The 225,826-nt window shown below is 72.8% G+C and carries 200 protein-coding genes, 7 tRNA genes, 5 pseudogenes and 1 riboswitch (2 of these 213 running past the window's edge); of the genes and pseudogenes, 125 read left to right on the top strand and 87 right to left on the bottom strand.

Annotated features, from left to right (window positions below; genetic code table 11):
- Together ACZZ97_RS09590 and ACZZ97_RS09585 are read left to right on the top strand one after the other, a co-directional pair.
- A protein-coding gene (locus ACZZ97_RS09590; RefSeq protein ID WP_463472995.1) for an ATP-dependent helicase crosses the window boundary here: on the top strand, positions 1-488 show its 3' portion. The gene continues 2,692 nt to the left of window position 1, outside the view; the window shows 488 of its 3,180 coding nt (coding positions 2,693-3,180); the start codon falls outside the window, past its left edge; it ends in the stop codon at positions 486-488.
- The gene (locus ACZZ97_RS09585; protein WP_463472994.1) at positions 485-3,772 is read left to right on the top strand and encodes a UvrD-helicase domain-containing protein; all 3,288 of its coding nucleotides are present in this window, start codon (positions 485-487) and stop codon (positions 3,770-3,772) included. The genes ACZZ97_RS09590 and ACZZ97_RS09585 overlap by 4 nt, the downstream gene beginning before the upstream one ends.
- A 101-nt stretch (positions 3,773-3,873) precedes the next feature.
- On the opposite strand, the gene ACZZ97_RS09580 is transcribed toward ACZZ97_RS09585, so the two are convergent.
- On the bottom strand, positions 3,874-4,869 hold the full coding sequence (locus ACZZ97_RS09580; protein WP_463472993.1) for a phosphotransferase: 996 nt from the start codon (positions 4,867-4,869) through the stop codon (positions 3,874-3,876).
- A 74-nt stretch (positions 4,870-4,943) separates the two neighbouring features.
- On the opposite strand from ACZZ97_RS09580, the gene nudC reads away from it, so the two are divergent.
- Together nudC and ACZZ97_RS09570 are read left to right on the top strand one after the other, a co-directional pair.
- Complete coding sequence (gene nudC / locus ACZZ97_RS09575; RefSeq protein ID WP_314102038.1) at positions 4,944-5,876, top strand: NAD(+) diphosphatase; 933 nt, start codon at positions 4,944-4,946, stop codon at positions 5,874-5,876.
- Complete coding sequence (locus ACZZ97_RS09570; protein ID WP_463472992.1) at positions 5,873-7,585, top strand: ATP-dependent helicase; 1,713 nt, start codon at positions 5,873-5,875, stop codon at positions 7,583-7,585. The genes nudC and ACZZ97_RS09570 overlap by 4 nt, the downstream gene beginning before the upstream one ends.
- On the opposite strand, the pseudogene ACZZ97_RS09565 reads toward ACZZ97_RS09570, so the two are convergent.
- Together ACZZ97_RS09565 and ACZZ97_RS09560 are read right to left on the bottom strand one after the other, a co-directional pair.
- Positions 7,584-7,892, bottom strand: a pseudogene (locus ACZZ97_RS09565) (hypothetical protein); the annotation flags it as partial. The gene ACZZ97_RS09570 and the pseudogene ACZZ97_RS09565 sit on opposite strands and share 2 nt — an antisense overlap.
- A gap of 586 nt (positions 7,893-8,478) precedes the next feature.
- Complete coding sequence (locus ACZZ97_RS09560; RefSeq protein ID WP_314102040.1) at positions 8,479-9,855, bottom strand: zinc-dependent metalloprotease; 1,377 nt, start codon at positions 9,853-9,855, stop codon at positions 8,479-8,481.
- Positions 9,856-9,954: 99 nt separating this feature from the next.
- On the opposite strand from ACZZ97_RS09560, the gene ACZZ97_RS09555 reads away from it, so the two are divergent.
- The 4 genes from ACZZ97_RS09555 (at position 9,955) to ACZZ97_RS09540 (ending at position 15,620) form a co-directional block, all read left to right on the top strand.
- Complete coding sequence (locus tag ACZZ97_RS09555) at positions 9,955-11,064, top strand: YlbL family protein (protein ID WP_314102041.1); 1,110 nt, start codon at positions 9,955-9,957, stop codon at positions 11,062-11,064.
- A gap of 167 nt (positions 11,065-11,231) precedes the next feature.
- Complete coding sequence (locus tag ACZZ97_RS09550) at positions 11,232-14,138, top strand: UPF0182 family membrane protein (protein ID WP_399540138.1); 2,907 nt, start codon at positions 11,232-11,234, stop codon at positions 14,136-14,138.
- Between the two features lie 156 nt (positions 14,139-14,294).
- Positions 14,295-14,371, top strand: a tRNA-Met gene (locus tag ACZZ97_RS09545).
- A 127-nt stretch (positions 14,372-14,498) separates the two neighbouring features.
- Complete coding sequence (locus tag ACZZ97_RS09540) at positions 14,499-15,620, top strand: glycerate kinase (RefSeq protein WP_463473787.1); 1,122 nt, start codon at positions 14,499-14,501, stop codon at positions 15,618-15,620.
- 25 nt (positions 15,621-15,645) lie between these two features.
- On the opposite strand, the gene ACZZ97_RS09535 is transcribed toward ACZZ97_RS09540, so the two are convergent.
- Entirely contained in the window at positions 15,646-16,845 is a 1,200-nt protein-coding gene (locus ACZZ97_RS09535) for an aminotransferase class I/II-fold pyridoxal phosphate-dependent enzyme (RefSeq protein ID WP_463472991.1), read from the bottom strand.
- Positions 16,846-17,004: 159 nt separating this feature from the next.
- On the opposite strand from ACZZ97_RS09535, the gene ACZZ97_RS09530 reads away from it, so the two are divergent.
- From ACZZ97_RS09530 to ACZZ97_RS09505, 6 genes are all read left to right on the top strand, one after another.
- Positions 17,005-18,822, top strand: a complete 1,818-nt coding sequence (locus ACZZ97_RS09530; RefSeq protein WP_463472990.1) for a S1C family serine protease — start codon at positions 17,005-17,007, stop codon at positions 18,820-18,822.
- Positions 18,823-18,969: 147 nt separating this feature from the next.
- On the top strand, positions 18,970-20,013 hold the full coding sequence (locus ACZZ97_RS09525) for a glycosyltransferase family 2 protein (RefSeq protein WP_463472989.1): 1,044 nt from the start codon (positions 18,970-18,972) through the stop codon (positions 20,011-20,013).
- 9 nt (positions 20,014-20,022) lie between these two features.
- Positions 20,023-20,829, top strand: a complete 807-nt coding sequence (locus ACZZ97_RS09520) for a CDP-alcohol phosphatidyltransferase family protein (protein WP_314102740.1) — start codon at positions 20,023-20,025, stop codon at positions 20,827-20,829.
- Complete coding sequence (locus ACZZ97_RS09515; RefSeq protein ID WP_314102751.1) at positions 20,826-21,713, top strand: glycosyltransferase family 2 protein; 888 nt, start codon at positions 20,826-20,828, stop codon at positions 21,711-21,713. The genes ACZZ97_RS09520 and ACZZ97_RS09515 overlap by 4 nt, the downstream gene beginning before the upstream one ends.
- A gap of 60 nt (positions 21,714-21,773) precedes the next feature.
- Positions 21,774-23,069, top strand: coding sequence for a CDP-glycerol glycerophosphotransferase family protein (locus ACZZ97_RS09510; protein ID WP_463472988.1), 1,296 nt, complete (start codon positions 21,774-21,776; stop codon positions 23,067-23,069).
- 100 nt (positions 23,070-23,169) lie between these two features.
- Positions 23,170-23,478: a helix-turn-helix domain-containing protein gene (locus tag ACZZ97_RS09505; RefSeq protein WP_123548159.1), complete on the top strand. Its 309-nt coding sequence runs from the start codon at positions 23,170-23,172 to the stop codon at positions 23,476-23,478.
- Here ACZZ97_RS09505 and ACZZ97_RS09500 read toward each other — a convergent pair.
- The 5 genes from ACZZ97_RS09500 to ACZZ97_RS09480 form a co-directional block, all read right to left on the bottom strand.
- Positions 23,468-23,653, bottom strand: coding sequence for an F-box protein (locus ACZZ97_RS09500; protein ID WP_463472987.1), 186 nt, complete (start codon positions 23,651-23,653; stop codon positions 23,468-23,470). The two genes, ACZZ97_RS09505 and ACZZ97_RS09500, sit on opposite strands and share 11 nt — an antisense overlap.
- A 222-nt stretch (positions 23,654-23,875) precedes the next feature.
- Entirely contained in the window at positions 23,876-24,664 is a 789-nt protein-coding gene (locus ACZZ97_RS09495; protein WP_463472986.1) for a hypothetical protein, read from the bottom strand.
- Between the two features lie 9 nt (positions 24,665-24,673).
- Entirely contained in the window at positions 24,674-25,438 is a 765-nt protein-coding gene (locus tag ACZZ97_RS09490; RefSeq protein ID WP_314102746.1) for an ABC transporter ATP-binding protein, read from the bottom strand.
- The gene (locus tag ACZZ97_RS09485; RefSeq protein WP_123548162.1) at positions 25,438-26,235 is read right to left on the bottom strand and encodes an ABC transporter permease; all 798 of its coding nucleotides are present in this window, start codon (positions 26,233-26,235) and stop codon (positions 25,438-25,440) included. The genes ACZZ97_RS09490 and ACZZ97_RS09485 overlap by 1 nt, the downstream gene beginning before the upstream one ends.
- A 49-nt stretch (positions 26,236-26,284) precedes the next feature.
- Positions 26,285-26,995 carry a phosphocholine cytidylyltransferase family protein gene (locus ACZZ97_RS09480; RefSeq protein WP_314102750.1) on the bottom strand — a complete coding sequence of 237 codons (711 nt, stop codon included), beginning with the start codon at positions 26,993-26,995 and terminating at the stop codon, positions 26,285-26,287.
- A gap of 364 nt (positions 26,996-27,359) precedes the next feature.
- Here ACZZ97_RS09480 and ACZZ97_RS09475 point away from each other — a divergent pair, with 364 nt between their 5' ends.
- From ACZZ97_RS09475 to ACZZ97_RS09465, 3 genes are read left to right on the top strand one after another with little or no spacing between them, the layout of a single operon-like run.
- Positions 27,360-28,871, top strand: a complete 1,512-nt coding sequence (locus ACZZ97_RS09475; protein WP_463472985.1) for an ABC transporter ATP-binding protein — start codon at positions 27,360-27,362, stop codon at positions 28,869-28,871.
- Positions 28,847-30,412: an ABC transporter permease gene (locus ACZZ97_RS09470; protein ID WP_463472984.1), complete on the top strand. Its 1,566-nt coding sequence runs from the start codon at positions 28,847-28,849 to the stop codon at positions 30,410-30,412. Before ACZZ97_RS09475 ends, ACZZ97_RS09470 begins: the two co-directional genes overlap by 25 nt.
- Positions 30,413-30,427: 15 nt before the next feature.
- Positions 30,428-30,688 carry a DUF3039 domain-containing protein gene (locus ACZZ97_RS09465; protein ID WP_166760949.1) on the top strand — a complete coding sequence of 87 codons (261 nt, stop codon included), beginning with the start codon at positions 30,428-30,430 and terminating at the stop codon, positions 30,686-30,688.
- A 28-nt stretch (positions 30,689-30,716) separates the two neighbouring features.
- Here the strand turns inward: ACZZ97_RS09465 and ACZZ97_RS09460 are convergent, their stop codons facing one another.
- Positions 30,717-31,970: a nicotinate phosphoribosyltransferase gene (locus tag ACZZ97_RS09460; RefSeq protein ID WP_463473786.1), complete on the bottom strand. Its 1,254-nt coding sequence runs from the start codon at positions 31,968-31,970 to the stop codon at positions 30,717-30,719.
- A gap of 120 nt (positions 31,971-32,090) precedes the next feature.
- Between ACZZ97_RS09460 and murI the strand changes: the two genes are divergently transcribed.
- The 3 genes from murI to rdgB all read left to right on the top strand — a co-directional run bounded on the left by murI (position 32,091) and on the right by rdgB (position 34,391).
- Positions 32,091-32,948 (top strand): glutamate racemase, encoded by an 858-nt coding sequence (gene murI / locus ACZZ97_RS09455; protein ID WP_463472983.1) that lies wholly within the window; start codon positions 32,091-32,093, stop codon positions 32,946-32,948.
- Between the two features lie 97 nt (positions 32,949-33,045).
- A complete protein-coding gene (gene rph / locus ACZZ97_RS09450) occupies positions 33,046-33,792 on the top strand; it encodes a ribonuclease PH (RefSeq protein ID WP_314103302.1) in 747 nt (248 codons plus the stop codon).
- Complete coding sequence (gene rdgB, locus ACZZ97_RS09445; protein WP_463472982.1) at positions 33,789-34,391, top strand: RdgB/HAM1 family non-canonical purine NTP pyrophosphatase; 603 nt, start codon at positions 33,789-33,791, stop codon at positions 34,389-34,391. Before rph ends, rdgB begins: the two co-directional genes overlap by 4 nt.
- Before the next feature lie 251 nt (positions 34,392-34,642).
- Here rdgB and ACZZ97_RS09440 read toward each other — a convergent pair whose 3' ends face one another.
- The 3 genes from ACZZ97_RS09440 to ACZZ97_RS09430 all read right to left on the bottom strand — a co-directional run bounded on the left by ACZZ97_RS09440 (position 34,643) and on the right by ACZZ97_RS09430 (position 36,876).
- On the bottom strand, positions 34,643-35,392 hold the full coding sequence (locus ACZZ97_RS09440) for a DedA family protein (protein WP_314103297.1): 750 nt from the start codon (positions 35,390-35,392) through the stop codon (positions 34,643-34,645).
- 40 nt (positions 35,393-35,432) lie between these two features.
- A tRNA-Leu gene (locus ACZZ97_RS09435) sits at positions 35,433-35,514 on the bottom strand.
- 90 nt (positions 35,515-35,604) lie between these two features.
- Positions 35,605-36,876 (bottom strand): MFS transporter, encoded by a 1,272-nt coding sequence (locus tag ACZZ97_RS09430; protein ID WP_463472981.1) that lies wholly within the window; start codon positions 36,874-36,876, stop codon positions 35,605-35,607.
- Between the two features lie 85 nt (positions 36,877-36,961).
- On the opposite strand from ACZZ97_RS09430, the gene mnmA reads away from it, so the two are divergent.
- From mnmA to ACZZ97_RS09380, 10 genes are all read left to right on the top strand, one after another.
- Positions 36,962-38,083, top strand: a complete 1,122-nt coding sequence (gene mnmA, locus ACZZ97_RS09425) for a tRNA 2-thiouridine(34) synthase MnmA (protein ID WP_314103876.1) — start codon at positions 36,962-36,964, stop codon at positions 38,081-38,083.
- Positions 38,080-40,413: an NAD-dependent DNA ligase LigA gene (gene ligA, locus ACZZ97_RS09420; RefSeq protein WP_463472980.1), complete on the top strand. Its 2,334-nt coding sequence runs from the start codon at positions 38,080-38,082 to the stop codon at positions 40,411-40,413. The genes mnmA and ligA overlap by 4 nt, the downstream gene beginning before the upstream one ends.
- 107 nt (positions 40,414-40,520) lie before the next feature.
- Positions 40,521-41,927 (top strand): alpha/beta hydrolase, encoded by a 1,407-nt coding sequence (locus tag ACZZ97_RS09415; RefSeq protein WP_463472979.1) that lies wholly within the window; start codon positions 40,521-40,523, stop codon positions 41,925-41,927.
- A 78-nt stretch (positions 41,928-42,005) separates the two neighbouring features.
- Positions 42,006-42,305 carry an Asp-tRNA(Asn)/Glu-tRNA(Gln) amidotransferase subunit GatC gene (gatC, locus tag ACZZ97_RS09410; protein ID WP_123548173.1) on the top strand — a complete coding sequence of 100 codons (300 nt, stop codon included), beginning with the start codon at positions 42,006-42,008 and terminating at the stop codon, positions 42,303-42,305.
- Between the two features lie 2 nt (positions 42,306-42,307).
- Entirely contained in the window at positions 42,308-43,858 is a 1,551-nt protein-coding gene (gene gatA, locus ACZZ97_RS09405; protein WP_192041186.1) for an Asp-tRNA(Asn)/Glu-tRNA(Gln) amidotransferase subunit GatA, read from the top strand.
- A complete protein-coding gene (gene gatB, locus ACZZ97_RS09400; RefSeq protein WP_314104034.1) occupies positions 43,858-45,357 on the top strand; it encodes an Asp-tRNA(Asn)/Glu-tRNA(Gln) amidotransferase subunit GatB in 1,500 nt (499 codons plus the stop codon). The genes gatA and gatB overlap by 1 nt, the downstream gene beginning before the upstream one ends.
- Positions 45,358-45,394: 37 nt before the next feature.
- A complete protein-coding gene (locus ACZZ97_RS09395) occupies positions 45,395-46,243 on the top strand; it encodes a hypothetical protein (protein ID WP_463472978.1) in 849 nt (282 codons plus the stop codon).
- Entirely contained in the window at positions 46,236-47,072 is an 837-nt protein-coding gene (locus ACZZ97_RS09390; protein WP_463472977.1) for a DUF3097 domain-containing protein, read from the top strand. The genes ACZZ97_RS09395 and ACZZ97_RS09390 overlap by 8 nt, the downstream gene beginning before the upstream one ends.
- Positions 47,073-47,262: 190 nt before the next feature.
- Complete coding sequence (locus tag ACZZ97_RS09385; protein WP_463472976.1) at positions 47,263-47,913, top strand: spermidine/putrescine ABC transporter substrate-binding protein; 651 nt, start codon at positions 47,263-47,265, stop codon at positions 47,911-47,913.
- Positions 47,910-48,290 carry a DUF3054 domain-containing protein gene (locus ACZZ97_RS09380; protein ID WP_314104207.1) on the top strand — a complete coding sequence of 127 codons (381 nt, stop codon included), beginning with the start codon at positions 47,910-47,912 and terminating at the stop codon, positions 48,288-48,290. Before ACZZ97_RS09385 ends, ACZZ97_RS09380 begins: the two co-directional genes overlap by 4 nt.
- A gap of 42 nt (positions 48,291-48,332) precedes the next feature.
- Here the strand turns inward: ACZZ97_RS09380 and ACZZ97_RS09375 are convergent, their stop codons facing one another.
- Positions 48,333-48,656 carry a DUF7882 family protein gene (locus ACZZ97_RS09375; RefSeq protein WP_192041192.1) on the bottom strand — a complete coding sequence of 108 codons (324 nt, stop codon included), beginning with the start codon at positions 48,654-48,656 and terminating at the stop codon, positions 48,333-48,335.
- A gap of 236 nt (positions 48,657-48,892) precedes the next feature.
- Between ACZZ97_RS09375 and ACZZ97_RS09370 the strand changes: the two genes are divergently transcribed.
- The 5 genes from ACZZ97_RS09370 (at position 48,893) to ACZZ97_RS09350 (ending at position 53,490) form a co-directional block, all read left to right on the top strand.
- The gene (locus tag ACZZ97_RS09370) at positions 48,893-49,597 is read left to right on the top strand and encodes a DedA family protein (protein WP_463472975.1); all 705 of its coding nucleotides are present in this window, start codon (positions 48,893-48,895) and stop codon (positions 49,595-49,597) included.
- 127 nt (positions 49,598-49,724) lie between these two features.
- Positions 49,725-50,471 (top strand): hypothetical protein, encoded by a 747-nt coding sequence (locus ACZZ97_RS09365; protein WP_463472974.1) that lies wholly within the window; start codon positions 49,725-49,727, stop codon positions 50,469-50,471.
- Positions 50,472-50,546: 75 nt separating this feature from the next.
- Entirely contained in the window at positions 50,547-51,575 is a 1,029-nt protein-coding gene (locus ACZZ97_RS09360) for an SDR family oxidoreductase (RefSeq protein ID WP_463472973.1), read from the top strand.
- Positions 51,572-53,038, top strand: a complete 1,467-nt coding sequence (locus ACZZ97_RS09355; protein ID WP_463472972.1) for a phytoene desaturase family protein — start codon at positions 51,572-51,574, stop codon at positions 53,036-53,038. Before ACZZ97_RS09360 ends, ACZZ97_RS09355 begins: the two co-directional genes overlap by 4 nt.
- On the top strand, positions 53,035-53,490 hold the full coding sequence (locus ACZZ97_RS09350) for an SRPBCC family protein (protein ID WP_314104433.1): 456 nt from the start codon (positions 53,035-53,037) through the stop codon (positions 53,488-53,490). Before ACZZ97_RS09355 ends, ACZZ97_RS09350 begins: the two co-directional genes overlap by 4 nt.
- A 43-nt stretch (positions 53,491-53,533) precedes the next feature.
- Here the strand turns inward: ACZZ97_RS09350 and ACZZ97_RS09345 are convergent, their stop codons facing one another.
- Both ACZZ97_RS09345 and ACZZ97_RS09340 read right to left on the bottom strand, forming a co-directional pair.
- Positions 53,534-54,934 carry a serine hydrolase domain-containing protein gene (locus ACZZ97_RS09345; RefSeq protein WP_463472971.1) on the bottom strand — a complete coding sequence of 467 codons (1,401 nt, stop codon included), beginning with the start codon at positions 54,932-54,934 and terminating at the stop codon, positions 53,534-53,536.
- Between the two features lie 84 nt (positions 54,935-55,018).
- Positions 55,019-56,700 (bottom strand): annotated as a pseudogene (locus ACZZ97_RS09340) (long-chain-fatty-acid--CoA ligase).
- 120 nt (positions 56,701-56,820) lie between these two features.
- Between ACZZ97_RS09340 and ACZZ97_RS09335 the strand changes: the two are divergent.
- The 3 genes from ACZZ97_RS09335 (at position 56,821) to lepB (ending at position 59,526) form a co-directional block, all read left to right on the top strand.
- Positions 56,821-57,639 (top strand): SDR family oxidoreductase, encoded by an 819-nt coding sequence (locus tag ACZZ97_RS09335; RefSeq protein WP_463472970.1) that lies wholly within the window; start codon positions 56,821-56,823, stop codon positions 57,637-57,639.
- 171 nt (positions 57,640-57,810) lie between these two features.
- Positions 57,811-58,728 (top strand): oxygenase MpaB family protein, encoded by a 918-nt coding sequence (locus tag ACZZ97_RS09330; protein WP_314103058.1) that lies wholly within the window; start codon positions 57,811-57,813, stop codon positions 58,726-58,728.
- Positions 58,729-58,920: 192 nt separating this feature from the next.
- Positions 58,921-59,526: a signal peptidase I gene (gene lepB, locus ACZZ97_RS09325; protein WP_463472969.1), complete on the top strand. Its 606-nt coding sequence runs from the start codon at positions 58,921-58,923 to the stop codon at positions 59,524-59,526.
- Between the two features lie 129 nt (positions 59,527-59,655).
- Here the strand turns inward: lepB and ACZZ97_RS09320 are convergent, their stop codons facing one another.
- Together ACZZ97_RS09320 and ACZZ97_RS09315 are read right to left on the bottom strand one after the other, a co-directional pair.
- A complete protein-coding gene (locus ACZZ97_RS09320; RefSeq protein WP_463472968.1) occupies positions 59,656-61,359 on the bottom strand; it encodes a long-chain-fatty-acid--CoA ligase in 1,704 nt (567 codons plus the stop codon).
- Between the two features lie 129 nt (positions 61,360-61,488).
- On the bottom strand, positions 61,489-62,046 hold the full coding sequence (locus ACZZ97_RS09315) for a TIGR03086 family metal-binding protein (RefSeq protein WP_314103061.1): 558 nt from the start codon (positions 62,044-62,046) through the stop codon (positions 61,489-61,491).
- Positions 62,047-62,199: 153 nt separating this feature from the next.
- Between ACZZ97_RS09315 and ACZZ97_RS09310 the strand changes: the two genes are divergently transcribed.
- Complete coding sequence (locus ACZZ97_RS09310; protein ID WP_463472967.1) at positions 62,200-62,511, top strand: DUF6412 domain-containing protein; 312 nt, start codon at positions 62,200-62,202, stop codon at positions 62,509-62,511.
- Between the two features lie 48 nt (positions 62,512-62,559).
- Entirely contained in the window at positions 62,560-63,318 is a 759-nt protein-coding gene (locus ACZZ97_RS09305; protein ID WP_463472966.1) for a YidC/Oxa1 family membrane protein insertase, read from the top strand.
- 139 nt (positions 63,319-63,457) lie between these two features.
- Here the strand turns inward: ACZZ97_RS09305 and ACZZ97_RS09300 are convergent, their stop codons facing one another.
- Both ACZZ97_RS09300 and ACZZ97_RS09295 read right to left on the bottom strand, forming a co-directional pair.
- Complete coding sequence (locus tag ACZZ97_RS09300) at positions 63,458-64,009, bottom strand: YceI family protein (protein ID WP_192041204.1); 552 nt, start codon at positions 64,007-64,009, stop codon at positions 63,458-63,460.
- 179 nt (positions 64,010-64,188) lie between these two features.
- Positions 64,189-65,193: an aldo/keto reductase family protein gene (locus tag ACZZ97_RS09295; RefSeq protein WP_463472965.1), complete on the bottom strand. Its 1,005-nt coding sequence runs from the start codon at positions 65,191-65,193 to the stop codon at positions 64,189-64,191.
- 144 nt (positions 65,194-65,337) lie between these two features.
- Between ACZZ97_RS09295 and ACZZ97_RS09290 the strand changes: the two genes are divergently transcribed.
- The 7 genes from ACZZ97_RS09290 to ACZZ97_RS09260 all read left to right on the top strand — a co-directional run bounded on the left by ACZZ97_RS09290 (position 65,338) and on the right by ACZZ97_RS09260 (position 73,440).
- Positions 65,338-65,886: a GtrA family protein gene (locus ACZZ97_RS09290; RefSeq protein WP_463472964.1), complete on the top strand. Its 549-nt coding sequence runs from the start codon at positions 65,338-65,340 to the stop codon at positions 65,884-65,886.
- Between the two features lie 120 nt (positions 65,887-66,006).
- Positions 66,007-67,500: a glycosyltransferase gene (locus tag ACZZ97_RS09285; protein WP_314102893.1), complete on the top strand. Its 1,494-nt coding sequence runs from the start codon at positions 66,007-66,009 to the stop codon at positions 67,498-67,500.
- The gene (locus ACZZ97_RS09280) at positions 67,497-69,500 is read left to right on the top strand and encodes a hypothetical protein (protein ID WP_314102890.1); all 2,004 of its coding nucleotides are present in this window, start codon (positions 67,497-67,499) and stop codon (positions 69,498-69,500) included. Before ACZZ97_RS09285 ends, ACZZ97_RS09280 begins: the two co-directional genes overlap by 4 nt.
- A 98-nt stretch (positions 69,501-69,598) precedes the next feature.
- The gene (locus ACZZ97_RS09275; RefSeq protein WP_314102887.1) at positions 69,599-70,489 is read left to right on the top strand and encodes a DUF4397 domain-containing protein; all 891 of its coding nucleotides are present in this window, start codon (positions 69,599-69,601) and stop codon (positions 70,487-70,489) included.
- A gap of 136 nt (positions 70,490-70,625) precedes the next feature.
- Positions 70,626-71,804, top strand: coding sequence for a glycosyl hydrolase family 8 (locus ACZZ97_RS09270; RefSeq protein WP_463472963.1), 1,179 nt, complete (start codon positions 70,626-70,628; stop codon positions 71,802-71,804).
- Entirely contained in the window at positions 71,801-72,502 is a 702-nt protein-coding gene (locus tag ACZZ97_RS09265) for a class F sortase (RefSeq protein ID WP_463472962.1), read from the top strand. Before ACZZ97_RS09270 ends, ACZZ97_RS09265 begins: the two co-directional genes overlap by 4 nt.
- Positions 72,503-72,633: 131 nt before the next feature.
- Positions 72,634-73,440 carry a polyprenol monophosphomannose synthase gene (locus ACZZ97_RS09260; protein ID WP_314102619.1) on the top strand — a complete coding sequence of 269 codons (807 nt, stop codon included), beginning with the start codon at positions 72,634-72,636 and terminating at the stop codon, positions 73,438-73,440.
- Positions 73,441-73,527: 87 nt separating this feature from the next.
- On the opposite strand, the gene treZ is transcribed toward ACZZ97_RS09260, so the two are convergent.
- The 3 genes from treZ to glgX all read right to left on the bottom strand — a co-directional run bounded on the left by treZ (position 73,528) and on the right by glgX (position 80,013).
- Positions 73,528-75,285: a malto-oligosyltrehalose trehalohydrolase gene (treZ, locus tag ACZZ97_RS09255; protein WP_463472961.1), complete on the bottom strand. Its 1,758-nt coding sequence runs from the start codon at positions 75,283-75,285 to the stop codon at positions 73,528-73,530.
- 115 nt (positions 75,286-75,400) lie between these two features.
- The gene (gene treY, locus ACZZ97_RS09250) at positions 75,401-77,818 is read right to left on the bottom strand and encodes a malto-oligosyltrehalose synthase (RefSeq protein ID WP_463472960.1); all 2,418 of its coding nucleotides are present in this window, start codon (positions 77,816-77,818) and stop codon (positions 75,401-75,403) included.
- Positions 77,815-80,013: a glycogen debranching protein GlgX gene (glgX, locus tag ACZZ97_RS09245; protein WP_314102625.1), complete on the bottom strand. Its 2,199-nt coding sequence runs from the start codon at positions 80,011-80,013 to the stop codon at positions 77,815-77,817. Before glgX ends, treY begins: the two co-directional genes overlap by 4 nt.
- A gap of 163 nt (positions 80,014-80,176) precedes the next feature.
- Here glgX and ACZZ97_RS09240 point away from each other — a divergent pair, with 163 nt between their 5' ends.
- The 5 genes from ACZZ97_RS09240 (at position 80,177) to ACZZ97_RS09220 (ending at position 84,999) form a co-directional block, all read left to right on the top strand.
- Complete coding sequence (locus ACZZ97_RS09240; RefSeq protein ID WP_463472959.1) at positions 80,177-81,124, top strand: NAD-dependent epimerase/dehydratase family protein; 948 nt, start codon at positions 80,177-80,179, stop codon at positions 81,122-81,124.
- A 154-nt stretch (positions 81,125-81,278) separates the two neighbouring features.
- Positions 81,279-81,389: riboswitch (TPP riboswitch) on the top strand.
- The gene (locus tag ACZZ97_RS09235; protein WP_463472958.1) at positions 81,381-82,058 is read left to right on the top strand and encodes an ECF transporter S component; all 678 of its coding nucleotides are present in this window, start codon (positions 81,381-81,383) and stop codon (positions 82,056-82,058) included. (Overlaps the previous riboswitch by 9 nt.)
- A gap of 19 nt (positions 82,059-82,077) precedes the next feature.
- Positions 82,078-83,556, top strand: a complete 1,479-nt coding sequence (locus ACZZ97_RS09230; protein ID WP_463472957.1) for an ABC transporter ATP-binding protein — start codon at positions 82,078-82,080, stop codon at positions 83,554-83,556.
- The gene (locus tag ACZZ97_RS09225; protein ID WP_463472956.1) at positions 83,553-84,347 is read left to right on the top strand and encodes an energy-coupling factor transporter transmembrane component T family protein; all 795 of its coding nucleotides are present in this window, start codon (positions 83,553-83,555) and stop codon (positions 84,345-84,347) included. Before ACZZ97_RS09230 ends, ACZZ97_RS09225 begins: the two co-directional genes overlap by 4 nt.
- Complete coding sequence (locus ACZZ97_RS09220) at positions 84,340-84,999, top strand: nucleoside/nucleotide kinase family protein (protein ID WP_463472955.1); 660 nt, start codon at positions 84,340-84,342, stop codon at positions 84,997-84,999. The genes ACZZ97_RS09225 and ACZZ97_RS09220 overlap by 8 nt, the downstream gene beginning before the upstream one ends.
- Here the strand turns inward: ACZZ97_RS09220 and ACZZ97_RS09215 are convergent.
- The 5 genes from ACZZ97_RS09215 to ACZZ97_RS09195 form a co-directional block, all read right to left on the bottom strand.
- Positions 84,996-85,277, bottom strand: coding sequence for a metallopeptidase family protein (locus ACZZ97_RS09215; RefSeq protein ID WP_314101166.1), 282 nt, complete (start codon positions 85,275-85,277; stop codon positions 84,996-84,998). The two genes, ACZZ97_RS09220 and ACZZ97_RS09215, sit on opposite strands and share 4 nt — an antisense overlap.
- Before the next feature lie 372 nt (positions 85,278-85,649).
- Positions 85,650-85,725: transfer RNA gene (locus tag ACZZ97_RS09210), tRNA-His, on the bottom strand.
- A gap of 40 nt (positions 85,726-85,765) precedes the next feature.
- Entirely contained in the window at positions 85,766-86,386 is a 621-nt protein-coding gene (gene orn / locus ACZZ97_RS09205; protein WP_123548205.1) for an oligoribonuclease, read from the bottom strand.
- 98 nt (positions 86,387-86,484) lie between these two features.
- Positions 86,485-87,750 (bottom strand): MFS transporter, encoded by a 1,266-nt coding sequence (locus tag ACZZ97_RS09200; RefSeq protein ID WP_463472954.1) that lies wholly within the window; start codon positions 87,748-87,750, stop codon positions 86,485-86,487.
- The gene (locus tag ACZZ97_RS09195) at positions 87,747-88,184 is read right to left on the bottom strand and encodes a MarR family winged helix-turn-helix transcriptional regulator (RefSeq protein ID WP_192041219.1); all 438 of its coding nucleotides are present in this window, start codon (positions 88,182-88,184) and stop codon (positions 87,747-87,749) included. The genes ACZZ97_RS09200 and ACZZ97_RS09195 overlap by 4 nt, the downstream gene beginning before the upstream one ends.
- Before the next feature lie 131 nt (positions 88,185-88,315).
- Here ACZZ97_RS09195 and ACZZ97_RS09190 point away from each other — a divergent pair, with 131 nt between their 5' ends.
- From ACZZ97_RS09190 to ACZZ97_RS09180, 3 genes are all read left to right on the top strand, one after another.
- A complete protein-coding gene (locus tag ACZZ97_RS09190) occupies positions 88,316-88,612 on the top strand; it encodes an oligoribonuclease (protein ID WP_123548208.1) in 297 nt (98 codons plus the stop codon).
- A gap of 67 nt (positions 88,613-88,679) precedes the next feature.
- Positions 88,680-88,940: a thioredoxin family protein gene (locus ACZZ97_RS09185; RefSeq protein ID WP_314101144.1), complete on the top strand. Its 261-nt coding sequence runs from the start codon at positions 88,680-88,682 to the stop codon at positions 88,938-88,940.
- A gap of 50 nt (positions 88,941-88,990) precedes the next feature.
- Positions 88,991-89,063 (top strand) — tRNA-Arg (locus tag ACZZ97_RS09180).
- A gap of 93 nt (positions 89,064-89,156) precedes the next feature.
- Here the strand turns inward: ACZZ97_RS09180 and ACZZ97_RS09175 are convergent.
- From ACZZ97_RS09175 to ACZZ97_RS09165, 3 genes are all read right to left on the bottom strand, one after another.
- The gene (locus ACZZ97_RS09175; protein WP_463472953.1) at positions 89,157-89,990 is read right to left on the bottom strand and encodes a hypothetical protein; all 834 of its coding nucleotides are present in this window, start codon (positions 89,988-89,990) and stop codon (positions 89,157-89,159) included.
- A gap of 72 nt (positions 89,991-90,062) precedes the next feature.
- The gene (locus ACZZ97_RS09170; RefSeq protein WP_463472952.1) at positions 90,063-90,371 is read right to left on the bottom strand and encodes a hypothetical protein; all 309 of its coding nucleotides are present in this window, start codon (positions 90,369-90,371) and stop codon (positions 90,063-90,065) included.
- Positions 90,372-90,511: 140 nt separating this feature from the next.
- Entirely contained in the window at positions 90,512-91,531 is a 1,020-nt protein-coding gene (locus ACZZ97_RS09165; protein ID WP_463472951.1) for an aldo/keto reductase, read from the bottom strand.
- Between the two features lie 34 nt (positions 91,532-91,565).
- Between ACZZ97_RS09165 and msrA the strand changes: the two genes are divergently transcribed.
- The 6 genes from msrA to ACZZ97_RS09135 all read left to right on the top strand — a co-directional run bounded on the left by msrA (position 91,566) and on the right by ACZZ97_RS09135 (position 95,849).
- Entirely contained in the window at positions 91,566-92,093 is a 528-nt protein-coding gene (gene msrA, locus ACZZ97_RS09160) for a peptide-methionine (S)-S-oxide reductase MsrA (protein ID WP_463472950.1), read from the top strand.
- A 63-nt stretch (positions 92,094-92,156) separates the two neighbouring features.
- The gene (locus tag ACZZ97_RS09155; RefSeq protein ID WP_463472949.1) at positions 92,157-92,417 is read left to right on the top strand and encodes a methyltransferase; all 261 of its coding nucleotides are present in this window, start codon (positions 92,157-92,159) and stop codon (positions 92,415-92,417) included.
- Positions 92,418-92,530: 113 nt separating this feature from the next.
- Positions 92,531-93,115 carry a single-stranded DNA-binding protein gene (locus tag ACZZ97_RS09150; RefSeq protein ID WP_463472948.1) on the top strand — a complete coding sequence of 195 codons (585 nt, stop codon included), beginning with the start codon at positions 92,531-92,533 and terminating at the stop codon, positions 93,113-93,115.
- Positions 93,116-93,199: 84 nt separating this feature from the next.
- Entirely contained in the window at positions 93,200-93,661 is a 462-nt protein-coding gene (locus ACZZ97_RS09145) for a DUF6993 domain-containing protein (protein ID WP_463472947.1), read from the top strand.
- Positions 93,662-93,688: 27 nt separating this feature from the next.
- The gene (gene ettA / locus ACZZ97_RS09140) at positions 93,689-95,374 is read left to right on the top strand and encodes an energy-dependent translational throttle protein EttA (protein WP_123548364.1); all 1,686 of its coding nucleotides are present in this window, start codon (positions 93,689-93,691) and stop codon (positions 95,372-95,374) included.
- A gap of 1 nt (position 95,375) precedes the next feature.
- Positions 95,376-95,849 (top strand): acyl-CoA thioesterase, encoded by a 474-nt coding sequence (locus ACZZ97_RS09135; protein ID WP_192041228.1) that lies wholly within the window; start codon positions 95,376-95,378, stop codon positions 95,847-95,849.
- A gap of 58 nt (positions 95,850-95,907) precedes the next feature.
- On the opposite strand, the gene ACZZ97_RS09130 is transcribed toward ACZZ97_RS09135, so the two are convergent.
- On the bottom strand, positions 95,908-96,780 hold the full coding sequence (locus ACZZ97_RS09130; RefSeq protein ID WP_133738596.1) for an acyl-CoA thioesterase: 873 nt from the start codon (positions 96,778-96,780) through the stop codon (positions 95,908-95,910).
- Between the two features lie 21 nt (positions 96,781-96,801).
- On the opposite strand from ACZZ97_RS09130, the gene ACZZ97_RS09125 reads away from it, so the two are divergent.
- Positions 96,802-97,467, top strand: a complete 666-nt coding sequence (locus ACZZ97_RS09125) for a hypothetical protein (protein ID WP_194613538.1) — start codon at positions 96,802-96,804, stop codon at positions 97,465-97,467.
- Here the strand turns inward: ACZZ97_RS09125 and ACZZ97_RS09120 are convergent.
- The 3 genes from ACZZ97_RS09120 to pepN form a co-directional block, all read right to left on the bottom strand.
- Complete coding sequence (locus tag ACZZ97_RS09120) at positions 97,448-97,861, bottom strand: globin (protein ID WP_314101163.1); 414 nt, start codon at positions 97,859-97,861, stop codon at positions 97,448-97,450. The two genes, ACZZ97_RS09125 and ACZZ97_RS09120, sit on opposite strands and share 20 nt — an antisense overlap.
- A gap of 44 nt (positions 97,862-97,905) precedes the next feature.
- Positions 97,906-98,916 (bottom strand): mechanosensitive ion channel family protein, encoded by a 1,011-nt coding sequence (locus tag ACZZ97_RS09115; protein WP_314101122.1) that lies wholly within the window; start codon positions 98,914-98,916, stop codon positions 97,906-97,908.
- A gap of 141 nt (positions 98,917-99,057) precedes the next feature.
- Positions 99,058-101,598, bottom strand: coding sequence for an aminopeptidase N (gene pepN / locus ACZZ97_RS09110; RefSeq protein ID WP_463472946.1), 2,541 nt, complete (start codon positions 101,596-101,598; stop codon positions 99,058-99,060).
- Positions 101,599-101,692: 94 nt separating this feature from the next.
- Between pepN and ACZZ97_RS09105 the strand changes: the two genes are divergently transcribed.
- The 5 genes from ACZZ97_RS09105 to ACZZ97_RS09085 all read left to right on the top strand — a co-directional run bounded on the left by ACZZ97_RS09105 (position 101,693) and on the right by ACZZ97_RS09085 (position 106,101).
- The gene (locus ACZZ97_RS09105) at positions 101,693-102,319 is read left to right on the top strand and encodes a mycothiol-dependent nitroreductase Rv2466c family protein (protein WP_463472945.1); all 627 of its coding nucleotides are present in this window, start codon (positions 101,693-101,695) and stop codon (positions 102,317-102,319) included.
- A gap of 38 nt (positions 102,320-102,357) precedes the next feature.
- Complete coding sequence (locus ACZZ97_RS09100; RefSeq protein ID WP_314101116.1) at positions 102,358-102,843, top strand: ribose-5-phosphate isomerase; 486 nt, start codon at positions 102,358-102,360, stop codon at positions 102,841-102,843.
- A gap of 102 nt (positions 102,844-102,945) precedes the next feature.
- The gene (locus ACZZ97_RS09095) at positions 102,946-103,920 is read left to right on the top strand and encodes an Fpg/Nei family DNA glycosylase (RefSeq protein WP_463472944.1); all 975 of its coding nucleotides are present in this window, start codon (positions 102,946-102,948) and stop codon (positions 103,918-103,920) included.
- A 4-nt stretch (positions 103,921-103,924) separates the two neighbouring features.
- Positions 103,925-104,548, top strand: coding sequence for an FMN-binding negative transcriptional regulator (locus tag ACZZ97_RS09090; protein ID WP_463472943.1), 624 nt, complete (start codon positions 103,925-103,927; stop codon positions 104,546-104,548).
- Positions 104,545-106,101 (top strand): amidohydrolase, encoded by a 1,557-nt coding sequence (locus ACZZ97_RS09085; protein ID WP_463472942.1) that lies wholly within the window; start codon positions 104,545-104,547, stop codon positions 106,099-106,101. Before ACZZ97_RS09090 ends, ACZZ97_RS09085 begins: the two co-directional genes overlap by 4 nt.
- A 95-nt stretch (positions 106,102-106,196) precedes the next feature.
- Here the strand turns inward: ACZZ97_RS09085 and ACZZ97_RS09080 are convergent, their stop codons facing one another.
- A complete protein-coding gene (locus tag ACZZ97_RS09080; protein ID WP_123548224.1) occupies positions 106,197-106,688 on the bottom strand; it encodes a Dps family protein in 492 nt (163 codons plus the stop codon).
- A gap of 182 nt (positions 106,689-106,870) precedes the next feature.
- Between ACZZ97_RS09080 and ACZZ97_RS09075 the strand changes: the two genes are divergently transcribed.
- Both ACZZ97_RS09075 and ACZZ97_RS09070 read left to right on the top strand, forming a co-directional pair.
- The gene (locus ACZZ97_RS09075; RefSeq protein ID WP_463472941.1) at positions 106,871-108,295 is read left to right on the top strand and encodes a sensor histidine kinase; all 1,425 of its coding nucleotides are present in this window, start codon (positions 106,871-106,873) and stop codon (positions 108,293-108,295) included.
- Positions 108,296-108,304: 9 nt separating this feature from the next.
- Positions 108,305-108,970, top strand: a complete 666-nt coding sequence (locus ACZZ97_RS09070; protein ID WP_463472940.1) for a response regulator transcription factor — start codon at positions 108,305-108,307, stop codon at positions 108,968-108,970.
- 34 nt (positions 108,971-109,004) lie between these two features.
- Here ACZZ97_RS09070 and ACZZ97_RS09065 read toward each other — a convergent pair whose 3' ends face one another.
- Both ACZZ97_RS09065 and ACZZ97_RS09060 read right to left on the bottom strand, forming a co-directional pair.
- Positions 109,005-109,805, bottom strand: a complete 801-nt coding sequence (locus tag ACZZ97_RS09065) for an SGNH/GDSL hydrolase family protein (protein WP_463472939.1) — start codon at positions 109,803-109,805, stop codon at positions 109,005-109,007.
- Between the two features lie 172 nt (positions 109,806-109,977).
- Positions 109,978-110,048, bottom strand: a tRNA-Gly gene (locus tag ACZZ97_RS09060).
- Between the two features lie 152 nt (positions 110,049-110,200).
- Here ACZZ97_RS09060 and ACZZ97_RS09055 point away from each other — a divergent pair.
- The 5 genes from ACZZ97_RS09055 (at position 110,201) to clpX (ending at position 114,606) form a co-directional block, all read left to right on the top strand.
- Positions 110,201-110,273 (top strand) — tRNA-Pro (locus ACZZ97_RS09055).
- 62 nt (positions 110,274-110,335) lie between these two features.
- Positions 110,336-111,658: a trigger factor gene (gene tig, locus ACZZ97_RS09050; RefSeq protein WP_123548228.1), complete on the top strand. Its 1,323-nt coding sequence runs from the start codon at positions 110,336-110,338 to the stop codon at positions 111,656-111,658.
- Positions 111,659-111,873: 215 nt separating this feature from the next.
- Entirely contained in the window at positions 111,874-112,461 is a 588-nt protein-coding gene (locus ACZZ97_RS09045) for an ATP-dependent Clp protease proteolytic subunit (protein WP_123548229.1), read from the top strand.
- Positions 112,462-112,501: 40 nt separating this feature from the next.
- The gene (locus ACZZ97_RS09040) at positions 112,502-113,164 is read left to right on the top strand and encodes an ATP-dependent Clp protease proteolytic subunit (protein ID WP_314101108.1); all 663 of its coding nucleotides are present in this window, start codon (positions 112,502-112,504) and stop codon (positions 113,162-113,164) included.
- A gap of 161 nt (positions 113,165-113,325) precedes the next feature.
- Complete coding sequence (clpX, locus tag ACZZ97_RS09035; RefSeq protein WP_123548231.1) at positions 113,326-114,606, top strand: ATP-dependent Clp protease ATP-binding subunit ClpX; 1,281 nt, start codon at positions 113,326-113,328, stop codon at positions 114,604-114,606.
- Between the two features lie 256 nt (positions 114,607-114,862).
- On the opposite strand, the gene ACZZ97_RS09030 is transcribed toward clpX, so the two are convergent.
- On the bottom strand, positions 114,863-116,914 hold the full coding sequence (locus ACZZ97_RS09030) for a M3 family metallopeptidase (protein WP_463472938.1): 2,052 nt from the start codon (positions 116,912-116,914) through the stop codon (positions 114,863-114,865).
- A gap of 35 nt (positions 116,915-116,949) precedes the next feature.
- On the opposite strand from ACZZ97_RS09030, the gene ACZZ97_RS09025 reads away from it, so the two are divergent.
- Complete coding sequence (locus ACZZ97_RS09025) at positions 116,950-117,804, top strand: methyltransferase domain-containing protein (protein WP_314103381.1); 855 nt, start codon at positions 116,950-116,952, stop codon at positions 117,802-117,804.
- A 263-nt stretch (positions 117,805-118,067) separates the two neighbouring features.
- On the opposite strand, the gene ACZZ97_RS09020 is transcribed toward ACZZ97_RS09025, so the two are convergent.
- On the bottom strand, positions 118,068-118,328 hold the full coding sequence (locus tag ACZZ97_RS09020; RefSeq protein ID WP_463472937.1) for a hypothetical protein: 261 nt from the start codon (positions 118,326-118,328) through the stop codon (positions 118,068-118,070).
- Positions 118,328-120,952, bottom strand: coding sequence for a valine--tRNA ligase (valS, locus tag ACZZ97_RS09015; RefSeq protein ID WP_463472936.1), 2,625 nt, complete (start codon positions 120,950-120,952; stop codon positions 118,328-118,330). The genes ACZZ97_RS09020 and valS overlap by 1 nt, the downstream gene beginning before the upstream one ends.
- A gap of 271 nt (positions 120,953-121,223) precedes the next feature.
- On the opposite strand from valS, the gene proP reads away from it, so the two are divergent.
- Positions 121,224-122,768: a glycine betaine/L-proline transporter ProP gene (gene proP, locus ACZZ97_RS09010; protein ID WP_314103388.1), complete on the top strand. Its 1,545-nt coding sequence runs from the start codon at positions 121,224-121,226 to the stop codon at positions 122,766-122,768.
- A 119-nt stretch (positions 122,769-122,887) separates the two neighbouring features.
- Here the strand turns inward: proP and ACZZ97_RS09005 are convergent, their stop codons facing one another.
- The 4 genes from ACZZ97_RS09005 to ACZZ97_RS08990 all read right to left on the bottom strand — a co-directional run bounded on the left by ACZZ97_RS09005 (position 122,888) and on the right by ACZZ97_RS08990 (position 128,163).
- Positions 122,888-124,618 carry a dipeptide ABC transporter ATP-binding protein gene (locus ACZZ97_RS09005; protein WP_463472935.1) on the bottom strand — a complete coding sequence of 577 codons (1,731 nt, stop codon included), beginning with the start codon at positions 124,616-124,618 and terminating at the stop codon, positions 122,888-122,890.
- Complete coding sequence (locus ACZZ97_RS09000) at positions 124,615-125,493, bottom strand: ABC transporter permease (RefSeq protein WP_463472934.1); 879 nt, start codon at positions 125,491-125,493, stop codon at positions 124,615-124,617. The genes ACZZ97_RS09005 and ACZZ97_RS09000 overlap by 4 nt, the downstream gene beginning before the upstream one ends.
- Positions 125,490-126,380, bottom strand: a complete 891-nt coding sequence (locus ACZZ97_RS08995; RefSeq protein WP_463472933.1) for an ABC transporter permease — start codon at positions 126,378-126,380, stop codon at positions 125,490-125,492. The genes ACZZ97_RS09000 and ACZZ97_RS08995 overlap by 4 nt, the downstream gene beginning before the upstream one ends.
- 145 nt (positions 126,381-126,525) lie before the next feature.
- On the bottom strand, positions 126,526-128,163 hold the full coding sequence (locus ACZZ97_RS08990) for an ABC transporter substrate-binding protein (protein WP_463472932.1): 1,638 nt from the start codon (positions 128,161-128,163) through the stop codon (positions 126,526-126,528).
- Positions 128,164-128,252: 89 nt separating this feature from the next.
- On the opposite strand from ACZZ97_RS08990, the gene ACZZ97_RS08985 reads away from it, so the two are divergent.
- The gene (locus ACZZ97_RS08985; RefSeq protein WP_463472931.1) at positions 128,253-128,885 is read left to right on the top strand and encodes a TetR/AcrR family transcriptional regulator; all 633 of its coding nucleotides are present in this window, start codon (positions 128,253-128,255) and stop codon (positions 128,883-128,885) included.
- Here the strand turns inward: ACZZ97_RS08985 and ACZZ97_RS08980 are convergent.
- Positions 128,882-129,382, bottom strand: coding sequence for a GtrA family protein (locus ACZZ97_RS08980; RefSeq protein ID WP_194614402.1), 501 nt, complete (start codon positions 129,380-129,382; stop codon positions 128,882-128,884). The genes ACZZ97_RS08985 and ACZZ97_RS08980 overlap by 4 nt on opposite strands.
- Positions 129,383-129,666: 284 nt before the next feature.
- Here ACZZ97_RS08980 and ACZZ97_RS08975 point away from each other — a divergent pair, with 284 nt between their 5' ends.
- Positions 129,667-131,244 (top strand): hypothetical protein, encoded by a 1,578-nt coding sequence (locus ACZZ97_RS08975; protein ID WP_463472930.1) that lies wholly within the window; start codon positions 129,667-129,669, stop codon positions 131,242-131,244.
- A gap of 83 nt (positions 131,245-131,327) precedes the next feature.
- Here the strand turns inward: ACZZ97_RS08975 and ACZZ97_RS08970 are convergent, their stop codons facing one another.
- Positions 131,328-132,332 carry a cation diffusion facilitator family transporter gene (locus ACZZ97_RS08970; RefSeq protein WP_463472929.1) on the bottom strand — a complete coding sequence of 335 codons (1,005 nt, stop codon included), beginning with the start codon at positions 132,330-132,332 and terminating at the stop codon, positions 131,328-131,330.
- Positions 132,333-132,613: 281 nt separating this feature from the next.
- Here ACZZ97_RS08970 and ileS point away from each other — a divergent pair, with 281 nt between their 5' ends.
- From ileS to ndk, 4 genes are all read left to right on the top strand, one after another.
- A complete protein-coding gene (gene ileS / locus ACZZ97_RS08965; RefSeq protein ID WP_463472928.1) occupies positions 132,614-135,895 on the top strand; it encodes an isoleucine--tRNA ligase in 3,282 nt (1,093 codons plus the stop codon).
- Positions 135,892-137,295: a bifunctional folylpolyglutamate synthase/dihydrofolate synthase gene (locus ACZZ97_RS08960; RefSeq protein ID WP_399540389.1), complete on the top strand. Its 1,404-nt coding sequence runs from the start codon at positions 135,892-135,894 to the stop codon at positions 137,293-137,295. The genes ileS and ACZZ97_RS08960 overlap by 4 nt, the downstream gene beginning before the upstream one ends.
- The gene (locus tag ACZZ97_RS08955; RefSeq protein WP_463472927.1) at positions 137,292-137,702 is read left to right on the top strand and encodes a DUF4233 domain-containing protein; all 411 of its coding nucleotides are present in this window, start codon (positions 137,292-137,294) and stop codon (positions 137,700-137,702) included. Before ACZZ97_RS08960 ends, ACZZ97_RS08955 begins: the two co-directional genes overlap by 4 nt.
- A gap of 92 nt (positions 137,703-137,794) precedes the next feature.
- Complete coding sequence (gene ndk, locus ACZZ97_RS08950) at positions 137,795-138,211, top strand: nucleoside-diphosphate kinase (protein WP_463472926.1); 417 nt, start codon at positions 137,795-137,797, stop codon at positions 138,209-138,211.
- Positions 138,212-138,293: 82 nt separating this feature from the next.
- On the opposite strand, the gene ACZZ97_RS08945 is transcribed toward ndk, so the two are convergent.
- Together ACZZ97_RS08945 and ACZZ97_RS08940 are read right to left on the bottom strand one after the other, a co-directional pair.
- Entirely contained in the window at positions 138,294-139,217 is a 924-nt protein-coding gene (locus ACZZ97_RS08945; protein ID WP_463472925.1) for a DsbA family protein, read from the bottom strand.
- Positions 139,218-139,287: 70 nt separating this feature from the next.
- Positions 139,288-139,920 carry a vitamin K epoxide reductase family protein gene (locus ACZZ97_RS08940; RefSeq protein WP_463472924.1) on the bottom strand — a complete coding sequence of 211 codons (633 nt, stop codon included), beginning with the start codon at positions 139,918-139,920 and terminating at the stop codon, positions 139,288-139,290.
- 442 nt (positions 139,921-140,362) lie between these two features.
- Between ACZZ97_RS08940 and ACZZ97_RS08935 the strand changes: the two are divergent.
- The 5 genes and pseudogenes from ACZZ97_RS08935 to ACZZ97_RS08915 all read left to right on the top strand — a co-directional run bounded on the left by ACZZ97_RS08935 (position 140,363) and on the right by ACZZ97_RS08915 (position 147,525).
- Positions 140,363-143,271: pseudogene (locus ACZZ97_RS08935) on the top strand (Rne/Rng family ribonuclease).
- Between the two features lie 18 nt (positions 143,272-143,289).
- Positions 143,290-144,111, top strand: a complete 822-nt coding sequence (locus ACZZ97_RS08930) for a hypothetical protein (RefSeq protein WP_314104650.1) — start codon at positions 143,290-143,292, stop codon at positions 144,109-144,111.
- Positions 144,112-144,166: 55 nt separating this feature from the next.
- Positions 144,167-145,222, top strand: a complete 1,056-nt coding sequence (locus ACZZ97_RS08925) for a permease (RefSeq protein WP_463472923.1) — start codon at positions 144,167-144,169, stop codon at positions 145,220-145,222.
- A complete protein-coding gene (locus tag ACZZ97_RS08920; protein WP_463472922.1) occupies positions 145,215-146,138 on the top strand; it encodes a TIGR03943 family putative permease subunit in 924 nt (307 codons plus the stop codon). Before ACZZ97_RS08925 ends, ACZZ97_RS08920 begins: the two co-directional genes overlap by 8 nt.
- Positions 146,119-147,525: a hypothetical protein gene (locus tag ACZZ97_RS08915; protein WP_463472921.1), complete on the top strand. Its 1,407-nt coding sequence runs from the start codon at positions 146,119-146,121 to the stop codon at positions 147,523-147,525. Before ACZZ97_RS08920 ends, ACZZ97_RS08915 begins: the two co-directional genes overlap by 20 nt.
- A gap of 57 nt (positions 147,526-147,582) precedes the next feature.
- Here ACZZ97_RS08915 and ACZZ97_RS08910 read toward each other — a convergent pair whose 3' ends face one another.
- Positions 147,583-147,855 carry a DUF4031 domain-containing protein gene (locus tag ACZZ97_RS08910; protein ID WP_146904546.1) on the bottom strand — a complete coding sequence of 91 codons (273 nt, stop codon included), beginning with the start codon at positions 147,853-147,855 and terminating at the stop codon, positions 147,583-147,585.
- A 252-nt stretch (positions 147,856-148,107) separates the two neighbouring features.
- On the opposite strand from ACZZ97_RS08910, the gene obgE reads away from it, so the two are divergent.
- The 10 genes from obgE to ACZZ97_RS08860 all read left to right on the top strand — a co-directional run bounded on the left by obgE (position 148,108) and on the right by ACZZ97_RS08860 (position 156,289).
- Positions 148,108-149,643 carry a GTPase ObgE gene (obgE, locus tag ACZZ97_RS08905; protein ID WP_314103467.1) on the top strand — a complete coding sequence of 512 codons (1,536 nt, stop codon included), beginning with the start codon at positions 148,108-148,110 and terminating at the stop codon, positions 149,641-149,643.
- Positions 149,640-150,476: a glutamate 5-kinase gene (gene proB, locus ACZZ97_RS08900; RefSeq protein ID WP_463472920.1), complete on the top strand. Its 837-nt coding sequence runs from the start codon at positions 149,640-149,642 to the stop codon at positions 150,474-150,476. Before obgE ends, proB begins: the two co-directional genes overlap by 4 nt.
- Before the next feature lie 47 nt (positions 150,477-150,523).
- Positions 150,524-151,804, top strand: coding sequence for a glutamate-5-semialdehyde dehydrogenase (locus tag ACZZ97_RS08895; RefSeq protein ID WP_463472919.1), 1,281 nt, complete (start codon positions 150,524-150,526; stop codon positions 151,802-151,804).
- A 34-nt stretch (positions 151,805-151,838) separates the two neighbouring features.
- Positions 151,839-152,057 (top strand): hypothetical protein, encoded by a 219-nt coding sequence (locus ACZZ97_RS08890; RefSeq protein ID WP_314103474.1) that lies wholly within the window; start codon positions 151,839-151,841, stop codon positions 152,055-152,057.
- A 17-nt stretch (positions 152,058-152,074) separates the two neighbouring features.
- A complete protein-coding gene (nadD, locus tag ACZZ97_RS08885) occupies positions 152,075-152,710 on the top strand; it encodes a nicotinate-nucleotide adenylyltransferase (protein ID WP_123548624.1) in 636 nt (211 codons plus the stop codon).
- Positions 152,707-153,945, top strand: coding sequence for a hypothetical protein (locus tag ACZZ97_RS08880; RefSeq protein WP_463472918.1), 1,239 nt, complete (start codon positions 152,707-152,709; stop codon positions 153,943-153,945). The genes nadD and ACZZ97_RS08880 overlap by 4 nt, the downstream gene beginning before the upstream one ends.
- Before the next feature lie 45 nt (positions 153,946-153,990).
- Positions 153,991-154,404, top strand: a complete 414-nt coding sequence (gene rsfS / locus ACZZ97_RS08875; RefSeq protein WP_463472917.1) for a ribosome silencing factor — start codon at positions 153,991-153,993, stop codon at positions 154,402-154,404.
- Positions 154,405-154,472: 68 nt separating this feature from the next.
- A complete protein-coding gene (locus ACZZ97_RS08870; protein ID WP_463472916.1) occupies positions 154,473-155,180 on the top strand; it encodes an AAA family ATPase in 708 nt (235 codons plus the stop codon).
- A 116-nt stretch (positions 155,181-155,296) separates the two neighbouring features.
- Positions 155,297-155,369, top strand: a tRNA-Ala gene (locus tag ACZZ97_RS08865).
- 173 nt (positions 155,370-155,542) lie between these two features.
- Positions 155,543-156,289, top strand: coding sequence for a YflT domain-containing protein (locus ACZZ97_RS08860; protein WP_463472915.1), 747 nt, complete (start codon positions 155,543-155,545; stop codon positions 156,287-156,289).
- Positions 156,290-156,377: 88 nt separating this feature from the next.
- On the opposite strand, the gene ACZZ97_RS08855 is transcribed toward ACZZ97_RS08860, so the two are convergent.
- Positions 156,378-157,277, bottom strand: coding sequence for an SDR family oxidoreductase (locus tag ACZZ97_RS08855; RefSeq protein WP_463472914.1), 900 nt, complete (start codon positions 157,275-157,277; stop codon positions 156,378-156,380).
- A gap of 115 nt (positions 157,278-157,392) precedes the next feature.
- Here ACZZ97_RS08855 and ACZZ97_RS08850 point away from each other — a divergent pair, with 115 nt between their 5' ends.
- Both ACZZ97_RS08850 and ACZZ97_RS08845 read left to right on the top strand, forming a co-directional pair.
- The gene (locus ACZZ97_RS08850) at positions 157,393-157,680 is read left to right on the top strand and encodes a hypothetical protein (RefSeq protein ID WP_314103553.1); all 288 of its coding nucleotides are present in this window, start codon (positions 157,393-157,395) and stop codon (positions 157,678-157,680) included.
- Complete coding sequence (locus ACZZ97_RS08845) at positions 157,677-158,159, top strand: MarR family winged helix-turn-helix transcriptional regulator (protein WP_463472913.1); 483 nt, start codon at positions 157,677-157,679, stop codon at positions 158,157-158,159. The genes ACZZ97_RS08850 and ACZZ97_RS08845 overlap by 4 nt, the downstream gene beginning before the upstream one ends.
- A 78-nt stretch (positions 158,160-158,237) precedes the next feature.
- Here ACZZ97_RS08845 and ACZZ97_RS08840 read toward each other — a convergent pair whose 3' ends face one another.
- From ACZZ97_RS08840 to ACZZ97_RS08825, 4 genes are all read right to left on the bottom strand, one after another.
- Positions 158,238-159,593 (bottom strand): M1 family metallopeptidase, encoded by a 1,356-nt coding sequence (locus ACZZ97_RS08840; RefSeq protein WP_463472912.1) that lies wholly within the window; start codon positions 159,591-159,593, stop codon positions 158,238-158,240.
- Positions 159,594-159,658: 65 nt separating this feature from the next.
- The gene (locus tag ACZZ97_RS08835; protein ID WP_463472911.1) at positions 159,659-163,678 is read right to left on the bottom strand and encodes a Pls/PosA family non-ribosomal peptide synthetase; all 4,020 of its coding nucleotides are present in this window, start codon (positions 163,676-163,678) and stop codon (positions 159,659-159,661) included.
- 102 nt (positions 163,679-163,780) lie between these two features.
- Positions 163,781-164,521, bottom strand: coding sequence for a 4'-phosphopantetheinyl transferase family protein (locus ACZZ97_RS08830; protein ID WP_463472910.1), 741 nt, complete (start codon positions 164,519-164,521; stop codon positions 163,781-163,783).
- Positions 164,522-164,573: 52 nt separating this feature from the next.
- Complete coding sequence (locus ACZZ97_RS08825) at positions 164,574-164,885, bottom strand: hypothetical protein (protein WP_133738628.1); 312 nt, start codon at positions 164,883-164,885, stop codon at positions 164,574-164,576.
- 367 nt (positions 164,886-165,252) lie between these two features.
- Here ACZZ97_RS08825 and ACZZ97_RS08820 point away from each other — a divergent pair, with 367 nt between their 5' ends.
- On the top strand, positions 165,253-165,738 hold the full coding sequence (locus tag ACZZ97_RS08820) for a gluconokinase (protein WP_463473785.1): 486 nt from the start codon (positions 165,253-165,255) through the stop codon (positions 165,736-165,738).
- An 8-nt stretch (positions 165,739-165,746) separates the two neighbouring features.
- Here the strand turns inward: ACZZ97_RS08820 and ACZZ97_RS08815 are convergent.
- The 4 genes and pseudogenes from ACZZ97_RS08815 to ACZZ97_RS08800 all read right to left on the bottom strand — a co-directional run.
- Positions 165,747-165,899, bottom strand: a pseudogene (locus tag ACZZ97_RS08815) (DivIVA domain-containing protein); the annotation flags it as partial.
- A 12-nt stretch (positions 165,900-165,911) separates the two neighbouring features.
- A pseudogene (locus ACZZ97_RS08810) lies at positions 165,912-166,004 on the bottom strand (DivIVA domain-containing protein); the annotation flags it as partial.
- Positions 166,005-166,072: 68 nt separating this feature from the next.
- The gene (locus ACZZ97_RS08805; RefSeq protein WP_463472909.1) at positions 166,073-166,663 is read right to left on the bottom strand and encodes a GNAT family N-acetyltransferase; all 591 of its coding nucleotides are present in this window, start codon (positions 166,661-166,663) and stop codon (positions 166,073-166,075) included.
- Between the two features lie 136 nt (positions 166,664-166,799).
- Positions 166,800-167,297: a DUF4188 domain-containing protein gene (locus tag ACZZ97_RS08800; RefSeq protein ID WP_463472908.1), complete on the bottom strand. Its 498-nt coding sequence runs from the start codon at positions 167,295-167,297 to the stop codon at positions 166,800-166,802.
- 113 nt (positions 167,298-167,410) lie between these two features.
- Between ACZZ97_RS08800 and ACZZ97_RS08795 the strand changes: the two genes are divergently transcribed.
- On the top strand, positions 167,411-168,058 hold the full coding sequence (locus ACZZ97_RS08795) for a MerR family transcriptional regulator (RefSeq protein WP_463472907.1): 648 nt from the start codon (positions 167,411-167,413) through the stop codon (positions 168,056-168,058).
- Positions 168,059-168,145: 87 nt separating this feature from the next.
- On the opposite strand, the gene ACZZ97_RS08790 is transcribed toward ACZZ97_RS08795, so the two are convergent.
- Positions 168,146-169,540 (bottom strand): MFS transporter, encoded by a 1,395-nt coding sequence (locus ACZZ97_RS08790; RefSeq protein ID WP_463472906.1) that lies wholly within the window; start codon positions 169,538-169,540, stop codon positions 168,146-168,148.
- A 207-nt stretch (positions 169,541-169,747) separates the two neighbouring features.
- On the opposite strand from ACZZ97_RS08790, the gene ACZZ97_RS08785 reads away from it, so the two are divergent.
- Complete coding sequence (locus ACZZ97_RS08785) at positions 169,748-170,845, top strand: hypothetical protein (protein ID WP_463472905.1); 1,098 nt, start codon at positions 169,748-169,750, stop codon at positions 170,843-170,845.
- Here the strand turns inward: ACZZ97_RS08785 and ACZZ97_RS08780 are convergent, their stop codons facing one another.
- Positions 170,846-173,407, bottom strand: a complete 2,562-nt coding sequence (locus ACZZ97_RS08780; protein WP_463472904.1) for an ATP-dependent DNA ligase — start codon at positions 173,405-173,407, stop codon at positions 170,846-170,848.
- A 238-nt stretch (positions 173,408-173,645) separates the two neighbouring features.
- Positions 173,646-174,533, bottom strand: coding sequence for an SDR family oxidoreductase (locus ACZZ97_RS08775; protein WP_192169855.1), 888 nt, complete (start codon positions 174,531-174,533; stop codon positions 173,646-173,648).
- 92 nt (positions 174,534-174,625) lie between these two features.
- Here ACZZ97_RS08775 and ku point away from each other — a divergent pair, with 92 nt between their 5' ends.
- Positions 174,626-175,627, top strand: coding sequence for a non-homologous end joining protein Ku (gene ku, locus ACZZ97_RS08770; RefSeq protein ID WP_463472903.1), 1,002 nt, complete (start codon positions 174,626-174,628; stop codon positions 175,625-175,627).
- A gap of 34 nt (positions 175,628-175,661) precedes the next feature.
- Here the strand turns inward: ku and ACZZ97_RS08765 are convergent, their stop codons facing one another.
- Genes ACZZ97_RS08765 through ACZZ97_RS08755 form a run of 3 tightly spaced genes read right to left on the bottom strand, consistent with a single transcriptional unit; the run spans position 175,662 to position 180,344 of the window.
- Positions 175,662-175,937 carry a DUF7218 family protein gene (locus ACZZ97_RS08765; protein WP_314102139.1) on the bottom strand — a complete coding sequence of 92 codons (276 nt, stop codon included), beginning with the start codon at positions 175,935-175,937 and terminating at the stop codon, positions 175,662-175,664.
- Positions 175,938-175,977: 40 nt separating this feature from the next.
- Complete coding sequence (locus ACZZ97_RS08760) at positions 175,978-178,383, bottom strand: phosphoketolase family protein (protein WP_463472902.1); 2,406 nt, start codon at positions 178,381-178,383, stop codon at positions 175,978-175,980.
- Positions 178,380-180,344 carry a glycoside hydrolase family 15 protein gene (locus ACZZ97_RS08755; RefSeq protein ID WP_314102141.1) on the bottom strand — a complete coding sequence of 655 codons (1,965 nt, stop codon included), beginning with the start codon at positions 180,342-180,344 and terminating at the stop codon, positions 178,380-178,382. The genes ACZZ97_RS08760 and ACZZ97_RS08755 overlap by 4 nt, the downstream gene beginning before the upstream one ends.
- 125 nt (positions 180,345-180,469) lie before the next feature.
- On the opposite strand from ACZZ97_RS08755, the gene ACZZ97_RS08750 reads away from it, so the two are divergent.
- The gene (locus ACZZ97_RS08750; protein WP_463472901.1) at positions 180,470-181,345 is read left to right on the top strand and encodes an SMP-30/gluconolactonase/LRE family protein; all 876 of its coding nucleotides are present in this window, start codon (positions 180,470-180,472) and stop codon (positions 181,343-181,345) included.
- 106 nt (positions 181,346-181,451) lie between these two features.
- On the opposite strand, the gene ACZZ97_RS08745 is transcribed toward ACZZ97_RS08750, so the two are convergent.
- A complete protein-coding gene (locus tag ACZZ97_RS08745) occupies positions 181,452-182,666 on the bottom strand; it encodes an NAD(P)/FAD-dependent oxidoreductase (protein WP_463472900.1) in 1,215 nt (404 codons plus the stop codon).
- Positions 182,667-182,771: 105 nt separating this feature from the next.
- Complete coding sequence (locus ACZZ97_RS08740; protein WP_123548646.1) at positions 182,772-183,278, bottom strand: Dps family protein; 507 nt, start codon at positions 183,276-183,278, stop codon at positions 182,772-182,774.
- A gap of 286 nt (positions 183,279-183,564) precedes the next feature.
- Here ACZZ97_RS08740 and ACZZ97_RS08735 point away from each other — a divergent pair, with 286 nt between their 5' ends.
- Both ACZZ97_RS08735 and ACZZ97_RS08730 read left to right on the top strand, forming a co-directional pair.
- Positions 183,565-183,939: a hypothetical protein gene (locus ACZZ97_RS08735; RefSeq protein WP_463472899.1), complete on the top strand. Its 375-nt coding sequence runs from the start codon at positions 183,565-183,567 to the stop codon at positions 183,937-183,939.
- Between the two features lie 24 nt (positions 183,940-183,963).
- Positions 183,964-184,731 (top strand): esterase/lipase family protein, encoded by a 768-nt coding sequence (locus ACZZ97_RS08730; protein ID WP_463472898.1) that lies wholly within the window; start codon positions 183,964-183,966, stop codon positions 184,729-184,731.
- Here ACZZ97_RS08730 and ACZZ97_RS08725 read toward each other — a convergent pair.
- Positions 184,706-185,674, bottom strand: coding sequence for an alpha/beta fold hydrolase (locus ACZZ97_RS08725; protein ID WP_463472897.1), 969 nt, complete (start codon positions 185,672-185,674; stop codon positions 184,706-184,708). The two genes, ACZZ97_RS08730 and ACZZ97_RS08725, sit on opposite strands and share 26 nt — an antisense overlap.
- Positions 185,671-186,810 carry an FUSC family protein gene (locus ACZZ97_RS08720; protein ID WP_463472896.1) on the bottom strand — a complete coding sequence of 380 codons (1,140 nt, stop codon included), beginning with the start codon at positions 186,808-186,810 and terminating at the stop codon, positions 185,671-185,673. The genes ACZZ97_RS08725 and ACZZ97_RS08720 overlap by 4 nt, the downstream gene beginning before the upstream one ends.
- Before the next feature lie 94 nt (positions 186,811-186,904).
- Between ACZZ97_RS08720 and ACZZ97_RS08715 the strand changes: the two genes are divergently transcribed.
- The 3 genes from ACZZ97_RS08715 (at position 186,905) to ACZZ97_RS08705 (ending at position 191,280) form a co-directional block, all read left to right on the top strand.
- A complete protein-coding gene (locus tag ACZZ97_RS08715) occupies positions 186,905-188,149 on the top strand; it encodes an aminoglycoside phosphotransferase family protein (RefSeq protein WP_463472895.1) in 1,245 nt (414 codons plus the stop codon).
- A gap of 424 nt (positions 188,150-188,573) precedes the next feature.
- A complete protein-coding gene (locus tag ACZZ97_RS08710) occupies positions 188,574-190,706 on the top strand; it encodes a DEAD/DEAH box helicase (protein ID WP_463472894.1) in 2,133 nt (710 codons plus the stop codon).
- A 178-nt stretch (positions 190,707-190,884) separates the two neighbouring features.
- Positions 190,885-191,280: a VOC family protein gene (locus ACZZ97_RS08705; RefSeq protein WP_194613479.1), complete on the top strand. Its 396-nt coding sequence runs from the start codon at positions 190,885-190,887 to the stop codon at positions 191,278-191,280.
- A gap of 87 nt (positions 191,281-191,367) precedes the next feature.
- On the opposite strand, the gene ACZZ97_RS08700 is transcribed toward ACZZ97_RS08705, so the two are convergent.
- The gene (locus ACZZ97_RS08700; protein WP_463472893.1) at positions 191,368-191,640 is read right to left on the bottom strand and encodes a mycoredoxin; all 273 of its coding nucleotides are present in this window, start codon (positions 191,638-191,640) and stop codon (positions 191,368-191,370) included.
- Positions 191,641-191,715: 75 nt separating this feature from the next.
- On the opposite strand from ACZZ97_RS08700, the gene ACZZ97_RS08695 reads away from it, so the two are divergent.
- A complete protein-coding gene (locus tag ACZZ97_RS08695) occupies positions 191,716-193,473 on the top strand; it encodes a pyruvate dehydrogenase (protein ID WP_463472892.1) in 1,758 nt (585 codons plus the stop codon).
- A 335-nt stretch (positions 193,474-193,808) separates the two neighbouring features.
- On the opposite strand, the gene ACZZ97_RS08690 is transcribed toward ACZZ97_RS08695, so the two are convergent.
- Entirely contained in the window at positions 193,809-195,164 is a 1,356-nt protein-coding gene (locus tag ACZZ97_RS08690) for a maltokinase N-terminal cap-like domain-containing protein (protein WP_463472891.1), read from the bottom strand.
- 119 nt (positions 195,165-195,283) lie between these two features.
- Here ACZZ97_RS08690 and ACZZ97_RS08685 point away from each other — a divergent pair, with 119 nt between their 5' ends.
- A complete protein-coding gene (locus ACZZ97_RS08685) occupies positions 195,284-196,078 on the top strand; it encodes a CYTH domain-containing protein (protein WP_463472890.1) in 795 nt (264 codons plus the stop codon).
- 119 nt (positions 196,079-196,197) lie between these two features.
- Here the strand turns inward: ACZZ97_RS08685 and ACZZ97_RS08680 are convergent, their stop codons facing one another.
- From ACZZ97_RS08680 to ACZZ97_RS08665, 4 genes are all read right to left on the bottom strand, one after another.
- The gene (locus tag ACZZ97_RS08680; RefSeq protein WP_314101536.1) at positions 196,198-196,791 is read right to left on the bottom strand and encodes a DUF1697 domain-containing protein; all 594 of its coding nucleotides are present in this window, start codon (positions 196,789-196,791) and stop codon (positions 196,198-196,200) included.
- A gap of 6 nt (positions 196,792-196,797) precedes the next feature.
- Positions 196,798-198,906 (bottom strand): S9 family peptidase, encoded by a 2,109-nt coding sequence (locus ACZZ97_RS08675; protein ID WP_463472889.1) that lies wholly within the window; start codon positions 198,904-198,906, stop codon positions 196,798-196,800.
- A gap of 45 nt (positions 198,907-198,951) precedes the next feature.
- Entirely contained in the window at positions 198,952-199,797 is an 846-nt protein-coding gene (locus tag ACZZ97_RS08670; protein ID WP_463472888.1) for a hypothetical protein, read from the bottom strand.
- 84 nt (positions 199,798-199,881) lie between these two features.
- Positions 199,882-200,232 carry a hypothetical protein gene (locus ACZZ97_RS08665; RefSeq protein WP_463472887.1) on the bottom strand — a complete coding sequence of 117 codons (351 nt, stop codon included), beginning with the start codon at positions 200,230-200,232 and terminating at the stop codon, positions 199,882-199,884.
- Here ACZZ97_RS08665 and ACZZ97_RS08660 point away from each other — a divergent pair.
- Together ACZZ97_RS08660 and ACZZ97_RS08655 are read left to right on the top strand one after the other, a co-directional pair.
- On the top strand, positions 200,231-200,833 hold the full coding sequence (locus tag ACZZ97_RS08660) for an 8-oxo-dGTP diphosphatase (RefSeq protein WP_463472886.1): 603 nt from the start codon (positions 200,231-200,233) through the stop codon (positions 200,831-200,833). The two genes, ACZZ97_RS08665 and ACZZ97_RS08660, sit on opposite strands and share 2 nt — an antisense overlap.
- A 157-nt stretch (positions 200,834-200,990) precedes the next feature.
- Positions 200,991-201,296: a hypothetical protein gene (locus tag ACZZ97_RS08655; RefSeq protein WP_463472885.1), complete on the top strand. Its 306-nt coding sequence runs from the start codon at positions 200,991-200,993 to the stop codon at positions 201,294-201,296.
- An 83-nt stretch (positions 201,297-201,379) separates the two neighbouring features.
- Here the strand turns inward: ACZZ97_RS08655 and ACZZ97_RS08650 are convergent, their stop codons facing one another.
- Positions 201,380-202,687 carry an ABC transporter permease gene (locus ACZZ97_RS08650; protein ID WP_463472884.1) on the bottom strand — a complete coding sequence of 436 codons (1,308 nt, stop codon included), beginning with the start codon at positions 202,685-202,687 and terminating at the stop codon, positions 201,380-201,382.
- Between the two features lie 40 nt (positions 202,688-202,727).
- Positions 202,728-204,440, bottom strand: coding sequence for a cation:proton antiporter (locus ACZZ97_RS08645; protein ID WP_314101548.1), 1,713 nt, complete (start codon positions 204,438-204,440; stop codon positions 202,728-202,730).
- A 178-nt stretch (positions 204,441-204,618) separates the two neighbouring features.
- Here ACZZ97_RS08645 and ACZZ97_RS08640 point away from each other — a divergent pair, with 178 nt between their 5' ends.
- The 3 genes from ACZZ97_RS08640 to ACZZ97_RS08630 all read left to right on the top strand — a co-directional run bounded on the left by ACZZ97_RS08640 (position 204,619) and on the right by ACZZ97_RS08630 (position 207,827).
- Positions 204,619-206,166 (top strand): carboxylesterase/lipase family protein, encoded by a 1,548-nt coding sequence (locus tag ACZZ97_RS08640; protein ID WP_463472883.1) that lies wholly within the window; start codon positions 204,619-204,621, stop codon positions 206,164-206,166.
- 150 nt (positions 206,167-206,316) lie between these two features.
- Positions 206,317-207,618, top strand: coding sequence for an anion permease (locus tag ACZZ97_RS08635; protein ID WP_463472882.1), 1,302 nt, complete (start codon positions 206,317-206,319; stop codon positions 207,616-207,618).
- Positions 207,615-207,827, top strand: coding sequence for a hypothetical protein (locus ACZZ97_RS08630; protein WP_314101552.1), 213 nt, complete (start codon positions 207,615-207,617; stop codon positions 207,825-207,827). The genes ACZZ97_RS08635 and ACZZ97_RS08630 overlap by 4 nt, the downstream gene beginning before the upstream one ends.
- Positions 207,828-207,841: 14 nt before the next feature.
- On the opposite strand, the gene ACZZ97_RS08625 is transcribed toward ACZZ97_RS08630, so the two are convergent.
- A complete protein-coding gene (locus ACZZ97_RS08625; protein WP_463472881.1) occupies positions 207,842-209,368 on the bottom strand; it encodes an MFS transporter in 1,527 nt (508 codons plus the stop codon).
- Between the two features lie 366 nt (positions 209,369-209,734).
- Here ACZZ97_RS08625 and ACZZ97_RS08620 point away from each other — a divergent pair, with 366 nt between their 5' ends.
- Both ACZZ97_RS08620 and ACZZ97_RS08615 read left to right on the top strand, forming a co-directional pair.
- Positions 209,735-211,267, top strand: coding sequence for an aspartate ammonia-lyase (locus ACZZ97_RS08620; protein WP_463473784.1), 1,533 nt, complete (start codon positions 209,735-209,737; stop codon positions 211,265-211,267).
- A gap of 145 nt (positions 211,268-211,412) precedes the next feature.
- Positions 211,413-211,883, top strand: a complete 471-nt coding sequence (locus ACZZ97_RS08615) for a hypothetical protein (RefSeq protein WP_463472880.1) — start codon at positions 211,413-211,415, stop codon at positions 211,881-211,883.
- A 67-nt stretch (positions 211,884-211,950) separates the two neighbouring features.
- Here ACZZ97_RS08615 and ACZZ97_RS08610 read toward each other — a convergent pair whose 3' ends face one another.
- Positions 211,951-212,382: a hypothetical protein gene (locus tag ACZZ97_RS08610; protein WP_463472879.1), complete on the bottom strand. Its 432-nt coding sequence runs from the start codon at positions 212,380-212,382 to the stop codon at positions 211,951-211,953.
- Positions 212,383-212,490: 108 nt separating this feature from the next.
- On the opposite strand from ACZZ97_RS08610, the gene ACZZ97_RS08605 reads away from it, so the two are divergent.
- A complete protein-coding gene (locus tag ACZZ97_RS08605; RefSeq protein WP_463472878.1) occupies positions 212,491-212,913 on the top strand; it encodes a hypothetical protein in 423 nt (140 codons plus the stop codon).
- Positions 212,914-212,969: 56 nt separating this feature from the next.
- On the opposite strand, the gene ACZZ97_RS08600 is transcribed toward ACZZ97_RS08605, so the two are convergent.
- A complete protein-coding gene (locus ACZZ97_RS08600; RefSeq protein WP_463472877.1) occupies positions 212,970-213,542 on the bottom strand; it encodes a GNAT family N-acetyltransferase in 573 nt (190 codons plus the stop codon).
- A 116-nt stretch (positions 213,543-213,658) separates the two neighbouring features.
- On the opposite strand from ACZZ97_RS08600, the gene ACZZ97_RS08595 reads away from it, so the two are divergent.
- On the top strand, positions 213,659-214,084 hold the full coding sequence (locus ACZZ97_RS08595) for a cytidine deaminase family protein (protein WP_463472876.1): 426 nt from the start codon (positions 213,659-213,661) through the stop codon (positions 214,082-214,084).
- Positions 214,085-214,162: 78 nt separating this feature from the next.
- On the opposite strand, the gene ACZZ97_RS08590 is transcribed toward ACZZ97_RS08595, so the two are convergent.
- On the bottom strand, positions 214,163-215,344 hold the full coding sequence (locus ACZZ97_RS08590) for a YihY/virulence factor BrkB family protein (RefSeq protein WP_463472875.1): 1,182 nt from the start codon (positions 215,342-215,344) through the stop codon (positions 214,163-214,165).
- Positions 215,345-215,498: 154 nt separating this feature from the next.
- Between ACZZ97_RS08590 and ACZZ97_RS08585 the strand changes: the two genes are divergently transcribed.
- On the top strand, positions 215,499-216,923 hold the full coding sequence (locus ACZZ97_RS08585) for a PrsW family intramembrane metalloprotease (protein WP_463472874.1): 1,425 nt from the start codon (positions 215,499-215,501) through the stop codon (positions 216,921-216,923).
- Between the two features lie 27 nt (positions 216,924-216,950).
- Here the strand turns inward: ACZZ97_RS08585 and ACZZ97_RS08580 are convergent, their stop codons facing one another.
- On the bottom strand, positions 216,951-218,276 hold the full coding sequence (locus tag ACZZ97_RS08580) for an MFS transporter (protein ID WP_463472873.1): 1,326 nt from the start codon (positions 218,274-218,276) through the stop codon (positions 216,951-216,953).
- An 86-nt stretch (positions 218,277-218,362) separates the two neighbouring features.
- Between ACZZ97_RS08580 and ACZZ97_RS08575 the strand changes: the two genes are divergently transcribed.
- The 3 genes from ACZZ97_RS08575 (at position 218,363) to ACZZ97_RS08565 (ending at position 221,991) form a co-directional block, all read left to right on the top strand.
- Complete coding sequence (locus ACZZ97_RS08575) at positions 218,363-218,737, top strand: FKBP-type peptidyl-prolyl cis-trans isomerase (protein ID WP_314102671.1); 375 nt, start codon at positions 218,363-218,365, stop codon at positions 218,735-218,737.
- The gene (locus ACZZ97_RS08570) at positions 218,737-219,567 is read left to right on the top strand and encodes an aldo/keto reductase (protein WP_463472872.1); all 831 of its coding nucleotides are present in this window, start codon (positions 218,737-218,739) and stop codon (positions 219,565-219,567) included. The genes ACZZ97_RS08575 and ACZZ97_RS08570 overlap by 1 nt, the downstream gene beginning before the upstream one ends.
- Before the next feature lie 141 nt (positions 219,568-219,708).
- Positions 219,709-221,991, top strand: coding sequence for a HelD family protein (locus ACZZ97_RS08565; RefSeq protein ID WP_463473783.1), 2,283 nt, complete (start codon positions 219,709-219,711; stop codon positions 221,989-221,991).
- On the opposite strand, the gene ACZZ97_RS08560 is transcribed toward ACZZ97_RS08565, so the two are convergent.
- The 4 genes from ACZZ97_RS08560 to ACZZ97_RS08545 all read right to left on the bottom strand — a co-directional run bounded on the left by ACZZ97_RS08560 (position 221,975) and on the right by ACZZ97_RS08545 (position 224,674).
- Positions 221,975-222,565, bottom strand: coding sequence for a DinB family protein (locus ACZZ97_RS08560; protein ID WP_314102667.1), 591 nt, complete (start codon positions 222,563-222,565; stop codon positions 221,975-221,977). The two genes, ACZZ97_RS08565 and ACZZ97_RS08560, sit on opposite strands and share 17 nt — an antisense overlap.
- A 51-nt stretch (positions 222,566-222,616) precedes the next feature.
- Complete coding sequence (locus tag ACZZ97_RS08555; RefSeq protein WP_463472871.1) at positions 222,617-223,216, bottom strand: hypothetical protein; 600 nt, start codon at positions 223,214-223,216, stop codon at positions 222,617-222,619.
- A gap of 4 nt (positions 223,217-223,220) precedes the next feature.
- On the bottom strand, positions 223,221-223,559 hold the full coding sequence (locus ACZZ97_RS08550) for a protealysin inhibitor emfourin (RefSeq protein ID WP_463472870.1): 339 nt from the start codon (positions 223,557-223,559) through the stop codon (positions 223,221-223,223).
- Between the two features lie 71 nt (positions 223,560-223,630).
- Entirely contained in the window at positions 223,631-224,674 is a 1,044-nt protein-coding gene (locus ACZZ97_RS08545) for a M4 family metallopeptidase (RefSeq protein ID WP_463472869.1), read from the bottom strand.
- A gap of 164 nt (positions 224,675-224,838) precedes the next feature.
- Here ACZZ97_RS08545 and ACZZ97_RS08540 point away from each other — a divergent pair, with 164 nt between their 5' ends.
- Positions 224,839-225,378 carry an adenine phosphoribosyltransferase gene (locus ACZZ97_RS08540; protein ID WP_133738666.1) on the top strand — a complete coding sequence of 180 codons (540 nt, stop codon included), beginning with the start codon at positions 224,839-224,841 and terminating at the stop codon, positions 225,376-225,378.
- On the opposite strand, the gene ACZZ97_RS08535 is transcribed toward ACZZ97_RS08540, so the two are convergent.
- Positions 225,375-225,826, bottom strand: partial view of a M50 family metallopeptidase gene (locus ACZZ97_RS08535; protein ID WP_314102658.1) — the 3' portion only. The gene runs 292 nt beyond the window's last position; 452 of the gene's 744 nt are visible here — the last part of the coding sequence; the start codon falls outside the window, past its right edge; the stop codon is at positions 225,375-225,377. The two genes, ACZZ97_RS08540 and ACZZ97_RS08535, sit on opposite strands and share 4 nt — an antisense overlap.

Raw genomic sequence — 225,826 nt, 5'->3', positions numbered from 1 at the left:
TGCGCGACTTCGCGCAGTCGGGCGGAGAGCTGATCGGGGCGGAGTCGACGTTCACCCTCGACACCGGTCCGGCGCGCCTCCGTGGCTCGATCGACCGGGTCGAGCGCACCCGCGACGGCGCCGCGGTCATCGTCGACCTCAAGACCGGGCGGGCCGCGCCGACGTCGTCGGCGGCCATCGCGGCCCACCCGCAGCTCGGCAGCTACCAGCTCGCCCTCGCCGACGGCGCGATCGACAGCGTGCCGGAGGGGACGCCGCCGGGCGGAGCGAAGCTCGTCGTCGTGTCGTCCGGCGTGCGGGGCAAGCTCTACCGGGAACCCGCCCAGGCCGCCTTCGACGCCGAGATGCTCCAGGAGTTCCGCGGCCGCGTCGAGGCCGCGGCCGAGGGCATGGCGGGGCAGGTCTTCCTGGCCCGTCTCGACGAGCACTGCGAGGGCAGGACCGGCGGCTCCTGCCGCATCCACGTCGTCGGCGAGGTCAGCTCATGAGGCTGTCGGCGGTCGACGTGGCCGTGCGGCTCGGCCTCCCCGAGCCGACGCCCGAGCAGCAGGCCGTCATCGAGGCCCCGCTCGTGCCCGCCCTCGTGGTCGCGGGCGCCGGCAGCGGCAAGACCGAGACCATGGCCAACCGGGTCGTCTGGCTCCTCGCCAACGGGCACGTCGAGGTCTCGCAGGTGCTCGGCCTGACCTTCACGCGCAAGGCCGCCGGCGAACTGGGCGAACGCATCGAGAAGCGCATCCGCCAGCTCGGCGAGGCGGGGCTGCTGGGCGACGACCCCGACCCGTTCGACGTCCCCACCGTGTCGACGTACAACGCCTTCGCCAACGGGGTGTTCCGCGACGACGCCCTCCGCGTGGGCCGCGAGCCCGAGTCGCAGGTGCTCGGCGAGGCCTCGGCCTGGCAGCTGGCGCGGTCGCTGGTCGTCGCGAGCCGCGACGACCGCCTCGCCGGGCTCGGACGCAGCGTCGACTCCCTGACGGAGGCGGTGCTCCGGCTGAGCCACGCCCTCAGCGAGAACGTGGCCGACGGCGACGACGTGCTCCGTCTCAGCGACCGGTTCCTCGACCTCGCGGGCCTGCCCTCTGCCAAGGGGTCGGCCTACAAGTCGGTCACCGACGCGGTCGCCGCGGTGTCGGCGCTGCCTCCGCTCGTGGCGCTCGCCGAGCAGTTCGCCGACGAGAAGGCGCGTCGGGGCCTCGTCGAGTACTCCGACCAGGTCGCGCTCGCCCTCGACGTCTGCGACACGGCTCCCGAGGTCGTGGACGCGATGCGCGCGCGCTTCCGCGTCGTGCTCCTCGACGAGTACCAGGACACGAGCGTCGTGCAGACGCGCCTGCTGTCGCGTCTGTTCGCCACCACGGGCGTGATGGCGGTCGGCGACCCGCACCAGTCCATCTACGGCTTCCGGGGCGCCTCCGCGGCGAACCTCGGCCGGTTCCCCGTCGACTTCGGGGCCGAGCCCGACGCCGTCTACAGCCTCTCGACGAGCTGGCGCAACTCCCGGGGCGTGCTCGACGCCGCCAACGTCGTGGTGGCCGAGCTGGCGGCGGCGTCCGAGGTGCCGGTCGGCGAGCTGCGAGCCCGGCCGACGGCCCCCGAGGGCCGGGTCGAGACCCTCTTCGAGCAGACCCTGCCGGCCGAGGCGGACCAGGTCGCGGCCTGGTTCGCCCGCGAGCTCGCCGCCCCGCCCGTCGTCGACGGCGTCCCGTCGCCGCGCACGGCGGCGCTGCTGTTCCGGTCCAAGAAGACGATGCCCGCCTTCGTCGAGGCCCTCGCCGAGCACGGGGTGCCCTACCGGGTGCTCGGCGTCGGCGGGCTCCTGCAGCGCCCCGAGGTCGTCGACCTGGTGTCCTGCCTCCGGGTGCTCCACGACCCCTCGGCCGGGTCCGAGCTCATCCGGCTCATGACGGGTGCGCGCTGGCGGATCGGCCTGCACGACGTCGCGGCGCTCCGGTCCGTCGCCTCCTGGCTGTTCGCCCACGACCACGCGCAGCAGGTGCTGGGCGACGAGGTCGCCGCGGGCTTCCGTGCCTCCGTCGCCGTGGGCGAGCACGGCTCCCTGGTCGACGCGCTCGACTTCGTCGCCACGGCGCCCGACGGGCACGGACAACTGCGCGGGCTGAGCGACGAGGGCCTCGCCCGGATGCGACGGCTGGGCTCGCAGCTGGCGTTCCTGCGGGGGCGCACGGGCCTCGACCTGGTCGACCTCGTGACGCTGGTGCAGCAGGAGATGCTGCTCGACGTCGAGGTCGCGGCCGCCACCGGGCAGGGCCACGGCGGCGCGTGGCTGCAGGCCTTCGAGGACGAGCTGACGGGCTACGTCGCGGCGGACGAGAACGCCGCCCTCGGCGGCTTCCTCTCCTGGCTGGCCGCGGCCGAGCGGCGCGACGACATGGGGCCGAGATCGGACGACGGTGAGCCCGGCACCGTCCAGCTGCTCACGGTGCACGGCTCCAAGGGCCTCGAGTGGGACCTCGTCGCGGTGCCGCGCCTCGTCGAGGGGGAGCTGCCCGGCACGTCGCGCGAGGGCGTCGGCTGGCTCGGCTTCGGCGAGCTGCCCTACGAGTTCCGTGGCGACGCCGCCGAGCTGCCGGACCTCGCGTGGCGCTCCGTCGACGACCAGAAGGAGTTCGACCAGCGGCTCGCGGCCTTCAAGGACGACCTCCGGCGTCGGCACCTCTCCGAGGAGAGGCGCCTCGCGTACGTCGCGTTCACCCGAGCGAAGGAGGCCCTGCTGCTCAGCGGGTCGTTCTGGTCGTCGACGGTGAAGCCCCGGCAGCCGAGCAGATACCTGGCCGAGCTGGTGGAGGCGGGCCTCGTCCCGGTCGACGCGGTGCCGGCCGAGCCCGACGACGAGTCCGATCCTCTCGCCCAGTCGTCGCGCGAGCTGGTCTGGCCCGTCGACCCGCTGGGCCCGAGGCGCGCACGGGTCGAGCGCGCCGCGGTGCGGGTCGGGCGCACCCTCCGGGCTCGCGAGTCGGCGGAGTCCGGCACCGGCGAGGTGGTCGACGCGGCGGCCCGGCGGCAGGAGGACGTGGGGCCGTGGGCCGACGACATCGACCTGCTCCTGCTCGAGCGAGAGGCCGTCCGTCGGCGGGCCGGCAGCATCGACCTGCCGCAGCGCATCCCGGCGTCCCGCTTCAAGGACTACGTGAGCGACCCCTCCGGCGTCGCCTCGTCCCTCCGCCGTCCGCTGCCGGAGCGCCCCTACCGGGCGACGCGCCTCGGCACCCTGTTCCACGAGTGGGTCGAGCAGCGGTACCGGCCGACCGGCCGCGCCGAGCTGCTCGACGCGTGGGGTCTCGAGCTCGACCTCGACGACGACGAGGAGCGCGGCGGGAACGGACTCGTCGATCCCGACGACGCGCGCCGTCTGGTCGAGCTCCAGGCCACCTTCGAGGGGTCTCCCTGGGCCCGGCTCGAGCCGGTCGAGGTGGAGCTGGAGGTCCATCTGCCGCTCGGACGGCGGACGGTCATCTGCAAGATCGACGCCGTCTTCGAGCGGGAGGGGCGCCTCCAGGTGGTCGACTGGAAGACCGGTCGAGCCCCGACGGACGACGCAGACCTCGCGCTGCGGCAGCTGCAGCTCGCCCTCTACCGCGAGGCGTACTCGGCGTTCCGCGGCGTGCCGGCGGACGACATCGACGCGGCCTTCTACTTCGTGGCGGACGACGTCGTGGTCGAGCCCCGGCACATCGCGGACAGGGACGAGCTCTCGGCCCTCTGGGACGCGGTGGAGGCAGGGGGCCAGGCCGAGCTGCCCGCCGGCTAGACGAGTCGGGTCGGACACGGCCCGGCCGAGGGCCGTCCCCACCGTGTCTCAGCCGGCCCGACCATGTCTCAGCCGGTCCGGCCGTCAGCGCGACCGGGGCATCAGCCGTGCCGGCGCTCGGTGGTCGAGAGCAGCTCCTCGACGCCGTCGAGGTCGAGCGCGGCCGTCGAGTCCGACGAGATCGACACCCCGTCGGGAGACTGCAGCCGGTCGACCAGGGCGGCCATCATGCCGACCGCGTCGTCGACGACGGCGGTGTTCTTCGTGGCGGTGCCGTGCAGCAGCCACTTCGCCGTGTCGAGCTCACGGTAGAGGGTGGCGCGACGACGGAGCTGGTGGTCGCTCGTGCCCCGGGCGTCGTTGTAGGCCGAGAAGGCGGAGTCGACGGCCTCGGAGCCGGCGCCGAGCAGCCAGGCGAGGTCGCGGGCAGGGTCGCCGACCTGCAGGTCGTGCCAGCCCAGGACGCCGGTGACGGCGCCGTCCAGGACGAGGAAGGACGCCGCGTCGAGGGATCCGTTGACGACGGTGGGCTGGAACTGCCACAGCACGTGGTCCTGGATCGCCGCCTCCCACCGCTCGAGGAGCGCGGCGGGCAGCAGCCGGGTGGAGGCGGCGCGGTCGACGAGCGAGGCCGTCGACCGCATCGCCTCGAACGGCGTGTGGCTCGTGAGCCCCGCGTCGGTGACGAAGCTGGTCGGCAGGGCGTGGATCGCGGCCACGCCTCGGCCGAGGGCCGTGGGCAGGCCGGAGCCGCCGGTCACCTGGGCCGTGCGGAGATGCGTCCCCGCGATGAAGTCGTAGACGATCCCTCGGGTCCGGCCGACGGGGGCCTGGCCCCGGTAGGACGGGACGGCGAAGGGCAGACGCCCGCGGACGCCCGCGCTGAGGGCCCGGAGGGCGACCAGGTCGGCGGACTGCTGTGCCTCCGCGCGCTGCGACCGGGGGACGCGCACGATGAGCTCGTCGCCGGCCCCCGTCGTGAGCAGCGCGGAGTCGACGTCGCCGGTCGAGGAGCCGTGCGGAGAGGTGGTGCGCACGTCGAGGTCGGCGACGGCGGCCGTGGCCAACGCGGCTAGAGTGAGGTGAGATCTGGCCATGCCCTCAGGGTAGGCCGCAGTGTCCGGTGCTCCGCCGTTCGCCACGCTGTCAACTCGCGATGATTGGTCGTCCGATGTCCTCGCCGCTCACGTCCCGGCTGCCCCTCGCCCGACACCAGGTCGATCGCGACTACCTCACGCGAGAGAGGCCCGACGCGATCCCCGAGCTCCTCGCGGACTCGGGCACGCGCGTGCTCCCCGTGTGGGGCACCCGCCTGCTGATGGCGGGCGGCGACCGTCTCGCCCTCCTGCCCCCGAGCGAGGTCCCCGAGGCGGCCGGTTACCTCTACCTCGGACGGTCGCTCGACCCCGACGCGGCCGAGCCCGTGGGCACGCCCCTGGTCGCGGCCCTGCTCGACGACGAGGCCTCGGCCCGGCTGTCGGCGACCGACGACGACTGGGGCAGCGTCCGCATGTTCGGCACCCGGCTGAGCGACCGGGACGCCGGCCTGGCCGTCGAGGCCGTGGCGCTCGCCAACTGGCACGACTCGCACCGGTTCTCGCCTCGCACCGGCCGTCCCCTCGTCCGCGACAAGGCCGGGTGGGTCGGCCGCGACGCCGACGACGGCCACGAGGTCTTCCCCCGGACCGACCCGGCGATCATCGTGGGCGTCACCGACGCCGAGGACCGCCTCCTGCTCGGCTCGAACGCGCTGTGGGAGTCCAACCGCTGGTCGCTGCTGGCGGGCTTCGTCGAGCCGGGCGAGTCCCTCGAGCACGCGGTCCAGCGCGAGATCTTCGAGGAGAGCGGCGTCAAGGTCGTCGACCCGCGCTACGTGGGGTCGCAGCCCTGGCCGTTCCCGGCCAGCCTCATGCTCGGCTTCACGGCGCGCGTCGACGTCGACGATCCGGGCACCCTCGAGCCCGACGGCGCCGAGATCCTCGACCTGCGCTGGTTCAGCCGCGACGAGCTGGCCGCCTCGCTCGGCGAGGTCCTCCTGCCCGGCCGCACCTCCATCGCACGCGCCATCATCGAGGACTGGTTCGGCGCCGAGCTCGACCAGTGAGCGACGCCGCGTCGCTGATCGCGGGCCTCGACGAGCAACAGCGCGAGGCGGCCAGGCGCCTGCTCGGCCCCGTCTGCCTGCTGGCGGGGGCCGGCACGGGCAAGACCAGGGCGATCACCCACCGGATCGCCTACGGGGTCGCCACCGGCGTGTACGCGCCCGGTCGTGTGATGGCCCTCACGTTCACCTCGCGTGCCGCGGCCGAGCTCCGGGGGCGCCTCCGCCAGCTCGGTGCGGGCGGGGTCTCGGCGCGTACCTTCCACGCCTCGGCCTTGTCGCAACTGTCGTACTTCTGGCCCCAGACGATGGGCGGGCAGATGCCGCGGCTGATCGACAGCAAGGGCAAGCTGCTGGCCCATGCCGCCGAGCGGGTCGGCCTGAAGCTCGACACGGCCTCGCTGCGCGATACCGCCGGCGAGATCGAGTGGCGCAAGGTGTCCCGCCTCACGGTCGAGCAGTACGCCGTCAAGGCGCACTCGCGCAACCTGCCCCCGTCGCTCACCGTCGACAAGGCCGTCGACCTGCACCGCGCCTACGAGGACATCAAGGACGAGCGCCGGCAGCTCGACTTCGAGGACGTCCTCCTGGCGACCGTCGGGATGATGCAGCTCGAGCCCCGCGTGGCGCAGCAGGTCCGTGAGCAGTACCGCTTCTTCGTCGTCGACGAGTACCAGGACGTCTCACCGCTGCAGCAGGAGCTGCTCGAGCTCTGGCTCGGCGACCGCAACGACCTCTGCGTGGTGGGCGACGCGAGCCAGACGATCTACTCGTTCGCCGGGGCCTCGGCCGACTACCTCCTCGGCTTCGGCTCCCGCTACGACGACGCGACGGTCGTCCGGCTCGAGCAGAACTACCGGTCGTCGCGCCAGATCGTCGACACGGCGAACCAGCTGATGCGGGGCCGGCCGGGTGCGCTGCACCTGCACCCGGCGGTCGAGTCGACGGGGCCCGTGCCGCCCGTCGTGCAGTACCCGACCGACATGGCGGAGGCCCGCGGGGTCGCGCAGACGATCGCCGACGAGATCGCGAGCGGCGTCGCGCCGGAGGAGATCGCCGTGCTCTACCGGGTCAACGTGCAGGCCGCGGCGCTGGAGCGCGCCCTGGCCGACGTGGGAGTCTCGACGCGCATCCACGGCGCCACCCGGTTCTTCGACCTCCGAGAGGTCAAGGAGGCGGTGATGATGCTCAAGGGAGCCTCGGTCAGCATCATCGGCGAGCCCCTCTTCAAGACGGTCAGCGACGTGCTGCGCTCCCTCGGCTGGACGCAGGAGGCGCCGGAGCAGCGAGGCGCCCTCCGCGACCGCTGGGAGTCGCTGAACGCCCTCATGGGCCTCGCCGAGGCCTCGCCGGAGGGGACGACCCTGGTGCAGTTCGTGGAGGAGCTGCTGGCGAGGCAGGCCGGACAGCACGAGCCGACGATGGCGGCGGTGACCCTCGCCACCCTGCACTCGGCCAAGGGGCTCGAGTGGCGCAGCGTCTACCTGGTCGGCCTCAGCGAGGGGCTCGTGCCGATCAGCTACGCCCAGGGCCTCGAGGCGATAGACGAGGAGCGACGCCTGCTCTACGTCGGCATCACCCGGGCGCGGGAGCGACTGCGTCTCTCGTGGGCGCCGAGCGGCCAGGGCCGGGGCGGCGAGCGTCGACCGAGCCGGTTCCTGGAGGAGCTCCGCACCCGCAGCCGGGATGGGGCCGCACGATCGACGAGCTGACCTCGTAGGTGTCGAGGTCGATGCGGACGACCTCCGCCGGCTCGGAGCCGCTGACGCGGCCGTCGCCGTCGACGTCGCCCCCGGCGGGGGACGTCGTCGTCGCGAGGACCCGACGGACGGTCCGGACCGCGGCGTCCCGGAGGACGAGCAGGGGAGGCGCGGCGACGGGGAGCGCGGCCAGCTGCCCCGCGATTGCCGGCCACGCACCGTCGCGGTCGCCGTCGTGGAGGTGCAGGCACCGCGCACAGGCCGTCACCCCGGGGACGACGACCGGACCGACGCGGACCGAGCGGTCGCCGACGCGCACGAGGACGTGCGGCACGTCCCGGCGCAGCCACTCGGACACGACGACGGGGTCGAGGGCGAGGCCGCCGACGACGACGCCGACGTGCTGCCGCGCCCCGTCGACCCGACCCGGCGTCGAGGCGGCCGAGGCGGCCGACTCGCCGTCCTCGAGGAGCACGCCGAGGCCGCAGGACTCGAGCACGCGCCCCACCTCGTCGGCCAGGGCACCGCGCCCCGCGAGCCGGACGACCGGGCGGGGTGCCGGAGTGCGCCGTGCCGTGGGGCCGGGGAGGACGACGGGCCCGAGCTGCCTCACGAGGTCGGCGGCCTCGGACCCGTCGCAGCCGACCTGGACCACCACCGCCGAGATGCCCCCGGCCCCGAGGCCGGCCGAGACGGCCGCCAGGAACTCCGCCTGCCCCGCCGTCACCCGGTCGACGACCGCGTGGACGTGCTCGACCCCGATCTGGAGCGACGACGGATCACGCCAGACGACGGGAGCACGAGCAGGGAGACGGAGCGGCGAGGGGCGGGGCACCTGACGAGACTGGACCACGTCCTGCGGCCCCGCCGGGTTGTCCACAGGAGCTCGGGCGCTCCCGTGGTCCTCAGGGGGCGGGGGAGGAGCCGGGCTCGTCGGCCGAGCCGTCCTCCGCCTCACGGGGACGGTCGTCGCTGGTGTCGTTCAGGAGGTCCTCGATCGCCTGGTCGACGTCGTCGAAGGCCGGTTCGCTCGACGTGAGCCGGGCGATCAGCGCCTGCGGGTCGTCGACGTCCGCGCTGGTGGGCACGATGTCGGGGTGCGACCAGAGAGCGTCGCGCTGCTCGGCGCCCACCGCCTCCGAGACGGCCGACCACATGGCCGCGGCCTCGCGCAGCCGGCGCGGCCGCAGCTCGAGTCCGACGAGCGTGGAGAACGCGGACTCGGCCGGCCCGCCTGCGGCTCGGCGGCGACGAACGGTCTCGGCGATCGCGGCGGAGCGGGGGAGGCGCGCGGTGGCCTGGGCGGTGACCACGTCGACCCAGCCCTCGATCAGGGCGAGGGTCGTCTCGAGCCTGCCGAGCGCGGCGAGCTGCTCGTCGGTCTTCGGGGGGATCAGCGCGCCGCTCGCCAGCGCGTCGCGCAGCTCGCCCGGGTCGGAGGGGTCGAAGTCGACCGCCAGCTCCTCGAGCCGGGCGGTGTCGATGCGGATCCCCTGGGCGAACTCGCGGATGGACGAGATGAGGTGGAGGCGGAGCCACCGAGCGTGCCGGAACAGCCGGGCGTGGGCCAGTTCCCGCACCGCGAGGTAGAGCTGCACCTGGTCGGTCTCGATGTCGAGGCCCTCGCCGAAGGCGGCGACGTTCTGCGGCACGAGCGCGGCCTGCTGGTCGTCGAGGAGGGGGATGCCGACGTCGCCGCCCGAGACGACCTCGGTCGAGAGCTGGCCCACGACCTGGCCGAGCTGCATCGCGAACAACGTGCCGCCGACGCTGCGCATCACCTGGCTGGCACCGGCGAGGAGCTGCTGCATCTCTTCGGGGGCCTGCTCGCGGAGGACGTTCGTGAGGGAATCGGCGATGGACTCGGCGACCGGCTCGGCGAGCTGGGTCCACACCGGCATGGAGAGCCGTGCCCACTCGGCGCGCGTGAGCAGGCGAGGCGCCACAGTGAGCTCGGAGACGAAGGTGACGTCGTCGAGCCAGAGGGCCGCGACGTGGAACGCCTGCTCGAGGGCCCGCCCGTCGGCCGGGCTGGTCGCGACGGCGGACTGCGTGCCCACGGAGGCGGCCTGGTCGGTCGCGACCGACCAGTCGATGCCGTCGCCGCTGCGGGCCACGGCGGACTGCAGCTGGCTCATCAGCTGGGCCACGAAGGCCGGGTCGTTCGGCAGCCCCGCGGCACCCGCGAGCTGCGACGGATCGATCTCGGAGTCGCCGGACAGGAACTGGCGGAGCATGTCGCGGAACTCGTCCTCAGGCTCGCGCTGCGGATCATCGGTCATGGTGGCTACGCTAGCTCGTGGCCCCAGGAACAGCCTGGATCCCGGCCGATGCCCCAGGGTCCTTCGCTGCGCCCGTGGCGAACAGCGAGAGGAACACCCGTGGCCTTGTTCACGCCCCCGACCCGAGCCGCCACGGCCGGTCGCCGCTCCGCACGCCTCGGCTGGTCCCTGCTCGGCGTCGCCCTGGTCTCCGGCCTCGCGCTCACCTTCATCCCGTCGCCGTACCTGATCGAGCAGCCCGGCCCCGTCTTCGACACCCTGGGCACCGCCGAGTACGAGGGCGAGGACGCCCCCCTGATCACCGTCGACGGTGCGGAGACCTACCCCACGGCGGGTTCCCTCGACCTCCTCACCGTGAGCGTCCAGGGCAACGAGTCCGTCCGCCCGAGCTGGATCGAGGTCGTCGGCTCCTGGTTCTCCCCGAGCCGGGCCGTCGTGCCGGTCGAGGCGATCTATCCCTCCGGCGTCTCGAACGAACAGGTCGACGAGCAGAACGCCGTCGACATGCAGAACTCCCAGAAGTCCGCCGTCGCCGCCGCCCTGGTGCACGAGGGGTACCGGGTCCCCAGCACGGTCTCGGTGAGCCAGGTCTCGCCCGGTGGTCCGTCGGAGGGCGTGCTCGAGGAGGGCGACGTGCTCGTGAGCGTCAACGGCGAGGACCTGACGACGAACGGCGACGTCGACGCCCTGCGCTCGATCGTGGCCGACAACGGGGCGACGTCCCCCGCGGAGGTGGTGGTCGAGCGGTCGGGCCAGCGCGAGACCGAGCAGATCACCCCCCAGGAGGTGCAGGGCACCTCCTTGCTGGGGGTCGGCGTCAGCGTCGACTACACGTTCCCCTTCGACGTCACCCTGCGCCTCGACAAGGTGGGCGGCCCCAGCGCCGGCATGATGTTCGCCCTCGGCATCATCGACAAGACGACGCCCGGCGAGCTCAACGGCGGCGAGCGGGTCGCGGGCACGGGCACGATCACCGCGTCCGGCACGGTCGGCCCGATCGGCGGCATCCGCCAGAAGCTCTACGGCGCGCGCGACGCCGGCGCGACCGTGTTCCTCGCGCCGAGCTCGAACTGCGACGAGGTCGTGGGCCACGTGCCCGACGGGCTCGACGTCTACTCGGTCGCCACCCTCGACGACGCCGTCACGGCGCTCGAGACCGTGGCCGACGGAGGCGACACCGGGGCGCTGCCCACCTGCTCGGCGCAGTAGGCGCGAGGAGGCGCGTCCAGGTCCTTCATGGACGCGTCGAGGACGATGGGCGGGCTCGCAGCCTGTTCAGGAGCGGCCCCCGTAGGATGGCCGTCCACGTCCCCTGATCCAGGAGCAACCACTTGACGTCACCCGCATCGTCGCGACCCGTACGACGCTCGCCCCGATTGCCCGTCCTGGTGACGGTGGCGGTCCTCGCCGCCCTGGTCATCGCGTTCTTCATCTTCTCGTCGCTGCTGACGGACTACCTCTGGTACGACCAGCTGGGCTTCGCCAACGTGCTGACGACCCAGTGGCTGGCCGGGGCAGCGATGTTCTTCGTCGGCTTCGTGGCCATGGCCGTGCCGGTGTGGGTGAGCATCGAGGTCGCGTTCCGGTTCCGGCCGGTCTACGCCAAGCTCAACTCCCAGCTCGACCGCTACCAGCAGGTCATCGAGCCGCTGCGCCGCGTCGTCGTCATCGGCGTCCCCGTGGTCCTCGGCCTCTTCGCCGGCATCGCCACGTCCACCAACTGGCAGACGACCCTGCAGTGGCTCAACCGGACGCCCTTCGGCCAGACCGACCCGCAGTTCGGCCTCGACGTGGGCTTCTACGTGTTCGAGCTGCCCTTCTACCAGGGCGTCGTCGGCTTCGCCTCGGCGGTCGTGCTGATCAGCGGCATCGCCGCCCTCGCCACGAGCTACCTGTACGGCGCGCTCCGCTTCTCGGGCCGCGACGTCCGCATCTCGCGGGTCGCGCGGATCCAGCTGGCCGTGACGGCCGCCGTCTACTTGCTGCTCCAGGGCGTCAGCCTGTGGCTCGACCAGTACGCCACGCTCTCCGACGGCACCAACAAGCTCATCACGGGTGCCACCTACACGGACGTCGCGGCAGGCATCCCCGGCAAGCAGATCCTCGCGCTCGCCGCGGCGGTCGTCGCCGTGCTGTTCATCGTGACCGCCGTCATCGGCCGCTGGCGCCTGTCGGTCATCGGCACCGCCGCGTTGATCATCATCAGCATCATCGTCGGCGGCATCTACCCGTGGATCGTCCAGCGATTCCAGGTCGAGCCCAGCGAGCGCACCGTCGAGTCGACCTACATCGACCGGAACATCCAGGCCACCCGGGACGCGTACGGCGTCTCCGACGTCGAGGAGCAGCCGTACGACGCCGTCTCCGACGCCGAGGCGGGCGCCCTGGCGGGCGACGCGGTCACGACCGCGAACATCCGCATCATCGACCCGGCCCTCGTGACCGACGCCTTCGCCCAGCTGCAGCAGTACCGCCAGTACTACAGCTTCCCCGAGCAGCTCTCCGTCGACCGGTACACGATCGACGGAGCGACGCAGGACACGGTGATCGCCGTGCGCGAGCTCAACACCGACCAGCTCGGCAGCTCGGCCACGCCCTACAACACGACGTTCGTCTACACCCACGGCTACGGCGTCGTCGCGGCCTACGGCAACCAGCGCTCGGCCGACGGCCAGCCCGTGTTCCTCGAGTCGGGCATCCCCGTCAACGGTGCGCTCGGCGCCGCGGACGAGTACGAGCCGCGGATCTACTTCGGCCAGGAGTCGCCCGCCTACTCGATCGTCGGCGGCGACGGAGGCGACGACATCGAGCTCGACTACCCCTCGGGCAGCAACGACAACGGCACGAACCAGACGACGACCTTCAGCGGCGACGGCGGGCCCAAGCTCGACAGCGCCTTCAAGAAGCTCATCTACGCCATCAAGTTCCAGTCCGAGCAGGTCTTCCTGTCCGACGCCGTCAACGACGGCTCGCAGATCCTCTACGACCGTGACCCGGCGCAGCGGGTGCAGAAGGTGGCTCCGTACCTGACCATCGACAGCGCGCCCTACCCGGCTGTGGTCGACGGCAAGGTCAAGTGGATCGTCGACGCCTACACGACGACGCGCGAGTACCCGTACTCGAAGCCGCAGGCCCTGTCCGACGCGATCGCCGACACCTACACCGAGCGTCCCGTCTACGCGTCGAACGAGATCAACTACATCCGCAACTCGGTCAAGGCGACGGTCGACGCCTACGACGGGTCGGTCGACCTCTTCGCCTGGGACACCGAGGACCCGATCCTCAAGACCTGGGAGAAGATCTTCCCGTCGACGGTCAGTCCGCTCAGCGACATGAGCGTCGAGCTCATGCAGCACGTCCGCTACCCGCAGGACATGTTCAAGGTGCAGCGCGCCATCCTCGGCACGTACCACGTCACCGACGCCGACTCGTTCTACTCGAGCGACGACGCGTGGGTCACGCCCAACGAGCCGACGAGCAACGCGGCCAGCCCGCCGCTGCAGCCGCCGTACTACCTGACGCTCCAGCTGCCCGACCAGGATCCGGCCTTCTCCATCTACTCGACGTACATCCCGCAGCAGTCGGGCGAGAACGCGAGGAACGTGCTCACCGGGTACCTGGCGGCCAACGCGGACGCCGGTTCGACGCCGGGCGAGATCTCGGAGAACTACGGGAAGCTCTCGCTGCTGACCCTGCCGAAGACCGACACGGTGCCCGGCCCCGGACAGGTGCAGAACAACTTCAACACCGACACGGCGGTCGCGAACCAGCTGGCGCTCCTCACCCGAGGCGACACGAGCGTCGTGCGGGGCAACCTGCTCACGCTCCCCGTCGGCGGCGGCCTGCTCTACGTGCAGCCGATCTACGTGAAGTCGAACTCCGAGACGTCGTACCCGGTGCTGCAGAAGGTGCTGGTCTCGTTCGGCGAGAAGATCGCCTTCGAGGACACCCTGAACGGCGCGCTCGACTCGCTGTTCGGCGGCAACTCCGGGGCGGTGGCCGGAGACGACGCCGTGCCCGAGACGGACGACGGCACGTCGACCGACACCGGCGGCGACACGGGCACCGACTCGGGCACGACCGATCCGGGGACGGCGACGCCGGCTCCGGACGCGGGCACCGACACCGGCAACTCGGCGCTGAACGCGGCCCTGGCCGACGCTCAGTCCGCGCTGGACGACCGTGCGGCGGCGTACGCGTCGAACGACCTGGTGGCGGCGGCGGAGGCCGACCAGCGCCTCCAGACCGCCCTCGAGGACGCGGTGGCCGCCAGCGGCCAGTGACGTCCTGACCTGACGGCGACGGCCGCCTCTCGACTCGTCGGGGGCGGCCGTCGCCGTCTCTGCAGGCGCTCGGAGAGCGACCAGGCTCGCCTCACCGCACCTCTCGCGGCCTCGATTTGTGGAGCGTCAGATGCCGTGATAAGTTTCTTCTCGTGCCGCGGGGTGGAGCAGTTCGGTAGCTCGCTGGGCTCATAACCCAGAGGTCGTAGGTTCAAATCCTGCCCCCGCAACCAACGCCGCACCACGACAGAAGCCCTGGTCACTCGATCGGGGCTTCTGTCGTTCCCGGCTCCTGTCGTTCCCCGCGTCCGGCTCTCTCGTGCTCGGCGCCCTGTGTGCCAGCATGTCCCTGTGCCAGGCATAGCCGTCGTCGTCGCGCCCGACTCCTTCAAGGGGACCGCGGGTGCCTCCGCCGTGGCCGCCTCCGTCGCCGGGGGATGGCGCTCCGTGCGGCCGGGCGACCACGTGACCGAGCTGCCCCTGGCCGACGGCGGGGAGGGCACCCTCGACGCCCTCGAGTCCGCGCTCCCCGCCTGCACACGTCACGAGGTCGTCGTGCCCGGCCCCGACGGACGGGCCGTCACGGCGTCCTGGCTGATGCTCCCCGACGGGACGGCCGTGGCGGAGCTCGCGTCGTCGAGCGGCCTCGGGCTGATGTCGGCACCTGCGCCGTACGACGCCCACACGCGCGGCCTCGGCCGGGTGCTCGCCGACGCGCTCGACGCAGGTGCACAGCGCCTCGTCGTCGGGCTGGGCGGCAGCGCGTCGACCGACGGGGGAGCCGGGCTCCTCACGGAGCTCGGCGCGCGCCTCCTCGACTCCCTGGGCGAGCCCGTCGTCGACGGGTCGCACGGGCTGGCCTCGACCGTGCGGGTCGACCTGTCCGGTCTCCGGCCCGTGCCCGCGGGCGGGGTCGAGATCTGGTCCGACGTGACGGCGCCGTTGCTGGGGCCGCGCGGCGCTGCCGCCGTCTTCGGTCCGCAGAAGGGCGCCGGTCCCGACGACGTCCTCGCCCTCGAGCGCGCCCTCGAGGGCTTCGCCGTGCTGGTCGACGCCGACCCGTCGACGCCGGGCGCCGGGGCCGCGGGCGGGACGGGCTTCGGGCTCCTCGTCTGGGGCGCCGCCGTCGTCTCCGGCGCCGAGGCCGTCGCCGAGGCCGTGGGGCTCGACCGCCTGGTCGCCGAGGCCGACCTCGTCGTCACCGGGGAGGGGCGGTTCGACGACCAGACGGCGGGCGGCAAGCTCGTCTCGTGGGTCGCCTCCTCGGCTCGTGCCCTCGACGTGCCGGTCGCCCTCGTGGCCGGCCAGGTGGCAGCGGACCCGGCCGGGTTCGTGGACGTCGTCGACACGTCCGTCCTGGCCGGGGGCGCGGCCGCCTCGCGGGCCGAGCCGCAGCGGTGGCTCACCCAGGCCGGTGCCCTGCTGGCCGCGCGCGCCACCGCACGCAGCTTCGCGGGCGACGCGGCGGGCGAGACCGCGTGAGTCGAGGAGGCGACCCGCTCGTCCCTCAGACGCGCAGGGCCGCCAGCTGACGAGCCGCCTGCTCGAGCACCTCCGTGCGCTTGCAGAACGCGAACCGGATGCGCGACGCGTGCTCGACCGCCGCCTCCTCGTGGCAGAAGGCGCTCACCGGGACGCCGACGACGCCGGCCAGCTCGGGCAGTCGCCGACAGAGGTCGGCGGCGTCCGAGAAGCCGAGCGGGGCGGCGTCGGCGACGACGAAGTAGCCGCCGCGGGACGGCGCGACGGAGAACCCGGCGGCGACGAGCCCGTCGGCCAGCACGTCCCTCCTTCGCTGCAGGCCGGCGGCGAGCCCCGCGAACCACTCGTCCGGCAGGCCCAGCCCGACGGCGATCGCGGGCTGGAAGACCGAGCCGTTCACGAACGTGAGGTACTGCTTCACCGTCATCACCTTCGACACGAGGTGCTCGGGGCCGGTGAGCCAGCCGATCTTCCAGCCCGTCGTGCTGAAGGTCTTGCCCCCGCTGGAGATGCTCAGGGTGCGCTCCGCGGCGCCGGGCAGGGTCGAGAGCGGCACGTGTGCGGCACCGTCGAAGAGCAGGTGCTCGTACACCTCGTCCGTGACGAGGACGGCGTCGTGGCGGCGCGCCAGGTCCACCACGAGCTGCCTCGTCGACGCGTCGAGCACCGTGCCGGTCGGGTTGTGCGGGTCGTTCACGATCACGAGGGCCGTGCGGTCGGAGAACGCCGCGCGCAGCTCGGCGTGGTCCACCGCGAACTCGGCGCCGCGCATCGGGACGGTGCGGTGCACGCCCCCCGCGAGGCCGATCACGGCTCCGTAGGCGTCGTAGAACGGCTCGAGGGTGACGACCTCGTCACCGTCGTCGACGAGGGCGAGGACCGTCGCGGCCAGGGCCTCGGTGGCACCGGCCGTCACGAGCACCTCGCGTCCCGGGTCGAGCTCGATGCCGTAGAAACGCCGCTGGTGCTGGGCGACGGCCTCGAGCAGCTCGGGCCTGCCGCGACCCGGCGGGTACTGGTTCAGGCCGGCGTCGAGGGCGGCGTGGGCGGCGTCGAGCACGACCCGGGGCCCGTCCTCGTCAGGGAACCCCTGGCCGAGGTTGATCGCACCGGTACGGGCTGCCAGCGCGGACATCTCGGCGAACACGGTGGGCGCGGCGCGGCCGGCACCGTCGAGCAGCATCGCGCCGCGCGCGGCGCGTTCCCAGGGGGCAGGTGCAGTCATGGTGCTGTCACGGTACCTGCACGACCGGTCGCCTCCGCAGGGGCAGGCCGGCCCTCACCGGCGGACGCATAAGCTGACCGCAGCCCGCTCCCAGGCGGGTCTTATGCGCTGCACAGCTTGCCCGACCAGGCTGACAGGGCTTGGAAGGAGCACACCCTCATGAACGAGACCCCCCGAGGCGCGGACGACCACGTCGGTCCCCACCACGACCACGACGCCGACGCGACGAACGAGGCGCCGACGACCGGGGGCCCCGCCGAGGAGGCGCGGGCCGACCGAGCGGACGCCGCAGGCCGTCCCGAGACGGCCGCCGCCGCTCCGCGCGGGCAGGAGCCGCCGGTGACGTTCGGCGCACCGCCCCTGCCGGGCAGCACGCCGGGCTCCCTCGCCGACGAGGCGGCCGTGCGCGCCGGCTCGGCCGACGGGCGCCCTGCCGTGCCTCAGCAGCCTGCTCCCTACCCGCAGCCGGCCCCGTACCAGCAGCCCGCAGCCCACCAGCAGCCTGGTTCCTACCAGCAGCCTGCGTCGTACCAGCAGCCTGGTTCCTACCAGCAGCCTGCGTCGTACCAGCAGCCTGGTTCCTACCAGCAGCCTGCGTCGTACCAGCAGCCTGGTTCCTACCAGCAGCCTGCGTCGTACCAGCAGCCTGGTCCCCACCAGCAGCCCTCGTCGTACCAGCAGGGGTCGCAGTACGCGCAGGCGTCGTCGCCGCAGACGGACGCCTTCGGGCGGCCCGCAGCGGGCGGAGCACCGCAGGGTGCCGCCTCCTGGGCGCCTCCCACCTCGACGACGACGAAGCGCCGCGGCGGCAAGGGCGTCCTCGCGGCCGCCCTCGCCGTCGGCCTGATCGCGGGCGGCGCGCTCGGCGGCGTCGTGGGAGGAGTGGTCGCCGACGGAGGCGGCGGCACGACGGCCTCGAGCGGCCCGTCGCGTGAGCTCACGGTGAACGACTACGACGACGCCACGGCCATCACGGCCGTCGCCGCCAAGGCCACGCCGTCCGTCGTCACCATCAACGTCGCGAGCGGGTCGTCGGGCGGCACGGGGTCGGGCGTCATCGTCTCCGACGACGGCTACATCGTCACCAACACGCACGTCGTCACCCTCGACGGGGCGAGCGCCTCCGGCACGGTGACCGTCACCCTCAGCGACGGCAACATCCTGCCCGCCGAGGTCGTCGGCCTCGACCCCACGGTCGACCTCGCCGTCCTCAAGGTCGACGCCACGGGCCTCAAGCCCATCACCTTCGCCGACTCGTCCGCGCTCAACGTGGGCGACACCGCCGTGGCCATCGGGGCGCCGCTGGGGCTCTCGAACACCGTGACCGACGGCATCGTGTCGACCCTGAACCGCAGCATCACCGTCCAGTCCTCGGCCGCGCCGAGCGACGGCAGCGACCAGGGCGACCAGGGCGACAACAACGGCCAGGGCCCGTTCTCGTTCAACAACGGCGACGGGGGCACCCAGAACCAGGCGAGCAGCGTCATCTCGCTGCCTGTGATCCAGACGGACGCGTCGATCAACCCCGGCAACTCGGGCGGCGCGCTGCTCGACGCCAAGGGCGACCTGATCGGCCTGAACGTCGCCATCGCCAGCTCCGGCTCGTCCTCGGGCAGCATCGGCGTGGGCTTCTCCATCCCCTCCGCCCTCGTGCAGCGGGTCTCGAAGGAGATCATCGCGAACGGCAGCGCCACCCACGGGCTCCTCGGCGCGAGCGTCGACGACGCGGCCACGGCGCAGGGCGCCGACCGCGTCGGAGCGCTCATCGTCGAGATCAGCCAGGGAGGCGCGGCCCAGGAGGCCGGCCTGCGTGCCGGCGACGTGGTCACCGAGTTCAACGGCATCGCGGTCACCAGCCGCACCGACCTGACCGCCCAGGTCCGGTTCCTCGCCGGGGGCGCCACGGCCGAGCTGACGTACGTGCGGGACGGCGCGGAGGCGACCGCCCAGGTGACCCTGGACACGCTCACGAGCTGACCTCGGGGACGACACGGCTCCTCCTCAGGGCGGACCGGGGCAGCTGCGGCCCCGGTCCGCCCTGTGGCCTTGGTAGGCTCGGCGGGATCTCCGCGGGGCTCCGGTCTCGTCCGCCAGCGCGTCAGCGCCGCATCCCGAGGCCCCTCCATGACCTTCCCCGACAGCCCGGCGCCCGGCGTGTCCTACGTCATGCCCGTGCTCAACGAGGAGCGAGAGATCCGTGCCGCGGTCGAGAGCCTCGTCGACCAGGACTACGAGGGGCCGTTCGAGGTCCTCCTGGCCCTCGGGCCGAGCGTCGACGGCACCAACGAGGTCGTCGCGGCCATGTCGGCAGCCGACCCCCGCATCCGCACCCTGCCCAACCCGGTCGGCTCGACGCCGGCGGGCCTGAACGTGGCCATCCGCGCCAGCGTCCACCCGATCACGGTGCGGGTCGACGCGCACTCGGTGCTCCCGCGGGAGTACACACGGCTGGCCGTCGACGCACTGCGCCGCAGCGGCGCCGACAACGTGGGCGGCATCATGCTGGCCGAGGGGCGCACGCCCTTCGAGAAGGCCGTGGCCCGCGCGTACGGCAGCCGGGTCGGGCTCGGCGGCACCCCCCACCACGTCGGAGGTGCGGAGGGGCCGACCGAGACCGCCTACCTCGGCGTGTTCCTGCGCCACCGCCTCCTCGAGGTGGGCCTGTTCGACGAGGGCGTCAAGCGCGGCCAGGACTGGGAGCTCAACCGCCGGCTCCGCGCCTCCGGGGGCACCGTCTGGTTCACGCCCGACCTCGTGGTGACGTACCGTCCGCGACCCAGCCTCCGCAAGCTCGCCCGGCAGTTCGTCGCCACGGGGCTGTGGCGCGGCGAGCTCGCGCGGCGGTTCCCCAAGGCCAACACGCTCCGCTACCTCGTGCCGCCCGCGATGGTGGTGGGCGTCGCCCTGGGCGTGCTGGCCGGGCTGGTGGGCCTCGTCGGCGCGCTGACGGGGACGGCGGCGGCCTGGGCCCTGCTCGGGCTCGTCGTGCCGGGTCTCTACGTCGCGTTCGTGGTGCTGGCCGCCGTCCTCGTGCCCCGGGGCGACGGTCTCCGCACGCGCCTGTGGTTTCTCGTAGTCTTGCCTTCCATCCACTTCGGCTGGGGGCTCGGCTTCGTGGCCGGGTTCCTCGACCTGACGGGGAACATCACCGCGCACACGGGAAGATAGCCTCACGCCATGACCGCGCTGCCCACGCGTCCCACGTCCATCGCCGAGCTGCGACGGGTGGCCCAGCCGCCCGAGGTCCGCAGCCGCGCCAACGCCGAGCACTGGACGGCCTCGCTCTACCTGCGCGACGTCTCGCCCTACCTCACGTGGTGGCTGCTCAAGACGAGCGTCACCGCGAACGGCGTCACCGGGCTCATGATCCTCACGGGCTGGGCCACCGCCGCGGCGCTGCTCGTGCCCGGCATCGGCGGCGCGATGCTGGCCCTCGTCCTCGGCCAGCTGCAGATGCTGGTCGACTGCTCTGACGGCGAGGTCGCCCGGTGGCGGGGGACGAGCTCGCCGGCCGGGGTGTTCCTCGACAAGGTGGGGCACTACTCGACCGAGGCCCTCATCCCCGTGGCGCTCGGGGTCCGGGCGGCCGGCTGGCCGTTCGACGTGCCCGCGGACTGGCTCTGGACGACGCTGGGAACGGCGCTGGCGCTCGTCATCGTCCTCAACAAGGCCCTCAACGACATGGTGCACGTGGCCCGGGCCAACGCCGGCCTGACCCGCCTCGAGGACAAGCGCGGCGGCGCGACCGTCCCCAGCGGACGGCTCCTGTCGCGACTCCGTTCCGCCGCCCGCTTCGTCCCGTTCCACCGCCTCTACCACTCCGTCGAGCTGACCATGCTCGCCTTCGTCGCCGCCCTCGTGGGGCTGGTCGTCGGCGAGCCCCTCGCGGACCGCGTGCTCGTGTCGCTGCTGCTGCCGTTGTCCGTGGTCGCCCTGGTGGGCCACTTCGTGGCAATCATGGCGTCGAAGAGGGTCCGCTCCTGAGCGGCGAGGCGGCTCGGTCGACACCTCGTGTCGGGGTCGTCAGCCTGACGCAGGGTCGTCGGCCCGACGACCTGCGTCGTGGCCTGGAGAGCGTCCTCGCCCAGGTCGGAGTCGAGGTCGACGTCGTGTGCGTCGGCAACGGCGGGGGGCCCGGCCCCGTGCCCGAGGGCGTGTCCGTCCTGACCCTCCCCGAGAACGTCGGCATCCCCGCTGGTCGGAACCGCGGCGCCGAGCGCGTGTCGGGCGACTGGGTCTTCTTCCTCGACGACGACGCCAGCATCCCGTCGCCGACGTTCCTGGCCGACGCCGTCGCCCTGATGCAGCGCGAAGGCGACGTGGGGCTCGTGCAGCCCCGCGTCGTCGACGCGTCCGGAGCGACGTCGCCGCGCCGGTGGATCCCACGGCTGCGCAAGGGCGACCCCGCCGAGGCGAGCGACGTCTTCTCGGTCTGGGAGGGCGCCACGGTGATGCCACGAGCGGTCTTCGACGCCTGTGGGGGGTGGGGAGAGCCCTACTTCTACGCCCACGAGGGGATCGAGCTCGCCTGGCGAGTGTGGGCCCAGGGGCTCCGGGTGCGGTACGAGGGCGGTCTCGTGGCGCACCACCCCGCGATCGACCCCGCGCGCCACGCCGAGTACCACCGGCTCAACGCCCGGAACCGGGTGTGGCTCGCCAAGCGGAACCTGCCGTGGCCGCTCGTCCCCGTGTACGTCGGCAGCTGGACGGCGGTGCAGGTGCTGCGCTGGGCCTCGACGCCGGCCCGCCTCAGGGCCTGGTTCGGCGGCTGGGCCGAGGGCTGGCGCACGTCGCCGGGTGGCCGTCGGTCCATCGGTTGGGTAACGGTCCTGCGCATGTCCAGGTCCGGTCGACCCCCGGTGATCTAGCCTGGGACACCCCGGTGCGCGACGGTCGTCGGGCACATCAGCACCACAGGAGGACCCTCCGTGCCCTTGAAACGGGATCTCTCGCTCGCCAGCGGACTGGCCTCGCGCGCCTGGAAGTCACGGCGTCAGCGTCGGCGCCTGGAGAAGCTCGGCGACGACGGACGCCGGCCGGAGCCCGGGACGGTGCGCGTCGCGGTGTACTTCGCGGACACCTCCGTGAACATGTACCAGATCCGCCAGTGGTACGCGCCGTTGGCCCATCTCGCCGAGACCGTCCCCGTCGCGATCGTCGCGCGCTCGCCGGGGGCCATGCTCGCCCTGCTCGAGGAGTCGCCCGTCCCCGTCGTCTACGCACGCCAGGTCGTCGACCTGGAGGAGTTCGTCGACTCGCACCCCCTCGCCATGACCCTGTACGTCAACCAGAACGCCAAGAACTTCCAGATGATGCGCTACGGGCGCATGTGGCACGTCTTCGTCAACCACGGCGAGAGCGACAAGATGTACATGACCACGAACCAGTTCAAGGCGTACGACTACGCCTTCATCGCGGGCGACGCCGCCCGGGCGAGGCTCGAGGTCGCCCTCTGGGACTACGACCTCGACCGTCGTGCCGTGCCCATCGGCCGACCCCAGGCCGACCACGCTGCGGGGACGCCCCCGTTCGAGCCCGACGACCGCATCGTCGTGCTCTACGCCCCGACCTGGGAGGGCGACCGTCCGGCGGCCACCTACGGGTCCATCGCGACGCACGGCGTCCGTCTGGCCGAGGCGCTGCTGGCGTCGGGACGCCACCGGCTCGTCTACCGTCCGCACCCTCGCAGCGGGGTGGTCGACCGTGACTACCGTCGCGCCCACGAAGCCGTGGTGTCGGCGATCGAGGCCGCGAACGCGGCGACGCCCGGAGCCGGTCACGTCTACGACACCAGCCCCCAGCTCGGCTGGCAGCTCACGACGGCGGACGTCGCCATCACCGACGTCTCGGCGATGATCTACGACCGCCTCGCGACGGGCCGGCCCCTCCTCGTGACGAGGCCGGCGTCCGCCGAGGCGGACGTCGACGAACGGGGCTACCTCGGAGCCGCCGAGTGGCTCGGGGCCGCAGAGGCCGGCGACGTCGTCGACGTGGTCGACCGCGTCCGTGACGACCCGGAGGCACGTCGACGCCTCGAGCACTGGGTCCACCGGTACTTCGGCGACACGACTCCCGGGGCCGCCACGCGGCGGTTCGAGGAGGCGGTGCTGCAGCTCGTCGAGCGGAGGGACGACTTCGCCCGGCGCGCCGGTGCGTCGGACACCGGTGTGTCGGACGCCGGCGCGCCCGGCACCGACTCGTCGGGCGGCACGACCGCCTCCTAGGCTCGGCGTTCTCGAGCGGAGAGGCATGCAGCGCTCGTGTCTGTGGGATCCAGGCGTCTGGGATCTGGCATCTCATCGCTGAGGGGCGTATCCATGAGGCATGCCCGATCCGTCGTCTCCCGCTGCCCTGCTCTTCGGTGAACGTGTCCGCGGCGAGCGTCAGCGCCTCGGGCTCAGCCAGGACGAGGTCGCCCACCTCGCGGGGATGAACGTGTCGAACTACGGCAAGATCGAGCGCGGTGTCGGCAACCCCGTCCTGCACACGATCGTGCGACTCGCCGCGGTGCTCGGCGTCGACCCGGCCGTGCTGGTCGGCGGCATGTCGGGTGATCACCTGCCGCCCGTGCTCGAGGCCTTCTCGGCTGCCGACTACGTGGCGGAGCGTCGCGCCCGCGCCGTCAGAAGCTGAACCGCCAGAGGTACTCGTCCCGGGACGGCCGGAACCACCGCACGACGGCGATCGAGCTCGCCACGAGCTCGGGGCCGATGACGCTCAGGGCCAGGGACTGCCCGGGAGCCAGGGTGCCGGTGCTCACGGGCACCAGGAGGCCCGAGCCGAGCAGGGTGACCCTCAGGGACGACACGGTCTCGCTGCCGTCGTTGACGAGGCGCAGGATCCGCGGCCCGCGTGAGCGGTCGAGACGGAAGGGGACGCTGTAGGCGGGGGAGCTGTCACGGTCATGCCGTGACGGTAGGCCGGACCCCCGACCCTTCCCGCTCCGCCCTGTGGATCGAGCCCTGTCGGGGGAGGAACGACTTCCCGCAGCACGGCGACTCCGAGGCGGTCCGTCGGGTCGGCAGGTCCGTCAGGCCCCGAGCTCGACCGGGAAGGAGGCGGGAGCCGGTCCGAACGCGTCCCTCGCGCTCCCGACGACCTTGCGTCCCAGCAGGTGGTTGCCGGTGCCGCCGACGACCGCGCCGATGCCGAACGGAACGGCCCTGCCGAGGACCGTGGCGGTCTGCGACGCGGCGAAGCGCCGGACGAAGTGCTTGCGGACGGTGTCGGTCAGTCCGCTGAGGGCGGTCTTGGGGAGCTTCTGCGTGACCAGCTCGCCCCAGAACGCGCTGCGGGCGGGGGCCGTGCCGAGAGCCTCCCCGGCGAACTGCCGGACGAGGGTCGCGCCGGGAGCGCCCATCATCATCGTCATGACGAGTGCCCGGGCGCGTTCCGGGTCGGTGACGGCGATGCCGTGCACCTCGGTGACGGACTGCGCGAACAGGGCGCTCGCCTCGAGGAACCCCGCGGTCTCCACCCCGGAGAGGGCGAGGGAGATGCCCCAGCCGACGCCGGGGATGACCGCGCTCGCCCCGACGGCCGCCCCGCCGGACGTGACGGCCGTCAGGTACTCGCGCTCGAGGATGCGGATGAGCTTGGCCGGGTCGGCCTTGCGGTGGCGGCGCCGCAGGGCTGCGACGTGCTTGACGACGACGGGCCGCTGGACGGCGAGGAGGCGGTCGAGACGACGCAGCCACGCCGAGTCGACGACCTGGCCGCCCTGCGACGCGGCCCGGTACGGCTCGGGAGACCCGGTGTCGGGATCGATGCGGACGAGATCGTCCTCGGCGGGACGGGGCGAGACGTGGCGATCGGGCATCACCGGATGCTACGCCGCGGGCCGGGGAGGATGATCGGAGGCGTACCGGGCGAGGGCCTCGTCGAGCGGGCCGTCGAAGACCAGCTCGCCCTTGTCGAGGTAGAGGCCCCGGCCGCAGAAGCGCTTCAGGTCGCGCTCGTTGTGCGACACGAGGAACAGCGTGCGGCCGTCGGCCAGCATCTGCTCGATCCGCCCGTAGCACTTCTCGCGGAAGGCCTTGTCACCCACCGCGAGGACCTCGTCGACGAGGATGACGGGCTCCTCGAGCCGGGAGATGACGGCGAACGCGATCCGGACCTTCATGCCGCTCGAGAGGTGCTTGTACGGGGTGTCGACGAAGGCGGCGATCTCGGCGAAGTCGATGATCTCGTCGAAGCGCTCGTCGATCTCGTCCCGGCGCATGCCGTGGAGGCCCGCTGTCAGGTACACGTTCTCGCGCACCGTGAGGTCGGCGACGAAGCCGCCGGTGATCTCGATGAGGGGGGCGACTCCTCCCGAGACCGAGACGGACCCCGTGTCGGGGAGGATGACCTCGGCCACGAGCTTGAGCAGCGTCGACTTGCCCTGCCCGTTGCGGCCCACCACCCCGATCGCCTCGCCCGCGCGGACGTCGAACGAGACGTCGCGCAGGGCCCAGAACTCGCCGGGGCGCGACCGCCGGCTCGAGTCGGAGAAGAGGTCCTTGAAGGAGCGGCGCCCGCGGCGGTTGCGACGGAACCGGATGCCGACGCCCTCGACGCGGATGACGGGCTGGTCGCCGGTGGGGGGAGCCATCAGATCTCCTTCAGCACGGCGCGTTCGCTGGCCCGGAACACCGCGAGGCCGACAGCGAGGAGGAGGAGGCACATGCCGCCTCCGACGAGGACCTCGAGCAGGTCGAGCTGCTCGGGGAAGAACGCGGACCGGTAGAGGCCGAAGATCCCGCTCAGCGGGTTGAAGGCCGCGAGGAGGTGCAGGCTCTCGGGCAGGTCGCGGGTGCCGTAGATGATCGGCGACGCGTAGAAGAGGAACCGGAGGGCGAGCTTGGTCGCGCGCTCGAGGTCACGGAAGAACACGACCAGGGGGGCGACGATCAGCCCCACGCCCGCGACGAGCACGGTCTGCATGACCATCGCGAGGGGCAGGAAGACCACCTGCCAGTGCAGCTCGGCGCGGCCGAGCACCGCGAACAGGGCGAGCACCGGCAGGCTCAGGGCGAACTCGATGCCCTTCGAGCCGACCAGGCGGAAGACCCAGATCGTCCGGGGGATCTTCGTCGACCGCACCAGCTTCGCCTCGCGGATGAACGCCCGGGTGCTGTCGGAGACCGCTCCGTTGAACCACATCCACGGGAGGAGCCCGCTCAGCAGGAACACGATGTACGGGTCTTCGCCGACCGACCTCTGGAAGACCACCTGGAAGACGAAGAAGTAGATGCCCGCCATCACCAGCGGATCGAGGATCGACCAGACGTAGCCGAGCGCGGACGTCGAGTACCGGACCTTGAGGTCACGGCTGGTCAGCAGCCACAGCGTCTGGCGGTACCGGGCGGCCCCGGTGCGCCGGGGACGATCGGCCAGGGCTGTGCTCACGGGTGTCCTCGATCTCGGGGGACATCCCGGCCGACGGGGCGGACCCCGGTCACACGAAGAGGTTCGCGCGCTCCAGGTCCTCGGCGAAGTCGACCTCGACGGCGTAGAGGTCGGAGATGTCCACGGGCTCAAAGAGTAGCCCGTTCTGCTCGATCGCCAGTTCGATGCCGCGCTCGAAGTAGTCCTGCGCGTCGACCTTGGCGAGCTGGCGCATGAGGACGGCCTTGTCGGCCTTGGCGACGAAGTTGATGCCGACCGCCTCGCCCAGGCCGCCCACGACCTGCTTCGACAGCTGTGCGATGTAGCCCTCGGCGGTGGTCGTGTACTTGACCTCTTCGTCGGACACCTTGGAGGTGTTGACGGCGACGAACGACTGCTCGTCGCGGACCTGGCGTGCGGCACGGCGCAGCGCCTCGGGGTCGAACACGACGTCGCCGTTCATCCACAGGACGCCGCCCGACGTGCTGGCCCGCAGCGCGCGCAGCAGGCTCTTCGAGGTGTTCGTCTGGTCGTACTGCTCGTTGTAGACGAAGGAGGCGGTGGGGAACGCCTCGACGATGTGCTCGAACTTGTAGCCGACGACGACGGTGATGCGGGCGTCGGGCCCGAACGCCGACCGGATGTTGTCGAACTGCTGCTGCATGATGGTGCGGCCGTCGCTCAGCTCGGTGAGCGCCTTGGGCAGCGAGCGACCGAGGCGGCTGCCGAGGCCGGCGGCCAGGATCACGATCTGGGGGGCGGTGCTGTCTGTCTTGCTCACGTCTGTCTCCTCGTGGGGCTGGCCGTCTGCCTGTCGTTCCGTGCCGGCCGGTGGTGAGGGCCGTCTCGGTGCGCCGCCTGGACCTCGGATCGGAGATCCGTGGGGCGGGCCCCGGGTCTGGACAGGTGTTCGGTCGTGCTTCTGGGTCGTGCCCCGGGAGGTGCGGTCGGGCGCCGTCTGTGGCGCCCCTCCGTCTGGTGTTCGGGCGGCGTTCACCCTCGGGACTCGATGTGGACACGTCGTCGTGCTCGCCCAGACTACAGCGAGCGGTCGCTCAGCGGCAGGTGCTGGTCGAGGTCGTGTCCCTTTCGTGATCGTCCTCAGGGCGGGCGTGCCGGGCTCACTCGCTTGGTACGGTGGTGCGATGGCTTCCGTGCGCGACGACCAGGAGGGTGCCCTGCACCCCGACGAGGCGACGCGCGGCGGCGGGGACACGCTTCACCGGGGGGATCAGATGGACGACGAGGCGACGCCGACGGACGCACCGGACGGGGTGGCGACGGTCGACGAGCCCGGCCAAGGCGCGACCGGCCAGGGCACGACCAGCCAGCGAGAGCAGACGGGACGCGAGCGGACCCCCTCCCGAGGAGGCGCCTCTCCCGCCCCGAGGAGCCCTCGGACCACGTCGGCCGGCCGCAAGCCCGCCTCGACCCGGACGGCAGCCGACCGGTCGGCCGCCGCCAAGAAGGCCGCGGCCACGCGGGCCGCGAACGCGCGCGCCCGGGCGGCGGCCGCGGCCGCCGCGGCGGCCGAGGAGGCCGCCGCCGCCGAGGCCGCCGCCCAGGAGGCGGCCGTCGCCGAGGAGGCCGTGGCCGAGCTCGACGTCGTGCCCGTCGCCGAGGAGCAGGCCGTGGTCGAGTCCGACGGCGACGAGAGCGTGCCGGGCGGCGCCGTCGCCCTGCCGACCGACGCCGATGCCGCGCCCGACGACGCGGAGGCAGCTCAGGACGACGTCGTCGCCGCGGCGACCGCGCCCGACGAGCTGGCGGTCGAGACGGACGACGAGTCCGGGTCGGTCGACGCGAGCACGGACGACGGCGAGCTGCCGACCGTGGCTGCGGACGACGCGACGGGCCCCGACGAGGCGACCGCGCCTCCTGCGGACGACGCGGAGCGCCCCGTGGTCCTCTCGATCAAGGGGATCGCCAAGAGATACGGCAGCACGGTCGCCGTCGAGGGCGTCGACCTCGAGGTCCGGGCGGGCTCGTTCTACGGCATCGTCGGCCCCAACGGAGCAGGCAAGACCACCACGTTGTCGATCGTCACCGGGCTGCTGCGACCCGATGCGGGCACCGTCTCGGTGCTCGGCTCCGACGTGTGGGACGACCCTGCGGCCGCCAAGCGCGCCCTCGGGGTGCTGCCCGACCGCCTCCGGCTCTTCGACCGCCTCACGGGCGCCCAGCTCCTCTACTACTCCGCGACCCTCCGGGGACTCGACGGGGCCACGGCCCGCAAGCGCTCGGCGGACCTGGCGGCCGCCTTCGGCCTGCAGGACGCCCTCGGCCGTCTCGTCGCCGACTACTCGGTCGGCATGACGAAGAAGATCGCGCTCGCTGCGGCCGTCATCCACTCGCCCCGCGTGCTCGTGCTGGACGAGCCGTTCGAGTCGGTCGACCCGGTGTCGGCGGCCACGGTGACGGACGTGCTCCAGCGCTACGTGGCCGGCGGGGGCACGGTGCTGCTCTCGAGCCACAGCATGGACCTCGTCGAGCGCATCTGCGACAGCGTCGCGGTGATCGTCGACGGCCACGTCCTCGCGAGCGGGACGGTCGACGAGGTCAGGGCCGGCCGTTCGCTCGAGCAGACGTTCGTCGAGCTGGCCGGCGGCCGAGCCGTCACGGAGGGCATGGAATGGTTGCAGAGCTTCTCCGACTGAGGCTCCAGACGATCGCGAACACCGTCCGGCACGAGCCGCGCCGGCTGCTCGTCACGGTCGTGTCGATCCTCCTCGTCCTGGGTGCCTCCCTCGCCGTCTCCGCCCTCGCGGGCTCCCTGCGCGACGATCCGCTCAGCGACGTCCGCGCGCTCGTCGTGGGTGCCGGGTCGCTCGTCGTCGTCGCCTACAGCGTGCTGCCGTTCGCGCGGGTCCGGCCGCCGTGGAGCGATCCCCGCCGCCTGGCCGTCCTCGGAGTGCCCGAGGGGTCGGCGGCCGTCGGCCTCGCCCTCGGCGGTGCCGTCGGCCTGCCCGTGCTCGCTCTCGTCGCGGTCGCTCCCGGCTACGTGCGATCGTGGGGCGAGGGGCAGGGCGTCGCGTCGCTCGCCGTCCTCGCCGTCGTGCTCGCCGGCGCCACGGCCTACCTCGCGTCCCTGGTGGCGGCGACGATCAACAGCGTCGTCCTCACCACCCGCCGGGCTCGTCAGTTCCTGGTCGCGGGGGGCGTGGTGGTCGCGGTCCTGCTCGTGCCCCTCGTCATCGACCTCGTCCGTGCCACCCTCCCCGGCGGCAGGACGAGCGGGGTCGTCGCCGACGTGCTCGCGTGGACCCCGTTCGGCGCCGCCCTCGCCCTCCCCGGCCACGCCGCGGTCGGCGAGACGGGCCGGGTCGTCGCGGACCTCGTGGTGGCGGTCGTCACCCTCGTCGCCCTCTGGCTCGCGTGGCGGGCGCTCGTGGCCCGCGCCTTCGTCGACCAGCCCGAGCCCGACGTCGCGGACGACGCGGCCGGCCTCGGCTGGTTCGAGTTCGTCCGGGCGAGCCCGACCGGTGCCGTCGCGGGCCGGAGCCTGACCTACTGGATGAGGGACGCGCGCTACCGCATGTCCCTGGTCATCATCCCGATCCTGCCGCTGCTCGTCGTCCCGCTCGGCATCGCGGGGATCAGCTGGCACTGGCTCGCGCTCGTGCCGGTGCCGCTCATGTGCCTCATCCTCGGGTTCCTGCCGCACAACGACGTCGCGTACGACAGCACCGCCCTGTGGCTGCACGTCGCGGCCGGCACGGGGGGCCTCGCGGACCGCGTGGGCCGGCTCGCGCCTCCTCTGCTCATCGGGGTGCCGCTCGTCGTGCTCGGGTCGCTCGTCGCCACGTGGCTCTTCGGCGACCGGGGCGCCCTGCTGCCCGAGATCGGGGTGTCCGCCGGGCTGCTGCTGAGCGGCCTGGGGCTGTCGAGCATCGTCTCGGCCGCGATGCCCTACGCGGCGGTGCGTCCGCACGACGACCCGTTCCAGCAGCCCCAGGCACACGGCAGCGCCTCGGTGACGGCCCAGGTCACGATGATCGCAGGGGCTGTCCTGGCGACGTCCCCGTCGCTCTGGTTCGCCGGCCGCTACCTGCTGCAGGGGCAGCAGGACGCCGACACGTGGTCGTTCGTCACGGGGCTCGCCGCGGGCGTCGTCGTGCTCGTCGTCGGCGTCGCGATCGGCTCGCGCACGTTCACTCGTCGTGCGCCCGAGCTGCTCGCCTTCACCCTGCGCAGCTGACGTACGATGGTCGCCATGAGCGACACACAGACCGGCGGCGGACTCGACGTCCTGGATCGCGAGCTCGAGAAGCTCCTGAACGAGGACGCCGTCGACCCCGGCGACCACGAGCGCTTCTCGCACTACGTGAAGAAGGACAAGATCATGGAGTCCGCGCTCAGCGGCAAGCCCGTCAAGGCGCTCTGCGGCAAGAAGTGGACGCCGGGGCGCGACCCCGAGAAGTTCCCCGTCTGCCCGACCTGCAAAGAGGTCTACGAGAAGATGAAGTCCGAGTAGGTCTCGTCCGTGACCCGGCGGGCGCCGCTCACTCGTAGACCGTCGGCAGCACGGGGTCGCCCCGGCCGAGCCGGAAAGCGCTCGGCGGCAGCTCGTCGACGGCGGCCTGACGGTGGTCCCGCGCGCGCTGCACGCCCTGCGGCCCGGTCCAGCGGTCGTCGACCACGCCGTCGGTGACGAGCGACACGAGCAGCGGTCGCTCCTCGCCCTCGCCCGGACCCCCGTCGCCGATGCGCACGAGCTCGGTCGTCGCGACGCCGTCGACCAGCACGCGCACCGGTGCCTTGCGACCGCCGATGGTCGCCTTGTCGGCGGACTTCTTCGCCACCGACACCCATTCGCCGTCGGCGCCCTGACGGGCGACCAGCTTGAAGACCATCCCGGCTGCCGGGTGGCCCGAGCCGGACACGACGGACGTGCCGACGCCGTAGCTGTCGACGGGCGCCGCGCGCAGCGCCGCGATCGTGTACTCGTCGAGGTCGTTCGTCACGGTGATCTTCGTGCCCGTGGCGCCCAGGCCGTCGAGCTGCGCGCGCACCTGCGACACGAGCGCAGGGAGGTCGCCGCTGTCGATGCGGACGGCGCCGAGGCCGGTGCCGGCGACCTCGACGGCCGTGCGCACCGCCTCCGGGATGTCGTAGGTGTCGACGAGCAGCGTCGTGCCGGGCCCGAGGCTCGCGACCTGCGCCTCGAACGCCTCGCGCTCGGTGTCGTGCAGGAGGGTGAAGGCGTGGGCGGCGGTGCCCATCGTCGGGACGCCCCAGGTTCGCCCGGCCTCCAGGTTGCTCGTGGCGACGAAGCCCGCGACGTAGGCGGCCCGTGCCGCCGCCACGGCGCTGCGCTCGCCGGTGCGCCGCGAGCCCATCTCGGCGAGCGGCCGGCCGTCGGCCGCCGAGACCATCCGTGCCGCGGCGCTCGCGACGGCGGAGTCGTAGTTGAAGACGCTGAGGGCGAGCGTCTCGAGCAGGACGCCCTCGGCGAAGGTCGACTCGACGACGAGCAGGGGCGAGCCCGGCAGGTAGACCTCGCCCTCGGCGTAGCCGCGGATGTCGCCCGAGAAGCGGTAGTCGGCGAGCCAGTCGACGGTGCGGTCGTCGACGATGCGGCCGTCGCGCAGCCAGGCGAGCTCGTCGTCCCCGAACCGGAACTGCGTCAGCTCGGCGAGGAAGCGGCCGGTGCCGGCCACGAGGCCGTAGCGGCGACCCTGGGGGAGGCGGCGGGCGAAGAGCTCGAACACGCATCGTCGGTCGGCGGTGCCGGCCTTGAGGGCCGCCTCCACCATCGTGAACTCGTAGCGGTCGGTCAGCAGGGCACTGGTCACGTCCCCACCCTAGGCGGGGGAGGGGGCCGGGACCAGGGCGCCCGGCTGCGGCGCGCCTCCGTCCGGGTAGGCTCGACGACCGTGACGCACGCACCCATCGGAGTCTTCGACAGCGGCGTGGGCGGCCTGACCGTCTCGCGGGCGATCATCGACCAGCTGCCGCGCGAGTCCGTGCTCTACGTCGGCGACACCGCTCACTCGCCCTACGGCCCGAAGCCCATCGCCGAGGTGCGCGAGTACGCGCTCGCCGTCATGGACGACCTCGTCGCCCAGGGCGTCAAGCTGCTCGTGATCGCCTGCAACACCGCCTCCGCCGCGGTCCTCCGCGACGCGCGCGAGCGGTACACGACGGGTGCCGGCATCCCTGTCGTCGAGGTCATCCAGCCCGCCGTCCGCTCCGCCGTGGGCCAGACGCGGAACAAGCGCATCGGGGTCGTCGGCACCGAGGGCACGGTCCGCTCGCGCGCCTACGAGGACGCCTTCGCCGCGGCCTCCGACCTGCAGCTCTTCACGCAGGCGTGCCCGCGGTTCGTCGAGTTCGTCGAGGCGGGCGACACCTCGAGCCCCGAGCTGCGCGAGGTCGCCGCGGGCTACCTCGCACCGCTCCGCGAGGCCGGGGTCGACACGCTCGTGCTCGGCTGCACCCACTACCCGCTGATGTCGGCCGCGATCCAGTACGTGATGGGGCCGGAGGTGCGCCTCGTCTCGAGCGCGGACGAGACGGCCGCCGACGTCTACCGCACCCTCGTCGACCACGATCTCGAGGCGCCGGCCGGCAGCGTGCCGCGCTACGAGTTCGAGGCCACCGGCGCGGACGAGGCGGCGTTCCTGCGGCTGGCGAAGCGGTTCCTCGGGCCCGAGGTGTCGCGCGTCGGCCACCTCGAGACCGGCGCCATCGAGCTGCCGGGCGGGCTCCGCGCCGCCGGTCCGCGCCCCTGACCGCGCCGCCACCGCCCGCCCGCCCGCACTGCACTGCACGAGACCACGTCAGACCAGACCAGACCAGACCAGACCGACCCGACCAGGGGGAGACACCATGACCGAGACCACCACCGACCTCGTCCGCGCCGACGGCCGCCGCGCCGACCAGCTGCGACGCGTCACCATCGAGAAGGGCTGGAGCGCGCAGGCCGAGGGGAGCGCCCTGGTGTCGTTCGGCGACACGAAGGTGCTGTGCACCGCCTCCTTCACGAACGGGGTGCCGCGCTGGCTGGCCGGCAAGGGCAAGGGCTGGGTCACGGCCGAGTACGCGATGCTGCCGCGCGCGACCGGCTCGCGGAACGACCGCGAGAGCGTCAAGGGCAAGATCGGCGGACGCACCCACGAGATCTCGCGCCTGATCGGTCGCAGCCTCCGGGCCGTGGTCGACACGAAGGCCCTCGGCGAGAACACGATCGTGCTCGACTGCGACGTGCTCCAGGCCGACGGCGGCACGCGCACGGCCGCCATCACGGGTGCCTACGTCGCGCTCGCCCAGGCGATCGAGTGGGGCCGCGAGAAGAAGTTCATCGCCCAGAAGGCGACCCCGCTGACCGACAGCGTCGCCGCCGTCTCGGTCGGCATCGTCGACGGCGTCCCGCTGCTCGACCTCGCCTACGTCGAGGACGTCCGAGCCGAGACCGACATGAACGTCGTCGTCACGGGCTCCGGCCTCTTCGTCGAGGTGCAGGGCACGGCCGAGGGAGCGCCCTTCGACCGGCGCGAGCTCGGCGAGCTGCTCGACCTGGCCGTCGCCGGCGGCGCCGACCTGACGAGCATCCAGAAGGAGGTGCTGGGCGCGTGACGCAGGTCGTCATCGCCACGCACAACCAGGGCAAGGTCCGGGAGCTGCGGCTGCTGCTCGCCGAGACCGCGCCGGGCGTGGAGCTGGTCGCCTACGACGGCCCGGAGCCCGTGGAGGACGGCGACACGTTCGCCGCGAACGCGCTGATCAAGGCCCGCGCGGCGGCGGCCCACACCGGGCTGCCGGCGCTCGCCGACGACAGCGGCATCTCGGCTCACGCCCTCGGGGGCGCGCCCGGCATCCACTCGGCGCGGTACGCCGGCACCCGTGACGACGACGACAACATCGACCTGCTGCTGGCGAACCTGGTCGGCGTGGCCGACCGCTCGGCGCAGTTCTCGTGCGCGGCGGCGCTCGTCGTGCCCGCGTCGGCGGACGGCACGGTCGCCGCCCGCGAGCTGGTGGAGCAGGGCGAGTGGCGGGGCGAGGTGCTGGAGACGCGGGTCGGCACGGGCGGACACGGGTACGACCCCGTGTTCCGGCCCGAGGGCGACAGCCGCAGCGCGGCCGAGCTGACCCCGGACGAGAAGAACGCGGTCAGCCACCGGTCGCGGGCGTTCCGCGCCATCGCGCCGCACGTCGCGGCCCTCGCGGGCTGACCGCCTCTGCTGTCGCCCGCGGGCTGGCCGCGCCGCGGGGCCGGGTGCGGCTGATCCGCGCACATGTGGCCCCAGCGCCCATTCCTCTCAAATTTGAGAGTGATCGGCGCTGAGGGTCCAGATCCGCCCGTGTTCGCGGCGCCGGAGGCGCGGATCTGTCTCGCTTTCAGACCGGAAATGCACCCGAGAACGCATGACGGTGCCGGTGACGGCGGTGCCATGAGCGACGCGGCGGGTCGGGTCGGAGGCGGTCAGGCCTGCGTCGGCGTCTGCCCGGTGGGGGAGTCGACTCGCGCTGGGTCGACGGCCGCGGCGTCGACCTCGGCGTCGGGGGTCGTGCCGTCGGCCTCGTGCTTCTTCGCCGTGTGCACCCCGTGGAAGTAGTGGATGGCCACGGGGATCAGCGTCGCGAGCACGGCGCCGAGCAGGATCAGGTCGATGTACGAGCTGACGAAGTCGGCGACGGGCGGGATGTGGCCGATGCCGAAGCCGAGCATGGTGACGCCGAAGCCCCAGAGGACCGCCCCGATCCCGTTGTAGAGCGAGTAGCGCCGGTAGCTCATGTGGCCGACGCCGGCCATGATCGGCGCGAAGGTGCGGACGACCGGCACGAAGCGGGCGATGATGACCGCGAGCGGGCCGAAGCGCTCGAAGAAGGCGTTGGTCCGGGCGACGTTCGCCTTGCTGAACAGCCCGCTCTCCTTCCGCTCGAAGATGCGCGGCCCGATCTTGTGGCCGATCAGGTAGCCCAGCTCGCCGCCGGCGAAGGCGGCGATGCCGATGAAGATCGCTATGAGCCAGATCGGCAGGCCGAGGGCACCGGGGTTCGTGGCGGCGAGGATGCCGGTGATGATGAGCAAGGTGTCGCCGGGGAACAGGAACCCGATCAGCAGCCCGGTCTCGGCGAAGACGAGCAGGCAGACGCCGAGCACGGCCCAGGGGCCGAACGCCGACAGGAGGTACTCGGGGTCCAGCCACGAGATGGTCGCCAGGGGCAGCATGGGTCTCTTTCTCGAGGTGCCGGGAGGCCCAGGCTACTCGTGCGGGAGAAGGGACTTGAACCCTCACGCCCGAAGGCACAGGAACCTAAATCCTGCGTGTCTGCCAGTTTCACCACTCCCGCGGGCAGGACCGAGTGTACCGACGAGCACGAGCACGAGCACGAGCACGAGCACGAGCACGAGCACGGACACGAGGAGGCGACGGCCAGGGCTCAGCGCAGCTCCCGCGGCACGTGCGGCGAGTACCGCGGCACGTAGCGCAGCAGGATGGCCGCCCCGACGAGGCCGAGCACGCCCATCACCCCGCTGGCCAGCGAGATCGAGACGACGGCGGTCAGCCCCGAGATGAGCAGCGGTGCGGCCGCGCTGCCGGCGTCGCCCGTGAACCGCCAGGCGCCGAGGAACGGCGCCGGATCGGCCCGGTCGGCGAGGTCGGCGCCGAGGGTCATGAGGATGCCGCTGCCGATCCCGTTCGCGAGCGACATGAACATCGCCACCGCGACGAACCAGCCGACCCGGGCGTCGAGGTCGTGCGTGAGCGACAGGGCCAGGTACGAGATCGAGAGGCCGACCATCGACGGGACGGCGCTCCAGAGGCGGCCCCAGCGGTCCATGATCTGGCCGCTCGTGTAGAAGAGGGCGAAGTCGACGGCGCCCGCGATGCCGATGATCAGCGCCGTCTGCGGCGCGCTGATGCCGATGCTCACGGCCCAGAGCGGCAGGATCACCTGGCGCCCGGCCCGCATCGCGCCGATCAGCGCGGCTCCGCTGCCCAGCTTGACGAGGACGCCGCGATGGCGGGCGAGCGTGCGGAACAGGCCCTCCGCCTCCTTCGCGACCTCCTCCTCGCCGGGGGTCGGGGCGTCGACGGGCACGGCCGCCGCCGCCCGGCGCTCGCGGAGCACCTCGGACGGGTCGCGCAGCACGAGCAGCACGACGGCCGCGCCGAGGCAGCCGGCGACGTGGATCCAGAAGGCGGACTGCGTCGAGCCGGTGAGGTGGATGGTGCCGGCCGCGAGGAACGGGCCGACGAAGTAGCCGAGCCGGAAGACCCCGCCGAGGCTCGAGAGCGCCCGCGCCCGGACCTCCACCGGCACGAAGCTCGTCATGAACGCGTGCCGGGCCAGGGCGAACACGGCCGTCGAGAGGCCGATCAGCAGCACGCCCCCGGCCAGCACCCACTCGTTCGGCGCCCACACGCAGGTCAGCAGCCCGACGATGCTCACGAGGGCGGCGGAGATCATGGCGGTGCGCTCGCCGATCCGGGAGACGAGCCAGCCGCTCGGGACGTCGCCGATCAGCTCGCCCACCAGGATGAGCGCGGCGACGAACGCCGCGAAGGGCAGGGTCGCCCCGAGGTCGCTGGCGACGACCGGGATGATCGGGATGATCGCCCCCTCGCCGATCGCGAACAACGCGGCGGGGAGGAATGCCGACAGGGCGACGGACCGGAACGAGAAGGCGGGGGAGGGCGTCGACGTCATGGCACCGGCCACACTATGCCTGCCTCGGCCGGGGTCGACCGCCCTGGCCCCGCCGGGCCCCGGCGCGGCTGCTTACACTTGACGGATGAAGATCCTCGCAGCGATGAGCGGCGGCGTCGACTCGGCGGTCGCCGCGGCCCGGGCGGTCGAGGCCGGCCACGACGTCGTCGGGGTGCACCTGGCCCTCAGCCGGATGCCCGGCACCCTCCGCACCGGCAGCCGCGGCTGCTGCACCATCGAGGACTCGATGGACGCCCAGCGCGCCGCCGACGTCATCGGCATCCCCTACTACGTGTGGGACTTCAGCGAGCGGTTCAAGCTCGACGTCGTCGACGACTTCGTGGCCGAGTACGCCGCCGGCCGCACCCCCAACCCCTGCATGCGCTGCAACGAGCGCATCAAGTTCGCCGCCCTGCTCGAGAAGGCCCTCGCGCTCGGCTTCGACGCGGTGTGCACCGGGCACTACGCGACCGTCGTCACCGACGACCAGGGCGAGCGAGAGCTGCACCGCGCCTCCGCGTGGGCCAAGGACCAGTCGTACGTGCTCGGCGTCCTCACCGCCGACCAGCTGGCGCACTCGATGTTCCCGCTCGGCGCCACGCCCTCGAAGGCCGAGGTGCGTGCCGAGGCCGCCGCCCGTGGCCTCAGCGTCGCGGCGAAGCCCGACAGCCACGACATCTGCTTCATCCCCGACGGCGACACCCGGGGCTGGCTCGCGGAGCGCGTCGGCGCCGAGCAGGGCGACATCCTCGACCGCTCGGGCGAGACGATCGGCACGCACCAGGGCGCGCACGCGTTCACGGTCGGGCAGCGCAAGGGGCTGAACGTCGGGTTCCCGTCGGACGACGGCAAGCCCCGCTTCGTGCTCGAGGTGCGACCGGTCGACAACACGGTGGTGGTGGGGCCGAAGGAGGCGCTCGACATCGCCGAGATCGCCGGCGGCTCGTACACGTGGGCCGGCCGCGCGCCGGTCGACCCCACGACGGCGTTCGACTGCGACGTCCAGATCAGGGCCCACGCCGACCCCGTCCCCGCCGTCGCGCGGGTGTCGGTGGTCGAGGGTAGAACGGAGCTCGTGATCACTCCCCACGAGCCCCTCAGCGGCGTCGCCCCCGGGCAGACCGCCGTCGTCTACGTCGGCACCCGCGTGCTCGGCCAGTGCACGATCGACCGGACGGTCAGCGCCGTCCCGGTCCCCGCGCCGTGAGCGGCGGGCCTGCGGACGACGGGTCCGTCCCCGACGTCACGCCCGACGACCTCGCCGCCGCCCGTGACGAGGTCGCGCAGCTGACGTCACGCGTCCTCGAGCTGCGCGACCAGTACTACGAGGGCAACGCCTCGACGGCGTCCGACTCCGACTACGACGCGCTCGTGCGGCGGCTGGCCGAGCTCGAGGGCGAGCACCCCGAGCTGCTGAAGGCCGACAGCCCGACGCAGACCGTGGGCGGCCGGGCCGAGACGACGCAGTTCGCCCCCGTCGAGCACGCCGAGCGCATGCTCAGCCTCGACAACGTCTTCAGCGACGACGAGCTCGCCGAGTGGGCCGGCAAGGTCGAGCGCGACGCCGGGGCCGAGCGCGTCCGGTTCCTCTGCGAGCTCAAGATCGACGGGCTCGCCATCAACCTGCGCTACGAGCACGGGGTGCTCGTCACGGCCGCCACCCGTGGCGACGGCGTCGTGGGAGAAGACGTCACGGGCAACGTCCTCACCATGGGGACGATCCCCGAGCGTCTCGAGGGCACCGGCCACCCCCCGATCGTCGAGGTGCGCGGTGAGATCTTCTTCCCGGTCGCCGAGTTCGACCAGCTGAACGCCCGCCAGCGCGAGGCAGGCGAGCGCGTCTTCGCGAACCCGCGCAACGCCGCGGCCGGCTCGCTGCGGCAGAAGGCCGAGGGCAAGAGCCCGGAGAAGCGCGCCCTGATGGACGCCCGCCTCCGCAGCCTGCGGATGCTCGTGCACGGCATCGGCGCCTGGCCCGTCCGCGAGCTCGAGCGCGACACCGACGTCCACAGCCAGAGCGAGGTCTACGACCTCCTCGCCTCGTGGGGCCTGCCCATCTCGACGCACCACCGCGTCTACGACACGGTGCCCGAGGTGGCGGCGTTCATCCACGACTACGGCGTGCGCCGGTCGAGCGTCGAGCACCAGATCGACGGCATCGTCGTCAAGGTCGACGACCTCGCCCTGCACGACGAGCTCGGCGCCACCAGCCGGGCGCCGCGCTGGGCCACGGCGTTCAAGTACCCGCCCGAAGAAGTGAACACCGAGCTGCTCGACATCGTCGTGAGCGTGGGCCGCACCGGTCGCGCCACGCCGTTCGCAGTGATGCGCAAGGTCGAGGTCGCGGGCAGCGAGGTGCGCCAGGCGACCCTGCACAACCAGCAGGTCGTCAAGGCCAAGGGCGTGCTCATCGGCGACACCGTCGTGCTGCGGAAGGCCGGCGACGTCATCCCCGAGGTGCTCGGCCCGGTCGTGGAGCTGCGCGACGGCAGCGAGCGTGAGTTCGTCATGCCCACCGAGTGCCCCGAGTGCGGCACGACCCTGCGCCCGGCGAAGGAGGGCGACGTCGACCTCCGCTGCCCCAACGCCGAGAGCTGCCCCGCGCAGGTGCGCGGCCGCGTCGAGCACATCGCCTCGCGCGGCTCGCTCGACGTCGAGGGCCTCGGCGAGGTCGCGGCGGCCGCGCTGACGCAGCCCGTCGAGCCGGCGACGCCGCCGCTCCGCACCGAGGCGGGCCTGTTCGACCTGACGATGAGCGACATCTTCCCCGTGCGGGTGGTCGTGCGCGACTCCGAGACGGGCATGGAGAAGCTCGAGGCCGACGGCGTGCCCAAGCTCGTCACGCCGTTCCGGCGGCGCCGTGCGAAGAAGGACGCTCCCTTCGACCCCGACGCCACGGAGTTCGCCGGCGACGAGACGAGCGTGCCGTCGAAGACGGCGATCGAGATGCTCGCCAACCTCGAGGCGGCGAAGACGAGCCCGCTCTGGCGCATCCTCGTCGGCCTCAGCATCCGCCACGTCGGGCCGGTCGCCGCCCGGGCGCTGGCCGGCCACTTCGGCTCGCTCGACGCGATCCGAGCCGCGACCCGCGACGAGCTGGCCGCCGTCGACGGCGTGGGCGGCATCATCGCCGACGCCCTGCGCGACTGGTTCGAGGTCGACTGGCACGTCGAGATCGTCGACCGATGGGCCGCGGCCGGCGTCCAGCTCACGACGCCCGACCACCCGGGTCCCGGCGCGGCCGTCGAGGCCGGGGGAGTGCTGTCGGGCCTGACCGTCGTCGCGACGGGCAGCCTCGAGGGCTTCAGCCGGGAGGGCGCGCAGGAGGCGATCCTCGCGGCCGGCGGGAAGGCCGGCAACAGCGTGAGCAAGAAGACCGACTTCGTGGCCGCAGGCCCCGGCGCCGGGTCGAAGCTCACGAAGGCGGAGCAGCTCGGCGTCCGCATCATCGACGCGGCCGAGTTCGCTGTCCTCCTTAAGGAGGGCCCAGCGGGGCTCGCTGTCCCCGATTCGGGGGACGAATCCTCAGCTGACTGACGAAAACCCTGGTCAGGCGGCACCTCGCTCTCTTAAGATGAGGGCGCGCATCGGCCGGGGCTGTAGGGGGTCGTGGCTCGGGTGCGCACGAGAGGTAAAGACCCGACGTGCTGTTCCTCGCTGCAGCCATCCTGTCCGCATCGATCCACCTCTCCGGGGTGGTCGCCGGTCCCGTCGAGCCCGCAGCCGCGGCGGTGGGCGCGAGCCCTGAGGTGCACGCCTGGGCTTCGACGGTCGTGCCCGCCGCGCCCTCGTCTGCCGACTCCTCGCTGTCCGCCGCCTGCGCGGTAGCCGCGCCCGAGGGGTGCCTCACCGTCCTGGCGACGGCGAGCGATCACGAGCTCGACGACTTCGCCGACTCGCTGGACGCCTCCGGCGACGACACCGGCACGCTCGTCGACGCGGTCGCCTCCGTCCGGACCGCCCCCGAGGTGGCGTCCTGGTGGGCCGACCTCGCCCCGTCGCGGCAGCTGGGCCTCGTCGCCCGCGTGCCCGGCCTCGTCGGCAACCTCGAGGGCGTGCCCTACACGACCAGGGACCAGGCGAACCGGCTGTTCCTCGTCGAGGCGCGCGCCGCCGTCGACGAGCGTCGGGGCACCAGGGACGAGCGCCGCGACGACGACGCCCGCGCGGCGATGCTCCGCCAGGTCGCCGCGGCCGTCGGCGGCCGTGCGGTCGGCGACGCCGACCGGCACCTCGTCGTGCTCGACACGGTGCTGCCGGGGCGCGCGGCCGTCTCGGTGGGCGACCTCGACACGGCCGACGACGTGAGCGTGCTGGTCCCCGGCATGTTCTTCACCGTCGGCAGCCAGCTCGTGGACTGGACGGACACGGCCGGTGAGCTCTACGACGAGCAGACGTCGTGGACCTACCTGCTGGCGCGCGCTGACGGGGACGGGCTCGACCAGGTCGCCGTCGTGGCGTGGCTCGGCTACCGCACCCCCGACCTGACCAACGTCTACGGGCTCGACCTCGCCCGGGCCGGGGCCGACCGCCTCGAGGACGCGATCACGGGACTCGACGCGGCCCGCGCCTCCGCGCCGGCCAGGGTCACGGTCGTGGCTCACTCGTACGGGTCGACGACGGCCACGCTGGCGCTGTCGTCCGGGGACGTGTCGGTCGACTCCCTGGTGCTGCTCGGCTCGCCCGGCAGCGTCGTCCCGGCCGCGTCGATGCTGGACGTGACGGGGGACGACGTCTACGCGGCCGCGGGCAGCTTCGACCCCGTCGCCGGCAGCGCGTACTTCGGCGCCGACCCCGGCACGGCCGGCTTCGGCGCCGTTCTGCTGCACACCGGGGGAGGCGCGGACGGCTACACGGGACGCGCCCTCGCCGCCGCCCTCGGCCACAACTCCTACCTCGTGCCCGGCACCGAGACGATGCGGAGCACCGCCCTGATCGGGCTCGGCCGCGGCGACCTCGTCGACGGCGAGCCCGGCGACCCGCGTCCGGTCGCCCCCGAGGCTCCCGACCTCTCGCTCGTGCGGCCGCAGGACCTGTACGTCCGCGACTGAGCCCCGGCCGCGCCGCCCCGTAAGATCGTCGGGTACCCCCAGCCGCGGTACCCCAGACGAACCACGTGACGGAGCAGCATGTCTGAAATCACGCGCGAACAGGTGGAGCACCTCGCAGGTCTCGCCCGCATCGCCCTCACCCCCGACGAGATCGAGACCATGACCCGAGAGCTCGGGCAGATCGTCGACAACGTCGCCAAGGTGTCCGAGGTCGCGACCGACGACGTCCCGGCGACCAGCCACCCGATCCCGCTCACGAACGTCTTCCGCGACGACGTCGTGGGCGAGACGCTCACGGTCGAGCAGGCGCTCTCGGGCGCGCCCGACCACGACGGCTCGCGGTTCCGCGTGACCGCCATCCTGGGAGAGGAGCAGTAGCCGTGGCCGACGCCTCCTCGATCATCCGCCTCAGCGCGGACGACCTCAGCACCCGCCTCGCCTCGCGCGACGTCTCGTCCGTCGAGGTCGTCCAGGCGCACCTCGACCGCATCGCCGCCGTCGACGGCGACGTGCACGCGTTCCTGCACGTCAGCGACCAGGCCCTGGCGACGGCGGCCGACGTCGACCGCCGCCGCGCCGCGGGCGACGCCATGGGCCCCCTCGCGGGCGTGCCGATCGCCGTGAAGGACGTCCTCTGCACGATCGACATGCCGTCGACCTCGGGCAGCCGCATCCTCGAGGGCTGGGTGCCGCCGTACGACGCGACCGTCGTCGCGAAGCTGCGCGCCGCCGACCTCGTGCCCCTCGGCAAGACGAACATGGACGAGTTCGCGATGGGCTCGTCGACCGAGTTCTCCGCCTACGGCCCGACGCACAACCCGTGGTCGCTCGACCGCGTGCCCGGCGGCTCCGGCGGCGGCTCGGCCGCGGCCGTCGCCGCCTTCGAGGCGCCCCTGGCCCTCGGCAGCGACACCGGCGGCTCGATCCGCCAGCCGGGCGCCGTCACCGGCACGGTCGGCGTCAAGCCCACCTACGGCGGCGTCAGCCGCTACGGCGCCATCGCCCTGGCGAGCTCGCTCGACCAGGTCGGCCCCGTCAGCCGCACCGTGCTCGACTCGGCGCTGCTGCACGACGTCATCAAGGGGCACGACCGCCGCGACTCCACGTCGCTGCGCGACGAGTGGCCGTCGTTCGCCGACGCCGCCCGCCGCGGCCTGGCCGGCGGCGCCCTGCAGGGCGTGCGCGTGGGCGTGGTCCGCCAGCTCGCCGGCGAGGGCTTCCAGGCCGGCGTCAAGGCGCGCTTCGCCGAGGCGCTCGACCTGCTCACCGGCGCCGGGGCCGAGGTCGTCGAGATCGACGCCCCGAGCTTCGAGTACGCGATCAGCGCCTACTACCTGATCCTCCCCGCCGAGGCCTCGAGCAACCTCGCGAAGTTCGACTCCGTGCGCTTCGGCATGCGCGTCGTGCCCGAGGGCCGCGGCACCGTCGAGGACGTCATGGCCGCCACCCGAGAGGCCGGCTTCGGCCCCGAGGTGAAGCGCCGCATCATCCTCGGCACCTACGCGCTGAGCGCCGGCTACTACGACGCCTACTACGGCAGCGCCCAGAAGGTGCGCACGCTCGTGCAGCGCGACTTCGCGGCCGCGTTCGAGAAGGTCGACGTGCTCGTCTCGCCGTCGGCGCCGACCACGGCGTTCCCGCTCGGCGAGAAGCTCGACGACCCGCTGTCGATGTACCTGAACGACCTCACGACCATCCCCGCGAACCTCGCCGGCGTGCCCGGCATCACGGTCCCGATGGGGCTCGCCGACGAGGACGGCCTGCCGACGGGCCTGCAGTTCATGGCTCCCGCCCGCGAGGACGCGCGTCTCTACACCTACGGCGCCGCCGTCGAGCAGCTCCTCGAGCAGGGCTGGGGCCACACTCTCATCTCGCGTGCGCCCGACCTGAGCAGCACCGAGCAGACCGCCGCCACCGAGGGAGTCATCTGATGGCCAAGGCAGACCTGATGGACTACGACGAGGCGCTCGCCCGCTACGAGGTGGTCCTCGGCTTCGAGGTGCACGTCGAGCTCGGCACCAAGACCAAGATGTTCTCCGACGCGCCGAACTTCTTCGGCGGCGAGCCGAACACGAACGTGACGCCGGTCGACCTGGGGCTGCCCGGCTCGCTGCCGGTCGTCAACGAGCAGGCCGTGACCTACTCGATCAGCCTCGGGCTCGCCCTCGGCTGCTCGATCGCCGAGAGCTCGCGCTTCGCCCGGAAGAACTACTTCTACCCGGACAACCCCAAGAACTACCAGGTCAGCCAGTTCGACGAGCCGATCGCGTTCGAGGGCGAGGTCGAGGTCGAGCTGCCCGACGGCACCGTCTTCCACGTGCCGATCGAGCGGGCGCACATGGAGGAGGACGCCGGCAAGCTCACGCACGTCGGCGGCTCGACCGGTCGCATCCAGGGCGCCGAGTACTCGCTGGTCGACTACAACCGCGCAGGCATCCCGCTCGTCGAGATCGTCACGAAGCCGATCATCGGCGCGGGCGCCCTCGGCCCCGAGCTCGGCGCTGCGTACGTCTCGACGATCCGCGACATCGTCCGCAGCCTCGGCGTCAGCGAGGCGCGGATGGAGCGCGGCAACCTGCGCTGCGATGCCAACGTGTCGCTCCGTCCGCACGGCCAGGTGGAGCTGGGCACGCGCACCGAGACGAAGAACGTCAACTCGTTCCGCTCGGTCGAGCGCGCCGTCCGCCACGAGATCCAGCGCCAGGCGGCGATCCTCGCCGCGGGCGGGACGATCACCCAGGAGACCCGGCACTGGCACGAGGACACCGGGCGCACCTCCGCCGGGCGCCCGAAGAGCGACGCCGACGACTACCGGTACTTCCCGGAGCCCGACCTGCTGCCGGTCGTCCCGTCGCGCGAGCTCGTCGAGCAGCTCCGCCTGGCCCTGCCGGAGGCGCCGGTCGCGATGCGTCGCCGCCTCAAGGCCGAGTGGGCCTTCGCTGACCAGGAGTTCCAGGACGTCGTCAACTCGGGCCTCCTGCAGGAGCTCGTCGACACCGTCGCCGCCGGCGCGTCGCCCCAGGCGGCCCGCAAGTGGTGGACCGGCGAGATCGCCCGCACCGCCAACGCGGCCGGCGTCGAGCCGTCGTCGCTCGTGTCGCCCCTGCACGTCAGCGAGCTGATCGCCCTCGTCGAGTCCGGCGAGCTGACCGACCGTCTCGCCCGTCAGGTGCTCGAGGGCGTCGTCGCCGGCGAGGGCTCGCCCGCCGAGGTCGTCGCCTCGCGTGGCCTCGCGGTCGTCTCGGACGACGGCGCGCTCATCGCCGCCATCGACGAGGCGCTCGCCCAGCAGCCCGACGTGCTGGCGAAGATCCGCGACGGCAAGGTCCAGGCGGCCGGTGCCGTCATCGGCGCCGTCATGAAGGCGATGAAGGGCCAGGCGGACGCCGCGCGCGTCCGCGAGCTCGTGCTCGAGAGGGCACAGGCCTGACCACCCGTCTCGACACCGCAGAGGCGGCCCGGTCACGATGACCGTGCCGCCTCTGCTCCGTGCCGCCGCGCCGATGGGCCTCGCCCTCGCCGCGGCGGCGCTCGTCCTGGTGACCGCCTCGCAGCTGCTGCCCGAGCGCGTGGCTGTGGTCCACCTCCGGGACGGGGCCACGGGGCTGGCGGCGAGCCGGTCCGACCTCGTGCTGATCGCCTCCTCGCTGCTCGTCGGCCTCGTGCTGGCGTGGCTGGTCACGGCCGTCGCGCTCGCGTGGACGCCGGCGCGGCACCTGCTCGTGCCGCACGCCGCCCACTGGAAGGCGGCGTCCCGCCGCCGCGAGCTGCGGCTGCGCCTGGCCCGCTGGGCCGCCCGCGCCTTCGCGGCCGCGGTCTGGTTCGTGACGGCCCTCGTCGTCCTGGCGATCGGCGGACAGAGCGGGGGGCCGATGTCGGCCTGGTGGCTGCCGCTCGTCGTCTCGGGTCTCTACGTCGTCGTCGTGCTCGGCGGCTTCGCCTGGGCGTTCGGGCTCGGCTTCCGACCGGACGAGTCCGCTGGCTCTCGGGCTCCGGCTCCGGCGGCGGCCCCGGCACGATCGGGGGCTGCCGCCTCGTCGTCGTCGTCGCCGAAGCCCGCTCCGGCCCGGCGTGCCGACCCTGCGTCACGTCCCACCGCGCCTGCCGACCGTCCCGGGGCCAGGGCAGGGCTCGGCTCCGCCACGGGTCCCGCCGCGGCTCCCCGCGCGACCCGCTCTCCGCCGCCGGGCACCGTGCCCGGGCGTCGACCGACGACGGGGCGCCCCGCCGGCGGCGAGCCCGACGACAAGGGGCCGCCGCGCCCCTACCAGCCCCGACCAACCCGACCGACCCGAGGAGGACCGCCCCGTGGATGACGACCGCTACGGACAAGACGTGCTGAGCGGCGACTGGAAGCGCTCGTCGAGACCGGCGCCGACGCCCACCGACGCCGTCCGCGACCTCGTCGTCGAGGAGGCGCGCAGCGGCTTCACGGGAGCCGTCGTGCGGGTCGAGGCCGGCACCGTCGAGCTGGAGGACTGGAAGGGCCGCGTCCGCGCCTTCCCCCTCGGCGGGTCGTTCCTGATCGACGGCTCGCCGGTCGCGCTGCGCGTGCCCCGGGCGGCGCCTCAGGGGCGCGCACGGACGGCCTCGGGCTCGTTCGCGGTCGACGGCGGCCGGGCGCGGGTCGCCCGCGAGAGCAGGATCTTCGTCGAGGGCCGGCACGACGCCGAACTCGTCGAGAAGGTCTGGGGCGCCGACCTGCGGGTCGAGGGCGTCGTCGTCGAGTACCTCGAGGGCGTCGACCACCTGGCCGAGGTGCTCGCCGAGTTCCGGCCGACCGCGACCCGTCGCGTCGGCGTGCTGGTGGACCATCTGGTGGCCGGGTCGAAGGAGAGCAGGATCGCCGACTCGATCGCCCGCGGCCCGTCGGGCGCCCACGTGCTCGTCGTCGGCCACCCGTTCGTCGACGTCTGGCAGGCCGTGAAGCCGGGTCGCCTGGGGCTCGAGTCGTGGCCCACCGTGCCGCGCTCGGTCGAGTGGAAGCACGGCATCTGCGCGCAGCTCGGCTGGCCCCACGACGACCAGGCCGACATCGCCGCCGCCTGGCAGCGGATCCTCGGCCGCGTGCGGACCTTCGGCGACCTCGAGCCCGCCCTGCTCGGCCGCGTCGAGCAGCTGATCGACTTCGTCACCGTCGACTGACCGGCCCTGCCCGCCCTGTCCTCATTCAGGAACATCTGTCCTGATCCGCGCGGGGAGAGGCGTGATCGTCCTGATCCGTGCACGGATCAGGACCGCGTCACGGCTCGTTCCTGATCCCTGGGACATCGGAGCTGCGGGAATCGCCCGACGGCAGCGGCCCCCGGGCGGCTCCGCGCCCTAGATTCGTCGCATGGCCGATTCGATCGAGGGGCAGGTGCGCGGGGCGGTCGACGCCTGGCTGCGCTGGCTGCCGCGCTGGCGGATCGGCACGGCGCGCGGTCGCACCCGGGTCTGCCGCACCTGCTTCGGATCGCCGGTCTCGACCGCCGCCGGTCTCGACCACGACGTGCCGCACGCCGTCCAGCACGCGCTGCTCAACCGCCTGCGGCACATCGTCGACGCCGAGGTCGACACCTACACGACCCGCAACCTGCCCCTGGTCGATCGCGAGCTGCGGCGCGCCGCGGCGGGCGAGCCCGACGGGTACCGCCCGGAGGCCGACCTCGCGCCCGAGTTCGACGGCCTCGACGTCGACCCCGAGCCGGACCCGACCCAGCCGTTCCTGTTCACCCTGGCGGGCCTCGCCGCCGAGGACGCGCCTCCTGCGGGCGGGACCGACGAGGAGGCGGCGGCCGAGCCGGAGTTCACCGAGCAGGCCAAGCAGGCGCTCCGTCGCGAGCTGGCCCTCGCCGACGAGCACGCCCAGGCGGTCGGGACGGCCCTCTGCTTCGCCGTCGCCGGGCACCGGGAGCGCATCGCGGAGGCCCTGGCGCGCCTCGTCGAGCCCCAGGTCGACGACCTCCTCGCCGAGCTGTCGCGCACCTTGGAGCAGCCCCGGTGACCGCGCGCAGGTCGCCGTGGTGGGCGTTCGTCGCGGATCTCGTGCTCGTGGTGGCGTTCGTCCTGATCGGGCGCCGCAGCCACGACGAAGGGTCGGCGCTGGCCGGGGTCCTCACGACCCTGTGGCCGTTCGCCGCGGGTCTCGTCGTCGGCTGGGCCCTCGTGCTGGTGCGCGGGCGCGCCCTGCCGACCCTCGGCTCCGGTCTCGTCGTGTGGCCTGCGACGGTCGTGGTCGGCATGGTGCTCAGGGTGATCAGCGGACAGGGCACGGCGGTGAGCTTCGTGGTCGTCACGGTCGTCGTGCTCGGGGTCTTCTTGCTGGGCTGGCGAGCACTCGCGAGGCTGCGCCGCCGTCGAGCCCGCGGCTCGCGCCGCTGAGCGACCTGGGCGCGCCGAGGCGCCCGCCGCCGCTGGGGGCTGCTACTTGCGCTTGGCGGAGTTGTCGAGGCTCGGCTCGTCGGTGAGCACCAGGCCGGACGAGCTGTTGGAGGAGGTGGTCAACTCTGCCAGCCACTCGCGGCTGATCGTCGGGACACGACCTCCGGAGTACTTGAAGTAGAGGGGGATGCCCGGGTCGAGCCAGATGCTGCTGCGGCCGTCGCCGACCTTCTGCGTGTCGCGCCACGAGAAGAAGAACGACTCACGTCGTCGCAGCTTGGTGGCGATGACGATCTGCAGGTGCTCGAGCGTCCTGTCGTCGAACTCGATCTCGATGCTCGACGTGCCGTAGATCAGCGATCCCATGGTGTATCCGTTCGTTCCTGTCGTCCGTGCCGCATCGTGACTCGGACGAGCGGAGCGGTCTCTGCAAACCTACCGTGCGCCCTCGACTCCGACGCCCCTCGTCCGGTCGAGTCCCGGAGTGCGCGAGGCGCGAGGTCGTGCACGACGTGCAACGTCCGGGGAGGTCCCCAGCCGTCCCTGCCATGCTCGACGAGCCGATCCGAGCCCTCGCGGGCCACGAACCGACCCAGGGACCCATGACCTCCATCGCCGCCAGCCCGCTCCTCCTCGCCGCCTCCGGCTCGACCGCCTCGGGCTCGCCCGGCTCGCTCACCGAGAGCGACGGCATCGTCGGCATCGCCTCCCGCGTCATCGACGCCGCCGGCGAGTGGGGCGTCGGCCTGCTCACCTTCGTCGAGACGGTGTTCCCGCCGATCCCCAGCGAGCTGATCCTGCCCCTGGCGGGTGCGCTGGCGGGCAGCGGCGACATGAACGTCGTCCTGCTCGTGGCCACGGCCACGCTCGGCGCCTACCTGGGCGCCCTCGTGCTCTACTGGCTGGGCGCCGTGCTCGGTCTCGAGCGCAGCATCCGCTGGCTGTCGAAGCTGCCGCTCGTCGACCGGGAAGACTTCGACTCCGCCGCCGGCTGGTTCCACCGCCACGGCCGGTCGGCGGTCTTCTTCGGCCGGTTCATCCCCGGGGTGCGGAGCCTCATCTCGCTGCCCGCCGGCGCCGACCGGATGCCACTCGTCACCTTCTCGCTCTTCACGATCATCGGCAGCGGCCTCTGGAACACGCTCCTGATCGGGCTCGGCGTCGCCCTCGGCACCCAGTACGAACTGATCGACCGCTACGCCAAGTACCTCGACTACGCCGTCTACGCGGCGATCGCCGGGGTCGTCCTGTGGCTCGTCGTCCGGGCGGTGCGGCGTCGCCGTGCGGCAGAGCGGACCCGGGGCTGATCCGTCCCGTCGTGCCGGGGGTGCGCTCGGAGCGGATCCCCACGGCCCGTCCAGGCGGGCGGGCCGCGTCGTCCGTACTGTCGGAGACCCGGGAGGCACCCGGGGCGACCGGAAGGAACGGCACACCATGGGATTCCTCGACAAGCTCCTCGGACGAGACGACCCGCAGGACGGCGCGACCCCGCAGGGCGCCCAGCAGCAGGCCCCTCAGCAGGCCCGTCAGCGTCCCGGCGGCCGCACCGACGACGAGATCGCGGTCGAGCGCTACCGCTACCTGCTCCGCACCGCGCCGCCGGAGACCATCGAGCAGGTGCACGCCGAGGCGTTCGCGACCTTGACGCCCGAGCAGCGGCGGACGGTCTTCGACGAGCTCAGCCGCCAGTCGCCCCAGGGCGAGCAGCCCCGCGGTGACGACGCGGGCTCGCTGGCCCAGGCGGCGACCCGCTCCGAGCTGCGTCGTCCCGGCACCCTCGAGCAGACCCTGGGAGGCGGCCAGCAGGGCGCGCAGGCCGGCGTCGGCCAGGCACAGGGCCGGCAGGGCGGCGGCATGGGCATGGGCTCGATCATCGGCGGCTCGTTGCTGGGCACGGTCGCCGGGTACGTGATCGGTTCTGCCCTCGTCAGCTCGTTCCTGCCCGACGGCGGCGACGCCACGGCCGACGGCGGGGACGCGGGCGACGCCGGTGCCGAGGGCGACGCCGGTGCTGACGGCGGTTCGGGCGCCGACGCCGGTTCCGACCCGCAGCTCGCCGGCGGCGACGTGACCGGCGGCGACCCGGGCGCGGCAGGCGACTTCGGGGGCGGCGACTTCGGCGGCGGATTCGGCGGCGGCGACCTCGGCGGCGGCGGCGGCTTCGGCGACTTCGACATCTGACCCGGACCCCTGGCCAGGACTACCGTCGACCACCCGCACCCCGACGACCCCGTCGCAGACCGTCTGAGGAGACCCATGAGCAAGCTCGACCCCACCATCTCTCGCATCGCCGTCGTGACGGGAGGCAGCGCGGGGCTCGGCCGGGCCGTGGTCCGCGAGCTCGCCGACCGCGGCTGGGACGTCGCCGTGCTCGCGCGCGGCCAGGAGGGGCTGGACGGCGCCGTCGCCGACGTCCGGGCGGCCGGTCGCCGCGCCCTGGGCGTCCCCACCGACGTCGCCGACCGCGAGCAGGTCGAGGCGGCGGCGACGCGCGTCGAGGACGAGCTCGGCGACATCGGCCTCTGGGTCAACTGCGCCATGGTCGGGGTGTTCGGCGAGTTCCTCGAGACCGACCCCGACGACTTCGAGCGTGCCACCCAGGTGAACTACTTCGGCTTCGTCAACGGCACCCGCGCGGCGCTGTCGCGCATGACGCCACGCGACAAGGGCCACGTGATCCAGGTGGGCTCGGCTCTCGCGCACCGGGGAATCCCGCTGCAGGCTGCCTACTGCGCCTCGAAGCACGCCGTCCAGGGGTTCACCGAGTCGGTGACGACCGAGCTGATCCACAACGAGAGCCACGTCGTCATCTCGACCGTCGACATGCCGGCCCTCAACACGATCCAGTTCAACTGGGTCCGGTCTCGTCTTCCCGAGCACCCGAAGCCGGTGCCGCCGATCTTCCAGCCCGAGGTGGGCGCGCGTGCCATCGCCGACGTGGCCGACAAGCCGCGTCGCCGCTCGTGGATCGGCGAGCCGACCGTCATGACGGTGCTCGGCAACCGCTTCGTGGCCAACTGGCTCGACGTGTACCTCGCCAAGACCGGCTACAGCGGCCAGCAGGCGCCCGAGAAGTCCGAGCCCATGTGGCCGGACAACCTCTACAGCCCCGTCGCAGGCGACCACGGCGCCCACGGCATCTTCGACGACCAGGCCCGCTCGACCAGCCCCCAGGTCTGGTACACCCGCAACCGCGGCGTCAGCTACGCGCTCGCCGCGGCGGGGGCCCTCGGCGCGGGCGCCGCCGTGGTGCGGGCCCTCGCCGGCAGCCGGCGCCGCCCGTGACGGCCGACTTCGACGCCGTCGTCGTCGGCGCGGGCCCGAACGGCCTCTCGGCCGCAGTCGTGCTCGCGAGGGCAGGACTGCGCGTCCAGCTGCTCGAGCGCGCCGACACGATCGGCGGCGGCACCCGCACCGCCGAGCTGACCCTGCCGGGGTTCCGCCACGACATCTGCTCCGCGGTGCACCCGATGGCGATGGCCTCCGGCTTCTTCCGGCGGTGGGGGCTGCAGCAGCGGGTCGAGATGATCGTGCCCGAGGTCTCGTACGGGCACCCGCTCGACGGCGGCACCGCGGGCGTCGCCTACCGCGACCTCGAGCGGACCGCCGACGGCCTCGGCGTCGACGGCCCCACCTGGCACCGGATGTTCTCCCGGCTCGTCGACCTCGAGCCCGAGCTCTCGCAGTTCACCCTGTCGCCGATCCTCCAGGTGCCGCGCCACCTCGGCACCACGGTCGAGTTCGGCCTGCGGATCCTGCACCAGGCGGGCCCGTGGTGGGACGCCGGTCTCCGCACCGAGGAGGCCCGCGCACTGCTGGCGGGCGTCATGGCCCACGCCATCCGCCCGATGCCGAGCCTCAGCGCGTCGGCCGCCGGCCTTGCCCTCGCGGTGCACGGGCACGGCTACGGGTGGGCGGTGCCGCGCGGCGGCAGCCAGGCGATCGCGGACGCGCTCGCCGCCGACCTGGTCGCGCACGGCGGGGTGATCGAGACCGGCGTCGAGGTGACCAGCCTGCGTCAGCTCGACGCGTCCGTCCGGCTGCTCGACGTGACCCCGAAACAGCTGATCGCGATCGCCGGCGACGAGATGCCGGCCGGGTACCGACGCCGGCTGGAGCGGTTCCGGTACGGGGGAGGCGCCTCCAAGGTGGACTTCGCCCTCAGCGGTCCCGTGCCGTGGCAGGCCGAGGAGCTGCGGCGCACGCCGACCGTGCACCTCGGCGGCGACCGGGCGGCCGTGGCCCGCGCCGAGCACGACGTCGCCCGAGGCGTGCACCCCGCCGAGCCGTTCGTGCTCGCGGTGCAGGCGGGCGTCGTCGACGACACCCGCGCGCCCGCCGGGCAGCACGCCCTGTGGACCTACGCGCACGTGCCGAACGGCAGCACCGTCGACATGACCGAGGCGGTCACGCAGCAGATCGAGCGGTTCGCGCCCGGCTTCCGCGACCTCGTCCTCGCCTCCCGCGCCCACACGGCGTCCGACCTCGAGGAGCACGACCCGAACTACGTCGGCGGCGACATCGCGTCGGGGGCCCCGACGATGCGGCAGCTGATCGCGCGACCCGTGGTGTCGACCGACCCGTGGCGCACCCCGGTCGCGGGGACGTACCTCGCGTCGTCGTCCGTGCCGCCGGGCCCCTCGGTGCACGGCATGGGCGGCGCCTACGCCGCCCTGAGCGCCCTGCGCCACGAGTTCGGCATCGACCACCTGCCCCGGCTGGGGCCCGACGGAGGGACGACGACGTGAGTCGCGACCAGAGGTTCTTCGAGGCGTCGCCGCACGAGGTCTTCGACGTGCTGAGCGACGGGTGGCTGTTCCCGAGCTGGGTGGTGGGCGCCTCCCGCATCCGCGACGTCGAGTCCACCTGGCCGGCCGTCGGGGCGCGGATCCACCACTCGTTCGGCGTCTGGCCGCTCGTGCTCGACGACACGACGAGCGTGCTCGAGTGGCACCCGCCGCACCGGGCCGTCTTCCGGGCCCGCGGCTGGCCGTTCGGCGAGGCGCAGGTCGCCCTGACCGTGCACGACCGCGCGGGCGGCTGCCTCGTCGTGATGGAGGAGGAGGCGGTCACCGGGCCGGGCGCGCTCGTCCCCGACGCCGTGCTCGACCCCGCCCTGGGCATCCGCAACCGCGAGACGCTGCGACGGCTCGCGTGGCTGGCCGAGGGACGGCTGCGCGACCGGGTCTCGCCGAGCTGACCCGCGCCTCCCGGACCCCGGCCGCCTGCCGTCGTCGTCGTCGCTAGAGCGGGGACGTCTCGCCGGCGTGCGGCGCTCGCAGCTGCCGCAGGGCTGGCGCGTGCAGCGGCGTCGTCTCCCACCGGACGTCGGCGGCGCCTCCGTCGAGCACCAGGTGCAGGCGGTGGGGCGTCTCGACGAACACCACGTCCACGTGCAGCGCCGCGCCCCGGCGGCCCGCGGTGACCGCGAGCGTGTCGGTGACGGTCCAGGCGCCGAGGACGACCTCGGCGTCGAGCACGTCATCGCCCTCGTGCAGCAGCACGCGCCACGACGACCTCTCGTCCGCCAGCTCGACGGAAGTCAACGACGGCTGCTCGCTCGACGACGTCGGCACGAAGGAGGCGGCACGCAGCTCGGCAGCGCCGGCGTCGTCCTCGAGGGGCGCCAGCCCGAGCGCGGCCGTGCGGCGGGCCAGCGCGTCGTCGGCGGCAGCGTCGCCCGCGCCCTCGAAGGCCGGCAGGAGGTGCTGCCAGGCGAGGTCGAGGACGGCCTGCATGTCGACGGTCTGGCCGGTGAGCGCGAGCACGACGTCGTGCTCGGGCAGCACGACGCAGAACTGGCCGTAGGCGCCGTCCCCGCGCCAGCCGTGCCGGGCCATCCAGAACTGGAAGCCGTAGCCCTGGCTCCAGTCCGCGTTCGCCTCGTCGGGGTTCGCGACCTGCACCCGGGTCGCCTCGTCGACGTAGGAGGCGGGGAGCAGCTGCCTGCCCTGCCACACGCCCCGCTGCAGCCACAGCTGCCCGAGCAGCGCCACGGCCTCGGTCTGCGCGTGCAGGCCGCTGAAGCCGATCTCGCGGCCGCTGTCGTCGCGCTGCCAGCTGGCCTGCCCGATGCCGAGGGGCTCGAACAGCCGCGGACGCAGGTACTCGGTGAGCGACAGCCCGGAGGCGCGCTGCACGATCGCCGCCACCGCGTAGGTGCAGGGCTGGTTGTAGGCGAAGACCGAGCCGGGGTCGGCCTCCGGCGGCGTGAGGAGGAACCCGCGGACGAGGTCGGCCGGGTCGGCCTCGAGCGCGCGGCCGAGAGCCTCGGCCCGGTGTCCGCTCGACATCGCGAGCACGTCGCGGACGCGCATCGATCGGCTGCGCGGGTCGGTCACGTCGGCGTCGAGCTCGGGGAAGTGGCTGAGCACGGTGTCGTCGAGGCCGAGGAGGCCCTCGTCGACCGCGAAGGCGACGGCGGTCGAGGTGAAGCTCTTGCTCAGCGAGTAGAGCAGGTGGACACGGTCGGCCGAGTACGGGGCCCACCAGCCCTGCGTCACCACGGAGCCGTGACGCACCAGCACGATGCTGTGCGGCTCGACGCCGGGCGTGGACTCGAGCCCGTCGAGGAAGGCCTCGACGCCGGCGGCGTCGATCCCCTCGGCGGACGGCGTGCTGGTGGGCAGAGCGTCGACGGTCATGCCGTCGAGGCTAGCGCCGGCCGGGCGGATCCGGTCGGCGAGCCAGCGGCGGCGGCTGATCGGGCCGGCCCGGCCCGGCCCGGCTCAGCGGTCGGCGAGCTCGTCCCGCACCTTGCGGCGCAGCACCTTGCCGATCAGCGACTTCGGCAGCTCGTCGACGACGACGATGCGGCGGGGCACCTTGTAGGGCGTGAGGTGCTGGCGGGCGAAGGCGCGCAGCGCCTGCACGTCGACCTCGGCGCCCGGGTGCAGGACGATCGCGGCCGCGACCTGCTCGCCGCCGGGGAAGGCAGGCCGACCGCAGCGGCCTCGGCCACTCCCTCGTGACGCAGCAGCACCTCCTCGACCTCGGACGGGCTCACGTTGAAGCCGCCGGTGATGATGAGCTCCTTGATGCGATCGACGATCCGGACGAAGCCGTCCGGGTCGATGGTGACGATGTCGCCGGTGCGGAACCAGTCGCCGTCGACGAAGACCTCGCTCGACTCCTGCGGCTTCCGGTAGTAGCCGCTGAAGACCTGGGGGCCGCGCACGATCAGCTCGCCGCTCTCGCCGGCGGGCACGTCGACGGTGGGGTTCTCGGGGTCCACGACCCGCACCTCCGTGCTCGACAGCGGCAGGCCGACGGTGCCGGCGCGGCGGGTCGGGCCGACCGGGTTGGCCATCAGCACGGGCGAGCACTCGGAGAGGCCGTAGCCCTCGACGAGCCAGCCGCCCGACTGCTCCTCCCACGGCTCGACGACCTCGGCCGACAGGGGCATGGCGCCCGAGATGGCCACCTCGACGCCCTTCAGCGAGACCCCGGCGTCGTCGGCGGCCTTCCGGAGGCGCGTGTAGATGGGCGGGACCGCCGGGAGGAAGGTCGGGGGGCGCTTCTTCATCACCTTGAGCACGAGGGCCGGGTCGAAGGCCGGGAACAGCACCAGGCGGGCGCCCATGCTCATCGCGAAGGTGAGGCAGAGCGTCAGGCCGTAGGCGTGGAACATGGGCAGCACGGCGTACACGGTGCAGTCGCCCCGTGTGATGGTGGGCACCCAGGCCCGGGACTGCGCCGCGTTCGAGAGCAGGTTCGCGTGGGTCAGCTGGGCGCCCTTGGGGGTGCCGGTGGTGCCGCTCGTGTACTGGATGACCGCGAGGTCGGTCGTGTCGGGCTTCGGGTGACGTGCCTTGATGCGCGACGACCCGACGACCTTCTCCCACGGGACGGTGCCCCGCACGGTCGTGGTCAGGCGGTCGCGCGACTCGCGGGCCTTCTTGATCGGCAGACGCAGGGCGGTGCGGGTCGCGAGGGGCATGCCGCGGGTCACGTCGATCGACACGATCGAGTCGACGGCGACGTCGGACGGGAAGTCCTGCAGGGTCTCGACGACCTTGTCCCACGCGATCGCGACCTTCGCGCCGTGGTCCTCGAACTGGTGCCGCAGCTCACGCGGCGTGTAGAGCGGGTTGTGCTCGACGACGATCGCGCCGAGGCGCAGCACCGCGTAGAACGCCACGACGTGCTGGGGGCTGTTCGGCAGGACCAGGGCGACGGTGTCGCCGTGACGGACGCCGAGCTTGCGCAGGCCCTCGGCCGCGCGCGAGATCTGGTCCACGAGCTCGGCGTACGTGGTGGTGAGGCCGAAGAACTCGAGCGCGACGGCCTTGGGGTACTCGGCGGCCGTGCCCTCGACGATGTCGAGGAGGGAGCCCGTGACGGGCTCGATGTCGTGGGGGACGCCGGGAGCGTAGGAGGCCAGCCAGGGACGAGCGGTGTCGATGGTCACGCGCCCCACTCTAGGCCGAGATGCGCACCCTCCGAGCTGGCTGTGCGCGCGTCGGGGAGGCCGGGCGTTCAGTGGAGCGGCGCTCCCGACAGCGCGACACCACACGACGAGAGGAACACCGTGAGCAAGGTCTGGTTCATCACCGGCGCATCGAAGGGCTTCGGCCGTGAGTGGGCCGAGGCTGCCCTGGAGCGCGGCGACAGCGTCGCGGGCACGGCCCGGAAGCTCGAGGCCGTCGACGCGCTCGTCGAGCAGTACCCCGACACCTTCCTGCCGATCCAGCTCGACGTGACCGACCGCGCCGCCGACGTCGCGGCCGTGCAGCAGGCGGCCGATCACTTCGGTCGCCTCGACGTCGTCGTCAACAACGCCGGCTACGGCCACTTCGGCATGGTCGAGGAGATCACCGAGGAGGAGGCGCGCGGCCAGCTCGAGACCAACCTCTTCGGCGCCCTCTGGGTCACGCAGGCGGCGCTGCCGATCATGCGCGAGCAGGGCTCCGGCCACATCGTGCAGGTCTCGAGCATCGGCGGCATCAGCGCCTTCCCGACGGTCGGCATCTACCACGCGTCGAAGTGGGCGCTCGAGGGCATCAGCCAGTCGCTCTCGCAGGAGGTCGCCGGCTTCGGCATCTCGGTCACGCTCGTCGAGCCCGGCGGCTTCTCGACCGACTGGTCGGGCCCGTCCGCCTCGCGGAGCGACGAGAACGAGGCGTACGCCGAGGTGCGCGAGGCCGCGTCGAAGCGCCCCTCGGCCGCCGACCCCGGCGACCCCACGGCCACCCGTACGGCGATCCTCAAGGTCGTCGACGCCGACGAGCCGCCGCTCCGCGTCTTCTTCGGCAAGGCGCCCCTGGGCATCGCCAAGAAGGACTACGAGTCGCGTCTCGCGCTCTGGGAGGAGTGGCAGCCCGTCGCCGAGGAGGCGCACGGCAACTGACGCCTGCCTGCCTGTTCTGCCCGCGCCTCCTCGTCTCGACACCGGGACGAGGAGGCGCGGTGCGTCCCGGCAGGACGGCCGGACCGCTTCGACCGCCTCGACTGCCTCGACGTCGAGACTCCCGGGCTCGCCGGGGGCAGGCGCCCAGCCTCTGCGGCGCATGATCGGAGGATGCCCGCCCTGACCGAGCCGCTCCGCGCCCGCCTGCAGTACACCTTCAACGGCCAGTACACGGGCACGCCCGAGTGGGTCACCGACCTCGCGAAGGGCGACGACGAGGGCTTCTTCGCGCCGGGGTCGGCGGTCTGGGCCGTGCACGGCTCGAACACCGCCATCCTCGCCGGTGTGCGCGCCCTGCTCGTGCAGGCGCTGCACCCGGGGGCGCTCGCCGGGGTGCACGACCACTCGCGGTTCCGCGAGGACCCGCTCGGCCGTCTCGCCGGCACGATCCGCTGGATCTACACCGTCACCTACGGCAGCCAGGAGGCGGCGACCCACGCCTCCCAGTGGGTCAGCCGCCTGCACACGAAGGTCGTCGGCAGCTACGACGACCGGCACGGCGTCTCGCACGACTACGCGGCGAACGACCCCGAGCTGCTCAGCTGGGTGCACATGGCCTTCGCGGACTCGTTCCTCGCCGCGTACCTGGCCTGGGGCGAGGGCGAGGTGCCCGGCGGGCCCGACGCGTACGTGCGCGAGTGGGCGACCGCCGGCGAGCTGATGGGCGTCGTCGACCCGCCGCGCTCGGTCGCCGAGATGCAGGAGCAGCTGAGGGACTTCGACCGCCGCGGGATCCTCGAGCGGACGGCCCGGACCGAGGAGGTGGTGGGCTTCATCAAGCGGCCGCCGCTGTTCCCGGTGCTGCGCGTCGGCTATCCGGTGCTGTTCAACGGTGCCGTGGGCACCCTGCCGCCGCGGTTCCGCGAGCTGCTCGGCCTGCGCGCGCCGCACGTCGGGCCGGTCGACCTGCCGACCACCCGGCCCGCGGGCGTGATGCTCGGGGCGATCGGCCGCGTGCTCGGCGACAAGCCGGTGGCCGAGGAGCACTCGCTGGCGCGGCTCGAGCGGCTGCGGGGCGCCCAGGCGTAGCCGCCGTCTCCCACGTTCGCGGGGTTTTGCCCGCAAATGCCGACCGCGAGCGTCGCTCCGGGCTTGCAACGGGTGGAAATGCAGGCATTGCGGGGGCTGCGGTCGGCATTTGCGGGGCGCGGGCCGCGGGCCGCGGGCCGGGTGCGGGCGCCGGCACAGGTGCCGGAGGGGGGAGCGCGGGAGGATGGGCCGGTGACCGATCCTGCTGACGCCGCCGCGCCTCCTGCGACCCGGCGGGCGGGAGGGCTGCGCTGGCTGCGCGACCTCGTCGTGATCGTGCTCGTCGCGCTGCTGGTGTCGTGGGGCGTCAGGACCTTCCTCGTGAGGTCGTTCTCCATCCCGTCGGCGTCGATGGAGCAGACCCTGCTGATCGGCGACCGCATCCTGGTGAACGAGCTCGTGCCCGGCGTCATGGACCTGCACCGCGGCGACGTCGTCGTCTTCGAGGACCCGGGCGGCTGGCTGGCCGCGGGCGAGGGCGACGACCTCGTCAAGCGCGTGATCGGGCTGCCCGGCGACACCGTCTCGTGCTGTGACGCCCAGGGGCGCCTGGTCGTGAACGGCGAGCCGCTCGACGAGCCGTACCTGGACGTGCCCGAGGGCGACCCGGCATCGCAGACGCCGTTCGACGTCACCGTGCCCGACGGCGCGCTCTGGGTGATGGGCGACAACCGCGAGCGCTCGGCGGACTCACGGTCGCACGTGACCGGCCCCTACGAGGGCTTCGTGCCGCTCGACCACGTCGTCGGCCGCGCGACGGTCGTCTTCTGGCCGCTCGGCCGCTGGGCGGTGCTGTAGGCCGAGGAGGCGGACGAACCGACGCGAAGACGACGAACCGATGCGGAACACCACGTCGCTTCGTCGCTCTCACGTCGGGACGCGCCCGGTCGAACGGTCGCCAGCGGCCGTGAGCTCGACGGCCGCCGGTCAGCGGCCGGCGATGAGGGCGTCGCGGACCTCGCGACGGAGCACCTTGCCGATCAGCGACCGGGGCAGCTCGTCGACCACGACGACGCGTCGCGGCACCTTGTAGGCGGCGAGCTGCTCGCGGCAGTGGTCGCGCACCTCCTCGGGGTCGACCGTGCTGCCGGGCTCGACGACGATCGCGGCGACGACGTCCTCGCCGCCGCCGTCGCGGGGCAGGCCGACGACCGCGGCCTCGGCCACGCCGGCGACGCCGCGCACCGCCTCCTCCACCTCGGAGGGGGCGACGTTGAAGCCGCCGGTGACGATCAGCTCCTTGATGCGGTCGACGATGGTGACGTAGCCGTCGGCGCTCATGCTGACGATGTCGCCGGTGCGGAACCAGCCGCCGGGCAGGAACGCCTCGGCCGTCTCGTCGGGGCGGTTCCAGTAGCCGCGGAACACCTGCGGTCCGCGGAGGATCAGCTCGCCTGCGGCGCCCGGCGTGACGGGGCGCTCGGGGTCGGGGTCGTCGCGGTCGACGACGCGCGCCTCGGTCGAGGGGAACGGCACCCCCACGGTGCCCGGGCGACGGGTCGGCCCCATCGGGTTGCCGAGGGCGACCGGAGACGTCTCGGTGAGGCCGAAGCCCTCGACGAGCATGCCGCCCGTGACCCGCTCCCAGGCGGTCACGGTCGAGAGGGGCAGGTTCATCGCGCCCGAGATGGCGAAGCGGGCGCTGCGGAGGTCGACGCCGCGCTGCTCGGCGGCCTCGGCGAGGCGCTGGTAGATCGGCGGGACCGCGGGCAGGAAGGTCGGCGGGTGCTTGGCCGCGGCCTTCAGCACGAGGTCGACGTCGAACTTGGGGAACAGCACGAGACGCGCGCCGATGCGCATCGCGAAGGTGAGGCAGAGCGTCAGGCCGTAGGCGTGGAAGAAGGGCAGCACGCCGTAGACCGTCTCCTCGCCCTCGACGACGCCCTGCACCCAGGCGCGGCCCTGCTCGGCGTTGCTGCGCAGCGACCGGTGGGTCAGCACGGCGCCCTTCGGCGAGCCGGTCGTGCCGCTCGTGTACTGCAGCAGGGCGACGTCGTCGAGGGCAGGGCGCGGGTGGCGCCTCTTCAAGGGCCGACCCGAGACGAGGTCGGGCCAGCTGACGTCGCCGACGGCGCGGGCGGTGAGCGCCTCGCGGGACTTGCGGGCGGCCGGGATCGGCAGCTTGAGGGCGAGCCGGGTGCGGAGCGGCATGCCGCGGGTCACGTCGACCGAGACGACCGTGTCGAAGCGGAGGTCGCCGGGCAGCTCGCGGAGGCGCCCGACGAGCTTGTCCCAGGCGATCGCGACCTTCGCTCCGTGGTCCTCGAAGAGGTGGCGCAGCTCGCGGTCGGTGTAGAGCGGGTTGTGCTCGACGACGACCGCGCCGAGACGCAGGGTCGCGTAGAAGGCAACCACGTGCTGCGGGCTGTTCGGCAGCAGGATGGCCACCCGGTCGCCTGCGGTGACGCCGAGCTTGCGGAGGCCCTCGGCGGCCCGGTCGATCTCGTCGCCGAGGTCGCGATAACGGGTCTCGCGCCCGAAGAACTCCAGGGCGACCCGGCCTCGGTGTGCCGCGACGGCGTCGTCGATCAGGTCGACGAGCGTGCCCGTGACGGGCTCGATGTCGGCGGGGACGCCCGGGGCGTAGCTGTGCAGCCAGGGGCGGGCGTCGGACTCGGCGTCGGCGGTCATGCGGACATCGAACCATCCCGAGGTCCGGGCGACCTGCGAGGGTGCCCGCTCGGCCTGTCCCGCATCAGCGAGCGGGGGCAGCCCCGTCAGCGAGCGGGGGCGGCCCCGTCGTCGAGCGGGCGCCCTGTGTCAGCGGGCGTCGCGACCCGTCAGCGCGAGCAGGCGGACGAGCAGCGGGGCGTCGTCGTCGACCGGCACGGGCGAGGCGAAGAGGCCCGATGCCTCGAGGGCGTCCCGCTGCGGCTCGAAGACCGACCAGACGGCGGCGACGAGGTCGTCGTCCAGCTCTTCGTCCGAGCCGATGGCGCGGGCGAGGTCCCACGCGTGGATGGTGACGTCGGCGACCTGCTCGGCGAGGTACTCGTGCACGGGCACGACGTCCGAGCTGAGCCGCACCGAGGCCTCGGGGTCCGCCTCGCGCCACGCCTCGGCCGCGGCGCGCGACGACCGGTGCCAGGCGTCGACGAGGTCGTCGCCGAGCGGCTCGACCGAGGCCTGCGCCTCGCTCGGGTCGCCGCCCTCGAGCAGGACGGGCACCCACTGCTGCTCTCGGGTCACGTGGCGCACGAGGTCGCGCACGGCCCACTCGGTGTCGGGCGTCGGGGCGTCCCAGTCGGTGACCGCCTCGACGCGGCGCGCGAACTCGGCGTGCGCCCGGTGCTGCAGGGTGATCCAGTCGTGCGTCATGCGGGTCCTCCTCGGAGCAGATGTGACGGTGACAACGCAGGAGGCGCGCGAGCCTTCCCGACGGACGACACCGTCCGAGGACGCCCGTGACACCGGAGGTCCGCCGTCAGCGTACCTACCGGGCGCCCCGGCGTGTCCTCTAGTGTCGGGTGCATGACCTCCCTGCTCGAGCTGCTGGTGCGCGTCCTCGCGCCGCTCGAGCTCGCGCTCGCGACCGGCCTCGCCGTCGGCCACGCCGGGTCGCTGCCCGCGGGGGTCGTCGTCGGCCTCGTCGGCGCCGCCGCGGTGCTGGCGATCGTGGTCGTCGCCCGCGCGGTGCTGGCGCTCGCGGGGCTGGGCGCGGCCGTGCCGGGTCCGGTGCTGACCGAGGCGGCCGACGTGCGCCTCCTCGTCTTCGCCCGCGACCCCGACTCCGACGGACACGTGCGCGCACGGGCGCCGGGGCGGCTCCTCCCGGCCGTCTAGCCGCGCCCGCGGCGCCCGACGGCCAGAAGCGACCTCTTCCCTTCTGCCGTGAGGACCACCATGGACCTGTCCGCCTTCCCGCCCCTCGCCGTCGTCCTCGACGGCCTGCACACCGTCGTCGTCGCGCTGAGCGACCTCGTCGAGCCGATCGCCGGCGCCTCGTCGTCCGCGCTGGCCGTCGTGCTCCTGACCCTGGCCGTCCGCGTCCTGCTGGTGCCCGTGGGGGTGTCGCAGGTGCGGGCGGAGATCGGCCGTCGCCGCCTGGCGCCCGCCCTCGCCGACCTGCGTCGGCGGATCCGCGACCCCCAGGCGCTGCAGCGCGCGACGGCGGCGCTCTATACGTCGGAGAAGGTCTCGCCGTTGGCGGGCTGCCTGCCGACGCTCGCCCAGGCGCCGGTGCTCACGGCGGTCTGGTCGCTGTTCTCGCACCCCGTGATCGCCGGGCACGCCAACGCCCTGCTCGGGCACGTCCTGGCCGGGGCGGCGCTCGGCGCCTCGCTGGTGGGCTCGGTCGGTGCTGTCGTCGGCGGCGTCGCGGCGGGTGCCGTCTGGCCCTTCGTGGTGCTGCTGGTCGTGCTCGCGCTCGTCGTCGAGCTGCGACGACGGGCCGATCTCCGGGCAGCCGGCCCGCTCGTGGCGGCGCCCGGGCAGGAGGCGCTGCCCGGCCTCGCCACGGTCGCGCGCGTGCTGCCCTTCGTCACCGTCGTCGTCGCGGCGTCCGTCCCGCTCGCCGCTGCCCTGTACATGGTGACGAGCGCGGCGTGGACGCTGGGGGAGCGGGCGCTGCTCCGCCGGGTGCTGGCCTAGGAGGCACCGGCACGCGGAGGCCCCGGCGCGACGAAGCGCCGGCGCGAGGAAGCGCGGCCCACGACGGAGGGCCCGCCCCTGCGACTGCAGGTGCGGGCCCTCCGGGGACGCGGGCGACGTGCGCTCGCGACGGGTGCGACTACGGCGCGAGGACGAACTGGATCTCGAGCGTGACGGTGACGTCGTTGCCGAGGGTGAAGCCGCCGGCCTCGAGGGCCGCGTTCCAGGTCACGCCGAACTCGGTGCGGTCGATCTTGGTGGTCGCCGAGAAGCCGAGCTTGGTCTGGCCGTAGCCGTCGACGACGAGGCCGCCGAGCTCGCTCTTCAGGGTGACGGGCTTGGTCACGCCGCGGAGGGTCAGGTCGCCGTGCACGAGGAACGCGTCGTCGCCCTTCTCCTCGATGCTGGTCGAGACGAAGGTCATCTTCGGGTGCTCCTCGGCGAGGAAGAAGTCGCCGGTCTGGAGGTGGCCGTCGCGGTCCTTCTGGTTCGTGTTGACCGAGGCCACGTCGATGGACGCGGTGACCTTGCTGGCGGTGTGGTCCTCGGCGGTGACGAGCGAGGCGTCGAACGACTCGAACGAGCCCTTGACCTTGCTGATGGCGAGGTGGCGGACGCTGAACGAGACCTCGCTGTGCGTGGGGTCGAGGGTCCAGGTGCCGGCGGGGATCTTCTCTGCAGTGATGGCCATGGTGTTCTCCTGCTGTTCTGTGGGCTTCGTGGTGAGTCGTGCGGTGAGATCTGGATCGGTGACGTGTCACCGAAGGTCGGTACGAGTATATGCAAGCGCATCCTCCCGCGCGACATTCCCGATCTCCGGCACGAGATCGGGAACGTCGTCGCCGGGGTCGCGCCCGCGGGGCGGGCGGCTCAGGCCGGGCGCTGGGCGGGCGAGACCGTCTTGGCGGGGTCGCGCTCCGCGAGGTCGCCGAGCGCCTCGTCGATCTTCGTCATGACCTCGGCGGGCAACGTCACGCCGGCCGCCTTCACGTTGTCGGCGACCTGCTCGGGGCGTGAGGCCCCGATGATGGCGGAGGCGACGTTGTCGTTCTGCAGCACCCACGCGATGGCGAGCTGGGCCATCGAGAGCCCCAGGTCGGCGGCGATCGGCTCGAGGGCGGCGACGCCGGTCAGGACCTCGTCGGTGAGGAAGCGCTTGATGGTGTTCGCGCCGCCCTTCTCGTCGGTCGCGCGGCTGCCGGCGGGCAGCTCGGCGCCCGGCTTGTACTTGCCGGTCAGGACGCCCTGCGCGACGGGGGACCAGACGATCTGGCTCAGGCCGTGCTGCTTGCTCGCGGGGACGACCTCCTGCTCGATGACCCGCCACAGCATCGAGTACTGCGGCTGGTTCGAGATGAGCTGCACGCCGAGCTTCTCTGCGAGCGCGTGGCCGGCGCGGATCTGCTCCGCGTTCCACTCGCTGACGCCGATGTAGAGCGCCTTGCCCTGGCGGACGACGTCGGCGAAGGCCTGCATCGTCTCCTCGAGCGGGGTCTCGCTGTCGTAGCGGTGCGCCTGGTACAGGTCGACGTAGTCGGTGCCCAGCCGTGTCAGCGAGCCGTCGATCGACTCCAGGATGTGCTTGCGGCTGAGGCCCGTGTCGTTGTGGCCTGCGGGGCCGGTCGGCCAGTAGACCTTCGTGAAGATCTCGAGCGACTCGCGGCGCTCGCCGGCGAGCGCCGCTCCGAGCACCGTCTCGGCGCCCGTGTTCGCGTAGGCGTCGGCGGTGTCGAAGGTCGAGATGCCCGCGTCGAGGGCGGCGCGGACGCACTGCGTCGCGACGTCGTTCTCGACCTGCGACGCGTGCGTCAGCCAGTTGCCGTAGGTGATCTCAGAGATCTTGAGACCGCTGTGTCCGAGGTATCTGAATTCCATGGGCTCACGCTACGCGCGTCCCGGGCGCGAGGCGAGCGAGACCCGGGACGGCGATGTGAACAGCGCGTGACGTCAACCTGGCAACCAGCACACAAGGGCGTACCCCGGGCAAACCCCCTTACGGGGGGCCCCCGAATCGGTGTCATGCCCGACGCCACCGCCCTCGACGAGAGGGTGACCACCCGACCGGCCGACGCTCCCGGCGTCGCCCCTGCCGCCGCCTCCTCGGCGATGTCTTCCGTGCCCGCCCGCGCCGCCGTCTCGGTGCGCGTGGCGAGCCGCCTCCGCGAGCTCGCGACCTTCGGCCTCGTCGGCGGCATCGCCTTCGTCGTCGACGTGGGCGTCTACAACCTGCTGCGTGTCACGCTGCTCGACGACAAGCCGATCGGCGCGAAGGTGATCTCCGTGATCATCGCGACCGCCGTCGCGTGGCTCGGCAACCGCTACCTCACGTTCCGTGCCGACCGCGGCCGTGCCGTGCTCAAGGAGGCCGTCGTCTTCGGCCTCGTGAACGTCGGGGGGCTGGCCATCGCCTCCCTGTGCCTCTTCGTGTCGCACTACGTGCTCGGCCACACCAGCCAGCTCGCGGACAACATCGCGGCGAACGGCGTGGGGCTCGTGCTCGGCACGGCGTTCCGCTACGTCGCCTACCGCTGGTTCGTCTTCGCGCCGGCCACGGCCGACGCCCGCTGACCGCACCACCCGCACCGCGCACCACCCGAACCGCGCACCATCGGCACCACCCCGCTCGCGGCACCCGACCGTCGCGATCCGGAGACCACCGACCACCCCTGACCCGACAGGAGAACGACCGTGTCGACTGACCCGACGCACCCCGTGCACTCCCTGCTCGCCGCCGGCGAGCCACAGCCCCTGCTGACGCCGCAGGCACCCACGAGCCCTGACCAGTTCGTGCCCAACCGCGGTGCCACGTCCGGCGCGGGGGAGGCCCTCTCGGGCTTCTCGCTGCCCGACTGGAGCCCCTTCGAGTGGATCGGCTACTCGTCGCTCGTCCTCGTGTCGCTGCTGCTGACCGCGGTGGCCGTCTCGACGCTGTGGTGGATGCTGCACGCCTGGCGCTCGAAGGACAACCTCGAGGGCAGCCAGTTCAGCTCCGACCCCCTCGACGCGCGCCACTCGTTCACCCTGCTGGTCCCCGGACGGCACGAGGAGGAGGTCATGGGCCAGACCCTCGACCGCCTCGCGCTGCAGGACCACCCCGACTTCGAGATCATCGCGATCGTCGGCCACGACGACCCGGGCACCGAGCGCGTCGCCCGTGAGGCCGCGGCACGCCACCCCGACCTGATCCGCGTGGTGGTCGACTCGAGCGTCCCCAAGAACAAGCCCAAGGCGCTCAACCTCGCGCTGCAGACCTCGCGCGGCGAGATCGTCGGCGTGTTCGACGCCGAGGACGAGGTGCACCCGCGCCTCCTGACGCTCGTCGACTCGCGCTTCAGCGAGACCGACGCGGACGTGGTCCAGGGCGGCGTGCAGCTGATGAACTTCCAGACGAGCTGGTGGAGCCTCCGCAACGTGCTCGAGTACTACTTCTGGTTCCGCTCGCGCCTGCACTTCCACGCCAAGGAGAAGTTCATCCCCCTCGGCGGCAACACCGTCTTCGTCCGCAAGGACTGGCTCGACTGGTCCGAGGGCTGGGACGCCGAGTGCCTCGCGGAGGACTGCGAGCTGGGCGTCCGCCTGTCGAGCGCCGGCGCGAAGGTCGTCGTCGCCTACAGCCCCGAGGTCGTCACCCGCGAGGAGACCCCCGGCACGTTCGTGTCGCTGCTGAAGCAGCGCACCCGCTGGAACCAGGGCTTCATGCAGGTCTACGGCAAGGGCGAGTGGAAGAAGCTGCCGCGCCTGCGCCAGCGCCTCATGGCCCGCTACCTGCTGACCATGCCGTTCATCCAGGCAGCCACCGGCCTGCTCATCCCGATCTCCGTGATCCTCATCTTCACGATCAAGGTGCCGACGGCCATCGCGCTCGTCTCGTTCATCCCGCTGGCGCCGACCCTGGTGCTGCTGGCCGTCGAGTTCACGGGCCTCCGGGAGTTCGGCCGCACCTACGGCCAGAAGGTCCGGGCCCGCGACTACTTCCGCCTGATCTGGGGCCTCATCCCCTACCAGATCTTCCTCGCCCTCGCCGCCGTGCGAGCCGTCTTCCGTCAGATCCGGGGCATGAACGCCTGGGAGAAGACGGAGCACACGGGAGCCCACCGCCCCGCCGAGACCCCAGCCCCGCAGGAGGCGCCCCGCGCGTCCCAGCAGGAGCCCGCCCTCGCCATGACCGGAGGTGACCGATGACCAGCACGCTGAACCGCCCGACGGCGGTCGACGACCGCATCGCCACGGCGCCGCGTCGTCCCGGCACGCCCGTGCAGCCTGCCCCCGCACGCTCGCCGGGGTGGCTCCGCCGCCACGGCGCCAGCCTCGTCTGGCTGCTGCCCCTGATGGCGATCGCAGCCGTCGTGCAGGCCTTCAACATGGCCGGCTCGCCGCAGCGGATCGACGACGAGGGCACGTACACGGCCCAGGCCTGGGCCGTCCAGAACCTCGGAGAGCTCGCCCACTACACCTACTGGTACGACCACCCCCCGGTGGGCTGGCTGCAGATCTCGGCCTACACGGCCCTGACCGGTGCCTTCGACCGCTACGACGTCGCGGTGCTGGCCGGCCGCGAGGCGATGCTCGCCTTCACCGTCGTCGCGGTCGCCCTGCTCTGGCTGCTCGCCCGCAAGCTCGGCCTCAGCCGCCCCGCCGCGGCCGTCGCCGGCCTCGTGTTCGCCGTGTCGCCGCTGGCCCTCCAGTTCCACCGGACGGTCTACCTCGACAACGTGGCCACGCCGTGGCTGCTCGCCGCGTTCGTCTTCGCCCTCAGCAAGCGCTACCAGCTCGCCGGCTTCGCGGCCGCCTCCGTCTCGTTCGGCATCGCGGTGCTCTCGAAGGAGACGTACCTGCTCGCCCTGCCGTTCCTGGCCTGGATGATGTGGCGCGGCGCCGACAAGTCGACCCGTCGCTACACGCTCTCGATCGCGGGCAGCCTGCTCGTGCTCGTCGGGCTCGGCTACGTCGCGCTCGCCGCCGTCAAGGGAGAGCTGCTGCCGGGCGCCGGCCGGGTCAGCCTGCTCGAGGGCATCCAGTTCCAGCTCGCGACCCGTGAGGCGAGCGGCTCGGTGTTCGACACCGGCAGCCTCTTCTTCGCAACGGTCTCGCAGTGGTGGCAGCTCGACCAGGTGCTGATCGTGGTCGGCACCCTCGCCTCCGTCGTCGGCCTCTTCATGAAGCGGGTCCGTCCGGTCGCCGTGATGATGGTCTTCCTGATCGCCTTCATGTTCCGTCCCGGTGGCTACCTGCCGGTGCCGTACGTGATCATGCTGCTGCCGTTCGCGGCGCTGCTGATCGCCGCGGTCACGGACGCCGCCGTGAAGTCGGTGCGGGCGCGCCGGGCCGGCGCCGTGTCGACGGCCGCGGTCCGCACGGGGTCCGTCACGTGGATCGCGCTCACCGTCGCCGCCGTGGTGGCGCTGGTGCCCCTCTGGGCCGTTCAGCTGCGCGGCTTCCTCGACTCCGACCTCGACGCGCCGATGCGCAACGCCGAGACCTGGGTCGAGACCAACGTCCCGAAGGACAGCCGCCTCCTCGTCGACGACGCGGTGTGGGTCGACCTGGTCCGTGCCGGCTTCGCCCGGGACAACGTGATCTGGTTCTACAAGATCGACACCGACGGCGCCGTCCAGGCGCAGTCGCCGAACGGCTGGCGCGACTCGGACTACCTCTTCGAGACCGAGTCGGTCCGGACCTCGGGAGCAGGGTCGCCCGACGTGCGCTCGGCGCTCGAGAGCTCGACCGTCGTGGCCTCCTTCGGCGACGGCGACCAGCAGGTCAACGTCCGCCGGATCGACAGCGACGGCGCCGCCGAGGCGCAGCGCTCCGCGGACGCCGCCGCCGCCGCGCGGTCCGCCGCCGGTGCCGAGCTCGCCCAGAACCCGGACCTGCAGGTGTCGGCCACGTTCGACCAGGCCCTCCGCGACGGCCGCCTCGACCCGCGTGCCCTCATCGTGCTCGGCCAGCTCGCGGCCGTGGCGCCGATCTCGGTCGCCGACCCCGCAGCCCTGCCGGGCGAGCAGGAGTCCGTGTTCCGGCAGTTCGACGTCACGCCGCAGGGCGGCGAGACCGTCGCGCAGCTCGACACGCTCCTCCGGGGCCTCGGCGACACCTACGAGCCGGCCTCGATCGAGCCGCAGGGAGACGGCCTCCGCATCACGTTCTCCGCGGTCGCCCCGTCGGGCGTCCTGTCCGACTGACCACCGCGTCGGGGGTCGTGCACACGACCCCCGACACCCCTCCTCACCGCCGTCGCGCCCTCTCGGACGCGGCACCCGACCGGAAAGGAACCGCCCTCATGGCTTCACTCCACAGCAGCACCGCACGCACCGCCTCCTCGACCACAGCCTCCTCGACCACCGACTCCTCGACCCTCACCCCGAGGCGCCGTCTCGTGACCGTCCTCGCCGTCACCGCGGCGACCGGCGTGGCCCTCGCCGGGTCGCTCGTCGGCGCGTCGCCCGCACACGCCGCCGACGGCGACGGCTGGGTCCGCGTCGGCCACCTCTCGCCCGACACCAAGTCGGTCGACGTGACCCTGACCTCGCTCGCCGGCGGCCAGGTCGTCATGGACCTCGACGACGTCACGTTCGGCCAGGTCAGCCCGTACCAGGCGCTGACGCCCGGCACCTACGTCGTCTCGATGACCGCCGCCGACGCACCCGCCGACGCGAAGCCGGTCATCACGACGAACGTCACCGTCGACAGCGGACAGCCGATCACGGCCCTCGCCTACGGCCCGAACGACGACCTCGAGACCCGCGTCGTCAAGGACGACCTCACCCCGCCCACGGACGGCCAGGCCAAGGTCCGCCTGTTCCAGGCCGCGACCGTGAGCAAGACCGTCTCGGTCGCGACGACGACGGGCACGACCATCGCGTCGAAGGCCTCGTTCGGCAGCGCCAGCGGCTACGCCGAGGTCGCCGCCGGTCCCTGGAGCCTCGACCTGACCGGCCAGAAGGTCACCGGCACGAGCGACGTCGACCTCGCGGCCGGCAGCATCAACACGCTGTTCGTGCTCGACAACTCGACCGGCGGGCTCACCGTCGTTCCGGTCGTCGACAGCGCGGCCACGGCGCAGGCCCCCGTGGGCGGCGTCCAGACGGGCGGCGGCTACCTGGCCGAGCACCCGGCGAAGGACGAGCCCGCGGGCTTCTGGGCCACCGTCCGCAGCTGGTTCGGGGCCTGAGATCCCGAGGAGGCGCGGTGAGCGACCACCGTCGCCGCGCCTCCTCGGGACCCGCCCGCAGCACCCTGCACGCAGCACGCAGCACCCCGCACGGACTCCGCTCCGTGAGCCACACCGAGACCCTCAGAGGAACGACATGACGAAGAAGACGAAGGCACTGCTCGCCGCAGTGGTCGTCGCGGCCGTGGCCGTGACCGCCGGCATCGCCCTCCTCGTCGTCGGAGCACCCGGCGGCGCCCCCGACCGCACCGCCGGGGGGCCTGCCGAGAGCAGCGACCCCGGCACCGCCGACAGCACTCCCGACGCCCGCAGCGCCACGCAGATCGGCGAGGACTTCCTCGCCGAGTGGGTCGACGACGACGGCCGCGTCGTCCGACGCGACCAGGGCGACGACACCGTCAGCGAGGGCCAGGCCTACGGCATGCTCGTCGCCGCGGCCGTCGGCGACGAAGACCGCTTCGCCGCCATCTGGGACTGGACGAAGGAGGAGCTGGTCCGGCAGGACGGACTGCTCGCCTGGCGCTGGGCCGACGGCGCCGTCGTCGACGACATGCCCGCCAGCGACGCCGACGTCGACGCCGCCAGGGCGCTCGTGCTCGCCGGCGCCGCGTTCGACCGACCCACCTGGACCGCTGACGGGATCCAGCTCGGCACGCACGTGCTCGACGAGATGACGGCGAGCACCGACGTGGGGCGCATCCTGCTCCCCGGTCCCTGGGCCGCCGGCTCCGGCCCGTGGTCGTACAACCCCTCCTACGCCGCGCCGGCCGCCTTCGCGCAGCTCGGCGAGGCCAGCGGCGACCCCCGTTGGGCCGAGCTCGAGCAGGGCTCCCGCGCGGTCACGACGAACGTGCTGACCGCCACGGCCCTGCCGAGCGACTGGGCGCAGGTGCAGCAGGACGGCACCGTCGTCCCCCTGCCGAGCGCCGACGGCTCGTCGGGCACGGTCCAGTACAGCTACGACGCCGGTCGGCTCGCCCTGCGGTACGCCGAGTCGTGCGACCCGGTCGACGTCGCGCTGGCGGCCCGGCTCGCGCCGGTGCTGCAGCGCTACCCCGATCTGCCGATGCAGCTCGACCTGGGCGGCCAGGAGATGGGCCAGGACCAGAGCCCGCTCGCCTACGCCGCCCGTGCCGCCGCGCTCGCCAGTGCGGGAGAGCCCGACGCCGCCGCGGCCGACCTCGGACGTGCCGACGCGCTGGCGCAGTCGACGCCGACCTACTACGGCGCGGCCTGGGCCGCTCTCGCCTCCCTCCAGCTCGACGGCGAGGGCTCGGCTCTCGGCGCCTGCTCGCCCTTGGCGGTGTCCCGATGACCGTGTCGCAGTTCGTCTCGTCGCACCGACGTGCCGCGATCGCGCTCGGCGCGGCCGTGCTGCTGCTCGCCGGTGGCGCCACCGTCGCCGCCGTCGCGGCGCAGCCGGGCGGGTCCGGCGCGGACGCGCAGGGCCCGGCCCCCACCACGGCAACGACGACGTCCGCCTCGCCGAGCGTCGACCCCGCCAGCGGGGCCGCGGGCTCGTTCCAGGATCCGGCGGCGCAGTCGTACACCCCGCCTCCTGCGGGCGCGACGCCCGAGCGGGTGCAGATCCCGTCCATCGGGGTCGACTCCGGCCTCGAGGACCTCGGTCTCGGCGCCGCCGGCGAGCTCGACCCGCCGCAGGCGTGGGAGTCGGCCGGCTGGTACCGCGACGGCACCGTGCCCGGAGCCGTCGGGCCGGCCGTCATCGCCGGCCACGTCGACTCGGGCAGCGGACCCGCCGTGTTCGTCGACCTGGCGAAGCTGGCCGTCGGCGACGAGGTCCAGGTGACCCTCTCGACCGGCACGGTCGAGACCTTCCGCGTCACGGGCAGCGAGCGGACGCCCAAGGCGACGTTCCCCACCAGCGACGTCTACGGCTCGACGCCGACGCCGAGCCTGCGCCTCATCACCTGCGACGGCACGTTCGACCGCTCGACCGGGCACTACGTCGACAACCTCATCGTCTTCGCCGACCTCGTGCCGACGAGCTGACGCCCCGCACGCCCTCAACCCCACCACCCGGCGGCCGACGCACCCGACGCGCCGGCCCGCACAGCACCGCCGCACCACCTCACCCGACCCGCACCGCCCTTCTCTCCGACCCGACCGGAAAGGACCACCCCGTGAACGACGCGCTCGTGATCATCCCCACCTACGACGAGAGGGAGAACCTCGACATGATCGTCAGCCGGACCCTCACGTCCGGAGCCGCCGTCGACGTGCTCGTCGTCGACGACGGCTCGCCCGACGGTACCGGCGACCTCGCCGACAGCTGGGCCGACCGCGAGCCCCGCGTGCACGTGATGCACCGCACCGAGAAGGCGGGCCTCGGCGCCGCCTACCTCGCCGGCTTCGCCTGGGGCCTCGAGCGCGGCTACGAGGCGATCGTCGAGATGGACGCCGACGGCTCGCACCACCCCGAGGACCTGCCGCGCCTGCTCGGCCTGCTCGCCGACGACGACCTCGTGCTCGGCTCGCGCTGGGTGCCGGGCGGCGAGGTCGAGAACTGGCCGCTGCGGCGTGAGCTGCTCAGCCGCGGCGGCAGCTGGTACACCCGCGGTGCCCTCGGCATCCGCGTGGCCGACACGACGGGCGGGTTCCGCGCGTTCCGTGCCTCGGCCCTCCGCCGCATCGACCTCGACGCCGTCGAGTCGCGCGGCTACTGCTTCCAGGTCGACCTGCTCTGGCGCGCCCTCCAGGCGGGCCTCCGGGTCGTCGAGACTCCGATCACGTTCACCGAGCGCGTCCACGGCGCCTCGAAGATGAGCGGTTCGATCGTCAGGGAGTCGCTGACCAAGGTGACCCTCTGGGGTCTCCGCCGACGGGGGCGTGCCCTCGTCGAGCTGGTCGTGCGACACCGTCGCCTGCCGAGCGTCCGCGCGACGTCGCACCGGGTCGGGCCCGTCGTGCGCCACGCGCAGGCGCGCTAGCAGGGAGGCGGCACCGTCCGCACGGCAGGGGTGGTCAGCCCCGGCCGTGCGGACGTCGTCATGTCCGGGCCCGGTCGAGCGGAGCGGCTAGCGGACCACCGCGACCGAGTGCGGCGGCAGCACCAGCTCGGCGCCGGCCGCGATCGAGTCGTCGCTGGCGAAGAGCACGGAGGAGGCGGGCACGTCGACCCGCGCCTCCTGCGTCCCGAAGTTGACGGCCACCCGGATCGTGCCCCGGGTCATCACGAACCAGCCGGCCTCGGCGTCGTGCTCGACCGAGGTGCGGCCGAGGCGCGGGTCGGTGAGCTCGGGCTCGGCGCGGCGCAGGGCCGTGAGCTGCTGGTAGGCGTCGAGCAGCAGGGCGTGGCGCCCGCGCCCGAGCTCCGACCAGTCGAGCTTCGAGTCCTCGAACGTCTGCGGGTCCTGGGGGTCGGGCACGACCGACTCGTCCCAGCCCGACTTGGCGAACTCGGCGATGCGGCCCTTCGCGGTGGCCTCGCCGAGCTCCTTCTCGGGGTGCGACGTGAAGAACTGCCACGGGGTCGACGCGCCCCACTCCTCGCCCATGAAGAGCATCGGGGTGTACGGCGAGGTGAGGGTCAGCGCCGCGGCGATCTGCAGCTGCCCGTCGTCGAGGGTGGCCGCGAGGCGGTCGCCGACGGCGCGGTTGCCGATCTGGTCGTGGTTCTGGTTGGCCACGACGAGGCGCCAGGCGGGCATGTGCCGGGCGTCGACCGGGTGGCCGTGGTCGGCCTCGCGGAACGACGACCAGGTCCCGTCGTGGAAGAAGCCCTTCGTGACGACCTTGGCCAGCGAGTCGAGCGACGCGAAGTCGGCGTACCAGCTGTTCGTCTCGCCGGTCAGGGCGACGTGCAGCGCGTGGTGGAAGTCGTCGCTCCACTGCCCGTCGAGGCCCCAGCCCTGACGGTGGTCGGGGCCGAAGCCGCCGCCGTCGCGAGGCGTGACGAGGCGGGCGTCGTTCAGGTCGCTCTCGGCGATCAGCGTCAGCGGACGGCTCAGGTGGGCGCTGAGGGCGGCGGTGCGCTCGCCCATCTCCTGCAGCAGGTGCACGGGGCTGTCGTCGACGAGCGCGTGCACGGCGTCGAGCCGGAGGGCGTCGACGTGGAACCGCTCGAACCACATCAGCGCGTTGTCGAGGATGAACTCGCGCACCTCGTGCGAGCCCTCGTCGTCGAGGTTGACGTTGTCGCCCCACGTGTTCGCGTGCTTGCTCGACAGGTACGGGCCGAACACGGGCAGGTAGTTGCCCGAGGGGCCGAGGTGGTTGTAGACGACGTCCTGCACGACGCCGAGCCCCGCGGCGTGGGCGGCGTCGACGAAGCGCTGGTACGCGTCGGGCCCGCCGTAGTTGTCGGTGACCGTGAACCAGTCGACCCCGTCGTAGCCCCAGTTCCAGCGACCGTTGACGCCGTTGACCGGCAGGAGCTCGACGAGGTCGACGCCGAGCTCGACCAGGTGCGGCAGCTTCGCGATCGCCGAGTCGAGGGTGCCGTCGGGCGTGAAGGTGCCGACGTGCAGCTCGTAGATCACCGCGCCGGCGAGCTGACGACCCGTCCAGGAGGCGTCGGTCCAGTCGAACGAGTCGCCGTCCCAGGTCTCGCTCAGGCCGTGCACCCCGTCGGGCTGGCGCCGCGACCGCGGGTCGGGCAGCGGCGTCTCGCCGTCGTCGACGAGGAACCCGTAGCGGTGGCCGGGCCCGCGGTCGAGGTCGGCGGCCGCTCGCCACCACCCGGTGGCGGCCTCGTGCTCGAGCGGCAGCACGTCGCCGTCGAGGTGCAGCTGCACGGTGGTCGCGGTGGGTGCCCAGACGTCGTAGACGCTCATCGGTCTCCTCGGGAGGTGTGGTGGTCGGGAAGGTGCAGGTGGTCGGGAGGCCGCGGGCAGGACGACGAACCGCCGACCCGCAGGGGGTCGACGGTAGTCGTGCGGAGGGCCGCTGTTACTGCTCGGCGCCGCTCTCTTGCTGTCCGTCCGCCGGGACGAGCAGCGCGACGGGGTACGTGTCGAGCACGTCGGCGAGGCGCAGACGCCCGCCCTCGTGCACGCGCCCGGTGAGGACGTCGCGCCAGCGCCGGCCCTGGACGAGGACGACGGTGTCGCCCCAGCCCCCGGCCTGCTCGAGGGCGACGGGCAGGCGCGTCGCGATGGTCAGCGCGCCGCCGCGGTCGGCGGCCACGGCCGAGTCGGCCTGGTCGCCGAACACCGGCAGGGCGCCGTAGCGCGTGAACAGCTCCGGGCGGTCGCGACGGAGCGTCAGTGCCCGGTGCGTGACGAGCAGCTTCGCCGCGCCCGTCTCGTCGACCGGCGGCGTCTCGCCGGCCGCGACCTGGTCGAGGAGGCGGCGGCGCAGCGCGAAGTCGACCTCGCGACGGTTGTCCGGGTCGACGAGCGAGTGGTCCCACAGCTCCCCGCCCTGGTACACGTCGGGGCTGCCGGGGCCCGTGAGCTGGAGCAGGGCGAGGCCGAGCGAGTTGCTGCGGCCGGGGGCGCGGACGACGTCGACGATCCTCTCGATCTCGTGCCGCACCTCCTCGTGGTCGAAGACCGCGTCGATGGCCGCGTGCATGCGCTCCTCGAAGGCCTCGGCGTCCGCGGTGCGGTCGGTCCACGTGGTCGAGGTGCTCGCCTCGCGGCTCGCCTTCTCGGCGTAGGCGTGCAGGCGCTCGCGCGACGCGGGCCAGGCGCCGACGACGCTCTGCCAGAGGATGTTCTCGAACGGGCCGTCGCCGATCGGGGCGAGGTCGCGGAGGCGCTCGAGGGTCGCCGTCCACTCGTCGCCGATCTCGGAGAGCACGGTGATGCGCGAGCGCACGTCGGCGCTGCGCTTCGTGTCGTGCGTCGACAGCGTCGTCATGCCGAAGGGCCGCTCGGCCAGGCGGGCCTGCTGGCGAGCGTGGAACTCGGCGGGCGTCAGCGAGAACTCGGCGGGGTCCGCGCCGACCTCGGTGAGGGTGGCGAGGCGGCTGTAGCGGTAGAACGCCGTGTCCTCGACGCCCTTGGCCATCACCATGCCGCTGGTCTGCTGGAAGCGCACGGACGCCGGGTGCGACTCGTCGGCCAGGACGGCGACGACGCGGGCGATCTCGTCCGCGAGGTCGGGGCGGCTCCCGGTCGCGACCTCGGCCGCACGGGCCAGCTGGTCGGCGCCCTGCGGGAGGTAGCTCCGGTAGACCGGGAACGCGGCGGCGAGCTCGGCGAGGGCGTCGACGACGGCCTCGTCCGCGCGCCCGTCGTCCGAGACGAGGCGCGCCAGGCGGCGGATCTCGCTGCCGAGGATGCCGTCCGCGATGCCGCGCTTGGTGCCGAGGATCATCCGGTGCCAGTCGACCGCCTCGTCCGAGGCGCGGGCGTCGCCGTCCGCGGGGGAGTGCGCGCTGTCGTCGTCGGCGCGGAGGCGCGAGTCGAGGCCGTCGAGCGCGGCGGCGCCGCGGGGGTCGACGAAGACCCGGTCGAGGTCGGCGAGGGCGTCGTAGCCCGTGGTGCCGTCCGTCGCCCAGTCCTCGGGGAGGCGCTCGTCGCCCTCGAGGATCTTCTCGACGAGCACGTGGGCGCCGCCGGTCAGCGCGGCGAGCCGGTCGAGGTAGGCGCCCGGGTCGGCGAGGCCGTCCGGGTGGTCGACGCGCAGACCGTCGACGAGGCCCTCGCGGAACCAGCGCCCGATCTCGGCGTGCGACTCGTCGAACACCCAGCCCTCCTCGACGCGGATGCCGGCGAGGGTGTTCACCGCGAAGAACCGGCGGTAGTTGAGGTCGGTGTCGGCGCGCTTCCAGTGCACGAGCTCGTACGACTGGCGGGCGTGCACGGCGGCGGCGTCGGCAGGGCCGTCCGCGGCGTCGCCGAGGGTGCCGGGCGCGATCGGGTAGACGTTCTCGTAGTAGTGCAGCTCGCCGTCGACGACCTCGAGGCCCTCGATCCGGCCGTCGGAGCCTGCCGGCTCGCCGAGCACGGGCAGCAGCACCTTGCCGCCGCCGGCCGCCCAGTCGACGTCGAACGCGTCGGCGTACCTGCTGTCCCGACCGTGCGTGAGCAGGTCCCACCACCAGGTGCTGGCCTTCGGGGTCGCGACGCCGACGTGGTTCGGCACGATGTCGACGAGCACGCCGAGGTCGGCGCCGTGCGCGCGCTCGGACAGCGCGTCGAGTCCGGCCGTGCCGCCGCGGTCGGGGTCGACCCGGCTGTGGTCGACGACGTCGTAGCCGTGGTCGCTGCCGGGCTCGGCCTCGAGCACCGGCGACAGGTAGACCCAGTCGGCGCCGAGGTCGCGAAGATACTGCACCTGGTCGGCCGCCGCGAACAGGTCGAAGCCCGCCCTGATCTGCAGCCGGTAGGTGGATCGGGGGTGGTCGTGTCGGGTCACGCGTGCTCCTCGGCCGTGGCTCGGAGGACGACGAGGGAACGGCCCGCCACGGGGAGCCGGTCGCCGGCGAGCAGCGCGGCAGGGACCTGCGGCGTGCTGGGGGGCTGGGTGGTGGTCGCGGCGCGCGTCGCGGTCGGCGTGCGCGGAGCGGACTGGGCCGGGGGCGGAGGCGCGGCGACGGTGCTGTCGACGACCACCTCCCACCCTTCGGCGTACTCGTCGGGCGGCAGGACGAAGGTGACCGTCTCGGCGCTCGCGTTGAAGTACAGGACGAAGTTCACGTCGGTGATGCGGCCGCCGCGCTGGTCGCGCCCCCGGATGCCGTCGCCGTTGAGGAACATGCCGATCGCCTTGGCGTAGGACTCGTTCCACTCGCCTTCCTGCATGGCGTCGCCCTCGGGCGTCAGCCAGACGATGTCGGGCAGCGGCTCGCCCTCGCCCCGGGTGACGGGACGGCCGTTGAAGTAGCGCTGACGACGGAACGTGGGGTGGTCGTGCCGCAGCTTGATCACCTCGGCGACGAACTCGACGAGCTCGCGGTCCGCCGCCTCCCAGTCGATCCAGCTGATCGGGCTGTCCTGCGCGTAGGTGTTGTTGTTGCCGCGCTGGGTGCGGCCCAGCTCGTCGCCGTGCAGCAGCATCGGGACGCCCTGGCTGAGCAGCAGGGTCGCGAGGAAGCTGCGCTGGCGCTGCTCGCGGAGGGCGCGCACCTGCGGGTCGTCGGTCTCGCCCTCGACGCCGCTGTTCCACGAGCGGTTGTGGCTCTCGCCGTCGGCGCCGCCCTCGCCGTTCGCGTCGTTCTGCTTCTCGTTGTAGCTGACGAGGTCGCGCATGGTGAAGCCGTCGTGCGCCGTCACGAAGTTGATGCTCGCGACCGGGCGGCGTCCGTCGCGTTCGTACAGGTCGGCCGAGCCGGTGATGCGGCTCGCGAACTCGCCGAGCGTGGAGGGCTCGCCGCGCCAGAAATCGCGGACGGTGTCGCGGTACTTGCCGTTCCACTCGGTCCACTGCGGCGGGAAGTTGCCGACCTGGTAGCCGCCGGGGCCGACGTCCCACGGCTCGGCGATCAGCTTGACCTGGGACACGATCGGGTCCTGCTGCACGAGCTCGAAGAAGGTCGACAGCCGGTCGACCTCGTAGAACTCGCGGGCGAGGGAGGCGGCGAGGTCGAAGCGGAAGCCGTCGACGTGCATCTCGGTCACCCAGTAGCGCAGGCTGTCCATGATCAGCTGCAGCGAGTGCGGGTGGCGGACGTTGAGGCTGTTGCCGGTGCCCGTGTAGTCCATGTAGTGCTTGGCGTCGCCGTCCATCAGCCGGTAATAGGCGGCGTTGTCGATGCCCTTGAACGACAGGGTCGGCCCGAGGTGGTTGCCCTCGGCGGTGTGGTTGTAGACGACGTCGATGATGACCTCGATGCCGGCGGCGTGCAGCACCCGGACCATCGTCTTGAACTCCTGCACCTGCTGGCCGATGTCGCCCGTCGCCGAGTAGGCCGCGTGCGGCGCGAAGAAGCCGATGGTGTTGTAGCCCCAGTAGTTGCTGAGGCCCTTCTCGAGCAGCGTGTTGTCCTGCACGAACTGGTGCACGGGCATCAGCTCGAGGGTCGTGATGCCGAGCTTCTTGAGGTGCTCGATGATCGCCGGGTGGGCGACGCCGGCGTAGGTGCCGCGCTCGTCCTCGGGGATGTCGGGGTGCGTCTCGGTGAGGCCCTTGACGTGCGCCTCGTAGATGACGGTCTCGTCGTAGCTGTACTTCGGGGGGCGGTCGCCCTGCCAGTCGAAGAACGGGTTGATGACGACGCCGAGCATCATGTGCGGGCCGCTGTCGTCGTCGTTCCGCGAGTCGGGGTCGCCGAAGTGGTACGCGAAGAGCGACTCGTCCCAGTCGATCTCGCCGCAGGTGGCCTTGGCGTACGGGTCGAGCAGCAGCTTGGCGGGGTTGGCCCGCGAGCCCGCCGCGGGGTCGTAGTCGCCGTGGACGCGGTAGCCGTACTTCTGCCCGGGCTGCACCGTCGGCAGGTAGGCGTGCCAGACGTAGGCGTCGACCTCGGTGAGGGGAACGCGCGTCTCGGCGCCGTCGGCGTCGAAGAGGCACAGCTCGACCTTGCTGGCCGCCTCGCTGAAGATCGCGAAGTTGGTGCCGCTGCCGTCGTAGGTGGCGCCGAGCGGATAGGGGTTGCCTGGCCAGGTGTGCAATCGGACCTCCGGGTCGTGGACCACGTCAGCCTACGGGCAGCGGGCGCACCGGGGCCGCCGCGCCTAGCGTCGAGGCCATGACGACCGCAGCGCTGCCGACGACGGCAGCTGTCCTCGACCCTCGCCCGCGCCTCCTCGGGGCGGTGTCGTCGTGAGGGTCGTCGTGATCGGCGCGACGGGACACGTCGGCGGGTACCTCGTGCCGCGGCTCGTGCTCGCCGGGCACGACGTCGTCGCCGTGTCGCGCGGCGCCTCGGCGCCCTACCGCGAGCACGCCGCCTGGGCGGGCGTCGAGCGGGTGCAGCTCGACCGCGAGGCCGGCGACGCCGACGGCTCGTTCGGCCGGGCGATCGCCGACCTGCACGCGGACGTCGTCGTCGACCTGATCTGCTTCACGCCCGCCTCCGCGCTGTCGCTCGTCGAGGCGCTGCGGGGCAGCGGCACCGTGCTGCTGCACTGCGGCACCATCTGGGTGCACGGCCCGTCGGCCGAGGTGCCGGTGACCGAGGAGGCGCGGCGCACGCCGGTCGGCGAGTACGGCACGCAGAAGGCCGAGATCGAGCGCCTGCTGCTCGCCGAGTCGCGACGGCCCGGCGGCGTGCAGAGCGCCGTGCTGCACCCCGGGCACATCACCGGGCCCGGCTGGCCGATGATCAACGCCGTCGGCAACCTCGACCTCGACGTGTGGGAGGCGCTCGCCGCGGGGCGCGAGGTCGTCATGCCGGGCCTCGGGCTCGAGACGGTCCACCACGTGCACGCCGACGACGTGGCGCAGGCGTTCCAGCGGGCCGTCGAGCGTCCGGCGCAGGCCGTGGGGGAGTCGTTCCACGTCGTCAGCGACCGCGCGGTCACCCTGCGCGGCCTCGCCGAGCAGGTCGCGAGGACCTTCGGGCAGGAGGCGCACCTCACGTTCGCGTCGTTCGAGGACTTCCGGGCGCAGCGCAGCGCCGAGTCGGCGGACGCGTCGTGGCAGCACCTCTCGCGCAGCCACTCGATGAGCATCGACAAGGCCCGGCGTCTGCTCGGCTACGCGCCGCGGTGGACGTCGGTCGAGGCGATCGTCGAGGGTCTCGAGTGGCTGCGTGCCGACGGGCAGCTCACCCTCGCCTGACCTGCCTCCTCATTCAGGAAGATCGCGCCTGATCCCCGCAACGGAGGTGCCGATCGTCCTGAACCGTGCACAGCTCAGGAGGCGCGAGCGCTGTCTTCCTGATCTGTGACCGACGCCCGTCCACACAGTCGGGCCGCGGCGGCGCTATGATCGGCGGCACACACACGGGAGTCCGGTGATCCGGGCTGAGAGGAAGCGATCCACGCTTCGACCGTCGAACCTGATCTGGATCATGCCAGCGCAGGGAGGAGAGAACATGTCCGTTTCCGTGTCCGCGAACGAGGCCCAGCCCGGTCGCCAGGATCGTCCGACAGCATCGTCGTCGCACCAGTCGCCGCCGAGGTCGCCCAGGCCGTCGCGCCGCTGGCGCGTCGTCGACATCGTCGTCGCCAGCGTCATCGGCGTCGCCTGCGGCGTCGTCTTCTGGGCCTGGGGCCTCGCGTGGGAGCCGCTCAGCAACCTGCTGGCCTTCACGCCCGGCCTCTCGGGCCTGCTCTCGGGCGGCTGGCTCTTCGCCGGCGTGCTCGGCGGGCTGATCATCCGCAAGCCGGGCGCCGCGGTCTACACCGAGGTGATGGCCGCCGTGGTGTCGATGCTGATCGGCACGCAGTGGGGCTTCTCGACCCTGATCTGGGGCGTCGTCGAGGGCCTCGGCGCCGAGCTCGTCTTCGCTGCGTTCCTGTACTCGTCGTGGCGCCTCCACGTCGCCCTCCTCGCCGGGGCCGGCGCGGGCGTCGCGGTCGCCCTGCTCGACACCTCGTTCTCGTCGATCGCCGCGACCGCGCTCGAGTTCAAGGTCGTCTACGGCATCAGCGCCGTCGTCTCCGGCGTCGTGCTGGCAGGCCTGCTCTCCTGGCTCGCCGCCCGGGGGCTCGCCCGCACCGGCGCGCTCAGCCGCTTCGCCTCCGGCCGCTCGGCCGAGGCACGCGTCTGAGCAAGGCGACCTCGACGACGTGACCGCCTCCTCCGGTGCCCGGGTCGACGCCCGCGGCTGGGGGTGGCGGCACGCCGGCCGGATCCTCCCGGCCGTGTCCGAGCTCGACCTCGTCGTCGAGCCGGGCGAGCGCGTGCTGTTGCTCGGCGCCTCCGGGGCCGGCAAGTCCACCCTGCTCGCCGGGCTCGCCGGCGTGCTGGGCGGCGACGACGAGGGCGACGCCCGCGGCGAGCTGCTCGTCGACGGGCGTCCCCCGGCCGAGCAGCGCGGCCGCGTCGGGCTGGTGCTGCAGGATCCCGACTCGCAGGTCGTCCTCGCCCGCGTCGGCGACGACGTGGCCTTCGGCTGCGAGAACATCGGCGTGCCGCGCGACGAGACGTGGCGCCGCGTCGACGACGCCCTCGACGCCGTCGGGCTCGACCTGCCGCGCTCGTGGCCGACCGCCCAGCTGAGCGGCGGGCAGAAGCAGCGCCTCGCGCTCGCCGGCGCCCTCGCGATGCGACCGGGGCTCGTCCTGCTCGATGAGCCGACGGCGAACCTCGACCCCGAGGGCGTCGTCGAGGTGCGCGACGCCGTCGCCCGGGTCGCCGAGCGGACCGGGGCGACGCTCGTCGTCGTCGAGCACCGCGTCTCCGTCTGGCTGCCCGTCGTCGACCGCGTCGTCGTGCTCGCCGCGGGCGGGGGAGTCCTCGCCGACGGCGCCCCCGAGGAGGTGCTCGACCGGCAGCGCGGACGGCTCACGGAGGCAGGGGTGTGGGTCCCCGGGGTCGTGCCGGAGCCGCCCGTCCGGCTCCGCGCCTCCTCGAGGGGCCCGCTGCTCGAGGCATCCGGGCTGGCGGTGGGCCACCGCAGCCCGCGCGGCCGTGCCGTCGCCTCCGGCATCGACCTGACGGTCCACGACGCCCGCACGCTGGCCGTGACCGGCCCCAACGGCGCGGGCAAGTCGACGCTCGCCCTGACGCTCGCCGGCCTGCTCGCCCCGGTCTCCGGCGAGCTGCGTGCCACGCCCGAGCTCGCGGCCGGGGCGGGCGAGGCACCCGTGCGGTGGCGCTCGCGCGAGCTGCTCACCCGGGTCGGCACGGTGTTCCAGGACCCGGAGCACCAGTTCCTCACCCCCACCGTGCGTCGCGAGCTGGCGATCGGGCCGGAGGCGCTCGGCGAGCCGGCCGCGCAGGTCGACGAGCGCGTCGACGAGCTGCTGACCCGCCTCCGGCTGGACCACCTCGCCGGCGCGAACCCGTTCACGCTGTCCGGGGGCGAGAAGCGGCGCCTGTCGGTGGCGACCGTCCTCGCGTCGCGGCCCCGCCTCCTCGTGCTCGACGAGCCGACCTTCGGGCAGGACGCCCGCACCTGGCGCGAGCTCGTGGCTCTGCTGGCGGCGCTCGTCGACGAGGGCCGCAGCGTCGTCGCGGTCACCCACGACGCCGAGTTCGTCGCCGCGCTGGCCGACGACGTGGTCGTCCTCGAGCGGCCCGTCGTCGTGGGGGAGGCGCGGTGAGCCTGCTCGAGGCGGTCGAGACCGACCGCGTCGTCGGGCGGGTCAACCCCGTCGCGAAGCTCCTCGCCGCGCTCGTCGTGTCGGTGGTGCTGCTGCTCTCGATCGACTGGGTGTCGGCGGGGGTGGCGCTCGGTCTCGAGCTGCTGCTGCTGCCCTGGGCGGGACTCTCGGCGAGGCAGCTGCTCCGGAGGACGGCGCCGCTCTGGATCGCGGCGCCGATGTCGGTCGTCGTCACGGTGCTCTACGGCCGCGACGACGGCGCCGTGCTGCTGCAGTTCTGGTGGATCAGCGTGACGGAGGGGTCCGTCTCGTTGGCCTTCGCCATCGGCCTGCGCATCCTCGCGGTCGGCATCCCCGGCATCGTCTTGCTCGCCACGACCGACCCCACCGACCTCGCCGACGGCCTCGCCCAGGTGCTGCGGCTGCCGGCGCGGTTCGTGCTCGGCGGCCTCGCGGGGCTCCGGCTCGCCGGGCTGTTCGCGGACGACTGGCGCCAGCTCGCCCTCGCCCGTCGGGCACGGGGCGTCGCCGACGCCCGCGGCCCGGTCGCCGCCGCACGCCGCCTCGCCGGGCAGGCGTTCGCCCTGCTGGTCCTGTCGGTGCGGCGCGGGAGCAAGCTCGCGACCGCGATGGAGGCGAAGGGCTTCGGCTCGGACACGGAGCGCACCTGGGCCCGGCCGTCGACCGTGGGGCTCCGGGACGCCGTGCTGGTCGTGATCGGCGTGCTCGTCGCGGCGGCTGCCGTCACGGCCGCGGTGCTCGCGGGGACCTGGGAGTTCGTCCTTGCCTGACGTCGGGGCAGGCGAGGCTGGCTCGCCGGCCGTGGGCTCGCCGGGCGTGCGCCCGCGCGACGCCGTCGTCGACCTGCTGACGAGGGCGCAGGAGGCGCGGGCCCGCGGAGACAGGGTGGTGCTGCTGATCGACGGCCGGTCGGGCTCGGGCAAGACCACGCTGGCGCGTCACCTGGTCGACGCGTGGCCGGTGGACCAGCTCGGGCCGGTCCAGCTCGTCCACCTCGACGACGTCTACCCGGGCTGGCACGGGCTCGAGGCGGCGTCGCGGATCGTCGAGTCGGGGATCCTGGCGGCGGCGGACCCGGGGTGGACCACGTGGGACTGGGAGCACGGCGTGCCGGGGGAGGGGCGGACGCTCGACCCGGCCGTCTCGGTGGTCGTCGAGGGCGCCGGGGCGCTGACCCGCGCCTCCTCGGCCCTGGCGACGCTGTGCGTCTGGCTGGAGCTCGACGACGAGAAGCGGCGGTCCCGTGCGCTGGGGCGCGACGGCGCGACCTACGAGCCGTGGTGGGACGTGTGGGCCGAGCAGGAGGAACGTCACCTCGCGGTCGAGGACCCGCGGAGCCTCGCCGACGTCGTGGTGGACGTCGGGCCCGGCGACTCCGTCGGCGGCTCGACCGACGACCCCGTCGGCGGCCCGGCGGGCTAGGCCCAGCCGAGCTCGTGCAGCTGGGCGTCGTCGATGCCGTAGAAGTGCGCGATCTCGTGGACGAGCGTCACGTGGATCTCGTCGCGGAGCTCCGCCTCGGTGTCGACGACGGCGAGGTGCGGCTCGCGGTAGAGGATGATCCGGTCGGGCAGCTCGCCGAAGCCGTAGGTGCCGCGCTCGGTGAGGGCGACGCCGTCGTAGAGGCCGAGCAGGTCGAGGGAGCCGTCCTCGGGGCGGTCGTCGGTGACGAAGACGACGTTGTCGAGACCGTCGACCATGTCGTCGGGCAGCTCGTCGAGCTCTGCCACCACCAGCTCGTCGAACCGCGCGAGGCTCAGCGTCGCCGGGTCGATGCCTGCCGCCGCCGCGCCGTCAGCTCTCTCGTCGTCCACCGGCCCAGCGTTCCACACGCCCCTGACCGCCGAGGTGCCCACGCGACACCGACAAACCACCGTGGGACATCACGCCGCTTCGTCGCTCCCAAGTAGCGACCTGTGCCCCGACGCGACGAGCGAAGCGAAGTTGCCCCCCGCCCGCTCACCGATGCACCTACCCGGCCACCAACGACGTCTTCGACGCGGAACGCGTCGGAGACTGAAAGGCACCGAAAACCCCAAAAAGCCCTGCCGAGTAGGGCAGGGCTTTTTCATTGGGGTGAGTAACGGGGCTTGAACCCGCGGCCTCCTAGACCACAACCAGGCGCTCTACCAGCTGAGCTATACCCACCATGCGCGACTGCCGAAGCGATCGCAACGAGAAGACTCTACTACAGCCGGGGCGCCCATTCGTCCACGACGGCCTTCGAGATCGCCTGGACGTCGTCGGTGGTGGGGCCGGGGTCGGCGACGAAACCGGCACGGCGGTAATACTCGAGCTCGCGGATGGACTCGAGGATGTCGGCGAGGGCACGGTGGCCGCCGTGCTTCTGGGGTGCGTTGAAGTAGACGCGGGGGAACCAGCGGCGGGCGAGTTCTTTGATGGAGGAGACGTCGACGCTGCGGTAGTGCAGGTGACCGTCGACGCGGGGCATGTACTTGGCGAGGAACGCACGGTCGGTGCCGATGGTGTTGCCGGCGAGGGGCGCGTGCTGCTCGGTCGGGACGTACTTCAGGATGTACTCGAGCACCTCGTACTCGGCCTCGGCGAGGCTGGCGCCGTTCGGGATCTCGTCGATCAGCCCGGAGGTCGTGTGCATCTCGGTGACGAAGTCGCCCATGTTGTCGAGGGCCGACTGGTCGGGCTTGATGACGATGGTGAAGCCGGGGTGCACGGGCACGAGGTCGAAGTCGGTGACGACGACGGCCACCTCGACGAGCTCGTCGACGGCGATGTCGAGACCCGTCATCTCGCAGTCGATCCACACCAGTCGGTCGTTCGTCGTAGCCATGCGGCCACTCTAGTCCGGGCCTCCGACACGGCCCGGCCCGCGCCTCCTCGTCCGGTGGGCGGGGGAGGCGCGGGCCGGGCCGGGCGCGCGGGTCGCGGCTACGAGACCTCGCCGGCGGAGATCGCCTCGGCCTCGACGCGGGTCGACTCGGGGCCGTCGTCGACGCGGCGCAGCGCGCGACGCCCCGCGAGGATGATCACGAGGCCGACGGCGACGCTCGCGGCGGCGAAGACGTAGGCGGCACTCGGCGCGATGCTGTCGGCGAGCAGCGTGGCCACCGGCGGGGCGATCGCTCCGCCGATGAACCGCACGGCCGAGTACGCGCTCGACGCGACCGAGCGGGGCAGGTCGGTGGCCTCCATGACGCTCTCGGTGAGGACGGTGTTCAGCACGCCGAGCACGAGGCCGCCGACGACGACGCAGGTGACGAGCGCCGCGGGAGTGCCGACGAAGAGGGCCGCCGCGAGCAGGTCGAGCGTGAGGAGGGGGAGGGCGATGCGCAGCACCGTCGTCCGCTTCATCCGGGCCGTCAGCAACGGGGCGACCCACACCGAGGTGATCGCGAGGCCGACGCCCCAGCCGAAGAAGGTGAGGCCGATGCCCATGGCGCCGAAGCCGAGCGGGTACGGGGTGTACGCCAGCAGCACGAAGAAGCCGATGTTGTAGAAGAACGCGGTCGCCGCGAGGGTCCCGAGGGCCGGCACGGCCAGCGCGCGGAACGGCGCGGACAGCTTCGTGGGCGTCGGCTTCTCGATCGCACCGCCCTTCAGGAACACCGCGATGGCGATGAACGCGATCGCCATCAGCGCGGTGACGCCGAAGAAGGGTCCGCGCCAGCTCACCGAGCCCAGCAGGCCGCCGATGAGGGGGCCGATCGCGATGCCGAGGCCGAGGGCGGCCTCGTACAGGATGATGGCGGAGGCGGTGCCCCCGGAGGCGGCGCCCACGATCGTCGCGAGCGCGGTCGAGATGAAGAGGGCGTTGCCGAGGCCCCAGCCGGCACGGAAGCCGATGACCTCCCACACGTCGCCGCTCGTGGCGGCGAGCACGGCGAAGACGACGATCAGGGCGAGGCCGATCATGAGCGTCTTCTTGGCGCCGAGGCGGCTCGAGACCCAGCTGGTGAAGAACATCGCGATGCCGGTGACGGCCAGGTAGCTGGTGAAGAGCAGCTCGGTCTGCGTCGGGGTCGCCTTCAGCGACTCGGCGATGGCAGGCAGGATCGGGTCGACGAGGCCGATGCCCATGAAGGCGACGACGCAGGCGAACGCGATCGCCCAGACGGCGGTGGGCTGCTCGAGGATGCTCGGCTTCGCCGTGCCGGGGCCGGTGCTCGCGGCCGTGCCGTGGTCCGCGGCGCTCACGCGGACACCGCCTCGGACGCGACGCGGGTGCTCAGCAGCTGGGCGGCGTGGTCGAGCACGCGCCACTCGTCGTCGTCGAGGTCGTCGAAGAGATGGCCGAGCGCGGTCGCGAGCTGGCCCTTCCACTCGGCCAGCGCCTCCGTGCCCTTGGGGGTGATGGCGATGAGCCAGGCGCGTGAGTCGTCGACGTCGGCGATGCGGCGGACGAGCTCGTCGTCGGCCAGGCCGTGGATGAGCTTGGTCATCGTGGGCTGGCTGACGCGGCTCGTCCGGGCGAGGTCGCCGACGCGCATCGAGCCGTCGGTCGTGAGGATCGAGAGCGTGCGCCAGACGGCGGGCGAGGTCGTGCGGCCGGTCTCCTGCGCGGCGATCCGCGTCAGGCGATGGGTCGACGTCAGGAGGTTCTCCAGGATGTCGGTCGGCTGTGAAGTCATCCGGCAAGTGTATAGCCAGTCTATATAGCTTGGCAATGTGAATGGGCCTCGCGACTGCCCCGACGGTCGGATCCCGGGGGAGGCGCCCCCAAGCTGGGCGAGGGATCGGTGCCCCCTGGTAGAACGGCTCCATGACAGACAGCAAGCCCACCGTGGCCGAGGGATCCGAGTACGTCGTCTTCTTCGAGGGCGGCCCGAGCGACGGCCGCACCGACACTCGCATCAGCACCAACGGCTCCTACGACGAGGAGATCGTCGACTACGTCCTCGTCGAGGGCATCGAGACCGGCTTCGTCTACACGGCTCGCGAGGCAAAGATGAACGCCGACCAGCTCCAGGTCCACTACGAGCTCGACGAGAAGGACAGCGACCCCGTCGACGACCTCGAGAACCGAGGCGACCGCACCGACCAGGCCGGCTCCGTCTGATCTCGGTCCGGCACGACACGAGGAGGCGCGAGGGAACATTCCCTCGCGCCTCCTCGTTGTCCCGGCCATGAAGCTCGAGCTGTACACGTCCGCGTTCTGTGCTCCCTGCCACGCGGCCCGCGCCGTCGTGGCTGAGGCACAGGCCCTCGTCCCTGCCCTCGTGGTCGACGAGGCGGACGTCGCCGCGCGTGCCGACCAGGCCGAGGCGCGGGGCATCACGAGCACGCCGACCATTGTCGTGCTGACCGACGACGGGACAGAAGTGTTCCGCGCGGCGGGTGCACCGCGTCTCGACCAGGTGCTGGGAGCGCTGGCCCTCGCCGTCTGACGGCGTCGCCGCCCGGGCGGACCGGGCCCACGCGCTATCGTGGGGGGCACGCCCTCGTAGCTCAGCGGATAGAGCAGGAGCCTTCTAATCTCTTGGTCGCAGGTTCGATTCCTGCCGAGGGCACCGTGACGTGATCCACGTGGTGCTTCTCATCTCGTGGTCGCAGGTTCGATTCCTGCCGAGGGCACCGTGACGTGATCCACGTGCCCCGGACCCCTACGCGTCGGGCGTCGTCCGGCGGCGTACGTCCTGGGCGCTGACCTGCTGGCCGTACGACGTCGTGTCCGGGTCGACGTCCGTGTCGTCGTCAGGCGACGACGTCACGACCGCCTCGGTGCGGGTCTCGGACGGGGCCTCGCGAGCCGGGGTCGGCTCGTCGGCGGGACGCGTCGCGGGAGAGACCGGTGCGCGCCACTGCTCGTAGCCCGGTGCACCCGTCTGTGCAGGCTGCGCGGGCTGCGTCGACGTGGTCGGTCGCGTCTCACGGGAGGCCGTGGCCGCCTGCTCCGCCTCCCAGGCCTTCTGACGCGCGTCGAGTCCCTTGTCGACGTCCGCCTCCTCGTAGCTCCACCGTTCGAGGTCGGCCCTGAAGAGCTTCTTCGCACGCCCGGGCTTGTTCTGCCACTCGATCAGTCGGTCGCGCAGCTCGTCGAGGGCGTGCCCCGAGTCGTAGCTGAAGCTCGCGGAGTTCCGCTTGAGCTCCGCGATCTCGTGCTCGGCCCAGCTGGCCGCGGTGCCTGCTCCGGAGACCGGCAGCAGGCGGAGCCGCACCTCGCTCTCCTGGGCGAGGTGGTCGGCGTAGGCGCGCTCCTCCGGCCCGAGCGAGCTCCAGATCGCCGCCTTGCGCGCAGCCGTGACGATGCCGGCGACCGCCGTGGCCTTCGCCTCGTCGTCGTGCATCGCGACCACGCGGCGCATGGCCGCACGGCCGATGAGGGCGGCGATCACGCCCGCCAGGACGATGGCCACGAAGGGCACCACGGCCCCCGAGACGATGCGCCACCCGGCGTCCGACGACGCCCACTCCACGAAGCTGTTCCACCACTGCATGCGGCGAACTCTACAGCTGAGGTCGAAGGTCGAGCGGGCACCTGCCAGGTGTGCCGTGGCCGTCCGCCGGGCTCAGGCGAAGCGGAAGCAGTCCGTGGCGTCGGACCGGCTCCAGAACTCGCCGATCTCGACGAACCGACGCTCGCGGGCGACGAAGCGCTTGGCGCGCCAACGGTCGCCGAGCGGGTCGTCGAGCCGCTCCACGTAGCCGAGCACCTCGCCGCCGGCCCGGGTGACCCGAGCGAGGTCGTCGCGGACCTGCACGAGGCGGAGGCCGCCGCGGGTCTCGGTGAGGGCCTCGCGCGTCGCCGCCGCGGCGGGTGTCGTCGTGGCGGCGCGGGTGTCGCCCGGGGTGAGGATCGTGGTGCTCGTGAGGGTCACGTCGTGCTCCTGAGGGTCATCCGGCCGATGCTGTCGAGGACGAGCACAACGGTACGGACGACCACCGACATCGACGACGGAGCCCGCTCCCTCGAGGGGAGCGGGCTCCGTGAGGTCGCGGCCCCCGAGGGGACCGCGTCTCAGCGGTCGGTGCCGTCCACCGCGAACGGCTCGATCGCGGCTATCTCGTCGTCGCTCAGCGCCGCGCCGTGCAGGGCGTCGAGGCTGTCGTCGAGCTGCGCGACCGACGACGCGCCGATGAGCGCGCTCGTCACGGCGGGCTGCCGCAGCACCCAGGTCAGGGCGAGCTGGGCGAGCGACTGGCCGCGCGCCTCCGCGATCTCGTTCAGGCCCCGCACGCGCTCGAGGTAGGTCTCGTCGAGGGCGTCCTCGGTGAACCAGCGGCCCTCGGCGGCACGCGACCCTGCCGGGGCCTTGCCCGAGAGGTACCGGTTCGTCAGCAGGCCGCCGGCGAGCGGCGAGAAGACGATCGAGCCGACGCCGTTCTCGAGCAAGGTGTCGAAGAGCCCCTTCTCGGGCGCCCGGTCGAACATGTTGTAGCGCGGCTGGTGGATGAGCAGCGGCACGCCCTCGTCGGCGAGGGCGTCGATCGCCGCCTGCGTCTGCTCGGGGTCGTAGTTCGAGATGCCGGCGTAGAGGGCCTTGCCCTGGTGCACGGCCGTCGCGAGGGCGCCCATCGTCTCCTCGATCGGGGTCTCGGGGTCGGGCCGGTGCGAGTAGAAGACGTCGACGTAGTCGAGGCCGGTGCGCTCGAGGCTGGCCTCGAGCGAGTTCAGCAAGTACTTGCGCGAGCCGCCGTCGCCGTACGGGCCCGGGCGCATGTCGTAGCCGGCCTTCGTGGAGATCACGAGCTCGTCGCGGTAGGGCACGAGGTTCGCCGCGTGGACGCGGCCGAACTGCTCCTCCGCCGAGCCGTAGGGCGGCCCGTAGTTGTTCGCGAGGTCGAAGTGGGTGACGCCGCGGTCGAAGGCGCGCAGCACGATGTCGCGCTGCGTCTCGAAGGCGCGGTCGGTGCCGAAGTTGTTCCAGAGGCCGAGGGAGATGCGGGGCAGCTTGAGGCCGCTGCGCCCGGTGCGGACGTAGTCCAGCTTCGAGTACCGCTCGTCGTCGGCGACGTAGGGAGTGAAGGGTGATCTCATGTCGTCAGCCTAGGGCGGGAGTACCCTCGCCGACATGACCACGTTCGTGCTCGCCGGCGGCTGCTTCTGGTGCCTCGACGCGGTGTTCCGCACCCTCGACGGGGTCTCGGCGGTCGTCTCCGGCTACACGGGCGGCCGGACGGCGCACCCCTCGTACGGCGACGTCTGCACGGGGACGACCGGGCACGCCGAGGCGGTCTCGGTCACGTTCGACCCCGCGGTGCTCCCGGCCGACGTCGTGCTCGACGTGTTCTTCACCCTGCACGACCCGCGGCAGCTCGACCGACAGGGTGCCGACGTCGGCACGCAGTACCGCTCGGCGATGTTCGCGGCCGACGACGAGCAGGTCGAGCTGTTCGAGGCGGCCCGCGACCGTGCCGCCGAGACGTGGGGCGGAGGCGTCGTCACGACCGTCGAGCGACTCGGCCCCTGGACCGAGGCCGAGCCCGAGCACCAGGACTTCTTCGAGAAGAACCCGGGCCAGGGCTACTGCACCGCGGTCGCCCTGCCCAAGGTGACGAAGGTCCGCAAGAGCTTCGCGAGGTGGGTGCTCGCGACCTGAGCGCGCGCCGCGCAGCTGCGCGGCGCGCTCGATGATCCACTGCAGAGAGGACGGTGCTCGACGATGAGCGACCAGACCAGCACGACCAGTACTGCCAGCACGACCAGCACGACCGATGCCGCGGAGTCCGCCGGCCAGACCTGGGTCGCCGTCGGACCGGCGGGGACGGTCGGGTCGATCGGACGCACGGGCGACGGGTTCGTCGTCCGTCTCGTCGGCCGGCCCGAGCAGAGCGGCGAGTACCCGACCCTGGCCGTGGCCAAGAGCGCGCTCTTCGCAGCCCTCGGCCCCGGTGCCGAGTACCCGGAGTTCCACGAGCACTGAGCTCCGCGGGGCGACACCCCTCGTCCCTCCCCGTCGCGACGGGCCGGGCACCCCCTCCACAAGGAGGCGCGGTGCCCGCCCGCGCACCGGCTCTGTCCCGTGAGACTCCCCGCATGACAGACACCATCACCCTCACCGGGATCATCGCCACCGACCCTCGCGTCGTCACCACCGAGGCCGGCCTCGACATCGCCAGCTTCCGGCTCGCCTCGACCCACCGGCGCTTCGACCGCGTCAAGGACGAGTGGGTCGACGGCGACACGAACTGGTACACCGTCACCGCGTTCCGGGCGCTCGGGGCCAATGCGGGCCAGAGCCTCCACAAGGGCGAGCGGGTCGTCGTCCTCGGCCGTCTCCGTGTCCGTGCGTGGGAGGCCGGCGACAAGTCGGGCACGACCGTCGAGGTCGACGCGGACTCGATCGGCCACGACCTCCGCTGGGGCCGCTCGGCGTTCGTCCGCTCGACGTCCGCTGCGGCCGCCCCCACGGGCGAGCCCGAGGCGACCGCAGGAGGCGCGGCGGGCGACGCCGCGACGGCTCCTGCTGTCGAGCCGTCCGCCTCCCCGTCCGGTGGATGGGCCACGGGCGGCGGCCCTGCCCTCGACGAGCAGGCTCCCTCGACGTCCGGCACCGCCGAGGAACCCGCCCGTCGCGAACCCGCCGACGCGGTCGACCGGGTGGGCGTGCCGCCCTTCTGACCCGCCGGGGGCGTCGGCATCCGACCCCGGCCCGCGTCGTAGGATCGTCACGGCCCTGACCGGGCCCGCCGAGGAAGGCCCCCCGTGACCCGTCTCCCACTCGTCGCCCTGCGCGCGGGCGCCGTCGTGTTCGTCGCCCTCGCGCTCGCCGGCTGCACGTCGGGCGAGACCGCCCCGAGCCCCGTGCCGACCACGGACGGCGCGACGCCTGCGCCCGACCCGACGCTGACGGCCGACTCGACGACCGAGCAGGCGAAGGCGTTCTTCGACATGACGGTGTCGCGCCATCTCGACAGCGGCGGAGCGGGCGACGGTCGCACGATCGTCGACACGCTGACGGCGGCGGGCTTCGACAAGGCGGCCATGCAGGTCACTCCGGACTCGACGTCGATCGGGCGCGCGGCCGACACCGTGCAGTTCTCGGTGCTCTGGGGCAGCGACTGCCTCGTGGGCCAGACCGGGGCGACCGGGTTCGCCAGCGAGGTCGCACCTGTCCTCGGCACGGGGTCCTGCCTGGTCGGCACCACCCGCACGATCGACTGGTGACGGCGCCCCACCGATAGACTGGTGGGCATGGCCGAATACATCTACTCCATGGTCCGTGCCCGCAAGGCGGTCGGCGACAAGCTGATCCTCGACGACGTGACCATGTCGTTCATCCCCGGCGCCAAGATCGGCGTCGTCGGCCCCAACGGTGCCGGCAAGTCCACGATCCTCAAGATCATGGCCGGGCTCGACACCCCCAGCAACGGCGAGGCCAAGCTCTCGCCCGGCTACACCGTCGGCATCCTCATGCAAGAACCGGAGCTCGACGAGACCAAGAGCGTCCTCGAGAACGTGCAGGAGGGCGTCGGCCCGATCAAGCAGAAGCTCGACCGCTTCAACGAGGTGTCGGCCGCGATGGCCGAGCCCGACGCCGACTTCGACGCGCTGCTCGCCGAGATGGGCACCCTGCAGGAGGAGATCGACGCGGCCGACGCGTGGGATCTCGACTCCCAGCTCGAGCAGGCCATGTCGGCCCTGCGGACGCCTCCGGGCGACGCCGAGGTCGCGAACCTCTCGGGCGGCGAGAAGCGCCGCGTCGCGCTCTGCAAGCTGCTGCTCCAGAAGCCCGACCTGCTGCTCCTCGACGAGCCCACCAACCACCTCGACGCCGAGAGCGTGCTCTGGCTCGAGCAGCACCTCAGCAAGTACCCCGGCGCCGTCCTCGCCGTGACGCACGACCGGTACTTCCTCGACCACGTCGCCGAGTGGATCGCCGAGGTCGACCGTGGTCGCCTCTACCCCTACGAGGGCAACTACTCGACCTACCTCGAGAAGAAGGGCGAGCGCCTCCAGGTGCAGGGCAAGAAGGACGCGAAGCTCGCCAAGCGCCTCTCGTCCGAGCTCGAGTGGGTGCGCAGCAACGCCAAGGGCCGCCAGGCCAAGTCGAAGGCACGTCTCGCCCGCTACGAGGAGATGGCGACCGAGGCCGAGCGCACGAGGGTCCTCGACTTCGAGGAGATCGTGATCCCCGTCGGGCCGCGTCTCGGCTCGCAGGTCATCGACGCGAAGAAGCTGCGCAAGCAGTTCGGCGAGCGGGTGCTGATCGACGACCTCACCTTCACGCTGCCCCGCAACGGCATCGTCGGGGTCATCGGCCCGAACGGCGTCGGCAAGACCACGCTCTTCAAGACGATCGTCGGCCTCGAGCCCCTCGACGGCGGCGACCTGCGGGTCGGCGAGACCGTCGACATCTCGTACGTCGACCAGAGCCGCGGCGGCATCGACGCGAACAAGAACCTGTGGGAGGTCGTGTCCGAGGGCCACGACTACATCACGGTCGGCAAGACGGAGATCCCCTCGCGGGCCTACGTCTCGCAGTTCGGCTTCAAGGGCCCGGACCAGCAGAAGAAGGCCGGGGTGCTCTCCGGCGGTGAGCGCAACCGCCTCAACCTGGCCCTGACCCTCAAGCAGGGCGGCAACCTCCTCCTGCTCGACGAGCCCACCAACGACCTCGACGTCGAGACCCTGGGCAGCCTCGAGAACGCGCTGCTCGAGTTCCCCGGCTGCGCCGTGGTCATCACCCACGACCGGTGGTTCCTCGACCGGATCGCGACGCACATCCTCTCGTGGGAGGGGCTGAACGACGACGGCACCCCCAACTGGTACTGGTTCGAGGGCAACTTCGAGTCCTACGAGGAGAACAAGATCGAGCGTCTCGGCGCCGACGCGGCGAAGCCCAGCTCCGCCACGTACCGCAAGCTGACGCGCGACTGAGATGACCCGCCTGCACGTGCCGACCCGGGTCCGCTGGAGCGACCTGGACGCGTACCGGCACGTGAACAACGCGTCGATGCTGCGCCTCCTCGAGGAGGCGCGCATCGACGCGTTCTGGGTGTCGGACGGCACGGTCGGCGAGACGTCGGGCGCGGCCGTGCTCGACGGCCGGCCGGACGCCGCCACGATGACCCTCATCGCGCGACAGGAGCTCGAGTACCTGGTGCCGGTGCCGTACCTCCGCGCGCCCCTCGACGTGCAGATCTGGATCGGCCGTCTCGGGGGCGCCAGCCTCGAGGTCTGCTACGAGGTGTGGTCGCCCGCGGCGGTCGAGCCCGCCGTGCTCTACACGAAGGCGTCGACCTCGATCGTCCTCGTCGACACGGCGTCGGGGACGCCGCGACGCATCACCGACGACGAGCGCGCCGCCTGGACGCCGTTCGTCGAGGACCCGCTGACGTTCCGACGCCGCTGATCCGCGCCGTGGGCCGCTGATCGCGGGCGTCGACTGCGCTCGGCCGCGCTCGGCCGGGTCAGGCGCGGGGCACCCGCACCATCCCCTCCTGGGCGACGCTCGCGACGAGCGTGCCGGAACGGTCGTAGATGCGCCCGAGGGAGAGCCCGCGGCCGCCTACGGCAGTGGGGGACTCCTGCACGTAGAGCAGCCACTCGTCGACGCGGGCCGGGCGGTGCCACCACATGGCGTGGTCCAGGCTCGCGACCTTGAGCCCGGGCGTCACGAGCGGCACGCCGTGGCGCCGGTAGATCGGCTCGAGCAGCGTGTAGTCGCTGGCGTACAGCAAGGAGGCGCGGTGCAGGTCGGGATCGTCGGGCAGCGTCCCCGTCGCGCGCAGCCACACCGCCTGGTGCTCGACCCGCGCGCCCTCGACGCTGAAGTAGACCGGCGACGGCACGTGGCGCATGTCGAAGGCCCGGTCCGCCGCCCAGGCCTGGGCGATCGGGTGGTCGACGGCGCCGAGCAGCTCGGCATCGCTCGGCACGTCCTCCGGCTCGGGCAGGCCGTCGGGCATGGCGACCTGGTGCTCGAGGCCGTCGTCCGGCGTCTGGAAGGACGCGATCATGGAGAAGATCGGCAGTCCGTCCTGGGACGCCTGCGTCCGGCGGGTGGCGAACGACCGGCCGTCGTGGATGCGGTCGACCGTGAACGTGATGGGGATCGTGAGGTCGCCCGGCCGGAGGAAGTACCCGTGCAGCGAGTGGACGGGTCGGTCGCCGACGATGGTCCGCTGGGCGGCGACGAGCGCCTGCGCCATGACCTGCCCGCCGAAGACCCGGCCGAGCGGCTCGGGCTGCGACGTGCCGGTGAAGACGTCCTGCCCGCCGACGATGCCGGCCGGGGCGAGGTCGAGGGTGGCGAGCAGGTTCTGCAGGGGATCGGCGCTCATCCGATGTAGTTTAGGGGGCCGATGAGCCGTACATTCGCCCTCCCCGATTCCCTGTCCCTCAGCGACCTCGCGACCTTCCTGGGTCGCGCCGGCCGAGTCGAGGACGGCTCCGTGCGCCTCGTCGCCGGCTCCGGCGTCCTCGCGGTGTACGCCGCCGTCTTCTACCCGCTGGGGCTCCTCGACTCGAGCCCGACGGTCCTGGGCCTCCGCACCTTCCAGCTCGACGACGCCCCCGAGTTCGACGCGGTGGTCCCCGTCCGCTCCCTCAAGGAGCGACTCGTCCGGCTGCAGAACGACGTCGTCGACCCGACGGCGCCCGTGACGGTCACCCTGCCGATCGAGGTCGCGACGGTCACCTGGGCGGCGATCTCGCCGCCCCGCGGCGGCTGGGTCCCGAAGGGCGCCGCCGACGCCCCCGCGCTCGACGCCGCGGCGACGGCGGGCATCGACGAGATCGCCTCCGCCCTGCCCGAGAACGCGGGCGAGCAGATCGTCCACCGCGTGCGGTCCGAGGTGTGGTCGCGCCCGGTCGACGGCGTCGAGGCCGTCCCGGCCGGGGCCGCGTTCGCGGCGCTCAGCCTCGGGTTCCTCGGCGACGGCGAGGCGGTCTCGCTCTACGAGACGGGTGCCTGGACCCGGCTGACGACCAGCCGCGGGCACGTCCTGGTCAAGCGCCGGGGGCGTTGACCATGGCGTGGGCCGCCCGGTCGAGGTAGGCCCACAGCGTCGCGTCGTGGAGGGGCGAGAGCTCGAGCTCGTCGACCGCGGTGCGCATGTGGTGCAGCCACCGGTCGCGCGCCTCCGGCGTGACCGTGAACGGCATGTGCCGCATCCGCAGCCGCGGGTGGCCGCGCTCGTCGCTGTACGTGGTCGGGCCGCCCCAGTACTGCTCGAGGAACCCGGCGAGGCGCTGGATCGCGCCCTCGAGGTCGTGCTCCGGGTACATCGGCCAGAGCACGTCGTCGGTCTGCACGCCCTCGTAGAAGCGACGGACGAGCCGCTCGAAGGTCGGCCGCCCGCCGATCTGCTGCCAGAAGTTGCCCTGGGCGTCGTCGCGCCCCGCGCCGCTGCGAAGGGTGATCGGCTGGGAGGCGCCCGCAGGAGGCGGGCCGAGGGGGAGGTCGGTCACGAGCGCTTGCCCTTCGTGGGGCGGACGTGCGGGGTGGGCACGGTCTGCGGCGGGCGGGCGCCCTGCACCGAGGAGGCGCCGTCGAAGCCCGTGAGGACGACGCTGCTGAGCGAGGGGAGCGTGATGCCCAGCTCGTCCGTCGCCTTCTTGAGGCGCGACCGGAGCTCGCGGTCGACGTTGTCGCGCTCGGACGAGCGGGTCTTGGACACGATGCGGATCACGACGTGTTCTTCGGCGATGGACTGCAGGCCCCAGACCTCGGGGGCGTCGATCATGCTGCGCCCCCACTTCGGCAGCGCGGCCATGTCGGTGGCCGCCTTGAGCATGGCCGCCTGGACCGTGTCGACGTCGGCCTCGTAGGGCACGGCGAGGTCGATGACGACCCGGGTCCAGCCCTGGGACATGTTGCCGACCCGGAGGATCTCGCCGTTCCGGACGAACCAGAGCACGCCGTTGACGTCGCGGATCTGCGTGACGCGGATGCCCACGGCCTCGACGACCCCGGTCGCCGGGCCGACGTCGACGACGTCGCCGACCCCCAACTGGTCTTCCGCGACCATGAAGATGCCGTTCAACAGGTCTTTCACGATGTTCTGCGCGCCGAACGCCAGGCCGGCGCCCACGACGCTGGCCGCGCCGACGATCGCGACGACGTCGAAGTGCAGCTCGCCGAGCACGAGGACGAGCGCGACGCCGGCGATCAGCACAGTGACGACGTTGTTCAGCACGCTGCCGAGCGTGCGCGTGCGCTGGACGACGCGGACCGCCTGCAGGGGGGAGGCGATCAGGGCCTGGGTGTCGTCGACGTTCTGCTTGCGCTTGATGCCGTTGACGACCTGGTCGACCACGCGGCGGATCATGAAGTGCAGCGCCACCCGCAGCAGCACCGCCACGACGACGATCGCGAGGATGCGGATGGGCACGCCCCACATCGCCCAGAAGGCGGCCCAGTCGAAGTCGACGGGAGCGGCAGGATCGGTCTGGGCGGCGGCGAGGAAGTCGGTCATCCCGTCAAGCTTCGCACGAGCCGCCGACGCCGCCCGGGAGCCACCTGGACGCGAGCACGGCGGGCCCTGTGAGCAGGGCCCGCCGTCCGACGGTGACGCAGGAGGCGCGCGCGGCCAGCGAGGCACGCGCGCGCCTCGCCGCTAGCGCGCGTCGACCGCCTGCACGCGCAGGGCGCGCTCGACGCCCGACAGGCTCTCGATCACGATGCGGCGGAGCGCCGGCACGTCCGGGTTCGCGTCGAGCCAGGCACGCGTCGCGTCGACCAGCTGCTGGTCGGCGAGCCCGGCCGGGTAGAGGCCCGAGACGAGCGTGTCGGCGATGTGGTAGCTGCGGGACTCCCAGATGCCCGTGAGCGACGAGAAGTAGCGGTCGACCACGGGCTGCAGCACGGCAGGGTCGTTCGTGTGCTGGAAGCCCTGGGCGGTCGCGCGCACGATGGCGTTCGGCTGCTCGGCGCTGTCGACGACCGACGCGAAGGCGGCGAGCTTGCCCTCGGCCGTGGGGATCGCCGCGCGGGCGCGTGCGGCGGCCTGGGCGCCGTTGGCGGTGTTGTCCGCCTCGAGCGCCGCGTCGATCTCGGCTTCGCCGGCAGCGCCGACGAGCACGAGGCCCTCGAGCAGCTCCCAGCGCAGGTCGGTGTCGATCTCGAGCCCGTCGAGCGCGAGCGAGCCGTCGTGCAGGGCACGGAGCGCGTCGGCGTGCGCCGGGGTCGACGCGGCGGCGGCGAAGAACTTGACGAACTGGAACTGCGCGTCCGACCCGGCCTCCGCCTCCTTCGCCAGCTCGAGGAGACGGTCGCCGACCTCGGCGAGCACCTCGGCGCGGCGTGCCGGCGAGACGTAGCTGCGCGCGGCCTGCACCAGCTGGGTGAGGGTCGTGCGGATCGTCGTCGACTCGGTCTCGCTCGCGATGTTCGACAGCACGAGGCGGACGTAGTCGGAGGGCGAGGTCTCGGCGTCGCGCGTGGCGTCCCAGACGGAGCCCCAGACCAGGGCGCGGGCCAGCGGGTCGGAGATCGCCGCGAGGTGCTCGATCGCGGTGGCGAGCGACTGCTCGTCGAGGCGGATCTTCGCGTAGGCGAGGTCGTCGTCGTTGGTGAGCACGAGGGCCCCGCGGCGCTGGCCGACGAGCTCGGGCACGTCGGTGCGGGTGCCGTCGACGTCGATCTCGACCCGGTGCGTCCGGACCAGGGCGTCGCCGTCGAAGTCGTAGAGGCCGACCGCGAGGCGGTGCGGACGGATCGTCGGGTAGTCGGCCGGCGCCTCCTGCAGGAGGGCGAACGAGGTGATGACGCCGTCGGCGTCCGTCTCGATCTCGGGACGCAGCGTGTTGACGCCCGCGGTCTCGAGCCACTTCTCGCTCCAGCTCGTGAGCTCGCGCCCCGAGGTGGCCTCGAGCTCGACGAGCAGGTCGCGGAGCTCGGTGTTCGAGTGGTGGTGCTTCTGGAAGTACGCGGCGACGCCGGCGTAGAAGGCGTCGATGCCGACCCAGGCGACGAGCTGCTTCAGCACCGACCCGCCCTTGGCGTAGGTGATGCCGTCGAAGTTGACCTGGACGTCCTCCAGGTCGTTGATCGTCGCGACGACGGGGTGCGTCGAGGGCAGCTGGTCCTGGCGGTAGGCCCAGCTCTTCTCCATCGCCTGGAACGTCGTCCAGGCCTCGGTCCACTCGGTGGCCTCGGCCGTCGAGATGGTCGACGCCCACTCGGCGAACGACTCGTTCAGCCAGAGGTCGTTCCACCACTTCATGGTGACGAGGTCGCCGAACCACATGTGGGCGAGCTCGTGCAGGATCGTGACGACCCGGCGCTCCTTGATCGCGTCGGTCACCTTGCTGCGGAACACGTAGGTCTCGACGAAGGTGACGGCGCCCGCGTTCTCCATCGCGCCGGCGTTGAACTCGGGCACGAAGAGCTGGTCGTACTTGTCGAACGGGTACGGGTAGCGGAACTTCTCCTCGTAGTAGGCGAAGCCCTGACGCGTCTTCTCGAAGATGTAGTCGGCGTCGAGGAACTCGGTGAGCGAGCGACGCGTGAAGATGCCGAGGGGGATCGTGCGGCCGTCCGAGCTCGTGAGCTCGCTGCGCACGACGTCGTAGGGGCCCGCGACGATCGCCGTGATGTAGCTCGAGAGCACCGGGGTGGGCGAGAACGTCCAGGTGGCGACCTCGCCGTCGACCGCCGGCTCGGGCGTCGGCTGGTTCGAGACGACCTGCCAGCGGGAGGGGGCGGTCACGGTGAACTGGAACGTCGCCTTGAGGTCGGGCTGCTCGAACACCGCGAAGACGCGGCGGCTGTCGGGCACCTCGAACTGCGAGTAGAGGTAGACCTCGTCGTCGACGGGGTCGACGAAGCGGTGCAGGCCCTCGCCGGTGTTCGTGTACTCGGCGTCGGCGACGACCTCGAGCACGTTCTCGCCGGCGAGGTCGTCGAGCTGGATGCGCACCCCGTCGTTCACGGCCGCCACGTCGAGGGCCGTGCCGTTGAGCGTGGCCGAGTGCACGGTGCGCGTGAGGGCGTCGATGAAGGTCGAGGCGCCGGGCGTCGCGGTGAAGCGGACCGTCGTCGAGCTGCCGAACACCTCGGCCCCACGGGTCAGGTCGAGCTCGATCTCGTACGACTGCACGTCGACGACGCTCTTGCGCTCCTGCGCCTCGAGTCGGGTCAGGTTCTCTCCGGGCACGCTTGCTCCATCCGTCTTGAGGTGTCGGTGCGGGACTCGTGGTCCCCGGACGAGCCTAGACCGGCCCTCCGACGGCGGGGTGTTCACTGGGGACATGACCGACACCGTCGCCCCCGCGCCCCACACCTCCGTCGACTTCTGGTTCGACCCCTCGTGCCCCTGGGCCTGGATGACCAGCCGCTGGGTCGACGAGGTCGCCCGTCACCGCGACCTCGACGTGACGTTCCACATCATGAGCCTGGCGGTGCTCAACGAGGGCAACGACGTCAGCGACGAGTACAGGGCGGCCTTCGCCCGGATGCTGCGCTACACGCGCCTCGTCACCGCCGCCGGCGAGCTGCACGGCCAGCAGATCGTGAAGCCCCTCTACGACGCCCTCGGCACGCGCATCCACCCGGGCGGCGAGACCGACGCCGACGTCGTCATCCCCGCCGCGCTCGCCGAGGTCGGCCTGCCCGCCGACTTCGCGGCCCACGCGGACTCGGACGAGTACGACGAGCAGATGCGGGCCAGCCACTTCGACGGCATCGGCCGCGTGGGCCAGGACGTCGGCACGCCCGTGATCGCCGTGAACGGCACCGCTTTCTTCGGTCCCGTCATCTCGCCGGCGCCGAAGGGCGAGATCGCCCTGACTCTGTGGGACGGCGTGGTCGCCGCCGCCTCGTACCCGGGCTTCTTCGAGATCAAGCGCACGCGCACGGTCGGCCCGATCTTCCACTGACGCAGGCCCGTGGCCGGCGCCGTCCTAGGATCGACAGCATGCGCATCCACGTGGCGACCGATCACGCCGGTCTCGACTTCAGCAAGACCGTCATCCGTCACCTCTCCGACGCCGGCCACGACGTCGCCGACCACGGCCCGACCAGCTACGAGCCGCTCGATGACTACCCGTCGTTCTGCATCGCGGCGGCCCGGGCCGTCGTCCGCGACCAGCGGGCTGGCCACGACTCCCTCGGCGTCGTCTTCGGCGGCTCGGGCAACGGCGAGCAGATCGCCGCGAACAAGGTCGAGGGCGTCCGTGCCGCCCTGGTCTGGAACGACTCGACCGCGAAGCTCGCCCGTCAGCACAACGACGCGAACGTGATCGCCATCGGCGCCCGTCAGCACACGGAGGCGGAGGCGCTGGCCTTCATCGACGCGTTCGTCGCCGAGCCGTTCAGCCACGACGAGCGCCACGTCCGCCGCATCGCCCAGGTGGGCGAGTACGAGACCACCGGGGCGATCGCCGGGCACCCGGTCGACTGACGACGTAACGTCGAGGGCGGCGGGACCGGCTGACGGTCCCGCCGCTCCGTCGTCCCCGTCGGATCGGCCCCGGCCGGTCGACCCAGCCAGTGAGGTGCCGCCGTGCCCGAGGGCCATTCCGTCCACCGCATCGCCAACCAGTTCGAGCAGACCTTCGTGGGGAGCCGGTGCGAGGTGAGCTCGCCCCAGGGGCGGTTCGCCGCCGGGGCCGAGAAGCTCGACGGCGCGACGATGGTCGACGCCAAGGCCGTCGGCAAGCAGATGTTCCTCGAGTTCGACAACGGCCTCTGGCTGCACGTGCACCTCGGCCTCTACGGCGCGTGGGACTTCGCGGGCGAGATCGCGACGGGCCACTCGATGGCCGAGTCGCGGACTCGTCGGACCCGCACCCGCAAGGCCGAGGCGGCCCCCGACGACGACGGCGAGGACTCGATGGCGAGCATCGGCGCGCCGCGTCGCAGCCGCGTCCGCATGGCCGAGCAGGAGAAGGCCGAGGACGACATCGAGTCGTTCCCGCCCGAGCCGGTCGGCCAGGTGCGCGTGCGCCTGCTCACCGACACGGCCGTCGGCGACCTGCGCGGCCCCACGAAGTGCGAGGTCCTCGACGCGGCCGGGGTCGACACGGCGATCGCCAAGCTCGGCCCCGACCCGCTCGTCGACTCGCCGAAGAAGGGGAGCGACCGCTTCGTCACGACGGTGCGGAAGAAGCGCACCCCGATCGGCCTGCTGCTGATGGACCAGAGCGTCGTGAGCGGCATCGGCAACATCTACCGCGCCGAGCTGCTCTTCCGGGCGCGGCTCGACCCGCACACCCCCGGCAACCAGGTGCCGGAGGACGTGCTGAAGGCGATCTACAAGGACTGGACCAAGCTGCTCCGGAGCGGCGTCGAGCTCGGCCAGATGATGACCATGGACGGGCTCACGAAGGCGCAGCACGCGAAGGCCCTGCGCAGCCGGGCCGACCGGCACTGGGCGTACCACCGCGAGGGCTTGCCCTGCCGGGTCTGCGGCACGAACATCGTCATGGAGATGGCCGCGGGTCGGAAGCTCTACTGGTGCCCGGTCGACCAGACTTGAGCACATGCGCCACACTCCGCACTTCGTGCAGTCCGACGTCGACGAGGTCAAGCGGCTGATCCGCGAGCACCCGTGGGCCACGATCGTCGCCTCGACGACGCAGGGGATCGTCGCCTCGCACTACCCGGTCGTGCTCGAGGACGACCCTGCCGACCCGGCGGCCATCGTGCTCGTCAGCCACGTGGGCAGGCCCGACGAGCGCTCCCTCGAGCTGGGCTCCGCAGAGGTGATGGTGATCGTCCAGGGCCCCCACGGGTACGTCTCGCCGGGGTGGTACCCCGCCGAGCAGATCATCCCGACCTGGAACCACGTCACGGCGCACCTCTGGGGCACGCCCGAGATCCTGTCCGACGACGAGAACTTCCGCGTGCTCGGCGAGCTCGTCGACCACTTCGAGCGCGTCATGCCCGAGCCGTCGACCCTGACGCTCGACGAGGAGGGCTCGCGCCGTGTCGCCAAGGGCACCGTCGGCATCCGGCTGCGGGTCACCCGGTTCGACGCCCGCGCGAAGCTGAGCCAGAACAAGGCCCCCGAGGTCGTCGACCGCATCGTCGACGAGCTCGAGCACGGCGAGCACTACGCCCAGCCGGCCCTGGCCGCCGAGATGCGTCGGGTCCGCGACCGATGAGCACCGGCCAGCCGGGCGCCGTCACCGATGCGCGGCCCGACACGGACGCCGGCCCCGAGGAGGTGCGTCCCCTGCTCCTGAGGAACGCCCGCCTCACCGGCGTGCACAGCTCGGAGGCCGCCGACCGCGTCGACGTCCTCCTGCGTGACGGCAGGATCGCCGAGATCGGCCACGGACTCGCGGGCCACGGCGGCGCCGCTGTCGTCGACCTCGACGGCCGGTGGCTCGGCCCCGGTCTCTGGGACTCCCACGTGCACATGGACCAGTGGGCGCTCGTGCGACGTCGCCTGGACGTGTCGTCGGCCGGTTCGGCTGCCGAGGCCGCGTCGCTCGTGGGGGAGCGCCTGCGCGCACAGCCCCCGGCGACCGGGCAGCCCCTGATCGGCTACGGGTTCCAGGACGCGCTCTGGGCCGACGAGCCCACCAGGGCCCTGCTCGACGCCGTCTCCGGCGACGTCCCCGTCGTGCTCGTCAGCAAGGACCTGCACTCCGTCTGGCTCGACTCCCGCGCCCTCGAGGCCCACGGCCACGGCGGACACCCGACCGGCCTGCTCCGCGAGGCGGACGCCTTCGCCGTGAGCACCGCGGTCAGCGCCGTGTCCGAGGACCAGCTCGACGAGTGGGTCGGCGAGGCCGCCGAGGCCGCTGCCGCCCGGGGCGTCGTCGGGATCGTCGACCTGGAGATGACCCTCTCGGTCGACCGCTGGGCGCGCCGGGTGGCGGCGGGCACGAGGTGCCTCCGCGTACGCGCCGGCGTCTACCCGGACGACCTTGACGAGGTCGTCGGGCGCGGCCTGCGAACCGGCGACGTCGTCCCCGGCACGCACGGCCTCGTCGAGATGGGGCCGGCCAAGATCATCACGGACGGCTCGCTCGGCACCCGGACCGCCTGGTGCCGGGACGCCTACGTGGGCATGGAGGGCGACCCCGCGGCGCGGGGCGTGGCGACGTACGGCAAGGAGGCGCTCGTCGACCACCTGAGACGCGCCTCCTCGGCGGGCCTGGTCCCCGCGGTGCACGCGATCGGCGACGCGGCGAACGCGTCGGCCCTCGACGCCCTCGAGGAGGTCGGCTGCGGCGGCTCGATCGAGCACGCGCAGCTGCTCGACCCCGACGACGTCGCGCGCTTCGCCCGGCTCGGCATCGTGGCGAGCGTCCAGCCCGAGCACGCCATGGACGACCGCGACGTCGCCGACCGGCTGTGGGCCGGACGCACCGGGCGGTCCTACGCGTGGGGGAGCCTCGCGGAGGCCGGGGTGCGCCTGCAGCTCGGCTCGGACGCGCCGGTCGCCCCGCTCGACCCCTGGGTCGCGATGGCGGCTGCCGTGTGGCGCGCGAGGGACGGCCGCGACCCGTGGCACCCGGAACAGCGTCTGGCGGCCCGGACGGCCCTCGCCGCGTCGACCGGCGGCCGTACGAGCGTCGAGGTCGGCTCCGTGGCCGATCTGGTCGTGACGGAGGCCGACCCTCTGACGGCGACGGACCACGACCTGCGCGCGATGGTCGTCTCGGCGACCCTGCTCGGCGGCCGGTTCACGCACCTCGCTCTCTGAGGCGCGCAGGTCCGGTGCGCCCGCGACGGGCCAGCGCACGACGGAGGCCGCCGCCCCGCGGGGCGACGGCCTCCGTTCGTCAGGAGGGAGCGGACTCAGCCGGCGACGTGCGCGGCGAGGAACCAGCGGTCCTTCTCGAGGCCGCGCGAGATCTCGATCGCGACGTCCTGGCTCGACGCGTCGAGCTCGCCGAGCTCGTCGATTGCCGTGCGGACGGCGACGAGGGAGGCGTCGATCTGGGCGACCAGCTCGGCGATCGTGCGGTCGATCTGGTTGAAGCCGGGCGAGGTCGTCGGGATGCTCGTCTTGGCGGCGACGGTCTCGATGCGGGCGTCGACGGGCAGGCCGAGGGCGACGACGCGCTCCGCGGCGAGGTCGGCCCACTCGCGGGCGTGGTCGACGACCACGTCGATCAGCTCGTGGACCGCGACGAACGCGATGCCGCGCACGTGCCAGTGCGCCTGCTTGCCGTTGACCGACAGTGCGGTGAGGTCGGTGACGATCGGGCTGAGGAACTGGGCGACGCCGGCGGCGACGTCGGGGTCGACGGAACCCTGGGGGACGGTGATGGTGGTGGCGTCGGTCATGGCGGTGTCCTTTCCTAGACGATCTACCCCACGGTAGAGGGCTGAGCGGATTCCGCAAGCAAGCTGAGGCTCGGCTCACCGAGGCCAGCCTGGCCTCACCTGCCCGGGCGGGGGATAACCCCACCGCCCTCTCGGGCGCTGGCACCATGGGACGGTGCCCGCACCTCCGCGAGGCTCGAGGCATGACCCAGGAGAGCACCATCAGCGCCCCCACGAACCCCTACCTCTCGCCGCCGCCCCCGCCCGGCGGCTACGGGCGTCGCTGGCGTGCGCTGCCGCGCGAGCTCGGCTACGTCGCCCTGTCGGCGGTGCTGGTCGTCGTGATCGGCGGCATGTCCACCCTGTTCTTCCGGTCGCTCGGCCGCGCCGACAACTCCGTCGTCGGGTTCGTCTTCCTCGCGGCCGTGGTCTTCGCGAGCCTGTGGCTGGCGCGCTGGTTCGGCACGTTCGAGGTGATCCGCCTGCGCTGGGCGATCGACCGTCCCGTGCGTCCCGTCGACTGGACGCCGAACACGACGTGGGGTCGCTCCGACAACCGCGGCGTCCGCGCCCTCTCGGCGTTCGCGAACCCGCACTACTGGCTGTACCTGCTCTACGGCCTCGTGGTGTTCCCGGCCGCGGCCGCCCTCACGACCATGGTCATCGTGCTGCTCGTCGCCGGCCCCGCCCTGTTGTTCGTCTTCGGCGGCGTGGTCGTCGGCAGCGTCCCGGGCGGCGACGGCCTGCACGCGGTCGTCGGCGGCGGCGGCGGGCTCCTCCTCCTCCTTCTCGGGGCCGTCGTGCTCGCGGGCGTCGTGCTGCTGATGCCCTTCGTCGTGCACGGCTTCGTCGTGATGCACCACGCGATCGCCGCCGCCATGCTCGGCGGCTTCCGCAGCGACCAGCTCGCCGTCGAGCTCGCCGACCGCGAGATCTCGCGCACCGCGGCCCTCTCGGCCGAGGGCACGGCCCTCCGTCGCCTCGAGCGCGACATCCACGACGGGCCGCAGCAGCGCCTCGTGCGCCTGCAGATGGACCTCGCCGCGGCAGCCAGGGCCGTGGACTCCGACCCCGAGAAGGGCAAGGCCCTGATCGAGGAGGCGCGGGCACAGTCCCGCGAGGCCCTCGAGGAGCTGCGCGCCCTGTCCCGCGGCTTCGCGCCTCCCCTGCTGCTCGACCGGGGGCTGGTCGCGGCGCTCGAGTCGCTCGTCGACCGCGCGGTCATCCCCACGGCCTTGCTGAACCGGGTGCCGGCCCACGTCGTGCTGCCCGTGGACATCCAGCGGAACGCCTACTTCATCGCCTCCGAGCTCGTGACCAACACGGGCAAGCACTCGTCCGCGCTGTCGGCCGATCTCGTGCTGCGCACGCGGACCGCACCCGACGGCCGGGGCACCCTGCTCGAGCTCGTCGTCACCGACGACGGCCAGGGCGGCGCGGGCCTCCGCGACGGACACGGGCTCGCCGGCGTGCAGGAGAGGCTCGTGGGCCTGGGCGGGTTCCTCGACATCTCCAGCCCGGCGGGCGGGCCGACCATCGTGACGGTGAGCATCCCGCTCGTCGACGACTCGTCCGCGGCGGTCGAGACGACCGGACCTGCTGCTCCCGCCGCGCCGCCCGCTCCCTAGACTGGCGGGGTGCCCGAGCGACCTGTGACCCCCGCCCTGCGCGTCGTCGTCGCGGACGACTCGGTGCTGCTGCGCGAGGGCCTCGTCCGCCTCCTCGACGAGATCGGCGCCGACGTCGTCGGTGCCTACGGCGACGCGGACTCCCTCCTGGCCGAGCTCGACGAGAAGGCACCCGACGTCGCGGTGCTCGACGTGCGGATGCCCCCGACCCACACCGACGAGGGGGTCCGCGCCGCGATCGAGGCCCGACGCCGCCGTCCCGGGCTCGGCATCCTGCTGCTCTCGCAGTACGTCGAGGTGGCGTACGCACGCGACCTGCTCGAGGCCGGCAGCGGGGGAGTGGGCTACCTGCTCAAGGACCGCGTCGCCTCCGTGGACGAGTTCGGCGACGCGCTCGGCCGGGTGGCCGACGGCGGCACGGTGCTCGACCCCCAGGTCGTCTCGCAGCTGCTCGGCAGGCGAGGCGACCCGCTCGCCGCACTGACGCCCCGTGAGCGCGAGGTGCTCGGCCTGATGGCCGAGGGCCGCACCAACGCGGCCATCGCCGCCGCCCTCGTCATCGGCACCGGTGCGGTGGAGAAGAACGTCACCTCGATCTTCCAGAAGCTGTTGCTCGAGGACAGCGGCAGCGACCACCGCCGGGTGCTCGCCGTCCTCGCGTTCCTGCAGCGATAGGGCCGCCGGGGCAGCTGGTCCGTCACCGGGGCTGCTAGCTGGTCCGGACGTCTCCGGACTCGAGCACGTCGTCGGCAGGGCCGGCCTGGAGCAGGTCGCCCCGGGTGCCGCCCACGTCGAGGATCGTCTCGCGCAGCGACTCGCCGACGCGCTGGTACCCGACCGTCGTGGGGTGGATGCCGTCGGGCGAGGTCCCGGTCGCGAACACGAGGCCGTCGCGGGCGAAGCCCCAGGGGTCGGTCCAGGTCCAGCCCCTGTCGAGGACGTGCCGCTCGAGGGCCCTCTGGTACACGGCGGCGGCGGCGGGCGCGCGGTCGTAGGGCGGGATGGCCGCGACGATCACGTGCTGCGGTGCGATCGTGGCGACGACGGCGTCGTACGAGGCGGCGGACTCGGCGAAGCCGATCCCCTTGCGCACGTCGTTCGTGCCCGACATCAGCACGAGGACGTCGACGTCGGCGACCGGGGTCACCGCCGCGGCTTGCTCCTGGACGGTGCTTCCGCCCTTGGCCCACCCGCCGACCCACTCGACGCCGTCGCCGCGCGCGTACGTCATCCACGTGTTCGCGTCGAGGCCGTCGCTGAGCAGTCGCGCTCCCCCGGCGGTGAGCGAGTCGCCGACGATGGCGACGCGGACGGCGTCGTCACGGCGCGCGTCGTCGTCGCCTGCGCCGCCGGCCGTGACGTCGCCCGGCGTGGCGGAGGCAGCGGCCTGCGGGGCCCCGGTCGGGGCGGACCCGGGGGAGGCGGTGGTCACGTCCGCGCTGCAGCCCGTCACGAGCAGGGCGAGCGCCGCGCCCACGAGGGCGGCCCGGGCGATCTTCGCGCGATCCATCCTCAGATCATGAGGCATCCCCGCAGCCGCTCCGTACCGAGACGCAGCGGAGCGCGCCCCCTCTTCGGGGAAAGGTCGAACGGGCCCGCGCCGGAGGCGTCGAGCTGCGTCGTGGGGAAGATTCATGCACGGTGCCTGCGGCACCGGACGCCGGAGGCGTCGAACCATCGAGAGGGGATGACGGGAATCGAACCCGCGCCATCAGTTTGGAAAACTGAGGCTCTACCATTGAGCTACATCCCCGTGGGCGGCTGGTGCCGCTCGGGTGTCCACAACTATAGAGCATGTCGATCACCGGCTCGAACGGCCGGTCCTGTGGTCGGCTAGACTCCCCCGAGGCTTGTCTCCACCCGACCTCAACGGGACCAACGGAGCTCGCCGTGCCAGGTGATATACGGGGCGTAGCGTAGTGGCTAGCGCGTCCGTTTTGGGGGCGGAAGATCGCAGGTTCGAGTCCTGTCGCCCCGACGATCGTCTACCTGCTGTCTCGGACGTGAGTTCAGCACCACCAACACAGGAGAAGCCCCACATTGGTCCAGACCACCGTTGAGAAGCTCAGCCCCACGCGCGTCAAGCTCAACATCGTCGTCAGCCCTGACGAGCTCAAGCCCAGCGTCACGCACGCCTACGGCCACATCGCGGAGTCGATCAACATCCCCGGCTTCCGCAAGGGCAAGGTGCCGCCGCCCATCATCGACCAGCGCGTCGGTCGCGAAGAGGTCCTGAACCACGCCGTCAGCGAGAGCCTCGACAAGTTCTACCGCGAGGCCGTCTCCGAGACCGAGATCCGCGTGCTGGGCCGCCCCGAGGCCGACGTCGTCTCCTGGCCCGACGTGAAGGACTTCTCGGGCGACCTGACCATCGCCGTCGAGGTCGACGTGCGTCCCGACTTCGACCTCCCCGACTACGAGGGCATCGAGCTCACCGTCGACTCGGTCGAGATCAGCGACGACGAGGTCGAGGAGGAGCTGTCGAACCTGCGCACGCGCTTCGGCACGCTCGTCACGGTCGACCGTCCCGCCACCACCGGCGACTTCGTCCAGATCGACCTCACGGCGACCATCGGCGACGACACCGTCGACACCGCCCAGGGCGTGTCGTACGAGCTCGGCTCCGGGGAGCTCATCGAGGGCATCGACGAGGCGCTCGAGTCGCTCACCGCCGACGAGAGCACCACGTTCGAGTCGAAGCTGCTCGGCGGCGACCGCGAGGGCGAGACCGCCCAGATCGCCGTGACCGTCACCGCCGTCAAGGAGCGCGAGCTCCCCGAGGCCGACGACGACTTCGCGCAGATCGCCAGCCAGTTCGACACCATCGACGAGCTCAAGGGCGACCTGAAGGAGCAGCTGGCCAAGTCGAAGACGTTCGGCCAGGGCGCCCAGGCGCGCGACCAGGTCGTCGAGAAGCTCCTCGAGTCCGTCGAGATCCCCGTGCCCGAGAAGCTCGTCGAGGACGAGGTGCACCGTCACCTCGAGCAGGAGAACCGCCTCGAGGACGCCGAGCACCGCACCGAGGTGACCGAGAGCAGCGAGAAGGCCTTCCGCAACCAGATCCTCCTCGACGCGATCGCCGAGAAGGAAGAGGTCAAGGTCGAGCAGGACGAGCTCACCCAGTACCTGATCCAGGGCGCCGCCCAGTACGGCATGGAGCCCGGCGAGTTCATCAAGGTGCTCGACCAGAACGGCCAGATCCCGGCCATGGTCGGCGAGGTCGCCCGCAGCAAGGCCCTGGCGGTCGTGCTGTCGAAGGCCAAGGTCGTCGACGGCGAGGGCAAGGAGGTCGACCTGTCGGCCTTCACCGCCACCGCGGGCGTCGGCGGCGACGACGACCACGAGGGTCACGACCACGCGTGAGCTGAGCTGACGCGTCGGTGCCGATGAGGCGCTGACGTCGAGAGGGCCGGGTGCTGGTGCACCCGGCCCTCTGTCGTTCCCGGACTGCACCCGCGCCTCCTCGGCTCGGCCTGGTCGGCGAGGGGCGGAAGTTATTGCCGTGGGCGAACAGCCCGGAACCCGTGCGCCCCACCGGATAGATTCGACGACAAGCGACAACGAATGGGAGCTCCACCATGGCCGACGTGACACTGCCCAACAGTGTTTTTGACCGACTTCTCAAGGACCGCATCATCTGGCTCGGTTCCGAGGTGCGGGACGAGAACGCCAACGAGATCGCAGCGAAACTCCTGCTCCTCGCCGCTGAGGACAGCGAGAAGGACATCTACCTCTACATCAACTCGCCCGGCGGGTCGATCACGGCCGGCATGGCGATCTACGACGCCATGGAGTTCGTGCCGAACGACATCGTGACCGTGGGCATCGGCATGGCGGCCTCGATGGGCCAGCTGCTGCTGACGGCCGGCACCAAGGGCAAGCGCTACATCACGCCGAACGCGCGCGTGCTGCTGCACCAGCCGCACGGCGGCTTCGGCGGCACCAGCTCCGACATCCAGACGCAGGCTCAGCTCATCCTCTCGATGAAGCAGCGCCTGGCCGAGATCACCGCTGCCCAGACGGGCAAGACCGTCGAGCAGATCAACGAGGACGGCGACCGTGACCGCTGGTTCACGGCCGAGGAGGCCCTGGAGTACGGCTTCGTCGACCACATCCGCGGCTCGGCCACCGACGTCGTCGGCGGCGCCGGCACGGACCAGTCGTAGACCTCCCTCCCCGATCGCCAGCAGAGAAAGAGACACACTCATGGAACTCCCGATGATGGGCGGCGCGGGCCGACTGCAGACCCCCAGCTCCCGGTACATCCTCCCCAGCTTCGAAGAGCGCACGGCCTACGGCTACAAGCGCCAGGACCCGTACGCCAAGCTCTTCGAGGACCGCATCGTGTTCCTCGGCGTGCAGGTGGACGACGCCTCGGCCGACGACATCATGGCGCAGCTCCTCGTGCTCGAGAGCATGGACCCCGATCGCGACATCACTCTGTACATCAACTCGCCCGGTGGCTCGTTCACGGCCATGACGGCGATCTACGACACGATGCAGTACATCCGTCCGGAGATCCAGACGGTGTGCCTCGGCCAGGCTGCCTCGGCGGCCGCGGTCCTGCTCGCGGCCGGCCAGCCCGGCAAGCGCCTCGCCCTGCCGAACGCCCGCGTGCTGATCCACCAGCCCGCGACCGGCGGCAGCAGCGGCGGCCAGGCGTCGGACATCGAGATCCAGGCGAAAGAGGTGCTGCGCATGCGCACCTGGCTCGAGGAGACGCTGTCGAAGCACTCGAACAAGACGCCCGAGGAGGTCAACCGCGACATCGAGCGCGACAACATCCTGGGCGCCGACGAGGCGCTGGCCTACGGTCTGGTCGACCAGGTGCTGACCTCGCGGAAGAACCAGCCGGCGCTCACGCGCTAGCCGACCACGCGTCGCGACCACGACGACGGAGCCCCGGGCGCGCTGCCCGGGGCTCCGTCGCGTCCGGGCCGCAGGTCGGTCCCGGAGTGTCGGGGGATCGGGTTAGGCTCGGTGCACGTCGTCCGACAGGGGGCGACGACGATCTCGTAGGGAGGCCGGGCATGGCACGCATCGGTGAGAGCGCTGATCTGCTCAAGTGCTCGTTCTGCGGCAAGAGCCAGAAGCAGGTCCAACAGCTGATCGCCGGCCCCGGCGTCTACATCTGCGACGAGTGCGTCGAGCTCTGCAACGAGATCATCGAAGAGCGCCTGGCCGAGGCGGGCGACGAGCCCACGAGCGAGTTCGACCTCCCCAAGCCCCGCGAGATCTACTCGTTCCTCGAGGAGTACGTCATCGGGCAGGACGCCGCGAAGCGCGCCCTCTCCGTGGCCGTCTACAACCACTACAAGCGCATCCGCGCCGCGTCGACGCTGACGGCGGCCGAGTCCCTCGCCGACGAGGTCGAGATCTCGAAGTCCAACATCCTGCTGATCGGCCCGACGGGGTGCGGCAAGACCTACCTCGCCCAGACCCTGGCCAAGCGGCTCAACGTCCCGTTCGCCGTCGCGGACGCGACCGCCCTCACCGAGGCGGGCTACGTCGGCGAGGACGTCGAGAACATCCTGCTCAAGCTCGTCCAGGCAGCGGACTACGACGTCAAGCGCGCCGAGACGGGCATCATCTACATCGACGAGATCGACAAGATCGCGCGCAAGGCCGAGAACCCGTCGATCACCCGCGACGTGTCGGGCGAGGGCGTGCAGCAGGCGCTGCTCAAGATCCTTGAGGGCACGGTCGCCTCCGTGCCTCCCCAGGGCGGTCGCAAGCACCCGCACCAGGAGTTCATCCAGGTCGACACGACCAACGTGCTCTTCATCGTCGCCGGGGCCTTCTCCGGCCTTGAGGACATCATCTCGAACCGCGCGGGCAAGCGCGGCATCGGCTTCGGCGCCCCGTTGCACAGCAAGGAAGACGAGGCGGCCCTCTTCAGCGAGGTCCTCCCCGAAGACCTGCACAAGTTCGGGCTGATCCCCGAGTTCATCGGGCGCCTCCCCGTCGTGACGACGGTGACGCAGCTCGATCAGGCTGCCCTGATGCAGATCCTCACCGAGCCGAAGAACGCCCTCGTGCGGCAGTACCAGCGCATGTTCGAGATCGACGGGGTCGAGCTGCAGTTCGAGCACGAGGCCCTCGAGTCGATCGCCGACCTCGCCGTCCTCCGCCAGACCGGTGCTCGTGGCCTCCGGGCGATCCTCGAAGAGGTGCTCGGGCCGATCATGTTCGACGTCCCTTCCGACGACACCGTCGGCACGGTCGTCGTGACGCGCGCCTCCGTGCTCGAGAACGCGGCGCCGACGATCGTTCCCCGTCTCGTGGACGAGCGCGTCGAGAAGTCGGCCTAGCCTCGCTTCCTCTCCGCACCTACTGAACGCCCTGGACGCCTGTCGTCCAGGGCGTTCACGCGTCTCGGCCCGTGCTGTCGGCGGGTTCCTGCCCTCCTCGGCGGGTGATCGCGGCCTCGTCCCTGATGTCGACGGGTCTCAGTCGTGCGTGGCGGGTCAGCGCCCGCCCGCCGACGGCGACGGGAACCCGCCGACTCTGGCAACGACATGCCGGGGGCGACGGGAACCCGCCGGCAGGTGCCGGGCAGGGGCGCGATCAGGCGAGGCCGCGGCGTTCCAGCAGCGGCTCGACCCGGGCGTCGCGGCCACGGAAGTCGCGGTAGGCCTCGAGGGGGTCCTTCGACCCGCCGACGCCGAGCAGACGTGCTCGGAACCGGTCGCCCGCCTCCCTGCTCAGTCCGCCGTTCTCCTCGAACCACTCGACGGCGTCGGCGTCCAGCACCTCGCTCCAGATGTACGAGTAGTAGCCGGCGTCGTAGCCGCCCGCGAAGGTGTGGGCGAAGTACGTGCTCGAGTAGCGAGGGGGCACCTGCGCGAGGTCGAGGCCGACCGCGGCCAGCGCCTCCTGCTCGAACGCCTCGACGTCGTCGACCCGGTCGGCCTGATCGGGCGAGAGCCTGTGCCACGCCTGGTCGAGCAGGGCGCTGGCGAGGTACTCGCTCGTCGCGAACCCCTCCCCGTAGGTGCGCGAGGCGACGAGCTTCTCGACCAGCTCGCGCGGCATCCGCTCGCCCGTGACGTGGTGGACGGCGTAGTTCTCGAGCACCTCCGGCCAGAGCATCCACATCTCGTTGACCTGGCTCGGGAACTCGACGAAGTCGCGGAACACGTTCGTGCCCGAGAACGACGGGTAGGTGACCCGGGCCAGCAGGCCGTGCAGGGCGTGGCCGAACTCGTGGAACAGCGTCGTCACCTCGTCGAGCGTGAGCAGGGTCGGCGAGCCGGCCGCGGGCTTCGAGACGTTGAGGTTGTTGACGACGACGGGCGGGAGCCCCAGCAGGTCCGACTGCGACACGAGCGGGTTCATCCAGGCCCCGCCGCGCTTCGAGTCGCGGGTGTAGAGGTCGAGCACGTACAGGCCGACGGGCGCTCCGCCGTTCTCGGTCACCTCGAAGACCCGGGCCTCCGGGTGCGGGCCGACGAGGTCCCGCCGCTCGGCGAACTCGAGACCGTAGAGGCGGGAGGCGGCGTGGAAGACACCGTCGTGCAGCACCCGGTCGGCCTCGAAGTAGTCGCGCATCACCGCTGTGTCGACGTCGAAGCGCTCGGCACGGACCTTCTCGGCCCACCAGGCCCAGTCGGAGGCGCGGACCTCGCCGCCGCCGTCGCTTCCCGCCTCGCTCGCGGCGAGCCGGCGCAGGTCGACGAGCTCGGCGGCGGCGTTCCGGGCCGCGGGCGCCGCGAGACGGCCGAGCAGGTCGGCGACGGCTGCCGGGCTGCCGGCCGTCTCGCCCGCCGTCACCCACGAGGCGTGGTCCGGGAACCCGAGCAGGACGGCGCGCCGGGCCCGGAGCCGAGCGATCTCGAGCACGAGCGCACGGGTGTCGTGCTCACCGCCCCGTCGCCCGCGCGACCGGGAAGCGGCCATCACGCGCTCCCGCAGCGCCGGGTCGTCGAGCGACGCCAGCAGCGGGTGGCCGGTGGGCAGCACGAGCGAGACGACCCAGGCGTCCTCGAGCCCGCGCTCCCGTGCCGCCTCGGCTGCCGCCCCGAGCTGGCCCTCGGTGAGGCCGCGCAGCTCGGCAGGGTCGCGCACGACGACCGCGAGGTCGTTCGTGTCGGCCAGCAGCGCCTTCTCGAAACGGGTGGTCAGGGTCGAGAGCTCCTGGTTCAGCTGACGCAGCGCCTCCTTGTCGTCGTCGCCCAGGGCGGCGCCGGCACGGACGAAGTCGGCGACCGTGCGCTCGAGCAGGTATCGCTGCTCGGCCGTGAGGTCGAGCTGGTCGCGTCGGGCGTGCAGGGCATCAAGGCGTCGCCACAGTCGTGGGTCGAGGCGGATCGCGTCGGCGTGCTCGGCGAGCCGCGGGGCCAGCTCGAGCTCGAGGGCGTCCGTGACGTCGTTCGAGTCGCTCGACGCCTTGTCGAAGAACGCGTGCTCGACGCGGGCGAGGATCCGTCCGCTGCGCTCGAGCGCCTCGAGGACGTTGGCGAACGTCGGCTCGGCCGGGTCCGTCGCGATCGCCTCCAGCTCGGCCCTCTGCTGCTGGAGGCCGGCCTCGAAGGCGGGCAGCCAGTCGCCGTCCGTGATCTCGGCGAAGGGAGGCAGCGCGTACGGCAGGGAGCTCGGCTCGAGGAACGGGTTCGTCATCCGCCCACACTAGGAGGCTCGCTAGGGTCGGGCACATGAGCGAACCGACCACACGGCGCGAGCCGACCGCACCGGGCGGACCCACCGCACCGCGTGCGACCTACACCCACGGGCACCACGAGAGCGTGCTGCGGAGCCACGCGTGGCGCACGGTCGAGAACAGCGCCGCCTACCTCGTGCCGCACCTGCGTCCCGGGCTGTCGCTGCTCGACGTCGGGTGCGGGCCGGGCACGATCACCGTCGACCTCGCCGAGCGGCTCGCCCCGGGGCGCGCCGTCGGGGTCGACGCTGCGGCCGGGATCGTCGCGCAGGCCGCCGGGCTCGCAGCCGAGCGAGGCCTGGAGAACGTCGAGTTCGTCACGGCCGACCTGTACGAGCTGCCGTTCGACGACGACACGTTCGACGTCGTGCACGCGCACCAGGTGCTCCAGCACGTGGCGGATCCCGTCGGGGCGCTTCGGGAGATGCGGCGGGTCGCGCGGCCCGGGGGAGTCGTCGCCGCCCGCGAGGTCGACTACCACGGCACCGTCTGGGCACCAGAGTCGCCCGGCCTCGACCGGTGGATGGACGTCTACCAGCAGGTGCACCGCGGCAACGGCGGAGAGCCCGACGCCGGGAGGCGCCTCAAGGGCTGGGCGCTCGAGGCCGGCCTCGAGGCGGTCGTGAGCACCGCCTCCTCGTGGTGCTTCGCCTCGGACGAGGAGCGCACCTGGTGGGGCGACAGCTGGGCGTCGCGCGCGACGGAGTCCGCGTTCCACGGGGACGCCATCGCGAAGGGGGTCGCGACCGACGCCGAGCTGCACGCGATCGCGGACGCGTGGCGCGCGTGGCGGGACGCGCCCGACGGGTGGCTGCTCATGCCGCACGGCGAGATCGTCGCCCGAGCCTGACCCCGAATCTCGGCGAGCTGTCCCGCAGATGCCGACCGAGTGCCCTCCGATAGCGGAAGATCCGGGTATCGAAGGCGCCGCGCGGGCTCAGCGGTCGGCATGTGCGGAGGGCCAGGGGCGCGGGGGCGCAAAGCGAGAGGGATCCGCGGCCGCGGGGGCGGTCTGCGGGGCAGACCGGGCCCGGCGGGGCGGATCCCTCTCAAATTACGGGGTGGTGCGGGAGGCGCGCGCAGGGGAGCGGTCGCGCGGCGGGGGAGGCTGGGTCAGTCCCCGTCGGAGTCGAGGGCGTCGTCCGGCGCGTGCACGCGTGCCTCGCCCGTGACGGCGTCCACGCGGATCACCGTGCCGTCGTCGAGCTCGACGACGGGTCGGTGCTCGAGGTACGTGAGCGTCCAGCGCCAGGACGACGCGTCGACGCCCTCGTCGGCGAGCTCGCGCTCGACCTGGGCGACCGCGCCGAGCACGGGGGCGGGGAGGCTGGCCGGAGCCGCACCTCCCACGCTCCAGCGCGTGCCGAGCTGCATCAGGCGCCCGCAGCCGGGGTCGGGGCGCCGGCGGCCACAGGGGCCTCCGGCAGCTCGCCCAGCTCGATCGCGGTCACGGCCAGCGACTCGCCCTCGACGAAGTCCAGCGACTGGATCTTGCCCACGGCGGCCAGGTCGGAGGCCGCCCCGCGGAGCACCTCGAGCTGCGCGGCCGGAGCCGAGATCGTCGCCGAGACGACCGGCGTCTTCTGCGAGGCCTTCGCGTCGGACTTCGCCCGGCGGACGCCGATCAGCGCCTCGCCGACGAGGCCGAGCAGGCCGGTCGGCGCGCCCACCTCGCCGAGCTCGGCGGCGGTCGGCCACGAGGCGCGGTGCACGGAGTCGTCGTGCGTCCACGACCACACCTCCTCCGTCGCGAACGGCAGGTACGGCGCCAGCAGGCGCAGCAGGCCGTCGATCGTCGTGCGCAGGGCGAGCACGGCCGAGGCCTGCTCGGCGGGCGTGGTCGCCCCGTACGCGCGCTCCTTGACGAGCTCGAGGTAGTCGTCGCAGAAGGTCCAGAAGAACTTCTCGGTGACCTCGAGGGCGCGGGCGTGGTCGTAGCCCTCGAGCGCCTCGGTCGCGGTGTCGACGACCGCGGCGAACGACGCGAGCAGGTCGCGGTCGAGCGGCTCGGTGATCGAGAACTCGCCCGACGGCAGCTCGAACGAGTACACGAACTTGGCCGCGTTCAGCACCTTGATCGCCAGACGTCGGCCGATCTTGATCTGCTTCGGGTTCTGCGGGTCGAAGGCCGCGTCGGTGCCGAGCCGGCTGGAGGCGGCCCAGTAGCGGACCGCGTCGGAGCCGTGGTCGTCGAGCATCGCGGCGGGCGTCACCACGTTGCCCTTCGACTTCGACATCTTCTTGCGGTCGGGGTCGACGATGAAGCCCGAGATCGAGGCGTCCGTCCACGGCACGGTGCCGTGCTCGAGCTGCGATCGGAGGGCGGTCGAGAACAGCCAGGTGCGGATGATGTCCTGGCCCTGCGGTCGCAGGGAGTACGGGAACACGAGCTCGAACAGCTCGGGGTCGGCCTCCCAGCCGCCGGCGAGCTGGGGCGTGAGCGAGGAGGTCGCCCAGGTGTCCATCACGTCGAGCTCGCCCTGGAACCCGCCGGGCACGCCGCGCTGCGACTCGTCGTAGCCGGGCGCCGGGTCGCTCGACGGGTCGACGGGCAGCGACGCCTCGTCGGGCACGATGACGTCGTCGAAGACGGGGTTGCCGTCGGCGTCGAGGGGGTACCAGACGGGCAGCGGCACGCCGAAGAAGCGCTGGCGCGAGATGAGCCAGTCGCCGTTCAGGCCGTTGACCCAGTTCTCGTAGCGCACGCGCATGAAGTCGGGGTGGAACCCGACCTCGCGGCCGCGCTCGAGCAGCGACTGCTGCAGGGCCTCGTCGCGGGCGCCGTTGACGATGTACCACTGGCGCGTCGAGACGATCTCGAGCGGCTTGTCGCCCTTCTCGAAGAACTTGACGGGGTGCGAGATCTTCCTGATCTCGCCGACCAGCTCGCCCGAGGCGGTCAGCTGCTCGACGACGGCGGCCTTCGCGCTGAAGACCGTCTTGCCGGCGAGCTGGGCGTAGGCCTCGCGGCCCGCCTCCGACTCGATCGCGGCGGGGGCCTCGCTGACGAAGCGGCCGTCGAAGCCGATCACGGCACGGTTCGGCAGCTGCAGCTCGCGCCACCACACCACGTCGTTCGTGTCGCCGAAGGTGCAGACCATGGCGATGCCCGAGCCCTTGTCGGGCTGGGCGAGGTGGTGCGCCACCACGGGGACCTCGACGTCGAAGAGCGGTGAGCGCACGGTGGTGCCGAAGAGGGCCTGGTAGCGCTCGTCGTCGGGGTGCGCGACGAGGGCGACGCAGGCGGGGAGCAGCTCGGGACGCGTCGTGTCGATCAGCACGTCGCCCTCGCCGTCGGTGCGGTGGAAGGCGAGCTTGTGGTACGCGCCCGGCACCTCCTTGTCCTCCAGCTCGGCCTGCGCGACCGCGGTGCGGAAGGTGACGTCCCACAGGGTGGGCGCGTCGGCCTGGTAGGCCTCGCCGCGGGCGAGGTTGCGGAGGAACGCCTTCTGCGCCATCGCCTGCGACCGGTCGTCGATCGTGCGGTAGTTCTGGGCCCAGTCGACCGAGAGGCCGAGCTTGCGCCAGACGTCCTCGAACTGCTTCTCGTCCTCGACGGTGAGGCGCTCGCAGAGCTCGACGAAGTTGCGGCGCGAGATCGGCACCTGGTCGGCGGCCTTGGCCGACTTGCCGTCGCCGCCCTCGAACGGCGGCGTGAAGGACGCGTCGTAGGGGAGCGACGGGTCACAGCGCACCCCGTAGAAGTTCTGCACGCGACGCTCGGTCGGCAGGCCGTTGTCGTCCCAGCCCATCGGGTAGAAGACGCTGGCGCCGCGCATGCGCTCGAACCGGGCCTTGACGTCGGTGTGCGTGTAGCTGAAGACGTGGCCGATGTGCAGGCTGCCCGACGCGGTCGGCGGCGGGGTGTCGATCGAGAACACGGAGGCGCGGGTCGCCTGGTCGCGGTCGAACCGGTAGGTGCCCGACTCTTCCCAGACCTGGCCCCAGCGGGCCTCCAGCCCCTCGAGGGCGGGCTTCTCGGGCATCGGTGACGTCATGGGCTGCTCCGGTTCTGTGGGCGGCGCCGTGTCGGTGGGGAGGCGCCTGGTTGTGGGACTGCCCCAGTGTACGCGCGGCCGGGACGGCGGCCGGGGGCGGCGGCAGGGCGGGCGTGCAGGAGGCGTCGTGGCTGCTGCCGTGGAAAGATGCGGTCAGGGCACTGTTGCGAGCACTGCACTGGATCTGACATGCCGGTCTCTGTTAGCCTCGTCCGGTTTTGCCCGACACCGTGGTCGCGCTCCGTCCGACCATCCGGAGGTATCCCGACACATGGCCCTACGCAAGAACGACGCCCGCGAGAACAGCCCGAAGGCCGCACGCCGCGAGCTCACCACGGACGACGTCACCGTCGTCGAGGAGTCGATGCTCAAGCGCGCCGTCAGCGCCGCCGCGCTCGGCAACGCCATGGAGTGGTTCGACTTCGGCGTCTACGCCTACATCACCACGACCATCGCGCAGGTCTTCTTCCCGCCCGGGAACGACGCGCTCAACATCCTCTTCACCTTCGGCACCTTCACGGCGGCCTTCGTGGTCCGCCCGATCGGCGGCGCGTTCTTCGGTCCCCTCGGCGACCGCATCGGCCGGCAGAAGGTGCTCGCCATGACCATGATCCTGATGGCCGCGGGCACGCTGGCGATCGGCCTCATCCCGTCGTACGCGACCATCGGCATCTGGGCCCCGATCCTGCTGCTGCTGGCGCGCCTCCTGCAGGGCTTCTCGACCGGCGGCGAGTACGGCGGCGCCGCGACCTTCATCGCCGAGTACTCGCCCGACAAGCGCCGCGGCTTCATGGGCTCGTGGCTCGAGTTCGGCACCCTCGGCGGCTACGTGCTCGGCGCCTCCCTCGTGACCGCCCTGCAGCTCGGCCTGAGCGAGGAGGCGCTGCTCGGCTGGGGCTGGCGCATCCCGTTCATCGTCGCCGGTCCGCTCGGCCTGATCGGCCTCTACCTGCGCCTCAAGCTGGAGGAGACGCCGGCGTTCCAGAAGCAGCAGGCGGAGGCGTCGGAGCGCGAGCACCAGAAGGTCCCGTTCCTCACGCTGTTCCGCGAGAACTGGCGTGCGCTCATCGTCTGCGTCGGCCTCGTGCTGGTCTTCAACGTGACGGACTACATGCTGCTGTCGTACATGCCGACCTACCTGACCAACACCCTCGGCCGCGACGCGACGAGCGGGCTCCTGTTCATCATCGTGGTGATGGTGCTGATGATGCTCGTCATCACGTTCGGCGGGCGGCTCAGCGACCGCTTCGGTCGCCGGCCGGTGCTCTTCGCCGGCTGCATCGGGTTCCTGGTGCTGTCGTTCCCGGCGCTCCGCATGGTGCAGAGCGAGAACGGCGTGCTGTCGTTCGCGGGCCTGCTCGTGCTCGGCCTCGTGCTCGTCACCTTCACGTCCACGATGCCCTCGACGCTGCCCGCGCTGTTCCCGACGATCATCCGCTACGGCGCCCTCGCGATCGCGTTCAACGTGTCGGTGTCGCTCTTCGGAGGGACCACCCCCCTCGCGACGGAGGCGCTGGTCGTCTGGGCAGAGGGCCGCGGCTTCGGCTGGGCCCACGACATCCCCGCGTTCTACCTGATGGCCGCCGCGGTGATCGGCCTCGTCGCGGTCTCGTTCACGAAGGAGACGGCCAACGAGCCGCTGCTCGGCTCGGGCCCGTCCGTCGCCACCGACGCCGAGGCCCAGGAGCTGATCGCCGCGTACTCCGACGAGTCGAGCGACGTGTCGAAGTCGGAGTGGGCGCTCGCGTTCGCCGAGTCGGGGCCGATCCAGGTCGTCCGCCCGCCGGCCGACGACGAGGTGTCCACGAGGGCCTAGCGCCTCCGCACGCACCGTCACGTCGAGACCCCTCGGACCCGCGCGCACCCGCGTGCGCGCCGAGGGGTCTCCGCGGTTCCCGAGGGTGTCGGGGCAGCGGCGCGGCGCGGCGCCCCGCGCTAGGGGCGCGCCGCGAGCAGGGCGCGCGTGTGCTCGTGCCGGGGAGCCGCGAACACCTCGGCCGTGCGCCCCTGCTCGACGACCCGCCCGTGCTGCATCACCGCGACGCGGTCCGCCATGTGGCCGACGACGTCGAGGTCGTGCGAGATGAGGAGGTAGGCCAGGCCCTCCTCGCGCTGCAGGTCGTCGAGCAGGTCGAGCACCTGGGCCTGCACCGAGACGTCGAGGGCCGACACCGGCTCGTCGCAGACGACGACCCTCGGGCGCGCGGCCAGGGCGCGGGCGATCGCCACGCGCTGCCGTTGACCTCCCGACAAGGAGGCGGTGCCCCGGTCGGCCAGGTCGGCCGCGAGCCCGACCCGGTCGAGCAGCGCCACCACGTCGCGACGCAGGGCGTCGCCGCGGACGCGCGTGCGGTCGCCGCCCGTCAGCGCGTCGGCCAGGAGCCTGCCCACCGGCAGCCGGGGGTCGAACGAGCTCGCCGGGTCCTGGTAGATCGAGCCGAGCAGCGGTCGCCGGGCACGGCGGTCCCTCTCGTGCAGGGGCGCCCACGGCTCGCCCAGCAGCTGGACCGTGCCGGCGTCGGGGGCGTCCAGCCCGAGCAGGAGGCGCGCGGTCGTCGTCTTGCCGCTCCCGGAGGCGCCCACCAGGCCGAGGGTCTCGCCCGCGCGCAGCTCGAGGGAGACGCCGTCGACGGCGACCCGGTCGGGCGCGGCGCCGCGCGCCGGGAACACGCGGCGGAGTCCGCTCGCGGCGAGCACGACGGGCGCGTCGTCCGCCCGTGCCGCCTCCGCCTCCTCGCCGGGCGATGAACCGCGTTCCGGACCATGAACCGAGACATGTCCCGGTTCATGGTCCGGAACGCAGTTCATGGAGGAGAACACTGCTGAGGGCGTCGGCGCCTGAGTCGCGGGCGCGGGCCCCGCGGCAGGCGCGGACAGCCGCCCGCCACGGGGCGCCCCGCCAGGCAGGGCCGCGACGAGCATGCGCGTGTACTCGTGCTCGGGTGCGTCGAGCACCTCGGCCGTCGGGCCGGTCTCGACGACCTCCCCCGCCCGCATGACCACGACCCGGTCGGCCAGCCGACGCACGACGCCGAGGTCGTGGCTGATCATCAGCACGGCCGTCCCCCCGTCGCGCAGCGCGCGCAGCCGGTCGACGACGACCCGCTGCACCTCGGCGTCGAGCGCGGTGGTCGGCTCGTCCGCCACGACCAGCTCGGGCCGGACGGCGAGGGCTGCCGCGATCAGTGCCCGCTGGCGCAGCCCGCCCGACAGCTCGCCCGAGCGGGAGCCGAGCCGCGCCTCCGGGTCGGGCATGCCCACCTCGACCAGCGCCTCCAGGGCCCGCTCCCGCCGCTGCCGGGGCGTCAGGCGGGTGTGCAGCCGGAGCGCGTCGTCGATCTCCCGGCCGATCGGGCGGAGCGGGTCGAGCGACACGAGCGCGTCCTGCAGCACGAGGCCCACCCGGGCGCCGCGCACCCGACGCCAGGCGCGCTCGCCGAGGCCGGTGAGGTCGGTCTCGCCGAGCGTCAGCCGCCGGGAGGCGACCGTCCCGCCCGTGAGCCCGAGGAGCGCCCGCGCGGTCACGCTCTTGCCTGACCCCGACTCGCCCACGATCGCGACGCACTCGCCGGCCGCGAGCGTGAACGAGACCCCGTCGACGACCGGGCCGGAGCCGAACGAGACGCGGAGGTCGTCGACGACGAGGAGGGGAGCGGCGCCGGTCACGAGGCTCCTCCGCCCCGGCGCGCCAGCCCCCGGCCGAGCACGGTCGCCGAGGCGGCCGTCAGCACGACGGCGAGCCCGGGGAACACCGTCATCCACCACGCGCTCGTGACGTACAGGCGGCCCGCCGAGAGCATGGCGCCCCACTCCGGGGCGGGCGGCGGCGCACCGAGGCCGAGGTAGCTGAGCGACGACGCCCAGACGACGGCCTGGCCGAGCCCCAGCGTCGCGAGCACGACGACGGGCGCGAGGGCGTTCGGCAGCACGTGCCGCCAGAGCACGGTCGCCGGGCGGCGGCCCAGGACGACCGCGGCCTCGACCATGGCCGAGCGGCGGACGCGGACGACCTGGCTCCGCACGATGCGCGCGTAGCCCGGCGCCGTGGCGAGGCCGACGGCGACGGTCGCGGGGAGGGCGCCCGGCCCTGTGAACGCGATGACCACGAGCGCGAGCAGGAGGCCCGGCAGCGCGAACATGACCTCGAGGAGGCGCGACACCGCCACGTCGGCGACGCGCCCCGGCAGGCGCCCGCCCCCGAAGCCCGCGGCCACGCCCAGGAGGACGCCGAGGCCCGTGCCGATCACCGTCGCCGCGGCCCCGATCGCCAGGCTCGCGCCCGCTCCGTGGACGATGCGGGTCCAGATGCCGCGGCCGGACTCGTCCGTGCCGAGGGGGTGCGCGAGCGAGGGGGCCGTGAACGCGTCCGTCGGCGAGACGGCCAGGGGATCGGCGGGGGCGAGCAGCCCCGGGGCGACCGCCGCCACGACGACGAGCGCGAGGGCGACGGCGGCGACGACCTCGGGGACGCGGAGGCGCGTGCGAGGCGACCGAGTGCGGAGCGGTTCACGCGCCGGCCGCGTGCTCGACACTGCGCTCACGACGCCCGCACCCGAGGGTCGACGAGCCGCTCGGCCAGGTCGCCGAGGGCCACGACGACCACGTACGAGAGCGCGGAGACGAGGGCCACGCCGGTGACGAGCGGGATGTCCCGCAGGGTCACCGCCCCGAGCAGGGTGCGGCCGAGGCCGGGCCGGGCGAAGACGGACTCGACGACCACCGCCCCGCTCAGCAGCGAGCCGAAGGCCCAGCCGGAGAGGGCCAGGCCGGGCAGGGCGGCGTGCCGCAGCAGGTGCCGCCCGAAGAGCCCGGAGGTCGACTCGCCCCGGGCCCGGGCGGAGAGGGCGAACGGCGACGACGCCGCGTCGAGCAGGGAGTCGCGCGTCACCTGGCCGAGGAACCCGGCGACCGGCACGGCCAGCGTCACCACCGGCAGCACGAGGCCGATCGGGGTGCCCGTGCTCACCGGGGGCAGCAGGCCGAGCTGGGTGCTGAGCACCAGCACGAGCACGCTGCCCAGCCAGAAGTGCGGCACCGCGGCCGCCACCACCTCGAGGCCGGACGAGACGGCGGCGGCGACCCGGCCGCCCAGGGTGGCCCACCAGGCGGTCCCCAGCGCGATCAGCCAGGCGACGGCCAGCGCGCACGCCGCCAGCACGACCGTGCCGGGCAGCTGGTCGAGCAGCAGCGCGCCGACGTCCGTGCGGAGCGAGTACGAGGTTCCGAGGTCGCCGGTCGCGAGACGGCCGAGCTGGGCCAGGTACTGCAGGAGGAGGGGGTCGTCCAGCCCGTACTGCTCACGCACCAGCGCCAGCGCCTCGGCCGACGCCTGCGACCCCGGACCCCCGAGGATCGCCTCGGCGGGATCGCCGGGCACCAGCCGGATCGCGAAGAAGACCATGGTCGCGACCGCCCAGAGAACGACCACGCCGCCGACGACGCGACCGGCCAGCCACCGGGCCGCCGCTGCCGCGCGCCCGCGCCTCCTGCGCTCGGGCCTCTCAGACGACGCGTCGTCCGTGGTGGGGGGAGCGGTCGAGGAGGCGCGGCTCGCCGCGTCGTCGCGCCCCGGCTCAGTCGGTACGGGAAGCGTCATACAGGGTGACGGCCGAGACCGGCGGCAGGGCGCGGACGCCGGTCACCGACGAGCGCACGAGGTAGTGGTTCTGCTGGTCGTAGAGCGGCAGCACCGTGTAGCTCTCGAGGACGATCTGCTGGGTCTGCCGGTAGAGGTCGGCCCGCTCGTCGGGGTCGCTCGTCTGCGCGGCGTCGGTCAGCAGCTGGTCGAGGGCAGGATCGCTCAGCTGCGCCAGGTTGGCGAAGTAGCCGCTCGGCGCGGGCGTGATGCCGGCCGTGTCGTAGAGGATCCGCAGCACGTCGGGTCCGACCTTCGTGTACGGGGCGCTGACCAGGTCGTAGTCGTTCTCCGCGAGGGCGCCGTACCAGCTCGACAGGTCGAGGGGAGACAGCACGACCTCGATGCCCAGCTGCTTCGCGCCGGCCTGGATCTGCTCGAAGAGCGACTGCTCGGCGGGGATCGACTGGTTCGTGCTCACGGGGAACTCGAGGGAGAGGCGCTCGCCGCCCTTGGTTCGGTAGCCGTCGGCGTCGCGCTCCGTCCAGCCGGCCTCGTCGAGCAGGTCGCCGGCGGCGTCGGGGTCGACGTCGAACAGCGACTCGTCCGAGTACGCGAGCGGCTCGACGCTCGAGAGGGGCGAGTACGAGCGCTCCGCCGTGCCGAAGAAGAGCGAGTCGATGCCGTCGTTCACGTCGACCCCGGTGATGAAGGCCTGTCGCACGCGCTCGTCGTCGAAGGGCGCCTTGCCCGAGTTCAGCTCGATCCGGTTCGCGGCGCCGGGCCGGGGCGCGTCGATCTCGTCGAGCGAGTCGTCCTTCTCGGCCGCGACGAGGGTGTCCGGCTGGACGTTGTCGATCACGTCGACCTGGCCGGCCTGGAGGGCCGCGTAGCGGGCGGCGGAGTCCGGGATGAAGCGCCAGACGACCTCGTCGAGGTGGGCGGGGCCGTCGTGGGCGGCGTCGGCGGGCGGCGACGAGTAGTCGTCGTTGCGGCTCAGCACCACGCGGTCCTGCTTGGTCCAGGACTCGACCACGAACGGGCCCGTGCCGACGGGCGACTCGCAGTTCGCCTCCTGGGAGCGCTCGAGCGCCTCCGGAGACTCCATGGCGAGCCACGGCTGCGTCAGCGACTCGAGCAGCGCGCTGTCGGGCTCGCTCAGGTCGAAGCGGGCGGTCCGGGCGTCGACGGCCTCGACGCCGGTGACCTTCTGCAGGGCGAGGTAGCCGGTCGACGAGAGCGTCTCCGGGTCCTGCAGGTGCGCGACGTTCGCGGCGACGGCTGCGGCGTCGAAGGGCGTGCCGTCGGTGAACGAGACGCCGTCGCGCAGGGTGAAGGTCCAGCTGAGGCCGTCGTCCGATTCCTGCCACGAGTCGGCGAGCCACGGCACGATCTCGCCCTCCGAGTCCTTCGACACGAGCGACTCGAGGTACTGCGTCGAGACGAGCGCCTGCGGGTAGTTGCCGCCGACGTGCGGGTCGAGGCAGGTGGGCTCGGCGTCGCCCGTGGCATAGGTCAGGGTGCCGCCGGCCCGCAGGGCCCCGTCGTCGGACGAGTCGCCGCCGGAGGCGCAGCCCGCGAGCAGCAGGGCGCCGGCCGAGGCGAGGGCGAGCAGGGGGAGTGAGCGCGTGCGCATGGGGCTCCGGAGGTGTGCGGCGGGGTGGGGTGGCTTGTTGAACTGGGTACAACAAGGCCGTGGATGAGTCTAGCGGCATGATTGACCCCATGTCAGACGAGACGACGTCCCGCAGCGCCCGGCCCTCGGGGCGGCCGCGTCGGTCGTCGGCCGACGTCCTGGCCGACGCCGCGGCCGAGCTGTTCCTCGAGCAGGGCTGGTCCCGCACGACGGTGGACCAGATCGCGCAGCGGGCGGGGGTGAGCCGCGGCACGTTCTTCAACTACTTCGAGTCGAAGGCCGACACGTTCTGGCTCGACCTGGACGCGACCGCGGCGGGCCTCGGGGACGCCCTCCGCGCCTCCTCGGGCACGTCGCCGGTGCGGAGGGTCGAGGCGGCGCTGGTGCAGCTGGCGGCCGCGCACCCTGCCGACCGTGTGCCGTGGGCGCTCACCCAGTCGGACGCGATGGGCCTCGGCGACGACCTCGTGTCGTCGGCGGCCGTGCGCCTCGTCCGGGTCCGCGCGACGGTGGCGTCGTTCCTCTGCGAGGTCGGCGGCGCGCCACGCGGGGACGCCGGGGCCGACGTGGCTGCGTCGGCACTGCTGGCGGCGGCGGCCACGGCCGTCGTCACGTGGGCACGGGACGGCGTGCGCCGACGACCGCTCGACGAGGAGGTGGCGGCGGCCCTGGCCCCCGTGGCAGACGGCTTGGCGCGCGCCGGCCGCCGCGCCGACGGCTAGGCCGTGGGGGTGGAGGCGGTCGAGGGCGAGACGGGGGACAGCACGTCGTCGAGCTGGGCGCGCTTCGGGAACACCCACTTGTTCATCGCCCAGTAGCGGAACACCATCGCCAGCGCGGTGCCGATCACCGGGCCGCTGACGAAGTCGGCGATCTCTTGTGTGGTGCGCGACACCTGCGGCACCTCGAAGCCGAGGCCGTAGCGCGACAGGTACAGCGGAGCCGAGTTGATCGCGACCCCGATCACGCTGACGACGACGAAGAGCAGCATCTCCTGGCCGGTGTGGCGGTCGCCGCGGTCGTCGAACGACCACTTCTTGTTCATCCAGTACGACACGACGGTCGCGACGATGATGCCGAGCGACAGCGCGGTCACCGGGTGCTGCGGGATGACGAAGAGCTTGAGCCCGTAGTTGATCACCATGGTGATCACGAAGCCGATGCCGCCGACCACGAGGAAGCGGAGGGCGGAGGGGTGGGCCTTGGCCAGCCGGATCATCGTGCGCACGGATCGACGCTACAGGGGCTCCCTAAGAAGGCGCCGGGCGTTGTCCCCTCCGCGCACGAGTGCGGACGCGGAGCTGAGCGGCGGGCGCGTGCCGGGAGGATGAGGGTCTGTCCGACGGAAGGATGACATTCCGTCACGAGTGGGTCACGACGCCTCCGGGGGGCCGCCGCGCCGCCTATGGTCCGAGGAGGAGAGAACGACTCTCTCCGGTCGTTCGCTCGGGGGTGGGTCGGGGCGGGGCGGCCCGTCGCCGACCCACGACGAGAGACCACGACATGAAGAACGACATGAGGGCCTTGCTGGCCTTCGCGACCGCCGTCACGCTGACGACGGGAGGGTTCACGGCGGCCGCGGGGGCGGCCGCCGCCGAGGTGCCGACCACGGCCGAGCAGGCGTCCGCCGCGCCGGTGACCGAGTCGCCTGCGCCTGCCGCGGTGCCGGTGCAGCCCGTGACCGAGGAGGCGCCCACGACCGAGGGCGCGCCCGGACCGGAGGCGCCCGTCGAGTCGCCCGGGCCGATCACCGACGCTCCTGTGCCGAGCGCCCCGTCCTTCGGCGCCGAGGCGGTCGAGCCCGCGGAGGCGGAGCTGACGGACACGGCCGCGGCGGCGGCCGTGGAGCCCGCCCCGGCGAGCCCGACCATCCAGTCGCCCGTGGACGACTTCATCTCGGTCGACGCGGCGGGCGGCGCCGTCGGCACCCGCGTACCCGTGACCGTCGGGGGCACGGCAGTCGCCGGGGCCGTCGTCGAGGTGACCTTCCGGCGCGGTCTGCGCGACGGAGCGACGCAGGCTCCCGTCAGCACGACGGTCGGCGACGGCGGCACCTGGTCCGTCGGAGTCGTCCTCGAGAGCGGCGACTGGTCGTTCGCCGCCACCCAGCAGCTCGTCGACGTCGACGGCGTGCCCGTCAGCGAGCGGTCCGCCCCGACCCCGGACCGGACCGTGAGGCTCTCGGCGCAGACCGCTCCTGCCCCGACGCTGGTCGGCCCGGCCGCCGGTGCGGTCTACGCCGCCGTCCCGGGTGCGCCGTCTCCCTACGATCGTCCCGCTGCTCGCGTGCCCGTGTCCGGCACGGGCACGCCCGGCGCCGTCGTCCGGTTCCTCCTGGACGGCACGGAGGTGCTCGAGTACGACGGCGGAGTGCTCGTCGGGCCGGACGGCTCCTGGGCCACGACCGTCCCCGCGCCCGCAGGCACCTACCGCGTCGCCGCGCTGCAGGACTACGTCGACGGCAGGAACGGCTACGTGAGCCAGTCGTCCCCGAGCGTCCTCGGCGAGGAGTTCACGGTCGTGGAGGCGGCTGCCCTGCCCGCACCGATCGTGACGTCGCCGGTCTCCGGTGCGGTCTTCGACACGCTCGCCCCGGAGACCGACGGCTACGTCACCGTCACCGCGGAGGGCACGGGCGTCCCCGGGGCGATCCTGCTGCCCTTCGTGGGCACCGCAGCTGAGCTGGAGGACTTCCGGGCCCGCAACGCGGCCGGCGAGATCCTCCCGTACGACTACCCGATCGTGGTCGACGAGTCCGGTCGATGGAAGATCTCCGGGATGAACCTCCCGGGCACCTACCTCTTCACGGTCGTCCAGTACGACCCGAGGTTCTCGGCGCCGGTCTTCTCGGCCGAGGCGCCCGTGGTCGAGTTCACGGTCCGGGCTCCTGGCGCGGCCCCGACGATCGTCCCCGCAGCGAGCGGCACGTCGCTCGTCCCGTCCGCGGTGCGGCCCCCCGCGCGGAGCGCGCTGGCCTACACCGGCGCCGACCACGTCGGGGACGCGGCGCTCGCCGGGCTCGCCCTGCTCGTGCTCGGCTTCGTCGCGACGCTGATCGGCCGACGCCGCCGACGGGCGTGACCTGCGACCGCGGCGCCTGACGGGCGCACGACGATGGGTCCGTTTCCCTGGGGGAGGCGGGCCCTTCCGTGCGGGGAGGCAGGTCAGCGACGCGGCTGCAGGCTCGGCTCGTCCGGTGTCGAGAGGGTGAGCACCGCCTCCTCGACGACGTCGTGCTCCTCGAGCTCGCGCTCCACGCGCCGGAGGGCGACGGCGACGTGCTCCTCGGTGTCGTCGCCCGTCATGTCGACGGCGGCGACCAGGTACAGGCGGCTCGGGCCGACGAACTCCGTGTGCAGGTAGGTGACGCGGGCGATCTCGGGCCGGGCGAGGAGGCGCTCGAGCACCGTCGTCTCGAGCTCGTCGCTCGGGCTCTCGCCGACGAGGAACCTGCGGTTGCGGTCGACGAGCACGAGGGCGACGACCCCGAGCAGCACGCCGACGAGGATCGAGCCGACCGCGTCGTAGACGGCAGAGCCGGTCACCTGGTGCAGGAAGATGCCGAGGAACGCGATGAGCAGGCCGACGAGGGCGGCGGCGTCCTCGGCGAAGACGGCGCGCAGCGTCGAGTTCGAGCTGCGGAGCACGAAGCGCAGGGTGGGCACCTGCCCGGCCCGGGCGCTGCCGCGGGCCTGGCGGAGGGCCTGCAGGAACGACGTGCCCTCCAGCAGGAAGGCCACCCCGAGCACGACGTAGTTCACCAGGTAGTCCTCGGCCTCCTCGGCCGCGCCGAGCTGCGAGATGCCGTGCTGGATCGACACCACGGCGCCGACGGTGAAGAGACCGAACGCCGCGAACATCGACCAGACGTAGGTCTCCTTGCCGTAGCCGAGGGGGTGGTCGTCGTCCCGCTGCTTGACGCCGCGCTTGTCGGCGATGAAGAGGAAGATCTCGTTGCCCGTGTCGGCCCACGAGTGCGCCGACTCGGCCACCATCGACGCGGAGCCCGTGAGGAACGCCGCGACGGTCTTCGCCACGGCGATCAGCAGGTTCGCCAGGAACGCCACGATCACCGTCGTCGTGCTCTCCGGCTTCGGCGCGGGCCCGGTGCCGGGCTCGGTGGGCGACGCGGTCGCCGCGGGCGGCGCCGCGGAGGGCTCTAGTGTCATGCTGCCGATTCTGCACTGCCTGCACCTGATCGCGTCCCGCCTCGTCGGCTCGTATGATGGACGAGCACTGATCCGGCCATCACCGGGGAGCACTCGGCAGAACGCGTCGATCGTCCCGACACCGGGGCAGGAGGCGTCACTAGACCCGAGCGGGGCAGGCCCGTCACAGCCGCAGCAGAGAGGTCGTCCCGTCCGGGACGGCAAGCGAGGTGGTACCGCGCCGACCGAGAACCCTCGGCAGGCGTCCTCGTGGACGGACATCCGCAGCACCTGGAGCCCCCATGGCCTACAAGCCGGTACCCGCATCGCCCCGGTTCCCCGACGTCGAGCAGGGCGTGCTCGCCTTCTGGCGTCGCGACGACACCTTCCAGGAGTCGATCCGCGCCCGCGAGGGCCGCGACGAGTGGGTCTTCTACGACGGCCCGCCCTTCGCCAACGGCCTGCCGCACTACGGCCACCTCCTCACCGGCTACGCCAAGGACGTGTTCCCGCGGTACCAGACCATGCGCGGCAAGCAGGTGCACCGCCGGTTCGGCTGGGACACCCACGGCCTGCCCGCCGAGCTCGAGGCGATGCGCCAGCTCGGCATCACCGAGAAGCACCAGATCGACGAGATGGGCATCGGCGCGTTCAACGCGGCGGCGCGCAGCTCGGTGCTGCAGTACACCGACGAGTGGCAGGGCTACGTCACCCGCCAGGCCCGCTGGGTCGACTTCGACGACGACTACAAGACGCTCGACGTCGGCTACATGGAGAGCGTCCTCTGGGCCTTCAAGCAGCTGTGGGACAAGCAGCTCGCCTACGAGGGGTTCCGGGTGCTGCCCTACTGCTGGCACGACCAGACGCCGCTGTCGAACCACGAGCTCCGCATGGACGACGACGTCTACAAGATGCGCCAGGACCAGACGGTCACCGTCGCGTTCCCGCTCGTCGGGGCCAAGGCCGAGTCGCTCGGCCTGACCGGCGTCGAGGCGCTCGCCTGGACGACGACCCCGTGGACGCTGCCGACCAACATGGCGCTCGCCGTGGGGCCCGGCATCTCGTACGTGACGGTGCCGCACGCCCTGCTGCCCGGCGAGCGCACGGGCGACCAGCAGCTGCTCACGGGCAGCGTGTTCCTGCTCGCCGCCGACACCCTCGCGGCCTACGCGAGGGACCTGGGCTACGAGTCGCCCGAGGCGGCCCAGGCCGCCGTCACGGCGACCTTCGCCGGCGCCGAGCTCGAGGGCGTCGAGTACGACCGCATCTGGGACGTCTACGCCGACACGGAGGCGTGGGGCACCGAGAACGCCTGGCGCCTGCTCGTCGCCGACTACGTCGCGACCGGCGAGGGCACCGGCATCGTGCACCAGGCGCCCGCCTACGGCGAGGACGACCAGCTGGTCTGCGCCGCCGCGGGCATCCCCGTCATCGTGTCGGTCGACGAGGCCGGCCGGTTCCTGCCGATGTTCGACGAGCTCGGCGTCGCCGGGCTGCAGGTGTTCGACGCCAACAAGGTGCTCGTGCAGCGCCTCCGCGCCGACGGCCGCCTCGTGCGGCTCGCGAGCTACGAGCACAGCTACCCGCACTGCTGGCGCTGCCGCAACCCGCTGATCTACAAGGCCGTCTCGAGCTGGTTCGTCCGCGTCACCGACGTGCGCGACCGCATGGGCGACCTCAACCAGGAGATCACCTGGGTGCCCGAGAACGTGAAGGACGGCCAGTTCGGCAAGTGGGTCGCGGGCGCCCGCGACTGGTCGATCTCGCGCAACCGCTACTGGGGCTCGCCGATCCCCGTCTGGCGCAGCGACGACCCGGCGTTCCCGCGCACCGACGTCTACGGCTCGCTGGCCGACCTCGAGGCCGACTTCGGCCGCCTGCCGACGAACGAGCAGGGCGAGCCCGACCTGCACCGTCCGTACATCGACGACCTGACCCGGCCGAACCCCGACGACCCCTCGGGGCTGAGCACGATGCGCCGCATCGAGGACGTCTTCGACGTCTGGTTCGACTCGGGCTCCATGCCGTTCGCGCAGGTGCACTACCCGTTCGAGAACCAGGAGTGGTTCGAGTCGCACGCCCCCGCCGACTTCATCGTCGAGTACATCGGGCAGACGCGGGGCTGGTTCTACGTCATGCACGCGCTCTCGACGGCGCTCTTCGACCGGCCCGCGTTCTCGAACGTGATCAGCCACGGCATCGTGCTCGGCTCGGACGGCCAGAAGATGTCGAAGAGCCTCCGCAACTACCCCGACGTCTCCGAGGTCTTCGACCGCGACGGCGCGGACGCCATGCGCTGGTTCCTGATGTCGAGCTCGGTCATCCGCGGCGGCAACCTCGTCGTGACCGAGGAGGGCATCCGCGAGGGCGTCCGGCAGTTCCTGCTGCCGCTGTGGAGCACCTACTACTTCTTCACCCTCTACGCGAACGCCGCCGACGGCGGCAGCTCGGGAGGCGAGGGCCGGCACGTCGCGGACGGCCTGGTCGCGACCTGGCGCACCGATTCCACCGACGTGCTCGACCGGTACCTGCTGGCCAGGACGCGCCTCCTCGTGACCGACGTCGAGCGGCACCTCGACGCGCTCGACTCGCCGCTCGCGGCGGCCGCGCTGCGCGACTTCGCCGACGTGCTCACCAACTGGTACGTGCGCCGGTCGCGCGACCGCTTCTGGGCCGGCGACGACCGCGACGCCTTCGACACGCTCTTCACCGTCCTCGAGACGGTCACGCGCGTGGCCGCGCCCCTGGCGCCGCTCGTGACCGAGGAGATCTGGAAGGGCCTCACCGGCGGTCGCAGCGTGCACCTCACCGACTGGCCCGACGCCTCCTCGTTCCCCGAGGACGACGCCCTCGTCGCCTCGATGGACGCCGTCCGCGCGATCGCGTCGTCGGGCCTGGCGCTCCGCAAGGCGACCGGACTGCGCGTGCGCCTGCCGCTGGCGCGCCTCACCGTCGTCGCGCCCGACCCGGCCGGCCTCGAGCCGTTCGGCTCGATCCTCCGCGACGAGCTGAACGTCAAGGAGGTGGCCTTCACGCCCCTGACGGAGGAGAGCCTCGGCGAGTGGGGCGTCACCCGCAAGCTGACCGTCAACGCCCGTGCCGCAGGGCCCCGCATCGGCAAGCAGGTGCAGCAGGTCATCCCGGCCGCGAAGAAGGGCGATTGGGCCCCCGCCGGCGAGAACGTCGTCGTGGGGGGCGTCGAGCTGCTGCCCGGCGAGTTCACCCTCGAGCTGGCGGTCGACGACCCGTCGGCGGCGATCGCGTTCGTCGGCGACGGCGGCTTCGTGCTGCTCGACACCGCCACGACGCCCGAGCTCGAGGCCGAGGGCCTGGCCCGCGACGTCGTCCGGGCCGTGCAGCAGGCACGCAAGGCCGCGGGCCTCGACGTGTCCGACCGGGTCGTGACGACCGTGGCGACCGACGCGGCCGCGGCCGCGGCGCTCGGGACGCACCGCGAGATGGTGCAGGCCGAGACCCTGACGACCGAGCTGGTCGTCGACGTGCAGGACGACGTCGCGGCGCGCGACGGGAAGGTCGCGGTCGGCTCCGGCTCGGCCGTGACGGTGGAGGTGCGACGAGCGTGAGCCCGAAGAAGAGCAAGAAGGACGACGGCGTCGGCCCGGAGGACGGCGAGTTCGCCGCCGAGGCGACCCGGGTGCACGACGAGCTGCTGGCCCGCGTGGGGGAGTCCGCCCCCGAGCCGCGCCTGTCGGCCACGCGCCGCGCCGTCGAGCTGCTCGGCGACCCGCAGCGCGCCTACCCCGTCATCCACATCACGGGCACCAACGGCAAGACGTCGACGAGCCGCATCATCGAGAGCGTCCTCCGCGCCCACGGGCTGCGGACCGGGCTCATGACGAGCCCCCACCTCGTGCGCCTCAACGAGCGCATCGTCGTCGACGGCGAGCCCATCAGCGACGAGCGCCTCGTCGCCAACTGGGACGACATCCAGCCCTACCTGACGATGGTCGACACCGAGCTCGAGGCGGCGGGCGAGCCGACGCTCACGTTCTTCGAGGCGCTCACGGCGCTCGCCTTCGCGTGCTTCGCGGACGCCCCGGCCGACGTCGTCGTGCTCGAGGTCGGCATGGGCGGCGAGTGGGACAGCACGAACGTCGCCGACGGCCAGGTCGCCGTCTTCACGCCGATCGCGCTCGACCACCAAGCCCGGCTCGGGTCGACCGTCGAGGCCATCGCCCGGACCAAGGCCGGCATCGTGAAGCCGGCCGCCTCCGTCGTCAGCGCGGCCCAGCTGCCGGAGGCGCTGGCCGAGCTGCAGCGCGCGGCCGAGCTCACCGAGTCGTCGCTGGCCGTCGAGGGCGTCGCCTTCGGCGTCGAGTCCACGACGGTGGCGGTGGGCGGTCAGGTCGTCACGATCCGCGGCGTGGCGGGCCGCTACGAGGACCTGCTCCTGCCGCTCTTCGGCGACCACCAGGCGCAGAACGCGGCAGTCGCGGTGGCCGCGGTCGAGTCGTTCCTCGGCAGCGGCAGCCAGGCGCTCGACCACGACGTGCTCGCCGAGGGGCTCGCCGCGGCGACGTCGCCCGGGCGGCTGCAGATCGTGGCCAACGAGCCGACCGTCCTCGTCGACGCGGCCCACAACCCGCACGGCGCGCGAGCGCTCGCCAAGGCGATCGACGACTACTTCCAGTTCGGCCGCGTCGTCGCGGTGCTCTCGGTCCTCGCCGACAAGGACGCCGCGGGCATCGTCCGTGCGCTCTCCGGCACGGTCGACCAGTTCGTCGTCACGCAGAGCGGCTCCGACCGCTCCGTGGACGCCGACGAGCTCGCGGCCGTGGCGGTCGGCGTCGTCGGAGCCGCACGCGTCGTGGTCGAGACCGATCTCGTGGCGGCGCTCCGCACGGCCCGCGACCTCGCGGACGAGGCCGAGGGCGACGAGCCCGGCGGCATCGTGGTGACGGGGTCGATCACGCTGGTCGGCGACGTGCTCGCGCTCTCGCAGGCCGAGGGCGGGCTCTCGTGACCGAGGCGCCGCCTCCTGCGGACCCCACCGGCCCCGCGCGCCCGACGCGTCGCGCACGTCGACGCGGCGCGGCCGAGAGCCTGCTGTCGATCGTGCTCGTGCTCGAGGCCATGTCGCTGTTCTTTGTCATGCTCGTCGTCAACGGGCGCGACCTGCTGCCCACGGGCGTCGCGTTCGGCGGCGGCCTCGGCGCCATCGTCCTGATCCTCCTCGTCTCGCGCACCCTGCGCTGGCGGTGGGGGATCGTGCTCGGCTGGGTCGTCCAGCTCGGGCTCGTCGCCTGCGGGCTCCTCGACCCCGTCATGTACGTGGTCGCTGCCCTCTTCATCGCGATCTGGACATACTGCCTCGTCAAGGGCACCCAGCTCGACCGCCTGAACGCGGCGCGCTTCGGCCCGCAGCCCTGACCGCCCGCAGCCCTGACCGCCCGCGCCGTCGCGACCCGCCACGAGCCCACCAGCCCCCCGAACCACCACCCGCCCCACACGAAGGAGCACCAGTGACCGACCTCCAAGAGACCCTCGTCCTCGTCAAGCCCGACGGCGTCGCCCGCGGCCTCACCGGCGAGATCCTCCGCCGCATCGAGGCGAAGGGCTACTCGCTCGTCGACCTGCGCCTCGTCCAGGCCGACCGCGACCTGCTCGCCCAGCACTACGAGGAGCACGTCGGCAAGCCGTTCTACGAGCCGCTCGTCGAGTTCATGCAGAGCGGCCCCACCGTCGCGATCCGCGTCGCGGGCAACGGCGTCGTCCCGGGCTTCCGCTCGCTGGCCGGCACGACCGACCCCACCGCCGCCGCCCCCGGCACGATCCGCGGCGACCTCGGCCGCGACTGGGGCCTCGCCGTGCAGCAGAACCTCGTGCACGGCAGCGACAGCCCCGAGAGCGCCGCGCGCGAGCTCGCCCTCTGGTTCTGATCTCTCTGACATGACGGAGGGGCGGTGCAGGTCCCCCGGGACCTGCACCGCCCCTCCTTCGTCGATCGCGACGGGACCTGGGTCAGGGGGTCGGCGTGGCCGTCGACCCGGGCAGCTCGCCGGTGCTCGTGTCGCCCGTCGGCTGTCCCCCGGCGACCTCGGCCACGAACTGCGCGAACGCAGCGGCGTCGGTGGGCGAGCCCTGGTACTGCTGGCCGTTGACCAGGACGGTCGGCGTCGCGGACACCGCCGCGAGGTCGGAGTTCGGCAGCGGGTCGTTCAGGGCGCGCTCGGTCGCGGAGGCGACCCAGTCGGTGAACTCGCCGTCGGTGATGCAGGAGGCGACGGCAGGATCGTCGGCACCGGCGCCCTGGACCAGCGTCACCAGCTCGTCGTTCGTCAGGCCGGTCGTGTTCTCGGCCGGCTGCTGGGCGAACAGGGCGGTGTTGACGTCGAGCGCCGTGTCGGGCTGGTAGTTCGCGACGCAGGCCAGGGCGTTCGCCGACCGGGTCGAGTACTTCGACCCGAGGCTCGCGTTGTCGAGGAACCCGAGGGGGTGGATCTCGAGGTCGGCCGCGCCCTGCGTGACCCAGGTCTCGAGCTGCTCGGCGTTCGTGGTGTCGAACTGGCCGCAGTAGGGGCACATGTAGTCGAGGTAGACGACGATGCTCGGCTTCTCGGCCGTGCCGGCCGCGGACGGCGTGGGGGAGCCGTCGGCGGGCGTGGCGTCCGTCGTGACGGCGGAGACGGTCGTGCCGTCGCCCGAGAGCACGATGCCGTCGCTGGCCATGTTCAGGGGGCCGGGGCCCGCGGGCGCGAGCGAGCGCGTGATCACCAGGGCCACGACAGCGAGGATCGCGAGCACGCCCACGACGAGGCCGCCCTGCAGGGCCCACTTGTTGCGGCGTCGGCGCTTGGCCTCTGCCTCACGCGTGACACGGGCCTTCTCGCGGGCGGACTCCCGTCGTTCGCGCTTGGTCTCTCCTGGTCCGGCTGGTGGCGTCATGGTTCCTCGCTCGTCGGTGTCGGTGGCCTCGTCGACCCTCTCGCACCTCCCCATGGGGAGGCTGAGCGGCTCAGCGGAGCAAGGTGGGCAGGAGGAGCGGGAACTGCACGAGGATCACCGTCGCGACGACGACGTAGTTCAGGACGGGCAGGATCCAGGAGAACGGCAGGAACGCCGCGGCTGCCCGCTGGAGCCGGCCGTGCGGCACGGTCACGCCGCGCGCGAGGCCCCACACGAGCAGGATCCAGAAGAGCGGGATGGTCACCGACCAGACGAGCATGCACCACGGGCAGAGCGCCCCGATGACGAAGACCGTCTGGGTGAACAGCCACGTGACGAACACCCAGGCCAGGAACACGCCCGCCGTGAAGGCGACCCAGAACCACCGGGCGAACCGCGCGCCGGCGAGCAGCCCGACGCCCACGGCGACGGGCGCCGCGAACCCGACGAGTCCGAGGATCGGGTTGGGGAAGCCGAACAGCGAGGCCTGCCAGCTGTTGATGACGGGCGAGCAGCCGACGAACGGGTTGACGTCGCAGCCGAGCGAGGCCGTCGGGTCCTCGAGCAGCCGGAACTTGTCGACGGTCAGCGCGAACGAACCGAGCAGCCCCACGAGCCCGACGATCACCAGGAGGACGGCGGGGACGACGACGGGTCGACCCGTCGACGGGTGGGTTCGCTGAGGCGCTCTCTGCTCGGTCACGACGACGATCATCTCACCGTCCCGATCGTGGTCGGAGGTGAGGCGTGCGATAATCGAGCCAGTCGCGGGGCGTGAGTCCCGGGATCAAGACTTTCCGGGCCGTGCTGCACCGCGGGGCCGTCGGCAGGTCGGCCTCCACGAGTGGCCGTCCTCGCGGGCGGGCACCGTCAGGTGGCAGCTAGATCCGGGCCAGGGCGCAGTCGCCCACCGCCGGACAGCCAGTTCCGGACAGAGCAACGAAGAACCTGACGTCGACGAACGACATCCGGGGAGACGCCCGCAGAGACGGGCGCCGGCTCCGGCTGACCGAACGCGACGTCGCTGACGATGCGCGCCGTGAGAGGGCGCGGTGGTCGCAGGCAGGTGCACGGCGCCTCCCGGCCACGACACGAGACCACCCGGCGACGGCGATGCCGACGGCGGGTCGAGGAGCACACCAGCAGTGGTGGACAAGAACGACAACGACAGAGACGGCCAGCCGAAGAAGAAGAGGGGCCTGTTCGCCGGGCTCCTGTCGCGCCAGGTGCCCGCACCGGCGACGACCGCGCGCCGCGCGCTCGGCACCGCCCCCCACGACCGGAACGACGACGCCCAGGAGGCTTCCCCCGTGACCACCGAGAAGGAGGTCGGGGCCGAGGCCGCGACCAGCAGCATCGACACCGCCCGCCCCGCCCAGCCCGAGGCCGTCGTCGACACCGAGGCCGTCCAGGCCGACATCGCCGCCGTCGCGCCGCCGCGCGCAGAGGCTCCTGCGGACGACGCGGGCGACGTCTCCGCTGCCGAGTCGGGTCCCATCCCGGCCCAGCTCACCACGACGAGCCTGATCTTCCACGCGCCCGAGATCCTCCCCCTGCCGGCCCGGCCGGGGCGTCGTCGCCACGACGACGAGTGGGACGACCGCGACGACCGCGACGACGACGACCGCGACCAGCGTGACGACGACCGCGACGACGACGACCGCGACGAGCCCCAGCGCGGCACCTCGCGCCGTCGCCAGCGCGGCCGCTCGCAGGACAGGGAAGAACGCGACTCCGAGCAGCGCCAGGGCGGCGACCGTCGCGAGCGGCCGCAGCGCCAGGTCGAGCTCATCACCGAGCCGCAGCGCATCAAGGGCTCGACCCGTCTCGAGGCCAAGAAGCAGCGCCGCCGCGACGGTCGTGACGCCGGCCGCCGCCGCACCGTCATCACCGAGGCCGAGTTCCTGGCCCGCCGCGAGAGCGTCGACCGCAAGATGATCGTCCGCTCGTCGGGCGACCGCATCGAGATCGGCGTGATGGAGGACGGCACGCTCGCCGAGCACTACGTCGCCAAGGCGCAGAACGTCTCGCTGATCGGCAACGTCTACCTCGGTCGCGTCCAGAACGTGCTCCCGAGCATGGAGGCGGCGTTCGTCGACATCGGACGCGGCCGCAACGCCGTCCTCTACTCGGGCGAGGTCGACTGGGACTCGCTGTCGAACGGCAACCAGCCGCGCCGCATCGAGCTCGCGCTCAAGCCCGGCGACCGAGTGCTCGTCCAGGTCACGAAGGACCCGGTGGGCCACAAGGGCGCCCGTCTCACGAGCCAGATCTCGCTGCCCGGCCGCTACCTCGTCTACGTGCCCAACGGCTCGATGAACGGCATCAGCCGCAAGCTGCCCGACACCGAGCGCGCGCGCCTCAAGAAGATCCTGAAGGAGGCGCTGCCCGAGAACGCGGGAGTCATCGTCCGCACCGCGGCCGAGGGCGCCACGGAGGAGCAGCTCACCCTCGACATCACGCGCCTCACGAACCAGTGGGCCGACATCAGCAGCAAGGTCGAGGCCGGCAACGCCCCGGCGCAGCTGCACTCGGAGCCCGACCTGCTGATCAAGATCGTCCGCGACGTCTTCAACGAGGACTTCCACGAGCTCGTGATCGACGGAGACGACGCCTACGACACCCTCCAGTCGTACCTGTCGGCCGTCGCGCCCGACCTGCTCGACCGCGTGAAGCGCTACGAGGGCGACCGCGACGCGTTCGACGAGCACCGCCTCAACGAGCAGATCGAGAAGGCGCTCGACCGCAAGGTCTGGCTGCCCTCCGGCGGCTCGCTGGTCATCGACCGCACCGAGGCCATGACGGTCGTCGACGTCAACACGGGCAAGTTCGTCGGCTCCGGGGAAACCTCGAGGAGACGGTCACGAAGAACAACCTCGAGGCCGCAGAAGAGATCGTCCGCCAGCTGCGCCTCCGCGACATCGGCGGCATCATCGTCGTCGACTTCATCGACATGGTGCTCGAGTCGAACCGCGACCTCGTGCTCCGCCGACTGGTCGAGTGCCTCAGCCGCGACCGGACCAAGCACCAGGTCGCCGAGGTCACCTCGCTCGGTCTCGTGCAGATGACGCGCAAGAAGCTCGGCCTCGGCCTGGCCGAGTCGTTCGCCGAGGCAGGCAGCGCCGCACGCGTGCAGGAGCAGCAGCCCCGCAAGGGCCAGGAGCAGCGCCGCCGTGGCGGGGCCCAGGCAGGCAAGCAGGGCGGCTCGGCCGGCGCCTCCGGCGGTCAGGGTCGCGGCTCGGCCGGCCAGGGCGGCCAGGCGGGCTCGTCGGCACACCCGACGACCGGCACGCACGCCATCACCGACGACGTGAAGAACGCGCTCTCGCGCATCGCGGCGTCGACCATCGCGCACGCCGAGGACGGCGACCGGCCGGCCGACAGCGACAGCGCCGCCACGGCTGCGGCCGCGGTCGAGGCCGCCATCGACGCCGCCGCGGCCTCGGTGTCGTCCACGCGACCCGACGAGGCGCAGGACGACTCGTCCGACGAGCCGCGTCGCAGCCGTGGCGGCCGCAAGGGCCGTCGTGGCTCGCGGTCCCGTGACTCCGAGCAGGGCGAGCAGCAGGGCGGACAGCGCGACGCGCAGGCCGACGACCAGCCGGCTCGCGAGACGGCCCCGGTCGTCGAGGCGCCGACGTCGGCACCCGTCGTCGAGGCTCCGGCCATCGAGGCTCCGGCCGCCGACGTCGCCCCCGCGGCGGCGCAGCAGCCGGCCGCGGCCGCCGAGCCCGCGGCCCCGGCGAAGCGCGGCAGCCGCCGTGCGGCGTCGACGGCCACGGTCACCCCGGAGGCGTCCGTCGCGATCCTCGACATCCCGGTGGCCGCGACCCGTCGCGAGCCCCGCAAGATGAGCACGCACGACGCCGAGCAGATCCTCGACAGCGTGCTCGGCGCTCTTCCCGAGCCCAAGCAGCCCGGACAGGGCCGCGGCCGTTCGCGCCGGGCCTCGAGCTCGGGCACGACGACGGCAGCCGCGTCGTCGGACGCGTCCGAGCAGGCCGAGGGCGGACCGTTCATCCTCGGCGTGGGGGTCAGCTCCGACGAACTGTGACTCGTCTAGGGTGACGGAGTGACTTCGACACCGCAGCCCGACGCGGCGACCGACAGGTCGTCCCGTCGGGCTGCGGTGTTCGTGCGCCGGGCGGCCTCCGAGGTCCGCGGCCTGCGGTCCGACCAGGGCCGGAGCCGCCTGCTGGCCGCCGCGACCGCCCTCGGCGTCGTGCTCGTCGCACGGTTCGCCCTGGGCCTCGCGGCGCTCGTCGGCTCGGCGCTCGGCTACTCGGTGACGCCCTGGCCGAGCGACTTCACGGCGACGCCGGTGGGCCAGTTCCTCGGCAGCTTCGTGTTCTACCCGTTCCCGTTCTACCTCGTCGCGTTCGTCGTCCTGTTGCTCGTGCGCCCCGTCGACCGTGGCTCGTCGCTGCCCCGGGCGCTGCGCCACGGTCTCGTCGCCGGTGCCGCGGGCACCGTCGCCCTGGCGCTCGTCGGCATCGTGCCCGGGGTGGCGGCGTCGCTGAGCGGGGGCACCTGGGTCAACCTCGCGCTCTACCTCACGACCATCCCCTTCACCGCCGGAGTCGTCGACACGGCGCTGCTGCTCGTCGGCGTGGTGCTGGCGTGGCACGCGTCCCGTGCGGCGACGCTCCTCGGCGACCCGGTCGACGTCGAGTCCCGCGGCGACGAGGGGGCCGCCGCCGACCCGGTCGAGCCCGGCCCTGCACCCGTCGAGGTCACCACCGTCGAGGAGGTGCCGGCCGACACCTCGGGACGTGTCCAGGACTCGGCACGCGAGCCCGCCCCCGCGACCCGGCCCACGCCTCCTCGGAGCTCCTCAGCCGCCGACGACTGGTCGCGCTTCGCGCCCCCCGCCGCCGACGGGGACGACCGGTGAGGGCTCCGCTGCGCGAACGCGACGCCCTCCACCGCGCCGCCGACGGGGACGACCGGTGAGCTCGCCCCTCCGCGAACGCGACGCCCTCCGTCGAGCCGCCCACGAGCACGCCCCCGCCCGCCGGTCGAGGCGAGGACCGCTGCTCGCGGTCGGGATCGGCATCGCGGTGGTGCTCCTCGTGCTGCGCGTCGCGAGTCCGACGCTCGGCTCGCAGCTGCTGCCCGACACGCTCCAGGACTTCGTCACCCTCACCATCAGCGTGATCGTCGAGTCGGTGCCGTTCGTGCTGCTGGGCATCGTCCTGTCGATCATCGTGCAGGTCTGGCTGCCCCAGGCGTTCTTCACCTCGTGGCTGCCTCGGCAGCCCCTGCTGCGCCGCGCCGTCATCTCGTTCCTCGGCATGTTCCTGCCGGTCTGCGAATGCGGCAACGTGCCCCTGGCGCGGGGGCTGGTGCTCAAGGGCTTCACCGTCTCCGAGTCGATGACGTTCCTGCTGGCCGCCCCGATCCTCAACCCGATCACGATCATCACGACGCACCAGGCGTTCGGCTGGAGCGACGGCATCCTCGTCGCCCGGCTGGCGGGCGGGTTCCTCATCGCGAACCTGATCGGCTGGCTCTACAGCCGCCACCCCGATCCCGAGAGCCTGCTCACCCGGTCGTTCGCGGCCGAGTGCGCCCTGCCGCAGGAACACGGCCACAGCGGCGCCTCCAAGCTGCGCGAGAGCGTCGAGCTGTTCCGTCGCGAGATGTCGACCATGATGCCGGCGCTGTTCATCGGCGCCGCCGTGGCCGGCGGCATCCAGACCGCGGTGCCGCGCTCGGTGCTCGTCACCCTGGGCAGCAACCCCGTCTGGTCGGTGCTCGCGATGATGGTCCTGGCCTTCGTCATCTCGCTCTGCTCCAATGTCGACGCGTTCTTCGTGCTGCCGTTCGCGTCGACCTTCATGCCCGGCGGCATCGCGGCGTTCCTCGTCTTCGGGCCGATCATCGACGTCAAGATGCTGGCCCTCCTCCGCACGACGTACCGACCGCGCACCCTCGCGCAGCTGACCCTCGTGGTGGCCCTGACCAGCGCCGCCATCGGACTGGTGGTGAACTACTTTGCCTGACTCCTCCTCGCGCGACTCCTCGCGCGCTCCCGGCGCTGCCCGCACGCCGTTACGCCTCGACGCCGTCTCGCGCCTCGCCGATCGCTGGCAGGGCGTGCTCCTGACCCTCGTGGTCGGCATCTCGACCTTGTGGCTGTCGGCGACGGGGCAGCTCGTGCTCTACATCCACCCGCGCTACGTGGTGTTCACCGTCATCATGATCGCGATCGGCATGGTGCTGTCGCTCGGCGTGCTCGTCCTCGCGCCGTCGTCCCGCGACGCGGGAGTCGAGGACGACGGGCACGGCCACGACGGCCACAGCCACGGGCACGCCCACGACGCACACGCGGACGAGCTCCGTGCCCCGGCCGAGCGCCCCCGGCGCCGCCGTCGTGGACGCGCCGCCGCCCGCACGGCCGCCGTAGCCGGGGGCGCGCTCGTCACCACCGCCGTCGCCGTGTCGCTCGTCGTCCTCCCGCCCGCGACGCTGACGAGCGCGACGGCCGGCCAGCGCGACGTGAACTCGTCCACCGCCTCCCTCGCCGGCACGAGCGTCGAGGACGCCGCCTCCGCCGACGCCGACGCCTACGCGGCGTTCTCGGTGCTCGACTGGGCGGGGCTGCTGCGGCAGACCAGCGACCTGTCGTTCTTCGAGGGCAAGACCGCCGACGTGGTCGGCTTCGTCGTCCCGGCCGGCGACGACCCCGACGTGTTCTACGTGTCGCGCTTCGTCGTCACCTGCTGCGCCGTGGACGCGCAGCCGGTGGGCGTGCCGGTGCACCTCGTCGACTGGCGCAGCCAGGTGTCGGCCGACGAGTGGCTCGACGTCTCCGGCGGCTTCCAGACGAACCCGAGCCGCACCTCGAGCGACCCGATCGCCCTGGTGCCCGACGAGCTCGAGAAGGTCGGCCAGCCGAGTGACCCCTACCTCTACTGATCTCTGGGCGGCCGACGGCGATCTCGACGAGGCGGACCGGCACGCCCGGCAGCGGCGTCGCTTCGTCGCGCTCGTCGTCGTGCTCGCGCTCGTCTGCACGGTGTTCGGGGTCCTCACGCACCTGCAGGGGCCCAAGCTGGCCGACGTCCAGGTCGACACGACGGCCGTCGTCGACCGGTCGGGCCAGCAGCTCCGCCTGTTCGCCAACCAGCCCGTGGCGCACGTCGACCCCGAGCAGGTGACCATCTCGCCCGCCGCCGACTTCCGGGTGCAGACGTCGGGTGACGTCGTCGCGGTCGAGTTCGCCGGCCGGCTCCGCTACGGCACCGACTACACCGTCACGGTGCAGGGCGTCTCGAGCGTCTACCAGGAGCGCGACGCGACGCTCCGCACGACCTTCAGCACGGACCCGGCCGTGACCTGGCGCGTCGTCCACGGCGCCGAGGGTGCCGACGACGTCCTCGAACGGGCCTCCCTGCTGGGAGGCGGCGACCGGACCGCGGTCTGGTCGGCCCCCCGCATCCAGGCCTTCCAGGCCTTCGACACGGCCGTCGCCGTCGTGACCGACGACGGCGAGCAGTCGACCCTGAGCCTCGTCTCGGACGACGGCGTCGCCGCCGAGACCCTGCCGCTGCCCGAGGGCACCGGGCTGATCACGAAGCTGGGCGCGGACGCCGCGACGACCACCCTGGCGTTCTCCTGGCGGCCCCAGGGCTCCGAGCAGGAGCTCCTGTACACGCTGCCGCTCCAGGGCCAGCGCGCCGTCGCCCCCGTCCTGTCGCTCTCCGGCCAACCCGTGTCGGCTCTCGACTGGGCGGTCGTCCCGGGCCAGGCGAGCCTCGTCGCCCAGTCGGGCGACGAGCAGGTGGCCGTCTACGACCTGGCCGGCACCGCGCCTCCTCGTCCCCTCGGCACCTTCGTGGCCCTGCAGGGCGTCTCGCTCGACGGCCGCGGCATCGTGGCGGCGACGGCGCTCCAGGCGTTCCGCGTCGACCTGGCGACGGGGGAGCAGACGCCGATCCCGTTCTCGGCCGTCGAGGGCGGCACGCCCTACCGGGGCGACCTCGTCGCCGTCGCCGCGACCGAGTACGTCCAGCAGGTGGCCGTCCCGGCCGACGGCGGGGCCAGCTTCACGAACCTGATCGTGTTCGACGACGAGGAGGAGGCGCGGGTGCTGTTCCGCCCCGCGGGCGAGTCGTCGCAGATCGAGGGCTTCTCCGTCTCGCCGAACGGGCAGTACCTGGCCGTCGAGACCGCCTCGGCCGACGACACCACCGACTACAGCTACACGATCGACCCGGTGCCGCAGGGGACGACCACGACGGTCGTCGACGTCGAGACCGGTGCCGTCGTCGCGAGCTTCACGGGCCACGCTGCGGCTTGGTGAGCAGGAGGCGCGTCACGGGAGCCGCAGCGCGACAGGGCGCGGGAGGCGCGGCTGAGGTCAGAGCCCCCGCTTGACCCGCTGCGAGACGCGCAGGCCGCTGCGCTCGAGCCGTCGTGCTAGGTCGAGCCCGGTGACCGGCTGCGCCCCGGCCGCGACGAGGTCGTGCCAGCGCGACTCCGGCACGTCGTAGTGGTCGTGGTCGAAGCCCCGGCGGGGGATGTCCTGGGCGGCGGCGAAGGCGTGCAGCTCGTCGTACGACGCGTCGCTGACCAGGTGGGCCCAGACGGTGTCGTGGGCGGGCCAGATCGGCTCGTCGATCAGGATGGTCACGCGCCGATGCTAGTCGGGCGGCCGTCGCGTTGACCGCCTCCGACCGGCCCTGTACCATCACAGGTTGGTGCTCACCCGGCCCAGGTGCGCCCGGCTCCGCGGGAGCCCGCGAGGCCACAGGGCCTGTCGGGACACCATCGTCGCCTCCGTCCGCCGACGGCGAGGCACCACCGCACGGCCCGACACCGGTCGCCCGTGCGCGACAGACCCGGGGCAGCGCGCGCCGGCACCAGAGCTAGAAGAGACCGATACATGGCCACATTCGTCGACCACGTGACCCTCCACCTGCGAGCAGGCAACGGGGGCAACGGCTGCGTCTCCGTCAAGCGCGAGAAGTTCAAGCCCCTCGCCGGCCCCGACGGGGGCAACGGCGGCAACGGCGGCGACATCGTGCTCGTCGCCGACGCCGGCGTCACCACGCTGCTCGGTTTCCACCGCGCGCCGCACCGCTCGAGCGACAACGGCGGCCCCGGCATGGGCGACCACCGCAGCGGCACCCAGGGGCAAGAACTCGAGCTGGCCGTCCCGCTCGGCACGGTCGTCAAGACCGTCGACGGCGACGAGCTGGTCGACATGACCGAGCACGGCATGCGCTACGTCATCGCCGAGGCCGGCATCGGCGGGCTCGGCAACGCCGCGCTCTCGTCGACCAAGCGCAAGGCCCCCGGCTTCGCGCTGCTGGGCACGCCCGGCTGGCAGGGCGACGTGCTGCTCGAGCTCAAGGTCGTCGCCGACGTCGCGCTCGTCGGCTACCCGTCGGCCGGCAAGTCGAGCCTCGTCGCCGCGCTCTCGGCCGCCAAGCCCAAGATCGCCGACTACCCCTTCACGACCCTGCACCCGAACCTCGGCGTCGTCGAGTCGGGCGAGACCCGCTACACGGTCGCCGACGTGCCCGGCCTGATCGAGGGCGCGAGCGAGGGCAAGGGCCTCGGGCTCGAGTTCCTCCGCCACGTCGAGCGCTGCTCGGCCCTGCTGCACGTGCTCGACTGCGCCACGCTCGAGCCCGGCCGCGACCCGCTGACCGACCTCGAGATCATCCGCCGCGAGCTCGAGGCGTACCCGGTCCCCGAGGGGCAGACGCCCCTGCTCGAGCGCCCCCAGCTGATCGCGCTCAACAAGGTCGACGTCCCCGACGGCCGCGAGCTGGCCGACTTCGTCACGCCCGAGCTCGAGGCCCGCGGCTACCGCGTCTTCGAGATCTCGGCCGTCAGCCACGAGGGCCTCCGCAACCTCTCCTTCGCCCTCGCCGAGGTCGTCGAGCAGAGCCGCGCCGAGATCGCCGCCCGGCCCGCGCCTCCTCGTCTGGTCATGCGCCCCCGCGCGGTCAACGAGAAGCCGTTCGTCATCAAGGTCGAGGGCGGCACGTACGGCAACGTCTACCGCATCCTCGGCCAGAAGCCCGAGCGCTGGGTCGTGCAGACCCAGTTCAACAACGAGGAGGCGGTGGGCTACCTCGCCGACCGGCTCAACGCCATCGGCATCGAGGACGCCCTGTTCAAGGCAGGTGCGCAGGCCGGCTCGACCGTCGTCATCGGCCCCGAGGGCGGCATCGTCTTCGACTGGGAGCCGACGCTGACCTCCACCGCCGAGCTGATGACCTCGGCCCGCGGCACGGACCCGCGCCTGATCAAGAACGACCGCCCGACCCGCAACCAGCGCCGCGAGGACTACTTCGAGCGCATGGACGCCAAGGCCGAGGCCCGGGCCGAGCTCCAGCGTGAACGTGCTGCGGGCCTCTGGACCGACGACGAGGGCTTCCTCGTCAAGGAGGGCGACGAGCAGGAATGAGCACCGACGGCCTCGTCGAGGCCCTGCCGCACGCCGGCGGCGACCCGGTCGTCACCGCCCGGGGCGACATCGCCCGCGCCCGGCGCATCGTCGTCAAGGTGGGGTCGTCGTCGATCAGCGGCGCCGCCGCGCACCAGATCGAGCCGCTCGTCGACGCCCTCGCCGGTGCCCACGCCCGCGGGGCCGAGGTGGTGCTCGTCTCGTCGGGCGCGATCGCGACCGGGTTGCCGCACCTGCGGCTCGACTCGCGGCCGACCGACCTCGCGACGCAGCAGGCGGCCGCGGCGGTCGGCCAGAACGTGCTCATCTACCGGTACCAGCAGAGCCTCCGTCGGCACGACATCGTCGCGGGACAGGTGCTGCTCACGGCCGGCGACATGGCCGACCCGACGCCGCGCAGCAACGCGCAGCGGGCGATGGGGCGCCTCCTCGAGCTCGGCATCCTGCCCATCGTCAACGAGAACGACACCGTCGCCACGCAGGAGATCCGCTTCGGCGACAACGACCGCCTCGCCGCCCTCGTCTCCGAGCTGATCGGCGCGGACGTCCTGGTGCTGCTCAGCGACGTCGACGCGCTCTACACCCGCCCGCCGCACGAGCCGGGCGCCGTGCGCATCGACGACGTGCCCCAGGGCGACGACCTTGCCGGGGTGACCTTCGGCGACGCGGGCGCTGCAGGCGTCGGCACCGGGGGAGCGGGCACGAAGGTGGCCGCCGCGCGCTACGCGGCCGCGGCCGGCACGCCCGTGCTCGTCACCTCGGCGGCGAACGTCGCCGCGGCCCTGTCCGGTGCGTCGGTGGGCACCTTCTTCTCGGCGGCGCCCCGCCGCTGACGCTGCCTCCGATGCGCCGGCGGAGCCCGTCGCCGTAGGCTCCTGGGATGTCGTCCGTCGTCGCCCCGTCGTTCACCGAGACCCTGCGTGCCGCGAAGGCGGCCTCCGTCCGTCTCGCGACCCTCACCGCCGCCGAGAAGGACGCCGCGCTGCACGCCGTCGCCGCCGCCCTGGTCGCCGAGGGCCCGCGCATCGTGGCCGCGAACGAGCTCGACCTGGCACGGGCGCTCGACGAGGGCGTCGGGGAGGCCCTGCGCGACCGCCTCCGCCTCGACGCCGCCCGGCTGGAGGCGCTGGCCGACGCCGTGCGGCTCGTCGCCGGCCTCGTCGACCCGGTCGGCGAGAGCATCCGCGGCCGGGTCCTGCCCAACGGCCTGCGGCTCGACCAGGTGCGGGTGCCGTTCGGCGTCGTCGGCGTCATCTACGAGGCCCGCCCGAACGTGACGGTCGACATCGCCGCGCTCGCGCTCAAGAGCGGCAATGCGGCGGTGCTGCGGGGCGGCAGCGCGGCACGCGAGACGAACCAGGTGCTCGTCGACGTCGTGCAGGAGGCGCTGGTCGCCTCGGGACTGCCCGCCGACGCGGTCGTCACGGTCGACGAGCACGGCCGGGCCGGGGCCGCCGAGCTCATGCGGGCGCGCGGGCTGGTCGACGTGCTCGTGCCGCGCGGCAGCGCCGAGCTGATCGAGACCGTCGTGCGAGAGTCGACCGTCCCCGTGATCGAGACCGGCGCGGGCGTGGTGCACGTGTTCCTCGACGCGTCCGCCGACGAGGAGATGGCCGTCGACGTCGTCGTCGACGCCAAGGTCAGCCGGCCGAGCGTCTGCAACGCGCTCGAGACCCTGCTCGTGCACGCGGACGCGGCCGACCGCCTGCTGCCGCCGGTGCTGGGCGCCCTCCGCGCCTCCGGCGTCACGGTGCACGGCGACGAGCGCGTCGTGCGGACGTTCCCCGACGCGGTCCCGGCGACGGACGCCGACTGGGCCGCCGAGTACATGAGCCTCGACCTGGCCGTGCGCGTCGTGGACGACGTCGACGAGGCGATGGCGCACATCGCGCGCTGGTCGACGCACCACACCGAGTCCATCCTGACGAACGACCACGCGGTCGCCGAGCGGTTCCTGCACGAGGTGGACAGCGCGGTCGTCATGGTCAACGCCTCGACCCGGTTCACCGACGGGGGCGAGTTCGGCTTCGGCGCCGAGGTCGGCATCTCGACGCAGAAGCTGCACGCCCGGGGGCCCATGGGGCTGCCGGAGCTCACCAGCACGAAGTGGGTCGTTCGAGGGCAGGGCCAGGTGCGCGGCCAGGCCCGGCCGCGCGGCTAGACTGTCGGGGATCGCCCCTCGGAACGGAGAACCCATGCTCGACGTCGCCCTCCTGGCCGCAGCCCACGAAGACCTCGCGCCGCTGATCGCGCCCCCCGTCGTCATCGCCGCCACCTTCGGCCTGTTCTTCCTGTTCCTCGGCTTCGTCGTGTGGAGCTACCGCGACGTCGCGAACCGCTCTCCCCGCAAGGCGTCGACGCAGGCGCACCACGACGGGCCCATCGACGAGTTCGGGCACCCCGAGCAGCACTGACCCGGCGGCACCGCAGAATGGTCGGCACGACGCCTGCGACGAGCACCCCCGGGGCGTTCGTCACCGGTCGTCGACCCCGCGTGGGCATCATGGGCGGCACGTTCGACCCGATCCACCACGGTCACCTCGTCGCGGCGAGCGAGGTCGCACAGTCGTTCCACCTCGACGAGGTCCTGTTCGTCCCCACGGGCCAGCCCTACATGAAGTCGGGCGTCAGCGACAGCGAGCACCGCTACCTGATGACGGTCGTCGCCACCGCCTCCAACCCGATGTTCACCGTCAGCCGGGTCGACATCGACCGTGACGGCCCCACCTACACGATCGACACCCTCCGCGACATCCGGGCCCAGCGTCCCGACTCCGAGCTCTTCTTCATCACCGGGGCCGACGCCGTCGCGCAGATCCTCGACTGGAAAGACGTCAGAGAGCTCTGGGACCTCGCGCACTTCGTCGCCGTGACCCGACCGGGCCACGACCTCAGCGTCGGCGGCCTCCCGGAGAGCGACGTAAGCTTGCTCGAAGTCCCCGCCCTCGCCATCTCGTCGACCGACTGCCGCGCTCGGGTGGGCCGCGGCTTCCCGGTGTGGTACCTGGTCCCCGACGGGGTCGTCCAGTACATCTCCAAGCACCACCTGTATCGGAGCAACGCATGAGCACGTCCGACGAGCAGCCGCTGACCCGGCGTCAGATCCGCGAGCGCGAACGTGCCCGCGAGGCAGGCCGCGCCGTCGCCGAGGGCACCGCAGGAGGCGCACCCGCCTCGGGCTCGACGCCCGCGTCCGCAGCAGCCCCCGTCCCCGCGTCCACCCCGGTGCCCGCCACGCCCGTGCCCGCCACGCCCGTGCCGGCCTCGGCCCCGCAGGCTGCAGGCACGCCGGTCTCGGCCGCACCCGTCCCCGCCTCGGCGCCCACGCCTCCTCCGGCCTCCGTCGCCGGACCCGACGGGCTGACCAGGCGCCAGATGCGCGCCCAGCGCGCCGAGCAGACGGGGCCCTCGGCGCCCGTCCCGCTCCAGGCCCCCGGCCCCGAGCCGCGTCGCCGCCTGGTCGACGCGCTGAGCACGGTCGACGAGATCGTGGCGCCGCTCGACGAGAGCGCCCCCACCAGCGCGCGGCAGTCGGCCGGCGACGACTCGTCCGTCGTGCCGAGCGTCGCCGCGGACGGCGACGGCGACGACGACGGGCGCGCGCCCGGCCCGCGCCGCACGGGGCAGCCCGCCGCGGTGTCCTCCGGGCCTGCGGTCGCGCCCACCTCTGCGCCCTCCGTGTTCCCCCTCGACCTCAGCGGGTCGCGGCCCGGCTCCGCCTCGACACCTGACGACGACGATCCGGCCGCCGCTCCCGGCAGCGCCGGTTCGCCCGCAGCGGCAGCCGTCTCCGAGCCCGCGCCCGCGTCCGTCCCCGAGCCGAGCGGCTTCGTGCCGCCCGTCGGCCACTGGACGACCCAGTCGGACGAGCCCGACGACGACACGGCCCCCGGTCGTGCCCTCGGCACCCACACGGGCCAGACGAACGCGCTCATCCTCACCGACCAGCAGGTCGCCGACGTCACCGGAGCGCTCAACGCGACCGGCGAGATCATCATCACCGGCTCGATCGACCTGCCCCGCAGCCTGGGTGCCACGGGGTCGCAGGCGCGCATCGACAACTCCGACATCGACCGCCTGCTCGAGCAGGGCGACGCCGAGAGCGCCGAGACCGACGCGGCTCCCGTCCGGGCCAGCCGGGCCATCAGCACCCACACCTCGACGCGCTCGGTCGTCCTCGCCGCTTCACAGCCCGCCTCCAGCAAGCTGCCCCTGATCCTCGGGATCGGCGGGGGCGTCCTCGGAGCAGGTATCATCGGTGTCGTCATCGCCGGGTTCGCCACGGGCATCCTCGGCGGTTGACGCCGCCGTCGTCCCGTCCCGGGCCGACCCACCCCGAAGGAATCCGTGACAGCCACCCCTCGTGCCATCGAGCTCCTGCAGATCGCAGCCCGCGCCGCCGACGACAAGCAGGCCGACGACCTCGTCGCGCTCGACGTGTCCGAGCCGCTGGCACTCACCGACATCTTCCTCCTGGCCTCCGGCCGCAGCGAGCGCAACGTCGTCGCGATCGCCGGTGAGATCGAGGACAAGATGCTCGAGGCCGGCGCCCGCACCCTGCGCCGCGAAGGTCGCGCCGAGGGCCGCTGGATCCTCCTCGACTTCGGCGACGTCGTCGTCCACGTGTTCCACGACGAAGACCGCCAGTACTACTCGCTCGAGCGCCTGTGGAGCGACTGCCCGGCGATCCCGCTCGACGTGGTGAGCGCCTCCTCCGCCGAGGCCGCCTCGGCTCCGGCTCCGGCCTCGTCCGAGGCCTAGGCCTGCACCTCGCGTCTCCGGACGTCGACGGCGTCCGTGCCGTCGGTGGTCCGTGCGACCCTGGCGGCATGATCATCGACCGGGTCCGCGTGCCGGAGGCGCTCGTCGCCGACCCGCGCGAGTGGCCGTTCACCGTCCCGGCCGTCGCTGCGCTCGTCGGCACGGGTGTGTCCCTCGACGCGCCCGTGACCTTCCTCGTCGGTGAGAACGGCAGCGGCAAGTCGACGATCGTCGAGGCCCTCGCCGAGGCGTGGGGCGCCGACGTCCGCGGCGGTCGCTCGCACGGCAGGTACTCCTCCGAGCTCGAGCCGTCCGAGCTGGGCGCCGTTCTCGAGCTCGGACGCACGCCGACGGGCAGCCGCATGGTCGGGCGCAAGGCGAGGGGCTGGTTCCTCCGGTCGGAGACGGCGCTCGACATGTTCGCGCGGTACGAGAAGCGCGACCCCGGGTTCCACGACGTGAGCCACGGCGAGAGCTTCCTGCACGCCTTCGACGTCCGGCTCGCCGAGAAGGGGCTGTACCTGCTCGACGAGCCCGAGGCAGCCCTGTCCTTCACGGCCTGCCTCCAGCTCATGGGCACCCTGGCCGACGTCGTCGACGCCGGCGGGCAGGTCGTCTGCGCGACCCACTCGCCCGTGCTCACGGCCCTGCCCGGCGCCGCGGTGCTGCAGCTCGGCGAGCGGGGCATCGAGCGGACGACCTGGGGCGAGCTCGACCTCGTGCAGCACTGGCGGGCGTTCCTCGACGAGCCGGGACGGTACCTGCGCCACCTCTGAGCTGCAGCGCCGGGCCGTGGGCCCCGGCGGCGGGTGTACTTGCGGCGTCGGATTCTGTAGTAAGGTTGACGAGTTGCTTCGGCAGCGGGAACACGAGCAAGACGGCAACACGATCTGGGTCTGTGGCGCAGCTGGTAGCGCACCTGCATGGCATGCAGGGGGTCAGGGGTTCGAGTCCCCTCAGATCCACCCACGAGCAAGACGAGATGGCCTCACCTTCGGATGAGGCCATTTCTCGTTCCTGCCCCCGCTCCTCTGCCTCGCTTCGTCGAGGAACGCGAGTCGTGAGTCGTCGAGGTGCCGGTCTGGGCGTGCGCTGTGCATCGGCTCCACGCGGGTGGCCGACGCGGTAGAAATCATGCATGAGCAACGAGCAGCCTGGCCAGACCCCCGCCCCCGACGACGACGCGACCCGCGCCTCCGGGACGCCGACGGGTGCGGACCGCCCCCGTCCTGCGTACGGGGAGTACGCGCCGACCCCGGCGGGCGGTGCCGCTGCGCCGTCCGAGCAGCAGCCGGTCGCCCCCGGCGCACCTCAGGGCACCCCCTACGGCGCGCCCCAGCAAGGCGCCCCCTACGGTGCCCCGCAGCAGGGCACACCTGCCTCGTCGCCCACGACCGGCGCTCCCGGCCCCAAGGGCATCGGCGCCTTCGCCGGCGAGGGCCATCCTCAGACTCTGGCGACCTTCACCCGCTATGAGGACGCGCAGTCCGCGGTCGACCTGCTCAGCGACGAGGGCTTCCCCGTCGAGAGCGTGTCGATCGTCGGCCACGACATCCGTACCGTCGAGAACGTCGCCGGCCGTCTGACCACCGGCAAGGCCGCCGCGCGCGGTGCCGCCGGCGGGGCGTGGTTCGGGCTCCTGCTCGGACTGCTCTTCAGCATCTTCGCGCCGGGCGTCGCGTTCATCGGCGTCCTGCTCATCGCCCTCGGTGCCGGAGCCCTGTGGGGCGCGCTCTGGGGCGCCGTCGGCCACGCCGCGACGCGTGGTCGTCGTGACTTCGCCTCGGTCAAGACGATGGAGGCGGGTCGCTACGAGGTGCTCGTCCGTGGCGAGCTCTCCGCCCGCGCCCACCAGGTGCTCGCGCAGGGTCGCAAGGTCGGCTAACAGCAGCCTGGCGAACTGCGCCGACGACGAAGGGCCCCGCGCGTGCGGGGCCCTTCGTCGTGCCGGGAGGTCCCCGACGCTCAGCGCCTCACGGCGTGACCATCCCGCCGTTCACGTTCAGCGTCTCGCCTGCGACGAAGCTCGACTCGGCGCTGGTGAGGAACACGTAGGCCGGCGCCTGCTCGGCGGGCTGCGCGGCGCGTCCCATCGGCGACTCGCTCGAGCCGAACTCGGGCAGGGTCTCGGGGTCGACGCCCTGCGTCACCTGCAGCACGGACCAGGTCGGCCCGGGGGCGACGACGTTCACGCGGATGCCCTTGCCGACGAGCTGCTGCGCGAGGCCCTTCGAGAAGTTGTTGATCGCGCCCTTGGTCGTCGCGTAGTCGAGCCGGTCGGGGGCAGGCGTGTAGGCCTCGAGCGAGGCCGTGTTGACGATCGTGGAGCCGGGCTGCAGGTGCGGCAGGGCCGCCTTGATGATCCAGAATGGCGCGTAGAGGTTGGTCTTGAACGTCCGGTCGAACTGCTCGTCCGTGATCTGGTCGATCGACTCCTGCCAGACCTGGACCCCGGCGACGTTGACGATCGCGTCGAGCCCGCCCATGCCCTCGACGGCCTGCTGCACGAGCTCGCGACAGAAGGAGGCGCTGGTCAGGTCGCCGGGGACGGCCACGGCCTTCCGCCCGGCCGCCTCGACGAGCGACACGACGTGGCGCGCGTCCTCCTCCTCCTCGGGCAGGTACGAGAGGGTGACGTCCGCGCCCTCGCGGGCGAACGCGATGGCCACGGCTGCGCCGATGCCGGAGTCGGCGCCGGTGATGAGCGCCTTCCGGCCGGTCAGGCGGCCGGTGCCGCGGTAGCTGTCCTCGCCGAGGTCGGGGACGGGCGTCATGTGCGACTGGAGCCCGGGCTCCGGCTGCTGCTGCACCTCCGGGCTGATCACGGGGTAGCGGGTGCGTGGGTCGTCGAAGGTGTACTGATCGCGGGTCATGCACCCGTGATACGCCGCGGGGCTGGCTGCCTGCTCAGCGCGGGCAGGTGCCGGGGTACGCGGGGCCGCCTCCTCGGCAGTCGCTTGGTGTACCAATGATTGGTACACTCAGCACATGGCGACGAGAAGACCGCGACGACACGGCGACGAGCACGGCGATGCGCAGGGAGGCGAGCCCGGCCACGAGCACGGCAGCTGGTTCGGCGACGCCGTCGAGCGGATGAACTCCCGGCTGCGCCCCTACATCGGCGGCGCACAGCTCGGCATCCGTGACGAGGCGCCGATCGTCGCCCCCGCGCACGGCGGCGCCTGTCCGCTCTGCGGCCGCCCGATGGACGAGCACGTCGTCGACCGCTCCGGCCCGCGCACGATGCTGCACTGCCCCCGGGACGTCCGCGGATGAGCGCGGCGGCCCGCGCCTCCGAGGCTGTCGGCCCGGCGCCCGGCGTCGCGGCCGCTGACCCGCTCGCGCTCGAGAGCCAGATCTGCTTCGCGCTGTCGGTCGCCTCGCGCAGCGTCGTCTCCGCGTACCGTCCTGTGCTCGAGCCGATGGGGCTGACGCACCCGCAGTACCTCGTCATGCTCGCCCTGTGGGAGCAGCAGCCGCTGGCGCTCCGCGACCTCGCCCGGCTGCTGCGGCTCGACCCCGGCACCCTGTCGCCGCTGGTGAAGCGCCTCGAGGCGCAGGGCCTGGTCACCCGCGGGCGCAGCGCGGACGACGAACGAGCGCTGAGCATCGAGCTGACGCCCGCCGGGGTCGCCCTCCGCGAGCAGGCCGAGTCGATCCCCGGGCGGATGATGGCCCGGCTCGACGTCACCCGCGACGAGCTGGTGCTGCTGCACCGCACCATGGCGAAGCTGATCGCGGCGGCCGAGGCCTGAGCGGCGAGCTGCACCCCCGAACCCGCAGAACACCCCCGGGACCAGGGGTGCAGTGCCGGATCGGGGGTGCAGCTCGGCTCAGTCGTGCGGCAGGCGCGGCAAGGGGCGCTCGAAGAGCCAGCTCGCGAACAGCGCCTCGAGCTCGCCGGCGTCGTGGCCGCTGACGCGCACGCAGTGCCGCACGAAGTCGTCGGTCGACACCGCGCCGTACCGGTTCTGGTCCGTCCAGCGGCGCAGCACGGCGAAGAACGCGTCGTCGCCGATCGTCAGCCGCAGGGCCTGCAGCGTCAGCGCGCCGCGCTTGTAGACGCGGTCGTCGAACATCGCGTCCGGCCCGGGGTCGCCCACCGTGAGGTCGTGCGGCGGCAGGGCGAGCCGCAGGTGCGTGCGGCGGGCGTGCGTCGCGACCGAGGTGCCGCCCGACCACTCCGACCAGAGCCACTCGGCGTAGCAGGCGAAGCCCTCGTTGAGCCAGATGTGGCGCCAGGAGGCGACGCCCACGCTGTTGCCGAACCACTGGTGCGCGAGCTCGTGCGCGATCAGCCGGTCGCTGCCCGACCGCCCGTCGGCGTGGTTCGCCCCGAAGACGGCGACGCCCTGCGCCTCCAGCGGGATCTCGAGGTCGTCGGCCGTCACCACGACCGTGTAGGCGCCGAAGGGGTAGGGGCCGAAGGAGGCGGTGAAGCAGCGCACCATCTCGGGCACGGCTGCGAAGTCGTGGTCGATCCGCGCGCGCAGGTCCGGCGGGCCGACGAGGGCGCCGCGGACGGGCGCGTCGTCGGTGCCGAGGGCCAGCTCGCGCGACTCGTAGCGCCCGATCTGCACCGTCGCGAGGTAGCTCGAGGTGGGCTCGGACTGCTCGAACGTCCAGGTGACCTTGCCGGGGCTCGATCGACGTGAGACGAGGTCGCCGTTGCAGACCACGTGGTAGCCGTGCTCGACGTCGATCCGGGTGCGGTACGTGGCCTTGTCGTCCGGGCGGTCGTTGCACGGGAACCAGGTCGCGGCACCGTTCGGCTGCGCCGCCACGATGACCCCGTCGGTGAGCTCCTCCCAACCGATCTCGCCCCACGGTCCGCGTCGTGGTGCCGGCCGGCCCGAGTAGTCGACGACGGTGGTGAACCGGGCGCCCGCCTCCGCGTCCTGGGGGAGCGTCACCGTCAGCTTCGTCGCGCTCTGGCTGAAGCGGGCCTTGTGTCCGTCGACGCGCACGCGCGAGACACGGAGGCCGATGAGGTCGAAGACCGCACGACGCAGCGGCGCCGTCGCGACGGCCGAGACCGTCGCCCGGCCGTCGAGGCGGTTGGTCACGACCCGGTACGAGAGCTCGAGGTCGTAGGAGGCGACGGTGAAGTCGTCGGCGCCGCTGCCCGGCGTGTGGGTGTCGGGCACCGCGTCGTCGGGATCGCTGTCGCGCGGGAAGGAGTCGGGCACGGTCCCATCGAACACGCTGCCGTCGGTCGGCGTGCCGTCGTCTCCGCTGCCGTCGGCAGGCCCGCTCACGAGGTGGCCGCGTGGTAGTCCGAGTGGCGGACCTCGCGCCACGGCCCGATCGGGTTGCCGCTCCACCGGCTGCCGACGGGCACGCCCTCTCCTCGCATCACGAGCGAGGCAGGGCCGACGGTGGCGTGGCTGCCGACCACGGCCGCTGGCAGCACGACGCTGTGGGGGCCGAGGGCAGCGCCGGCGTCGAGGGTCACGGTGTCCATCGACATGATCCGGTCGTGGAACAGGTGCGTCTGCACCACGCAGCCGCGGCCGACCGTCGATCCGTCGCCCAGGGCGACGAGATCGGCCTCGGGCAGCCAGTAGCTGTCGGTCCAGACACCACGGCCGATGCGGGCCCCGAGGCTGCGCAGCCACCACACCAGGGCGGGCGTCCCCGTCGCGGCCCGGGCGAACCACGGCGCGGCCAGCATCTCGGTGAAGACGTCGGCCACCTCGCTGCGCCAGACGAACGACGACCAGAGCGGCTGCTCGCCCGCCCGGACGCGGCCGATCAGGGCCCACTTGGAGGCGGTGGTCACGACCGCGGCGACGAGCCCGGCCGCGATCAGCACGGCGCCGCTCGCCAGCGCGGCGACGAGCGGGCCCCACGCGGCGGCGAGGCCGGCGAGGGCGAAGAGCACCGCGGTGCCGAGCAGCACGGTGGCGACGACGGGGACGAGGCGGCCGAGCTCCCACGCGGTGCGCGCCGCCCGCAGCCGGGTCGGCGGGCGGAAGGTGAGCGCCTCGTCGGCCACGGCGACCGTCCGCCGCAGCCGGACGGGCGGCGACCCGAGCCAGGACGAGCCGGGACGCGACTTCGGGGGAGCCGCCGAGAGCACGGCGACGAGGCCGTCGTCGGGCACCCGGTGGCCGGGCCCTGCCATGCCCGAGTTGCCGAGGAACGCCCGGCGGCCGATCTCGGCCCTGGCCACCCGCAGGTGCCCGCCGCCGAGCTCGTACGAGGCGACCAGGGTGTCGTCGGCGAGGAACGCGCCGTCGCGGACGGTGGTCATGACGGGCAGCAGGAGCACCGTCGACGCCTCGACGTCGCGGCCCACGCGGGCTCCCAGGAGACGCAGCCAGACCGGGGTCGCGAGGCTCGAGTAGATCGGGAACAGGTACGTGCGGGCGAGGTCGAGGAGCCGTTCGGTGCTCCAGACCTGCCAGCCGACCCGGCTGCGCACGGGCCACGTCCCCTCGGAGACGCCCACGCCGAGCAGGCGGACCAGCACGACGACGGCCACGGCGGCGACGGCGCCGGCCACGAGCGTGCCGGGGACGACCCAGGCGACCGCGCGCCACCAGGCCTCGCCGAGCGTCGCCGAGCCGCGCACGCCGGCCGCGACCACGACGGCGCCGGCCACGAGCGAGACCCCGGGCAGGAGCGACAGCAGCACCGACGAGGCACCGTACGCCCACAGCCACCGCGTCGCGCGAGGAGGACGCTCGGCGGGCCACCAGGCCTTGGCGCGCCCGCTCCGGGCGGCCGGCGAGCCCGACCAGGCCTGGCCCGCCGGCACGCGCCCGAAGACCGCCGAGCCGGGCGCCACCGTCGCGTGCTTGCCGATGCGGGTGCCGGGCAGCAGGGTGCTGCGCATGCCCACGGTGCTGCCCGCGCCGATCCGGACGGCTCCGAGGCGGAGCACGTCGCCGTCGAGCCACCAGCCCGAGAGGTCGACCTCGGGCTCGATCGAGGCGCCCCGGCCGATCCGCAGCATGCCGGTGACGGGCGGCAGGGCGTGCAGGTCGACGTCGGGGGCGATCCGTGCTCCGAGCGCCCTCGCGTAGTAGCTCACCCAGGGGGCGCCGGCGAGGCCGACCGCGGCGACCTGCTCCTGCACCTGCTCGGCGGCCCAGAGCCGGAGGTGCACGCTGCCGCCGCGCGGGTGGTCGCCGGCCTGGACGCCCCGCAGCAGGAGGCGCGCGGCGACGACCGAGATCAGCATGCGTCCCGGCGGCGTCACGAACAGGACGAGGCCGGCGGCCAGGAGCCAGGGGGAGGTGCGGGGCAGGAACTCGAAGCCGTCGACCGTCCGCAGCACCGCCGACGCGGTGAGCGCCCAGACGAGCCAGCGCAGCCCGCCGAGCGTCTGCAGGGGGAGCGCGAGCAGGGTCTGCAGCCACTGCGCGCGCAGGGGCGTCGGGGCCGAGCGGCGGTAGTCGTCGCGGGCGGACGTGCCGTCCGCGCCGGTGCCCTCGCCCGACTCGCCGCGCTCGTCCGCCCGGGAGGCGAGGTCGGCGGCCATCGACCCGAGCCGCGGGTGCGAGTAGACGTCGGCCACGGTGTACTCCGGGTCGCGCGACCGGATCCGGGCGACGAGCTGCGCCGCCGCCAGCGAGCCGCCGCCGAGGTCGAAGAAGTCGGCGGCCGCGTCGACGACGGGCAGACCGAGCACGGCCTGCCAGTCGGCGGAGAGGATCACCTCGTCGGCTCGGAGCCCCGTCTCGTCCGCGGCCTGCTCCGGCAGCGGCCAGGGCAGCGCGTCACGGTCGATCTTGCCGGACGTCTTCGTCGGCAGGTCGCCGTCGACCACGGCGAGGAGCGGGACGAGCGCGGCCGGGAGCTCGGTGCGGAGGCGGACCAGCGACTCCGTGCGGTCGAGGGAGGCGCCCGCCTCGAGGGCGAGGTAGCCGACGATGACCTGGTTGCCGGCGTCCGTGGTCCGGACCGCCGCCGCCGCGCCGGCGACGTGCGGCAGCGTCTGCAGGGCCGACTCGATCTCTCCCAGCTCGATGCGCCGCCCGCCGACCTTGACCTGGTCGTCGGCGCGGCCCAGGAAGACCAGGCCCTCGCGCTCGAGGCGCACCAGATCGCCGCTCCGGTAGGCGCGAGCCCAGCCGAGCCCTTCGTGGGGCGCGTACTTCTCGGCGTCCTTCGCGGGGTCGAGGTATCGCGCGAGGCCCGCGCCGCCGATGATCAGCTCGCCGATCTCGCCCTCGGCGACCGGGCTCCCGGACTGGTCCACGACGGCGGCGTCCCAGCCGTCGAGGGGCACGCCGATGCGGACGGGCTCGCCGGGCACGACCAGTGCGCCCGTCGCCACGACGGTCGACTCCGTGGGGCCGTAGGTGTTCCAGACCTCGCGGCCGTCGGCGCAGACCCGGCCGACGAGGTCGGACGGGAACGCCTCGCCGCCGAAGATCAGCAGCCGGACCGACTCGAGGGCCTCGGCCGGCCACAGCGCCGCGAGGGTCGGCACGGTGGAGACGACGGTGATGCCGTGCGTCACGAGCCACGGCCCGAGGTCGGCCCCCGACCGGACCAGGCTGCGCGGCGCGGGCACCAGGCACGCGCCGCTCCGCCAGGCGAGCCACATCTCCTCGCAGGAGGCGTCGAAGGCGACCGAGAGACCGGCCAGCACCCGGTCGCCCGGCCCGAGCGGCTCCTCCTGCAGGAACAGCCGTGCCTCGGCGTCGACGAAGGCGGCGGCCGCCCGGTGGCTGGCGGCGACGCCCTTGGGGGTGCCGGTCGAGCCGGAGGTGAAGATGACCCAGGCGTCGTCCGCCGGGCGCGGCGCTGCCGCGGCCACCGACGGCACGCCCTCTGTCGTCGTGCTGGCGTGCGGGACGCGACCGCTGAACAGCGCGGCGCCCTCGAGGTCGCCCTGCCCCCGCGTCCGGTAGACGCCGCCGGCGCCCACCACGCCGGCCACGCTGGCCTCGCCGAAGACGAGGGCCGCTCGCTCCTCGGGGTCGTCGGCGTCGACCGGCACGTACGCGGCCCCCGCGGTCAGCACGGCGAGGATCGCCAGGTGGAGGCGTCGGTCGCCCGACGGCATCCGGACGCCGACCCGGTCGCCCCGGCGCACACCGGCCGCCACGAGGACGCCGGCCGCCGTCGCGACCTGGGCCGAGAGCTCGCGGTAGCTCAGGGCCCCGCGCTCGTCCTCGAGGGCCGAGGCGTCAGGGTGCGCGAGGGTCGTGGCCCGCAGCACGTCCACGAGGGTCCGCGGCTCGGCCGCGAGCGACGACCGGAGGAAGATCTCGGCGGGGAGCGGGTCGGGCGTCGGCGTCGAGGGGGTGTCCGGCATCGTGCGGGCTCTCCGGGTGGGCTCGGGGGCGCGTGCCGCCCGGTCGCGGGAGCTGCCCGGTCGTGGGGCGGCTCGCGGCGGGCGGCGTGGTCGCTCGGGAACCTAGGCCGCCACGGTGACCGGCAGGTGAACGCGGACGCGCGCGCGGTCGAGCCCGGGGCCGGCCACGGCGGCCACGAGCGGGCCCGGCAGCGCCAGGTCGGCGACGGTGCGGGCCGGGCCGGGGAGCTCCGACTCCGGGGCAGCGTCGCCCTCGACGACCTCGCTCCAGACGCCCGGCGCCGTCGGCCGCAGCGTCACCGCGTCGGGGTCGCGGGTCAGGCCCTCGCCCGTCGACTTGAGCAGCGCCTCCGTGCGCACCCAGCGGGCGAGGTCCCCCGACGGGCGGAGGGCTGCTGGCGCAGGACTTGACGCTGACGTTGACGTTGACGCGGCCTCGAGGTCGACGCCGACGTCGAGCCCGCGGCGGAGCGCGATCAGCGCGTGCCCCTCCGAGCGGCTCAGCGAGAAGCGCAGCGGGCGGCCGGGCGCCAGCGCCGGGCGGCCGTGCGGGCCGCCGCAGCGCGGGCACGCCTCACGGACGACCGCGACCGCCGACGGGTGCACCTCGAGCGACGCACCCAGCAGGAGGCGGAGGGCGACGTGGGAGACCAGCCAGCGATGGCGGTCGGTCGCGTCGTGCAGCCGTGCGGCCCTGGCCCGCTCGTCCGCGTCGAGCCACGACGCCGGATCGCCCGCGGGCCGCGCGAGGCCGAGGGAGGCGACCACGCCGTCGGCCGTGTCGTCGAGCGGCACCAGCCAGGTCGAGACCGGTGCCGACGGCAGCAGGGCGGTGGTGGTCATCGGGTCAGCGGCTCATCGGGTCGGTGGCGCATCGGGTCCGCGGCTCACGAGCTCAGCGCAGCGGCTGCGGGGCCACGGCCGGGCGTGACCAGCGGACGTCGACGGGCCGGCCGACCACCCGCGACTCGATCTCGCTGCGGAACGACTCGACGAAGTGCGCGGCCGAGCGCTCGTCCGACACGACGACGTCGAGGCGCAGCGAGCGCAGCTCGTCGGTGACGAGCACGGGGCCGTCGCAGAAGCGCAGCAGGTACTGGTGGGACTTCACGGGGATGCTCTCCCAGTGCCGCCGCAGGCTCGTCTCGAGCTGGCGGACGGAGTCGATGCCGTCGGCCTGCCGCACCTCGGCGCTGATCGCGATCATGCGGGCATCGTGCACCCTGCGGGCGACGCGCACGTGAACGCGAGATGACGGGCTCCTGTGGCCCCGGCGAGTGCCTCTCCCGGCGGCCGGGGCGCCCGCCGCCTATTCGTATTACCATTGGGCCGAGAGCGGCGCCGACGCCTGTGCGTGGTCGGTCGGCTCACAGCCCCATCCGACGACGAGATCGCACGGTCGCGACCTCGAGAGGACACGACATGACCACCCCGAGCTCCGCGCCCTTCCCCTCCGCCTCCGCCGAGGCTCGCTGATGGCCACCCTCGAGAACGCGGGCGCCGCCTCCTCGGCGCCGCTCGTCCCGGGGTCGGCCCGCCACCCGGCGCACGACTCGGACCCGGTGCTCGTCGTGATGGGGGTGTCGGGGTCGGGAAAGTCGACCGTCGCCGCCCTCGTCGCCGAGCGCCTCGGCTGGGACCTCGCCGAGGGCGACGACCTGCACCCCGACGAGAACGTCGCGAAGATGGCGGCGGGCCTGCCCCTCGACGACGACGACCGGGCGCCGTGGCTCGACACGGTCTCGTCGTGGATCGTCGAGCACGCGATGCAGGGCGTGCCGGGCGTCATCACCTGCTCGGCGCTGAAGCGGAAGTACCGCGACGTGCTGCGCGAGCACAACGTCGTCTTCGTCTACCTGCAGGGCAGCGGCGACCTGATCGGCGGCCGGATGGCCGAGCGCTCGGGGCACTTCATGCCGACGACCCTGCTCGACTCGCAGGTCGCGACGCTCGAGCCGCCGCAGGCCGACGAACGGCACATCGTCGTCGACGCCACCCGCACCCCGGAGGAGGAGGCGGACGACGTGCTCCGCCTGCTCGGCCTGACGCCGGCGGACTAGAGGCCGCGGCGGCGGAGGTCGGCGACGATCTCGTCGAGGAAGTCGTCCACCTCGTCCTGGTGGTAGCCCTCGCGGAACTTCGTCGGGGTGAAGCGCGCGTTCACGACGTCCTCGGGCCGCACGTCGGTGGCGCCCGCACGGCCCTCGTCGTCGGCGGTCATGGCCGCCTGCACGCGCGTGAGGAACGCGTCCACGTCGTCCGTGTCGTAGCCCTCGCGGAACCTCACCGGCGAGAACCGCTTCGCCTGGACGTCTTCTGCCCTCATCGTCTCCCCCTCGTGGTCACCACGATCCTGCCAGGGCGTCGTGGTCCGTCGCGACCTCGGTGCGACGGTCAGGACCCCGTCGGCGGGGGAGCGGCGTCCGGGGAGGGACGATCGCGGGAGGCGCGGTAGAGGACGTGAGGGCGGAGGCGGTGACCGGGCGGCAGGGCCGGGTGCTCGAAGTCGTCGGCCGGGTCGCGTGTCAGGCCGAGCCGCTCCATCAGCGCACGGGAGCGGAGGTTGGTCGCGGCGGTGAAGCTGACGACCTCGGGCAGGTCGAGCCCGTCGGGGTCGAGGGCGGCGCGGAGCACCTCGCGCGCGGCCTCGGTGGCGAGGCCCTGTCCCCAGGCCTCGCGGCGCAGGCGCCAGCCGATCTCGACCTGGTCGGCGAGCGGCCGGCCGCCGACGACCACGTCGACCGACGGTCGCGACAGGCCGACGAAGCCGAGCAGCTGGTGGTCGGCGCGTCGCTCGACGGCCCAGAGACCGAAGCCGTGCGTCTCGAAGCCCTGCTCGATCCGGTCGAGCATGGCGTCGGACTCGGCGCGCGTCCGTGTCGACGGGAAGAACTCCATCACGACGGGGTCGGCGTTCATCGCCGCGAACGGCTCGCGGTCGGCGTCGTGCCAGCGGCGGAGGAGGAGGCGGTCGGTGGTGAGCACGGGTCGACGGTAGCGGAGGCGACCGGCCGACCCGCGCCTCCTGCGGGCCGACCCGCGCGATGGACCGCGTTCCGAACCATGAACCGCGAAAGATCACGGTTCATGGTTCGGAACGCGGTTCATGCTGCGGCTGCTGTCAGGCTGCGGGGCCGGCCGCGGTGCGTCCGGCGGCGGCGCGCGCGCGGGCCGTGTCGGCGCGCGGGCTGACGGGCACCGCCTCCGTCGCCAGGGCGAGACCGGAGGCGGGCATCCCGACGTACATGCTCTCGGCCCGCTCGACCACGAACGTCTCGTGCCAGATGCCGACCGCGCCCGGCGCCTTGCGGGCACGGCGGTTGAAGGCGCTCCACGCGGGGCGGTGGGCCTGGTCGGCCGAGCCGGCGTAGGCGTAGAGCTTCTCGAGCGAGTCCCAGTACTGCACCAGCACCGGCCCCCGTGAGCCGATCGTGGTGCGGAGGCCGCGGAGCCCCGACTCCTTGTCCTTGAACAGCTCCACGATCATCGGGGTCATCGCGGCGAACACGGGGAGCCACTGGTCGGGCCGCCAGATCTTGTTGACGCGCATGCCGATCAGGAAGACGACGAGCTCGCCCTCGTGCCGGTGGGTCGTCCTGCCGGGAATGACACGGGCCATGATCTCGCTCCTTCGACGCGTCTGCGCGGGTGGGTGCCTGGTGATTGGATAGTGTTGCTCTCCAGTGCGCTCCCATCTTGGAGAGTGCAGCTATCCAATGTCAAGGGGGACCCGTGCGCATCTCCGAGCTCGCCGACGTCAGCGGCGTCCCGATCGCGACCATCAAGTACTACCTGCGCGAGGGGCTGCTGCCCGAGGGCGAGCGCACCTCGGCGACGCAGGCCCGCTACGGCGACGAGCACGTGCGGAGGCTCAGGCTCGTGCGGGCGCTGGTCGGCCCCGGCGGGCTGAGCGTGGCGCGCGCACGCGGAGTGCTCGAGTTCCTCGACCTGGAGCACGACTCGGTGGGGCAGGTGCTCGGCGTCGCCCAGCACGCGGTCACGCCCGACGCTCCCGAGGGAGTCGACCACGCCCGGGCCCGCGGCCTCGTCGATCGCTGGGGCTGGACCGTCGACCCCGGCGACGGCCCGGTGCTCGCCGCGCTCGAGGTCGCCGTCGACGGGCTCGAGGCCGCGGGGTTCGACCTGCCGCCCGAGCGCCTCGACGGCTACGCGCGGGCGATGCACGACGTCGCGGACGCGGAGATCGCGGGGGTCCCGCTCGAGAGCGTCGACGCGGCCGTGCAGTACGTGGTGCTGGGCACGGTGCTGGTCGAGCCGTTGCTGCTGGCGCTCCGGCGGCTGGCGCAGCAGGACTCGTCGTGGCGGCGCTTCGGCGACCTCGTCGGCGGGTTGCCGGTGCCGCCGCCTCCTCCGGTCTAGGGCTCGTGTCCCGTCCCGTTCCGAGCATCGCGTCGCGCCGTGACACGACGGGACGCTCGGGACAGGACGGGACAGGGGGCGGCGACGCTAGGAGGCGCGGCGCGTGCCCCGCAGGCCGACGAACGACACGAGCGCGCTGCCGACGAGCAGCACCGCGACCACGACGACGACGCGGTGGAACCCGTCGACCGTGAGGGCGCCTCCGGCGATCACCCCCAGGAACGCCACGGCGACCAGCCCGGCCACCCGCGAGATCGCGTTGTTGACCGCCGACGCGATGCCCGACCTGGCCGGCGAGATGCCCGACAGCACGGCCGAGGTGAGCGGCGCGACCGTGACGGAGAGCCCGAGCCCGAAGAGGACGACCCCGGGAACGACCTGCCACCAGACGTCGATCGGGTCGCGGACGAGCAGCATCCAGAGGAACCCGCTCGCCGTGATCAGCGGCCCGCCCGTCATGAAGAGGCGCGGCCCGTGCGTCGCGGCGAGCGTGCCGAACATCGTCGAGAAGAGCAGCGACACGATCGTCGTCGGCAGGGTGACGAGGCCGGCGAGCGTGGCCGAGAGGCCGGCGAGCTCCTGCACGACGAGGGGGATGGTCAGCGTGCCGAGGTTGACGGCGGCGTAGAGGCCGACGGTGGCGAGGTTGCCGACGGCGAACTCGCGGGTTCGGAACAGGTCGAGCGGCATCATCGGCTGCGGCGCCCGCCGCTCCCACCAGACGAAGGCGACGAGCGCGACGACGCCGACGACGAGCGGCACGACGACGAACCAGGCGCCGAACCCGACGCGCTGGCCCTCGATGAGCGCGAAGACGGGGCCCGCGAGGCCGACCGCGGCGAGCGCGGCGCCGACGACGTCGACGCGGGCAGGCTGGTCGGGCCCGCCGCGGTGCGCGTCGCCGGGCAGGCGCGTCATCAGAACGAGCGTCAGCACCACCGGCACGACGACCACGGCGAAGACCCACCGCCAGCCGAGGGTGTCGACGAGGGCGCCGCCGGCGAGCGGGCCGATCAGGAACGCGACGCCCGTCCAGGCGGTCCACGAGCCGATCGCACGGCCCTGGGCCGTGCCGGTGAAGGTCGACGTGATGAGGGCGAGGCTCGACGGAACGAGCAGCGCCGCGGCGACGCCCTGCAGTGCGCGGGCGGCGATGAGCAGGCCTGGGTCGGGTGCGAGCGCGGCGAGGACGCTCGTCAGCGCGAACGCGACGAGGCCGGCGCGCAGCACCCGCACGCGGCCGAACGTGTCGCTGAGCGACCCCGCGACGAGCATCAGCGAGCCGAGCGCGAGCAGGTACGCGTCGACGACCCACTGCTGCAGGGTCAGGTCGGCTCCGCTCGCCGGGCCCGCGCCTCCTTCGCCCAGGCCTCGTGCGATCGCCGGGAGCGCGACGGTCACGATCGACCCGTCGAGGAACGCCACGAAGGAGGCGAGCACCGCGACCACGAGGACGATGCGCTGGCCGCGAGCGTCTGTCATCCCCCGAGTCTCCTCCCTGCGGTCGATACGGACGGAGGGCTGTCCGGCTCGTGACAATCGAAGCGAACCGCCGAATGAACCTGCCGATCCGCACTTCTTTCGGCAACGAACGGGGTCAGCTTTGTCACAGAGAGAAAGAGGGAGCCCCAGGCGCATGCACGAGGCAGAGGCGGGTCTGGGGCTGAGTTGTAAGGATATCATCCCTGAATGGGGAATCACACGGGTGTTGCAGGCTTACTTTCAGAAGCTCGATTTGGTCCGTATCTCGCCGAAGCAGAGGGCGACGAGTCTCTGGCATTACAGCTGTACGAATGGAATGGGCGACTGGCCTCTGCGTGCTTCGAAGTCCTGGGGCACCTCGAAGTTCTCCTCAGGAACTCCATTGACCAGCAGCTCGCCGTGCACTTCGACGAAAGCGGAAGAGGCATCCCATGGTTCATGCGAAAGATCGCTTCAGGAAACGCTCAGTCGAGTCTCGATGAGGCCGTTGCGAAGTCGAGGGAGCGGTTGCGTGGGCCTGAGGAGTCCCGCCACAAAGTCATGGCCTCGCTCATGTTCGGCTTCTGGACCAAGATGCTTGGCACGGATCACGACGAGCTCTGGAGACAATCGCTGAGACTTGCCTTCCCGCACTCGTCCGGACGACGCCAAGATCTAGCTGCAGCGGCAAACTCGTTGCGAATCTTTCGCAACCGACTGGCGCACCCTGACTCGCTCCTCGCAGTAGACGTACCTTTTCAGCTGTCTCAAACCCTCCTTGTCGCGGGTTGGATATCGCCTGAAGCTCGTTCGTGGTTGTCCAACCTCGAGCGAGTCATGGAGGTGTACGCCCAACGGCCGATCTCCCGTTTCGACACAGTGGTTGTCCCTGCTCGGGACGCGTGGAACGTCTATGAGACGCACGGTGCTTACGTCTGTCAGGCAGGACGAACCTTCCGCCCGATCGAGCGATTCGCATTCTACGAGGGGCAAGTCATCCATAAAGAGGTCCCGGCGATCCAAGGACGTCAAGACAACGTCGAGTGGAGTGAAGCAGAACAGGTCCGATTGCTGTCTTCGGCGGATCGAGACGAGAAGAAGCTTGGTGCGCTCATGCGCGACACGCGCGCGTCAGTCTGGGATCAGGGACGGTACCAAGTTTTCTGGCTCTCCCGGTCCGGGCGTAGGGACGAAAAGCACAGGTCACTGAGCGTGGACTTGCCACACCTCTCAAGGGGCAAGGGGTCAGCTTTCACGCAGAGGCAGCGCTACGTGTCGCTTCACTCTCTGGAGGTAGCTCAGTCGACGAAGGACCTAATGGACTGATCAGCTCTCGCGGACGACGTCGTCGGGCGACTTGTCGGGGCGCCAGCCGCGCCAGGACGGCTGGCGGAGGCGGCCCGTCGAGGTCCACTCGGCGAACGACACCTCGCCGACCCGCGACGGCGTGATCCAGTGCGCGTCGCGCGCGTCGGCGGCGGGCACGTCGACGAGCGGGCTGGTCTTCCGTTCGACCCTGCGGAACTCCGTCAGCAGCTCGTCGAGATCCCGGTCGCGGAACCCCGTGCCGACCCGGCCGACGTACACGAGCCCCTCGTCGCCGGGCACGCCCATCAGCAGCGAGCCGACGCCGGAGGCGCGACGCCCGTTCCCGGGACGCCAGCCCGCGATCACCACCTCCTGCGTCGTGTGGTGCTTCATCTTGATCCAGGCGCGAGAGCGTCGGCCGGCGCTGTAGGTCGCGTCGCGGCGCTTGGCGACCACCCCCTCGAGCCGGAGGCGCTGCGAGGTCCGCATCGCCTCCTCCAGGTCGCCGTCGAAGACGACGGGCACGTCAATCGGGCCCTCGGAGGTCACGATCCGCTCGAGCACCTCACGCCGCTCGTCGTAGGTCTTCCTGAGGAGCGAGTGCCCCTCGGCGTGCAGCACGTCGAAGAGCAGGTACCGGATGGGCGCGGCCTTCGCCGCCTGCTCGACCTCGCGCGGCTTCGTCAGGCCCATCCGCGTCTGCAGCAGCCCGAAGTCGGGACGGCCGGACTCGTCGACGGCCACGACCTCGCCGTCGAGCACCGCGCCTCCGTCGCTCGCGACTTGGTCTGCCAGCACCTGCAGCTCGGGGTAGGCAGGGGTCAGGTCGTGGCCGTTGCGGCTGGTCAGCGTCACGCGGTCGCCCTCGACGACGGCGATCGCGCGGATGCCGTCCCACTTCATCTCGATCGCCCAGCCGTCGTCGACGTCGGCGGCGGTGCCCGCGACGGCGAGCATCGGGGAGACGCTATCGAGTGTCGGCAACTCCTGCTCCGTGCGTCCGCCGGAAGAGGCACGGCCCCGTTTCCCGGGGGAGTCGCCGTCCGAGCGCGACGCCGATCCGGAGTTGCCGACCACCGTCCTGCCGCGCTTCCTCCGCTCGCCCCGTGACGACCCGCCCTCGGCGGGATCGTCCGCCATCCGGTGGATCAGCCAGTTCTGGTCGGCCTTGCCGCCGCCGTGGCCGGTGTGGATCAGCGCGACCCGGCGGGTGCCGCGCTGCTCCCCGTGCAGCACCGCGATCACCTCCTTGCCGTCGCGCCACTTCTCGACGTCGTAGGTGCCCGAGTCCCAGATGGTGACCTCGCCGGCGCCGTACTCGCCCTTCGCGATCGTGCCCTCGAAGGTGCCGTACTCGAGCGGGTGGTCCTCCGTCATCACCGCCAGGTGGTTCGTGCCGGGGTCGTCGGGCTCGCCCTTGGGCAATGCCCAGCTGACGAGCACGCCGTCGTGCTCGAGGCGGAAGTCCCAGTGCAGGCGGCTGGCGTGGTGCTCCTGGATGACGAAGCTGCGGCCGTCGCTCGTCGGCGGGGCGGCCGCGGGGACCGGCTCCGCGGTCTTCGACGGGTCGCGCATCGAGCGGTACTTCGCGAGACGGTCGCGTCCCTCACGCTTCTCGCCGTCGCCACCCGTCGTGTGGTCGTGCTCGGGCGACTCGGTGTTGCGCATGTCGTCGCCGAGCTCACCCGGAGGCACGGGGGTGCCGCTCGAGACATCGGCCAGCGGGTCTCCTCGGCGCTTCAGCCGGGCCAGCACCTCGGTGTACTCGAGCTGCCTCAGCTGCTTCGAGGCCAGTTCGCGCCAGGTGCGCGGCATCGCGACCGTCGGCCGTTCACGGCCGCGCAGCGAGTACGGCGCCACCGTCGTCTTGTTGCCGTTGTTCTGCGACCAGTCGAGCAGCACCCTGCCCCGGCGGTCGGCCTTGCCCATCGTGCTCAGCACGAGGTCGGGGTGGTCGGCCTCGACAGCCCGGGCGAGCTCGTGGGCGACGTCGCTGACCTGCGCGCTCGTCTGCCTCCCGTCGAGCCGCGCGTAGAGGTGCACGCCCTTGCTGCCGCTCGTCACTGGCACGAGCTCGAGGCCCATCCCGTCGAGCAGGGGCCGCAGCAGCTGGGCGACCTCGACGCACTCGGCCAGGCCGACGCCCTCGCCCGGGTCGAGGTCGAGCACGAGCCGGTCGGGGTTCCGCTGCGCCCCGCGCGGCCCGAAGCGCCACTGGGGCACGTGCACCTCGAGCGCCGCGACCTGGGCCAGCCAGGTCAGCGTCGCGAGGTCGTTGACCATGGGGTAGACGTTCGCGTGGTCCTTGTGCTCGATCTCGTGCCGGGCGACCCAGTCGGGGGCGGAGTCGGGCAGGTTCTTCTCGAAGAAGACCTCGCCGTCGACCCCGTTCACCCAGCGCTTGCGCGTCGCCGGGCGACCCTCGACGTGCGGGAGCATCCACTCGGCCACGGCGGCGTAGTAGCCGAGCACGTCCGCCTTCGTCGTGCCGCTAGCGGGGTAGAGCACCTTGTCGAGGTTGGTGAGCTGCAGCGTGTGTCCGCCGACCTGCACCCGCTCGCCGCGTCCCTTGCTGGCCATCCGGCGCCTCCTCGTGTCGTCTGTGCTGTCGAGGTCGGGTCAGCTGCGTCCAGGGCGGGTCGCCCTCGACCCGCCCTCGAGCGAACGAACCCGCCCTCGAGGATCTGTTGCTGCCTCGATCATGCTCGCGCGGTGCGCGGTGCGCGGTGCGGTGTGCGCCGCGGCGACTGCGGCGGCCCGCCTCCCCGCGTGGACGGGGGAGCGGGCCGCGAGCAGAGCCGAGGAGGTGCGGTGCCGGTCAGACCGCCGGCATCGCTCCCGCGATCGTGATGGTCGCGCCCGAGGTGTAGCTCGACTCCGGACTCACGAGGTGCACGTAGGCCGCGGCGAGCTCGGCCGGCTGGCCGGGACGGCCGAACGGCGCCTGGCCGCCGAACTCCGACACGGTCTCGGCGTCGTCCGAGCCGGGCTGCAGCGGCGTCCAGACCGGGCCGGGGGAGACCTGGTTGACGCGGATGCCCTTGGGCGCGAGCTGCTGCGCGAGGCCCGACGTGAAGACGCCGATGGCGCCCTTCGTCAGCGCGTAGTCGATCTTGTCCGGGCTCGGCTGCGTGCCCTGGACGGAGCCGGTCGTGACGATCGACGAACCGGGCTCGAGGTGCGGGATGACCGCCTGCGACAGCCAGAACAGCGAGTAGACGTTGGTCTTGATGGTCGAGTCGATGTCCTCGGTGGTGAGCGTGAGGATGTCGTCGTTGCTCTTCATCCGGCCGGCGACCATGACGAGCGTGTCGAGCCCGCCGAGCTCCTCGACGGCCTTGGCGACGAGGTCCTTGCAGTACTGCTCGTCGGAGATGTCGCCGGGCACCAGGACGACGCGGCGGCCCTCGCCCTCGAGCAGGTCGCGCACCTCCTCGGCGTCCGTCTGCTCGCTGGGCAGGTAGCTCAGCACGAGGTCGGCGCCCTCGCGGCTGAGGGCGATGGCGGCGGCACGGCCGATGCCGGAGTCGCCGCCGGTGACGATGCCGCGGAAGCCGACGAGGCGCTCCTTGCCGACGTAGCTGGTCTCGCCGTGGTCGGGCTTCGGGTCCATCTTCCAGGCCTCGCCCGGCAGCGACTGCTCCTGCTTCGGGAACGGCGGTGCGGGGTACAGGTCGACCGGGTTCTTCTTGTCGTATTGGCTCATGCGCTCCACGGTGCCCGCGCGGCGGGGGACGTGCCCGGCACTTGTACCCGCTCGTCGGTCATTCGGAGCGCATGCGGAGGAACATGGCCGTCATGCGATCGATCTGGAAGGGCGCGATCACGTTCGGGCTCGTCAACGTGCCCGTGAAGCTCTACAGCGCCACCGAGGACCACGACGTCTCGCTTCACCAGGTGCACGACGCCGACGGCGGTCGGATCCGGTACCAGCGCAAGTGCGAGATCTGCGGCAAGGTCGTCGACTACGAGCACATCGACAAGGCCTTCGACGACGGTGACCGCACGGTGGTGCTCACGGCGGACGACCTGAAGTCCCTGCCCGAGGAGCGCTCGCGCGAGATCGACGTGCTCGAGTTCGTGCCGAGCGACCAGCTCGACCCGTTGATGTTCGACCGCAGCTACTTCCTCGAGCCCGACTCGTCGTCGCCCAAGGCCTACGTGCTGCTGCGCCGCACCCTGGAGGAGACCGACCGCACGGCCATCGTGCACTTCTCCCTGCGGCAGAAGACCCGGCTCGCCGCGCTGCGCGTGCGGGGCGACGTGCTCGTGCTGCAGACGCTGCTCTGGGACGACGAGGTCCATGAGGCACGGTTCCCCGTGCTCGACGAGAAGGTGCGGATCAGCGGCAAGGAGCTCGACATGTCGGGCTCGCTCGTCGAGTCGCTCGGCGACGACTTCGACCCGTCGCAGTTCGGCGACGACTACCAGGAGGAGCTCCGCAAGCTCATCGACGCCAAGCTCGAGGAGGGCGAGTCGCTGGACACCGATGCGACCTTCGGCCGCGCGGGGGACGACGAGGACGGCGACGGATCCGGCGACGGCGAGGTGATCGACTTGATGGAGGCGCTCCGGCAGTCGGTGGAGCGCAGCCGGTCGGGCGCGAAGAAGGCCCCGGCGAAGAAGCCCGCCGCGAAGAAGGCCCCGGCGAAGAAGCCCGCCGCGAAGAAGGCGCCTGCGAAGGAGCGGGCCGCGGAGAAGGAGCCCGCGGCGAAGAAGGCGCCTGCCGCGAAGAAGCCCGCTGCGAAGAAGAAGCCTGCTGCGAAGAAGAAGCCCGCCGCGGAGAAGAAGGCGAGCTGACGCCGCCCGCCGACCACGGCGAGCTGACCCGACCTCAGTGGTCGCGCAGCATCTCGATCAGGTCGCCCTTCTTGGCGTCGCTGTAGCCGCTGAGCCCGAGTTCCTTCGCGCGGCCGCGCAGGTCGTCGACGGTCCAGTCGTCGTACGAGCCCGACCGGCCGCCCTTCGCCGCGACCTTCTCCTCGCTGTTGCCCTTCTGGGCCGCGGCGTTGGAGATGCGCGCCGACTTCTCCTTCGAGTTGCCCTCGTCGCGCAGGGCCTCGTACATGTCGGGGTTCTTCAGCTGCGGGGGTGTGTCGTCCTTCGGCATGTCCGAGACCGTACTCCGGCGGTCGGCGACCTGCTCGCCCCTAGCTGCCGAACTCCCACTCGACGACCTCAGGGAGGTCCTCGCCGTGCTCGTACGCGTACGCCCGCGCCTCCTCGCGCTTGGCCTCGAACTCGGCGACGAGGTCGGGGTGCGCGTCGGCGAGGCCGGGGACACGGTGCAGCACGTCGAGCACGAGCCGGTACCGGTCGATGTCGTTGAGCATCGCCATGTCGAAAGGCGTGGTGGTCGTGCCCTTCTCCTGGAAACCGCGCACGTGGATGCCGTCGTGGTTCGTGCGGCGGTACGTCAGCCGGTGAACGAGGGTCGGGTAGCCGTGGAAGTCGAAGATCACCGGCTTCGACGTCGTGAAGAGCGTGTCGAAGTCGTCGCTCGTCAGGCCGTGCGAGTGCTCGTCGGCGTCCTGCAGGCGCATCAGGTCGACGACGTTGACCACGCGGGTCACGAGGTCGGGGAGGCGCTGGCGGAGGATGTCCGCCGCGGCGACCGTCTCGAGGGTCGGCACGTCGCCGGCGCAGGCCAGCACGACGTCGGGGTCGACGCCGTCGACCGGCGTGCCCTCGGTGCCCGCCCACTCCCAGATGCCCGCGCCGGCGGCGACGTGCGCCTCCGCCTCGGGAAGGGAGAGCCAGGCCGGCGACTCCTGCTTGCCGGCGACGATCACGTTCACCGTGTCCGTCGTGCGCAGCGCGTGGTCGGCGACGGCGAGCAGGGTGTTCGCGTCGGGTGCCAGGTAGATGCGGACGAGGTGCGCCTGCTTGTTGACGACGACGTCGAGGAACCCCGGGTCCTGGTGCGAGAAGCCGTTGTGGTCCTGCCGCCAGACGTGCGACGAGAGCAGGTACGTGAACGACGAGATCGGCTCGCGCCAGGCGATGTCGGTCGCGCTCTCGAGCCACTTCGCGTGCTGGTTGAACATCGAGTCGACGATGTGCACGAACGCCTCGTAGGTGTTGAGCAGGCCGTGACGCCCGGTGAGCAGGTAGCCCTCCATCAGGCCCTGCAGCAGGTGCTCGCTCAGCACCTCCATCACGCGGCCGCTGTGCGCGACGTGCTCGTCCTCCTCCTCGATGCGGGCCGCCCACACGCGGTCAGTCACGTCGAAGACCGGGTCGAGGCGATTCGAGACCGTCTCGTCCGGGCCGAAGAGCCGGAAGCTCGCCGGGTTGTCGCGCACGACGTCGGTCAGCCAGCGGCCGAGCACCCGGGTGGCCTCGGCCGTGGTGCGGCGGTCGTCGCTGGTCTCGACGGCGTGCGAGCGGTAGTCGGTCAGCGAGAGGGGGCGACGCACCAGCCCGCCGTTCGACGCGGGGATCGCGCTCATCCGCTTCTCGCCGCGGGGGCGCAGCTCGTCGAGGAACGCGGCGGGTGCCCCGGTCTCGTCGAACAGCTCGTCGGCGCCGTACGAGCGCATCCAGGCGTCGAGCTGCTCGCGGTGCTCGTCGTTCTCGCGCACCCCGCTCAGCGGCACCTGATGGGCCCGCCACGTGCCCTCGACCTTCTTGCCGTCCACCACCTTCGGCCCGGTCCAGCCCTTCGGGGTGCGGAGCACGATCATCGGCCAGCGCGGCCGCTCCGTGCTCTCGCCCGAGCGCGCCTCCTGCTGGATCTGGTCGATGCGGCCGAAGGCCTCGTCGAGCGCCGCGGCCATCTGCGCGTGCACCACCATCGGGTCCTCGCCGTCGAACCCGCCCGACACGACGATCGGCTGGTACCCGTAGCCGCGGAACAGCTCGAGCAGCTCGCCCTCGGGGATGCGGGCGAGGATGGTCGGGTTCGCGATCTTGTAGCCGTTGAGGTTGAGGATCGGCAGCACGGCGCCGTCGTGCACGGCGTCGAGCAGCTTGTTGGCGTGCCAGCTCGTCGCGAGCGGACCGGTCTCGGCCTCGCCGTCGCCGATCACGCAGACGGCCACGAGGTCGGGGTCGTCGAGCACCGCTCCGTAGGCGTGGCTCAGCGAGTAGCCGAGCTCACCGCCCTCGTTGATCGAGCCCGGCGTCTCGGGGGCCGCGTGCGAGGGGATGCCGCCCGGGAACGAGAACTGGCGGAACAGCTCCTGCATGCCGTCCCGGTCGAGGGGCACCTGCGGGAACAGCTCGGAGTAGGTGTGCTCGAGCCAGGTGTTCGCCACCATCGCAGGGCCCCCGTGGCCGGGGCCGCAGACGTAGAGCAGGTCGCGGTCGTCGCGGCGGATCACGCGGTTGAGGTGCGCGTAGACGAGGCTCAGCGCGGGCGACGTGCCCCAGTGGCCGAGCAGGCGCGGCTTGATATCGTCCCGCGCGATCGGACGATCGAGCATCGGGTTGTCGCGCAGGTAGATCTGCCCGACGGTCAGGTAGTTGGCCGCGCGCCACCAGGCGTCGACGAGCCGGAGGTCGTCCGGCGTCGCGGGCACGGCGGGTGCGGCGGGCGAGGTGATGTCGGTCATCGGTTCTCCTGTCGGTCGTCGTCGGTCTCCGTCCGGCGGCCCGTACCGGCGTCCTCGCGTCGGTCCCCGGGCTGCATGCCGAGCTCCGTGCGCATCTCGTCGATGGTGATGGCCGCGTTGACCAGGGCGAGGTGGCTGAGGCCCTGGGGCATGTTCCCGAGGAACTGCCCGTCGTCGGCGCTGATCATCTCGGTGAAGAGCCCGACGTCGTTCGACTGGACCACGAGCTCGTCCATCAGCTCCACTGCCTCGTCGACCCGGCCGACGCAGGCCAGGGCGCCCGCGAGCCAGAAGGCGCAGGCGACGAAGGTGCCCTCCTCCGCGTCGACGCCGCTGTAGCGGAACACCAGCGGTCCCGCGCCCAGCTCGTCGCGGATCGCGTCGATGGTCCGCGACATCCGGTCGCCGCGGTCGAAGCCGCTGGGCGCGTGCAGCAGGACCGATGCGTCCAGGGCGTCGCTGTCGGGGTGCATGAGGTACGCGCCGCGCTCCTCCGACCAGCCGTGCTCGTCGATCCACTCGACGATCAGGTCGCGGTTCTTCTCCCAGTGGGCCTTGTCGTCGGCGGTGGGGTGCATCTGGCCGAGCTCGGTCAGCTCGAGGGCCGAGGTGATCGCCTGCCAGCAGCCCATCTTGCTGCTGACGTAGTGCTGCTCGTCCGGCAGCTCCCACATGCCGCTGTCCTTCTCCTGCCAGCGCCGGCACGCGTCGTCGGCGAACCCGGCCAGCAGATCCTGGGTGGACTCGTCGAGCAGGTTGCCGCCGTGGGCGTACTGGCTGGCGACGGCAAGGATGTCGGCGAAGACGCCGAGCTGCAGCTGGTCGCCGGCGGGGTTGCCCTTGTAGACGGGGCCGATGCCCCGCCAGCCCTCCGAACCGGTCTCGTGCGTGCCGTCGGAGACGGTCCCGTCGAGGCGCAGGAAGATGTGCATCTCGCGCCCGTTCTCCTTGAGGGCCTTGAGCATCCACGAGACGGCGGCGTGCGGCTCCTCACGCAGCCCGAAGCGCAGCAGCGCGTCGACGGTGTACGCGAGGTCGCGCACCCAGGCGAAGCGGTAGTCCCAGTTCTTGTCGCCCGTGAAGTTCTCGGGCAGGGCGGTGGTCGCCGCCGCCGCGATGGCACCGGTGGGGCTGTAGATCAGCAGCTTGAGGGCGAGTGCGCTGCGGTGCACGGCGTCCGCCCACGGGCCTTCCCAGCTGAACTCGGTCGACCAGCCCTCCCAGTTCTCGATGGTGCGGTCGATGCCCTCGTCGACGACGTGCGGGTCGGGCAGGTGCAGCGGCTCGTCCTCGACGCCGCAGAGGCACAGCAGCGAGCGCGACCCGGGCGACGTGGTGAACGCCCCGCGGAACTCGAGCGGACCGTCGGGGTGGCCGTCGCCGGGCTCGGTGGGGTCGGTGCGGCCGTGCTCGAAGCCGACGAGCGCGAGGTTGATGTCCGCGGCGCGCAGCAGGGGGCCGTGCACGGTGTCGACGCGCACGATGGGGTGCGTCCCGAACGCGTTGCCGGGCACGACCGCCCAGCGCATCTCGACGGAGCCCTCGAGACCGTCGACGCGGCGCGCGAGCTCGCCCCAGGGGAGACGGCCCGCCACTCCCGTGACGAGGGCGTCGGTGACCTCGACGGTGCCCGCGGAGGTGCGGAACCGGGTCCGCAGGACGTTCGTGCCGGGCACGTACGCGCGCTGCACCTCGAAGTCGTCGTCGACCGGGCGCAGCTCGACGCGGCCCCCGTCGGCCGAGTCGACGATGCCGGAGAAGACCGGGTCGCTCGGCAGCGACGGGAACGGCAGCCAGTCGATCTGGCCGTCTCGGGCGATCAGCGCGACGGTGCGGCCGTCGCCGATCGCCCCGTACGAGCGGAGGGCGACGTAGCCGTCCTCCCGGGGGTCGGGGGCCGACCAGGCGTCGTCGTGGAAGTCGTCGGTGTCGTCGGGGGCGCTCTGGAGGGTGTCGGTCACGCTGTCTACGGTGCTCTCCCGCGCCTCCTCGTGCTCGCGGCTGCCAGGGGTCTGTGCAGAACGCGACGACGAGCCGTACCCCGGGAGGAGAGGCCGCGGCCAGGCCCGACGCGTAGACGGGACGGATGACCGAGACCCCCACGCCGCGCCCCCGCCTGTTCCTCGACGCCCGGGCGACGCTCGGCGAGAGCCCCGTGTGGGACGTCGACGCACAGGAGCTCGTGTGGACGGACATCACGCCGGGGCTGCTGCACCGCACCTCGGCGGACGGCCTGCGCGACCGGACCCTCCCGGTCGACCCGCCCCTGCCGAGCTTCCAGCGCCGACGCGGCGGAGGACTCGTCGCTGCCCTGGAGGACCAGGTCGTGCTGACCGATGACGACGGCGGCTCCCTGCAGGTGCTCGCCACCGTCGAGCTCGCCAAGGAGGGCATGCGGCTCAACGAGGGCAAGTGCGACCCGTTCGGCGCGTTCGTCGTCGGCGCCATGGACCCCGACGGAGCCCCCGTCGCGGGCCTCTGGCGCGTGGGGCCCGACGGCGTCGTCACCCTGCTCCGCGACGACTTCACGACCACCAACGGCTTCGAGTGGAACGACGACGGCTCGGAGATCTACCTGACCGACACTGACCGGGAGACCATCTACCGCGCCTCGTGGGACGCCCAGGGCACGCTCGGCGAGCTCGTCCCCTTCTCGTCGGGCGGGTCGCACGACGGCCTCGCCCGGGACGAGCTCGGTGAGTTCTGGGGCGCCGTGCACGGCGAGAGCGTCGTGGTGCACCTCGACCGCGACGGCGACGTCGTCGAGCGGATCGAGTTCCCCGTGCCGCTGCTCACCGGCATCGGGTTCGGCGGCGCGGACCTGCGCACGCTCTTCGTGCTGTCCGCCCGCGAGGGGCTCGACGACGACCAGCTCGCCGAGCACCCCCTCAGCGGCGGCGTGTTCGCGCTCGACCTCGACCGGGCCGGCCGGGCGCCGTTCCTGTTCGGTCCGCAGGCCTGACGGCCTGAGCGCCTGACGGCCCGACTCCGCAGGCCGCCCACGACGAAGGGCCCCGAGGAGGCGCGGTGCGCGTCCTCGAGGCCCGTCCGTCCGGTCGCGCCCCGGCTCAGATGCGTCCGACGAGCCCGTCGCGCGACATGTCCGTGCCCTCGGCCAGGACGGCGCGGGCGGCGTCACGGGCGTCGTCGACGTTCCAGAGCAGGACGCCGACCACGGCGCTGTCAGACAGGTAGTACGCCACGGCCGACCCGTCGCCCTTGTCGTCGACCACGGTCTCGAGCGACGCGTCGAGCGTCCCGACCGCCTCGTACGAGATGTCGAGGACCTTCGAGTAGTAGTACGGCGTGTGCCCGTACGTCTCGTCGGCCCCGGCCATGACGCGCCCGACGAAGGCGCCCTGCTCCTTGGCGTTGTCGACGTGCTCGACACGGCGGCGGCCCAGGATGCGGTCCGGGTAGGAGGCGACGTCGCCCGCGGCGAAGACGTGCGGGTCCGAGGTGCGCAGCGAGGCGTCGACGACGATGCCGTCCTCGACCTCGAGGCCGGCCGCCTCGGCCAGCTCGGTCGAGGGCGTGATGCCGAGGCCGACGGCCACGGCGTCGGCCTCGAGCGACGTCCCGTCGTCGAGCACGACCTGCACCCCGGCGTCCGAGGCCGAGCCGCCCTCGACGCGACGTTCCTTGACCAGCGTGACGCCCGCCTCCTCGAAGGCTGCCTCGAAGCGCGTGGCGATCTCGGCCGGGAACACCGGGCCGCCGAGGACCTCGTCGGGCGTGACGATCGTCACGCGCGTGTCGTTCTGCACCAGCGCCGCGGCGAGCTCGGTGCCGATGTAGCTGCCGCCGACGACGACGGCCCGGCGTCCCTCGCCCGAGAGCTCTCGCAGCCGCCGGTAGTCGGCCGCGGTGCGGAAGTGCACGACGCGGTCGTCCTCGGGCAGGTCGAGCCGGGTCGGCGTCCCGCCGGTCGCCAGCAGGAGGCGCCCCCACGACACGGTCCGCCCGTCGTCGGTCGTCACGGTGCGGGCCTCGCGGTCGACGGCGGTGACCGAGGTGCGCAGGCGGATCTCGGCTCCCGACGCGTCGCGGGTGCCCAGGTCGTTGTCGGTCTCGGTGTACTCGGGGTCGATCCAGAGCTTCTTGGAGAGCGCGGGGCGCGTGTAGGGCTCGTCGACGTCGTCGCTGACGATCAGGACGGTCGCCTCAGGGGCCGTCTCGTGGATCGCCTTCGCCGCGGAGTCCGCGGTCATGCCCCCGCCCACGACGACGTGGTCGAAGGAGTCGGAACCGGTGCCGGTGCCGGTGCTGGTGCTGTCGCTCATGTGGTGCCTCCAGGTCGTGGGAAGGGCACCGCACCGGAGGTCGCGTAGGGGATCTCCGGGGCGGTGCCCAGTCGGTGGTGCCCGCGGGGGGCGGGCGGCGGGTCGCTAGTTGGCGACGGCGCCGACGCGGTCCTGGCCCTCGGCCATGGCGTCCTCGTCGCGACCGCGCGTGTCGGCCGACGCGGCGTCCTTCTCCGGGTGGCGGTTCTCGGCGCCGGTCATCCAGGCGAGCTGCTCGAGGCGCTCGAGGATGCTGTGCAGCACGTCGGCCGTCGTCGGGTCCTCGTCGTCGACGTCGTCGTGAACCGTGCGCATGGTGTCGACGACGGCGTACATGCGGTCGACGATCAGGTCGACGACCGAGGTGGTCTCGACCGGGCCGGCGGGGAACTGCACGAGGCTGGTCTCGTTCGCGACCGTGTTCGAGCGGCCGTCGGGCACGAGGTAGACGGCGCGCATGCGCTCGGCGACCTCGTCGCTGAACTCACGGGCCGCGTCGACGATCTCGTCGAGCTGCAGGTGCAGGTCGCGGAAGTTGCTGCCGAGCAGGTTCCAGTGCGCCTGCTTGCCCTGGATGTGGAGCTCGATGAGGTCGACGAGGACCTTCTGCATGGACTTGCGCAGGGCGGGGGATCCTTGGAACACGGGGACTCCTTCAGTCGTGGGGGCGTGCGGCCGTGGAGCCGCTGCGTCGCACCGGTCAGGGTGCGTCGTGGACGGTAGTCCCGTCCCGCCGGGCGGCGGTCCAGCTTCCGGGGGACACCCAGGTGAGGAGGCGCGGCTCACGACCGCGAGGCCGCTCTTCGTCTCGAAACCGGTGGCGTGGTATCTTCTCGACGGCGACCGATCGGTCGCGGTTCGACGGGCACCGGCGCCCGTCCGGCTCTGAGGGGGGCACATGAGCGAGGGATCGCAGGGCTTCGAGTCCGTCGAGGTGACGCGACTGCGTCGCGAGATCGAGAGCGCCTGGGGCGCCTTCGACGACATCGACCAGATGGCGTGGGACCACCGCGTCCTCGTCGTCCGCTACGTGATCGGTGCGCTGCCCGACGCGGCCAGCGCCGCAGCCCGTGCCGGCCACGCCGGCCTGGCACTCCGCCTCCTCGACGACGCTGCGGCGTTCCCGCCGCCGTGGGCGTCGATCTGCACCGGCTGGGTGCGCGCGCTCGCCGCCTCGCGCGCTGCCGTCGAGTTCCGCGACGCCCCCGTCTGGGTCGACGACGAGCCCGCCGGGACCGCTGTCGGCTCGGCTCCGGCGCACAGCGTCGCCTGAGCACCTCGGCCTAGCGTCGGGGCCATGACCTCCGCACCGTCCCGGGGCCGCGGCCGCCGTCGCGTCGGCCTGGTCCGCTTCGCCGCGACCGTGGTGACCGACTACGCCTTCGTCTGGCGCGTGCACCTCGTGCCGCGGTCGGGCCGCGTCGTCCCCGTCCGGTGGCGGCACGGCGACCGCGCCCCCGTGCTGTTGCTGCCCGGCGTCTACGAGACCTGGCGGCACCTCCGGGTGATCGGCGAGCGCCTGTCCGACCTCGGGCACCCGGTCGTCGTGGTGCCTGGCATGCGCCACAACCGGCAGCCCATCCCGGCGACCGCGGAGGCGGCGCAGCGGATCCTCGACGCGCACGACCTGCGCGGGGTCGTCGTCGTCGCGCACAGCAAGGGCGGCCTGGTCGGCAAGTCCATGATGGTCGGCACCGACGTCGACCGGCGCATCGACCGGATGGTGGCGATCAACAGCCCGTTCTCGGGCACGCGCTGGTCGCGCGTGCTGCCGAACCCGGCGCTGCGGGCCTTCTCGCCGAGCGACGCCGCGCTGCTGCAGCTCGCCGAGCAGCGCGAGGCGAACGAGCGGGTCGTCTCGATGGCCTCGGGCTTCGACGCGCACGTGACCGAGGGCAGCGAGCTGCCGGGAGCCGAGAACGTCACGTTCCCCGTCGACGGGCACTTCCGGCCGCTCGGGAACCCCGCGTGCGTCGACATGATCGTGGCCGCGGTCGAGGGCGGCGACCTCGGCGAGGTGGGCACCGAGGGCGACGCCCTCAGCCCCGGGGGCTCAGCGCCCTGACCGTCTCCCGCGGCCGCTCCACGTGCGCGAAGTGCCCGCAGCCGGCCAGCACGGTCGTCCGCGCCTCCGGCAGGAGGACCCGCAGCTGCACGAGGTCGTCCGGCTGCGCGAACGCGTCCTCCGCCCCGGCGACGACCGCCACCGGGCAGGTGATCCTCGCCCAGGTGCCGGTGTCGTAGCCCACGCCCGACTCGACCGCGGCGACGAAGGCCCGCGGCCGGATCTCGGCCACGAACGCCTCGAGCACCGACCGGGGCACCCGGCGCACGTGCCGGAACACGGGAGCGGAGAGGGCACGCAGCAGCCCGACCCTGGCGGCGCCGGCGAGCAGGGGGCCGGAGGCGCGGGGCAGCACCCGGAACACCACCCGCAGCAGCACGAGGGCCGGCACCGTCCGCAGCCCGCGCCACGGCCGCGACGCGGCCTCGAGGGCGGAGAACGTCGTGGGGGAGACGAGCCCGAGCGACCGGACGCGCCCCGGCGACTGCGCGGCGACGTGCAGCGCGATCAGGGCGCCCAGCGAGTGGCCGACGAGGTCGAAGCGGTCGAGCCCACAGGCGTCGGCCACGGCGCGGACGACCCGGGACGCCGCGTGCACGTCGAGGGCGACGGCGGGCGCCGGGCTGGCGCCCCAGCCCGGCAGGTCGATCAGCACGAGCGCCCCGGCGAGGGTCGGCGGGGCGTCCGCGCCCGCCTCGCGCACCGCACGGCGGAGCGGCAGCCACGTCGTCCACGAGCCGGCCGCTCCGTGCAGCATCACCGTCGCGGAGGCGCGGGCCGCGTCGCCCGCGGGGCCCGCGTCCCCGAGGACGGCCGACCGGTGCAGCACGACCCGGCCGTCGGCGGTGTCGACGACGTCCTCGACCAGGTCGTGCGCCTCCTCGGGGTCGAGCCCGAAGGGCGCGTAGGAGTCGCCGGGGGCCGCGCTGGCGTCGCCGGTCACTCGTCGATGATCTCTTCGCGCACCCGGCGGATGTCCTCGAGCAGCGAGCCGATCAGCACCCAGTGCTCCGGGTCGGGGCGGAGCACCCGCACCGGCGCCGTGAGGGCCGGGGTCTCGGGCCAGGCGTCGTGGCCCGTGTCGGCGTCGGCGCCGCCGACGTCGAGCGGCGCGCGCTCGCCGCCGAGCGGTGGCTGACCGTGCAGGCGTCGCTCGTCCGGCGACGGCCCCGAGGAGGCGGGTGCCGAGCCGGCCTCGGCCTCCCGTCCCCGGAGCCGCAGGTCGTGCGCCGCCCGGTGCAGCTCCTCGGCGATCTGGCCCACGGCCGGGTCGTCCACGAGGTCGACGTCGTAGTTGTCGTGCACGGAGCGGGTCATGCCGACGGCGCGGTGGACGAGCGCCGTCAGCCGGACCAGCAGTGCCGCGTCCGCCTCGAGCACGGTCCGCTGGCGGCTCGCGCGCGGGTTGAGCATGAGGCTCTCCTCGCCCGCTGCGACGGCCGCGGCGGCCTTCGCCTGGAGGTCGCGCAGGCCCCGCGCCTGGACGAGCACGGCACCGAGGCGCTCCCGGTCGCTCGGCGTCGACAGGACGGCGCCGAGCTCGTCCAGCACCGCGGCGAGGTCGCGGGTGAGGCGGCCGACGGCGAGGTGCGCCGGCGCGAGCAGCACGGGCGGCACGACGAGCGCGTTGATCGCCAGGGCGACCACGGCGCCGATGACGGTCTCGAGCACCCGGTCGAGGGCGTAGTCGGGGGTCTGCGCCCCGATCGCGAGCACGAGCATCGCCGAGATGGGCACCTGGTTCGCGCTGCTCGGCGTGAGGCGGAGCGCCCACGAGACGAGCAGGCTGACGACGACGATGCTGAGCACGATCCAGGTGGAGGCGCCGAACAGCTGGCCTGCCGCGAACGCGATCAGCACCCCCGCGACCACGCCGACGCTCCGCTCGAGCCCGCGCACGAGCGACTGGTTGACGCTCGGCAGGACGACCAACAGCGCGGCGATCGCGGCGAAGATCGGCAGGGGCTGCTGCAGCAGCGCGACCGACGCGAACCAGGCGACGACGACCGCGACGGACGTCTTGGCGACCTGGAGCAGAGGGGTGCGCCGCGTCTGACGGATGCGCGAGACGAGGTGCACGCTCCCGAGGATACCGTCGCGCCCGCATCACGATCGGGTAACCGTGCCGCGCCGTCGGCCCTCCGGGGCGCCCTCCGACGGGTTTACTGAACGCGTGTGGCCGAACTCAGCAGAGGTGCTCCCCGCGGCCTTCGCCGGCTCGGGGCTCACCGTCGTCGCCTTCCGGCCCCACTCGGTCGAGCCCTCCGGGCACGGGTTCCTCTACGGCTACGAGGTCGACACGGTCGACGAGGCGGGCGCCTCCGACACGGTCCTGACCTTCATCGACACGGACGTGTCGACCGCCGACGCGACGAGCGTCCTCACCACCGACCCCTCGACGGGGCAGCAGCTCGCCGTCTGGGCCTACCCGGCCGACCCCCTCCTCCCTGCGCTCGCCGGCGTCACCTACCCCGACCGGGTCACGGAGTCGCTGGCCGCGCTCGGCATCGTGGTCACCTCGCCGACCTTGAGCGTCGCCGCGTACCGGCCGGGCAAGAGGGCGGTCATCCGGCTCGACTCGCCCGAGACGACCCTGTTCCTCAAGGTGATCCGACCCGACCGCGTCGCGCCGATCGTCGCCCAGCACGAGGCGTTCCGTGCGGAGGGCCTGCCGGTGCCCCGCGTCCTCGCGTCGCGGCCCGACGGGCTCCTCGTGCTCGAGCGCGTCCCCGGCGTGCCGGCGGGGCAGCGCGTCGCCGAGCTCGCGGACGAGCCGCGCTTCGTACGGCAGATCGTCGACCTGGGCCGGCTGGTCGCCGACGTGCGCATCACGAACCGGGCACAGTCGGACGCCCTCGACCACGCGGACTGGCACCGCGGCACGTTGTCGACGGCCCTGCCGGAGCGCGCGCCCGAGATCCACGCCCTCTACGGCGAGATCGAGCGTCGGCGGTCGTCCTGGACGGGCGACGCCCTCGCCGTCATCCACGGCGACCTCCACCTCGAGCAGCTCTTCGTCGACCCGGAGCGGCCGTGGCACGTCACCGGCCTGCTCGACATCGACACCGCGGGGCTCGGCCACCCCGCCCGCGACGCCGCGGCCCTGGTCGCGCACCTCGTCGTCACGGGGCAGTGGCACCGCGGCAACGGCGACGAGGCCGAGGCCCGCGCCTGTGAGCGGCTCGCAGACGAGCTCTCCCGCACCTGGGCGCGCGCGGTGCCGGAGCTCGCCGACCGCCTCGCCCCGGCGGTCGCGGCCCAGCTGCTGGCCCACGCGGGGGGCCAGGCGACGCTCGCCACGGACACCGGGCGGCGCAAGGCGGAGCAGCTGCTCGGCGCCGCGGCCGGGGCCCTCGGCGGCTGGCCGGCCCCCGCCGACCGCGACACGGCGGCGCCCGGTGGCGTCGCGGGTGCGTGAGCGCGTAAAGTAGGGCGCAGCACCGTCCGTGTCGTCGTCCGACACGGTGGGTCCGACACGACCGGCGGCGGCTCGTCCGCCTCGCAGGTCCGTGTCGGCCAGGTCTGTGTCAGCCAGGTCCGTGTCGGCCAGGTCTGCACGGGCCCGGTGACGTGTCGCCGGCACCGCGCCTCCTCCGCACCTCGCGTCTGAGGCTGGTTCCGTCCGTCCGTGCCTTCCCGCCGTCCGACCCGAAGTCGTCCGGTCGTGTCTCGTCTCGCCCCGGTGTCCGCACCGCGGCGGTCCGTCGCGTCGGGGCAGGCGAGGGTCGGGGCAGACGAGAGCCGGGGCCGGCCCCCGGGCCGGAGCGCCGCACCGCAGCACCACCCGTCGTCGCTCGACGACACAGCATCGTCGACCGTCGCGTCGACCACGAGGAGGAGCCTTGGCTCGACCAGGCCAGCGTCAGCAGGGCGGCACCCGCACCGCCCCCCAGAAGCACCGCCGCCGCGAGGTGGACAACGACGGGCTCATCCCCGTCCTCGCCCGTGCCGTGCGCGAGGTGGAGGCCGCCGCCCAGCGTGGGCAGGTGAAGCCCTCCAGCCGCACGAAGTTCCAGGTCATCGCGCTGCTGATGCGCGAGGAGCGCGCCCGCGTCAAGGTCGACAAGGCGATCAGCGACTCCGAGCGCGCCGAGCAGATGAAGCGCCTCGACGGCGTCGCGCAGATCCTCGCGAAGACCGCCGCCCGCGACACGTCGCTCATCGCCCTGCTCGGGGAGGACGCGGTCGTGTCCGAGAGCGCCAAGACCCTCAAGCGCGACATGCAGATGTCGGCAGGCATGGAGCTCGCGCCCGAGGAGCAGGTCGTCGTGCGCGAGGCCGCGCCGGTCGCGCCCGTCTCCGAGCGCCAGGTCGTGCCGCAGTCGGTCGTCTCGCGTCAGCTCGCCAACCCGTTCCTGCCGCCGGACTTCTCGCTCGCCGAGGTCACCCGCGAGGTGCACCCGGTGCGCCTCGCCAACTGGGAGCTCTTCGGCCCGCTCTTCAAGTCGTTCGAGTACGGCGCCGGCGGCGGGTCCGCGTGCATGCCGCTCCCCGAGCCGACCACGGTCGACGCCCCGGCCGGCGCGACGCTGATGCACCACCAGGCGCAGCTCGTCGAGTCCGCCCGCCAGGGCCACCGCACCTACCTGCTCGCCGACGAGCCCGGCCTCGGCAAGACGGCCCAGTCGCTGCTCGCCGCGCAGGCGGCAGGCGCCTACCCGCTGCTCGTCGTCGTGCCCAACGTCGTCAAGACCAACTGGGCCCGCGAGGTCCAGCTCTGGACGCCGACCCGCACGGCCACCGTGATCCACGGCGACGGCGACACCCTCGACGCCTTCGCCGACGTGGTGATCGTCAACTACGAGGTGCTCGACCGCCACGTCGGCTGGCTGGGCGACCTCGGCTTCAAGGGCATGATCGTCGACGAGGCGCACTTCATCAAGAACAAGGAGTCGCAGCGCTCGCGGCACGTGCTGCAGCTGTCGGAGCGCATCCGCTCGCGCACGGCGCACCCCCTGCTGATGGCGCTCACCGGCACGCCGCTGATCAACGACATCGAGGACTTCCGGGCGATCTGGGAGTTCCTCGGCTGGATCGGCGACAAGAAGCCCGCCGCCGAGCTCATGGAACAACTGGAGGAGGCGGGCCTCACGCCGGCCGATCCCGGCTTCTTCTCCTCCGCCCGCGAGATCGTCATCGACCTCGGCATCGTCCGGCGCCGCAAGGTCGACGTCGCCGCGGACATCCCGGCCCGCCGCATCGCCGACCTCCCCGTCGAGCTCGACGACGAGGCCGGCCGCTCGATCCGCGAGGCCGAGCGCGAGCTGGCCCGCCGTCTCGTCTCCCGGTACCGGTCCGCGCTCGCGGCCCGCACCTCCGGCGTCCGGGTCGAGGGGGTCGACCACGATCTGGTGCGCCAGGTCGCGAAGTGGGAGCTCGAGGACACGACCACCGCGAAGAACGGCGAGAACGTCTTCAGCATGGTGCGCCGCATCGGCCAGGCCAAGGCCGGGCTCGCCGCGGACTACACGGCCCAGCTCGCCCGCAACGTCGGCAAGGTCGTCTTCTTCGCCAAGCACATCGACGTCATGGACGTCGCCGAGCAGACCTTCGCCAAGCGCGGCATCAAGTACTCGTCGATCCGCGGAGACCAGACGCCGGCCGTCCGCCAGCGCCAGATCGACGCGTTCGTGGACGACCCCGAGGTCGAGGTCGTCGTCTGCTCGCTCACGGCGGCCGGCGTCGGGCTCAACCTGCAGGTCGCGTCGAACGTCGTGCTCGCCGAGCTGTCGTGGACGGACGCCGAGCAGACGCAGGCCATCGACCGCGTGCACCGCATCGGCCAGGAAGAACCCGTCACCGCCTGGCGCATCATCGCCGCCCAGACCAGCGACACGAAGATCGCCGAGCTGATCGACAGCAAGGCGGGCCTCGCGGCGCGCGCCCTCGACGGCGACGACAGCGAGGTGGTCGACTCGACCGACATCCAGCTCAGCGCGCTCGTCGCCCTCCTCACCGAGGCCCTCGCCGAGTAGCGCGCGCCGCGCCGCGCCGCCCCTGCTCACGGCATCGGACGTCGCAGCGGGCGAGTTCGTCGGTCCAGGGCCGTCATGGCAGCCCGGCTGCGACGAACTCGCCCGCCGTCGAGGGACGCCTCCCAGGAGGCGGGAGTTGGGTCGGGTGACCACACGCACGCACCCGAAGGAGCACCCCATGCCCGAGATCCAGGGCTACGCCCACGTCGCCATCACCGTGTCCGACCTCGACGCGAGCCTCGCGTTCTACGAGTCGCTGCTCGGCGCGCCGCCCGTCGGGCAGATCGTGCTGGACGGCCTCGACCGCCGCCTCTTCTCGGTCGGCAACGGCCAGATCCTCGGCGTGACCGCCTACACCGCGGGCAAGGCCGTGCCCTTCGACCCGACCGTGCCCGGCCTCGACCACATCGGCTTCGCCGTGGCCGACCGCGACGCCGTCGTCGCCTGGCAGGAGCACGCCGCCTCCGTCGGCATCGAGTCCGACCTCGAGGACCCCGACTTCGGCACCACCCTGATGGTCAAGGACCCCGACGGCAACCAGATCGAGTTCTTCGCGGCCGCACCGCAGAGCTGACGCGACCGGGCGCACGAGAACGCCCCGCGCCTCCGGAGGGAGGGGCGGGGCGTTCTCGTGTCGCAGGCACCAGTGTGCCTGCTGGCACTACAGCCCGAGCTTCGCCTTGACGTCGGCGAGCGATGGGTTCGTCGCGGTCGAGCCGTCGGGGAAGATCACGGTCGGCACCGTCTGGTTGCCGCCGTTGACGCTCTCGACGATCTCGGCGGTGCCCGCGACCTCCTCGATGTTGACCTCGGTGAAGCCGATGCCCTGCTTGCCGAGCTGCTGCTTCAGGCGGGCGCAGTAGCCGCACCACGACGTGCTGAACATCGTGATGGAGCCGGCTGCGGGGACGTAGGAGGTGGCGGTGTCGGTCATGGGCACAGGCTATGCCCGGTCGGCGGTGAGGGACGGGGGAGTTGGCTGGGAGGAACGACACGAGGAGGACACACCGTGGCAGACACCGTCGCCGACCAGATCATCGCCCAGCTCGTCGCCGCCGGGGTCCGGCGCATCTACGGGATCGTCGGCGACAGCCTGAACCCGGTCGTCGACGCGGTCCGCCGTACCGGCGGCTCGGCGAAGGGCGGCATCGACTGGATCCACGTGCGCAACGAGGAGGCGGCGGCCTTCATGGCGTCCGGCGACGCGCAGATGAGCGGCGAGCTCGCCGTCTGCGCCGGCTCGTGCGGCCCCGGCAACCTGCACCTCATCAACGGCCTCTACGACGCCCACCGCAGCCGCGCCAAGGTGCTCGCGATCGCGAGCCACATCCCCAGCGCGATGATCGGCTCGGACTACTTCCAGGAGACGCACCCCGACCGGCTCTTCGTCGAGTGCTCGGGCTACTCGGAGATGATCTCGACGGCCGTCCAGTCGCCGTCGGTCGTCGCCTCCGCCATCCGGCACGCCGTGGCCGGCCACGGCGTCAGCGTCGTGACGCTGCCCGGAGACGTCGCCGAGCTGGAGGCGCAGGGTGCCACGCCGCCTCACCTCACGACCCGCGCCCCCGAGCTCGTCCCCGCGCAGGAGGACGTGCAGGCCCTCGCCGACGCGATCAACGCGGCCGGCACCGTCGCGTTCTTCGTGGGCGAGGGCGGTCGCGGCGCCCACGACGAGATCATCGAGCTGGCCGGCGTCGTCGGGGCCCCGATCGGTCACAGCCTGCGCGGCAAGGACGTCATCCAGCACGACAACCCCTACGACGTCGGCATGACGGGCCTGCTCGGCTACGGGGCCGCGCACGCGGGCATCCACGACGCCGACCTGCTCGTGCTGCTCGGCACCGACTTCCCCTACCCGCAGTTCCTGCCCGACGGCGACCAGGTGACGATCGCCCAGGTCGACGTCGAGGCCGCCGTGATCGGTCGTCGCGCGACGGTCCACGTGCCGGTGCACGGCGCCGTGCTGCCGACCCTGCGCATGCTGCAGCCGCTGGTGAAGCCCAAGAAGAGCCGTCGGTTCCTCGACAAGACGCTCAAGAAGCACGAGAAGCTGATGGGCAGCGTCGTCGGCGCGTACACGAAGAGGGCCGAGAAGCTCGTCCCGATCCACCCCGAGTACGCGGCGTCGATCCTCGACGAGATCGCCGCCGACGACGCGATCTTCACGGCCGACACGGGCATGGCGAACGTCTGGGCTGCCCGGTACATCACGCCCACCGCCGGCCGTCGCGTGTTCGGCTCGTACCTGCACGGCTCGATGGCGAACGCCCTGCCGCACGCGCTCGGAGCGCAGCTCGCGTTCCCCGGCCGCCAGGTCGTCTCGATGTCGGGCGACGGCGGGCTCTCGATGCTGATGGGCGAGCTGATCACGGCGAAGATGTACGAGATCCCCGTGAAGATCGTCGTCTTCAACAACTCGACCCTCGGCCTCGTCAAGCTCGAGATGCTCGTCGACGGCTACCCGGACTTCGGCGTCGACGTGCCCTACGTCGACTACGCCGCTGTCGCGCGGTCGATCGGCATCCACGCGGTGCACGTCGACCAGCCGGGCGACCTCCGCGACGGCTTCGAGGCCGTGTTCGAGCACGACGGACCGGCGCTGATCGACATCGCGACCGACCCGCAGGCGCTCTCGCTGCCTCCCGCGATCACGGGGGCCCAGGTCAAGGGCTTCTCGCTGGCGATGTCGAAGATCGTCATGAACGGAGGCGCGGGCGAGGTCGTCTCCATGGTGCGCTCCAACCTGCGCAACGTGCCGCGGCCGTAGGGGGCTGCGGCCCCGCCGCAGGAGGAGGCGCGGCATCGGTCCCGAGGACCGGCGCCGCGCCTCCTGCACTCCCGCTGCGGTCTCCCGCCTGCTGGCCGTCCGACACCGCCTGCGGCGTGGTGCCCGCTCGCTGCTGCTGCTGCTGCTGCCTGCCGCGCGCTGCGCCCGGTGTGAGCATGTCGGCGGGTTCCCGTAGCCGGGGGCGGGTCAGCGCCCACCCGCCGGGGACGGCGGCGACCCGCCGCGAGTCACCACGACCCGCCCGCAGCAACTGCGACCCGCCGACTTCTGAGGAAGAGAAGGAGGGGAAGGGAGGAGGAGGCGCGGTGCGGGCCTCAGCCCGCGCGGCGACCCGAGCGCGCGACGAGCCGGGCGACCGCGGCGGCGGGGATGCCGATCCAGTCCGGCCGGTTCCGCTTCTCGTAGATGGCCTCGTAGACGGCCTTGTCGATCTCGAACGCGTCGAGCAGGGCCCGCTGGGCGCGCACGTCGACCCCCGAGGAGGCGATGTACCCGTCGACGAAGGCGACGCGCGAGTCGTGCGCCCAGGCTGCCGCGTCGACCGGGGGAGACTGCTGTGCGAGCGACCCTGCGACGTAGTCGAACGAGCGCAGCATGCCGGCGACGTCGCGCAGCACGAGATCGGCGCGCGAGCGCTCGGGCATCGGCCGGAGCGGCTCGCCCTCGAAGTCGAGCAGGGTCCAGCCGCGGCTGGGCGACTGGAGCGCCTGGCCGAGGTGCAGGTCGCCGTGGATCCGCTGGAGGCGCGGCCACGTCAGCGACTCGGCCGCGTCGTAGACGGCGAGGACCGCCTCCTCGTGCTCCGCGATCTCGGGCACCTCGCGCGCCGCGATCGAGATGCGGCGCCGCATGCTCGTGAGGGCCTCGCTGACGGCCGAGGCGTCGGCGTCGACCGTGCCGAGCTGGTCGGCGAGGGTGGCGTGCACCTCGGCGACGGCGGTGCCGAGCTCGCGGGCGGACGTCGTGAAGTCCTGGCCGGCGGAGGCCGCGTCGAGCGCGACGCGCCAGGCGTCCTCGGCTCCGGCGAGGAACTCCTGCGAGAAGGCGAGGTGGCCGCGCGCCTCGCCGTGGTCGCGGCCCGGGTCGGGCCAGGTGGCGTGCAGCGAGCCGAACGTCGTCGGCACCCTGGTCGAGCCGCCCTCGGTCAGCGCGGCCTGGGTCGTCACGTCCGGGTTGTCGCCGTGGTGCAGCACCCGGAACACCTTCGCGATGGCGTGCTCGACGGGCCCGCCCTCGAGGTCGTAGATGATCGACGTGTTCGACTGCTCGCCCTTCAGCACGCGCGACCGCCGCACCCGCCCGGCCTCGACCAGCGGCGTGCCGTCGACGACGACGTCGGACCCCTCCACGTGGGCACGGCTCGACATCAGCTCGAAGAGGTGACGCGCGTACGCGGGGTCGTGCGGGGCGTCGTAGAGGTACAGGTCGTCGGCCGAGCCGATGAACGCCGCGTCGCCGCCGGGCAGCGGGGTGCGGCGTGCGACCACGGGCACCTGGTACAGCACGGGCAGCTCGGGCGCCTCGTCGATCACGAGCAGCGTCATCGCCAGGACGCCGTCGAGATCGGCCTCGAACGAGCCGATCACCCGGATCGCGGGCGTGCTGCCCTTCGTGGCGTACCAGCGCTGTCGCGCCATCCATCCGGCAAGGGTCGGCGCGACGTCGCTCATTCCCCGACCCTACGCCCGTGGGCAGGTCGAGAGACCGGCGGGTCCGGAGGCTGGCCGGTCTGGACCCGCCGGGCTCGAGGAGGAGGCCGTCCGGAGGCCGGTGCGTTAGAACGGTCTCCATGAGCACCAGCGAGCAGACCGAGATCGAGCGCAAGTACGACGTCGACGACGAGGCGGTCGTCCCCGACCTCGACGGCGTCGCGGATCACCCGGACCTCGCAGGAGGCGCCGGCCCCGTCCACGAGGTCGCGCGCGTCGAGCGCTCCGCCCCCGTGCACCTCCGTGCCGTCTACCACGACACGGAGGACCACCTCCTGCTGGGCTCGCGCATCACGCTGCGCCGCCGGACGGGCGGCCACGACGAGGGCTGGCACCTCAAGCTCCCGGCTTCCGCCCCGGCTTCCGCCTCGGGTTCGGCCTCGAGTGGTCAGGAGATGTCCTCGGATGCCCCGGCAACGACCGGAACCGACCACTCGGCGGCCGGCGCGACAGCGGGTGAGCCCGACGGCAGCACCCGGGGCAGGCGCGAGGTGCACGCGCCCCTCGGCTCCGAGGACGAGGGAGTCCCCGCCGAGCTGCTCGCCCGGGTCGCGGAGCAGCTCGGCGACCGGTCGGTCGCGCCCGTGGTCGTGCTCGAGACGACGCGCACGGCGACGACGCTCCTCGACGCGGAGGGCGCCGCGCTGGCCGAGCTCGCCGACGACGTCGTCACGGCGACCGTGCCGGGTCGAGACGGCGCCGAGCCCGCCGTCCGACGCTGGCGCGAGTGGGAGGCGGAGCTCGCCCCCGGCGTCGACGGCCCGTCGGGAGACGCCCTGCTCGACGCGATCGAGGCGCGCCTCCTCGCCGCGGGCGCGGCCCCGTCGACGTCGCGCTCGAAGCTCGCCCGAGGCCTCGGCGCCGAGTCCGCCTGAACCCGTCGAGGGCGGGTCGCCTGCGTCGAGGGCGGGTCGCCGCGGACCCGCCCTCGACGACTCTGACCCGCCCTCGACGACTCTGACCCGCCCTCGAAGTCAGGAGGCGGGGGCGGGCCTCAGGAGGAGGCGACTCGCCGTGAGGCGAGCAGCGCCTCGATCTTGCGCACCGTCGCGTCGTTCCGTGCCGTGACCGGCACGGCGAGCGACCGCCACCACGCGGCGGGCACGCGACTGGCGAGGACGCCGTCGGGCAGCCACTGGTAGACCGCCTCGCCCGTCACGACCATCAGCTCGGGGGCGAGGTCGGACGCAGGAGGCGCCTCCTCGACCACGGGACGCCCCGCCTGGGCGAACGCGACCGACAGCAGCTTCGCCTCACGCGACCCGTCGCGCAGCGGGTTCGCCGCCGCGATCCGCGCGAACGCGTCGCCGCCGAGCACGACCAGCTCGGCGTCGACGCCCGTGCGCTCCCGGACGGCTGCCCGCAGGGCGCCGGCGTCCTCGGCCCCGAGCGGACGATCGGCCGAGAACACGAGGTTGCCGCTGTTCAGCAGCGTCGCCGGTCGCTCGTGCCCCAGGTCCTCGGCGGCTGCCCGCAGCTCGACCATCGGCACGCGCTTCGCCGTCCCGACGTTGATCCCGCGCAGCAGCGCGACGTGGTCGAGCCCGACGTGGTCGAGCGCGACCGGGTCCTGCGCGAGGTGCCCCACGTCGGCCTAGGCGCGGCCGAGCACGTCGAGCAGCCAGGCGAGCTCGAAGGCCCGCTCGCGCCACGACTCGTAGCGCCCGCTCACGCCTCCGTGGCCGGCCGACATCTCGGTCTTGAGCAGCACGGGAGCGCCGACGTCGCGCAGCCGTGCCGCCCACTTCGCGGGCTCGACGTAGAGCACGCGGGTGTCGTTCAGAGAGGTGACCGCGAGGATGCGCGGGTACGTCGCTCCCTCGCGCACGTTCTCGTACGGCGTGTAGCTCGCCATGTACTCGTAGACCTCGGGGTCGTGCAGGGGGTCGCCCCACTCGTCCCACTCGATCACGGTGAGGGGCAGCGACGGGTCGAGGATGCTCGTCAGGGCGTCGACGAACGGCACGGCCGCGACGATCCCGGCGAAGCGCTCCGGTGCGATGTTCGCCACGGCACCCATCAGCAGGCCGCCCGCGCTGCCGCCCTCGGCCACCAGCAGCTCGGGGCTCGTGCGTCCCTCGGCGATGAGGTGGTCCGCGACGTCGACGAAGTCGGTGAAGGTGTTCTTCTTCGACAGGGTCTTGCCCTGCTCGTACCAGGCGCGTCCCATCTCGCCGCCGCCGCGCACGTGCGCGACCGCGAAGACCACGCCACGGTCGAGCATCGAGAGGCGGGCGACGCTGAAGCCCGGGTCGATGCTGTGCTCGTACGAGCCGTAGCCGTAGAGGTGCAGGGGAGCGGGCTCGCCGACGCGGACGGCGTCCCGACGCCAGACGAGCGAGATCGGGATGCGCGTGCCGTCGGCAGCCGTCGCCCACTCGCGGGCCTGCTGGTAGTCGGCAGGGTCGTAGTCGCCGAGCACGACCTGGCGCTTGAGCACACGGCGCTCGCCGTTGCGGACGTCGAGGTCGACGACGGTCGAGGGCGTCGTGAACGAGGTGTGGACGAACCGCACGGTCGGCTGGGCGAACTCGGGCCCGCCTGAGGCCCCTGCCGAGAACAGCGGCTCGTCGAACTCGACCTCGACCGGCTCGCCGATGCCGTCAGGACCCAGGGGGACGACCGAGAAGCGCGGCAGCGCCTCGCGGCGGTACTCGACGACGAGGTGCCCGGCGAAGGCGTCGACCGACTCGAGCCGGATGGAGGCGCTGTGCGGCACGACGACCTGGCGGTCGGTCGTCGAGGTCGGGTCGTCGGCCGGCACGTCGACGAGCTCGAAGTTCTCGGCACCGTCGTTGTGGACGACGAGGAGGCGGTCGCTGCCCGCGATCACGGCGTGCTCCACCTCGTACTCGACGCCCTCACGGCGGGGCCAGACCACCCGGAACTCGCCGGTCGGGTGGGTCGCGTCCAGCAGCCAGGTCTCGCTCGTGATCTTCGAGCCCATCTCGATCAGCAGGTACTGGCGGCTGCGGGTGAGGCCGACGCCGATCCAGTAGCGCTCGTCGGGCTCGGTCATCACGACGACGTCGTCGCCCGTCGTCCCGACGCGGTGCCGCCAGATGGTGTCTGGCCGCCACGCCTCGTCGACGGTGGGGTAGAAGATCCACTCGCCGGTCGCGTCGAACACGGCGCCGGGAGCGGTGTCCTCGACGCGGTCGTCGAGGTCGCGACCGGTCTCGAGGTCGCGGACGCGCAGCAGGTAGCGCTCGTCGCCCGTCGTGTCGACGGCCCAGGCGAGGCGGGTGCCGTCAGCCGAGACGTCGAAGCTGCCGAGCGAGAAGAAGTCGTGCCCCTCGGCCTCGACGTTGCCGTCGAGCAGCACCTGCTCGCCCTCGGCGGGTCGGTCCGCGGCGATCGCCGGGGGAGTCCAGTCGTCCGGCCCGGAGATCGGCGCGCGGCAGTGGATGCCGTACTGCTTCCCCTCCGCCGTGCGCGAGTAGTACCACCACGAGCCCTCGCGCACGGGGACGCCGAGGTCGGTCTCCTGCACGCGGCCCTTGATCTCCTCGAAGATCGTCTCGCGCAGGGCGGCCAGGTGGTCGGTCTGCTCGGCCGTGTACGCGTTCTCGGCCTCGAGGTGGGCGATCACCTCGGGGTCCTCCTTGTCGCGCAGCCACTCGTAGGCGTCGACGACGTCGTGGCCGTGGTGGCTGCGGACGACGGGCTTCTGCGGGGCGCGGGGAGGGGTGAGGGAGGCCATCCGACCAGCCTATCCAGGCTGTCGCGTCGTGCTCCGGCTCACGCCTCAGACCCCGCGGTCGGACCCCGTGAGGCCGTCCTGCCCGGGGACGTCGGGGTAGTCGTCGGAGGCGACGTCGCTGTCGGCAGGGCCGGGGGCGGCCTCCTGCCGACGGATCTCGGCCGCCTCCTCCGGGGTGCCGGCCTTCTCGGCGCCGCCGGCGGTGCGCACGCCCGGCAGCGTGGCGAGGCCATCGAGGTCGTCGTCGGGCACGGCTGCGGGGTCGGGCAGGTCTGCGGGGTCGGGCAGGTCGGCAGGGGCTGGCTGGTCGGCGTGCGCGTCGCTGGTCATGCGGGCGACGGTACCCGCGCCTCCGGGCTGCGGTCCGTCGTCCGCCAGCAGGGTCGTCGGGGCCCGCAGCCCCGCGACGGTCGGGGCGAGGTGCGCCTCGCCCGGCTCGAGGTCGGCGATGGCCCGGCGCGGGTCGCGGAGGCGTCGCACGCTCTCGTTGAGCCGCGCGTGCAGCTGCATGAGGTGCAGGCGGTACAGGTCGGGCGCGTCCTCGCTGTCGTCGAGGAACGTGTTGCACGCCAGCGTCATCTCGTTGAGCACGGGCAACGCGGCCGAGCGCGGCCGCGTGCGCCGACGTGCCGCGCGGATCACGCCCCGCAGCGCACCGATCGACCGCCGTGCGTGCTGCCAGCCGGGATCGCGGGTCGCGGCGTCGGGGCTGCGCGTCGCGGAGATGCGCCGGAGCACGCGTCGGAAGTGGATCTCGGTCACGAGCTCGTTGAGGGCCGAGGCCTCGGACCGACGCGACTCGAGGAGCCGCACGAGCAGGTTCGAGGCGAAGGCCGCCCCGGCGCCGAGGAACGCGCCGAGGGTGACGGTGAGGACGTCGCTCCAGATCATGCGGCCACGCTAGCCGCGACCCCCGACACGGCGACGCCGCGGACGAGACGCCCCGAGGTCGCCACCGCGGTCGCCGCCGTCGCCTCAGCGGGACGCCGCGTCGATCCGCCCCATCAGCGACCAGACGGCCCGCGACAGCTCCGGGTGCCAGAGCGCGACCCCGCGGAGGAACCTCAGCTCGTCCTCGGCCCCGAGCCCGCCCGCGACGGGCACGCCCTCGACGCCCCGGGCGTCGGCGCGGATGCCGATCACGACCTGCTCGTCGACGGTCGGCAGCGACGGGACGACGTCCCACGGGTCCTCGCCGCCCCGGCAGCGCAGCTCGATCAGGGCCGCCAGCTCGTCATGGGCCTCGGCCCGCAGCACCTCGAGGCTCCGGCCGGCACCGCGGAACTCCGGCACGCCGCCGCGGGGTGCGTCGGGCGTCTCGGACATGACGACGACCCTACGCGGGGCGTCCCTGGACGCCTCCTCGGTGCCGGTCGCGCGCCTCCCGCGTCCCGGTGCCGCGGTCCTGCTCGGTGCCGGGCCGCCGGTCGCTACCCTGGGCGGCATGCCCTACCGCGTCTGCGTCACGTACCTGCTCCGGGAGCACGACGGGGTCGTCCAGGTGCTGCTCGGCCGCAAGAAGACCGGCCTCGGCGTCGGCTACCACGTCGGCCTCGGCGGCAAGCTCGAGCCGGGCGAGACGGCCGTCGAGGCCGCCGTCCGCGAGGTCGCCGAGGAGGCGGGCGTGACGGTCGACCCTGCCGACCTCGACCCCAGGGGCGAGCTGCTCTACCTCTTCCCCCACCGCGAGTCGTGGAGCCAGCGCTCGTCCGTCTTCGTGACGACCCGCTGGCAGGGCGAGCCGACCGAGAGCGACGAGCTCGTTCCCGCCTGGCACGACGTGGTCGACCTGCCCCTCGACGAGATGTGGGACGACGCTCGGCAGTGGCTGCCCGACGTGCTCGTCGGGGGACACGTGGCGCACGAGTTCACCTTCGGGGACGACCTCGCGACGGTGGTCTCCGACCGGCCGCTGCGCGCCTCCTGAGGGCCCGCCCTGTCCGCAGAACGGAGGACTCCGGCGCGTTCTGCCCCCTCTCGGGTGCCCCCGCAAGAGGGGGACGCACGCTCCGGGCGCGATCCCTACAGTCGATCGAGACGAGTCATTCGGGTGACAGATCAACACGATCAGGAGAGAGTGCGACATGAGCGGACACCAGGCGGTCACCATCCGTGCGACACGCACGACGGGTGGCACGCGGCGGTGGACCGAGATGTCCCTGACGACACCGCGATGGGTGGTGGCCCTCGGGTGGGCCGTCGCCGTTGCCGCGATCGTCGTGGGCGCCGTGCTGGGGAGCACGGGACTCGCACTCTCCCTGATCGGCACCGCCGCGGTGCTCGCGCGCCTCGCGGTCGTCGCCGTCCGCTTCGCGCACTCGGACCGGGCCGCCGAACAGGCCCTGCTCGCCAGGCGTGAAGCGGCCGCGGTCGCTGCCGGGAGCCGCTGACCAGGCGATCGACGGCCGACCGCGACACGGGCCCGTGTGCACTGCACACGGGCCCGTCGTCGTCCTCGGCCGGCGGGAGACGGCTAGCGCGACCGGCCGCCGTCCTCGTCCCGTCGTGGCACCACGCGCACCGGACGCGTGTCGAGCCCCGTGTCCTCGAGCCCGCCCGGAGCCCCGAGGAACATGTCGCCGTGCACGTCGCCGTCGACGTCCGAGCTGTCGTCCGCGCCCGCCTCGTACCGCAGCCGCTCGTCCTCGGGGACCGTGTCGATGCTGCCCGTGTCGGTCGCGACGAGCCCGTGCCGCGCGAGCACGTCGTCGCGCTCGCTGATGAGGAACTCGCGGTTCGCGGCCTGGGCGTCGGCGAACATCGTCGTGCGGCCCGTGACGATGCGGCGGATGCGCCGCCGCTCCCACCACGCCTTGCCGACGATCATCAGGACGACGCCGGCGACGGCGTAGCTGACCAGCATCGTCAGGCCGCGGCCGTAGCCCGGCCCGACGTCGTAGAGCACGCGCTTGAGCATCTCGGTGATGCCGCTGCCGACCACAACGGCGTTCAGCCAGGCGAAGGGCTGCGGCATGAACCACGACGGGTAGGCGCCGCCCGAGGCGGGCATCGACAGGAAGACGAACACGATCATCGCCGGCAGGGCGACGAAGCGCCCCGCGAAGTAGCTGATCCCGTTCACGGTCAGGCCGATGGCCGTGATCCAGGCCCAGCCGAGCAGCACCAGCTCGCTCCAGTGTCCCTGCACCGCGCCGATCACCGGCCCGGCGAGCGTGTTCGTGATCAGCGAGATCAGCAGCGCGCCGACGACGATCACGGACACCCGGGTGCGGTGCCGCAGCGGCGCGCCCATCAGCCCGATGAACATCGCGACCATGTAGCCGCCGATGCACCAGGCGAGCATGAGGTAGAGCGACACCGTGCCGTACTCGTCGTAGGCGGGCAGGGGTGCGAGGTCCTGGACGACGGGGGTCGCGCCTCCGGCCTCGAGCACCGGCGTGATCATCGCCGGGATGAGCGCCGACACCTGGTACTGGTGCGCGCTCGCCTTGTAGATGGTCGAGTCGGCCGGGTCCCAGGCGACGGCCGCGTGACCGGTGCGGACGGCCTCGCGCGCCTCCTCGACGGTGGTCTCGCCGCGGACGACGAACACGCCGGGGTCCGCCTCGTCCAGCGCCTGCTGCAGCTCCGACGACGACCCGACGACCGCGATCGGCACGTCGTGCGGGTGCGGGGCGTGGAACGCGGCGATGTAGCAGAGGCAGAAGCCGACGATGAAGAACAGCGGCAGCCAGAGCTGCAGGCCGATCAGCTGCAGCGACGGGTGCAGGGTCGAGTACCAGCGGCGGAAGCGCCCCGGCTCGGGCTTCGTCGACGTCACGCGTGCTCCTCCTGGCTCACCGTCACGATACGCCCGGCCCTCACGACCGGGTGCTCGACATCGCGTTGGTGTCCATGGCGAGCTCCTCCGCGTCGATGCCGAGCAGCACGTGGCGCATGACCTCCTCGTCGAGGGCACCCGCGTCCCGTTCGCGGAGCACCACCTCGCGCCGCTTGTCGAGCAGCTCGCGCCGGATCTTGCTGATCGCCCGCGGCACCTCGCGTCGGCGGTCGCGCTCGGCGCCCGTGACGGTGCGGTCGGAGGCGTCCTCGACGGCGCCGCGCTGGAGGGCGTCGTTCTGTCGCACCAGCCGTGCCGTCGCCGCCTGGATCGCCCGCTCGGTCAGCTCAGGCCCGTACTGCGCCGTCCAGGCCGCCCGCCGCGCCTCGACGTGCTCGAGCGTCTCGGCGGTGCTCGTCGCGAAGAGCGCGAGCTGGGCGGCGAGGTCGCGGTCTCGCTGGCTCGTGTCCTGCACGCCGAGCCGGCGGATCACGGCAGGCAGCGTCAGCCCCTGCAGCAGCAGCGTGCCCACGGTCACGACGAACGCGATCAGGAACATCGTGTCGCGCGCGGGCACGGGCACCCCGCTCTCGGTCACGGCGGGGATCGACACGACGGCGGCGAGCGTCACCACCCCGCGCATGCCCGTCCACGAGATGACCGTCAGCTGCCGCCAGTCCAGCCGCGGCTGCGGGTGGTAGCGCACACGTCGCAGCGCCGGCACGCGGCGCATGCCCCGCAGGAGGCGCGACAACAGCAGGTAGCGCAGCACGCGGGCCGCGTAGTAGCTGGCGAAGACGAACGCGGGCCGGACCAGCACCACCACCGCGAGGACGACGAAGGCGACCCCGACGCTCTGGCCGAGTCCTCGGTCGCTGGCGGCCACCTCCTGGACGACGGTCCGCAGCTGCAGCCCGATCAGGGCGAAGACGAAGCCCTCGAGCAGCACGTCCGCCGCAGCCCAGAACGGGCGCTCCTGCAGGCGGGTCGCGTAGCCGGTGCGGGGCGAGTTGAAGCCCACGTAGAGGCCGGCGGCGACCACGGCGAGCACGCCGGAGCCGCTCAGCTCCTCGGCCGTGATGTAGGCGATGAACGGCAGCAGCAGCCCGATCACGTTCTCGATCACGGGGTCGTCGATGCGCATCCGCACGCGGTGCGCGACGAAGCCGAGCACGAGGCCGACCGCGACGCCCACCCCGATCGCGAGGCCGAAGATGCCGAGGTCCTCCCACAGCGTCAGGGAGGCGCCCCCCACGATCGCGAGGAACACCTTCACCAGGGTCAGCGACGCCGCGTCGTTGATCAGGCTCTCGCCCGAGAGCACGGTCATCACCTTGCGGGGCAGGCCGAGCTTGCGGCCGATCGCCGCGGCGGACACGGCGTCGGGCGGGGCGACGACGGCGCCGACGAGCACGGCGGCCGGCCACGTCATGTCGGGGATCAGCACGTAGGCGACCCCGCCCACGACGAACGCGGTGACGACGACCGCGCCGATGCCGAGCCGCTGGATCTGCACGCGGCTCTCGCGGAAGTTCAGCAGCGACACGTCGAGCGACGCCGAGTAGAGCAGCGGCGGCAGCACGACCGTGAGGATGACCTCGCTGTCGATCTGGATGTCGGGCACCCCGGGGAGGAACGACACGGCGAGAGCGACGGCGACCGTGAGCAGCGGTGCAGGCAGGCCCTTCCAGCGCGCGAAGCCGGTGACGAGGAGGGAGCCCGAGAGGATGATCAGCACTTCGGCGAGTTCCATGCGGCGTGAGTCCCCGTTCCGTCGGTGCAGATCTGCAGTGTGTGAAGTCGTTCGCCAGTCTCTCAGGCGGCGCCTCGGAGAACTCCGGATGAACGACGGTCGTCGGGTGGGCGACCGGTGGGCGGGCGGTGCGCGACGGGGGCCCGCGGTGCCCGCCCGCGCCTCGTAGAGTCGGGTCGTGACCCGGACCGCCGACGACGACCCCCTGCTGCGCGAGACCGCCGGCGGCCTCGTCCGCGGGGTGCGCGAGCGGGGCGTGCTCGCCTGGCGCGGCATCCCGTACGCGGCGGCTCCCACCGGCGCTCGCCGCTTCCGGGCCCCGGCCCCGGCCGCTCCCTGGTCGGGCGTCCGCGACGCCGCGGACTTCGGACCGGCAGCCCCGCAGGACAGAGGGCAGTTCGTCGGCGTCGACCGCCGCACCCCGCTCGACGAGGACTGCCTCACCGTCAACGTCGTCGCGCCCCGCGCCTCCCGGCCGGGCGACCGCCTCCCGGTGCTCGTCTACGTCCACGGAGGCGCGTACAGCGTCGGCTCGTCGCGCGAGTACCCGAGGCAGGGCGAGACGCTGGTGCGCGACTCGGGAATCGTCTACGTCAGCATCAACTACCGGCTGGGCGCGCTCGGCTGGCTCGACCTCTCCCACTGGTCGACGCCCGAGCGCCCGGTCGAGTCGAACCTGGGGCTCCGCGACCAGGTCGCGGCGCTCGAGTGGGTCCACGCCAACGTGGCGGCGTTCGGGGGAGACCCCGGCGCAGTCACGCTCTCGGGCGAGAGCTCGGGCGGCAACGCGGTGACGACGCTGATGACGGTGCCCTCGGCGCGCGGCCTCTTCGCCCGGGCCATCGCTCAGAGCTCGCCGACGAACGCGGTCTACCTGCCTGAGGTGACCCGGCGCTGGGCGGCCGAGTTCCTCGAGCTGCTGAGCCACCAGGTCGGCGACGACGACCTCGAGTCGACGTCGCTCGACGACGCGGCACGGATGCTCGAGGAGGCGCCGGTCGCCTCGATCGTTCGGGCGGCGGCCGAGCTGCAGCTCCGCACCCCGGACGAGGAGCCGGGCACGATCTGCTTCTGCCCGGTGATCGACGGCGACGTGCTGCCGGAACGGCCCCTCGACGCCTTCAAGGCCGGCCGGGCCCACCCGGTGCCCCTGATCATCGGGACGAACGACCGCGAGGGCTCGGTCTTCACGGGACGGCGGGACATCCTCGCGACGACCAAGCCGCGCATCCGCGCGATCTTCGCCGCGACCGCCAAGCCGTCCCGCAAGGCGATCAAGAAGCTCTACCCCGGGCTGCCCGACCGCCCGGCGGCGCTCGACTTCGGCGGGGACTACGCGTTCTGGTTCCCGTCGGTGAAGGTCGCCGAGCGCCACGCGCGCCACCAGCCGGTGCGCTTCTACCGCTTCGACGCCGCGCCGCGCATCCTCCGCGTCGCCGGGGTGGACGCGTTCCACGGACTGGAGCTCTGGGCGCTCTACGACCGGATGCGCACCCCGTTCGGCTGGGCGATGAGCCTGCTGGGCGGTCGTCGCGCGTTCCTCCGCACGGCCTCCCGCATGCGCGCGCGCTGGGTCGAGTTCGTCCTCACCGGGGCGGTCGCCGACTGGCCGACCTACGAGCCCGAGCACCGCCGCACGCTCGTCATCGACGACGTCGACAGGGTCGAGGAAGACCCGCGGGGCGATCGCCGCCGTGCCTGGCAGGAGTTCGTGCCGCACGTCTGAGCGGAGTCGGACGGCGCCGCGTGCTGCGAGCGCGGCGCGGGCGTGCCGGACGCCGCGTGCGTCGTCCTCGGACACCTGCCGTCCACCTCCTCGTTGCGTGCCGTGCACCTCCGAGTTGACCGCCGTTCACCGGGGTGCGAGTGTTGCCCGGTGGATCTCACGCTCATCGTCGTCCTGGTCATCGTCCTGGCCCTCTTCTTCGACTTCACCAACGGGTTCCACGACACGGCCAACGCCATGGCGACCCCGATCGCGACGGGGGCGATGAAGCCGAAGGTCGCGGTGACGGTGGCCGCCATGCTCAACCTCGTCGGCGCCTTCCTCAGCACCGAGGTCGCGAAGACGGTCTCGGGCGGCATCATCCGCGAGGGCGACGGCGGGGTGCAGATCTCGCCCGAGATGATCTTCGCCGGGCTGATCGGCGCGGTCGTCTGGAACATGTTCACCTGGCTGCGCGGCCTGCCGTCGAGCTCGTCGCACGCGCTCTTCGGCGGCCTGATCGGCGCGGCCGTCGTCGGTGCCGGCCTCAGCTCGGTCGACTTCTCGGTCGTGCTCTCGAAGGTCGTGCTGCCCGCGCTGCTGGCTCCGCTGATCGCGGGGCTCGTCGGGTACACGGCCACCCGGCTCGCCTACCGGATCACGCGTCGCCGCGACGACAAGAGCGAGCGGGGCGGCTTCCGCTACGGCCAGATCTTCACGTCGTCGCTGGTCGCGCTCGCGCACGGCACGAACGACGCCCAGAAGACGATGGGCGTCATCACCCTGACGCTGATCGCGTCGGGCGCCCTCGGAGCCGGTTCCGGCCCGCCCCTCTGGGTCGTCGTGGTGTGCGCGCTCGCGATCGCGCTCGGCACCTACACGGGCGGCTGGCGGATCATCCAGACCATGGGAGGCGGCCTCACGGAGGTCAAGCCGACCCAGGGCTTCTCCGCCGAGGCGTCGACCACGGCCACCGTGCTGGCGTCGAGCCACCTCGGCTTCGCGCTCTCGACGACGCAGGTCGCGAGCGGCTCGATCATCGGTGCCGGGCTCGGACGCCGCGGCGCCAAGATCCAGTGGAGCACCGCCGGCAAGATCGTCGCCGCCTGGTTCATCACGCTGCCCGCGAGCGCGGCCGTCGGCGCCGTCGCGGCCTTCGTCGCCTCGGCGGGCCTCGTCGGGCTCGTGGTCGACGCCGTCGTCGGCGTCGCGGTGATCGGGGGCATCTTCCTGCTCTCCCGTCGCCGCCCGCACGATCACTCGGCGGCGATGGAGGTCGACGTCGCCGCGACGAGCGTGCTGTCGCGCCGCCGTGCTCGCCGCGCCGAGAAGAAGGGCCGCGTCGACACGCCCGCCGGGGGAGTGGAGGCGCCCTTCGTCCGGTTGGACGACCCGCCCGTGGCGACGACGACCGCCGACCGCGGCGACCGTGCCGACCGCACCGACCGCGACGACGACGGGACGACCCGATGAGCATCGACTGGTCCGCCTTCGTCACCGTCGCCCTGGTGTCGCTGTTCTCCGCCGCGGCGTTGGTGACTGTCTACTCGCTGGGCCTCCGCCTCCTCACGGTCGACGACCGCAGTGCCGTCCGCACGGTCGCGGGCTGGGCGTGCTTCGTGCTCTGCGGCCTCGGGGTCCTCTACGGCATCTACCTGATCGTCCCGGCGCTGCACCGCTGACGATCGGCGGTCGGTCAGCGCGTGCGCACCGGCCCGGTGGGCAGCGCAGCGTCCGCGTACACGGGCTCACGGCGCGGGATGGCGACGGCGAGCAGCACGCTGAGCAGCGCCACGGCTCCGCCGAGCACGAACGTCAGCCGGAAGCCGGCCTCGGTCGGCACCGATCCGCCGGCGAACTGCATCGAGTTGGCGGTGAGCAGCAGCCCGACGACGGCCGACGCGCTCGTCGTGCCGAGCGAGCGCATCAGGGTGTTGAGGCCGTTGGCCGCGGCCGTCTCGGTGGCGGGCACGGCGTGCATGATCAGCGTCGGCATGGCCGCGTACGCGAGCCCGATGCCGAAGCCGATCAGCACCGACACGAGCACGATCTGCCAGACCTGGTCGAAGGCGACCGCGGCGACCGCGTAGCTGACGACGATGATCGACCCGCCGACGACGAGGCAGATCCGGGCGCCGAAGCGGGCTGTGGCCCGTGCGGCGACGGGAGCCATCAGCATCATCACGACGCCCGAGGGCGCCAGGCACAGCGACGCGACCATGATGCTCTGGCCGAGGCCCACGCCCGTCTCGGCGGGGAGCTCGAGCAGCTGGGGCAGCGACACGTTGCTGCCGAAGAGCGCGAAGCCGAGCGCCACGGACGCCAGGTTCGTCAGCAGCACCGCAGGACGCACGGCGACGCGCAGGTCCACCAGCGGGCTGCTGACCCGCAGCTGGTAGAAGCCCCACAGCACGAGCACGGCCAGGCCCACCAGGCCGGAGGCGAGGGTCGAGGCGCTGAGCCAGCCCCAGTCGTTGCCCTTCGAGACGGCGAGCAGCACGCCGGTGAGCCCGATCGCGAGGCCGATCGCTCCCGGCAGGTCGAAGCGGCCCTCGGTGCGGAGCGTGCTGGCGGGCACGAGCCAGGCCACGAGCGCGAAGACGACGACGCCGAGCAGGGCGGCGGTCCAGAAGAGCACGTGCCAGTCGAAGGTGACCGAGATCCAGGCGCTGAGGGGAAGGCCGACCGCGCCGCCGAAGCCGAGGGTGGCGCTGACGAGGGCGACGGCTCCGCCGAGGCGCTCGGCGGGCAGGGTGTCGCGGAGGATGCTGATCGCCAACGGGATGATGCCGAGCGCGGTTCCCTGCAGCGCACGACCGACGATCAGCGGAACGAGCTCGGACGTGGAGGCGGCGACGATCGACCCGACGATCATCACGACGACCAGGGCGAGCACGATCCGGCGCTTGCCCATCAGGTCGCCGAGTCGACCGGCGATCGGGGTGACGACGGCGCCGGCGAGCAGGGTCGCGGTGATGATCCAGGTCGTGTCGGCGGGGTCGGCGTCGAGCAGCTCCGGGAACGACGGCACGATGGGGATCACGAGCATCTGCATCAAGGCCGCGACGAGGCCCGAGAAGGCCAGCACCGCGGTGACGACGCGCGGGTCGGGCGTGCGGGTCAGCCGGCGCCGCTCGGCCGGGGTGAGCGACGACGTCCCTGCAGGCGAGGGGTCGCCCTCGGGGGCGTCGGGGCGGGCGTCGTCGTGCGTCGTCGTGGTCATGCGTCTTCTCGGCTGGCGGCCCGAGGGCGGCGGTCGGGTGGGGGCGGCACGCGGCGCTGCGGTCCTGCGGGGCCACATCGGTGCAGAGGCTGCAACCCGGGCGGCGTCGAGAAGCTTCCCACGGTTCTGGACGGTGGTCGACACCTGTCGATGATTCCCGCTCGGCCCGGCCCGCGCCTCCTCGGCTCGGTAGGCTCGGCGTCGGCCGACCGTCACGGCTCACGAGGTCGTGGCGGCGAACGACGACGACGACGGAGGCACGACACCGTGACGACCGACAGCACCCGCACCGACGACCAGCACGGTGCCGGCACCGACGACCTCGACGGGCGTCCCGGCGAGCGACCCGCCGACCAGACCGGCGAGCTGCCGGCGGTGCGCGGGCGTCGTTCCGCTGGCCCGAGCACGCGCACCGAGAGCGACTCGCTGGGCAGCCGCGAGGTCCCGGCCGACGCCTACTGGGGGATCCACACGGCACGGGCGCTCGAGAACTTCCCGATCAGCCAGCGTCCCATCTCGGTCTACCCCGACCTCGTGATCGCGCTCGCGCTCGTCAAGCAGGCCGCCGCGCGGGCGAACGTCGAGATCGGGGTGCTCGAGCGCCACAAGGCCGACGCCATCGAGCAGGCCTGCGTCGAGATCCGCGGGGGAGCGCTGCACGACGAGTTCGCCGTCGGGGTGATCCAGGGAGGCGCGGGCACGAGCACGAACATGAACAGCAACGAGGTCATCGCGAACCGGGCCCTCGAGCTGATGGGCCACCCCAAGGGCGACTACGCGCACCTGCACCCGATCGACGACGTCAACCGCAGCCAGAGCACGAACGACACGTACCCGACCTCGGTGAAGATCGGGATGGTCCTGACGCTCCGCCGCCTCCTCGACGAGCTCGACCTGCTGGCCACGGCCTTCGCGACCAAGGGGGCCGAGTTCCACGACGTGCTCAAGGTCGGCCGGACCCAGCTGCAGGACGCCGTCCCGATGACGCTCGGCCAGGAGTTCGTCGGCTTCGCGCACACCCTCGGCGAGGACGTGCAGCGCCTCCGCGACGTCATCCCGCTGCTCGGTGAGATCAACCTCGGCGCCACGGCGATCGGCACCGGCATCACGGCCGACCCGCAGTACGCGGACGCCGTGCGCCGGCACCTCAGCGAGCTGTCGGGCATGGAGCTCGTCACCGCCCCCGACCTGATCGAGGCGACGAGCGACACCGGCGTCTTCATGACCCTGAGCGGGGCGCTCAAGCGCAGCGCCATCAAGCTCTCGAAGATCTGCAACGACCTGCGCCTGCTGTCGTCGGGCCCACAGGCCGGCATCGGCGAGATCACGCTGCCGCCCCGCCAGGCCGGTTCGTCGATCATGCCGGGCAAGGTGAACCCCGTGATCCCTGAGGTCGTGAACCAGGTCGCGTTCTCGGTCGCCGGCGCCGACGTGACGGTGACGATGGCGGCGGAGGCGGGCCAGCTGCAGCTCAACGCGTTCGAGCCCGTCATCACGCACTCGGTGATGCAGAGCCTCCAGTGGATGACCTACGCGTGCCGCACCCTGCGGGTCAACTGCGTCGACGGCATCGAGGCGAACCGCGCCCGGCTCACGCAGCAGGTCGAGACGAACGTCGGCAGCGTCACCGCGCTGACCCCGTACATCGGCTACTCGGCCGCCGCCGCGATCGCGCACACCGCGCTCACGACGAACGCGCCCATCGCCCGACTCGTCGTCGCGGCCGGCCTGATGAGCGAGGAGCAGGTGCAGAAGGTGCTGTCGCCCGCACGACTGTCCGGCCTCGAGGCCGTGACGAGCGCCATCCCGATCATCGACGTCGACGACCCGGCGGCTGCCGTGGCCCGTGCCGCGAACGCGACCGGGGTGCGCAACCCGGGCGACGAGACCGCGGGCTGACGATCGGTCCGCAGGAGGCGCGGTGCCGGTCCGGCCCGCACCGCGCCTCCCCGGCACCGGAGGGGAACCCCTGGGGGCCGTCCGGCAGGCACGATACGGTCTCGGGATGACCGAGCGTTCAGGAGACGGCCGCCTGATCGTGCGGATGTTCGCCGACCACGCCGGCACGGTGCTCTGGTCCGGCGGTGCGGTCGATCTCGACGATGCCCGCCTGTCGCCGGAACTCCAGGACGATCTCCGAGCATGGGACGCGTTCCACCGGTCGCGCCTCGATCCGGACGTCCCGTCGCACGCGCCTGAGGACGAGCACGAGTTCGCCGTCACCGGCGGTGCCTTGGCCGGGCGGGTCGCCGACGAGCTCGGGCGCGGCGTGGAAGTGCACCTGATGGTCGAGGGGCGCCAGGTCTTCAGGTCTGCGGAGCCGCCGACCAACCCCAGGGCGGCGAAGGCCCTGCACGTGCGAGCAGAGCGGCAGGCCGAGGAGGCTCGAGCCTTGACGGAGAGACTGGGTGGTGGCCGCTGGTACGCCTACAGCCCTGCCTCGGGTGATCGCTTCTCGCCGGACCGCCCCGCTGCGGGCGGGGCGTCCGACAGCGTCCGTCCTGAGCGATCGTGACGTCGTCGGCCGAGCACGGCGGGTGCTGACGGAGCGGCGGACCGCTGCGGCGCGCGGGGGCCGGCGGTCACCCCTCGGCAGACGGCAGCCGGACTGCCGGGGTGCGGTCGATCCCGTCCTTCCGGGGGGAGGCGAAGAGCCGCAGGTCGGAGTGGTCGCCACGGCAGATCGCAGCGGCCATCCGGTGGGCGCGTGCGGCGTTCCGCACGGGGGACCAGGGGTCGGCGTCCGGCTGCACCGCGGTGATGTCGGACGCTAGCCGATCGTGGTGCGCGGCAGCGTCCTCGAGGTCGCCGTCGCAGTCGCGGGTGATGATCCCCGCCAGTCTCAGCTGGGCCTCGAGCGTGTCTACCCCCACGTCGGTCGGCTCGTTCGTCCGGAGGATCCGGACCAGCTCGCTCAGCGCGGTGGTCCGGGCCCAGGCTGTCTGGCGAGAGGACTCGTCGACCGGGTACATGGTCATGAGGTGCTCGAGGCTTCGTCCGAGGTGATCCGTCATGCGGTCATCCTCTCAGCACACTCCGGTCAGGAGGCGATCGCGGCCCGGGGGCGACGGGCCGTCCCCCGTGTTCCTGAGCCTCGGCCGGCGGCGTGCGAGGATCGGCCCATGACCGACGTGCTCCTCGATCGCATCACCAGCCTGGTCGAGCGCTACCCCGTCGACGAGACGTCGGTGCTCACGGCGTGGGCTCGCATCCGCGTTCTCAGTCTGTTGGTCGGTGATCTCCACGCAGAGAACCGCGACGACGAGGCGGTCACGGTGCTGCAGTCCCAGCTCGGCCTCGCGGCGAGCATCACCCTGTCGTCCGGCGGGAGCCTCGAGGCCGCCGCGGGACATCACGACCGGTTGGCGGCGGACCTCGCGGCGGTCCGCACGGAGAAGGGCCGTCGGTCACCGCTCGTGAGCGCCGCGCGCGCCCACAGGATGGCCGCCGCCGTCTGTCGAGGCGACCATGCCGACCTACGCCTCTTCGCGTCGGCTCGCGCTGACGGACGCGACTACACCGGCGCGCTCCGTCTGCCGGCCTGAGGAGCGGTCGCTCCTTCTCTTGCCCGCGTCCGCGTCCCGCCAGGGTCGTGGTCCGGTCAGTGGGGCCGCCGATCGAGCGCCTGCCTCGGACGGCGTTCGTCCGCCAGCACCGCGAAGACCAGGGTGTCCGTCCACTCGCCCTTGCTCCAGAAGTCCTGCCGGTGGTGCGCTTCCTGCCGCATGCCCACGCGGGCGGCGAGGCGCTCGGACGCCGCGTTGCGGGCGTCCAGCTGCGCCGTGACGCGGTGGACGTCGTCCTGTCCGAACGCGAGTCGCAGACCGGCCGCGACCGCCTCGGTCGCGTAGCCGGCGCCTCCGTGCGCAGGGTCGAGCGTCCAGCCGATCTCGACGGTGCGCCGCTCGTGCTCCGTGCGCCAGAGCGAGACCGTGCCGACGAGGAGGCCCTCCCGCTCGACCACGAGAGCGAGCGCCCCGACGGGCTCGGCCAGGTCGGTCCGGGGCAGGCGTCGCTCGAGCTGTGCCTTCCCGTGCTCGACGGTCCACGGCTCCTGGAGGAGGTACCTCGCGACATCCGCCCGGGAGTGGATCGCCACGAGCCGGTCCAGATCGCTCGCGCGATGGAGGCGCAGCGACAGTCGAGGCGTCGTCGCCACCGTGTCCGTGTCCATGGCCTCGATCCTCCCGCATCCGCGGTCGCCGGCCCGGTCGCCGCAGCAGCGCCTGCCCGGCCCGGCCCGGCCCGGCCCGCGGATGGTCAGAGGCCGGCTCTGCCTATCCTGGGGCGATGACGGATCATGACGACCTCATCGAGGTGGCTCGCGGCACGATCAACCCGCACCGCGCGGGCGACCGCCTCTTCGGCGACGTCGCGGCTGCGCTCGAGACGACCACGGGCGCGATCCACGCGGGCGTGTGCATCGACACCGGTTCGGGCACGGGCTTCTGTGCCGAGCACGCGGCCGTCGCCTCCATGGTCACGAGCGGCGAGTACGCGATCGCCCGCATCGTGGCCGTCTGGCAGGACGACGACGAGCGCCTGACCGTGCTGCCGCCCTGCGGCCGGTGTCGCGAGTTCATCCGGCAGATCGACCCGTCCAACATCGACGCCACAATCGTGCTCGGCCACGGCAGGTCGGCGCCGCTCCGCGACCTGCTGCCCGAGTGGGAGTGGCCGGAGCCAGAACCTCGTCGTCGCCGGAACACCCCGTAGTGGACGATGCACCCCGCAACGACGGGGTGCATAGTCCACTCCGGGGTGCAACGCCCGCGGCGGGGGCTACGGCTACGGCTACGGCGTCGAGGGCTCGGGCGAGCGCGTCGCGTCGACCTCGGGCGTCCGCTCCGGCTCGCGGCTGCCGTCGCCGTCCAGGTCGAGCTCGAGCGCGGCCGAGTGGGCGTGGTCGCGCTCGGTGATGTGCAGCCGCTCGCCCCGCACGTGCAGGTGCCGCAGCTCGTCGGCGTCGAGCACGCCGCCGTTCTCGCGCAGGGCCCGCTCGCGGAGCGCGCGTCCGACACGGACGTCCCACGCTCCGTTCCGGGCGAGGATGTGGTTGCGAGCCGTGTCGCGCATCGGCAGGGGGATGACCTCCTCGGCCTTCACCCCGCGGCGCAGCTGGCGCATCCGCAGCACCTCGCTGTCGAGCTCGCCGCCGATGACGAGCACGAAGTTGCTGATGTACGAGTAGAGCAGCACGACCACGACGCCGCCGAGCCAGCCGTAGAAGCGGTCGTAGTTCGAGACGGTCGACACGTAGAGGGCGAAGCCGAGGGTGCAGACCGCCCAGATCACGAGCGCGAACATGGCGCCGTACGACACCCAGCGCAGCCGGGGCGGCCGCACGTTCGGCGTGAAGTAGTAGAGCATCGCGACGGCGAACACCGCGAGCGCAGCGATGACCGGCCACTTGAGCACGTTGTAGAGGGTGAACCAGGGCTCGCCGAAGCCCGCGGCCTCACCGATGCCGACGAAGAGCGTCGGGGTGACGAGCAGCAGGGCCGCGATCACGGCGAAGGACACCATCAGCACGAAGGTGACGATCATCATGTGCCCGCGGAACTTCCAGATGCGGCGCCCCTCCTCGACCTCGTAGGCGGTGTTCATCGCCCGGCCGAAGGCGGTCGTGTACGACGACAGCGACCACAGCGTCAGCCACAGGCCGATGCCGAACGCGACGCCCGGGTTCGAGAGGCTGAGCATCTGCTCGAGCGGTCGCCGCAGGGTGTCGATCGCGTCGGCGCTCAGCACGAAGCGGGCGACCTCGAGGATGTCGTTGACGGCCGCCTCGCCGTCCTGGAAGAGCGCGACGCCCGAGACGAGGGCCAGCGCGGTCGGCAGGATCGCCAGGGTCGAGAAGAACGTCAGGGAGGCGGCCGCGTCGATCGTGCGGTGCCTCAGGAAGTCGTGCCACACCCGCATGACGACGTACCGGGTCGGCGACGGGTTCTCCGGGAGGGACCGCGTCGCAGACATCCGTCGAGGATACAGCGGGGGATCCCGCGGGTGCGTGGCCGTGCGCTGCGCGGCCACGCGCGGGCGGCGCCCGGCCCGGCGGCCTGCGCCGAAGCCGGCCGGTGCGTCCCGGGGCCCCGGCCCGCGCCTCCTGCGGGCCCGTAGGGTCGGGGGCATGACGTGGGACGACTCCGGACAGCAGCACCACCTCGCCGGGCAGCCCGCGCGGGCGCCCGAGCCCGTCTGGTGGCCGGCGCAGCCGGTGTTCGCGCAGCCGGCTCCCCGCCGTCGCCCTGTCGCGAGCGGTGTGGCCCTCGCGATCGGCTTCACGGTGATCGGGGTCTTCGTCCTCGCCCTGGTCGTCTACTTCCTGATCTTCCTGTCGCCCGGCGTGATCCTCGCCGCGAGCCTGCTCGCCTTCGTGCCGCTCGCCATCGTCATGGTGGGCATCTGGCTCGTCGACCGCTGGGAGCCGGAGCCCCGCGTCGCGCTCGTGTTCGCGTTCCTCTGGGGCGCGGCCGTCTCGGTCGGCACCGCCCTCATCGTCGACCTCGTCGTCGGCTCGGTGCAGGGCCTCGTCGGCATCGGGGCCGAAGGAGGCGCGGAGGTCTTCGGCGCGGTCGTCCAGGCCCCGATCGTCGAGGAGGTCGCCAAGGGGTTCGGCGTGCTGCTGGTGCTGTGGATCTTCCGGCGGCACTTCGACGGCCCCGTCGACGGCGTGGTCTACGCCGCGACCGTGGCCGCGGGGTTCGCCTTCGTCGAGAACATCCAGTACTTCGCGCTGCAGGTCGTCGACGACCTGACGCTCGGCAGCGACGGCCTGGTGTTCGTCTTCGTCGTCCGCGCGCTGATGTCGCCGTTCGCCCACGTCATGTACACGGCGTGCACCGGCATCGCGCTCGGCTGGGCCGCCCGTCGCACCGGCCGGCTCGGCGCGATCGGCTGGTTCGCCCTCGGTGTCGTGCCCGCCGCCGCCCTGCACGCTCTCTGGAACGGCGCCCTCGTCGTCGTCGGCGACGGCTTCTTCGTCTACTACCTGCTCGTGCAGGTGCCGATCTTCGTCGCCATGGTGCTGCTGGTCGTCTTCCTCCGTCGCAACGAGCGCCGGGTCACCCACGCACGCCTCGCCGAGTACGCCGCGGTGGGGTGGTTCAGCGCCGACGAGGTCGCGATGCTGTCGACCGGCGCCGGCCGGCGCCGGGCGCGCCGGTGGGCGGCCGCGAACGGGACGGGGCCCGCCATGCGGCGCTTCGTCTCGGACGCCACGCGCCTCGCGTTCACCCGGCAGCGTCTCGTCAAGGGCAAGAGGGGGCACGACGAGGGCGCACGTCGCGACGAGGCCGACCTGCTGGCGGCGCTCGCCGCGAGCCGGTCGGCGCTGCAGGCGCCGCCCGCTGCGTTCGCCGGGTGGCCGCGACAGCCTGCGCAGGCGTGGCAGCAGCAGCCGGTTCAGCAGCAGCAGCACGAGCAGGTCTGGCAGCCGCAGCAGTCCGCGCCGCTGCAGGTGCCGCAGCAGCCCGCACAGCAGCAGCAGTACTGGCAGGGCGGCCCGCCGACGCACGATCCCTGGGGTCGCCCGCTCCCGCCTCCCGGCTGGTGAGACCGGCGGCCGTCGCCGCCACCGTCGCTACGGCGTCGGGTGCAGTGCGTCGTACGTCCTGAACGACGGGGTCAGCCGTGCCACGACGGCGATCAGCACGACGATCAGCGCCCCGCCGAGCAGCGGCGGCCACGCCACGCCCGCCGCGGCGACCAGCCCGACGAACAGGTCGCCGACGCGCGGCCCGCCGGTGACGACCACGATGAACACGCCCTGGAGACGCCCTCGCATGTGGTCCGGAGCCGCGGTCTGCAGGATGGTCGAGCGGAAGATCGAGCTGACGTTGTCGGCGGCCCCGGCCCCCGCGAGGGCGAGCGCGGCAGCGCCCAGCGCGACCAGGTCGGCCTGCCCCAGCCCCTCCGTGAGCCCGCCGTCGCCGCGCGGAGAGGTGAGCGCCAGCACGATCCCGAACGCGGCGATGCAGATCCCGTAGACGGTGATCGCACGGTCGACCGCTCGGCCCTGCAGGCGCACGTGGCCGAGCCGCCCCGAGAAGACGCTGCTCAGCAGCGCGCCCACCGCGTAGGAGGCGGTGAGGACGCCGACCGTCACCGCACCTCCTCCGATCACCACGGCCCCGACCACGGGGTAGAGCACCCGCGGCTGCCCGAAGGTCATCGCGATGATGTCGACGACGAAGGTCGTGCGCACCGTCGGCGCCCGCCGCAGGAACCGCATCCCCTCGACCAGGGACGCCAGCCCCGGACGCTGGGCGTTCCCCTCGGGGCGGATGGGCGGCAGCGTCACGATCCCGAGGAACGCGAACGAGAAGAGCACCACGTCGACCGTGTAGGTGGGCGCGAAGCCGATGCCCGCGACGAGGACCCCCGCGAGCGCCGGCCCGACGGTGAGCATCAGCCCCGTGCCGATGCCGCCGAGCGCGGCGGCGGCGGGCAGCAGCGAGGCCGGCAGGAGGCGCGGCACGATCGAGGCGCGCGACGTCGCGATCATCGTGCCGGCCACCGCGTTGACGCAGGTCAGCACGTAGAGCAGCCCGACCTCGTGCAGGCCGAGCCAGGCGTGCAGGGCGATGGCGGCGGTCGACAGCCAGGCGAAGACGGCGGCGACGAGGGCGACCTTGCGCCGGTCGAACGCGTCGGCGAGCATGCCGCCCCAGAGGCCTGCGACGATCATGGGCACGAGCGAGACGACGCCGACCAGCGCGACGGCGAAGGTCGAGCGGGTGATGTCGTAGACCTCGAGCCCGACGGCGACGAGGGTGAGCTGCGTCCCGATCCCGCTGACGGTGTTGCCGACGAAGAGGCGCGCGAACGCCGGGCTCTGCCGCAGCGGCGTGACGTCGACGAGCACCGGACGGCGGGACGGGGCAGGGGCGGGAGTCGGAGTGGTCAAGGCTCCATCATGCGCGATGCGCACGGTTCGGGGTCGACGTCCCGCCTCCTCCCGACGACACGAGGAGGCGGTGGTTGGATGGACCCATGACTCACGACCCCAGCACCAAGCCCGAGATCGACGCCCCCACCGCTCCTGCTCCCGCCGAGCTCGAGATCACCGACATCACGGTCGGCGACGGCGACGAGGCCCGGTCCGGCTCGACCGTCAACGTCCACTACCTCGGTGTCGAGTTCGACTCCGGCGAGGAGTTCGACGCGTCGTGGAGCCGCGGCGAGCCCATCAACTTCCCCCTCGCGGCACTCGTCCGCGGCTGGCAGGAGGGCATCCCCGGCATGAAGGTCGGCGGCCGCCGCCAGCTCGTCGTCCCGCCGCACCTCGCCTACGGCCCCGCCGGCGGCGGGCACCCGCTCTCGGGCAAGACCCTGATCTTCGTCATCGACCTGCTCGGCGTCAGCTGATGACGGCCCCCTCGATCGGCCTCGCCGACGGCCGGACCATCCCGGCCCTCGGCCTCGGCACGTACGGGATGGACGGCGACGAGGGCGCGGGCCAGGTCGCCACGGCGATCGAGTCCGGCTACCGCCTCCTCGACACGGCCCTCAACTACGGCAACGAGGCGGCGGTCGGCGAGGCCGTCCGTCGCGTCGACGTGCCGCGCGACGAGCTCGTCGTCACGTCGAAGCTGCCGGGCCGGCACCACGGCTACGACGAGACGCTCGCGAGCTTCGAGGAGACGCGGAAGAACCTCGGCCTCGAATTCGTCGACCTCTACCTCATCCACTGGCCGCTGCCCCGGGTCGACAAGTACGTCGACTCGTTCCGCGCGTTCGTGAAGCTGCAGGAGGACGGCCTCGTCGGCAGCGTCGGCGTCTCGAACTTCACCGAGGAGCACCTGCAGCGCGTCGCCGACGAGACCGGCGTCGTGCCCGTGGTGAACCAGATCGAGCTGCACCCGTACTTCCCCCAGGCGGGGATGCGCGCGGTGCACGAGCGCATGGGGATCGTCACCGAGAGCTGGAGCCCGCTCGCCAAGCAGAGCGAGCTGCTGCAGGAGGCGGTGGTCACCGAGATCGCCCGTGCCCACGGCAAGACGCCCACCCAGGTCGTCCTGCGCTGGCACGTCCAGCTCGGCGCCGTGCCCGTGCCCAAGTCGGCAGACCCCGGCCGCCAGCGCGAGAACCTCGACGTCTTCGACTTCGAGCTGTCCGACGAGGAGGTGGCGCGCATCAGCGGCCTCGAGCGCGGCCGGCTCTGGGACGGCGACCCCGAGACGCACGAGGAGTTCTAGCTCCGTCTGCGGTCTCGACCGCTCGGCTCGACACGCCCGCGTCCTCTCCGGAGGGCGCGGGCGTCGTCGCAGGTGGGGGCGGAGGCGTGCCCGGGCACAGGTAGACTGGCGTGCCGTCTTTTCCCGAGGGGTGGAGCAAACCTGGTGTCATCTGAGCTCGAGCGCGAACGCGCCTACGTGGCCACGCTGTACGCGCGTCTGGACGAGTTGAAGGCCGACGCCCGCGTCCGGCTGGAGAGCACCCGGCGAGAAGCCGTGGGCGGGAACCACCAGAGCCGCAGCGAGCGGGACGCGTTCGCCAAGCTCTACGAGGACACGATCACCCAGCTCGGCGCCGTCGACGAGCGGCTCGCCTTCGGCCGCCTCGAGCTCGAGCGGCCCGACGAGACCGGCAGCGCCCTCCGGTACATCGGCCGGGTCGGCCTGCGCGACCGGCAACACCACCCGATCCTGCTCGACTGGCGGGTGCCCGGCGCGAGCGCCTTCTACCAGGCGACCGCGGCGACCCCCATGGGCGTCCGGGCCCGCCGTCACCTCACCCTCGCCGGCCGCGCCGTCACCCGCCTCGAGGACGAGGTCTTCGACCCCGAGCTGCTCGACCGTGACGACGTGCAGCTGCAGGGCGAGGGCGCGCTGATGGCGGCCCTCACGGCCCAGCGGACCGGTCGCATGACCGACATCGTCGCCACGATCCAGGCTGAGCAGGACCGGATCATCCGGTCCGAGCTCGACGGCGTGCTCGTCGTCCAGGGCGGGCCCGGCACGGGCAAGACCGCCGTCGCCCTGCACCGTGCGGCCTACTTGCTCTATTCGCACCGCGACCGTCTTCGCGGCTCGGGCGTGCTCATCGTGGGCCCGTCGCGGTCGTTCCTGCGGTACATCGAGCAGGTGCTCCCGTCGCTCGGCGAGAGCGGCGTCGTGCTGTCGAGCCTCGGCGGGCTCTACCCCGACCTCGAGACCCAGGTCGACGACGCCCCGGACGTCGCGGCGCTCAAGGGCTCGGCCGAGATGGCCGAGCTGATCAAGCGAGCCGTGCGCTCGCGGCAGGTCCGGCCGACGCAGGCGACCACGATCGACATCAACGGCGAGCGGCTCGTCGTGCAGCCCGAGCTGATCGGCGACGCCATGCGGCGCGCACAAGAGCGGGGCAAGCAGCACAACCTCGGCCGGGTCACTTTCAACAAGGCGGCGCTCTCGGCGCTGACCCGCCTGCTCGTGTCGCAGATGCGCGAGCACGGCACGACCGTCGACGAGTCGGACGAGGCGGTGCTCCGTGAGGACATCCGCCAGTCGCACGACGTGCGGGTGCTGCTCAACACCGCGTGGATGCCGCTGTCGGCCGAGAAGCTCGTCGAGGACATGTTCGCGCGCCCGAACTGGCTCGCGACCATCACCCAGCGCTGGACGCCGGCGCAGCGCGCCTTGCTCCAGCGGCCCCGCGGCTCGCAGTTCACGATCTCCGACGTGCCGCTGCTCGACGAGGCGGCCGAGCTGCTCGGCGAGTTCCAGGCCGGGGTCGACCCCGACAAGCTGGCCCGCAAGCAGCAGCGCAAGCGCGACATCGAGAACGCCGAGCGGGCGATCGAGAACATGGGGGTCGAGGGCATGGTGTCGGCGGAGCAGATCGCCGGCGGCTTCGCCGAGCGCGCCGCGTCGATGACCACCTCCGAACGCGCCGCGGGCGACCGGACCTGGGCCTTCGGGCACGTCGTGGTCGACGAGGCGCAAGAGCTGTCGCCCATGCAGTGGCGGCTGCTGTCGCGCCGCTGCCCGCTGCGCTCGTTCACCGTCGTCGGCGACATCGCTCAGGCGTCCAGCCCGGCCGCCGCCTCCTCGTGGGACAGGGCGCTCCAGGCCCTGCTCGGCCGTCGTCGCGGCTCGAGCGTCGCCGGCACCACGGCGCCCTGGCGCCTCGAAGAACTCACGGTCAACTACCGCACGCCGAGCCAGATCGTCGAGCACGCCGAACGCCTGGCCGTCGAGAACGGGCTGACCATCACGGCGAGCCGGTCGGTGCGGTCGAGCGAGTGGCCGGTCCGCGAGATCGCGGTGCCTGCCCTCGCCGCCGCGGGCGACAGCCGAGGAGGCGCGGCGCACGACGCCCTCGTCGCAGCGGCCCTCGAGGCTGTCGCCGCCGACCGGGGGATCGACTCCGAGGGGACGCTCGCGGTCATCGCGCCGCAGCACCTCGTGGCAGACCTCGTCTCCGGGCTGGACCCGGTGTTCCCCGGGCAGGTGGCGCCGGGCACGGCGTCGCTGACCCGGCCGATCTCGGTGCTCAGCCCCGCGACGTCGAAGGGGCTGGAGTTCGACAGCGTCGTGCTCGTCGATCCCGAGGGCATCCGCACGGGGGCGGTCCGCGGCGCGGCGAGCCTCTACGTCGCGATGACCAGGCCGACGCAGCGCCTCACGGTCGTCGGTTAGCGCCGGCGGCCCGGGCCGCCGCCTCGACCCGGTCGTGATGGGCGCGCCAGCCCTCGTCGTCCCGGTCCGGGACGTTCGGGTCGGCCGGTCCGTTGCCGAGCCTGCCGTCGACGAGCTCGCGGGCGAGGTCGGCGTGGCCCGCGTGACGCGCGGTCTCGACGCACAGGTGCACGAGGATCGAGTGCAGCGTGACGTCGCGCCGGTCGGCCGGCCACCACGGCACCACGCCGGGAGAGTCCAAGTCGAGCGCCGCGACGGTCGCGTCGGCGTGGTCGGCCGAGTGCCGAGCGAACGCGACGATCGCCTCCCGGGTCTCGTCCTCGGTCGCCCAGAGGTCCGCCTCCGGCTCGCTCGTGTCCGTCAGCCACGGCATCTCCTGCGGCGACGGCCGGTCGAAGACCTCGCCGAGGTAGCCGAGCTGGACGCTCGCGACGTGCTTGACGAGGCCGAGCAGGTTCGTGCCGCTCGCCACGAGCGGACGCCGGGCGTCGTACTCGTCGAGCCCGTCGAGCTTCGCGAGCAGGTCGGCGCGCTGCTTCGACAGGTAGCGCTGCAGGGTCTCTTTCTCGTCCATGTGCCCAGCGTGCCGCCTCCCCGCCTCGGCCGCCAGCCCGACCGCGGACGCTCAGCGGTAGTCGGGCGGCCAGGCGAACGCAGGAGGCGCGGTCACGGTCTCGCCCCGGGGCGCGAGCACGAGCGCGACGTCCTCGAAGTCGCTCAGCCGGATGCCGGCCGGGTCGCCCGACCAGCGGCTCCCGTCCACGAAGGCGGTCAGCTCGAGGCCGTCGTCGGGTCCGAGCGAGCCGATGCTCACGGAGTCGAGGTGCACGTCCCACTCGGTGAAGAGCTGGCCCAGCACGAACGACTCCCGTCGGGGCGACTCGACGTGCACGATGCCGGACGTGTCGTGGGTGTGCAGGGGAGCGGCGAGCTTCGTGTCGGCGTCGTGCCCGATGTCGCCGGGGATCGTCACGGCCTCGCCGGCGACCGTGATCGAGAGGTGCGTGTGCACGTGCATCGCGAGGTCCTCGCCCCAGACGTTCTGCATGCCCGCGAGCTCGGCACGGCCGAGCCGGTCGCCCACGGCGGGCACGGGCCAGGGCGGGGCGTTCTGGGCGCCGACGACACGGGACGGCTGCGCCGATCCGACCAGCCCGATCCCGACGGCACCGCCGATGACGACGAGTGCGGCCACGGACGCGAAGACGGTGTCTCGAGAGGGCACGCGACTAGGCCCCGTGGCCCGGCGCGGTGGGGTCGTGCGCGGCGCCACGCTCGCCCGCGCGCTCCGCGTCGCTCACCTCGCGCACCCGGTCGACGAGCTCCCGCCAGGGCCCGGTCACCTGTTGCTCGGGCAGCTTGGCCTTCTTCGCCGGCGACGTCTCCGCCGAGATGACCCACACGAAGCGGTCGGGCTGCGCCGGCTGGGTCGGGGCGGGGGCCTCCGACCAGGGCACGAGGTCGAGCAGCACCAGCCAGGACTCGGTGTCGGGTTCGGCAGCGACGTCGACCTGCCAGGTGCGGGTGAGCCCGGCGAAGCCGCCGGACCTCTGGACGGTCACCATCATGGCCGCGATGCTACTCCGCGGCGGTGGGACCCCAGGCGCTCATGGCCGCCAGGCGCCCGGGGGAGGAGCCCTCAGGCTGCCGGATCGACGCCGACGCCCTGCCAGCCAGCGGTCGTGGCCCGCGCCTCCTCCGAGTCGGTTCCGTACCGTGCTGCCGCCGCCGAGACGGTGGCCGCGGCGAACTCCGCGAAGGAGGCGGTCGGTGACAGCTCGCCGCCGACCAGAGTGTCGTACCAGACCTGCCCCGCGCGCTCCCACGCTCGGCCGCCCAGGGCGTCGGCGACGAGGAAGAACGCCCGGTTCGGGATGCCCGAGTTGAGGTGGACGCCCCCGTTGTCGTCGGTCGTCTCGACGTAGTCGTCCATGTGGGCAGGCTGAGGGTCCTTGCCGAGCACGTCGTCGTCGTACGCCGTGCCCGGCGCCGACATCGATCGGAGCGCGCGGCCCTCGACGGCCTCGGTGAAGAGCCCCTCGCCGATCAGCCACGTCGCCTGCTCGGCAGCCTGGTCGAACAGGTGCTGCTCGACGAGCGCGCCGAAGACGTCGCTGACCGACTCGTTCAGGGCGCCCGACTGCCCCTGGTACTCGAGGTTCGCGGTGTACTGCGTGACGCCGTGGGCCAGCTCGTGGCCGATCACGCTGACCGACGCGGTGAACCGGCCGAAGACCTCGCCGTCGCCGTCGCCGAAGACCATCCGCTCGCCGTTCCAGAACGCGTTGTCGTAGTCCTGGCCGTAGTGCACGGTCGCCTCGAGGGGCAGGCCCGCGCCGTCGATGCTCGACCGCCCGTAGACCTCGCGGAACAGGGCGTGCGTCGCGCCGAGGGCGTCGTACGCCTCGGTCACCGCGACGTCGTCGCCCGCGGGCTCGCCCTCGCCCCGGACCCGCACCCCGGGCAGCTGCTCGGTGCCCTGGGCGTCCGAGACGGTGCGCTCGACCTCGGGGCCCCGGGCGACGGCGCCCTGCCGCACGGGCGGCGCCTCGCTGCGGGCGGCGCGCACCTCGTCGATCTGCCGCAGCCCGTGCCGGGCCGCCTCGGGGGCTCGTGCGAAGCGCTCGGTGTCGGCCGCGGCGAGGTGGGCGAGCAGGTACGGGGGCACGATGTAGCGGGTCATGGACAGACTCTGTCACCGGCCCCCGACATCGGGGCCGTCCGTTCACACGATCGTCACGAGCGGCTGGTCGGGCGAGCGACCCGGCGAGCGGTCGGGCAGCTCACGAGGGGCCGCGGGCCCCCGGAGGTGCGGGGCGGCCTCCGCGAGCCGGTAGCGTCGACCGGATGACCGCCTCCGACGCCTCCGCCCTCGTCGACCGAATGATCGCCGTCGTCCCCGACTTCCCCGTCCCCGGGATCCTGTTCCGCGACGTGACGCCGCTCTTCTCCGACGCGGACGCCTTCGCGACCGTGACCGCCGCCCTCTCCGAGCCGTTCGACGGGGCCTTCACCGCCGTGGCCGGCATCGAGGCCCGGGGCTTCGCGCTCGCCGGCGGCATCGCGATCGAGCAGGGCGTCGGCGTCCTCACCGTGCGCAAGGCCGGCAAGCTGCCCGGCGAGGTCCTGAGCGAGAGCTACGCGCTCGAGTACGGCGAGGCGACGCTCGAGCTGCGGCCGAGCCAGCTGCCCCCGGGCACCCGGGTGCTCGTGGTCGACGACGTCCTGGCCACCGGCGGCACGGCCGACGCGACGGTCACCCTGCTCGAGCGCGCGGGCTACGAGGTCGTCGGCATCGCCGTGCTGCTCGAGCTCGAGGGCCTGCCCGGCCGCGAGCGCCTGGCTTCGCGCATCCCCGTGCACGCCCTCGGCAGCGCCCCCGCCTAGGGCGCGAGCCACCCCGGGAACAGCAGCAGCGACGCCCCCACGAGGCACGCCGCCGCGACCCCCACGAACACGCCGACCCAGAGGACGCCGGGCACGTGGGTCAGCCCGGCGAGCTGGTCGGCGTCCGACTCCGTGCGGGCGCCGCGGCGCGCCGCTCGCCGACGACTCGACTGCAGCTCGACGGAGGCGCGCAGGGCGCCCAGGCCCAGCACGCTGACCAGCACCAGCCCGAACACCTGCTGCCACTCGACCGGGGCGAGCCACGTGACGCCCGCGACGACGGCCGCGCCCACGAGCACGACCCACAGGCCGAACCAGTTGCGGATCTGCACGAGCATCAGCGCGAGGAGCAGCAGGAGCGCCCAGAGCAGCCCGGCGGCGAAGCCCGCGCCGAGCAGCCAGGCGGCGCCGAGCGAGGCCAGCGCCGGGGCGGTGTAGCCCGCCAGCA

It is taken from the genome of Frigoribacterium sp. AC512 (genome assembly GCF_979258295.1).
Note: the sequence above shows the minus strand (reverse complement) of the source record. Positions and strands in the feature narration are given on the sequence as shown.

Coding starts and splice junctions, on each gene's coding strand:
- ACZZ97_RS09585 (WP_463472994.1), top strand. CDS start 485: ATGAGGCTGTCGGCGGTCGACGTGGCCGTGCGGCTCGGCCTCCCCGAG.
- ACZZ97_RS09580 (WP_463472993.1), bottom strand. CDS start 4,869: ATGGCCAGATCTCACCTCACTCTAGCCGCGTTGGCCACGGCCGCCGTC.
- nudC (WP_314102038.1), top strand. CDS start 4,944: ATGTCCTCGCCGCTCACGTCCCGGCTGCCCCTCGCCCGACACCAGGTC.
- ACZZ97_RS09560 (WP_314102040.1), bottom strand. CDS start 9,855: ATGACCGATGATCCGCAGCGCGAGCCTGAGGACGAGTTCCGCGACATG.
- ACZZ97_RS09535 (WP_463472991.1), bottom strand. CDS start 16,845: ATGACTGCACCTGCCCCCTGGGAACGCGCCGCGCGCGGCGCGATGCTG.
- ACZZ97_RS09530 (WP_463472990.1), top strand. CDS start 17,005: ATGAACGAGACCCCCCGAGGCGCGGACGACCACGTCGGTCCCCACCAC.
- ACZZ97_RS09525 (WP_463472989.1), top strand. CDS start 18,970: ATGACCTTCCCCGACAGCCCGGCGCCCGGCGTGTCCTACGTCATGCCC.
- ACZZ97_RS09520 (WP_314102740.1), top strand. CDS start 20,023: ATGACCGCGCTGCCCACGCGTCCCACGTCCATCGCCGAGCTGCGACGG.
- ACZZ97_RS09505 (WP_123548159.1), top strand. CDS start 23,170: ATGCCCGATCCGTCGTCTCCCGCTGCCCTGCTCTTCGGTGAACGTGTC.
- ACZZ97_RS09495 (WP_463472986.1), bottom strand. CDS start 24,664: ATGCCCGATCGCCACGTCTCGCCCCGTCCCGCCGAGGACGATCTCGTC.
- ACZZ97_RS09490 (WP_314102746.1), bottom strand. CDS start 25,438: ATGGCTCCCCCCACCGGCGACCAGCCCGTCATCCGCGTCGAGGGCGTC.
- ACZZ97_RS09475 (WP_463472985.1), top strand. CDS start 27,360: ATGGCTTCCGTGCGCGACGACCAGGAGGGTGCCCTGCACCCCGACGAG.
- ACZZ97_RS09470 (WP_463472984.1), top strand. CDS start 28,847: ATGGTTGCAGAGCTTCTCCGACTGAGGCTCCAGACGATCGCGAACACC.
- ACZZ97_RS09465 (WP_166760949.1), top strand. CDS start 30,428: ATGAGCGACACACAGACCGGCGGCGGACTCGACGTCCTGGATCGCGAG.
- ACZZ97_RS09460 (WP_463473786.1), bottom strand. CDS start 31,970: ATGGTGGAGGCGGCCCTCAAGGCCGGCACCGCCGACCGACGATGCGTG.
- rph (WP_314103302.1), top strand. CDS start 33,046: ATGACCGAGACCACCACCGACCTCGTCCGCGCCGACGGCCGCCGCGCC.
- ACZZ97_RS09440 (WP_314103297.1), bottom strand. CDS start 35,392: ATGCTGCCCCTGGCGACCATCTCGTGGCTGGACCCCGAGTACCTCCTG.
- ACZZ97_RS09430 (WP_463472981.1), bottom strand. CDS start 36,876: ATGACGTCGACGCCCTCCCCCGCCTTCTCGTTCCGGTCCGTCGCCCTG.
- mnmA (WP_314103876.1), top strand. CDS start 36,962: ATGAAGATCCTCGCAGCGATGAGCGGCGGCGTCGACTCGGCGGTCGCC.
- gatC (WP_123548173.1), top strand. CDS start 42,006: ATGTCTGAAATCACGCGCGAACAGGTGGAGCACCTCGCAGGTCTCGCC.
- gatB (WP_314104034.1), top strand. CDS start 43,858: ATGGCCAAGGCAGACCTGATGGACTACGACGAGGCGCTCGCCCGCTAC.
- ACZZ97_RS09395 (WP_463472978.1), top strand. CDS start 45,395: ATGACCGTGCCGCCTCTGCTCCGTGCCGCCGCGCCGATGGGCCTCGCC.
- ACZZ97_RS09385 (WP_463472976.1), top strand. CDS start 47,263: ATGGCCGATTCGATCGAGGGGCAGGTGCGCGGGGCGGTCGACGCCTGG.
- ACZZ97_RS09375 (WP_192041192.1), bottom strand. CDS start 48,656: ATGGGATCGCTGATCTACGGCACGTCGAGCATCGAGATCGAGTTCGAC.
- ACZZ97_RS09370 (WP_463472975.1), top strand. CDS start 48,893: ATGACCTCCATCGCCGCCAGCCCGCTCCTCCTCGCCGCCTCCGGCTCG.
- ACZZ97_RS09365 (WP_463472974.1), top strand. CDS start 49,725: ATGGGATTCCTCGACAAGCTCCTCGGACGAGACGACCCGCAGGACGGC.
- ACZZ97_RS09360 (WP_463472973.1), top strand. CDS start 50,547: ATGAGCAAGCTCGACCCCACCATCTCTCGCATCGCCGTCGTGACGGGA.
- ACZZ97_RS09345 (WP_463472971.1), bottom strand. CDS start 54,934: ATGACCGTCGACGCTCTGCCCACCAGCACGCCGTCCGCCGAGGGGATC.
- ACZZ97_RS09330 (WP_314103058.1), top strand. CDS start 57,811: ATGCCCGCCCTGACCGAGCCGCTCCGCGCCCGCCTGCAGTACACCTTC.
- ACZZ97_RS09320 (WP_463472968.1), bottom strand. CDS start 61,359: ATGACCGCCGACGCCGAGTCCGACGCCCGCCCCTGGCTGCACAGCTAC.
- ACZZ97_RS09315 (WP_314103061.1), bottom strand. CDS start 62,046: ATGACGCACGACTGGATCACCCTGCAGCACCGGGCGCACGCCGAGTTC.
- ACZZ97_RS09310 (WP_463472967.1), top strand. CDS start 62,200: ATGACCTCCCTGCTCGAGCTGCTGGTGCGCGTCCTCGCGCCGCTCGAG.
- ACZZ97_RS09300 (WP_192041204.1), bottom strand. CDS start 64,009: ATGGCCATCACTGCAGAGAAGATCCCCGCCGGCACCTGGACCCTCGAC.
- ACZZ97_RS09295 (WP_463472965.1), bottom strand. CDS start 65,193: ATGGAATTCAGATACCTCGGACACAGCGGTCTCAAGATCTCTGAGATC.
- ACZZ97_RS09290 (WP_463472964.1), top strand. CDS start 65,338: ATGCCCGACGCCACCGCCCTCGACGAGAGGGTGACCACCCGACCGGCC.
- ACZZ97_RS09280 (WP_314102890.1), top strand. CDS start 67,497: ATGACCAGCACGCTGAACCGCCCGACGGCGGTCGACGACCGCATCGCC.
- ACZZ97_RS09275 (WP_314102887.1), top strand. CDS start 69,599: ATGGCTTCACTCCACAGCAGCACCGCACGCACCGCCTCCTCGACCACA.
- ACZZ97_RS09270 (WP_463472963.1), top strand. CDS start 70,626: ATGACGAAGAAGACGAAGGCACTGCTCGCCGCAGTGGTCGTCGCGGCC.
- ACZZ97_RS09265 (WP_463472962.1), top strand. CDS start 71,801: ATGACCGTGTCGCAGTTCGTCTCGTCGCACCGACGTGCCGCGATCGCG.
- treZ (WP_463472961.1), bottom strand. CDS start 75,285: ATGAGCGTCTACGACGTCTGGGCACCCACCGCGACCACCGTGCAGCTG.
- ACZZ97_RS09235 (WP_463472958.1), top strand. CDS start 81,381: ATGTCCGTTTCCGTGTCCGCGAACGAGGCCCAGCCCGGTCGCCAGGAT.
- ACZZ97_RS09215 (WP_314101166.1), bottom strand. CDS start 85,277: ATGGTCGACGGTCTCGACAACGTCGTCTTCGTCACCGACGACCGCCCC.
- orn (WP_123548205.1), bottom strand. CDS start 86,386: ATGGCTACGACGAACGACCGACTGGTGTGGATCGACTGCGAGATGACG.
- ACZZ97_RS09195 (WP_192041219.1), bottom strand. CDS start 88,184: ATGACTTCACAGCCGACCGACATCCTGGAGAACCTCCTGACGTCGACC.
- ACZZ97_RS09190 (WP_123548208.1), top strand. CDS start 88,316: ATGACAGACAGCAAGCCCACCGTGGCCGAGGGATCCGAGTACGTCGTC.
- ACZZ97_RS09185 (WP_314101144.1), top strand. CDS start 88,680: ATGAAGCTCGAGCTGTACACGTCCGCGTTCTGTGCTCCCTGCCACGCG.
- ACZZ97_RS09175 (WP_463472953.1), bottom strand. CDS start 89,990: ATGCAGTGGTGGAACAGCTTCGTGGAGTGGGCGTCGTCGGACGCCGGG.
- ACZZ97_RS09165 (WP_463472951.1), bottom strand. CDS start 91,531: ATGAGATCACCCTTCACTCCCTACGTCGCCGACGACGAGCGGTACTCG.
- msrA (WP_463472950.1), top strand. CDS start 91,566: ATGACCACGTTCGTGCTCGCCGGCGGCTGCTTCTGGTGCCTCGACGCG.
- ACZZ97_RS09155 (WP_463472949.1), top strand. CDS start 92,157: ATGAGCGACCAGACCAGCACGACCAGTACTGCCAGCACGACCAGCACG.
- ACZZ97_RS09150 (WP_463472948.1), top strand. CDS start 92,531: ATGACAGACACCATCACCCTCACCGGGATCATCGCCACCGACCCTCGC.
- ettA (WP_123548364.1), top strand. CDS start 93,689: ATGGCCGAATACATCTACTCCATGGTCCGTGCCCGCAAGGCGGTCGGC.
- ACZZ97_RS09135 (WP_192041228.1), top strand. CDS start 95,376: ATGACCCGCCTGCACGTGCCGACCCGGGTCCGCTGGAGCGACCTGGAC.
- ACZZ97_RS09130 (WP_133738596.1), bottom strand. CDS start 96,780: ATGAGCGCCGATCCCCTGCAGAACCTGCTCGCCACCCTCGACCTCGCC.
- ACZZ97_RS09125 (WP_194613538.1), top strand. CDS start 96,802: ATGAGCCGTACATTCGCCCTCCCCGATTCCCTGTCCCTCAGCGACCTC.
- ACZZ97_RS09115 (WP_314101122.1), bottom strand. CDS start 98,916: ATGACCGACTTCCTCGCCGCCGCCCAGACCGATCCTGCCGCTCCCGTC.
- ACZZ97_RS09105 (WP_463472945.1), top strand. CDS start 101,693: ATGACCGACACCGTCGCCCCCGCGCCCCACACCTCCGTCGACTTCTGG.
- ACZZ97_RS09100 (WP_314101116.1), top strand. CDS start 102,358: ATGCGCATCCACGTGGCGACCGATCACGCCGGTCTCGACTTCAGCAAG.
- ACZZ97_RS09090 (WP_463472943.1), top strand. CDS start 103,925: ATGCGCCACACTCCGCACTTCGTGCAGTCCGACGTCGACGAGGTCAAG.
- ACZZ97_RS09085 (WP_463472942.1), top strand. CDS start 104,545: ATGAGCACCGGCCAGCCGGGCGCCGTCACCGATGCGCGGCCCGACACG.
- ACZZ97_RS09080 (WP_123548224.1), bottom strand. CDS start 106,688: ATGACCGACGCCACCACCATCACCGTCCCCCAGGGTTCCGTCGACCCC.
- ACZZ97_RS09075 (WP_463472941.1), top strand. CDS start 106,871: ATGACCCAGGAGAGCACCATCAGCGCCCCCACGAACCCCTACCTCTCG.
- ACZZ97_RS09065 (WP_463472939.1), bottom strand. CDS start 109,805: ATGGATCGCGCGAAGATCGCCCGGGCCGCCCTCGTGGGCGCGGCGCTC.
- ACZZ97_RS09045 (WP_123548229.1), top strand. CDS start 111,874: ATGGCCGACGTGACACTGCCCAACAGTGTTTTTGACCGACTTCTCAAG.
- ACZZ97_RS09040 (WP_314101108.1), top strand. CDS start 112,502: ATGGAACTCCCGATGATGGGCGGCGCGGGCCGACTGCAGACCCCCAGC.
- clpX (WP_123548231.1), top strand. CDS start 113,326: ATGGCACGCATCGGTGAGAGCGCTGATCTGCTCAAGTGCTCGTTCTGC.
- ACZZ97_RS09030 (WP_463472938.1), bottom strand. CDS start 116,914: ATGACGAACCCGTTCCTCGAGCCGAGCTCCCTGCCGTACGCGCTGCCT.
- ACZZ97_RS09025 (WP_314103381.1), top strand. CDS start 116,950: ATGAGCGAACCGACCACACGGCGCGAGCCGACCGCACCGGGCGGACCC.
- ACZZ97_RS09020 (WP_463472937.1), bottom strand. CDS start 118,328: ATGCAGCTCGGCACGCGCTGGAGCGTGGGAGGTGCGGCTCCGGCCAGC.
- valS (WP_463472936.1), bottom strand. CDS start 120,952: ATGACGTCACCGATGCCCGAGAAGCCCGCCCTCGAGGGGCTGGAGGCC.
- proP (WP_314103388.1), top strand. CDS start 121,224: ATGGCCCTACGCAAGAACGACGCCCGCGAGAACAGCCCGAAGGCCGCA.
- ACZZ97_RS08990 (WP_463472932.1), bottom strand. CDS start 128,163: ATGCGCACGCGCTCACTCCCCCTGCTCGCCCTCGCCTCGGCCGGCGCC.
- ACZZ97_RS08985 (WP_463472931.1), top strand. CDS start 128,253: ATGTCAGACGAGACGACGTCCCGCAGCGCCCGGCCCTCGGGGCGGCCG.
- ACZZ97_RS08980 (WP_194614402.1), bottom strand. CDS start 129,382: ATGATCCGGCTGGCCAAGGCCCACCCCTCCGCCCTCCGCTTCCTCGTG.
- ACZZ97_RS08975 (WP_463472930.1), top strand. CDS start 129,667: ATGAAGAACGACATGAGGGCCTTGCTGGCCTTCGCGACCGCCGTCACG.
- ACZZ97_RS08970 (WP_463472929.1), bottom strand. CDS start 132,332: ATGACACTAGAGCCCTCCGCGGCGCCGCCCGCGGCGACCGCGTCGCCC.
- ileS (WP_463472928.1), top strand. CDS start 132,614: ATGGCCTACAAGCCGGTACCCGCATCGCCCCGGTTCCCCGACGTCGAG.
- ACZZ97_RS08945 (WP_463472925.1), bottom strand. CDS start 139,217: ATGACGCCACCAGCCGGACCAGGAGAGACCAAGCGCGAACGACGGGAG.
- obgE (WP_314103467.1), top strand. CDS start 148,108: ATGGCCACATTCGTCGACCACGTGACCCTCCACCTGCGAGCAGGCAAC.
- proB (WP_463472920.1), top strand. CDS start 149,640: ATGAGCACCGACGGCCTCGTCGAGGCCCTGCCGCACGCCGGCGGCGAC.
- ACZZ97_RS08895 (WP_463472919.1), top strand. CDS start 150,524: ATGTCGTCCGTCGTCGCCCCGTCGTTCACCGAGACCCTGCGTGCCGCG.
- ACZZ97_RS08890 (WP_314103474.1), top strand. CDS start 151,839: ATGCTCGACGTCGCCCTCCTGGCCGCAGCCCACGAAGACCTCGCGCCG.
- nadD (WP_123548624.1), top strand. CDS start 152,075: ATGGTCGGCACGACGCCTGCGACGAGCACCCCCGGGGCGTTCGTCACC.
- ACZZ97_RS08880 (WP_463472918.1), top strand. CDS start 152,707: ATGAGCACGTCCGACGAGCAGCCGCTGACCCGGCGTCAGATCCGCGAG.
- ACZZ97_RS08870 (WP_463472916.1), top strand. CDS start 154,473: ATGATCATCGACCGGGTCCGCGTGCCGGAGGCGCTCGTCGCCGACCCG.
- ACZZ97_RS08860 (WP_463472915.1), top strand. CDS start 155,543: ATGAGCAACGAGCAGCCTGGCCAGACCCCCGCCCCCGACGACGACGCG.
- ACZZ97_RS08855 (WP_463472914.1), bottom strand. CDS start 157,277: ATGACCCGCGATCAGTACACCTTCGACGACCCACGCACCCGCTACCCC.
- ACZZ97_RS08850 (WP_314103553.1), top strand. CDS start 157,393: ATGGCGACGAGAAGACCGCGACGACACGGCGACGAGCACGGCGATGCG.
- ACZZ97_RS08845 (WP_463472913.1), top strand. CDS start 157,677: ATGAGCGCGGCGGCCCGCGCCTCCGAGGCTGTCGGCCCGGCGCCCGGC.
- ACZZ97_RS08835 (WP_463472911.1), bottom strand. CDS start 163,678: ATGCCGGACACCCCCTCGACGCCGACGCCCGACCCGCTCCCCGCCGAG.
- ACZZ97_RS08830 (WP_463472910.1), bottom strand. CDS start 164,521: ATGACCACCACCGCCCTGCTGCCGTCGGCACCGGTCTCGACCTGGCTG.
- ACZZ97_RS08825 (WP_133738628.1), bottom strand. CDS start 164,885: ATGATCGCGATCAGCGCCGAGGTGCGGCAGGCCGACGGCATCGACTCC.
- ACZZ97_RS08820 (WP_463473785.1), top strand. CDS start 165,253: ATGGGGGTGTCGGGGTCGGGAAAGTCGACCGTCGCCGCCCTCGTCGCC.
- ACZZ97_RS08800 (WP_463472908.1), bottom strand. CDS start 167,297: ATGGCCCGTGTCATTCCCGGCAGGACGACCCACCGGCACGAGGGCGAG.
- ACZZ97_RS08790 (WP_463472906.1), bottom strand. CDS start 169,540: ATGACAGACGCTCGCGGCCAGCGCATCGTCCTCGTGGTCGCGGTGCTC.
- ACZZ97_RS08785 (WP_463472905.1), top strand. CDS start 169,748: ATGGGGAATCACACGGGTGTTGCAGGCTTACTTTCAGAAGCTCGATTT.
- ACZZ97_RS08780 (WP_463472904.1), bottom strand. CDS start 173,407: ATGGCCAGCAAGGGACGCGGCGAGCGGGTGCAGGTCGGCGGACACACG.
- ACZZ97_RS08775 (WP_192169855.1), bottom strand. CDS start 174,533: ATGAGCCAATACGACAAGAAGAACCCGGTCGACCTGTACCCCGCACCG.
- ku (WP_463472903.1), top strand. CDS start 174,626: ATGCGATCGATCTGGAAGGGCGCGATCACGTTCGGGCTCGTCAACGTG.
- ACZZ97_RS08765 (WP_314102139.1), bottom strand. CDS start 175,937: ATGCCGAAGGACGACACACCCCCGCAGCTGAAGAACCCCGACATGTAC.
- ACZZ97_RS08760 (WP_463472902.1), bottom strand. CDS start 178,383: ATGACCGACATCACCTCGCCCGCCGCACCCGCCGTGCCCGCGACGCCG.
- ACZZ97_RS08750 (WP_463472901.1), top strand. CDS start 180,470: ATGACCGAGACCCCCACGCCGCGCCCCCGCCTGTTCCTCGACGCCCGG.
- ACZZ97_RS08745 (WP_463472900.1), bottom strand. CDS start 182,666: ATGAGCGACAGCACCAGCACCGGCACCGGCACCGGTTCCGACTCCTTC.
- ACZZ97_RS08740 (WP_123548646.1), bottom strand. CDS start 183,278: ATGCAGAAGGTCCTCGTCGACCTCATCGAGCTCCACATCCAGGGCAAG.
- ACZZ97_RS08735 (WP_463472899.1), top strand. CDS start 183,565: ATGAGCGAGGGATCGCAGGGCTTCGAGTCCGTCGAGGTGACGCGACTG.
- ACZZ97_RS08730 (WP_463472898.1), top strand. CDS start 183,964: ATGACCTCCGCACCGTCCCGGGGCCGCGGCCGCCGTCGCGTCGGCCTG.
- ACZZ97_RS08705 (WP_194613479.1), top strand. CDS start 190,885: ATGCCCGAGATCCAGGGCTACGCCCACGTCGCCATCACCGTGTCCGAC.
- ACZZ97_RS08700 (WP_463472893.1), bottom strand. CDS start 191,640: ATGACCGACACCGCCACCTCCTACGTCCCCGCAGCCGGCTCCATCACG.
- ACZZ97_RS08690 (WP_463472891.1), bottom strand. CDS start 195,164: ATGAGCGACGTCGCGCCGACCCTTGCCGGATGGATGGCGCGACAGCGC.
- ACZZ97_RS08685 (WP_463472890.1), top strand. CDS start 195,284: ATGAGCACCAGCGAGCAGACCGAGATCGAGCGCAAGTACGACGTCGAC.
- ACZZ97_RS08675 (WP_463472889.1), bottom strand. CDS start 198,906: ATGGCCTCCCTCACCCCTCCCCGCGCCCCGCAGAAGCCCGTCGTCCGC.
- ACZZ97_RS08670 (WP_463472888.1), bottom strand. CDS start 199,797: ATGATCTGGAGCGACGTCCTCACCGTCACCCTCGGCGCGTTCCTCGGC.
- ACZZ97_RS08660 (WP_463472886.1), top strand. CDS start 200,231: ATGACGACGACCCTACGCGGGGCGTCCCTGGACGCCTCCTCGGTGCCG.
- ACZZ97_RS08665 (WP_463472887.1), bottom strand. CDS start 200,232: ATGTCCGAGACGCCCGACGCACCCCGCGGCGGCGTGCCGGAGTTCCGC.
- ACZZ97_RS08655 (WP_463472885.1), top strand. CDS start 200,991: ATGAGCGGACACCAGGCGGTCACCATCCGTGCGACACGCACGACGGGT.
- ACZZ97_RS08645 (WP_314101548.1), bottom strand. CDS start 204,440: ATGGAACTCGCCGAAGTGCTGATCATCCTCTCGGGCTCCCTCCTCGTC.
- ACZZ97_RS08630 (WP_314101552.1), top strand. CDS start 207,615: ATGAGCATCGACTGGTCCGCCTTCGTCACCGTCGCCCTGGTGTCGCTG.
- ACZZ97_RS08625 (WP_463472881.1), bottom strand. CDS start 209,368: ATGACCACGACGACGCACGACGACGCCCGCCCCGACGCCCCCGAGGGC.
- ACZZ97_RS08615 (WP_463472880.1), top strand. CDS start 211,413: ATGTTCGCCGACCACGCCGGCACGGTGCTCTGGTCCGGCGGTGCGGTC.
- ACZZ97_RS08610 (WP_463472879.1), bottom strand. CDS start 212,382: ATGACGGATCACCTCGGACGAAGCCTCGAGCACCTCATGACCATGTAC.
- ACZZ97_RS08605 (WP_463472878.1), top strand. CDS start 212,491: ATGACCGACGTGCTCCTCGATCGCATCACCAGCCTGGTCGAGCGCTAC.
- ACZZ97_RS08600 (WP_463472877.1), bottom strand. CDS start 213,542: ATGGACACGGACACGGTGGCGACGACGCCTCGACTGTCGCTGCGCCTC.
- ACZZ97_RS08595 (WP_463472876.1), top strand. CDS start 213,659: ATGACGGATCATGACGACCTCATCGAGGTGGCTCGCGGCACGATCAAC.
- ACZZ97_RS08590 (WP_463472875.1), bottom strand. CDS start 215,344: ATGTCTGCGACGCGGTCCCTCCCGGAGAACCCGTCGCCGACCCGGTAC.
- ACZZ97_RS08585 (WP_463472874.1), top strand. CDS start 215,499: ATGACGTGGGACGACTCCGGACAGCAGCACCACCTCGCCGGGCAGCCC.
- ACZZ97_RS08575 (WP_314102671.1), top strand. CDS start 218,363: ATGACTCACGACCCCAGCACCAAGCCCGAGATCGACGCCCCCACCGCT.
- ACZZ97_RS08570 (WP_463472872.1), top strand. CDS start 218,737: ATGACGGCCCCCTCGATCGGCCTCGCCGACGGCCGGACCATCCCGGCC.
- ACZZ97_RS08560 (WP_314102667.1), bottom strand. CDS start 222,565: ATGGACGAGAAAGAGACCCTGCAGCGCTACCTGTCGAAGCAGCGCGCC.
- ACZZ97_RS08550 (WP_463472870.1), bottom strand. CDS start 223,559: ATGATGGTGACCGTCCAGAGGTCCGGCGGCTTCGCCGGGCTCACCCGC.
- ACZZ97_RS08545 (WP_463472869.1), bottom strand. CDS start 224,674: ATGACCCGCTACATCGTGCCCCCGTACCTGCTCGCCCACCTCGCCGCG.
- ACZZ97_RS08540 (WP_133738666.1), top strand. CDS start 224,839: ATGACCGCCTCCGACGCCTCCGCCCTCGTCGACCGAATGATCGCCGTC.